Source organism: Candidatus Cybelea sp. (genome assembly GCA_036489315.1).
GTDB lineage: Bacteria > Vulcanimicrobiota > Vulcanimicrobiia > Vulcanimicrobiales > Vulcanimicrobiaceae > Cybelea.
The window spans coordinates 57055-223289 of the sequence record DASXFZ010000010.1 but is presented as its reverse complement, the minus strand read 5'-3'; the positions used below and the strand labels follow the sequence as shown (position 1 = coordinate 223289).

Annotated in this window: 164 protein-coding genes, 2 tRNA genes, 1 other RNA gene, 2 pseudogenes and 1 riboswitch; of the genes and pseudogenes, 88 read left to right on the top strand and 81 right to left on the bottom strand. The window is 64.5% G+C overall.

The annotated features are described in order from the left end of the window. Positions 1-72: 72 nt before the first annotated feature. Both VGG51_02785 and VGG51_02780 read right to left on the bottom strand, forming a co-directional pair. Positions 73-1047: a hypothetical protein gene (locus tag VGG51_02785; GenBank protein ID HEY1881951.1), complete on the bottom strand. Its 975-nt coding sequence runs from the start codon at positions 1045-1047 to the stop codon at positions 73-75. A gap of 145 nt (positions 1048-1192) precedes the next feature. Further along, positions 1193-2017: a hypothetical protein gene (locus VGG51_02780; protein ID HEY1881950.1), complete on the bottom strand. Its 825-nt coding sequence runs from the start codon at positions 2015-2017 to the stop codon at positions 1193-1195. Positions 2018-2035: 18 nt separating this feature from the next. Between VGG51_02780 and VGG51_02775 the strand changes: the two genes are divergently transcribed. The 3 genes and pseudogenes from VGG51_02775 (at position 2036) to VGG51_02765 (ending at position 4566) form a co-directional block, all read left to right on the top strand. After that, positions 2036-2179 (top strand): hypothetical protein, encoded by a 144-nt coding sequence (locus VGG51_02775; GenBank protein HEY1881949.1) that lies wholly within the window; start codon positions 2036-2038, stop codon positions 2177-2179. A gap of 28 nt (positions 2180-2207) precedes the next feature. Continuing rightward, positions 2208-3215 (top strand): annotated as a pseudogene (gene prfB / locus VGG51_02770) (peptide chain release factor 2). A gap of 7 nt (positions 3216-3222) precedes the next feature. Further along, positions 3223-4566, top strand: coding sequence for a DUF2079 domain-containing protein (locus VGG51_02765; GenBank protein HEY1881948.1), 1344 nt, complete (start codon positions 3223-3225; stop codon positions 4564-4566). A gap of 11 nt (positions 4567-4577) precedes the next feature. On the opposite strand, the gene VGG51_02760 is transcribed toward VGG51_02765, so the two are convergent. Then, positions 4578-5546, bottom strand: a complete 969-nt coding sequence (locus VGG51_02760; GenBank protein ID HEY1881947.1) for a hypothetical protein — start codon at positions 5544-5546, stop codon at positions 4578-4580. Between VGG51_02760 and VGG51_02755 the strand changes: the two genes are divergently transcribed. The 9 genes from VGG51_02755 to ppdK all read left to right on the top strand — a co-directional run bounded on the left by VGG51_02755 (position 5545) and on the right by ppdK (position 15197). Then, positions 5545-5898: a heavy metal-binding domain-containing protein gene (locus tag VGG51_02755; protein ID HEY1881946.1), complete on the top strand. Its 354-nt coding sequence runs from the start codon at positions 5545-5547 to the stop codon at positions 5896-5898. The two genes, VGG51_02760 and VGG51_02755, sit on opposite strands and share 2 nt — an antisense overlap. Continuing rightward, positions 5895-6569 (top strand): uracil-DNA glycosylase, encoded by a 675-nt coding sequence (locus tag VGG51_02750; GenBank protein HEY1881945.1) that lies wholly within the window; start codon positions 5895-5897, stop codon positions 6567-6569. The genes VGG51_02755 and VGG51_02750 overlap by 4 nt, the downstream gene beginning before the upstream one ends. Further along, positions 6566-7663, top strand: coding sequence for a 23S rRNA (adenine(2503)-C(2))-methyltransferase RlmN (gene rlmN / locus VGG51_02745; protein ID HEY1881944.1), 1098 nt, complete (start codon positions 6566-6568; stop codon positions 7661-7663). The genes VGG51_02750 and rlmN overlap by 4 nt, the downstream gene beginning before the upstream one ends. A gap of 1 nt (position 7664) precedes the next feature. Further along, positions 7665-8387 carry a VOC family protein gene (locus VGG51_02740; GenBank protein HEY1881943.1) on the top strand — a complete coding sequence of 241 codons (723 nt, stop codon included), beginning with the start codon at positions 7665-7667 and terminating at the stop codon, positions 8385-8387. 116 nt (positions 8388-8503) lie between these two features. Continuing rightward, on the top strand, positions 8504-9457 hold the full coding sequence (locus tag VGG51_02735; GenBank protein HEY1881942.1) for a hypothetical protein: 954 nt from the start codon (positions 8504-8506) through the stop codon (positions 9455-9457). An 18-nt stretch (positions 9458-9475) separates the two neighbouring features. Further along, entirely contained in the window at positions 9476-9868 is a 393-nt protein-coding gene (locus VGG51_02730; protein ID HEY1881941.1) for an MmcQ/YjbR family DNA-binding protein, read from the top strand. Positions 9869-10005: 137 nt separating this feature from the next. Continuing rightward, positions 10006-11175 (top strand): glycosyltransferase family 2 protein, encoded by a 1170-nt coding sequence (locus VGG51_02725; GenBank protein ID HEY1881940.1) that lies wholly within the window; start codon positions 10006-10008, stop codon positions 11173-11175. A 7-nt stretch (positions 11176-11182) separates the two neighbouring features. Next, the gene (locus VGG51_02720) at positions 11183-12532 is read left to right on the top strand and encodes a glycine--tRNA ligase (protein ID HEY1881939.1); all 1350 of its coding nucleotides are present in this window, start codon (positions 11183-11185) and stop codon (positions 12530-12532) included. Beyond that, complete coding sequence (gene ppdK, locus VGG51_02715; GenBank protein ID HEY1881938.1) at positions 12525-15197, top strand: pyruvate, phosphate dikinase; 2673 nt, start codon at positions 12525-12527, stop codon at positions 15195-15197. The genes VGG51_02720 and ppdK overlap by 8 nt, the downstream gene beginning before the upstream one ends. Here ppdK and VGG51_02710 read toward each other — a convergent pair. Continuing rightward, positions 15189-16415, bottom strand: coding sequence for an HD domain-containing protein (locus tag VGG51_02710; protein HEY1881937.1), 1227 nt, complete (start codon positions 16413-16415; stop codon positions 15189-15191). The genes ppdK and VGG51_02710 overlap by 9 nt on opposite strands. A 62-nt stretch (positions 16416-16477) precedes the next feature. Between VGG51_02710 and dnaG the strand changes: the two genes are divergently transcribed. The 3 genes from dnaG to VGG51_02695 all read left to right on the top strand — a co-directional run bounded on the left by dnaG (position 16478) and on the right by VGG51_02695 (position 20153). Further along, on the top strand, positions 16478-18268 hold the full coding sequence (dnaG, locus tag VGG51_02705; protein HEY1881936.1) for a DNA primase: 1791 nt from the start codon (positions 16478-16480) through the stop codon (positions 18266-18268). Between the two features lie 93 nt (positions 18269-18361). Then, positions 18362-19489 carry an RNA polymerase sigma factor RpoD gene (gene rpoD / locus VGG51_02700; protein HEY1881935.1) on the top strand — a complete coding sequence of 376 codons (1128 nt, stop codon included), beginning with the start codon at positions 18362-18364 and terminating at the stop codon, positions 19487-19489. Position 19490: 1 nt separating this feature from the next. Then, entirely contained in the window at positions 19491-20153 is a 663-nt protein-coding gene (locus VGG51_02695; protein HEY1881934.1) for a hypothetical protein, read from the top strand. A gap of 25 nt (positions 20154-20178) precedes the next feature. Here VGG51_02695 and VGG51_02690 read toward each other — a convergent pair whose 3' ends face one another. The 6 genes from VGG51_02690 to VGG51_02665 form a co-directional block, all read right to left on the bottom strand. Further along, complete coding sequence (locus VGG51_02690; GenBank protein HEY1881933.1) at positions 20179-20862, bottom strand: hypothetical protein; 684 nt, start codon at positions 20860-20862, stop codon at positions 20179-20181. Positions 20863-20940: 78 nt separating this feature from the next. Then, a complete protein-coding gene (locus VGG51_02685; protein HEY1881932.1) occupies positions 20941-21561 on the bottom strand; it encodes a hypothetical protein in 621 nt (206 codons plus the stop codon). A 151-nt stretch (positions 21562-21712) separates the two neighbouring features. Then, positions 21713-22081 (bottom strand): hypothetical protein, encoded by a 369-nt coding sequence (locus tag VGG51_02680; GenBank protein ID HEY1881931.1) that lies wholly within the window; start codon positions 22079-22081, stop codon positions 21713-21715. Positions 22082-22195: 114 nt separating this feature from the next. Continuing rightward, positions 22196-22645, bottom strand: a complete 450-nt coding sequence (gene dtd, locus VGG51_02675; protein HEY1881930.1) for a D-aminoacyl-tRNA deacylase — start codon at positions 22643-22645, stop codon at positions 22196-22198. Further along, the gene (locus tag VGG51_02670) at positions 22642-23499 is read right to left on the bottom strand and encodes a proline dehydrogenase family protein (protein HEY1881929.1); all 858 of its coding nucleotides are present in this window, start codon (positions 23497-23499) and stop codon (positions 22642-22644) included. The genes dtd and VGG51_02670 overlap by 4 nt, the downstream gene beginning before the upstream one ends. A 20-nt stretch (positions 23500-23519) precedes the next feature. Then, positions 23520-24293: an ABC transporter permease subunit gene (locus VGG51_02665; protein HEY1881928.1), complete on the bottom strand. Its 774-nt coding sequence runs from the start codon at positions 24291-24293 to the stop codon at positions 23520-23522. Between the two features lie 38 nt (positions 24294-24331). On the opposite strand from VGG51_02665, the gene VGG51_02660 reads away from it, so the two are divergent. The 13 genes from VGG51_02660 (at position 24332) to VGG51_02600 (ending at position 41355) form a co-directional block, all read left to right on the top strand. Then, positions 24332-24895, top strand: a complete 564-nt coding sequence (locus VGG51_02660) for a manganese efflux pump (GenBank protein HEY1881927.1) — start codon at positions 24332-24334, stop codon at positions 24893-24895. A 151-nt stretch (positions 24896-25046) separates the two neighbouring features. Continuing rightward, the gene (locus VGG51_02655) at positions 25047-26006 is read left to right on the top strand and encodes an ABC transporter permease (protein HEY1881926.1); all 960 of its coding nucleotides are present in this window, start codon (positions 25047-25049) and stop codon (positions 26004-26006) included. Positions 26007-26019: 13 nt separating this feature from the next. Beyond that, positions 26020-26976, top strand: coding sequence for an ABC transporter permease (locus VGG51_02650; GenBank protein ID HEY1881925.1), 957 nt, complete (start codon positions 26020-26022; stop codon positions 26974-26976). A gap of 53 nt (positions 26977-27029) precedes the next feature. Beyond that, positions 27030-27113 (top strand) — tRNA-Leu (locus VGG51_02645). 83 nt (positions 27114-27196) lie between these two features. Beyond that, complete coding sequence (locus VGG51_02640) at positions 27197-27583, top strand: VOC family protein (protein ID HEY1881924.1); 387 nt, start codon at positions 27197-27199, stop codon at positions 27581-27583. A 544-nt stretch (positions 27584-28127) separates the two neighbouring features. Further along, a complete protein-coding gene (locus tag VGG51_02635; GenBank protein HEY1881923.1) occupies positions 28128-31616 on the top strand; it encodes an efflux RND transporter permease subunit in 3489 nt (1162 codons plus the stop codon). Between the two features lie 65 nt (positions 31617-31681). After that, complete coding sequence (locus VGG51_02630; protein ID HEY1881922.1) at positions 31682-32431, top strand: copper amine oxidase N-terminal domain-containing protein; 750 nt, start codon at positions 31682-31684, stop codon at positions 32429-32431. Positions 32432-32437: 6 nt separating this feature from the next. Beyond that, complete coding sequence (locus VGG51_02625) at positions 32438-33190, top strand: SDR family oxidoreductase (protein HEY1881921.1); 753 nt, start codon at positions 32438-32440, stop codon at positions 33188-33190. An 80-nt stretch (positions 33191-33270) separates the two neighbouring features. After that, the gene (locus tag VGG51_02620) at positions 33271-35778 is read left to right on the top strand and encodes a M1 family metallopeptidase (protein HEY1881920.1); all 2508 of its coding nucleotides are present in this window, start codon (positions 33271-33273) and stop codon (positions 35776-35778) included. Positions 35779-35821: 43 nt separating this feature from the next. Beyond that, entirely contained in the window at positions 35822-37099 is a 1278-nt protein-coding gene (locus VGG51_02615) for a D-alanyl-D-alanine carboxypeptidase (protein HEY1881919.1), read from the top strand. A 23-nt stretch (positions 37100-37122) separates the two neighbouring features. Then, a complete protein-coding gene (locus tag VGG51_02610) occupies positions 37123-38526 on the top strand; it encodes a metallopeptidase TldD-related protein (GenBank protein HEY1881918.1) in 1404 nt (467 codons plus the stop codon). After that, the gene (locus VGG51_02605) at positions 38519-39850 is read left to right on the top strand and encodes a TldD/PmbA family protein (protein ID HEY1881917.1); all 1332 of its coding nucleotides are present in this window, start codon (positions 38519-38521) and stop codon (positions 39848-39850) included. The genes VGG51_02610 and VGG51_02605 overlap by 8 nt, the downstream gene beginning before the upstream one ends. A gap of 59 nt (positions 39851-39909) precedes the next feature. Beyond that, on the top strand, positions 39910-41355 hold the full coding sequence (locus VGG51_02600) for an NAD-dependent malic enzyme (protein HEY1881916.1): 1446 nt from the start codon (positions 39910-39912) through the stop codon (positions 41353-41355). Here the strand turns inward: VGG51_02600 and VGG51_02595 are convergent. Both VGG51_02595 and VGG51_02590 read right to left on the bottom strand, forming a co-directional pair. Then, positions 41336-41836: an isoprenylcysteine carboxylmethyltransferase family protein gene (locus VGG51_02595; protein HEY1881915.1), complete on the bottom strand. Its 501-nt coding sequence runs from the start codon at positions 41834-41836 to the stop codon at positions 41336-41338. The two genes, VGG51_02600 and VGG51_02595, sit on opposite strands and share 20 nt — an antisense overlap. Before the next feature lie 27 nt (positions 41837-41863). Then, positions 41864-42901, bottom strand: a complete 1038-nt coding sequence (locus tag VGG51_02590; GenBank protein HEY1881914.1) for a 3-oxoacyl-[acyl-carrier-protein] synthase III C-terminal domain-containing protein — start codon at positions 42899-42901, stop codon at positions 41864-41866. Between the two features lie 171 nt (positions 42902-43072). Here VGG51_02590 and VGG51_02585 point away from each other — a divergent pair, with 171 nt between their 5' ends. The 6 genes from VGG51_02585 to VGG51_02560 are packed head-to-tail and all read left to right on the top strand — an operon-like array spanning position 43073 to position 48702. Next, a complete protein-coding gene (locus VGG51_02585) occupies positions 43073-45283 on the top strand; it encodes a bifunctional YncE family protein/alkaline phosphatase family protein (GenBank protein HEY1881913.1) in 2211 nt (736 codons plus the stop codon). Then, complete coding sequence (locus tag VGG51_02580) at positions 45280-46116, top strand: hypothetical protein (GenBank protein ID HEY1881912.1); 837 nt, start codon at positions 45280-45282, stop codon at positions 46114-46116. The genes VGG51_02585 and VGG51_02580 overlap by 4 nt, the downstream gene beginning before the upstream one ends. Positions 46117-46129: 13 nt before the next feature. Then, positions 46130-46861, top strand: a complete 732-nt coding sequence (locus tag VGG51_02575; GenBank protein HEY1881911.1) for a metallophosphoesterase family protein — start codon at positions 46130-46132, stop codon at positions 46859-46861. Further along, the gene (locus tag VGG51_02570; protein HEY1881910.1) at positions 46780-47571 is read left to right on the top strand and encodes an ABC transporter ATP-binding protein; all 792 of its coding nucleotides are present in this window, start codon (positions 46780-46782) and stop codon (positions 47569-47571) included. Before VGG51_02575 ends, VGG51_02570 begins: the two co-directional genes overlap by 82 nt. After that, positions 47564-48328, top strand: coding sequence for an ABC transporter permease (locus VGG51_02565; GenBank protein ID HEY1881909.1), 765 nt, complete (start codon positions 47564-47566; stop codon positions 48326-48328). The genes VGG51_02570 and VGG51_02565 overlap by 8 nt, the downstream gene beginning before the upstream one ends. Further along, a complete protein-coding gene (locus tag VGG51_02560) occupies positions 48325-48702 on the top strand; it encodes a hypothetical protein (protein ID HEY1881908.1) in 378 nt (125 codons plus the stop codon). The genes VGG51_02565 and VGG51_02560 overlap by 4 nt, the downstream gene beginning before the upstream one ends. Before the next feature lie 4 nt (positions 48703-48706). Here VGG51_02560 and VGG51_02555 read toward each other — a convergent pair whose 3' ends face one another. Next, a complete protein-coding gene (locus tag VGG51_02555; protein HEY1881907.1) occupies positions 48707-49543 on the bottom strand; it encodes an MBL fold metallo-hydrolase in 837 nt (278 codons plus the stop codon). Between the two features lie 72 nt (positions 49544-49615). Between VGG51_02555 and trxB the strand changes: the two genes are divergently transcribed. Next, positions 49616-50557, top strand: a complete 942-nt coding sequence (gene trxB, locus VGG51_02550) for a thioredoxin-disulfide reductase (GenBank protein ID HEY1881906.1) — start codon at positions 49616-49618, stop codon at positions 50555-50557. 20 nt (positions 50558-50577) lie between these two features. On the opposite strand, the gene VGG51_02545 is transcribed toward trxB, so the two are convergent. The 12 genes from VGG51_02545 to VGG51_02490 form a co-directional block, all read right to left on the bottom strand. Continuing rightward, complete coding sequence (locus tag VGG51_02545; protein HEY1881905.1) at positions 50578-51300, bottom strand: hypothetical protein; 723 nt, start codon at positions 51298-51300, stop codon at positions 50578-50580. Positions 51301-51349: 49 nt separating this feature from the next. Further along, on the bottom strand, positions 51350-52573 hold the full coding sequence (locus VGG51_02540) for an FAD-binding oxidoreductase (protein ID HEY1881904.1): 1224 nt from the start codon (positions 52571-52573) through the stop codon (positions 51350-51352). Then, positions 52570-53970: an FAD-linked oxidase C-terminal domain-containing protein gene (locus VGG51_02535; GenBank protein ID HEY1881903.1), complete on the bottom strand. Its 1401-nt coding sequence runs from the start codon at positions 53968-53970 to the stop codon at positions 52570-52572. The genes VGG51_02540 and VGG51_02535 overlap by 4 nt, the downstream gene beginning before the upstream one ends. 223 nt (positions 53971-54193) lie before the next feature. Next, positions 54194-55417, bottom strand: coding sequence for a DUF1343 domain-containing protein (locus VGG51_02530; protein ID HEY1881902.1), 1224 nt, complete (start codon positions 55415-55417; stop codon positions 54194-54196). Further along, entirely contained in the window at positions 55407-56240 is an 834-nt protein-coding gene (locus tag VGG51_02525; GenBank protein ID HEY1881901.1) for a 1,4-dihydroxy-6-naphthoate synthase, read from the bottom strand. The genes VGG51_02530 and VGG51_02525 overlap by 11 nt, the downstream gene beginning before the upstream one ends. Next, a complete protein-coding gene (gene mqnB / locus VGG51_02520) occupies positions 56228-56830 on the bottom strand; it encodes a futalosine hydrolase (GenBank protein HEY1881900.1) in 603 nt (200 codons plus the stop codon). Before mqnB ends, VGG51_02525 begins: the two co-directional genes overlap by 13 nt. Then, positions 56827-57402, bottom strand: coding sequence for a 7-carboxy-7-deazaguanine synthase QueE (locus tag VGG51_02515; protein ID HEY1881899.1), 576 nt, complete (start codon positions 57400-57402; stop codon positions 56827-56829). The genes mqnB and VGG51_02515 overlap by 4 nt, the downstream gene beginning before the upstream one ends. Next, entirely contained in the window at positions 57386-57760 is a 375-nt protein-coding gene (gene queD, locus VGG51_02510; protein ID HEY1881898.1) for a 6-carboxytetrahydropterin synthase QueD, read from the bottom strand. The genes VGG51_02515 and queD overlap by 17 nt, the downstream gene beginning before the upstream one ends. An 11-nt stretch (positions 57761-57771) precedes the next feature. Continuing rightward, positions 57772-59121, bottom strand: a complete 1350-nt coding sequence (locus VGG51_02505) for a dihydrolipoamide acetyltransferase family protein (protein ID HEY1881897.1) — start codon at positions 59119-59121, stop codon at positions 57772-57774. Continuing rightward, complete coding sequence (locus VGG51_02500) at positions 59121-60128, bottom strand: alpha-ketoacid dehydrogenase subunit beta (protein ID HEY1881896.1); 1008 nt, start codon at positions 60126-60128, stop codon at positions 59121-59123. Before VGG51_02500 ends, VGG51_02505 begins: the two co-directional genes overlap by 1 nt. After that, a complete protein-coding gene (locus tag VGG51_02495) occupies positions 60116-61144 on the bottom strand; it encodes a thiamine pyrophosphate-dependent dehydrogenase E1 component subunit alpha (protein ID HEY1881895.1) in 1029 nt (342 codons plus the stop codon). Before VGG51_02495 ends, VGG51_02500 begins: the two co-directional genes overlap by 13 nt. An 11-nt stretch (positions 61145-61155) precedes the next feature. Further along, the gene (locus VGG51_02490) at positions 61156-62184 is read right to left on the bottom strand and encodes a thiamine pyrophosphate-dependent dehydrogenase E1 component subunit alpha (protein ID HEY1881894.1); all 1029 of its coding nucleotides are present in this window, start codon (positions 62182-62184) and stop codon (positions 61156-61158) included. A 122-nt stretch (positions 62185-62306) separates the two neighbouring features. On the opposite strand from VGG51_02490, the gene VGG51_02485 reads away from it, so the two are divergent. Next, a complete protein-coding gene (locus VGG51_02485) occupies positions 62307-63473 on the top strand; it encodes a M20 family metallopeptidase (protein HEY1881893.1) in 1167 nt (388 codons plus the stop codon). A gap of 9 nt (positions 63474-63482) precedes the next feature. Here the strand turns inward: VGG51_02485 and VGG51_02480 are convergent, their stop codons facing one another. Continuing rightward, a complete protein-coding gene (locus VGG51_02480; GenBank protein ID HEY1881892.1) occupies positions 63483-63836 on the bottom strand; it encodes a hypothetical protein in 354 nt (117 codons plus the stop codon). 32 nt (positions 63837-63868) lie between these two features. Between VGG51_02480 and VGG51_02475 the strand changes: the two genes are divergently transcribed. Then, positions 63869-65107, top strand: coding sequence for an NAD(P)/FAD-dependent oxidoreductase (locus VGG51_02475; protein ID HEY1881891.1), 1239 nt, complete (start codon positions 63869-63871; stop codon positions 65105-65107). A gap of 10 nt (positions 65108-65117) precedes the next feature. Here VGG51_02475 and VGG51_02470 read toward each other — a convergent pair whose 3' ends face one another. Next, positions 65118-66161 carry a beta-eliminating lyase-related protein gene (locus VGG51_02470; GenBank protein ID HEY1881890.1) on the bottom strand — a complete coding sequence of 348 codons (1044 nt, stop codon included), beginning with the start codon at positions 66159-66161 and terminating at the stop codon, positions 65118-65120. 59 nt (positions 66162-66220) lie between these two features. On the opposite strand from VGG51_02470, the gene VGG51_02465 reads away from it, so the two are divergent. From VGG51_02465 to VGG51_02445, 5 genes are read left to right on the top strand one after another with little or no spacing between them, the layout of a single operon-like run. Beyond that, the gene (locus VGG51_02465; protein ID HEY1881889.1) at positions 66221-67873 is read left to right on the top strand and encodes an electron transfer flavoprotein-ubiquinone oxidoreductase; all 1653 of its coding nucleotides are present in this window, start codon (positions 66221-66223) and stop codon (positions 67871-67873) included. 3 nt (positions 67874-67876) lie between these two features. Next, complete coding sequence (gene thiO / locus VGG51_02460; GenBank protein HEY1881888.1) at positions 67877-69022, top strand: glycine oxidase ThiO; 1146 nt, start codon at positions 67877-67879, stop codon at positions 69020-69022. Further along, a complete protein-coding gene (gene thiS, locus VGG51_02455) occupies positions 69019-69219 on the top strand; it encodes a sulfur carrier protein ThiS (GenBank protein HEY1881887.1) in 201 nt (66 codons plus the stop codon). Before thiO ends, thiS begins: the two co-directional genes overlap by 4 nt. Continuing rightward, entirely contained in the window at positions 69219-70004 is a 786-nt protein-coding gene (locus VGG51_02450) for a thiazole synthase (GenBank protein HEY1881886.1), read from the top strand. The genes thiS and VGG51_02450 overlap by 1 nt, the downstream gene beginning before the upstream one ends. A gap of 6 nt (positions 70005-70010) precedes the next feature. Then, the gene (locus VGG51_02445; GenBank protein HEY1881885.1) at positions 70011-70217 is read left to right on the top strand and encodes a hypothetical protein; all 207 of its coding nucleotides are present in this window, start codon (positions 70011-70013) and stop codon (positions 70215-70217) included. Here VGG51_02445 and VGG51_02440 read toward each other — a convergent pair. After that, positions 70204-70764 (bottom strand): hypothetical protein, encoded by a 561-nt coding sequence (locus tag VGG51_02440; GenBank protein ID HEY1881884.1) that lies wholly within the window; start codon positions 70762-70764, stop codon positions 70204-70206. The genes VGG51_02445 and VGG51_02440 overlap by 14 nt on opposite strands. Positions 70765-70793: 29 nt before the next feature. On the opposite strand from VGG51_02440, the gene VGG51_02435 reads away from it, so the two are divergent. Beyond that, positions 70794-71249, top strand: a complete 456-nt coding sequence (locus tag VGG51_02435; GenBank protein HEY1881883.1) for a peroxiredoxin — start codon at positions 70794-70796, stop codon at positions 71247-71249. 49 nt (positions 71250-71298) lie between these two features. Here the strand turns inward: VGG51_02435 and VGG51_02430 are convergent, their stop codons facing one another. The 6 genes from VGG51_02430 to VGG51_02405 form a co-directional block, all read right to left on the bottom strand. Then, positions 71299-71835, bottom strand: coding sequence for a phosphoribosyltransferase family protein (locus VGG51_02430; GenBank protein ID HEY1881882.1), 537 nt, complete (start codon positions 71833-71835; stop codon positions 71299-71301). After that, positions 71817-73313 carry a peptide ABC transporter substrate-binding protein gene (locus tag VGG51_02425; protein ID HEY1881881.1) on the bottom strand — a complete coding sequence of 499 codons (1497 nt, stop codon included), beginning with the start codon at positions 73311-73313 and terminating at the stop codon, positions 71817-71819. The genes VGG51_02430 and VGG51_02425 overlap by 19 nt, the downstream gene beginning before the upstream one ends. A 143-nt stretch (positions 73314-73456) precedes the next feature. After that, the gene (locus VGG51_02420; GenBank protein HEY1881880.1) at positions 73457-75487 is read right to left on the bottom strand and encodes an elongation factor G; all 2031 of its coding nucleotides are present in this window, start codon (positions 75485-75487) and stop codon (positions 73457-73459) included. 26 nt (positions 75488-75513) lie between these two features. Beyond that, complete coding sequence (locus VGG51_02415; protein HEY1881879.1) at positions 75514-77049, bottom strand: hypothetical protein; 1536 nt, start codon at positions 77047-77049, stop codon at positions 75514-75516. An 83-nt stretch (positions 77050-77132) separates the two neighbouring features. Further along, positions 77133-77864: a methylated-DNA--[protein]-cysteine S-methyltransferase gene (locus VGG51_02410; GenBank protein HEY1881878.1), complete on the bottom strand. Its 732-nt coding sequence runs from the start codon at positions 77862-77864 to the stop codon at positions 77133-77135. After that, a complete protein-coding gene (locus tag VGG51_02405) occupies positions 77851-78474 on the bottom strand; it encodes a sigma-70 family RNA polymerase sigma factor (GenBank protein HEY1881877.1) in 624 nt (207 codons plus the stop codon). The genes VGG51_02410 and VGG51_02405 overlap by 14 nt, the downstream gene beginning before the upstream one ends. 281 nt (positions 78475-78755) lie before the next feature. Here VGG51_02405 and VGG51_02400 point away from each other — a divergent pair, with 281 nt between their 5' ends. Beyond that, positions 78756-79148, top strand: a complete 393-nt coding sequence (locus tag VGG51_02400) for a hypothetical protein (protein HEY1881876.1) — start codon at positions 78756-78758, stop codon at positions 79146-79148. Here VGG51_02400 and VGG51_02395 read toward each other — a convergent pair. Continuing rightward, positions 79132-79833 (bottom strand): hypothetical protein, encoded by a 702-nt coding sequence (locus VGG51_02395; GenBank protein ID HEY1881875.1) that lies wholly within the window; start codon positions 79831-79833, stop codon positions 79132-79134. The genes VGG51_02400 and VGG51_02395 overlap by 17 nt on opposite strands. A gap of 125 nt (positions 79834-79958) precedes the next feature. Then, positions 79959-80276: a hypothetical protein gene (locus VGG51_02390; protein ID HEY1881874.1), complete on the bottom strand. Its 318-nt coding sequence runs from the start codon at positions 80274-80276 to the stop codon at positions 79959-79961. 60 nt (positions 80277-80336) lie between these two features. Here VGG51_02390 and VGG51_02385 point away from each other — a divergent pair, with 60 nt between their 5' ends. Together VGG51_02385 and VGG51_02380 are read left to right on the top strand one after the other, a co-directional pair. Next, on the top strand, positions 80337-80729 hold the full coding sequence (locus tag VGG51_02385; protein HEY1881873.1) for a hypothetical protein: 393 nt from the start codon (positions 80337-80339) through the stop codon (positions 80727-80729). Then, on the top strand, positions 80729-81517 hold the full coding sequence (locus tag VGG51_02380; GenBank protein ID HEY1881872.1) for a hypothetical protein: 789 nt from the start codon (positions 80729-80731) through the stop codon (positions 81515-81517). Before VGG51_02385 ends, VGG51_02380 begins: the two co-directional genes overlap by 1 nt. 6 nt (positions 81518-81523) lie before the next feature. On the opposite strand, the gene VGG51_02375 is transcribed toward VGG51_02380, so the two are convergent. The 4 genes from VGG51_02375 to sufC are packed head-to-tail and all read right to left on the bottom strand — an operon-like array spanning position 81524 to position 85128. Continuing rightward, positions 81524-81916, bottom strand: coding sequence for an SUF system NifU family Fe-S cluster assembly protein (locus VGG51_02375; GenBank protein HEY1881871.1), 393 nt, complete (start codon positions 81914-81916; stop codon positions 81524-81526). Between the two features lie 14 nt (positions 81917-81930). Continuing rightward, positions 81931-83181 carry a SufS family cysteine desulfurase gene (locus tag VGG51_02370; GenBank protein ID HEY1881870.1) on the bottom strand — a complete coding sequence of 417 codons (1251 nt, stop codon included), beginning with the start codon at positions 83179-83181 and terminating at the stop codon, positions 81931-81933. Beyond that, positions 83178-84368, bottom strand: a complete 1191-nt coding sequence (sufD, locus tag VGG51_02365; GenBank protein HEY1881869.1) for a Fe-S cluster assembly protein SufD — start codon at positions 84366-84368, stop codon at positions 83178-83180. The genes VGG51_02370 and sufD overlap by 4 nt, the downstream gene beginning before the upstream one ends. Further along, on the bottom strand, positions 84361-85128 hold the full coding sequence (gene sufC, locus VGG51_02360) for a Fe-S cluster assembly ATPase SufC (protein HEY1881868.1): 768 nt from the start codon (positions 85126-85128) through the stop codon (positions 84361-84363). Before sufC ends, sufD begins: the two co-directional genes overlap by 8 nt. A gap of 85 nt (positions 85129-85213) precedes the next feature. Between sufC and VGG51_02355 the strand changes: the two genes are divergently transcribed. Then, positions 85214-85864 carry a winged helix-turn-helix transcriptional regulator gene (locus tag VGG51_02355; protein HEY1881867.1) on the top strand — a complete coding sequence of 217 codons (651 nt, stop codon included), beginning with the start codon at positions 85214-85216 and terminating at the stop codon, positions 85862-85864. Positions 85865-85878: 14 nt separating this feature from the next. After that, complete coding sequence (locus VGG51_02350; GenBank protein ID HEY1881866.1) at positions 85879-86376, top strand: iron-sulfur cluster assembly scaffold protein; 498 nt, start codon at positions 85879-85881, stop codon at positions 86374-86376. 59 nt (positions 86377-86435) lie between these two features. Here VGG51_02350 and thpR read toward each other — a convergent pair whose 3' ends face one another. From thpR to VGG51_02325, 5 genes are read right to left on the bottom strand one after another with little or no spacing between them, the layout of a single operon-like run. Beyond that, positions 86436-87002, bottom strand: coding sequence for an RNA 2',3'-cyclic phosphodiesterase (gene thpR, locus VGG51_02345; GenBank protein ID HEY1881865.1), 567 nt, complete (start codon positions 87000-87002; stop codon positions 86436-86438). Continuing rightward, positions 86995-87636, bottom strand: a complete 642-nt coding sequence (locus VGG51_02340) for an MBL fold metallo-hydrolase (protein HEY1881864.1) — start codon at positions 87634-87636, stop codon at positions 86995-86997. Before VGG51_02340 ends, thpR begins: the two co-directional genes overlap by 8 nt. Before the next feature lie 9 nt (positions 87637-87645). Further along, positions 87646-88128, bottom strand: a complete 483-nt coding sequence (locus tag VGG51_02335; protein HEY1881863.1) for a flavin reductase family protein — start codon at positions 88126-88128, stop codon at positions 87646-87648. Beyond that, complete coding sequence (locus VGG51_02330; GenBank protein HEY1881862.1) at positions 88125-88706, bottom strand: class I SAM-dependent methyltransferase; 582 nt, start codon at positions 88704-88706, stop codon at positions 88125-88127. The genes VGG51_02335 and VGG51_02330 overlap by 4 nt, the downstream gene beginning before the upstream one ends. A gap of 24 nt (positions 88707-88730) precedes the next feature. Then, entirely contained in the window at positions 88731-89591 is an 861-nt protein-coding gene (locus VGG51_02325) for a bifunctional 5,10-methylenetetrahydrofolate dehydrogenase/5,10-methenyltetrahydrofolate cyclohydrolase (protein ID HEY1881861.1), read from the bottom strand. 64 nt (positions 89592-89655) lie between these two features. Here VGG51_02325 and VGG51_02320 point away from each other — a divergent pair, with 64 nt between their 5' ends. Both VGG51_02320 and VGG51_02315 read left to right on the top strand, forming a co-directional pair. Beyond that, positions 89656-90189: a TlpA disulfide reductase family protein gene (locus VGG51_02320; protein HEY1881860.1), complete on the top strand. Its 534-nt coding sequence runs from the start codon at positions 89656-89658 to the stop codon at positions 90187-90189. Beyond that, complete coding sequence (locus VGG51_02315; GenBank protein HEY1881859.1) at positions 90186-91076, top strand: hypothetical protein; 891 nt, start codon at positions 90186-90188, stop codon at positions 91074-91076. Before VGG51_02320 ends, VGG51_02315 begins: the two co-directional genes overlap by 4 nt. 5 nt (positions 91077-91081) lie before the next feature. On the opposite strand, the gene VGG51_02310 is transcribed toward VGG51_02315, so the two are convergent. Genes VGG51_02310 through VGG51_02295 form a run of 4 tightly spaced genes read right to left on the bottom strand, consistent with a single transcriptional unit; the run spans position 91082 to position 96241 of the window. Further along, entirely contained in the window at positions 91082-93157 is a 2076-nt protein-coding gene (locus VGG51_02310; protein ID HEY1881858.1) for a phosphodiester glycosidase family protein, read from the bottom strand. Next, entirely contained in the window at positions 93154-94395 is a 1242-nt protein-coding gene (locus tag VGG51_02305; protein HEY1881857.1) for a hypothetical protein, read from the bottom strand. The genes VGG51_02310 and VGG51_02305 overlap by 4 nt, the downstream gene beginning before the upstream one ends. Positions 94396-94415: 20 nt before the next feature. Next, positions 94416-94955 carry a DUF4337 family protein gene (locus VGG51_02300; protein HEY1881856.1) on the bottom strand — a complete coding sequence of 180 codons (540 nt, stop codon included), beginning with the start codon at positions 94953-94955 and terminating at the stop codon, positions 94416-94418. Beyond that, complete coding sequence (locus VGG51_02295; protein HEY1881855.1) at positions 94952-96241, bottom strand: carbon-nitrogen hydrolase family protein; 1290 nt, start codon at positions 96239-96241, stop codon at positions 94952-94954. Before VGG51_02295 ends, VGG51_02300 begins: the two co-directional genes overlap by 4 nt. Positions 96242-96328: 87 nt before the next feature. Between VGG51_02295 and VGG51_02290 the strand changes: the two genes are divergently transcribed. Beyond that, on the top strand, positions 96329-97129 hold the full coding sequence (locus VGG51_02290; protein ID HEY1881854.1) for a hypothetical protein: 801 nt from the start codon (positions 96329-96331) through the stop codon (positions 97127-97129). 162 nt (positions 97130-97291) lie between these two features. On the opposite strand, the gene VGG51_02285 is transcribed toward VGG51_02290, so the two are convergent. Both VGG51_02285 and VGG51_02280 read right to left on the bottom strand, forming a co-directional pair. Further along, entirely contained in the window at positions 97292-98620 is a 1329-nt protein-coding gene (locus tag VGG51_02285; GenBank protein HEY1881853.1) for a copper amine oxidase N-terminal domain-containing protein, read from the bottom strand. Between the two features lie 137 nt (positions 98621-98757). After that, the gene (locus tag VGG51_02280; protein ID HEY1881852.1) at positions 98758-99153 is read right to left on the bottom strand and encodes a hotdog domain-containing protein; all 396 of its coding nucleotides are present in this window, start codon (positions 99151-99153) and stop codon (positions 98758-98760) included. 105 nt (positions 99154-99258) lie between these two features. Between VGG51_02280 and VGG51_02275 the strand changes: the two genes are divergently transcribed. The 5 genes from VGG51_02275 (at position 99259) to VGG51_02255 (ending at position 106612) form a co-directional block, all read left to right on the top strand. After that, the gene (locus VGG51_02275) at positions 99259-100533 is read left to right on the top strand and encodes an efflux RND transporter periplasmic adaptor subunit (GenBank protein ID HEY1881851.1); all 1275 of its coding nucleotides are present in this window, start codon (positions 99259-99261) and stop codon (positions 100531-100533) included. Positions 100534-100535: 2 nt separating this feature from the next. After that, positions 100536-102137, top strand: coding sequence for a TolC family protein (locus tag VGG51_02270; GenBank protein ID HEY1881850.1), 1602 nt, complete (start codon positions 100536-100538; stop codon positions 102135-102137). Positions 102138-102288: 151 nt separating this feature from the next. Further along, complete coding sequence (locus VGG51_02265; GenBank protein ID HEY1881849.1) at positions 102289-103284, top strand: hypothetical protein; 996 nt, start codon at positions 102289-102291, stop codon at positions 103282-103284. Beyond that, positions 103281-104945: a peptide ABC transporter substrate-binding protein gene (locus tag VGG51_02260; protein ID HEY1881848.1), complete on the top strand. Its 1665-nt coding sequence runs from the start codon at positions 103281-103283 to the stop codon at positions 104943-104945. Before VGG51_02265 ends, VGG51_02260 begins: the two co-directional genes overlap by 4 nt. Before the next feature lie 26 nt (positions 104946-104971). Next, positions 104972-106612, top strand: coding sequence for a peptide ABC transporter substrate-binding protein (locus VGG51_02255; protein ID HEY1881847.1), 1641 nt, complete (start codon positions 104972-104974; stop codon positions 106610-106612). Here the strand turns inward: VGG51_02255 and VGG51_02250 are convergent. Next, entirely contained in the window at positions 106593-107969 is a 1377-nt protein-coding gene (locus VGG51_02250; GenBank protein ID HEY1881846.1) for a glycosyltransferase 87 family protein, read from the bottom strand. The two genes, VGG51_02255 and VGG51_02250, sit on opposite strands and share 20 nt — an antisense overlap. Beyond that, positions 107963-108790 carry a site-2 protease family protein gene (locus VGG51_02245; GenBank protein HEY1881845.1) on the bottom strand — a complete coding sequence of 276 codons (828 nt, stop codon included), beginning with the start codon at positions 108788-108790 and terminating at the stop codon, positions 107963-107965. Before VGG51_02245 ends, VGG51_02250 begins: the two co-directional genes overlap by 7 nt. Positions 108791-108813: 23 nt before the next feature. On the opposite strand from VGG51_02245, the gene VGG51_02240 reads away from it, so the two are divergent. The 3 genes from VGG51_02240 to VGG51_02230 all read left to right on the top strand — a co-directional run bounded on the left by VGG51_02240 (position 108814) and on the right by VGG51_02230 (position 112172). After that, entirely contained in the window at positions 108814-110112 is a 1299-nt protein-coding gene (locus VGG51_02240) for an NAD(P)/FAD-dependent oxidoreductase (protein ID HEY1881844.1), read from the top strand. Positions 110113-110124: 12 nt separating this feature from the next. Next, positions 110125-111516, top strand: coding sequence for a hypothetical protein (locus tag VGG51_02235; GenBank protein ID HEY1881843.1), 1392 nt, complete (start codon positions 110125-110127; stop codon positions 111514-111516). Between the two features lie 215 nt (positions 111517-111731). Then, positions 111732-112172: a hypothetical protein gene (locus VGG51_02230; protein HEY1881842.1), complete on the top strand. Its 441-nt coding sequence runs from the start codon at positions 111732-111734 to the stop codon at positions 112170-112172. A 47-nt stretch (positions 112173-112219) separates the two neighbouring features. On the opposite strand, the gene VGG51_02225 is transcribed toward VGG51_02230, so the two are convergent. Genes VGG51_02225 through VGG51_02210 form a run of 4 tightly spaced genes read right to left on the bottom strand, consistent with a single transcriptional unit; the run spans position 112220 to position 114774 of the window. Then, entirely contained in the window at positions 112220-112693 is a 474-nt protein-coding gene (locus tag VGG51_02225) for a nuclear transport factor 2 family protein (protein HEY1881841.1), read from the bottom strand. Positions 112694-112736: 43 nt separating this feature from the next. Continuing rightward, positions 112737-113561 carry a M55 family metallopeptidase gene (locus VGG51_02220; protein ID HEY1881840.1) on the bottom strand — a complete coding sequence of 275 codons (825 nt, stop codon included), beginning with the start codon at positions 113559-113561 and terminating at the stop codon, positions 112737-112739. Next, on the bottom strand, positions 113558-114391 hold the full coding sequence (locus VGG51_02215) for a M55 family metallopeptidase (GenBank protein HEY1881839.1): 834 nt from the start codon (positions 114389-114391) through the stop codon (positions 113558-113560). The genes VGG51_02220 and VGG51_02215 overlap by 4 nt, the downstream gene beginning before the upstream one ends. After that, entirely contained in the window at positions 114388-114774 is a 387-nt protein-coding gene (locus VGG51_02210) for a tetratricopeptide repeat protein (GenBank protein ID HEY1881838.1), read from the bottom strand. Before VGG51_02210 ends, VGG51_02215 begins: the two co-directional genes overlap by 4 nt. Positions 114775-114846: 72 nt before the next feature. Between VGG51_02210 and VGG51_02205 the strand changes: the two genes are divergently transcribed. After that, complete coding sequence (locus VGG51_02205) at positions 114847-115398, top strand: SprT-like domain-containing protein (protein HEY1881837.1); 552 nt, start codon at positions 114847-114849, stop codon at positions 115396-115398. Between the two features lie 20 nt (positions 115399-115418). Beyond that, a complete protein-coding gene (gene fumC / locus VGG51_02200; GenBank protein ID HEY1881836.1) occupies positions 115419-116843 on the top strand; it encodes a class II fumarate hydratase in 1425 nt (474 codons plus the stop codon). Positions 116844-116847: 4 nt separating this feature from the next. On the opposite strand, the gene VGG51_02195 is transcribed toward fumC, so the two are convergent. The 4 genes and pseudogenes from VGG51_02195 to der all read right to left on the bottom strand — a co-directional run bounded on the left by VGG51_02195 (position 116848) and on the right by der (position 120212). Further along, positions 116848-117618: a sulfite exporter TauE/SafE family protein gene (locus tag VGG51_02195; protein HEY1881835.1), complete on the bottom strand. Its 771-nt coding sequence runs from the start codon at positions 117616-117618 to the stop codon at positions 116848-116850. Between the two features lie 12 nt (positions 117619-117630). Further along, on the bottom strand, positions 117631-118191 hold the full coding sequence (gene efp / locus VGG51_02190) for an elongation factor P (protein HEY1881834.1): 561 nt from the start codon (positions 118189-118191) through the stop codon (positions 117631-117633). Between the two features lie 3 nt (positions 118192-118194). Beyond that, positions 118195-118878, bottom strand: coding sequence for a glycerol-3-phosphate 1-O-acyltransferase PlsY (gene plsY, locus VGG51_02185; protein HEY1881833.1), 684 nt, complete (start codon positions 118876-118878; stop codon positions 118195-118197). Further along, positions 118875-120212: pseudogene (gene der / locus VGG51_02180) on the bottom strand (ribosome biogenesis GTPase Der). Before der ends, plsY begins: the two are co-directional and overlap by 4 nt. A gap of 59 nt (positions 120213-120271) precedes the next feature. Here der and miaB point away from each other — a divergent pair. Together miaB and mutS are read left to right on the top strand one after the other, a co-directional pair. Further along, positions 120272-121672, top strand: a complete 1401-nt coding sequence (gene miaB, locus VGG51_02175) for a tRNA (N6-isopentenyl adenosine(37)-C2)-methylthiotransferase MiaB (protein HEY1881832.1) — start codon at positions 120272-120274, stop codon at positions 121670-121672. A 52-nt stretch (positions 121673-121724) separates the two neighbouring features. Then, the gene (gene mutS, locus VGG51_02170; GenBank protein ID HEY1881831.1) at positions 121725-124175 is read left to right on the top strand and encodes a DNA mismatch repair protein MutS; all 2451 of its coding nucleotides are present in this window, start codon (positions 121725-121727) and stop codon (positions 124173-124175) included. Positions 124176-124192: 17 nt separating this feature from the next. Here the strand turns inward: mutS and VGG51_02165 are convergent, their stop codons facing one another. Next, the gene (locus VGG51_02165; GenBank protein HEY1881830.1) at positions 124193-125524 is read right to left on the bottom strand and encodes an Nramp family divalent metal transporter; all 1332 of its coding nucleotides are present in this window, start codon (positions 125522-125524) and stop codon (positions 124193-124195) included. 251 nt (positions 125525-125775) lie between these two features. Next, a riboswitch (M-box (ykoK) riboswitch) is annotated at positions 125776-126004 on the bottom strand. Positions 126005-126074: 70 nt separating this feature from the next. Here VGG51_02165 and mutL point away from each other — a divergent pair. From mutL to VGG51_02140, 5 genes are read left to right on the top strand one after another with little or no spacing between them, the layout of a single operon-like run. Next, positions 126075-127754 carry a DNA mismatch repair endonuclease MutL gene (gene mutL, locus VGG51_02160; protein ID HEY1881829.1) on the top strand — a complete coding sequence of 560 codons (1680 nt, stop codon included), beginning with the start codon at positions 126075-126077 and terminating at the stop codon, positions 127752-127754. Continuing rightward, positions 127747-128646 (top strand): tRNA (adenosine(37)-N6)-dimethylallyltransferase MiaA, encoded by a 900-nt coding sequence (gene miaA / locus VGG51_02155; protein HEY1881828.1) that lies wholly within the window; start codon positions 127747-127749, stop codon positions 128644-128646. Before mutL ends, miaA begins: the two co-directional genes overlap by 8 nt. A gap of 6 nt (positions 128647-128652) precedes the next feature. After that, on the top strand, positions 128653-129447 hold the full coding sequence (gene dapF / locus VGG51_02150) for a diaminopimelate epimerase (protein ID HEY1881827.1): 795 nt from the start codon (positions 128653-128655) through the stop codon (positions 129445-129447). Continuing rightward, the gene (locus VGG51_02145; protein ID HEY1881826.1) at positions 129431-130660 is read left to right on the top strand and encodes a radical SAM protein; all 1230 of its coding nucleotides are present in this window, start codon (positions 129431-129433) and stop codon (positions 130658-130660) included. The genes dapF and VGG51_02145 overlap by 17 nt, the downstream gene beginning before the upstream one ends. Positions 130661-130683: 23 nt before the next feature. Continuing rightward, entirely contained in the window at positions 130684-131790 is a 1107-nt protein-coding gene (locus VGG51_02140; protein ID HEY1881825.1) for a sodium:proton antiporter, read from the top strand. Here VGG51_02140 and VGG51_02135 read toward each other — a convergent pair. After that, positions 131772-133016, bottom strand: coding sequence for an ammonium transporter (locus VGG51_02135; protein ID HEY1881824.1), 1245 nt, complete (start codon positions 133014-133016; stop codon positions 131772-131774). The genes VGG51_02140 and VGG51_02135 overlap by 19 nt on opposite strands. 20 nt (positions 133017-133036) lie before the next feature. Then, the gene (locus VGG51_02130) at positions 133037-133906 is read right to left on the bottom strand and encodes a hypothetical protein (protein HEY1881823.1); all 870 of its coding nucleotides are present in this window, start codon (positions 133904-133906) and stop codon (positions 133037-133039) included. Positions 133907-133971: 65 nt separating this feature from the next. On the opposite strand from VGG51_02130, the gene VGG51_02125 reads away from it, so the two are divergent. Genes VGG51_02125 through kdpC form a run of 5 tightly spaced genes read left to right on the top strand, consistent with a single transcriptional unit; the run spans position 133972 to position 138528 of the window. Continuing rightward, entirely contained in the window at positions 133972-134094 is a 123-nt protein-coding gene (locus VGG51_02125; protein HEY1881822.1) for a hypothetical protein, read from the top strand. A gap of 6 nt (positions 134095-134100) precedes the next feature. Continuing rightward, complete coding sequence (locus tag VGG51_02120) at positions 134101-134190, top strand: potassium-transporting ATPase subunit F (GenBank protein HEY1881821.1); 90 nt, start codon at positions 134101-134103, stop codon at positions 134188-134190. After that, positions 134187-135887, top strand: coding sequence for a potassium-transporting ATPase subunit KdpA (gene kdpA, locus VGG51_02115; protein HEY1881820.1), 1701 nt, complete (start codon positions 134187-134189; stop codon positions 135885-135887). Before VGG51_02120 ends, kdpA begins: the two co-directional genes overlap by 4 nt. Further along, positions 135887-137944, top strand: coding sequence for a potassium-transporting ATPase subunit KdpB (gene kdpB, locus VGG51_02110; GenBank protein HEY1881819.1), 2058 nt, complete (start codon positions 135887-135889; stop codon positions 137942-137944). The genes kdpA and kdpB overlap by 1 nt, the downstream gene beginning before the upstream one ends. Before the next feature lie 8 nt (positions 137945-137952). After that, entirely contained in the window at positions 137953-138528 is a 576-nt protein-coding gene (gene kdpC / locus VGG51_02105) for a potassium-transporting ATPase subunit KdpC (protein ID HEY1881818.1), read from the top strand. Here kdpC and VGG51_02100 read toward each other — a convergent pair whose 3' ends face one another. Beyond that, complete coding sequence (locus tag VGG51_02100) at positions 138529-140661, bottom strand: hypothetical protein (GenBank protein HEY1881817.1); 2133 nt, start codon at positions 140659-140661, stop codon at positions 138529-138531. A gap of 61 nt (positions 140662-140722) precedes the next feature. Between VGG51_02100 and VGG51_02095 the strand changes: the two genes are divergently transcribed. The 3 genes from VGG51_02095 to VGG51_02085 are packed head-to-tail and all read left to right on the top strand — an operon-like array spanning position 140723 to position 143146. Further along, positions 140723-142273 carry a HAMP domain-containing sensor histidine kinase gene (locus VGG51_02095; GenBank protein HEY1881816.1) on the top strand — a complete coding sequence of 517 codons (1551 nt, stop codon included), beginning with the start codon at positions 140723-140725 and terminating at the stop codon, positions 142271-142273. Then, positions 142273-142914 carry a response regulator transcription factor gene (locus VGG51_02090; GenBank protein ID HEY1881815.1) on the top strand — a complete coding sequence of 214 codons (642 nt, stop codon included), beginning with the start codon at positions 142273-142275 and terminating at the stop codon, positions 142912-142914. Before VGG51_02095 ends, VGG51_02090 begins: the two co-directional genes overlap by 1 nt. A 7-nt stretch (positions 142915-142921) precedes the next feature. Continuing rightward, positions 142922-143146: a hypothetical protein gene (locus VGG51_02085; protein HEY1881814.1), complete on the top strand. Its 225-nt coding sequence runs from the start codon at positions 142922-142924 to the stop codon at positions 143144-143146. Here the strand turns inward: VGG51_02085 and VGG51_02080 are convergent. Then, positions 143143-143823, bottom strand: coding sequence for a TrkA family potassium uptake protein (locus tag VGG51_02080; protein HEY1881813.1), 681 nt, complete (start codon positions 143821-143823; stop codon positions 143143-143145). The genes VGG51_02085 and VGG51_02080 overlap by 4 nt on opposite strands. A gap of 2 nt (positions 143824-143825) precedes the next feature. After that, positions 143826-144500 carry an NAD-binding protein gene (locus tag VGG51_02075; protein ID HEY1881812.1) on the bottom strand — a complete coding sequence of 225 codons (675 nt, stop codon included), beginning with the start codon at positions 144498-144500 and terminating at the stop codon, positions 143826-143828. 63 nt (positions 144501-144563) lie between these two features. On the opposite strand from VGG51_02075, the gene VGG51_02070 reads away from it, so the two are divergent. The 6 genes from VGG51_02070 (at position 144564) to ssrA (ending at position 148469) form a co-directional block, all read left to right on the top strand. After that, positions 144564-144637 (top strand) — tRNA-Pro (locus VGG51_02070). Positions 144638-144719: 82 nt separating this feature from the next. Further along, positions 144720-145091 (top strand): Clp protease N-terminal domain-containing protein, encoded by a 372-nt coding sequence (locus VGG51_02065; GenBank protein ID HEY1881811.1) that lies wholly within the window; start codon positions 144720-144722, stop codon positions 145089-145091. An 8-nt stretch (positions 145092-145099) separates the two neighbouring features. Continuing rightward, positions 145100-145720, top strand: coding sequence for a DedA family protein (locus VGG51_02060; GenBank protein HEY1881810.1), 621 nt, complete (start codon positions 145100-145102; stop codon positions 145718-145720). Positions 145721-145733: 13 nt separating this feature from the next. Beyond that, positions 145734-147701 carry an excinuclease ABC subunit UvrC gene (gene uvrC, locus VGG51_02055; GenBank protein ID HEY1881809.1) on the top strand — a complete coding sequence of 656 codons (1968 nt, stop codon included), beginning with the start codon at positions 145734-145736 and terminating at the stop codon, positions 147699-147701. After that, complete coding sequence (locus tag VGG51_02050; GenBank protein HEY1881808.1) at positions 147698-148063, top strand: phage holin family protein; 366 nt, start codon at positions 147698-147700, stop codon at positions 148061-148063. Before uvrC ends, VGG51_02050 begins: the two co-directional genes overlap by 4 nt. 51 nt (positions 148064-148114) lie before the next feature. Next, positions 148115-148469: a transfer-messenger RNA gene (ssrA, locus tag VGG51_02045) on the top strand. Positions 148470-148593: 124 nt separating this feature from the next. Here ssrA and VGG51_02040 read toward each other — a convergent pair. The 3 genes from VGG51_02040 to VGG51_02030 form a co-directional block, all read right to left on the bottom strand. After that, a complete protein-coding gene (locus tag VGG51_02040; protein ID HEY1881807.1) occupies positions 148594-149628 on the bottom strand; it encodes a hypothetical protein in 1035 nt (344 codons plus the stop codon). A gap of 93 nt (positions 149629-149721) precedes the next feature. Beyond that, positions 149722-150741, bottom strand: coding sequence for a hypothetical protein (locus tag VGG51_02035; GenBank protein ID HEY1881806.1), 1020 nt, complete (start codon positions 150739-150741; stop codon positions 149722-149724). Positions 150742-150977: 236 nt separating this feature from the next. Continuing rightward, positions 150978-151559 (bottom strand): hypothetical protein, encoded by a 582-nt coding sequence (locus VGG51_02030; protein ID HEY1881805.1) that lies wholly within the window; start codon positions 151557-151559, stop codon positions 150978-150980. Between the two features lie 589 nt (positions 151560-152148). Between VGG51_02030 and VGG51_02025 the strand changes: the two genes are divergently transcribed. Beyond that, on the top strand, positions 152149-152880 hold the full coding sequence (locus VGG51_02025) for a hypothetical protein (GenBank protein ID HEY1881804.1): 732 nt from the start codon (positions 152149-152151) through the stop codon (positions 152878-152880). A gap of 92 nt (positions 152881-152972) precedes the next feature. Then, the gene (locus VGG51_02020) at positions 152973-153914 is read left to right on the top strand and encodes a hypothetical protein (GenBank protein ID HEY1881803.1); all 942 of its coding nucleotides are present in this window, start codon (positions 152973-152975) and stop codon (positions 153912-153914) included. Here VGG51_02020 and VGG51_02015 read toward each other — a convergent pair whose 3' ends face one another. Together VGG51_02015 and VGG51_02010 are read right to left on the bottom strand one after the other, a co-directional pair. Beyond that, the gene (locus tag VGG51_02015; protein HEY1881802.1) at positions 153915-154970 is read right to left on the bottom strand and encodes an alpha/beta fold hydrolase; all 1056 of its coding nucleotides are present in this window, start codon (positions 154968-154970) and stop codon (positions 153915-153917) included. A gap of 61 nt (positions 154971-155031) precedes the next feature. Beyond that, complete coding sequence (locus VGG51_02010; protein HEY1881801.1) at positions 155032-155223, bottom strand: multicopper oxidase domain-containing protein; 192 nt, start codon at positions 155221-155223, stop codon at positions 155032-155034. Between the two features lie 136 nt (positions 155224-155359). Between VGG51_02010 and VGG51_02005 the strand changes: the two genes are divergently transcribed. Both VGG51_02005 and VGG51_02000 read left to right on the top strand, forming a co-directional pair. Next, positions 155360-157126 carry an amidohydrolase gene (locus tag VGG51_02005; GenBank protein HEY1881800.1) on the top strand — a complete coding sequence of 589 codons (1767 nt, stop codon included), beginning with the start codon at positions 155360-155362 and terminating at the stop codon, positions 157124-157126. 2 nt (positions 157127-157128) lie between these two features. Then, positions 157129-157698 (top strand): DUF4337 domain-containing protein, encoded by a 570-nt coding sequence (locus VGG51_02000; protein HEY1881799.1) that lies wholly within the window; start codon positions 157129-157131, stop codon positions 157696-157698. Between the two features lie 12 nt (positions 157699-157710). Here the strand turns inward: VGG51_02000 and VGG51_01995 are convergent, their stop codons facing one another. The 4 genes from VGG51_01995 to VGG51_01980 are packed head-to-tail and all read right to left on the bottom strand — an operon-like array spanning position 157711 to position 160951. Next, positions 157711-159063 carry an alkaline phosphatase family protein gene (locus VGG51_01995; protein ID HEY1881798.1) on the bottom strand — a complete coding sequence of 451 codons (1353 nt, stop codon included), beginning with the start codon at positions 159061-159063 and terminating at the stop codon, positions 157711-157713. Positions 159064-159113: 50 nt separating this feature from the next. Further along, a complete protein-coding gene (locus tag VGG51_01990) occupies positions 159114-159566 on the bottom strand; it encodes a DUF5069 domain-containing protein (GenBank protein ID HEY1881797.1) in 453 nt (150 codons plus the stop codon). 27 nt (positions 159567-159593) lie between these two features. Next, the gene (locus VGG51_01985; protein HEY1881796.1) at positions 159594-160043 is read right to left on the bottom strand and encodes a hypothetical protein; all 450 of its coding nucleotides are present in this window, start codon (positions 160041-160043) and stop codon (positions 159594-159596) included. Then, positions 160040-160951, bottom strand: coding sequence for a DNA-formamidopyrimidine glycosylase family protein (locus VGG51_01980; protein HEY1881795.1), 912 nt, complete (start codon positions 160949-160951; stop codon positions 160040-160042). The genes VGG51_01985 and VGG51_01980 overlap by 4 nt, the downstream gene beginning before the upstream one ends. A 64-nt stretch (positions 160952-161015) precedes the next feature. Between VGG51_01980 and VGG51_01975 the strand changes: the two genes are divergently transcribed. Both VGG51_01975 and gnd read left to right on the top strand, forming a co-directional pair. After that, positions 161016-161348, top strand: a complete 333-nt coding sequence (locus tag VGG51_01975) for a hypothetical protein (protein ID HEY1881794.1) — start codon at positions 161016-161018, stop codon at positions 161346-161348. Positions 161349-161398: 50 nt separating this feature from the next. Beyond that, positions 161399-162409 (top strand): decarboxylating 6-phosphogluconate dehydrogenase, encoded by a 1011-nt coding sequence (gnd, locus tag VGG51_01970; GenBank protein ID HEY1881793.1) that lies wholly within the window; start codon positions 161399-161401, stop codon positions 162407-162409. Here the strand turns inward: gnd and VGG51_01965 are convergent. From VGG51_01965 to VGG51_01945, 5 genes are read right to left on the bottom strand one after another with little or no spacing between them, the layout of a single operon-like run. Continuing rightward, positions 162401-163225 carry a hypothetical protein gene (locus VGG51_01965; GenBank protein HEY1881792.1) on the bottom strand — a complete coding sequence of 275 codons (825 nt, stop codon included), beginning with the start codon at positions 163223-163225 and terminating at the stop codon, positions 162401-162403. The genes gnd and VGG51_01965 overlap by 9 nt on opposite strands. 1 nt (position 163226) lies before the next feature. Continuing rightward, a complete protein-coding gene (locus tag VGG51_01960; GenBank protein ID HEY1881791.1) occupies positions 163227-163748 on the bottom strand; it encodes a chromate transporter in 522 nt (173 codons plus the stop codon). After that, positions 163727-164350, bottom strand: a complete 624-nt coding sequence (locus tag VGG51_01955; protein ID HEY1881790.1) for a chromate transporter — start codon at positions 164348-164350, stop codon at positions 163727-163729. The genes VGG51_01960 and VGG51_01955 overlap by 22 nt, the downstream gene beginning before the upstream one ends. Further along, on the bottom strand, positions 164343-165254 hold the full coding sequence (locus tag VGG51_01950; GenBank protein ID HEY1881789.1) for a hypothetical protein: 912 nt from the start codon (positions 165252-165254) through the stop codon (positions 164343-164345). The genes VGG51_01955 and VGG51_01950 overlap by 8 nt, the downstream gene beginning before the upstream one ends. Positions 165255-165277: 23 nt before the next feature. After that, the gene (locus VGG51_01945; protein HEY1881788.1) at positions 165278-166183 is read right to left on the bottom strand and encodes a hypothetical protein; all 906 of its coding nucleotides are present in this window, start codon (positions 166181-166183) and stop codon (positions 165278-165280) included. Between the last annotated feature and the right edge of the window lie 52 nt (positions 166184-166235).

Below are 166235 nucleotides of genomic sequence, written 5' to 3'. Positions count from 1 at the left end.
AGATGGGCCGCACATTTCGTGCGGCCCATCCTTTAGCTCCATCCGACGGCGATTACCGTCGAGGGATCGCGACTAATTCGAACCGTTGTACGTCTGGATGCAGGCTCCACCGTCCGCGTTGCTCCACATCGGCTGCATCGTGTACATCTTCTTGTGGAACTTCTCGTTCGCGATTCCCTGCCACGCGCAGATGTCGCCGATTTCGCCGTACTCGCCGTTATACCAGCCGCTAGGGGGTTGGGGATCGCTGATCGACTCGCCGTACTCGTGTCCTTCGACGATCGTCACGCCCTCGTCGGTTGCGCTCTCACCCTTGGGCGGGTTCGGGAGAAAGCCCGAGCCGCAAGAGCCGCCGGCGTTGGGCATATACGGCAGGTTCGTGTACGAAACCACGTTGCCACTATAGGTGGCGCTGTGATAGGCACACCACTGCGTGCCGAAGCCGATCGAGTTGCGGCCGTTCGGAGTCGCAACGATATACGAGCCATTGGGATCGTAGCCGAAGTGTTTCACGCCAACGTTGGCTTCTGCCGCAACCTGAGAATCGGTCGGATTGGTGGGAACGGCATCCTTTTCATCGTCCCACACGCCGCCGGCTTGTTTCTTCGGGTTCGTAACGTAAATGTTCTTGCCCGAGACCGTTTCGTAGTACTGGGTGTAAATGTTGTTGTGAAGGCTCCCGCCCTCGTTCTTGAGGTATGTCTGCAGAAGTTTCGCGACCTTGTCGGGATCGCCGTACTTCTGGTAGCCCCAAAGGATGAGATAGGTCTTGGGCTTCACGAGCAGGGCGCCGCCATTGTACGTAAACTGAGTGTCCGGATTGACCTTACGCCCGGCCGCCATCTCACGCGTCGGGAAATAGTGGGGCTTTAGGTAAACGACGTTCCCGTCTCGGATCCAGTCGGGCCCCGTCGGGGAGGTGTGCTGGACGAACGACGTCGCCGCCGACCCGGAGCTGGGCGTCATGCCGCTATTTGCGGAGCAGCCCACTATTGCGAGCGTTGCCGCACATCCGAAGATGCCGACAAGCCGCGAGTGCCTATACATACGCAATCAACCTCGATAAAAGGAGTAGCTAGGAGTAGCTAGCAGGTAAGTGCCGAGCTTTTCATCGCGAGGATTGACCTCCCCTGCGGCTGGCGGACCGTTATTTACGGAAGCAAAGGAAGCGCACGGCGGCTCGGCGCGCACCTTAGTATTCGGGATTTGGGCCGTTAACGTTAACAAGAGCGCCAGCCAGATCAACGTCGTGCGCGGTGACGTCCACGTCGACCCCTTCTCCCTTCGCGGTGAGGGTCGTCGTCAAGCGGCCTCCATCCGCGTTTTGGGCCGTGACGCGCAGCGAGCCATCCCGATTGCAGGTTACCGACTCACCGTCGCCGAGACTGACGGTTTGCCCGGGCACGATATTCACCGATTGGCCGTAACTCGTGATCGTCGGCTCGCCGTCGTTATTCAGGCTGACTTTCGTGGCGCCGTTGTTCAGTGAAACCGTTGCCGAGTGGTTCCAGGTGACGCCGCGGCCGTTGGGCTGCGTGACCTTCGTCGAAATTTCATAGCCGCCGCCGAACGAGTTGGAGTTGAGCAGATCGGGTTGCGACGACATCGAATTCCAGCGCGATCCGTTGAAACTCAGGTGCGGATCGCCTTCGCTCGAGCCCGTCGCGTTCTGGAAGAAGCGCTCCGCGCCGGGTGGCGCGCAGCCGCCATTGCCGCCGCCGTACGCCGAAGTCTCGCCGCTGTAGCCCATGAGCGATTGCAGCATCTGCATCAACTGCGTCAGCATGCCCATGAGCGGGCCGAAGAGACCTTGCAGACCGGCGCTGTTGTACGGGGCTTCTCCATAAGGCGCCGCGGCCGACCCCTCGTTGAGCCAGGGCGGCACGAAGCGCGAAATATTGTCGGCGGCGGCCGGCACGTTGGGGCCCTGGAATAGCGTTCCGCCCTCCTGCGCGTTGCCGGGCAGCGAGGAGAGCGAGTTAGCGCCGAGCGAGCCTTCGAACGGCTGAACGTACATGGAAACCTCCGTGATAAAGTGCCCTTCGTTCACGACGGCGGCATCGGGCGGCAAGAGGCGCGCGGGGATCGGCAGAAACGAGGCGACGACATGAGCGAAACGCAACGAACGACGATCGCCCGCCTCCAAGAGCGCCTCGAATCGCTCAAGGAGCGTCTTTGACGATGCTGCCGCACGACGTCGTCTAGCCGAACTCGACGAGCGGTCCCGCGCGAACGAGTTCTGGAGCGATCCCGAGTCGGCGCAGGGCGTGATGAAGGAGCTATCGGAACTGCGCGAGCGAGCCGCGGCGTTCGACGCAATCGCCGCAACGCTCTCCGAAGCGCGCGAGCTGCTCTCGCTTTTTGAAGGCGAACCGGCGGCCGAGGCCGAGGCCGATCGCAGCATTGCGAGCGCCGAAACGGCGATCGGCGCGTTGGAGATGGCCGCAAGTTTCAGCGGCGAGTTCGACGCGCACGATGCGATCGTCAGCGTCTATGCCGGCGCGGGCGGCGTCGATGCCGCCGATTGGGCCGCGATGCTCACGCGCATGTACCTGCGGTGGGCCGAAGCCAAAGGCTTCTCCACGCAGATCGTCGACGAGTCGCCGGCCGAGGAAGCCGGCCTGAAATCGATCACCTTTTTCGTGCGAGGGCGCAACGCATACGGCATGCTGGAGAGCGAGCGCGGCGTCCATCGCCTCGTGCGTCTCTCCCCCTTCGACGCCGCGCACCGCCGGCACACCTCGTTTGCAGCGGTCGACGTCGTTCCTGAAGTGAGTGCAGGCGAAGGCGACGTCGAGATCAAGCCCGACGAACTGCGCGTCGAGACCTTCAAATCCGGCGGTGCGGGCGGGCAATACGTCAACAAAACCGAATCGGCCGTCCGCATCGTGCACGTACCGTCGGGGATCATCGTCGCCTCGCAGCAGGAGCGCTCGCAGGCGCAGAACCGCAACGTCGCCCTCACGATCCTGCGTGCCAAGCTCGCCGCAAGGGCCGCCCAGGAGCGGCAGAGTAAGCTCGACGATCTGCGCGGCGAGCGCCAGGCCAACGAATGGGGCTCGCAGATCCGCTCGTACGTGCTGCAGCCGTATCAGCTGGTGAAGGATCACCGGACCAACGTCGAGACCGGAAACGTAAGCGCAGTGCTCGACGGCGACATCGATCCGTTCGTCTGGCCCTACCTGCAGCAACGCAGCGCGAGCGGCGTCCCTTAGCCGTTCCGTGCGCGATCGTTTCCTCTGGATCGGGTGCATCGTCTATGCGGTGCTTCTGACGTCGCTGGGCACGCTCAAATACGACGTCCACCGCAACCTCGTCGACTTCGGGATCTTCGCGCAGACTGCCGCCAGCGCGTTCGGCTGCTTCTGCAATCCGATCGAAGGCAGCCACTGGGCGTTCCATTTCTCGCCCGTGCTCTACGCGGTCGGGGTTGCCGTGGCGCTCGTGCGATCGCCCTTCACGCTCATCGCGCTGCAGGCGATCGCGGGCGCACTTGTCGCGCCGCCGGTCTACGCGCTGGTCCGTCGCGCTCGCGCGGACGTGCGCGCGGCGCGCCTGGCCGCCGTGGCGGCGTGGCTCTATCCGCCGCTTGCCGGCCTGATCTTCGGCGATTTCCACGAGAACGGCTTCGCGCCCGCGGCGGTCGTATGGACGCTCTATGCTTTCGAGAGCGGTTCGCTGGCGGGAACGGTAGCCGGCGCGATCGTGACGCTCTCGATCAAGGAAGATCAGGCGATCTTCCTCGCGATCGCGGGTGCACTCGGCGCCTGGAAGTTTCGCGGAACGAAACGCGGGGTCGTCGCCGGAACGATCGCCGTGGCGAGCGTTCTAACGTTTGCTGCGTACTTTGCGCTGATTGCTCCGCGAGCGGCGGCCGCGCCGGCGCTGCCGTGGCAGCCGCTGCGCTTTTACGAGTGGAGCGGGGACGATGCTCGCGCACTGCTCGGGACGCTGCCGGCACGGCTCGGCTTCATTCTCCTGGCCTTCGGCCCGCTGCTCTTTCTGCCGTTTCGCTCGTCCGCGATATGGCTTGCGGCCGCTCCGCTCGCCGAAGTGCTCCTCTCCCGCATGTCGACGACGTACACGATGGGTTCGCACTACGCCGGCGCGTGGATCGGATACGTTCTGTTTGCATTCGCGCTGGCGCTGGGGCGAATCGCACCGCGGCGGTTGCGCCTCGTGCTTTTTGCCTGCATTGCGCTCTGCGTCGTCGAGTTTGCGGTCGCCGACCCGCTGCATCCCCGCTTGAATTTGCGGCCTATCGCGGCGCGCGACGTGGAGCTCGACACGTTTTTACAAACCCTGCCGCGCGGCGTCAGTTTGGCGACGCAAGAAGAAGCCTACACACACCTGGCGAGCCGCGAACCGCTGGCGCGTCTGCTGCCGGAACTTGCCTCGCGAGAGACGCGCGCGTGCTTCGTCTTACTCGATTTCGATTTCCCCGAGTCGGCGCGGCTGCAGGAGTACGGCAACCGGTTCGCGCGCCTGGTGGCCGAACGCCGGTACGCGCCGATTGCGCGCATGCAAGGCATTACGTTGTACCGCCGCATCGGGCGCTGCAACTAGGAGCACACTCCTTAAAGCAGCTGCGCGAGCGCGTCGGCGGCGAGCGTCGTCCAGCCGCTGCTCGCGCGTACCACGCGATGCGGCGCGGCCCATGGCGCCCAGCGCGCCACGCGCGCGGCGAAGAGCGATTCGTCGGGAAAGACGGCGACGATCGGCGTGCCGACCATGCCGGCAACCTGCAGCGCGCCCGAGTCCGGTGCGACGATCGCCGGCGCTGCGGCGATCGCGGCTTTCCACGTGGCCGTATCGTCAAAGTACTCTATCGCGATGTCCGTCGCGTCGTTGAGACGCTGCGCATAGTTCGACTCGTTGCGCGACGAAATAAGGTTCAACTCGCCGGCCGAAGCGAGCCGGCGGACGAGCTCGACAACCTCTTCGAAGCGTATGCCGAGACGTTCCCATTTATCGGTCACCTGCACGGCGATACGACCGTCGGCGGGGGGCTGCGCGTCGAGAACGAGCGGCCGCAGCTGCGCGAGATCGCGCGTCGGCGCGGCGTCGTCGAGAAGCGGCGCGGCCAGACGAAACAGCGTCTCGCATTCGTGTACGGTAGCGGCCGTCAAACGGGCGGAGCGGTAGATACTCTGCGTCAGAAAGCGGCGCGACCATAACGCTTTAAACGGCTTGCGGGCAATGTCTTCAAACCCGATACGGACCGGCGCGTCTACTGCCGCCGCGAGGCGGTAGCCGCCGGCGTCCTCAGTGGCGACGAGAACGTGCGAATACTTGCGTTCGCGCAGCTCGCCTCCGAGACGCTCGATCTCCCGAACGTTCGCGGGCGTATCGGAGCGCAGCTCGAAAGCTGCGACGACGACGTCGCGTACTGCGCTTGGGGCAAATGCGTGCTCGTTGGCGGATCGCAGGACGACGTCGACAGGAATCGCGCGTTGGCGCAAGGCTGCAATCGCCGGCGTCAACGCGAGCGCGTCGCCGATTGCGTCCAGGCGGATGATGAGCACCGACGGTGAAACCTGCGGCATGCCCGCCTCTTCGGATGCTCCGAACCTCGTAACCTTCGAAGATCTCGAAGGCTACCGGACGGTGGACAACTTCGGATACGTCTCCGGAAGCGCGTCGCGGCCCCGCAATCGCCTCCGCGCGACCTTTCGCAGCCTGGGCATGCTGATCGGATTGGCGAGTACGGAGTTCTTGAGCGATGCCGAGCAGCTGCGCGGCGAAGCGCTCGAAGCGTTGCGGCGGCGGGCCGAATCGCTGGGCGCAAATGCCGTGATCGGCTTGCAGTTTTACGTTACCGAGGGCGGCGACGGCTCGTGCAAGGTAGTCGCCTTCGGCAAGGCAGTCTCGCTGAGTTCGGAGGATCCGCGACGGTGAACGAGGCCGAGCGCGAGCGACGCCGCGAACTGCTGGCCGGCGCAGCGGGTGCCGCCAGCGCGTGCCGGCGCTGCGCAATCGGATACGAGCGCCAAAACAACGTGTACGGCGAAGGGGATCCGGGCGCGCGGCTCATGGTCGTCGGCGAAGGACCCGGCGAGACCGAAGATCAGCTCGGACGGCCCTTCGTTGGCAGAGCCGGCCAGCTGCTCGACCGAATGCTTGGTGCCATCGACCTGCCGCGCGAAGACGTCTACATCTGTAATACCGTGAAGTGCCGGCCGACCTTTGCCGGCCCCAATGGCCGGCGCAACCGCGCGCCCGAGCTCGAGGAGATGGCGAACTGTCGCCCGTTCCTCGACGAGCAGATCGAGATCATCGCGCCCGAGGTGATTTTGGCGCTCGGTGCTCCGGCGGCAAAGTCATTTCTCGGCCGAGACTTTCAAATCACGAAGATGCGAGGACGGTGGTACTCTGGACCGCGGGAAACACCGTTGATGGTAACGTTTCACCCCGCGTACATTCTGCGTCAGACCGGCGGGGAGATCGGGGCCGTCAAACGCCTGGTGTGGAGCGACCTCAAAGCCGTGCGCGCGAAGCTCGACGAGCCGAAGGAGCCGCCGCCGGAGGAGGCCGCGGCGCAAGCCGTGCAGGCCGGACTCTTCGAATGACTCGCGATCCGCTCGAGATTTGGTTGCGCGACGTTGTTGCCAGAGCCGACTTCTCGGGACCCGGCGAATTCGCCGCACACTTCGACCTGAAACCCTACCGCTTACGCCAGCTCTATCGAGCGGCGAACAAAGAGCTGGTCGCCGCACCGAGCGAGGTGACGACTCTGCCGAAGGAGCTGCGAACGGCGCTGGCCGAGCGCAGCGTCCGGTTCTCGGTAATCGAGCCGCTCGTGCTGCAGCATTCGAACGACCGGCAGACGACAAAAGGCCTCTTTCGCTTGGGCGACGGGAAGGAAGTCGAAGCGGTACTGATGGAGCACTACGGCGATCGCACGACGCTCTGCGTCTCCTCGCAGGCAGGCTGCGCTTTTGCCTGCGCCTTCTGCTCGACCGGTCAGGCCGGTTTCAATCGGAATCTCACCGCCGGCGAAATCTTCGATCAAGCGTGGTTCTTCGCGCGCGAACTCGCGACGCGAGGCAAACGGATCACCAACGTCGTCTTCATGGGAATGGGCGAGCCGTTTCACAACTACGAAGCGGTGATGGAGGCCGTCGCGCTGCTAAAAGATGCCAACGGCTTCGGCTTAGGGCATCGCCATATCACGATCTCAACCGTCGGGCTCGTCGACAAAATCGACGCGTTCGCCGAAGAGCACACGCAGGTGAACCTCGCGATCTCGCTGCATGCGCCCAACGACAGCGTTCGCTCGGGGTTCATGCCGGTCAACCGGCGCTATCCGATCGCGCAGCTGATGGCGGCCTGCGAGCGCTACGTCGCGCGCACGCATCGCAAGGTCTTCTTCGAGTACGTTATGCTGGCCGGCGTGAACGATAGCCAGAAATGTGCGCTCGAGCTGGCGGCCTTGATGCGCGGCCGCCTCTATCACGTCAATCTGATTCCCTACAACTCGACGCCCGACGGCCCGTTTGCCGCTACGAGCGACGCGCGCATCTGGGAGTTTGCCGCAACCCTCGACAAGGCCGGCGTTCCGGTCACCGTTCGCCAGAACATGGGGCGGGATATCGCCGCAGCGTGCGGCCAACTGCAGACCGAAACGCAGCCGAAGGCACACCACGCCGTGCCGGTGAGGTGACGTGATCAAAGACATCGCCTTTATCGCGTACTCCGCTCGCGATGTGCCTCGCGCGGTTGCGTTTTACCGCGACGTCCTCGGGTTGGAGATCGGGAGAGCGTTCAACGAAGGTTTCGTCGAATTTAACGTCGGGTCGAGCAGCTTTGCGGTCGACGGCGACCCGCCGGGATACGAGCCTGGAACGAGCAGCGGGCTCAACTTCGAAGTTGCCGATATCGTCGCGGCACAGCAGCGTTTACTGGAGCGCGGCGTCGAGGCCAGCGACGTCTACGAGTTTCCGGCGTGCTCGGTGTGCTTTGCAAAAGATCCCGATGGCAACCGCTTCGCGCTCCATCGGCGTAAGGCGACGGCGCCGGAGATCGAGCACGCCTTTGCGGGAATAGCGGTCGCAGATTATCCACGTGCGATTGCGTGGTACGAGGCTCTCTTCGGACGGCACCCCGACGTGGTCGTCAGGGAGGATGCCGAGGCGATGTGGCGCGTCACGCAGACGGCGTGGGTCTACATCGTTCGCGATGTCGCGCGTGCCGGCAAGGCGCTGGTGACGATCTTGCTCTCCGATCTGGACGAATATCTAGCGGGGATCGCAGCCCGTGGCGCCGCGTCTCCCGAGATCGAAACCGCACCCGGGCTCTTCCGCCGCGCGGCCTTCGTCGACGCCGAGGGCAACACACTTACGTTCGGCCAGCGCCTCGACGGTCCAAAGGTCCCACTCGAAGGGTAAGTCCGGCCCTTGGGCAGCGTTCGGGGGGACGCTATCATTGCTCCATGGGACGGATCGTCGGCGTTGCTCTTTGCTTTGGGGCTACACTTTTTGCGGGGTGCGCCGGCCAGTCCGCCGTGACACCCACGGGCGCGACCATACCGGCTGCCGCGGCAACGCAGCGGGCCGCAGCGCGCCTGCCGTGGCTGGCAACGGGCTTGCTCGCTCGCCCTGACGCGGGGCACTCCTGGATGACGCCCGATGCGAAGAACCGCGAACTGCTCTACGTTTCCGACGACGCGACCTACGACGTCTACGTGTTCACCTACCCGCAGGGCAAACTTGCCGGGACACTGACTGGATTCTCGGCGCCCGGCGGCCTCTGCAGCGACTCGAAGGGCGATGTTTTCATCCCGAACGCGCTCGGCTCGACGATCCTCGAATACGCACACGGCGGCGCGAATCCGATTGCCACCTTTAACGATCGCCTAGGCGCCTATCCGGGCTCCTGCGACGTCAATCCGATTACGGGCGAACTCACCGTGGCCAACACCGGCAGCGGAAACCCGAACCGGCCCGGCGACATGGCGATCTTCCCGGCGCCGTCCGGCACCCCGTCGTTTTATAAGGTGATGGATCATCCATATTCGTGCGCCTACGATCCGAAGGGCAACCTGTTCATCGACGGCGAGGACGCCTCGTTCGACAACTTTACCTTCGGCGAACTGAAGGCGCGGGGAAAGCGCTATCACAAGATCGCTCTCAATCAGCCGATCTCGTTGGCGGGCGGCGTTGCCTGGGACGGCACAAGCGTCGCCGTCGGCGACGTGTATAACGCCGTTATCTATCGGTTTTCGATCGGCGGCTCCAACGGTAGCCTCACCGGTTCGACGCCGCTGAGCGGCGCCGTTGCGACTTGGCAGTTCGACCTCGATCGCGGGCGAACGGTCGTGCCGAATTCCAACACGCAGGACGAAAGCGCGTCGGCCGTCCTGAAATACAACTATCCGAGCGGCGGCGCGGCGCTCAAGACCTTTGGCGCCGGCATCGTTTCCAATCCGGTCGGCGCGGCGATAAGCCGGCCCCAGTAACCCTCCCACTAGGCAGATATGGCGACTTGGCGCGACGTCAGGCGGATTGCTCTGGCGCTGCCCGGCGCCGCCGAGGAGACGACGAAGGCCGGCAACGCCGCCTGGCTGGTCAACGGTAAGTTCTTTACGTGGGAACGCCCGCTGAGGAAATCCGATCTCGCCGCACTGCGCGAGAAAGCGCCGGACGGTCCGATTTTAGGAGTGCGCGTCGCGGATCTGGAGATGAAGGAAGTGCTGCTCGCGAGTAATCCGCGGGTATTCTTTACGACGCCGCATTTCGACGGCTATCCGGCAGTACTGATCCGGTTGCCGAAGATCTCGACCAACCTTCTGAAAGACGTCATCGTTGAGGCCTGGCTCGCACGCGCCCAAAAGCGCGCGGTAACGGCTTATCTCGAGACCTCAGGCTGACTGCCGCACTCATCGGAGCGCTGAAAATTCCGGCAAGCGGCGCTGCGCGAGGCGTCGGCTCCGAACTCTCGCTGCTGCAGGATGCCAGCGTCAAAGCGGCAACCAACGCGGCGGTAGACGCCGCCAGGTAAGAGGTTTTGATCGGCATCGTTGCTCCCGTCGCGCTGCTCGTTCTCGGTAACGTCATCATTGCTTGGCGCTCGTTCGATGTCGTCCTGCGCTCAAACGCCGCGATCGATACGAAGGAAGCGGTGCCGAATCTGCCGAGCCTGTCGATCGTCGTACCGGCGCGCAACGAGGAGCGCAACGTTGCGCGCTGCGTCCGCTCGCTGCTGGCCACCGCGCATCCGAATTTCGAAGTGATCGCGGTCGACGACCGCTCGACGGATGCGACACGCAGCATCCTCGACGAGCTCGCGGCCGGCGAGAAACGCCTGCATGTGGTGGCCGGTGACGCGTTGCCCGAGGGTTGGATCGGCAAGCCCTGGGCGCTTTGGCAGGGCGCCGGCCGCGCCCACGGCGAGTGGCTGCTCTTCACCGACGCCGATACCGAGCACGAAGCGGCCGCGGCCGCTTCCGCGCAGCAGCGCGCGCTCGCGGACGGCTACGACGTCGTCAGCCTACTGACCGACCAGGAGACGATCTCGCTCGCCGAACGGCTCTTCTTGCCCACGATTCTTTTCGTCATCATGCTTGGGATCGGCGCAGTCGACGACGTGAATGATCCGCGCAAGCGCGACGTCGCGATCTTCAACGGGCAGTACATTCTCTGCTCGCGAAGGGCGTACGAAGGGATCGGCGGTCATCAGGCGGTGCGCGGCGAGATCGCCGAAGATCTCGAGCTGGCCCGCCGTTTCAAGCGCGACGGGCGCTTTGGGATCTTTCTCGTCGGCGCCGCCGGTCTCGTTCGCACGCGGATGTACGCGTCGTTTGCGGAGATCTGGCAAGGCTTCGTCAAAAACTTCGCCGTCGGCGCGCGGGGGCGCCCCTTCGATACGATTGCTGGAACGCTGCTGCTCGCCTGCGTCTCGCCGCTAACGCCCCTTGCGCTGCTCTGGCTGCTGATCGAGCGGCAGTGGCTAGCCGCCGCGATCCTCGGCCTCTCGGAGGCCGCCGTCGTTGTGGCCGCCGAGATCGGAATGCGCCGCTCGCGCTTTCGCCCGGGTTCGGGAGCCGCGCTGCCGCTCGGGTTCGCCCTGACGCTTGCGATCTTTGCGACGTCGGTCTATCGCTCGTACGTTGGAGGCGGCGTCGAATGGCGCGGTCGCCGTTACGGCGGGGGTTTGCGAGACGAGCGCAAAACCTAGCGCCCAAGTGGAGACTGCTGCATCGCCTCGCCGCGTGACGATGGAAGAGGTTACCGCGCTTGCGAAGCGGCGCGGCTTTATCTTTCAATCCAGCGAGATCTATGGGGGCATCAACGGTTTCTGGGACTACGGACCGCTGGGAACCGTGCTCAAGCGCAACGTCAAACGGGCCTGGTGGCGCGACACCGTCGAGCTGCGCAACGACGTCGTGCCCTTCGATTCGTCGATCATCATGCATCCGATGGTCTGGAAGGCCTCGGGACACATCGATGCTTTTCACGACGTCATGGTCGACTGCAAGGTCTGCAAGCACCGCTTTCGCGCCGATCACCTCAAGGACCGGTCGCAGTGCCCGGACTGCGGCAGCAAAGACTCGTTTACCGAGCCGCGCAACTTCAATCTGATGATGCGCACTACCGTTGGGCCGATGGAGGACACGTCGGCCGTCGCATATCTGCGCCCGGAGACGGCTCAGGGCATTTTCGTCAACTTCAAGAACATTTATCAGAGCGCGCGCAAGCGCCCGCCCTTCGGCGTGGCGCAAATCGGCAAGTCGTTTCGCAACGAAATTACGCCGGGTAATTTCACGTTTCGCGTGCGCGAGTTCGAGCAGGCCGAGCTCGAGTATTTCGTTCCCGACGACGGCCACGATCTGGAGGTCTTTCGCGCGTGGGTCGACCGCCGCAAGGAATGGTACGCGAGCTACGGCATCGCCTCGGACCGGTTGCGCTTCTACGAGCTGACCGACGCCGAGCGCCCGCACTACGCCAAGGCCGGCATCGACGTCGAGTACCTCTTTCCGTGGGGTTGGGGGGAGCTCGAATCGATCGCGCATCGCGGCACGTACGATCTCGACGCGCACATGAGGCTTTCGGGCAAGGATCTGCGTTTCTTCGATGAAGCGAGCAAGACGCACTACACGCCGCTGCTCATTGAAAGCTCTGCGGGTATGGACCGAACGACGCTGACCTTCCTCATCGACGCCTACGAGCGTGAGCGCAGCGTCGATCCCAACGGCAAGGAGACGGAACGCACCGTGCTGCGCTTTCATCCGTTCATCGCGCCCGTGCAGGCGGCGGTCTTTTCGCTGGCCCGCAACAAGCCGGAGCTCGTCGAGCGCGCAACGACGATCGAAGCGGCGTTGCGCCGCAAGCTGCGAACGCAGTACGACGAGGGCAACATCGGCCAGCTCTATCGCCGCCAGGACGAAATCGGCACGCCGTTCTGCATCACCGTCGACTACGAAACGCTCGGCGACGGCAGCGTGACCGTGCGCTCGCGGGATTCGATGGCACAGGAGCGCGTGCCGGGCGAGGCGCTCGAGGCCTATCTACGGGATCGTCTCTCCAATGAGTAAGTTCGTCTACTTCTTCGACGAAGGGCGCGTGCTGGCGTCGCAGTCCGACCCCAACGCCGAGCGCAACATGCTCGGCGGCAAGGGGGCGGGGCTCGCAGAGATGACCGCGGCCGGCTTGCCCGTTCCCTCGGGCTTTACGATCACAACCGAAGCGTGTCTGAGCTTCTACGACTCCGGACGGCATTTTCCGCACGGCTTGCAGGCCGAGATTGACGCGGCGATGGCCGAGCTGCAAAAGCGAACCGGCAAGGGGTTCGGCTCGATCGAAAACCCGCTGCTCGTCTCCGTGCGCAGCGGCGCGCGCGTCTCGATGCCGGGCATGATGGATACGATTCTCAATCTCGGGCTCAACGACGAAACCGTCGAAGGCCTGGCGCGGCTCACCAACAACGAGCGCTTCGCGTGGGACGCCTACCGGCGCTTCATTATGATGTTCTCCAACGTCGTCCTCGGCATACCGAAGGACCACTTCGAAGAGCTGATCGAGGAGGCGAGGAATGCCGCGGGCGTGCGCACCGATGCCGAGCTCGACGCCGCTACGTGGAAGAGGCTCGTCTCGCGTTTCAAGGCGATTGTCGGCGAACACGGCAAGAACTTTCCCCAGGAGGTCAACGCGCAGCTCGTCGCCGCGATCGAAGCGGTCTTCGACTCCTGGCATTCCAAGCGCGCCGTCGACTACCGCCGCTACAATAAGATTCCCGACGATTGGGGCACCGCCGTCAACGTGATGGAGATGGTCTTCGGAAACATGGGCGAGGACTCGGGGACCGGTGTCGCTTTCACGCGCAACCCGAACACCGGCGAACGCGTGCTCTTCGGTGAGTACCTCAGCAATGCTCAAGGCGAGGACGTCGTCGCCGGCATACGAACGCCCGAGAAGATTTCCGACCTCGCGCGCCGTCAGCCGAAGGTCTTCGCGCAGTTCGAGAAGATCGCCGAACGCCTCGAGCGCCACTATCGTGATATGCAGGACCTCGAGTTTACCGTCGAGCGCGGCAAGCTCTTCATGCTGCAGACCCGCAATGCCAAACGCAGCGCCGAGGCCGCCGTCAAAATCGCCTGCGATCTGGTCGGGGAGGGCTTGATCGACAAGCGGCGTGCCGTCGGAATGGTGAGCGCGCAGTCGCTCGATCAGCTCTTTCACGCACGGATCGATCCGGATCAGAGCGTTGAGGTCGCGTGCAAGGGCCTCAACGCCTCGCCGGGAGCCGCGGCCGGGCAGATCGTTTTTTCGGCCGAGGACGCCGTCGCGTGGAAAGAGCAGGGGCGCAAGACGATCTTGGTTCGCACCGAGACCAATCCCGACGACGTGCACGGAATGATCGCCGCCGAGGGAATCCTCACGCAAAAGGGCGGCGCGACCTCGCACGCGGCGGTCGTTGCGAGGGGGATGGGCAAGCCGTGCGTCGCCGGTTGCGAAGCGGTACGCATCGACCGGCACCACAAGCGCGCGAGCTTCAACGGCAGCGAGCTGGGCGAGGGAGATTGGATCACGATCGACGGCACGACCGGCAACGTCGCCGTGGGCGAGCTGCGCTTGATTCCGCCGCCCTCGCGCCTGCCGGAGTGGCTCGCAACCTTCCTTTCGTGGGCGGACGAGCTGCGGCGAATGCAGGTATGGGCAAACGCCGATACGCCGGAGGACGCGGCCAAGGCGCGCGAGCTGGGCGCGCAGGGAATCGGGCTGTGCCGCACCGAGCACATGTTCATGCAGCAAGCGCGTCTGCCGATCGTCCACCAAATGATTCTTGCGACGAGTGAAACGGAGCGGGAGAAGGCGCTCGAACGGCTCTTGCCCTTTCAGCGCGACGATTTCTACGGCATCTTGTCGGCGATGGAAGGATTGCCGGTGACGATCCGGCTGCTCGACCCGCCGCTGCACGAATTTCTGCCCTCTCTCGAGGAGCTGCTCGTCGAGACGACCGAGATCCGGCTGACCAAAGGCGTGAAGTCGCCCGAGTACCACGAGCGTGAGGCGCTCCTGCGCCGCGTCCAGCAGCTGCACGAGCAGAATCCGATGCTGGGCCTGCGCGTCTGCCGTCTAGGGATCGTTTTTCCGGAGATCTATGAGATGCAGGTGCGCGCGATCTTCGAAGCGGCGTGCGAGCTAAAACGGGAAGGCGTCGACGCTCGCCCGGAAATCATGATACCCGGCGTCGGAACGAAAGAAGAGATGCAGGTGACGCGCGACGCGGCCAAGCGGGTCGCCGACGAAGTGCTTGCCGTACACGGCACGGCACTGGCGTATCATATCGGGACGATGATCGAGCTGCCGCGGGCCTGCATCGTCGCCGACGAGCTTGCCGGCTGTGCCGAATTCTTTTCGTTCGGAACCAACGATCTGACGCAGACGACGTACGGCTATAGCCGCGACGACGCCGAGGGTTCGTTCATTCCGGTCTATCTCGATAAGAAGATTCTCAAAGACGACCCGTTCCAGGTGCTCGATCGGCGCGGCGTCGGCGGCCTGATGCGCCAGGCGGTCGAACTTGCGCGACCGGTGCGCGAGGGCATCAAGATCGGTATCTGCGGCGAGCACGGCGGCGAACCGAGCAGCGTCGCGTTCTGCGATCAGCTCGGGCTCGACTACGTCTCGTGCTCCCCGTATCGCGTTCCGATCGCCCGGCTCGCGGCCGCGCAGTCGGCCATCGGCGTCTTACGCTAGAGCAGCTGCGCGCGAAGTGATCTCGGCGCAGAGGCGCCGCGCGTCGCGGATCGCCTCTTCGTGCCCGGGAGCCCGGCGCACGAAGAGCTTGCGCCAATAGGCTTTGCCGCTGAGCTTGGCGATGACGTCGGAGGCTTGTCGCGCATCGATCGCGCCGCCCGGCCCGTCAACGAGGACGGTGAAGGGCTGGCCGATTCCCAACGGCAGGCGGTGGCGCAGCTGCGACTGCGAGTCGGCCCAGACGTTGTCGCCGCCGAAGCGCTCGCGCAGCGCGTGCTCGCAGGCCTCGAAGGCCTGCAGGTCGCGTTCGGCGTTGAACTCGGCGGCGAGCGCGTAGACGCGCACCCGGTTGCGCAGCGCATACGCAGCTTCGCTGCGCGAGTCGTCGAGCGCGTTGAGCACGCGGAAATCGTCCCAGCGCAAAAACTCCTCGATTGGATCGAGGGCGCGCGGATCCGGCCAGAGCTCGCGCAGTACGTCGTGCAGGACGTGCTCGAACATCCGCGTCGTGTGATGGAAGTAGACCGAGGCAAACATCATGTAGCGCGCCATCACGAACGACTCCAGCGCGACGACGCCGCGCCGGTCGATTCCGACGGCGTCGCGCCCCTCATGCCGCACGATACGCAGCGATGCGATCAGCTGCTCGGCGTCATACCGGCCGGTCGCGACGCCGGTAAAATAGGCGTCCCGCTGCAGGTAGTCCATCCGGTCGGCGTCGAGATTCGGCCCGCTCACCAGCTCTCGCAGGGCCGGATAGCGGGTTGCGGGATCGCCGGCGATCAGGCTCAGCACGTCGGCGGCGTCGACCTCCAGCGCGGCGATGCCGGCGGCGACGTCGGGCAGGGCCAGCATATCGGCGGTGCGCCGCTCGTGTCGAACGCCGAGCACCTCTTCGCAGCCGTGGCTGAAGGGCCCGTGGCCGATGTCGTGGAGGAGCAGTGCGGCGCGGACGAGGCGCCGCTGGTACGCGACGTCGTGTGTGTCGCCGAAGAAGTGCCGGCCATGGCGGACGAGCTCCTCGAACGCGCGTGCGCCGATCGCGAGCGCGCCAAGGGCGTGCGTGAAACGCGAATGCTCGGCCGACGGAAATGCAAGATACGCCAGCCCCAGCTGGCGCAGGCGACGCAGGCGCTGCATGATCGGAAGATCGAGGAGCCGCGCCTCGGCGCTGGAGAGCTCGATAAAATGGTGAATCGGGTCGAAGATGCGCTTCATTCCAGCCGCGACGGAATACGCGGGGGAACCGCAGAACTCCCGTTCCCAGGAATATCGTTCGAGTGAAATACGATCAGGGGGCCCTTCGCGAGATCCGCGAGCGCGTCGACATCGCGAGCTTTATCGGACAGTACGTGCAACTCCGCAAGCGCGGCAACGATCTGGTCGGGCTCTGTCCGTTTCACTCGGAGAATACGCCGTCGTTTCACGTGCATCCCGATCGCGGATTTTTCAAGTGCTTCGGCTGCGGGACCGGCGGCGACCTGATTACGTTCGTGCAGAAGCTGGAAAACGCGTCGTTCGGCGACGCCGTGCGAATGCTCGCCGCGAAGGCGGGCATCGAGCTGGAGCCCGAGGACCCGCGCAAAACCCGAGCGCGCAGCGAACGCGAAGCGATTTACGAAGCGAATCGCGTCGCGGCGGAATACTTTGCGCGCACGCTGGCGGCCGAAACGGGCGCAGCGGCGAGGCGCTATCTCGAGCAGCGCGGCATCGAGCCCGCGACGGTCGAGCGCTTTCGCCTCGGCTATTCGCCCGATACCTGGAGCGGACTCGTGACCGAGCTCGAGCGCAACGGCGTCGACCTCACGGTCGCGGCGAAGGCGGGATTGATCAAGCCCGGCCAGCGCGGGTATTACGACTTTTATCGCGACCGGTTGATGGTACCGACGTATTCGACGACCGGCGAGGTGATCGCGTTCGGTGGGCGCGCTTTGGGCGACGGCGAGCCGAAGTACCTGAACACGTCGACGACGCCCGTCTACGTGAAGGGTCATCACCTGTACGCGCTCAACCTGGCGCGCCGCGCCGCGCAGAGCGACGGGACCCTGATCGTCGTCGAGGGCTACCTCGATTGCATCGCGCTGCACCAGGCCGGTTTCGAAAACAGCGTCGCGGCGCTGGGGACGTCGTTCACCGCCGAGCAAGCGGCGGAGCTGCGGAAGTACGCCGAGTACGTCTACCTGTGCTTCGACGGCGACGCGGCGGGAAGCGGGGCTGCAACCAAAGCCGTGGATATTGCGTCTAAGGCCATCGAGAACACCGGCTCCTCGGTGCGTATCGCCTTGCTTCCCCCCGGAGAGGATCCCGACAGTTTCGTTCGTGCCCGCGGCGCGCCCGAGTTCCGGCGCCTGCTGGACGCTGCCAAGCCGGCCATTGCGTTCAAGATCGACGGGGAGGTCGAGCGACTGCGCGCTGGGTTCGACTCCCCGGCTCGCGTGGCGCCGAAGGCGGAGGCGCTCATTCGAAGGTTAGTACCCCGTGAGGAATGGGACCGCTGGCGCGTTTACGTAGCGGGACGCCTGCAGGTGAGCGTGGACGACCTCCGGAACAGCCGGTTCCTCTCCGATAGCGCGAACTTCGCTCCACATCCGCGGAACACGCTACCGGAAAGCCGTCATGCCAGCGCCGCCGTCGAGCCGCTCTCCTTCGAACGAGAGGTCGTGAGCATTCTGCTCGAGGAGCCGGCGCTTGCAGAAGAGTACGGCGAGCGCATCGCTGCACCACGCTTTCGTAATGCGGTGTACCGGCGAATCTACGAACGGATCGTCGGTTCGGCGGGCTCGTTACGCGCGACGGCCGACGTCTTCGGACTCTTTGCGGAGGATCAGGCGATTCTCGACGTACTGGCCGAACTCGGACAACGGGACCGGAGTTCGGCGGTAAGGTACGGCGATACGCAGGAGCGCCGCGCGCACCTGGAACGGGTGGTGGAACGGCTCCGGCTCGACAACGAGCGGGAGCGCTATCGGGAGTTATCGGACATTATAGACAGTCGTTGGGTCAACGGCGAAGCGGTTTCGGAGGATCTCCGTTCCGAATACGAAGCGCTGGTTGCCAAACTAAAAAAGTAGTGAACGTTGCCAAAAACGGAGCAAAAGAGATGGGAGGTGAAACAAAAAGAGATGCCACGTAAAAAGGGCGGGGCACCCGTAGCGGAGCCCGCAGTGCCTGCGACACTGGAAGAGCTGAAGAAGAAGCTCATCGCGCGCGGTAAGACCCAAGGATCGCTGACGTACGAAGAGATCAACAGCACGTTCGAGGTGCTCGAGGAGATCACGCCAGAACAGCTGGACGAGTTCTTCGAGGAGATCACCGGCGCCGGGATCGAGCTCGTCGACGAGCAGAAAGACGAGAAGCCCGAATCGGAGCGTGAAGAGGAAGTGGAGGCGACCGTCCCCGACGGTCTGTCGCTTGACGACCCGGTCCGCATGTATCTCAAGGAGATCGGGCGCGTCCCGCTGCTCTCCATGGAGCAAGAGAAGTCGCTGGCAATGCGGATCGAGGCCGGGGAGCTCGAAGGGAGCCGGAACGGACAGGCGGACTCGCGGGTGATCGACTCCGGTGAGGAGGCGAAGCGCCAGCTGACCGAAGCCAACCTGCGGCTCGTAGTTTCGATCGCGAAGAAGTACGTTGGGCGCGGGATGCTCTTTTTGGACCTCATTCAAGAAGGCAACCTCGGCCTGATCCGCGCGGTCGAAAAGTTCGACTACCGCAAGGGCTACAAGTTCTCGACGTATGCCACGTGGTGGATCCGCCAAGCGATCACGCGTGCGCTTGCCGACCAGGCACGGACGATTCGCATCCCCGTGCACATGGTCGAGACGATCAATCGCTTGATCAAGGTTTCCCGGCAACTCTTGCAAGAGCTCGGCCGCGAACCGTCGGTCGAAGAGATCGCCGAATCGATGGCGCTGACCCCCGAAAAGGTGCGTGAGGTCATGAAGATCTCGCAGGAGCCGATCTCGCTGGAGACGCCGATCGGGGAAGAGGAAGACTCGCACCTGGGCGACTTCATTGAAGATCAAGAAGCGGTGGCACCCGCCGAGGCCGCATCTGTAATGCTTCTCAAAGAGAAGATGCAGGACGTCTTGCAGAATCTTACGGAGCGCGAACGGAAGGTACTAGTTCTGCGCTTCGGCCTGGAGGACGGCCATCAGCGGACGCTCGAGGAGGTCGGACAAGAGTTCGGCGTAACGCGCGAACGCATCCGGCAGATCGAAGCCAAGGCGCTGCGCAAACTGCGCCATCCGTCGCGAGGAAAAGCTCTCAAGGATTACTGGACGAACGAATAACTTGGTACTTCCGATAATGTTCGCGGCGCTGCTCGCCGCGAACCCATCACCGTCACCTAGCCCCGACGAGCGCGAGCTGCCGACGATCATTACCGTGATCTCCTCGCCGTACTGCAACTCCCTCGCGGACCACTTCAACGGCGCATTGATGCCGATGCTGGCCAACGACCGTGTTCTCGACACGGTCGGAGTGCAGCTCGACGACCTCAACGCGCTCTTCTACACGACCAACTACGTCCAGCAGTTCCTGCACGTGCGCGACAGCGTCTACCATCAGGAGGTGACGCTCAACAACTCGCTGGCAGGAATTCAGACGAACATCAAGGCTTTGCGTGAAGGCGCGACCCAAACGACCGACCCCAAGGCGACCGCTGCGGTGCAGCAAGCTTCGTGGCAGCTGCAGACCGTCTACGACCATCAGCGGCAGCTGGCGATCGATCTCGAGAACCTCTACCACGCGATGCTCGACTACAACATTTCGCGCGCGAACCCGCCGATGGGCGGATTCAGCGAACGCGAGATGACCGAAGCGCCGGCGATGCGGGACTCAAAGGAGTGGCTGCATTACTATCCGCAGCGCGCGGTCATCGATAAAAGCGAAGATCAGGCCGTAGACACGGCCTATAATGCGGCGCAGACCTACTGCGTCCCCAAAAAGAAGTAGCCCCGCGAACGAGCTCCGCGCGAGCCTACATATCGGGTTTTTCGGCGTTCGCGCTCGGGATGACGTTCGGGTTTTTATCGGCGAAGGCGCCCAACGGGTTGGGCTTCACCCAAACGATGAGATCCCAAATCGAGGGGAAGAGGAAGACTCTTTTTACGTCCGCGACGCTCGTGGCCTTGCCCATCGTTACCAGCGTCTCCGGCTTGGGATTATCCGGACTGCTGTGCTGGGCTTGCGCGAACTTCTCGGCGCTGACCGCGCCGTAGACTTCGGTGCCGTTCGGGCCGATCAGGACGTAGTGGACGTGTTCGCGGAACGAGACCCAGCGGCGGTAGCTTACGCCCCAGAGTTTTGGCGGCTGCGGTGAGGCGCTTTGCAGCACCGAGAAGTCGGCGCCGAGCAGATTTCCTTTTACGTCGTACCAGAGCTGGCTGGGATGCTTTGGATCGCTGCTCTGCCACTGCAGGTTCGCGTAGCTGATCGCGCCGTCTTCATCCTCGTTGCCATAGCGGAAGTAGCCGGCGTTGACCGCGTCGGCCGGCGTCGGGAAACGAGCCGTCAAGTCTTTTTGTATCTGCTGGACGAAGGCGACCTCCGTGCCCTGCGGCACGGGCGAGAGAGACGGGGCCGCCGAGGGCATCGGCGTCGCAGCATATCCGGGAATCGTCGTCAGCGCGAGAATTGCGAGCGCACAGGTCAGGCGAATCAACAAAGGTACCTCACTTTCTGGCGTCTTCTTCCAGAAGTGAGGCAAAAAACATCGTGGCCTGGGAGCCCGACAGGCTCCTCAAGGCGTGGGCGTTTCGGTCGGTTCCGGAGCCGGCGTCGCGCGCGGAGTCGGCGTCACGCGCGGAGCCGGCGGCACCGTCGGCAGCGGCGTCACAAGCGGCTGTACCGGAAAGGTCGCGTCGGGGACCTCGGAACTCTGCGCGAGTGGACGAGGCGTAACGATCGCGGTCGCTCCGTTGGGCGTTACCGAGATCGTTGCGTCGGTGCGAGCCGGCACTTCGGAGCCGGCCTCCAATACGAAATTTTTGCCGTGGCGGAATATCTGCCAGAGGCTGTAGTACGGGACGAAGATATCGCCCGCGGTATCTTCAGCGGCGACCGTCGAACCGTGACCCGACGTGACGTGCGGCTCGAGACGGCCGACCGGCGAGCGTAACGGCACTTGACGACCGTCGGGCAGCGTAAGCGGCTCGAAGAAGATGTCGACGAATCCGTACGTGTCGGCGATATCGGCCGCCGAGACGTCGACGATTCGGATCGCGGCCGGGGCTCCGGCCGGTGCGACGCTTCTACCGTTGACCACGATCGCGTTCTTGAGATGAACGCGAATGAGTTGGCCGGTTTTCGACGATTTCGACGAGATGGGATCGTCGAGCACGAAGAGGAGGGTTGAATCCAACGGCAACACGCTTCCGGTTGGGGGAGCGGTTGGGCTCGGGGTCGGTTTGGGGACGGGCCGCAGAGGCATTGGATACGCTTGCGCCGTTCCGACGCCGACAATCACCAGGGCGAGCAGGTAAAGGCTCAGGCGCCACCCGAGCCGTTGGATCTTAGCTGGCGCGCTTCTGAGCTTTCGCTGCGCGTTTGCCCTCTTCGATGAGCTGCTTGACTTTCTGTCCACCTTTTTGGCCAATTCGTTCGTAGAAGTCCGGACCGTAACGATCACGCGTCGCTTCGCCACCCTTTTTGCCACCTTTTTTTCCGATCTGCTCGTAGAACTCGTGGCCGTGGGCTTGCTTCGTCGCAAGGCCGCCTTTACGTCCGATCTCTTCGTAGAACTGGGCGCCGTATTTGTGTTTGACGGTCTCTCCGCCCTTTTGTCCGGCCTCTCGGACGGACATTCCGCCGGTGCGTTTTGGTTCCTGATTCCCTGCCATTTTTTTCCTTCTGTTATCGGTGCCGCCAAGAAGGGGCGGCACTCTCTTTCCATTTACTACAACGCAAGTGAGGGGCGAAAAGTTTGTCGCCCAGGTTGGGGCTTAATGAGAGCAGACAAAAGTTAGAATCCTTTGAAGAGCATCCCCCTACCTGCTTTAGAAGGCGCGTTTCGTATCAATTAGGATGGTCACGGGGCCCTCATTGACCAGCTCGACGGTCATTTTGGCGCCAAACTTCCCATAAGCAACCGGGACGTTTAGGGAAGCGGCGCTGCTCCCAACGAGCTCGTACAGGCGCCTCGCCTGCGGCTCCCGGGCCGCCGCGACGAACGAGGGGCGCCTTCCGCGCCGCACGTCGCCGTGCAAAGTGAACTGAGAGACGACCAGAAGCGCGCCGCCCGTCTCCCGCAGCGAACGGTTCATCAACCCCGCTTCGTCGGCGAAAATCCTTAGTTCCACGATCTTTTCGGCGAGAGACCGGGCATCGCGTTCGTCATCGTCGAGGCCAACGCTCACGAGGGCCAGCAAGCCGGCAGCGATTTCGCCGACGATCGCCCCGTCGACGAGGACTCTGGCTGCGCTAACGCGCTGGACGACCGCTCTCAACGCGAAAAGATCGAGGAGACCGCAAAGAGCGCATTTTCGCGGCGCTCCAGCACGCGGCGATAGAAATAGCCGGCCCAGTGCGTTCCGAACGGCACGTAAATGCGCAGGCGATAGCCGTCGGCGACGATCTGCCGCTGCACGCTGGGGCGGCAACCGTAGAGCATTTGAAACTCGAAACGGTCGCGTGCGATGCCCTCGCTTCCGACGAACTCTTTCACCGCCGCAATCAAACGGCGATCGTGCGTCGCGATGCCGGGATAGTTGCCGTGCAGCAACAGCTTTTTCGCAAGATCGAGATACTGGGCCCGAATGTCGATCATTCGTTTGAAGGCGATCTCGGGCGGCTCGTTATAGGCGCCCTTGCAGAGGCGAACGCGCGCCTGGCGTTCGATTGCCTCGTCGACGTCGGCCGGCGTGCGCTTCAGATAGGCTTGCAGCACTTCGCCGACGTTTTTGTGCTCCGCGAACGTCTCGCGGAAGACGCGCAGCGTAGCATCGGTGACGGCCGACCCCTCCATGTCGATGCGTACGAACGGATCGGGATTGCGCCGCGCGTGTTCGGCGAGGCCGATGAGGTTTTGCTTGGCGAGGGCTTCGTCGAAGAGCAGGCCCATCGCGGTGAGCTTCACCGAGACGTTCGAGGCGACGCCGCTCTCGCCGATGGCATCGAGCATCTCGAAGTACGTGTCGCGCGTGCGCAGCGCGTCGTCGCGCGTCAGGACGTCTTCGCCGAGGAAATCCAGAGTCGCGGTCATGCCTTCGGCGTTGAGCGCGCGAACGACCGCGAGCGCTTCGGCGATCGTTTCGCCCGCAACGAAGCGGCGCGCGATAAAATAGAACTTCTTCTGGAACACGGCGCGGCTTGTTCGGGGGACTAGTGCACGACGCCTCGGCGCAGAAGCCAGGCGACGGCCAGCACGAACGCCGCCAGAACGACGAACGCGTAGCAGAGAGCGAGCGCCTCACGCACGCCGGATGCCGAAAGCGCCACATAGAGCGCGACCGGAAGCGAGGTCGGATGATACGCCACGATACTCGTTGCTCCGTATTCGCCGATCGCGCGCAGCCACGCGAAGGCGACACCCGCGCCGATGCTTCCCGACGCCGCCGGGAGCGCGACGCGCGCGAAGATGCGCCATTCGCTCGATCCCAGCGTGCGAGCGGCATCGGCGTAGATCGGATCGAGCGCACCGAATGCGGCCGTCGCCGCGATCGCGACGAACGAACCCGAGACGAAGAACTCGGCAACGCCGACGCCGAACAGCGAATCGGGTACGGACAGACCGTGAAGCGCAAGCCACGCTCCGGCCGGCGAGTTCGTGCCGAGCGCGTAGAGCAGCATCAGTCCGGAGGCGACCGGGGGGAACGCGAGGGGGAGCGCGAGCGCGAAGAGTGCGGCCGCGCGCCAGCGGGCCGGCCTGCGGGCCAGGTAGTAGCCCGCCGGAACGCCCAGGAGCGTCGCAACCAGCGTTGCGCCCGCCGAGGCGACCAGCGAGACCCGCGCTGCATCGCCCGCGGCCGCGCCGGCCAGCGAAAATGCCGTCTGCGGCGGCATCGCGGCGACGACCGCGAGCACCGGCGCGATGAGCGCGGCCAGCAGCGCCAGGGCGGCAAGCGCGAAGAGCGGACCTGGCGAGCGCAGCCTCATGCAGGAAGCTTCACCAAGCCGTCGCGCAAAGCGTTCTCATGAGCGCCGCGTTTCTCAAGGTCCTCGCGATCGCGCTGGCGCTCGCGCTGGACGTCTTCGCGGTGAGCGTCGGCGTCGGCGTCCGTGGGGTCACGCCGCAGCGACGCCTGCGCATCGGCCTCGCCTTTGCCTGCGCCGAGGTATCGATGAACCTGCTCGGCGCGGGGATCGGGCTGCTGGCGGGGCGGCTGATCGGTGATGCCGCCGGCTACATCGGATTTGCGGCACTCATCGCTTTGGGCGTCTACATGGCAAAAGAGAGTCGCAGCGCCGCCGGCGCCCCGCAGTTCGACCTGTCGCGCGGCCCCGGGCTGCTGATGGCGTCGCTCGCGATCAGCCTCGACTCGTTAGGGATCGGGTTCTCGATTCTGTACGTGGGCGTGCCGCTTCCGGTCTCGCTGATCGTCATCGCGATCGTCTCGGTCGTGTCGACGATGCTTGGCTTGTTGATCGGGCGCAGCCTCGGACGTTACGCCGAACGCAACGCCGCCTTCGTCGGCGGCGCGCTGCTCGCGCTCACGGGCATCGTCTTTGCGGCACTCAAGGCGCTGCACGCCGGATAGAGGCGCTCCTTCGATCTCGTCGTCGGACCGGGAAGGGCGTCGGCAAGAGCAAGACGCTGGGTGGAGGCGCAATATCGCCATGCCGGACCGGGCTCAAAGGATGCTCGGTCTCACGGCAGAATAACGCGGCGCAAAATTGTTCACATACGTCGTGCGCCGGACTCTTCAATCGATTCCGCTGCTGCTGGCCATCTCGATCATCCTCTACGGCATCCTTTACAACATGCCGGGTGGCCCGCTGGCGCCCTACCTGCAGAACCCGCACATCACCCAGGCCGACATCGTGCGCCTCAAGCACAACCTCGGCCTCGACCAGCCGGTGCCGATTCAGTACATCAAGTGGCTCGGGCACGTCTTGGTCGGGGACATGGGCTATTCGACGAGCAACTCGGAGCCGGTCTTCCAAGCGCTGATCGAACGCCTTCCCGCGACCTTGGAGCTGACCTCCGCGGCGCTCTTGCTGGCGCTTGGCTTCGGCATCACGGCCGGGATTTTATCGGCCGTCTATCGCTACACGGCGCTCGACTACGCGATCACGACCTTCGCGTTCGTCGGGCAGTCGATGCCCGTTTTCTGGTTTGCGCTGATGATGCAGCTGGCGTTCGCGGTGCACGGCATACCGCTGCCCGGCGGCTACGAAATTCAGCTGCCGTCCGCGGGCCTGGCGAACAGCGACAACTTCGATTTCGGCGACCGGCTCGTCCATCTCGTGCTGCCGGCGATCGTGCTGGCGCTGCTGCAGGTTGCGCTCTTTAGCCGTTTCATGCGCTCGTCGCTGCTGGAAGTGCTCGGCACGGATTATATGCGCACGGCCGCCGCGAAGGGCTTGCCGTTCCGCACGATTCTCTTTAAGCATGGCTTGAAGAATGCGCTGATTCCGGTGGTTACCGTGACGGCACTCTCGTTGCCGGGTCTTATCGCGGGCGCGATCGTCACCGAGACGATCTTTGCCTGGCCAGGCATGGGCCGGCTCTTTTACAACGCGCTGACGCAGAGCGACCTCGCGTTGCTAATGGGATATCTGCTGCTCGTCGCCTTTTTCGTCGTCTTTTCCAACCTGCTCGCCGACGTCGTCTACGCGTGGCTCGATCCGCGCGTGAAGTACGACTGAAAGAGACGAGAACATGGCCGCACCCACGCTGCCGATGCCCGGCAAGCCGATTGCCGAAGACGAAGTAACTTTTAGCAAGGTCACGTTCTGGACGCGCTTCCGCCGCCACAAACTGGCCATCGCGGGATCGGTCGTTCTGCTGCTGATGATTTTGGCCGCGGTTTTCGCCGGCCAGATCTCGCCCTTCGATCCCAACTCGATCGATAATGGGACCGCCGCGATACCGCACTGGAACGGCACGCCGCTCCCGCCGTGCTTTCAAGACAAAGCGACCTGTTGGGGCCACTCACTGGGAACCGATGAAGTCGGGCGCGACCTGCTCTCGCGCCTGCTCTTCGGCGCGCGCATTTCGCTTACGGTCGGCGTCTTCGCCGTGGTCATGGAGATTCTGATCGGGACGGTCTTAGGCGCGATCGCCGGGTACTACGGAGGCTGGGTCGACTACGGGCTGATGCGCCTTACCGACGTCTTTCTCTCGATTCCGCTACTGCCGCTGTTGCTGGTCCTCACGGCGATCGTGGCGGCGAGCTCCTCGAAGGCGGCTTTAAGCTTCGGAGTGATCGTCGTGATTATCGGCGCGCTCTCGTGGCCGCCGGTCGCGCGTCTCGTGCGAGCCTCGTTCTTGAGCCTGCGCGAGCGCGAGTTCGCAGAGGCCGCGCGCGCCGTCGGCAACAACGACGGGCGCATCATCTTTCGTCATCTGCTCCCCAATGCCATCGCGCCGATCGTCGTTCAGGCGACGCTCGACGTCGCCGGCGTCATCATCCTGGAGTCGACGCTCTCGTTTTTAGGCCTCGGGATTCAGCCGCCGACCGCGTCTTGGGGTAATATGCTGGCAAACGCCGCCAGCAATTTGCAGCAAGCCTGGTGGGCGGCGGTCTTTCCCGGCCTCTGCATCCTCGTTACGGTGCTGGCCATCAACTATATCGGTGACGGCCTGCGCGACGCGCTCGATCCCAACATGAGGTAGGACGCCCAGGAGGGCGGCGGCGGGACCTCTCCCGAAACCGGGTCCAGCCCCGTGCGCAAGTGGCGGAATTGGTAGACGCACTAGCTTGAGGGGCTAGCGGGAGCAATCTCGTGGAGGTTCGAGTCCTCTCTTGCGCAGATTCGCGATTGAGTCTTACCGTATGTGGTCCCGGGGGCTCAATCTTTTTAATTGCGCACTCTTGAGGAAGGGGAGGCTGCAAGTGGGACAACCGGTCGTGCATTTCGAGATCACTGGAAGCGATCCAGCGAAGCTTTGGAATTTCTACGGTGGTTTGTTCGGTTGGGAGTTTGATACGAGCGCGCCGGTCGCCGGTGTTATTTCCGAGCCGGGGAACTACGGATTCATAAATCGCTATACGACAGACGACGGCACCGGGATTCCTGGCGGAGTTGGCGGTGGGACCGGCTACGAAGGGCACGTAATCTTCTACGTCGGCGTCCCCAACGTTGAGGCGGCACTCCGGAAAGCCGAGAGCCTGGGCGGTACGCGCAGAATGGGTCCAGTGAAAAACCCTGGCGTGGAGTTGGTCGTCGGACACTTCATGGACCCGGCCGGTCATCTGATCGGTCTAGCCGGGCCGGAGTAGGCATCGGTAACCTGGGCGTGCGGGTTGGAGTCCAGTCTTGCGCAGATTCGCGGTTGAAAGTGGTCTCGGGAGTCCCAGGTCTTGCGCCTGCCACGGCAGATAAAAGCAGCAAGTCGTAGGTGTGATATTCACCGATATGCCAATGCGCAGCGCTGGAAGCGTACGCCCTGCGCACGCTCGACGCCGACGGTAAAGCCCGTCACGCTGCCTGAAGGGTCGCGTGTGAAATGCAACATTTCGGGCGAGCCCACGAATATATTCGAATATGCCTGCTTGAAAATCTCGGTCCCGGCGTGGCCTTGGTCCATCGAGAGCCCGCCAATGGCGACGGAGGGGTCGAGCGGCTAACGCGGCCGGCGAAGCGAGGAGGCTCTCGCCTGGGCGATTTGAGATTTTTTGATGTCGGGCGCCCCACTTTTGTCCCGCCTTTCAGACTTCTCCAGTAGGATGCCGAGGATAATATGAAAGAGGCGACGTCCGTCGAATCCCCTGAAACAGTCGCGAGGCTTTCGGCGTAAAGCTAGGCAGCAATGGAACACGCAGTATGTGGTTGACGCGTTTTGCCCTTACCCGCCCGACAATTACCATCGCGGTTTTTGGCGCGCTGGTAATCTTTGGCGTAATCTCGTTCCTCCAACTCGGCCGCAGCTCAAGTCCGCCGAATACCGACTTTCCGATCGTCGTGGTCGCGGCGAGCTACCCCGGCGCGTCTCCGCAAGACATGGAGCGCATGGTCATCAAGCCGATCGAAGATCAGATGGCCGGCATCGACAATCTTGACGAGATCACCGCGAATGCACAAGAAGGCTCGGCGGTCGTCGTCGTTCAGTTTAAGATGGGGACGGATCTCAACCTAGCCGCCGTCGACGTGCAGCGCCGCGCCGACGTCGCGCGCGTGTACATGCCGACCGACCTCGATCCGCCCGTAGTAACGAAGGCCGGCCAATCCGAGCCGCCGCTGCTCGACGTGGCGGTCAGTTCCAAGACGCTCAGCCAGCCGCAGATCGCCGATCTCCTCAACAGCCAGATCGTTCCGCTGATAGAACAGATTCCCAACGTCCAATCGGTGGACGTGCGGGGCTCGGCCGACCGCGAGTTTCACGTCGAGCCCGATCCGGTCAAGCTCGACGGAACCAACGCGACCCTCGAAGACATCTTTAGCGCCGTTCAGATCAACAACCTCAACGTGCCGGGCGGCATCATGACGCAGCCGACGCGTGAGGGCAGCGTTGCGATCCACGACTACGTGGAGAAGGCGACCGACCTGCTCGCGATCCCGCTCTCGCCGCTGAGCGTGCTGCAGTTCCCGGTCAAATCCCTCAAGATCGGCGACGTGGCCAACGCCTACGACAGCCACATCGAAATGCGCAGCATCTCCTCCTATAACGGCCATCCGCGCGTCTACATGGAGATCAACCCGACGCTCGACGCCGACCAGATCAAGACGACGCAGACCCTGCGCGCCGAGATGAAGAAGATGGAGGCGCAGTTCCCGCAGCTAGACTTCCACGAAATCGACGCGCCGGCCGACTACACCTCGAAGATGCTGACCGGCGTCGGACAGTCGCTGATCGAGGGTATCATCCTCACGGCCATTGTCATGCTGCTCTTCCTGCACGCCTGGCGCAACGCGGTCGTCGTCTTCTTGGCGATTCCAACCTCGATTCTCTCGACGTTCATCGTCATGCGCCTCTTCGGCTTCCACATCGACTCGATGTCGATGATGGGCCTCTCGCTGATCATCGGTATCTTGGTCGACGATTCGATCGTCGTCTTGGAGAATATCACTCGGCATCGAGACCTGGGGCTCGACGCCATGACGGCCGCGATCACGGGACGCACCGAGATCGGCGGCGCCGCGGTGGCGATTACGATGGTCGACGTCGTCGTCTTTCTGCCAATCGCCTTCATGTCGGGGATCGTCGGTTCGTATCTGCGCGAGTACGGCGCGGTCGTCGTAACCGCGACGCTCTTCTCGCTCTTCGTTTCCTTTACGCTCACGCCGCTGCTCGCCGCCAAGTGGAGCGTGCTCAACCGGTCCGAGGCGATTCCGAAGTGGCTGCACGCGCTCGACGACCGTCGCGTTGACGTCGCGCTGTTGATCGTGGCCGCCGGGCTCTTCGCCATCGGCACGTTCACCGGCTGGTTCATCCTGAACGCGATCGGCATCTTCGTTGCCGCGCTGCTGCTGCTCAATGCCTTCGTGCACCGCTACGAATCGATTCTGCAGCTTTATCGCGTGAAGCTGTTGCCTTTCGCGCTGCGGCACGGCGCCTTCGTCGTCTACGTCTGCCTCGCGCTGCTCCTCATGTCGCTCACGCTCGTCGCCGGCGGAGGGATGGCGACGGTCGTCATGGGCGTGGTACTGCTCGCCGTCTGCGGAATCGCGCATGGCATCGGCGCGCTCATGCGCGCTCGGCTCGGCGCACGTCTGCCGGGTAAGAACTTGCCACCCGCCAAATTCCTGCGCTCCCTTGGAACCAGTCGCGGGACGACGCTCGCCACCTTCGTTTTACCGGTCGTGCTCGTGCTCCTGATGCTGCCGCTGGGTTCGGTCAGCTTCGACTTCATGCCCGCGCAGCAAAATGGTGAGATCGACATGACCGTGACCTATCCGGCCGGAACGCCGATCTCGGCAACCAACGGACACGTCTCCAAACTCGAAGACGCGATCCTCAAGCTTCCCGGAATCAAATCGGTCAGCGCGACGACGGGTCGCAAGCCGGCCGGCTGGAGCAGCGTCTCGGGCGGCAACTACGCGCAGCTCAACGCGACGATGGCCGACGGCCACATCAAAGACACCAACAAGACGATCAAGCTCATTCGCAAGCTCGGATACCTCGTGCCGGGCGGCGATTTCAACGTTGCCGGCGACAACGGCAACGGGCCGGCGATCTACTACTCGCTGACCGGTTCCGATGACGCAATCGGCCCGGCGGCCGAAAAAGTCGCGCAGTTTTTACGGGGGATGCCGGGGGCCGTCAACGTTCAAACGAGTGCCGAGAACGGCGCGCCGCGGATGAACGTCGACGTCGATCGCCAGAAGTGCGAGTTGCTCGGTATCAATCCGTCCGACGTCGCGACGGTCGCGCGCATCGCGGTCGACGGTGCCGTCGCAACGAAAGTACGAACGCCGACGGGTCTCGTCGACGTGCGCGTGCAATTCCCCTCGGCCGATCGGCAGACCGACGAAGCGCTCAAGAACGTCAAGGTGCGCACGAACGACGGCGGCCTCGTGCCGATCGGCGACGTGGCGGATTTCACCTGGACGACCGCACCGACGAAGATCGAGCGCCTCAATCGGCAGCGCGTGGTCAACGTGTACGGCGACGTGCTTCCGGGCTACTCGCTGGGTCAGATCGTCGGACCGTTGCAGAAGAAGCTGCAGACGCCGGGCTTCCTCCCGCAAGGCGTCGGCCTGAAATCGCAGGGTAACTCCCAGTTCATGGAAGAGACGTTCACGAACATGGGCATTGCGCTGGTCACCTCGTTCATGCTCGTCTACATCCTGATGGTGATCTTATACGGTTCGTTCCTCGAGCCGCTGATCGTCATGTTCTCGGTGCCGCTCGCGATCATCGGCGCGCTGATCTTTCTTGCGCTGATGGGCCGCCTGCAGCCCGAGCAAGGCCAGTCGCTCAACATCATCTCGATGCTCGGTATCGTGATGCTCTTCGGCCTGGTTGCAAAAAACGGAATTCTGCTCGTCGACTACTCGAACACGCTCGTCGGACGCGGGATGCGGGTGCACGACGCCGTGCTGCAGGCCGCCGCGACCCGCTTCCGGCCGATCATCATGACGACCGCGGCGATGATCTTCGGCATGCTGCCGCTGGCGCTCGGTTACGCCGAAGGCGGCGAGTGGCGGCAAGCGATGGGTACCGTCATCATCGGCGGCCTCTTGAGCTCGCTCGTGCTGACGCTCTTCCTCGTCCCGATGATCTACGACTCGTGGATCGGATACTTCGAACGGCGCGCCGACCAGCGCGCGATTGCGGCCGAGATGAAGCCGCTGGAACGAGCACCCGCCTAGTCCTTCGCCCCGGCCTTTCGCCGGGGCGAGTTTTAACGGCGAGCAAGCGCGGGTAGAGAGGTCGCATGAAGAGATTCTTTGGGTTCGCCTTTGCGCTCGCGGCCGTGGCCTGCACCACCGTCGCGCAGGCGCAGAGCGTAACGGTCATCGTCAACGGTCAGACGATGAACTTCACGCAGCCGCCGATCGAACGCGCGGGCCGCGTCTTCGTCCCGCTTCGCGGCATCTTCGAACAACTCGGCGCGACCGTCGTCTATTCCAACGGACAGATTAATGCAACCGCGCATGGCCGCACCGTCTCGCTGACGATCGGTTCGACGCAAGCGACGGTCGCCGGCCAGCCCTCGACGCTCGACGTCGCGCCGTTTATCGTCGGAGCGACGACGTTCGTGCCGCTGCGCTTCATTTCGCAGGCGTTGGGCGCGTCGGTCAACTGGAACGACCAGACGAGCACGGTAACGATCGCCGGTGGAGGAGGCGGGGGCTACGCGCCCGGACCGCCGCCTGCGCGGCGACCGCCGCCCCCGCCGCGACCCGGGCGTCCGCCCTATCTGGTGTCGACCTCGCCGACCGGGACGATCTCTAGTTCGTATCCGACGATTCGTTTCGCGTTCGACCGGCCGGTGACGATGGCGCGGCTGCGCGTCTGGATCGACGGAAACCAAGTCACGGCAACGCTGCGCCAGAACAATCCGTCGTCGTTTGCCTTCGACGCACCGTGGAAACTCGCCAAAGGCCCGCACCACGTGCGGGTGACCGGCATCACGGCCTCGGGGATCAACTTCGACCTAGCGTGGAACTTCGTTCGCGGATGAGCGGCGCTGCGCGATCGTAGCGATCGCCGCGCTCTCGTAACGGGGGGAGCGGCCGGCCTCGCGGCCGGTATCGCCGCGACGCTGCCCTCTCAGGGTTTCGCGCACGTTGCGATCACCTATCGCACGACGCCGCCCGATGCCACGCTCGCGACGATACGCGCGGCCGGCGCGAGCGCGTCGGCGTTCGCGGTCGATTTTCTCGACGAGGCCGAGCGCGTGGAGGCGCTGCTCGAGGAAGCGGTGCGGCGCGACGGGCCTTTCGACACGCTCGTACACGCGGTCGGTCCGCTCGTCGTCAAGCGCTTCGCGCAGGCCACGCTCGAGGAGTACCGCGAGGCCTTCGACGGAAACGTGCTCAGCGCAGTGCTGGCCGTGCGCGCGACGCTGCCGGCAATGCGCGCGCAGCGCTTCGGGCGCATCGTGCTCTTTGGGATGCTCGGCTCGGCGCACACGCATCCCTTCCGCAGTCTCTCGCTCTATCAAGCGGCCAAGAGCGCGCTGGTCGCGTTGGCCCGGAGCCTCGCACTGGAAGAGGCGCCCCACGGCGTTACCATCAACATCGTCGCGCCGGGCGATATTCGCAAGAAGGAACTCGACCGCGCGCAAGCGATGCTCCAAACCGCGAAAAATCCGCGCGGGCGCCCGGGAAGCTACGAAGACGTCGCGGACGCCGTGCGATTCTTCATCGCGCAGGAACGCGATTTCGTCACCGGCACCGTCATCGAAGTCAGCGGCGGTCTGCAAACGGCCGCGGAATAATCCCAGGACAAACGTACGCTCGGCTCGTAAGCACGGCTTCCATGGCGTCGGACGAGCGGAACGAACTTCAGGCTTTTGCCTTGCCCGGTGCACGTCCGCATTTCGGACCCGACAAGATCGTCGAGGTCGAACAGATCGACTTACACGTCACCCCCGACTTCGAAACGGAGTCGCTCGACGGCGTCTGCACGCTCACCGTCCGCGCACTCGACGAGCCGGTTTCGCGCTTGACGCTCGATGCCGTCGACCTCGAGGTTTCGCGCGTCGAACCCTCGGCGAGTTTCAGCGCGCGCGACGGCAAGCTCGAGATCGTCTTCGAGAAGCCGATTCCGGCGGGAGAGCGGGCCGGCTTTGCGGTGACCTACCGCGCAGCGAGGCCGCGCCACGGCGTGTTCTTCATCAACCCGACCGCCGGCCACCCGGAAAAGGTGGCGCACGTCTGGACGCAGAGCCAGGATCAGTACGCGCGGTACTGGTTTCCATGCTTGGACTACCCGGACGAGAAGCAGCGCACGACAACGACGATCGTCGTGCCGAAAGGAATGTTTGCGCTGGGCAACGGCGAGCTGGTGGAACGGCGAGACGAGGACAAGCGCACGATCTTTCGGTACCGGCAGGACGTACCGCACAGCACTTATCTGGTGACGATGGTCGCGGGACCGTTTGTCGAGGTGGAGCAGGGCAAGGCCGGCCGCAACGGCGTGCCCGTCTATTATTACGTTCTGCCGGGCCGCGAAAGCGACGGTGAGCGCGCCTTCGCCAACACGCCCAAGATGATCGAACACTTCGAGGAGAAGATCGGCGTTGCGTATCCGTACCAGCGCTACTCGCAGATCGCGGTCTCCGACTTCATCTTTGGCGGCATGGAGAATACGAGCGCGACCACGCAGACGGACCGGACGCTCCACGACGAGACCGCGCACATCGACTTCTCGAGCGATCCGCTCGTCTCGCACGAGCTCGCACACCAGTGGTTCGGCGACCTGATGACCTGCCGCGACTGGGCGCACGCATGGCTCAATGAAGGGTTCGCGACGTTCATGGAGGCGGTCTGGCGCGAAGCCGATCTCGGCGCCGACGAATATCTGTACAATATCTACCATTTCGTCCTGGCATATCAGCGCGAAGACGCGTCCCGGTACCGGCGCCCGATCGTGTGCAACGTTTATCGCGATCCGATCGAGATATTCGACCGGCATCTCTACCAGAAAGGTGCGGCGGTCTTGCACATGCTGCGGGGCGAGCTCGGCGATGCTCGTTTCTGGCGCGCGATCGCGCGGTACGCAAACGATAACGCACAACGAAGCGTGGAAACGATCGATCTCGTGCGCGCGATCGAGGCTGCGACCGGGCGCAACATGCGCGGCTTCTTCAGCCAGTGGGTCTACCGCGAAGGCTATCCGACGCTGCACGTCGGCGTCAGCTGGGATGCGCAGCGCCGCGTCGCGACGCTGACGATCGATCAAGAGCAGGCCATCGACGAGCGGCATCCGCCGTACAACTTTGACGTAGAGATCGGCTTCGCGCCGGACGCCTCCACGCTGCACAAAGGAGGCGCGCGAGAGCCGGTCGCGGGCGAAAGGCGCGTGCGCGCGCACGTCGAGCGCCGGCACGAGACCGTGGCGGTGCATCTCGATTTCGAGCCGAAACTCGTGCGCTTCGATCCGGGCTCGTCGCTGTTGGCCGACATTCGCTACCGGATGGGGGCGGAGTTCGCGGCGGCGGCACTGCGCGCCGATCCCGACGTCATCGCGCGCATTCGGGCGGCGCGCGAGCTCGCGCCGGACGGCGGGCGCGTCGCCCGCGCGGCAATCGAGCAGGCGTTTGAGGAGGAACCGTTTTGGGGCGTGCTTGCGGAGACGGCATCGGCGGCCGGCGCCACGCGGGCACCGTGGACATCGACGCTGCTGATTGGGGCGTTAGGGCACCCGCACGCGAAGGTCGTTCGTGCGGTCGCGGCCGCGCTGGGGAACTTTCGCGAGCCGGCGGTTGCGAGCGCACTGATCGAGACCGCGCGCGAGCATCCGTCCTATTTCGTGCGCGCATCCGCGCTGACGTCGCTGGGCCGTACGCGCGATCCGCGTGCGTTCGACGTGCTCGCCGCTGCGGTAAAGGAGACGACCTGGAACGGAACGGTTGAGGCCGGTGCGGCGCTTGGGCTGGCCGAGCTGGCCGACGCGCGCGCGATACCGATCCTCGCCGATGCCGCGCGTTCGGAACACGCCGAAGGATTGCGCCGAGCGGCGGTCGTCGCGTTAGGACGGGCGGGCGCGCTGGTCGAAGAGGGGCGCAAACGCGTTGCCGACGAACTCGAAGTGCTTCTCGACGATTCCGGTTTCTTGGTGGCACTGGAGGCAGTCGCCGCCGCCGAATCGCTTGGGGACGCGCGGCTTTTGCCGGCGCTCGACCGTCTCGCTGTAGAAGCGGTCGACGGACGCATGCGCCGTGACGCAATGGAAGCGGCGATGAGAATTCGAAAGGCGGAAAAAGTTCCGGCGCAAGTCACGGGGCTGCGCGAGGACCTCGATGAGTTACGTGAAGACCAGCGTAGGCTACAGGAGAAGATCGAAGCGCTCGCTCGTCCGTAAGCGCCGGGTTTTCGCCTTTCTCGGGCTCGTTACGCTCGCTACCTTGGCGATATGGTTGTGGAATGACGGTCACAGCAGGGGCGCGGGGCGCAGCATCGCTGCGACTCCTCCACTGCACCCTCCCAGGAGCGTCGCCCGCGCGGCCTTTTCGCCGCCGTGGACGAACCGGCAGCGCTTCGCGCTCACCACGGCGCTGCACGACGCCTTCGCACCGGCACTCGCCGGAGCCCACCAGTGGAGCCTGGCGGTCCTGGGCAGCGACGGACGCCTCATCTACGACGATTCCTCGGGTCGCGCGGTCGCGCCGGCCTCGGTTCAGAAGCTGATCGTCGCGGCCAGCGCGCTCGACGCGCTCGGCCCGAAGTATCGCTTCCATACGATCTTTACCGCCGATGCGACGCCAACCGCCGGCACGTTGGACGGAAACCTGTGGCTCGTGGGCTCAGGCGATCCATCGCTGCGCAGTACCGATCTCCGCAACGGTATCGCGATGCTCTCCCGCGGCGGCGTGCATCGCATCAACGGCGCCGTCGTCGTCGATGCGACCGCGCAAACCGGTCCGGGCCGCAACCCGCATTGGGGTCTCGATGACGACGGCCAGGACTACGCGGCACCGACCAGTGCGATTTCACTCGACGGTGACACGATCGAGTCGCACGAAGCCGTGGGCGGCGTCGAACAGGACGTCTGGACGCCGATGACCGACGTCTCACGCTACGTGGCGGGGCAGACGAAGGCGCTCCTCGCGGCGCGCGGTATCGCCTCGGCCGACCCGCCGGGGCTTGGGGCCGCGCCGCTGGGCAGCATCGTTCTCTGGGATCACAAGTCCGCGCCGCTGACCGCGCTCGAATCCCACATGCTCTACGTTTCGGACAATCACTACGCAGAAGAGCTCCTGCGCACGGTCGGCGGGACGGGCGGACAGCCCGACGATGCCGGCGGCGTCGCGGCCGAGCGGCGGTTCCTTGGACGGATGGGAATTCCGGCTCCCGGACTACGGCTTTTCGACGGCAGCGGTCTCTCGCCGAGCAATCGGGTCGCGGCGATTACCATCGGCCGGCTGCTCCTGGCCCAGGAGGCATCGCTCTATCATTTGCTGCCGCTTGGAGGGAGGCAAGGAACGCTCGCCGATTACGACTTTACCTCGGCTCTTGGCCGGGTACGGGCCAAGAGTGGGCACCTTTCCGATGTCTCGTCCCTTGCCGGTTATGCAAATACGACGCACCACGGCCGAGTCGCATTCGCGTTTTTGATCGACGGCTCGCCCGCCGATCCCGACGCGTCGATCGTTCGAGCCATCGACCGTTTGGTCGAGTTTTGAATGGCCGGTAAGGCCGCTTAGGAGTGAATTTGTTCGACGAAGCCCTTCTCTCTCGATTGCTCGATCGCGCACTGCAGCACGGCGGCGAATATGCCGACGTTTTCTGCGAGCGGCGGCGTACCGTGACCTACCGGCTTCAAGACGGCCGAATCCACGATTCTTCTTACGGCGTGACGCTCGGTGTCGGGATTCGAGTCGTCATGGGAGAGTCGGCCGGTTTCGCATGCTCCGACGACCTGAGCGACAACGCGCTGCTCGAGGCTGCGGACGCCGCCGCGCTGATCGCCCGGACGGCGCCGTCGGGTAAGGCGGCGGCGGTCGATCTGCGAATCGAGAGCGTCCCCTCGCTCTACGACGGCGATCTCGTCACGCCGGTCGATGCGGCGCTCTACGCGGGGCTGCTCAAGCGTGCGGACGTAAAGGCGCGCGGCTACGACCCGCGTATCGTCGCGGTTAACGCGCAGGTGTTCGACGAGAGCCAAGAGGTCTGGATCGCGACGAGCGAGGGCCGGATGGTGCGCGATCACCGGCCGCTCATTACGCTGGGTGTTCAAGCGGTGGCGACCGACAAACAGGAGCGCAGCTCGGGCTACGTCGGCGACGGCGGACGAACCTCGATTTCGTACTTCGACCTGCAGAGACCCGAGGATCTTGCAGAAGAAGCGGCTCGCATGGCGATCGTCAACCTCTGCGCGGCGCCGGCTCCGGCTGGAGAGATGGAGATGATCGTCGGCGCAGGCGGCGGCGGCGTGCTCCTTCACGAAGCGGTCGGCCACGGCCTCGAAAGCGACTTCAATCGGCGCGGCACCTCGCTCTATAGCGGGCGCGTGGGGGAGCAAGTCGCAAGCGAGCTCGTAACGATCTACGACGACGGTAATCTCAAAGAAGAGCGGGGCAGCGTCAACGTCGACGACGAGGGCGTCCCGGGGCAACACAAGGTTCTGGTCGAAAACGGCGTGCTCCGTGGTTATATGCAAGACACACTCAACGCGCGCCTGATGGGCGTGCAATCTACCGGAAGCGGGCGCCGCCAATCCTTCCGCTTCGCCCCGCAGCCGCGCATGTGCAACACCTACATGCCTAACGGCGAGTCGAGCGTCGAAGAGATCGTCGCGTCAACACAGCGCGGCATCTACGCCAAGTCCTTTGCCGGCGGCCAGGTCGAGATCGCGAAAGGGGACTTCGTTTTTATGGTTGGCGAGGGCTATCTCGTCGAGAAGGGCAAGATCACGGCTCCGGTGCGAAATGCGACGATTATCGGCAACGGTCCCGACGCGATGATGAAGGTCGTGGCCGTCGGCAATGACAGCCGCTTGGCTCGCGGGCACTACACCTGCGGCAAGGGCGGTCAGTACGTGCCGGTGGGTGTCGGCATGCCGACCGTCAAGATCGCCTCGATCACCGTGGGCGGTACCCAGCATGAATGAGGCCGGCGCGGTCGAGTTGGCCTGCGAAGCCCTCAAGCTCGCTCAAGCGGCGGGAGCGCAGAGCGCCGAGGCCTCGGTCTCCGTCGCGCGGCGCTTTCACGCCGAAGCGCGGGAACGGGCGATCTCAAAACTCGAGGGCTCGACCGGCAAGAGCCTCTTCATGCGGATCTTCTGCGAAGGGCGCAAAGCGACGCTCTCGACCTCGGATTTCTCGGCCGAAGGGATGAACGACGCCATCCGCCGCGCGGTCGCGCAGGCCGCGCACGTCGCGGTCGACGAGTTTGCGGGTCTGGCCGAGACGGTCGCGCAGAGCAGCGTCGATCTCGCACTCTTCGACGATCGCATCGCCGATCGGGCGGGCGGCGAGAAGGTCGACGACGCGATGAAGCTGGAGCGTTTGATTCGCGAAGCCGATACGCGCGTCGTCAACTCAAGCGGCTCCAACTATAGCGACGCAGTCGCCGTGACGGCGATTGCCAATACCTCCGGTTTTGCCGGCGCCTATTCTTGGACGCGCGCTGGGCGCTCGACCGGTCCCGTCGCGCTGGACGGAGGCGTGAAGCGGATCGCTCACTACGGTACGGCGGGGCGTTATCTCGGCGAGCTCGAGCCTCCGACGGCCGTCGCGACGACGGCGGTGCGGCGCGCGGTCGACCTTTTTGGCGCGCGCAAGCCGCAGACGATGCGCGTGCCGGTGATCTTCGAGCGCGACGTCGCGGCGGCATTCCTCGACGACATCTTCGCCGCCGTCTCGGCCGCGAACGTGGCAATTAACAACTCCTGGCTCACCGAACGGGTCGGAAGCCGCGTCGGCAGCGGGCTGGTAACGATCGTGGATGACGGCGGCCTTCCCGGCAAACTCGGAAGCTCGCCCTTCGACGGTGAAGGGGTTCCCACGCGGCGAACGCCGGTCTTCGAAAACGGCGTGCTGCGCACGTTCCTCTACGACACCTACTATGCGCGTAAGCTCGGCACCACAAGCACGGGCAACTCGACCGGCGGCGGCATCGGGCCGAACAACTTCTATGTCGAACCGGGGACGATGTCGCTTCCCGAACTGATCGCGGCGACGCCGCTGGGCGTTCTCGTGCTCGATACGATCGGCTTCGCGACCGAACACGCCTCGGGTACGTACAGCCGCGGCGCGCGCGGATTCTTCATCGAAAACGGAGAGCTGGCGTATCCGATCGACGAGTTTACCGTTGCCGGACAGTACACCGAGATGCTCGAGCACATCGACGCGATCGCCAGCGATCTGCGCTGGGACTCGGCCGTCGTCTCGCCTTCCTTCCGCATATCCGAACTAACGGTCAGCGGGAACTGAGGCATCGCACGTGCCCGCAATGCTTCGAGGGCTAAGTGAGATGACGAGGGCTACGTGAGATGACGCAACCAGCGATTTCGCTTACGCTCGTCTTGCGGATCGAGATGCCGAACGAGCCCGGTTCGTTCGGGGTGCTCGCCAACACGATCGGGGATGCAGGTGGAGCGATCAACGCGGTCGACATGCACACCGTTGGGCGGTCGCGCGTCGTGCGTGACGTGACGATCGGGGTCGCCTCCGATGCGGTAGCGAGCGACGTCCGCAAGGCTATCGAGGCGGTCGACGGCGCGCGCATTATCTTCGCTGCCGATTCGACCTTTCTCGCGCACATCGGCGGCAAGATTCGCGTCGACTCGAAGATCTCGATCAAAACGCGTCAGGATCTTTCGACGGTTTACACGCCCGGCGTCGCGCGCGTCTCGATGGCGATCGCCGCCGATCCCAGTAAAGCCTTTCAGCTGACGGTCAAGCGCAACTCGGTTGCGGTCGTCACCGACGGCACGGCGGTGCTCGGCTTGGGTGATATCGGGCCGCTCGGCGCGCTTCCGGTGATGGAAGGCAAGGCGATGCTCTTCAAGCAGTTTGCCGATATCGACGCCTTCCCGATCTGCCTCGACACAAAGAACGTCGACGAGATCGTCGAGACCGTCGTGCGCATCGCGCCCGTCTTCGGCGGCATCAATCTCGAAGATATCAGCGCTCCTCGCTGCTTCGAGGTCGAGGATCGCCTGATCGAAGCCTTGGATATTCCCGTGATGCACGACGACCAGCACGGAACGGCCGTCGTCATCCTCGCGGCGCTGATCAACGCGGCGCGCGTGGTCGGCAAGCGGCTCGAGGATCTGCAAGTCGTCGTCTCGGGCAGCGGTGCCGCAGGAACCGCGACGATCAAGATGCTGCTGAGCGCCGGAGTTCGCGACGTCATCCCGGTCGACCGCGGCGGCGCGCTCAACCGCACCGACCGCTACGAGAATCCGCACTGGCGGTGGCTGGCCGAGAACTGCAACCGCGAGAACCGGCGCGGGACGCTGCGTGAGGTCCTCGAAGGAACCGACGTTTTCATCGGCGTCTCTGCTCCGGGCATTCTCCAACCCGAGCACATCGCAAACATGGGGCGCGATCCGATCGTCTTCGCGATGGCGAACCCAACGCCGGAGATCATGCCCGACGTCGCCGGGCCGGTCGCCGCGGTCATCGCCACCGGCCGGTCGGATTTCCCCAATCAAGTCAACAACTTGCTGGCCTTCCCGGGCATCTTCCGCGGCGCGCTCGACGTGCGCGCGCGGCGGATCACCGAACGCATGAAGCTGGCGGCCGCCTTCGCGATCGCCGAGATCGTCACCGAAGAGGAGATCAGCGCCGAATACGTGATCCCCAGCGTCTTCGACGTTCGCGTCGTCGACGCAGTGGCGAAAGCCGTTGCCACTGCCGCGATCGAAGACGGCGTCGCGCGGCGCACGCCGGCGAAGCTCGAAGGCGAAGACGTTATCGACCGCGTCTCATAAGCAGCGCCCGCTCCTCGATGCGAATGCGCCACGACAGCAGCGACGCGTTGAGAACGGAGAAGACGATCGCGATCTCGACGGCCCCGAATGCCAGCGGCAGAACCGCGATCTCCGCACAGACCGCGATGTAGTTGGGATGACGAAAAAAGCGGTACGCGCCGCGCCGGACGAGCGGCTCGCCGGGCACCGTGATGATTCGCGTCGTCCAGTATGGCCCGAGGCTCGCGATGGCCCAGACGCGCAGCGGCTGCAGCAGCAGGTATACCGCCAGCAGCGTCCAGTTCGGCGCGCGCCAGGGCGGGATCAGCAGGGCCATGCTGACGAGCCATGCGCCGTGCAGCAGGATGAAGAAGGGGTATTGATACGCGCCGATTTCGACGCCGCCGCGCGCCAGCAGCCGGCGCGTATTTCGTGCCGCAAAGAGCAGCTCGGCGAGCCGCTGCAGCACGACCAGCCCGAGAACGATGTAGAGAACGCTCACCTGTCCTTCGACAATCCTTCGACAAGCTCAGGATGACAAAGATGAGCGGTTTTCGAGGAGCGTGAAACCGGCGGTAAATCCGGGCCCGAGCGCGCTGACCAGCGCGCGTCGCCACGGTTCCTTCGACGCGAGCGTTCGCTCGAGGACGAACATCACGGTCGCCGCCGACATGTTGCCGTAGTCGCGCAACACCTCGCGCGACTCCGTCAGCCGCGTTGCATCGATTTCGAAGGCGACTTCGAGCGCATCGAGCACTTTCGCGCCGCCGGGGTGGCAGACGAAGCGGTCGATGTCGGAAAGCGCCAACGAATGTTCCTCCAAGAACGACGCTGCCACCTCGTTGAGCTTCGTGGTGACGAGTTCGGGGATGTCCCGCGAGAAGATTGCCTTGAGCCCCTCGCCGGTAACGTCCCAGCCCATGACGTCGAGCGAATCGGGCCAGGTGAACTCGCCGCCGCCGACGACGGCCGGCCCCTCGCCGCCGCACTCGAGCAGTGCCGCGGCCGCGCCGTCTCCGAAGAGCGCGGTCGCGACGATGTTGCTCTTAGAAAAGTCGTCGCGCCTAAAGCAGAGCGTGCAGAGCTCGACGACGAGGAACAGGACGAGCGAGCGCGGGTTTGCGCCGGCGATCGTCGCCGCGCGCTCCAGGCCGATGACGCCGCCCGCGCAGCCGAGCCCGAAAATCGGCAGCCGCCGAGTCGTGCGGCGCAACTTCATCCGCTCCATCAACAGTGCGTCGAGACTCGGCGTCGCGATGCCCGTCGTCGAGACGACGACGATCGAGTCGATTTCCTCCGCGCTGCGCTGCGCGCGGGCGAGCGCCTCGCGCGTCGCCCGTTCCAGCAGATCGAGCGCCGAATCGAGGTAGACGCTATTACGGTCGGGCCAATCGTGGAGATCTTCGTACCACTCGATCGGTACCGACGAATAGCGGCGATCGATGCCCGTGTTGCCGAACATCGGGAGCAGCCGCACGATTTCTCGCGAACGAGGGCCGAGCGCGAGATCGATACGGCGAATTACCTCAGCCTGCCCCAGCGCGTACGGCGGGACGGCGGTGGCCACCGCTAAAACGGCAGGGTACTGACGGCCTGCAATGGTAATGGTTTACCTCCCGTGTCGTTTAGGCAATTTCCAGCGGCTTTGTTAGCGGCCGTCCTCTTAGGTGCAGCCCGACCCGCTCCCCTTATCGTGTATTCGGCGCCGGCCGGCGTCCGGCCAGCCGGAGCCGATCGTGTGCATCCCACCGATGCTATTCTTCCCAATGGAAGAATCGCCGCACCGGCCGGGACGAGCGTCTTCGTCGGAACCGGCACCTTTGGAATGGCGCTTTCGCCGGAAGGACGGTACGCCATTCTCTCCAATGCGGGCAGCGCGTTTGCCGGACCGGCCTCGGCCGCCCAGGCTGGCCTGGTCACGGGCCCGTCGCTTACCGTCATCAACGTGCAGACGATGCGACCGGCAAGCGTGTATCGGGATCCGTCCGCGACGTTCTTCATGGGAGTGGCCACCGCACGCGATCCGAAGGACCCGATGCGCACGATCGTGCTTGCCTCCGATGCGGCAACGAGTGCGGTGCGCGTCTTCGATCTCGACGCCGCCGGAACGCTGACACCCGAGACGTCGATCGCCCTTTCGGCGCACGCGCTGCCCGCGGAGATCTCGGTTTCCGGCGACGGTCGCGACGCGTACGTTGCCGACAACGTCGCTAATGCGGTCGTCGAGATCGATTTGTCGACGCGTTCGGTCGTGCGGCCGATTCCGGTCGGCGACGCGCCGCTCTACGTCGTCGCCGGCCGCTGCGTCGTAATTTCCAGCAGCAGCGGGCTCTCGGCGTATCGTGCGCTGCCCACGCCGCAGCCGGAGCCGCAGTTCGCGGCGCCGGCCTTCGATTCGGCGAAGTCGTCGACGCTTTCGGTTTCGGAGCTTTCGGCGGGGAACGCAATTGCCGACCCGGCAACCGTGCCGATGGATCCCGCTCCGGACGGTACGCAGATCGTCGGCGGCGCCTCGCCGGGAGCGATCACCTTGAGCCGAGACGGGCGGCTCGCTTACGTTGCGCTCTCAAATATCGATCGCGTTGCGGTGGTCAGCCTGCGCGGGGCCCCGCGCGTCGTACGCGGGCTCGACCTGCGGCTCTATCCCGGCGCGCCGTACGGCGCGCAACCCAGCGCCGAAGCGCTCAGTCCCGACGGAAAGCGACTCTTCGTGGCGCTTGCCGGGCTCAACTCCGTCGCGGTGCTCGACGCGAAACGAACGACTCGTTACCGCTACGGCCTCATCCCGACGGCGTGGTATCCGAGTGCGATCGCACTCTCGAGCAACGGGCGCTATCTCTACGTCGCCAGCGCGAAAGGCGTCGACGGCTGGGGCGTCCTGCAGCGAATCGATCTCAAGCACACGTCGCTGGTCAAGGCAACGCTCGCCGCGCTGCGCTACAACCGGACGCCGAGCGTCGCAAAGTTCGATCCGGTCATTCCGCCGCTGCGCTCGAACAAGCGCAGCGAAGTCATCGATCACGTCGTCTACATCGCCGTCGGGGACCGCGCGTACGACGCGATGCTCGGCGATCTCAAAGACGATTCGGGCAGCGCGCACGGCAACGGCGACGCAGCCTTGAGCCTCTATCCGGAGAGCACGACGCCCAATCTTCACCAGTTGGCGCGAAGCTATGCGCTGGCCGACAACTTTTATGCCTCCGACGCCGACCCTAACGTCGCCAAACAGGTGGCGACGGCTTCCGATGCTACGCTCTATCAACAGCTCGTCGACGCCGCCGGGGCGGCGCGCTCACCCCTGCAAGACCACGGCGACGACCCCGAGGACTACGGCCGCACCGGATACCTGTTCAACGCGATGGCGCGGGCCGGCCTGACCTATCGCGACTACGGGGGGCTCATGCGCCTTTCGGGATATGACGGATCCCTCTATCACTACGATGTTCCGGCGCTGGGGGCGCTGGCGGGCAACGTGGATCTCGACTATCCCGGTTATAATCCCAAAGTGACCGATTCAACGCGCGCCGACGAGTTCGTGCGCGACATGCAGCGTTACGTGGAGGCCGATCGAATGCCCAACTTTACCTACGTCTCGCTGCCGAGCGGCGCTACCGCCGCCGACGTCGGCGACGCCGATCACGCCCTCGGCAAGATCGTCGATTTCATTTCACATACGCCGCACTGGAGCTCGACGGCCCTCTTCGTCGTCCCGGCGGCCATCGAGTCGCCCACCGACCACGTCAACGCGATGCGCAGCTATGCGCTCGTCGTTTCGCCGCTCGCGCGCCGCGGGTTCGTCGCCGAAGATCACCTCAGCGTCGCGAGCGTCGTGAAGACCGAGGAGGAGATCTTCGGTTTGCCGCCGCTGAGCCTGGCCGACCTGTTGGCCTCCGATTTGGCGCCGTTGTTCACCGGCGTCCCGGTTCCGCAAGCGTATCAGGTCCGATGAGCGCGCACGGCAAAGTCGGTTTCGGCCCACGCCTCGTGGAGAATCCTACGGGCCCGTTGCGCAGCGCGGTTTTGGTTCGCCCCAGTGCGGCGATCGAGGGCGCCCGTCCGCTCGCCGGAGAACCCGGCGCGATCTACGAGCGAGCCTGCGAACAGCACGACGTACTGCGCTCGACGCTCGAGTACTTCGGCGTTGAGACGATCTCGTTTGAATCGCACGGCCGCGACGCCTACGAGATTAGTGCCGGCGACGCCGCGGTAGCGCTGCGCGACGGCGTCGTGCTCATGCGCCCGAGTGCGATGTCGCGACGAGCCGAGGCGGACCGAATGCAGTCCGAGTTCGCGCGCATCGACGTGCCGATCGCCGGGCACATTTCCGGGCCCGGTCTGCTCGACGGCAATGACGTGATTTTGGCGGGCGAGACGGCTTTCGTGGGCGCCGGCTCGCGTGGAAACGACGTCGGCCGCGAAGGCTTTGCACGGCTGGCTGCGGCCCACGGCTATCGCGTCCTCAAGGTGAATCTCGCTCCGGGCGTCGGGGCGTTACGGAGCGTCGCGGCCGCGATTGCGAACGACACGATCGTCATCGGTGGGGATTCGGCGGATCCGGCGGCCTTCGAAGGGTGCAAGACGATCGTACTCGAGCGCGGCGAAGAGAACGCCGCGGGCGTTCTCTGTTTGGACGAGCGGCACGTGCTGGCCGATATCCGGTACCGCACGGCGCTCGCGCAGATGAGCCGGCAAGGCATCACGGTGGAATCGATCGATCTTTACGAGTTTACGAAGATTGGATTGACGCCGGCGATGCTGACCCTGGTTCTCAAGCGCGATTGAAGCTCGATGATTGATGCGCATCGCCGTCCTCTCTGATATTCACGGTAATCTCTTAGCCCTCGACGCTTGCCTCGCAGACCTCGACGCGCAGGGGGACGCCGACGCGGTCATCGTCGCGGGCGACCTTTGCTTGGCGGGCCCGAAGCCGAAGAAAGTGCTGCAGCGGCTGGAGGAGCTAGGCGCCGCCTGCATTCGCGGCAACAAGGATCGCTTTCTCTGTGACGGCGCGAGCGACGGCGAGCACAGCGCTGCGGATGTTGCGCGAATCGACTGGACGCGCCGCGAACTCGGCGAACGCTGGCTTTCGTGGCTGCGCGACCTCCCTTTCGCGATGCGCATCGGCGAAGATGACAATCAGCTGTTGATCGTCCACGCCAACCCAAAAAACGACGAGGAGCACATCTGGCCGGATGCGGACGAGACGACGCTCGAGCGGCTCGTGGGAGACGAGCGCGCCACGACGATTGCCTTCGGGCACCTGCACCTTCCCTACGTACGGATGTGGCGGGGGCGGCTGCTGGTGAACGTCGCCTCGGCCGGCGTGCCGAAGGACGGCGACCCGCGCGCCTGCTACGCGATCTTCACCGAGCGTGCCGGCGGCTGGGAGGTCAAGCACCGGCGCGTGCCCTTCGACGTGAAGAAAGTTGCAACCCAATTGAGCGATTGCGGGATTCCGGAGAGTGCAGAGCTCATCGCTACCCTTCGCCGCCACCGGTACAAGCAATTAAAGAAACTGATCCCTTAGCGGTCGACGTCGACCGGCTCGTCAAGCAGTACGGGAGTTTCACGGCCGTCGACGGCATCTCGCTGCGCGTCGAGTCAGGCGAGTTCTTCGGTTTTCTCGGCCCCAACGGCGCGGGGAAAACGACGACCATCAACGCGATCGTCGGGCTCGCGCGCAAGAGCTCCGGCAGCATTCGCATCTTCGGCTACGACAACGAGCGCGAGTGGCGGCAGGCGCGGCAGCTCATCGGGCTGTCGCCACAAGAGTACAACTTCGATCGCTATCTATCGTTGCGCGACGTGCTGATCTATTCGGCCGGCTACTACGGGCTGCGCGGCAAGCGCGTGGCGGAGCGCGCCGATGCGCTGCTCGAGCGTTTCGGTCTCACGTCGCACGCGCACCTCGAGTATACGAAGATCTCCGGCGGCCAGAAACGGCGCCTCTCCCTTGCTCGCGCGCTGATCCACGAGCCGCGCCTGCTGATTCTCGACGAACCGACGGCGGGCGTCGACGTCGAGCTGCGCCTCGAGCTCTGGCAGTGGTTGAAGAGACTCAACGCCGAGGGGTTGACGATTTTTCTGACGACGCACTACTTGGAAGAAGCCGAAGAACTCTGCCGGCGGATTGCGATCGTCCGCAGGGGCCGGATCGTCACCGAAAAACCGACCGAAGAGCTGGTGGCGGCGGGCTCGTCACTGCAGGACGTCTTTCTGGAGCTGGTTCGTGATTAACGGCGTCGCGCTGTGGACGCTGGTCAAGCGCGAGATGGTGCGCAGCCTCAAGATCATCAACCAGGTGATCTGGCCGCCGATCATCACGACCCTGCTCTACGTTTTTGTCTTCGGCCTGGGGATCGGCAGCCGCATCCCGAGCATCCAGGGAGTCAGCTACGCGCAGTTTCTGATCCCGGGGCTGATCATGCTGCAAGTCATCGATTCGTCCTACGGCGAGTGCTCGAGCTCGCTCTTTCAGGGACGCTTTATGAACTCGATCCAGGAGCTGCTGATCGCGCCGATGTCGGCCTACGAGCTTGTCGGCGGGTACGTTCTCGGCAGCCTCGCGCGCTCGCTGCTGATCGCCGGATTGATCACCGGGCTCGGCGTCGTGCTCGTGCACGCCGCGCCCTCGAACTGGCTGCTCTATTTCGGCATCATCGCGCTCGTATCGGTGCTATTTTCCGCGCTCGGACTGATCTTCGGCCTGGTCGCCGACAAGTTCGATCACATCGCCATCCTAACGACCTTCGTCATCACGCCGCTTACCTTCGTCGGCGGCGTCTTTACCTCGGCGAAAATGCTTCCGCCCACGCTGCGCAATTTCGAACTCTTCAATCCGATCTTTTACACGATCGACGCCTTCCGGCGCAGCTATACCGGGCAAAGCGACCTTGCGCCCGCGTTCTCCATCGGGATGGTCGCATTTCTCACGGCGATTTCACTTGGAATCGTCTTGCGAATGACCGCAATCGGATATAAGCTTCGAACGTGAAGGTTTTGATCGTCGCCGCTATCACGCTGCTCGCGCTCGCCCAGCCGACCCGGCTTTCGATTCAACCCTGGACGGGCAGTGAGTTTCAAAGCACCAGCTCCGCCGCCGCAAAGTACCGGCTCGAGGTCTCCGGCAAACCGAAGGCGCTCGTTCGCCTCCAAGCGCGTGGGGTCGCCAACGGCTGGCTGGCCGCGTTCTGCACTCCGAAATACTGCTCGCCGCAGCACGTCGAAACGTCGCTGCCGTCGTCGGGTCAAACCGTCTTCCAATTCGAGCTCATCCGCGAATCGAGCAGCGCTCCGAAAGAGAGTGGGGCGACGATCGCCGGTTCAGACGGCGCCAGCGTGAGCGTGCCTCTCGCGCACCGCGAGTAGCCCGTTAGAAGAACGGGTTGTGGTGCTTTTCTAGGCCGATTTTTGTTGGCGGACCGTGGCCCGGCATGACGACCGTGTCGTCGGGAAGCGTGAACATCTTGCTGCGCACGCTGTTGAGAATGTCGCCGTAGGTGCTCTTGTCGCCGTACGCGCCGCCGACGCTCGCCGCAAAGAGCGTGTCGCCGGAAAAGAGCGCGCCTTGGAAGAGAAACGAGGACGAGCCGTCGGTGTGGCCGGGCGTGTGCAGCATGCGAATCGACGCGTCGTCGCCGAAAGGGAGCGTTTCCCCGTCGCGGATGCGCAGCGCGCCGCTCGCGAGTGGGCCGATCGCCTTTACATCGAGTTCGTGCATCACGATCTGCGCTTGCGGAAAGGCCTGCGCGACGTCGCCGGTCGCGTCGCAGTGATCGGCATGTTTGTGCGTGATCAAAATGTACTGCAGCTGGTAGTCACCGTCGCGCAGAACGCGCAGCAGGTTGGCTGGGATGCCGGCCGGGTCGATCAGCGCGGCGCGGCGCCCGTCTTGGAGGAAGAAGACGTAACCGTTGCTCGGCTGCGGATCCTGTGGATGACGCCGGATATCGGCGCGCTCGATCGGCGGCGGTTGCCATCGTCCGGCCGCGCTATCGGCGAGCTTCTCACCATCGAGCCGTAGGATCGCGGCGACGGCGCGCGCCTGCTCGTCGTTGGCGGCGCCTTCATCTTTGAGCCAGTGCGCGATCGTATCCTTGGGGATTCCGGTTGCATCGGCGAGCTGTGCCTCGCTCGTGCGGGTTCCCTTGAGCGCCTTGCGCAGGATATCGCCGAACGTGTCCTCCAGCGGCAACTGGTGATTGATCATAGCCGCTGCTTCGACGCTGCGCCGGCAACGGCTGCAACCGGGAAGCGCTCGCCCGAGTCGAAAAGGGCGGGAATGGAACGCGTGATCGTCATTGGTTCGGGGCCGGCCGGCTTAACCGCCGCCGTCTACGCAGCCCGAGCCAACCTTCGTCCGCTCGTGTTAGCCGGCGGACTCTACGGCGGCCAGCTGATGCTGACGACCGACGTCGAGAACTACCCCGGTTTTCCCGAAGGGATCATGGGGCCCGATTTGATGATCCGCTTTCGCGAACAGGCCGAGCGTTTCGGCGCGCGGATCGAAAACGTCGACGTGACCTCCGTCGAGTTTGCAAAGCGCCCGCTGATCGTTCGCACGCTCGACGCGCAGTACGAAGCCGAGACCGTGATCGTCGCGACCGGCGCGAGCGCGCGCTGGCTCGACATACCGGGCGAGGATCGCCTGCGCGGCCGCGGCGTCTCGACCTGCGCCACTTGCGACGGCGCGTTTTTCCGCGACAAGCAGATCGCCGTCGTCGGCGGGGGCGACTCCGCGCTCGAAGAGGCGCTCTTTCTCACGCGCTTCGGCCGCCGCGTTACGCTGATCCATCGCCGCGACCGCCTGCGCGGCAGCAAAATCATGGCCACCCGCGCGAGCGCTCACGAGAAGATCGATTTCATCTGGAACACGGTCGTCGAGGAAGTTTTGGGCGATACGCACCTCGCTGGGCTGCGTCTGCGCAACGTCGTCGACGGCAGCACGTCGGAGTTTAAAACCGACGCGCTCTTCATCGCGATCGGTCATATTCCCAACACGGGCATCTTCGCCGGTCAGATCGATCTCGACGAACTCGGCTACATCGCGTCGCCCGACGGCACGACGACGAATGCCGAGGGCGTCTTCGTCGCCGGCGACGTTAACGACCATCGCTACCGGCAAGCGATTACTGCCGCGGGGATGGGTTGCCGTGCCGCGATGGACGCGGAAAAATATCTCGAGGCGCTCGAGTTCAAGATGGATTCGCTCGCTGCGCGCTGAGCGAGCGAATCGCTATCCCTTTAGTCCTGCTCTTTTGCGTTCGCGCTCGGCTTGACGTTCGGATTGTGCTCGGCAAAGGCGCCGAGCGGATTGGGAACGAGCCAAACCTGGAGATCCCAAATTGCCGGGAACGGAAAGACGAATGCGACCTGCGACGCGTTTGCCGGCGCCGGGATCTTTAGAACTTTGTAACGCGGAAGCTTGCCCATCTTCACGATTTCGGCCGCGGCCGGATTGTCGATCGAGCCGCCGGCCTTCGCCATCGTCTTCGAGCCCGCAGCGCCGTAGGCGACGCCGGAGGCCGTCTTGATCCCGAAGTGCACGTGCCCGGGCGAGAAGTCGAGCCAGCGCGAGGGCCTGACGCCCCAGCTCGTTGGCGGCGCCTTCGAGTTACTCTGCAGCACCGAAAAGTCGGCGCCGATGAGTCGGCCGGTAACGTCGTACCAAAGCTGACTGGGATGTTGCTCGTCGCTCTGCCAGTACTTCGTGTTCACCCAACTGATCGCACCGGTCTGATCCTCGTCGGTATACCGGAAGTAGCCCGCAGCCGTCGCTTGTGAAGTAGTCGCAAAGCGACTTTGGAGATCGGTCGTTACCGTGCTCACGAAGGTCTGCTCGGCAGCCGATTCGGCGGGTGCCGGCGTCGGCGGCGGCGCGGGCGTGGGTGCGGCGGCACGCACGATGCCCGAAACCGAGAAGACCAGACAAATAGCAATAAAACCGCGTAGTGCCAATCTATTCATGGTTGCTCGGTTCCAGATTTGGCAGGGGCCTCCTTTGCGCCGTAGAGGACTAGATACCGCCCACGAATCGACCGGGATTGAGCGTGCGATTCGGGTCGAAACGCGCTTTGAGCGCTCTCATCCGCTCGACGGCCGCCGGCGCTTCGCCCCACGCGTTGAGATGAACGCGATGCGGATGCTCGCAGGCGATCACTTGTGCCCCAGGTTCGAGCTCGTGGATTGCGTCATCGAAGCTCTCGATCTTTCCGCCGAGCGTGCGCGAATCGAGGCCGCTCGCACGCAGGACTACGTCGCCGTTGAGCGCGTCGACGATCGTTTCGGTTCGCAGGTCGTACCGGCGGGCGAGTTGCTGGATATTCAGCGCGCGCTCCGCCGATTCTGTCGGGAACGAAGCGATGCGATAGGTCACGGATCGTTCGCCGAGGTTGGCGACGTAGGCGTCGACGATGCGCTGAAACGACTCGCGGGCACCCGTATCGAACACGCGCGTCTCCGGCACGCCGGCCCGCCCCAGCGCCGAGCGAAGGTCGCGCGTGGCGCGCTCCAGAAGCGCCTCGCTCCCATCGAGCAGCACGGCGACGCGCCCTTCGTTGCCGTCGTCGCCGTCGATCGAGTTGTGAAAACCGTCGACCCAAAAAGCGGCCGACGGCGCAACGGGCAGCGCTGCCAGTGCGGCAAACGCGCGCTCGCGGGTTCGCTCGGGAAGCGGCGCGAGAAAGATCCGCGCGTGGCCGGGCGCCGGGATCGTCTTAAAGTTTGCCTGCACGAGAATGCCGAGCGTTCCGAACGAGCCGACGTAGAGACGGCTCATATCGTAGCCGGCGACGTTCTTGACGACCATGCCGCCGGCACGCGCAACGCTGCCGTCGGCGAGGACGATCGCCGAGCCGATCAAATAATCGCGCAGGCGGCCGTAGCGATGGCGGCGCGGGCCTAGCCATCCCGCCGCGAGCGTGCCGCCGACCGTCGCGTACTGAGGAGCAGGCGCGTCGAACGGAATAAACTGTCCCTGGCCCGCGAGCAGCACGTTGACGCCCTGCAGCGTCATGCCGGCGCGCACCGCGATCGTGAGGTCGGCGCTTTCGTTGGCGACGACGCCGGTGAGACGCAGCGTCGAGAGCGCGAGCGCGGGCGCCTCGAGCGGAAGCCCCATTCCCGACAGCGTGTTCCCGCCGGCGATCGAGATCTTTCCGCCGCCGCGGTCGGCCTGCGCGACGATCGTTCCGAGCGCGTCGATCGTTTCGGGTGCGACCGGGGCCGTGGCCGTTCTCACGGCGGGGTAACCTCGGAGCAGCGCGCTCCGCTCGGAAAGATCTTCTCTGGGTTGAGCCGCCGCCGCGGATCGAAGACGTCGCGCACGCGTCCCATCGCTGCCAGATCTGCGGTCGTGTAGACTCGCGTCATCGCGTCGCGCTTCTCCCAGCCGATGCCGTGCTCGCCGCTGATCGTGCCGCCGAGTTCGATCGCCGACTCGAGGATCGCATTGCCCGTCAGGACGACGGCCGCTACTTGCCGCCGGTCACGCCGGTCGTACATCAGCAGCGGGTGTAAGTTACCGTCGCCGGCGTGGAAGACGTTGCCGACCGTGATCGCGTGTTCGGCGGCGGCCGCTGCGACCGCGCGCAGCGCCGTCGGGAGCTTGCTGCGCGGCACGCAGACGTCCTGTGTGTAATAGTTCGGTGCAATGCGGCCGGTCGCACCGGCCGCGCCCTTTCGTCCGGCCCAGAGCGCGGCGCGCTCGGCCGCCGTGCGCGCGCCGCGCATGTAGCGTGCCCCGTGCTGGTTGACGATCGCGCGAATGGCCGATTCCGCAGCGGCGACGTCCTCTTCAAAGCCGGCGCTTTCCACGAGCAGGACCGCCGCGGCGCCCGTCGGGTAGCCGGCATGAAAGGCGGCTTCAACGGCGGTGACGATGACCGAGTCCATCATCTCAAGTGCGGTCGGCACGATTCCCGCGGCTACGATCGCCGAGACCGCTTCGGAGGCGGCCTCCATTTGGTCGAAGGCCGCTACCCAGACCCGGACGGCCTCGGGCTGCGCGAGGAGCCGCACCCACGCCGAGGTGACGATGCCCAGGGTGCCTTCGCTGCCGACGAGCGCCGCGGTGAGATCGTAGCCCGAATCGTCGATGCTCGTCGTGAAAACCTCGCCGGTTTCGTCGACGACCTCAAGACCGAGCACGTGGTTGACGGTCGTTCCGTACGAGAGGCAGTGCGGGCCGCCGGCATTGGTCGCGATGTTGCCGCCGATCGTCGAGATCTGCTGCGACGAAGGGTCCGGTGCAAAGAAAAGACCGTCGGCGGCGACGCGGCGCGAGAGATCGAGGTTGATGAGGCCAGGCTCGACTCGCGCCCGGCGATTTGCGGCGTCGAGCTCCAGGATGCGATTCATCCGCATCGTCGAGATGACGATGCCGCCGGCGGCCGGAACGGCGCCGCCGCAGAGCCCGGTGCCGGCGCCGCGGGCGACAATCGGCTCGCCGAACTCGCGGGCGATCTTCACGACGGCGCTCACCTCATTGGTCGATCGCGGCAAGACGACGGCCAACGGTCGGCCGCCATCCGTGTAAGCGTCGAAGGCGTATACCGAGAGGTCTTCGGGCTCGGTTTTTACGCCGTCCGTTCCAAGCGCGCCGATTAACCGCTCGCGCAGCATGCCAAGACGCTTCAACGAGTCGCCATTCGGACCTTGACAACCGGGGTTTCGCTATGCCAGCATAATCGAACATCATGTGGACGTGGACCATGTACGCGAATTCGTTCTTTCGCGATCTCCTCCAAGATCGTTGAGGGACGCTGCAGGGTACTGGGACTGGTAAGAAACGGTCATCGACAACGCAGAGCCCCCGCCAAACTGGCGGGGGCTCGTGTTTTCCTAGGAGCCCGACGGGCTCCTAGTAGAGCAGATATCGCCGTCGCAGCGATTCAAAGCTCGCCACGGCGGGCGCCCACTGATCGAGGATCTCGCGTGCGCTCCTTCCGGCAAGCAGGTTCCGCCGAATGGAATCGGTTCCCCAATCGCGATCGAGCCCGGCGATGCTCGCGATTTGGATTGCCCGCGGGAACAGATCGCGAACCGCAACGAGGATCTCCACCGCGGAACGTACCGCCGCGAAGCGGCGCGGATCGAAGACCATCAGCTCTACCCCGGTGAGCTCGCGGCCCTTCCAAAAGCCGACGTATGGCGTCCACGCGGCCGGGCGAAACCAGACGCCGGGAAGATTGCGCGCGTTCAAGCGTTCCGCGAGCTTGGATCCGTCGATCGCTAACGCTCCGGCCAGGAAGAACGGCTTGGTGTAGCCGCTTCCGTTGTTGATGCCGGCGCTGTCGAGCAATCCGGTGCCGGGATAGACGAACGTCGTCTGCCAGTCGGGAATGTTCGGCGAGGTCGCAACCCACTGCAGCCGCGTATCGGGCCAGATCATCGCGTGCCCCCAGCCGGTCATGCGGACGACGCGAAGCTTTGCGCCGATGCTGAAGTGGTCGTTGAAAAGCCCCGCCAGCTCGCCGATCGTCATCCCGTGGCGCATCGCGATCGGATAGAGGCCGATGAACGACTCATAGGGCGGTTCCAGCACCGGCCCTTCGACGGCGCCGCCGATCGGATTGGGACGGTCGAGCACCCAGAACTCTTTGTTGAACTGCTTGGCGGCCTGCATCGCGTAGGCCATCGTCGAGATGTAGGTGTACGCGCGCGAGCCGACGTCTTGAATGTCGAAGCACATGACGTCGACGCCGTCGAGCATTTGCGCGCTGGGGTGTTTCGAGGCGCCGTAGAGGCTGTAGACCGGGAGATGCGTCTGCGGATCGATATACGAGGCGACCGAGGCGCCCGCGTTGCGGTCGCCGCGAAACCCGTGCTCCGGCGCGTAGATCGCTTTAACGCGGACCTTTCCTTGGCGCAGCGTCGCGTCGACGATCGATTCCAGTTGCGAGGTAACACCGCTTTGGTTGGTAATCAATCCGATCGCGCGGCCGCCCAGATCGCGCCAGGCACGGCGCAGAAAGACTTCGTTGCCCAGTTCGATTCGCGCCGGCGGCAGCGATTCGGCCAGCGCCGGCGCCGCGGCAGCCACTCCCAACCCGGCCGCTGCGGCGAGAAAACCTTTACGTTGCAAAGACCGGTTCCATCGCGCGGCCCAAGACGCCGGCTTCGTGCGCCCGCAAGAAGAGCGCGCGCACTGCGTCGCGTCCCGTCTCGCCGAGATCGTCGCTGAAGTCGTTGACGTAGAGCGCGATGTGCGAACGCATCACGTCGTCGTTCATTTCGAAGGCGTGCTCGCGAACGTAGGGCATCACTGCCGCTTCGTTCGTACGGGCGAAGTGCAGGCTCGCGCGGATCGCCTCGTCGAGCGCAAGAACCTGCGCCGGATCGACGTCGTTGCGAACGAGTATTGCTCCCAACGGAACGGGCAGGAGCGTCATGTTCTCCCACCACTCGCCGAGATCGGCGATCGCGATCAGCCCGGCATCGCGATAGGTGAAGCGCGATTCGTGGATGATGAGCCCGGCATCGACCTCGCCGTTTACGACTGCGTCTACGATGCGGTCGAAGCGCATCTGGACCGCCTTCGGGCGCCGGCCCAGCGCGAGCTGGAGCAGCATGAACGCGGTGGTCCGCTCGCCGGGGATGGCGATCTTTTTGTGCGCGAAATCGGCGAAGAGCTGAGGCGACGTGTCCGGACGGGCGACCAAAAGCGGCCCGCAGCCGCGGCCCAGCGCGCCGCCCGACGAGAGTATGCGATAGCGGTCCATCAGGAATGGTATTGCGCCGTAACTCACCTTTGTCAGCGCGTACTCCCCGCGTGCGGCGGCCGTATTGAGCTCCTCGATATCGGCGAGGTGGGCGTGTACCTCGGGCGCGCCCGTTAGCAGGCCGTTGGTGAGGGCGCCGAAGATGTAGGTGTCGTTGGGACAGGGCGAATAGGCTAGGGTGTACATAGCTCCAACAGTGTGGAGGTGACGCTCTGTAAGCCGGCGAGTCCGGCGGCGAAATTCCAGCCGCTGCGCTCGCGCGCACCGCAGCGATTCGAGATGCCGCGCACCTCGATCGCGGCAACGCCGGCTCGCTGCGCGGCACGCAGCACGGCAAAACCTTCCATCGATTCGACCTGGGCGCCAAGCGTCTGCGCGAGGCGCTGGGCCGTCGCTTCGCTCGACGTCACGCGGGAGACGGTTATCCCGCGCACGGCGGCAAATCCGGCGGCCTGCAAGCGCGTAACGAGGCTCGCATCGGAACGCGCGCTCTCCACCGTGCGTTCGCCCCGCGGCAGCGAGAAGGCCTCACCGCTCTCGAGCCGCAGCTCCATGCGTTCCTCCGAGACGACGACCCCGTCACCGACCGCCGCGGCTCCGTCGAATGCACCGGCGATTCCCGCGTTCACGACGAGGCTGTATTTACCCGTTGCGAGCGAAGCGGTAACCGCGCTCGCGGCCTCGACCGGTCCGACCCCGCTGACGAGCCGATCGACCCCATCGCGTGGGCACCAGAATGCGAGTTCGGCTTCGACGGCGCAGCAGAGCAGAATCACGGAACACCGATGAACTTGTGGGTCTGGAGCGAGAGACGAAAGCGCCGCGGGTGGGCTTTGACGTAGTCGAGCGCGAGCCCGACGTTCGCCGGCTTGTTGCCCTCCGGCTGCAGCAGTATCAGCGGCTTGTCGGCAAATAGCGCGAGGTGCTCCTCCGGCACGCGCTCGTCGACGATCAGCTTGGCTTCGTTTGCGCGCATCGCCATACGCGGATCGACCCGTTCCTTGGGCGAGATGCATAGCCACACGTCGTCGGAAAGCTCGGTGAAGATCGTGCCGTTCGACTCGACGTGCACGCGCCGCCCGTCGCGCCGCAGCGCTTCGATTAGCGCCGGGGTCTCGGCCTGCGCCAGCGGCTCGCCGCCGGTGAGCACCACCATCGGACAATCGCCGCCGGCCTCGCGCACGCGCGCGACGACCTCTTCGACGGCGGCGAAAAACTTCGTCGAATAGTCCGTATCGCAAAAATCGCAGGCGAGATTGCACCCGGCAAGCCGCACGAACACCGCCGGCGTTCCGGTCCACGTCCCTTCACCCTGGACGCTGTAGAAGATCTCAGCTAGTTGGAGCACGGCTGAAATCGTCTTTGCGCAGGATGCCGCGGGCGGTGCTCGTTTCCCAGAGGACGAGCTCGTCGAGGCCCTGTAGTTCGCCGGCGAGCTGCTCCCAGATATAGCCAAGCAAATTTTCGACTGTTGGATTCTCGACGACGTCGTTGAGGCTGTGATGGTCGAGGCGATCCACAATGCGTTCGTTGACGATGCGTTCGATGACGTCGAAGTCCTCGATCATGCCGCGCGCGGGCCCGGTGGTCTGAACCGGGCCCCGGACGGCAACTTCGAGGCGATACGAGTGCCCGTGCATCCGCGAGCACTTTCCGGGGTGGGACGGCAGAACGTGGGCGGATTCGAAGCGGAACTGCTTGCGGATCTGAATTTAGTCTACAGCTCTCCCTGCGGCCCCATCCGCTCGAGCCGCCGCTTGAGATCGGCGAGGAAGCCGCTGGCTACGTAGCCGTCGACGACGCGATGATCGAGCGAGAGGCAGGAGTTCATCATCGAACGGATTGCGATCGAATCGTCGTCGCGCACGACGAGCTTTTTGACGACCGTTTCCATCGTGACGATGCCGGCTTGCCCGCCGTTGATGATCGGCGCCGAGGCCCACGATCCGTTGGCGCCGTTGTTGTTGACGGTAAACGTGCCGCCGGCGAGATCGTCGACCCCGAGCTTGCCCTTGCGCGCCTTTTCGATCAGCTCTCCGGCCGCGATTGCGAGGCCCTTGATCGAGAGCTTGTCGGCATTCTTGATCACCGGAACGACGAGGTTGGTGGGCAGGCCGATGGCCACCCCAACGTTCACTTCGCCGTTAACGTAGATACTCGCTTGATTCGAACCGTCGGCGGGCACGAAGCGCGCATTCATCAACGGAAATGCAGCGAGAGATTCGACGACTGCGCGAACGAAGAAGGGGAGCAGCGTCAGCTTGTACCCGGTCTCGCGCTCGAAGCGATCTTTCTCGCGAACGCGCCACTTCCAAACCTCGGTGACGTCAATCTCGACCATCGACCACGCGTGCGGCGCGGTGCGCCGGCTCTCGACCATGCGTTCGGCGATGATGCGCCGAGCTTGCGTGAGCGTGACCGTCGTGCCGGGAATCGGCTGTGCGTAGGTCGACGTACGCGTCGCGTCGGGCGCTTCGAATGGCGGTGCGGCCGGCACGGCGGCAGTCGCTGCCGGGGCGCCGGTGCGTGTCGCGGCCAAAACGTCGTCGGCCGTTACGCGGCCGTTGCTTCCGCTGCCTTTGATCGCGCGGATGTCGATGTGGTGCTCGCGCGCGAGGCGGCGGACGGCGGGCGACGCGCCGCGCAGCGCGCCTTCGGCTTCGGCCCCGTCGACGGCGCCCGCCGCCGGCGAGCCGTTTGAAGAAGGACCGGGCTGCGGACGCTCGGTCGCGAGGGCCGGTGCGGGCGCCGAGGCTGCCGGCGCGGTGGGCGCCGGTACGGGAGCAGATTCCGCGGGGGCGGCCGATGCAGCCGAAGCGGAGGCGGCGCCGACCTCTTCGATTACCGCGATCGGCGTGCCCGTTGCGACCGTTTCACCTTCCTTGACGAGCAGTTCGCGGATCGTGCCGGTGACCGGCGACGGTACGCCGGCGTTGACTTTATCGGTAGAGACTTCGACGAAGTCTTCGTATTTGTCGACGGAGTCGCCGACGCTCTTGAGCCACTGTGCGACGGTACCTTCGGTAACCGTTTCGCCGAGTTGCGGCATCGTGATTGTCGTATTCATCAGAACTTCACCATTTCGCGCATCGTCTCGGCCATCTTGGCAGGCGACGACATATACTCTTCTTCGAGCGGCAGCGCATAGCCCATCGCGGGAACGTCCGGCGCCGCGAGGCGACGGATCGGCGCGTCGAGATCGAAGAGTGCCTCCTCGGCGACCATCGCGCCGATCTCCGCGCCGACGCCACCGAACTTGTTGTCTTCGTGAACGATCAGCAGCTTGCGCGTCTTGCGCACGCTATCGAGAATCGCCGTCTTGTCCATCGGACGAATCGAGCGCAGGTCGATCACTTCGACCGAGAGGCCTTCCTTTTCGAGCCGCTCGGCCGCCTCGATCGCCCAGTGCACGTAAAGGCCGTACGAAACGACCGTCAACTGCGCGCCCGCTTTACGAACTCTCGCCTTGCCCAGCGGAATCGTGTAGTGACCGTCGGGCACCTCCCCTTTGATCAGCCGATACGTCTTCTTGTGCTCCAAGAAGAGGACCGGGTCGGGGTCATCGATCGCCGAGTTCAGCAGCCCTTTTACGTCGTCGGGAAAGGACGGGGCGACGATTTTCAAGCCCGGAACGTGATAGAACAGCGCTTCGATCGAGACCGAGTGGGAAAGCGCGCCGCGAACGCCGCCGCCGTAGGGCGTGCGGATTACAAGCGGGCACGTGTACTCGCCGTTGGAGCGGTAGCGGATCTTGGCCGCCTCGCCGACGATCTGGTTGAACGAGGGATAGATGAAATCGGCGAACTGGATCTCGGCAATCGGCCGCAGGCCTTCCATCGCCATGCCGACGGCGATGCCGACGATCGAGGCTTCGGCAATCGGGGTGTCGATAACGCGCGCCTCGCCGAACTCGCCGATGAAATCCTTGGTGATCAGAAAAACGTTTCCACGGGCGCCGACGTCCTCGCCCAAAATGATCGTGCGGTCGTCGTTGCGCATCGCTTCGTAGAGGGTCGCGCGGACCGCCTCGACGTTATTCATCACCGTCGAGCTCGTGCTGCTTACGACTGCCACGGTTGCCACGCTCCTTCGTAGACGTGCGTATAAAGATCTTCGGCCTTCGGATAGGGAAGCGCTTCGGCCGCGTCGGTCGCCTCGTTGGTCTCGCGCAGAACGTCCTTGCGCATCGCCGCGACGTCTTGCGGGGTCACGATCCCGCGCTCGAGGAGCACGGCTTCGAAGGCCGGTACCGGATCGTGCTTGCGACGCTCGCTGACTTCCTCGCGAGTGCGATAGGTCATGTCGTTGTCGTCGGTCGAGTGCGCGAGATAGCGGTAGCACGTGCCCTCGATCAGCGAGGGTCCCCCGCCCGAACGCGCGCGGTCCATTGCGTTCTTAACCGCCGCGTAGGTTTCGATGGGATCGAAGCCATTGAAGCGGCAGCCGGGCATGCCGTAGCCTTCGGCGCGCTTCCAGATCTCGGGCTGCGCCATCTGCTTTTCGAGCGGCGTCGAGATCGCCCACTCGTTGTTTTCAACGAGCATCACGAACGGGAGCTTGTGAACGGCCGCGAAGTTCATCGACTCGTGCCACTCGCCTTCGCTGGTCGTTCCGTCGCCGCAGGTTGCCAAGACGGCGCGACCGTCGTCGCCGCGATATTTCAGGGCGTAGGCGGCGCCGACCGCGTGCGGCAGATGCGCGGCGAGGATCGAGGAGAACGACATCAGGCCGGCTTGTTTCGAAGAGTAGTGATTCGGAAACTGACGGCCGCCGTTGTGATCCTCGGCGCGCGCAAAAATCGAGAGCATGATCTCGTAGGGCGAGAGGCCGATGCCCAGGCAGAGCCCGAGATCGCGATAGTAAGGGGCGAGAATATCGGAACCGCGGTTAAAGGCCATCGCCGCACCGGCCTGCAGGGCTTCATGTCCCTCGCTGCCCAGGGCAAAGGGAACCTTGCCTTGACGGTTGAGTTGGAAGCCGCGGTTGTCGAGCTGGCGCTGCAGCAGCATGTTGCGGAAGATGTCGCGCAACTGCTGGTCGCTCAAACCGTGACGCTCGAGACCGCCCGTTCGTAAATCCGTCGTAGCCATAGAACCTCTGCTCAAGTAATCCACGGATGCCAACTCTGCGCGTAGACCCGTTCGTAGAGATCGGCTGCGGCCGGATAGGCCATCGCTTCAGCACGGTCCGTGGCGTCGTTAGCTTCTTCGAGGACGGAACGCTTCAACGCTTCCGCCCCTTCCGCGCTCAGAATCCCCCGCTCGACCAGCAAGCGTTCGAAGCAGGGAACGGGGTCGCGTTTCCGGCGTTCCTCGACCTCGTCGCGAGACCGGTAGGTGCGGTCGTCGTCGTCGGTCGTGTGGGCGAGGAAGCGGTAGCACTTGGCTTCGACCAATGTTGGGCCGCCGCCGGTCCGAGCCCGGGCCATCGCTTTACCGACGGCGGCGTAGCAGGCGATCGGGTCCATTCCATCCACCGCCGCTCCGGGCATACCGTAGCCTTCGGCCCGGCGATAGACATCGGGCTGCCCCATCTGTTTGGCCAGCGGGGTCGAGATCGCCCATTCGTTATTTTCGCAGAGAAAGACGATCGGCAGACGGTGGACGGCGGCGAAGTTGAGCGACTCGTGCCACTCGCCCTCGCTGGTGGCGCCGTCGCCGAACGTCGTGAGCACCGCTCGCCCTGCCTCGCCCCGATACTGGATAGCGTAGGCAGCGCCGGCGGCGTGCGGCAGCTGCGCCGCGATGACCGAGCTGATCGTATGCACGCCGAGGCTGCGGCTCGCGTAGTGGTGCGGGAACTGGCGCCCGGCCGAGTGATCGGCGGCGCGAGCGAAGAGCGAGAGAAGGACCTCGTAGGGCGTCACCCCGACGCCGAGCGCGAGGCCGAGGTCGCGATAATAGGGCACCAAGATATCTTTGCCCCGCTCAAAGGCCATGGCGGCACCGGCTTGGACCGCTTCGTGCCCTTCGCTGGCCGACGCAAACGGGATCTTTCCCTGGCGGTTGAGTTGGAAGCCCCGGTTCTCCAGGGTGCGCTGCGTCACCATCGTGCGGAAGATCGCAACGAGCTGCTCGTTGCCCAGCCCGCAGCGTTCCAGTTCCGCCGGGGCAGGTTTGGCTTGACTCACAAGGCCTAGTCGCTCGCTGCCGCGTGCAAATCCTGCGCGAAGGCGGGCCGTACAGGTCGCGGTACCTTCGGCCTCGTATGCCAGCAGCGCGGCTACGACGTCTCAACTATGGTTCAAAGCGATTGATCAAAACACTCGATAGCTCTTCCGTCCCGATCGACGAGCTCGTCCGCTATCGCCGCCACTTCCACTCGCACCCGGAGCGCTCGCTCGAAGAGTTCGAAACGGCGGCCTTCATCGAGCGCGAACTGCGCGACGCCGGTTACGACGAGATTCGCACCGGCATCGGGAAGACCGGCATCCTGGCGACGCTGCGCGGCGAGAGGCCCGGGCCGGTCACGCTGCTGCGGGCCGATATGGACGCGCTTCCGGTCGAAGAGCAAAACGACGAAATCTACCGCTCGGTCAACGCCGGCACGATGCACGCCTGCGGGCACGACGCCCACATGGCGATTCTGCTCGCGGCTGCGCGCGCGTTGCGCTCCCGCACGGCGGAGATCGCCGGGACGATCGTCTTCTGCTTTCAGCCCGGCGAGGAAGGACACTGCGGCAACAAGCTGATGATCGAGGACGGGGCGCTGGAGAATCCTCACGTCGACCGGACGTTTGCGCTGCACGTGTACAGCGGGCTGGACGTCGGTAAGCTCGGCATTCGGGATGGCCCGTTCTTTGCGTCGTCGGATCAGTTCGACATCGAGTTGGTCGGTAAGGGCGGCCACGGAGCGATGCCGCAGAACGCGATCGACCCGATCGTCGCGGCAGCGCAGCTCGTCGGCTTACTGCAAACGATCGTGAGTCGCGAGTATGCGGCGAGCGAGCCGGTCGTCGTTACCGTCGGCTCGATCCATTCCGGCACCACGTACAACGTGATCCCCGAGCGGGCGACGCTGCAAGGCAGCGTTCGCGCCTTCGACGCCGCGGTTCGGGACGAGCTTCCGAAGCGCATCGAGCGCGTGGTGGCGGGGCTCTGCGAGGCGATGCGGCTCGAGTACCGCTTCGATTACCGCTACAACTATCCGCCGACCGTCAACGACGCGGGCGCAAACGACGTCGTGCGCGCGGTCGCGCGCGAAGTGGCCGGCCCGGAGAACGTCGTCGATCCGCACCAGATCGTCATGTGGTCGGAGGACATGTCCTTCATGCAGGATCTGCGTCCCGGCGCCTATTTCCTGATCGGCGCGCGCGGACCGGAGAAGGGTGCGTACCCGCAGCACAGCGCGCACTTCGATATTGACGAACGCGCGCTCGAAACCGGCTACGCGATGATGGTCGGCCTAGCGCTGCGCTAGGTCCAAAGCCTAAAGATCGTAGCGGCTCTCGGTGATGGTGAGCATCCAGCGCAGCGCCCGCGCGCAGCGATCCAACTCGCGTAACGACTGCGAATAGAGCCGAAACTGCGGATCGGGGCGGCGCCTCCGGCGGCGGCCGCGTTCGTAACGGCCCGCGAAGGCCAGCGCGGTCTCCAGCTGCATTTCGATTTGCGGGAAGAGCGTTCGCAGCTCAACCTCGCAGGATTCGCACAAAGCGCCGACGACGGGCGGCGCCGGCTTGGCCGGATGATGGAGCGCGAACTCGAGGCGTGCCAGCTTGTACTCGCCGTGCGCTGCCGCGAAAGCGTTGAGGACCTGTTCCAAGCGCGCGTCCATCGGCATGACGAGTTCTGCCGACGGCGAAGCTGCGCCTGGTGGCGAGTTCAGACGATCGCAGGTACGTGATCATCGGCAACGGCTTTGCGGGAACCACGGCGGCCGAACAGCTGCGCAAGCACGATCCGTCGTGCGAGATCGCACTCTTCGGCGACGAGCCGTACACGCTCTATAACCGAATCTCGCTTCCGCCGATGCTGCGCAAGCAGATCCCCGAGGCCAAGGTCATGATTCGCAACGTGGCCTGGCACGAGGAGCATCGCATCGATCTGCATCTCCAAACGCCGGTCGATCGCATCGTTACCGAAGAGCGGATCGTTACCGCCAACGGTACCTCCTATCCGTACGACGCGCTCTTAATTGCGACCGGCGGGCGCCCCAATCCCAGCGGGAAGCCCGGCTCCGAGGGCGCCTCAAATCTCTTTGCGTTTCAGTATCTCGACGAGACGCGCGCGATCTCGCAGCAGATCGACGAGAGCAAGGCAGGCGTGGCGATCGGCGGATCGTTCATCGCTTACGAGCTCGCCGAGGCATTCGCCTCGCGCGGGCTGGAGACGCACTGGCTGATGCGCGGCCCTCGCGGCCTGCACCGGATTATCGACGAAGAGGCCGGCGCCTTGCTCGATGAAGCGGCTCGCGCCGAGGGCGTCTACATGCACTACGGCGAGGAAGTCGAGGAGTTCGTCCGCGCCAATGGGGCGATCACCAAGGTCCGGACGAACAAGGGCGCCGAGATCGAAGCGCAGTGCTACGCTTACGGTTTCGGGCTTTCGATGAATACGGAAATCTGTGACGGGTCGGGCATCGAGACCAGCCGGAACGGCATCCTCTGCGACGATCACCTCGAGACGAACGTAAAGCACGTCTACGCCGCCGGCGATGTCGCCGATTTCTACGACCCGATTCTAGAGATCCGGTACCGCATGGGCACGTGGAATAACGCCGGCGCGCACGGCAAGGTCGTCGCGCTCAACATGATGGGCGGCAGCGAAAAGTATCACGACGTACCAGAGTATTCGTCGATGCTCTTCAAAGGGCAGACGATCACCCAGTTCGGCTTGGGCACCGATCTGCGTCCCGATCTCGAGATTGCGCGCAAGATCGATAAAGAGAAGAAGTGGTACCGCGCGCTCTTCTTTTGGGAAGACCGCCTCGTCGGCGGCCTGATGCTCGGTAAGGGCAACCGCGCCGGGAAGCGCAAGTACGTCGAGGCGATCAAGAGTAAGGAGCGTTTTCCGAAACCCGAATGGGCGGCGATGCTCGACTGGACGGCCTAGTTACCGGCCACTAGCGCGCTAGCGCACCTCTCACGCAGCCGGCGAAATTCTCAACGTCCTCCGGCGTCGTCGCCCAGTGCGTCATCCAGCGCACTTCGGGCAGCGACTCGTCGAAGACGTAGAAAAAGTACTCGCGCGCAATTTGCTCGATCGCAGCGCGGTCGAGGGTCGCGAAGATGACGTTGCAGCGCACCTCTCGCGTGATCCGCAGGCCGTCGATTGCTTTCAGGCGCTCGTGGAGCAGCGCCGTCATCGCATTGGCGTGCGCCGCGTACGTGCGCCACCTATCCTCGGTAAGAAGCGCCACGAACTGCGCGGCGATGTAGCGCATTTTCGAAGCCAGCTGCATCGACTGCTTCTGGACGAAGGGTGCAGCCCCGGCGTGCATCGCCGGCTTGAAGAAGCAGATCGCCTCGCCGAGCATCAGCCCGTTCTTCGTGCCGCCGAAGGTGAGCACGTCGACGCCGGCGTCAACGCTGGTCGCGCGCAGACCGGTACCGAACGCCGCGGCGGCGTTCGAGAGACGCGCGCCGTCGAGGTGAACAATCAGCCCGCGGTCGTGCGCGAAGCGGCAGAGCTCGCGCAGCTCTGCGATTTCGTAGAGTCCGCCGAACTCGGGAGATTGCGAGATCGAGAGCACGCGCGGCTGCGCGAAGTGGACGACGCCCGCGGCGTGCAGATAGGGTTCGAGATCGGCGGGGCGCAGTTTGCCGTCGCGCGTTGCGACGGCGATCACCTTCGAACCGGCGAAGCGCTCGAGCGCGCCGCACTCGTCGCTCTGCAAGTGCGCGGTCACCGGAGCCAGCACCGCTTCCCACGGGCGCAGCAGCGAACTCAGGGCTGCGACGTTTGCACCCGTGCCGTTGAACGCGAAATAGACTTCGACGTCCTCGCCGAAGTGCTCGCGAAAGCACTCGCGCGCGCGCGCCGTCCAGCCGTCGTCACCGTAGGCTGGGGCATCGCCGGCATTCGCCTCGAGAATCGCTTCGAGGATTGCGGGAGCGATCGGCGCGTTGTTGTCGCTGGCGAAACTGCGACGGAGCGTTTGGCTCATTGTGACGCCCTTTGCGCGAGCCGGAGGGTCGGCCCCTACCGTTGCGCGTAAGTAGCCGTATGCCCGAACGCGACCAGCTCGAAGTAGACGTCCTGTTCGTCGGCGCCGGCCCTGCGAGCTTGGCGGGCGCGATTCGTCTTGGGCAGCTCGCGCAAGAGGCTGGACGCGCGCTGGAGGTTCTCGTGATCGAAAAGGCTGCGGAGGTTGGCAATCACGGCCTTTCAGGCGCGGTCATGGATCCGCGCGCGCTCGACGAACTGCTGCCGCAGTGGCTCCAGAGCGCTCCCATCGAATCGCCGGTGACCCGCGACGAACTCTGGCTCTTGACGACGGGCGGCAAGATCAAAGCGCCGTTTACGCCGCCGCCGCTGAACAATCACGGCAAGTACGTCACCTCGCTGCAGAAGCTGTGCGTCTGGCTCGCGGAGCGCGCCGAAGAAGCCGGTGCGCAAGTCTTTCCGGCGTTTCCCGGACAAGAGCTGCTGTGGGACGGCGAGAGCGTCATCGGCGTACGCACCGGCGACAAAGGCCTCGATCATAACGGCGCGCCGAAATCGAACTACGAACCCGGCGCCGATATCATGGCGAAGGTCGTCGTGCTCGGCGAAGGCCCGCGCGGCACGCTTGCAAAGCAGGCGATTGCGCGTTTGGATCTCGCCGCCGAGCGCGAGCCGGAGGTTTACGCCGCCGGCGTCAAAGAGCTGTGGCAGCTTCCCGACGATCGTTTCAAAGCGGGCTCCGTGATTCACACGCTCGGATATCCGCTGCCGTCGGAGACGTTCGGCGGCGGCTTCATCTACGGTATGGGCGCCAATATCCTCGACATCGGCATGGTGACCGGTCTCGACTACAAGAACCCGACGACCGATCCGCACAATGAGCTGCAGCGTCTGAAGCTGCACCCGGTGGTCGCTAAGATGCTCGAAGGCGGCACGATGATCCGTTACGGCGCCAAAGCCATTCCGGAGGGCGGCCTCTTTACGATGCCGCGCGCGTACGCCGACGCGCTGCTGCTCGTCGGCGATTCCGCCGGCTTCCTCAACGGCATGCGCCTCAAGGGGATCCACCTCGGAATGAAGTCGGGGATGCTCGCCGCCGAGACCCTTTGGGAAGCGCTGCAGGCGGAGCGCTTCGATCGCGAGACGCTGTCGTCGTACGAGCGGCGCTTCAAAGAATCTTGGGCGTACGGCGAGCTTCGCACGGCGCGCAACTTTCACCAGGGATTTCACAACGGCATGCTCGCCGGGCTCGTTAACGCAGGCCTCGCGACCATTACCGGCGGCGCCGGATTTGGATTCATCGACAAGCTCGGCGGCGAAGCCGGGTACGAGCGGATGGAGAAGATGGGCTGGGAGCCCAAGGAGACGCCGCGCGCGAAGATCGACAACGTGCTTACCTTCGACAAGCTGACCGACGTATACAACAGCGGCACGATGCACGAAGAGAATCAGCCCTGCCACCTGCTCGTCTCAGATACGAACATCTGCCGCGACCGCTGCACCGCCGAGTACGGCAACCCGTGCCGTCACTTCTGCCCCGCGGCCGTCTACGAGCCGCTCTTCGAAAAGAGCGACGGAGGGTTCGAGGGGCGCCTGCAGATCAATTTCACAAACTGCGTGCACTGCAAGACCTGCGACATCGCCGATCCATATCAGATCATCACGTGGGTGCCGCCGGAGGGCGGCGAGGGTCCCGTCTATACGGGAATGTAGCCGGTGAAGACTGCGGGCGGCGACGTAATCGTCGCGGGTGCCGGACTGATCGGCTTGGCGATCGCCTTCGAACTCGCGCAGCGCGGGGCAACGGTCCGTGTTTACGACCGCGGCGAACCCGCGCGCGCGGCGTCGTGGGCCGGTGCCGGCTTGCTGGCGCCGTTTACGGAAGTACTGCACGCGCCGGCGATGCTCGAGCTGTGCGTTGCCTCGCTGAGCGAGTATCCGCCATTCGTCGAGCGCGTGCGCGAAGCCGGCGGCGTCGACGCGAAGCTGCGCTCCGGGGGCGTGCTTCACGTCGCAAGCGACGAGGCCGAGCTTGCGGAATTGCGCGAGCGGGATCGTGTCCTGAAATCGCGCGGCGTCGTCAGCGAACTGCTGGCGCGCTCGGCGGTGCTTGCTGCCGAACCTTGGCTCGGCCCGCACCTAACCGGCGCGCTTCTCGTCCGCGACGAAGGCTCGGTCGACAATCGCCGCCTCGGGCGGGCGCTCGCGAGCGCTTGCGAAGCGCGCGGCGTACGGATCATCAGAACGGCATCGCTGCGCGTCGAATGCGATACGCGTCGCGTGCTCGGCGTCGCGACCGATTTGGGATTCGTTGCGGCGGCGCGGGTCGTCAACGCCTGCGGGGCGTGGGCGGCGCAGCTCGAGGGGCCGCCCACGTCGTGCCGGCCACCCGTTACGCCGGTCAAGGGACAGATGCTCGCGCTGGGCATTCCGAAAGACTTCGTGCACCGCGCGACCTGGGCGTCGCATTGTTATCTCGTGCCCAGAGACGACGGACGTCTGCTCGTTGGAGCGACGGTAGAAGCGGTTGGGTTCGACGAACGCCCGACCGCGCAGGGGATGCACGACCTGCTGCACGCGGCGTTGACGGCGGCCCCGTCGCTGGCGAGCTTTTCGGTCACCGAAAGCTGGGCGGGGCTACGCCCGGGGACGCCCGACGGGTTGCCCTTCCTCGGCGCAACCCCGCTCGACGGATACTTTCTGGCCACCGGTCACTTTCGCAATGGGATCCTCCTCGCGCCGATTACCGCGCGCCTGATCGCCGATGCGATCGAAGGAACGACGGCACAAGCGCTGCGGCCTTTCTCGATCGAGCGCGCCAACGCGGAAGAATCGCGCCCGGCGCGAACGACGTACGCGTGAAGGCAACGGTCAACGGAGAGCTGCACGAGCTGCCCGACGAGGTAACGGTCGGTGCGCTGCTTGATATCCTTGGGTCGCCGCGCGCCGGCATTGCGGTTGCGCAAAACGACCGCGTCGTTCCGCGCGCGCAGTACGATACGAATCGCCTGCGAGAGGGCGACCGGCTCGAAATCATCGCCGCGGTGGCGGGCGGCTGATGGAGGACGCACTTCGCATCGGCGCGCTGGAGCTGCGCTCGCGGCTGATCGTCGGCACGGGCAAGTATCCATCAATGGAAGTGATGCAGGCGGCGCACGAAGCCAGCGGTGCCCATATCGTGACGATCGCCATCCGGCGCATCAACCTCGACGATCGGCAGGGCCGGACGATGCTCGACTACATCGATCGCGAGCGCTACACGATTCTGCCCAATACGGCCGGCTGCTACTGCGCGAAAGACGCCGTGCTCACCGCGCAGCTGGCGCGCGAGCTGCTGCAGACCGATCTGATCAAGCTCGAGGTCATCGGCGACGCGCAGACGCTGCATCCCGATTCGCGCGAAACGCTCGCCGCGGCCGAACGCCTCGTCAAAGAAGGCTTCACGGTACTGCCGTACATCGGCGACGATCCGGTTGCGTGCAAGCAGCTCGAGGAGCTGGGCTGCGCCGCGGTCATGCCGCTCGCGGCGCCGATCGGCAGCGGCCTGGGCGTCTGCAATCCGTACTCGATCCGCATCATCAAAGAACGCGCGAAGGTGCCGGTGATCGTCGACGCCGGGGTCGGCACCGCCTCGGATGCGGCGCTTGCGATGGAGCTGGGCGTCGATGCCCTCCTGATGAACACCGGGATCGCGGCCGCGAGCGATCCCGTCCGAATGGCGAGCGCGATGAAGCACGCAGTCGTCGCCGGGCGCGAAGCGTTTCTGGCCGGGCGCATGCGCAAACGGCTCCACGCCAGCGCCTCGAGCCCGATGCAGGATTTGATCGCTACGCCCGGCTCATAGATAGGCGTGCATCATCCGCTTCGCCTGATCGTCCCGCCGCTGACCGTCATCGCGGCGATAGCGGCGGTCTACATTCCGCTGCATCGCCATGCCGTCGCGGTGCGGACCAATCCCCATCACCACGTGCACAAGCCGTACAGCCACAAGACGGCAGGCAGCATCGTCGCCGTCGCGCTGATCGTCGCCTTTATCTGCGCGTTTATTTTGCCGTAGCGACGGCAAACCAATGGACGGCGTCCGAGAGCGGGCGCGCCGAGTGGGCCCAGTGCCCGGCGCTCTGCCCGGCGTCGCGCTCCTCGAGAGAAAGAATCGTGAACTGAGTTCCTAGAAGTGCGCGCAGACGTTCGCGATCGAAGAACGCGTGCGCGACGCCGCGCTCGTCGCCCGATTCGGGTGCATAGGCGAACTCGTCGATCTTCGTCCCGCTGCCGAAGCGGGCATCGTTCACCGAGCCGAAGGTTGCGTAGAGCGGCGCGCCTTTGGCAAGAAGCCCGGCGATCCCGGCGAGGGTGGCGGCGATCGTCGCCGGCGTGCCGTGCAGGAGCCCGTGGGTCGAGAGTGCCGCCGCGAAGCGTCCGGATAGACCCTCGAGCGGCGCGGCCGAGCCGGCCGTACGGTCGTCGACGGTGATGACGGTCAATCCGTCGGCGCGCAGGGCCTCGGTATTGCGTCCCCGTCCGGAGGCAAACTCGAGCACGCGGGCCGCGGGGGCGGCCCGCAGGTGTTCGACGAGGCGTACGGCCAACGGATGGGGAGTCACGACAACACACTTCGAGAAAGGGCGAAATCTTGCTTGGTGAAGGCGACCGCCTCCCCGACGTCACGCTGCTCGACGACCAGGGCACAACGGTCTCGACCACGGATCTGCTCGGCGGACCGCTAGTCCTCTATTTTTATCCCAAGGACGACACGCCGGGCTGCACGAGCGAAGCCTCGCAGTTCCGCGATATCTACAAACAGTTCGAACGAAAGAACGCTCGCATCGTCGGCGTCAGCCGCGACTCCGTCGAGTCGCACCAGCGCTTCAAAACGAAATACTCGATTCCGTTCCCGCTGCTCGCGGACACCGAATCGAAGCTCTGCGACGCCTTCGGCGTGATCGTCGAACGAATCAGAGACGGCAAAAAGAGCGTGGGTGTGGCGCGCGCGACCTTTCTGATCGATGGCGAGGGCACGATCGTCAAGAGCTGGCCGAAAGTGAGCGTCGACGAGCACGCGGAGGACGTGCTGGCCGCGTTGCCTTGAGCACGGGTCGCGCTTGCAAACGACGGAATGGAACTGCTGTAGGGCGTCCCTAGTTGTCGGTTTTCGGCTGGGTGCGCGGCAGCGAAAATCCGATCAGCGCGCGCACCGGCGCGAGGCCGCGGCTCACGACGGCGTAGGGCGTGACGGTCAGGCCAAGTTCCTGCAGCCGCGAAACGGCCGCGAGCAGCTCGGAGCCGCTGGTGACCACGTCCTCGAGCAGCAGAACCCGCTGACCCGCGTGATAGGGGCCCTCGACGTATTCGTCGGGGAAAGCACCGTATGCTTTCGGCTTCTTGCGCACGGCGATCATCGGGACGCCGGAAAGCTGTGAGACCGCGGTCGCGATGACGACGCCGCCGAGCTCGGTGCCGCCGACGAGGTCGGGATTGGTCTCGGCGATCACCGGCGTGAACATCCGCGCGATGCGCCGCAGCACGTGAGGATCGGAGAAGAGCCGAAACTTGTCGATATAATAGTCGCTGCGCACCCCACCCGAAAGGACGTACTCGCCCCGGGTCAGCGCGCGTTCGACGATGGTTTTACGAAGCCACGCGAGATCTTGTAACCCTAGATGCTCCACTGCCATGCGTTCCAGGACTCGGTCACCGGGTTGGGATCGAACCCTTTGAAATCGACGCTGATCGGCTCCATCTGCTTGTAATAGTAGTCGAAAAGCTCGGGGTTGTCCCGTGCCAGCAGCTCTTGGATACGGAAGTAGGCGGCGCGGCGAGTCGGCTTATCGTAGTGCGTCAGCGCGACCCGCTGCAGCGCCTCCATCTGCGGGCTGCAGTACCGGGTGTAGTTGTAACCGCCGGGCGGGAAGTTGCGGCACATGAACTGCGAGCTGTCGTCGGGATCGATCCCCGCGTACCAGCCGGTCAGCGACATGTCGTAGTTCCCCAGCTGGAGGATGCCGCCCATGCCGGCCGGCGCGAACAGCACGTCGCCCGGATAAGACTTGATCGAAACATCGACTCCAACCGACTTCAGGAAGCCTTGGATCAGGAGCGCCTCGCGCCGCCGGGTGACGTTTGAGTTGTTCGTGACCATTACGAGCGAGAGACGCTGCCCGTTCTTGCGCATGATACCGTCGGGCCCGGGGCGCCATCCGGCCTGGAGCAAGAGATCGTGCGCCTTGGCGGGCTCGTGCTTGAATACGCGAACGTTGGGATTGAAGGCCCACATCCAGTTGGGGATGTCCTCGGAGGCGATCGTTTGCGTATCGAAGGTCAGCGCGTGCACGACGAAGGCCCGGTCGATGGCATACGAGATCGCCGTACGGACGCGCGGGTCTTTGAGAAAATCGTGCGCGCAGTTGAGCTGGATCGCCTCGTAGCCGTTGACGTTCACCCAGACCAGCTTCACGTCGGGAAGCGTGTGCAGGACCTGGTATGTCTGCATCGAGGCTTGGAACAGGTAGTCGATCTCGTGGGTTTGCAGGAGGTTGACGGAGGTGTCCTCATCGGGCGAAACCTTAATGTCGATCTTGTCCAGCCGGGGCTTCCCGAGGAAGAAAGCGTCGTTGCGTACCAGCGAAATGTGATCCCCGTGCGCCCACTCGACGAACTTGAAGGGGCCGTCGGATACGGTGGGGTGCGAGTTGAACGGAACCTGATTGAGGTTCGCGTATTTCGCGAGAACGTGCGCGGGCGCGACCATGTACGGCTGATCGCTTTCCGCAAAGAATGTGTTAACGAAGGGCGAGAACCGTTGCTTGAGGTGAACGACCACGAGGTGAGGATTCGGCGTATCGATCGAGTCGATGTAGTCGTACCCGTGGCGCGAAACGACGTTGTTGTTCGGGTTCATGATCGCTTCCCACGACCACTTGACGTCGGCCGACGTCAGCGGGACACCGTCGCTCCACTTTACGTCGTGGCGCAGCTGATAGGTGATCGTGAGGCCGTCGGCGCTCACCCCGCCGTTCTCGAGTGTCGGAACTTCGCCGGCGAGCATCGGCAGCGGGTTGCCTTTGTCATCGGCGGTCAGCAGGGGTTCGAACATCAGCCCATCGATGAATCCGTCGGTGGTGTTGGAATTGAGCAGCGGATTAAGGTTCTTCAAATCCGTCTGGATAGCGACTCGCAAGAGACCCGGGGTGGTCCACGCGTGCCGGCCTGTTCCGGCGCCCCCGGTTTTCGTACAGGCAGCCAGGCCGAGAGCCAGTATGCCGGCTGCGGCGAGGATTCTCCCGGAGGATTGCAACTTCAGACGGCTGCTTTCGGGGCGACGCGATTTCCCGGTACCGGATCGTAGCGTTCGTGGCGCCACGAATACGTGCCGAGGCCTTGCGTCGCCGTGCGCAGCTCGGTGATATAGCGCGAGAGCTCGACGGCCGGCACGTACGCTTCAACGACGTCGACGCCGGCGCGATCGTCGTGCGGGTTCATTCCGAGGATCTGTCCGCGCTTGCCGGTGAGCTGCTGAATGACGGTCGACGTGTAGGCCGACGGCACGATGACGCTCACGTGCGCGACCGGTTCGAGCACGACCGGGTTGCACTTGGGGAGCGCCTCGCGCACGCCCATGCCGGCCGCGGTCTTGAACGACTGCTCGCTCGAGTCGACGTCGTGATACTGGCCGTCGAAGAGCGTCACGTGCAAATCGGTGACCGGGTAGCCGCCCGGGCCGTGGACGAGCGCTTCGCGCACGCCTTTTTCGACGGCCGGTATGAACTGACGCGGCACGACGCCGCCGACGATCTTCTCGTCGAAGGTGATGCCGGCGCCGCGTTCGCGCGGTTCGAAGCGAAGCCAGACGTCGCCGAACTGCCCGTGGCCGCCGGTCTGGTGCTTGTAACGCGAGTGAATCTCGGTTCCGCCGGTGATCGTCTCGAGATACGGGATCGAGGGCGCGGCGGTCTCGACTTCAACTTTGTACTTGCGCGCTAAGCGCTCGACGGCGATCGAGACGTGCTGTTCACCGCTGCCCAGCAGGAGAAGCTCGTGGGTAACGTCGGCGCGCTCGAGACGCAGCGCGGGATCCTCGTCCACGATGCGCGCGAGCATCTGCGAAATCTTCGCTTCGTCGATGCGCTCCTTTGGCTTGATTGCGACCGCGAAGACTGGTTCGGCCACCGGAAAACGCGGCAGCAGCACTTTGTGTCCGTTCGACGTGAGCGTGTCGCCCGTCGCGACCGAGTCGAGGCGCGCCAGCGCGACGATCGTGCCGGGGCCGGCCGCGGTAAGCGGCTCTTGCTTTTTACCTTGCAGACGGTAGAGGCCGCCGAGCCGGACCTTTTCGTCGTGTTTGCTGACGTTGCTCAGCGTCGCGTCATGCTTGAGGGTTCCGGAGAGAATTCGCGCAATCGAAATCTTCCCGCTCTGCGGATGGATCGACGTTTTGACGATTCGCGCGATGACCGGACCGGCGGCATCGGGTTGGATCGCACGGCCCTCGGCATCGACCTGCGGCGCATCGGCGGGTGACGGCAGCCACTTTTCGATCGCGCGAACGAGTGCCGCGACACCGGCGCCGGAGGCTCCGGCCGCGACCAGAACCGGCACGACCTGATCGTGGGAACATTCGCTGCAAAGATCGCGTTCGATCTCTTCGAGCGGCGGCTCGACGCCCTCGAGCAGCTCTTCCATCAGGTGATCGTCGAAGTCGGCCATCGCTTCTAACAACTCGACGTGCATGAGCTGCGCCTGATCCTGCGCATCGCCGGGAATCGATTCTTCCGTACCTTCGAGCGTAAAGGCCTTCAGCTCTGCGAGATCGACGTAACCGCGGAAGTGTTCGGCGCTGCCGAGCGGCAGCTGTTCGGCGACGACGTGGCGCCCGTAGGCGCTCTGCAACGCCGCGAGCGTCTGCGCGAAGTCCGCCCCCGGGCGATCCATCTTGTTGATGACGAAGATGTGCGGCATCCGGACCGACTCGATGTAATCGATGACCCCTTGCGTTTGAACGACGCGGCCGGGATCGGCTTCCAGCACGACGATCGCGGCGTCGACGCCCGCAAGCGCCTGCTTTGTCTCCTCGAAGAAGTCGACGAAACCGGGTGAGTCGACGATCGTGATGTCGATGCCGTCGTCGGTCGCGTGCGCGAACCCAACGGTGGTCGATTGAAGGTGCGCAGCGTCTTCGGGTTCGTGATCGGTAACCGTCGTACCGTCGGAGATCGAGCCGCGGCGGCCGATGGCGCCGGTGTGGGCGAGAATCGCTTCGACCAACGTCGTCTTTCCGGTGTGATGCGGTCCGACGAATGCGATATTTCTAAGGCGCGCGATATCCGCCACTTGCTTGTCCCCTATCGATTTGGCTGCTAGCGGCGCTTGGCCGCAGTCTTTTTCTTCTTAGCGGTCTTTTTGACGGCTCCGGCCGGCCGCTTCAACTTGTTGACCGGTCGCCGCGGAACGGCTTTCTTCACCGCGGTTTTCTTACGAATGGTTTTCTTGCTCGACGTCTCGGCTTTTTTGCTGGGCGCCTTGCGAACCGGGCTCTTCCGGGGCACCGCTTTCTTTGGCTTAACCGGCGGGGCCGGCGACTTCTTCGCGCTGCTTCGCGGCGGCGGTTTCACCGGCGTTTTCTTTCGGTTTGCAGGCGCCGCCGGCGGTCGCGGGGGCTGCTTTGCGACCTTTTTCTTCGGTTCCGGGGCCAGTTTTTCCAAGCGGGCCGCCTTCGCTTTCGTAGCAGAAGAAGTCGAATCGACGGTTCGGCGCGAGGTGCTCGTCGTGGCGGGAGCCGAGCGCTTCTTTGGGCCGCCTTCTCGGCGAGACGACCGCGAGCCGGCGACGCTTTCGCTCTCTTCGGGCAGGCCCAACTCGGCGCGGCTATATCCGCTGATACTGCTTCCCGGCGCTGCCGGCTGGCGGCGCGCCTGCGCTTGGGCTTCGAGGTGTTCGCGGGTGGCGCGCAAGGCGACGCGAGCCAGACGTCCGCCGACTGGGAAGACGAGTTCGTTGATGTGCGCGTCGTCGAGCAATCGGAGGATCACGTCGAACCCATTGCCTTGATCCTTCGGACTGTGCGCGTCGGAGCCAACCGCGATCCCGACGCCTCGGGCCTTCGCCTTGCGGGCGAGGCGCGAGTTGGCTTCCAGGTACTTTTGCTTGCGCTCCTCGGGATGATCGCGGTAGAGGAACCTCGTGTTGATCTCGACGGCGAGTCCCCGCGCGTGACAGAGGTCGAGAAGCCGGTCTTCGTACTGCTCGAGCAGCTTCTGATTCGGCCAGCGCCCGTAAACCGCCGGAACGTAGAAGTGGCCGACGATGTGCGTCGGCAGCTTCTCGATATCGTCGAAGAGCCGGGCGGTATAGAGCTCCCACAGCCGTTCGGGGGGAATCAGATCGTGAAGCGCGCTGAACTCGGGGCTGTCGAACGGCCAGGACCAGTCGGCCCCCTTCTCGGGATGCTGGATCGGAACGAAGTGCACGGAACGGATGATGCCGTCCGGACGCAGGGCATCGACGATGTTCTGAGCATCGGGGCGTGCTCGCGGGTCGTTGTCGATCTCAGCGCCGATGGCAAAACGCATGCCGCGCCGCAGTCCCTCCGAGACCAGCGCCGCGTGCGAGATCTCGACGCCGGCGGTCTCGGCGGCCCCGAGCAGGTCGCCGGCATGCGCGAGCTTGAGCGCGCGCCTGACCGTCGCAACCGCCCCCGGGTCCTCAAACGTGAGGTAGTTGGCGTGATCGGCGACCATCAGAAAGCGCGGCGACATTCGCCGGCAAGCATGATAGAACCAGAGGAAGAGCATCCGAGCCGAATATGCGATCGGGCGCTCCTCGGTGAACGGCCGGTGCTCGCCCTTGGCATGGCCGTGCACGTCCGGGATGGCGGATACTCGAGGATCGGCCATCAGATCAAAACAGCGCGGCCCGAAATGAGCCGCGGCTGGACGGAAAATAGGACGCGAATCGCCACCTTCGTTAAGGTTGGCTTCTAGCCGCGGTAGCCCTCCATCTGCAGTAGTCGGGCTTTCATCTCGAGGCCGTAATAGTAGTCGTGCAGATCGCCTGAGGAGTCGACGACGCGGTGGCAGGGAAAGAGAAGGGGCATTGGATTGCGTGCCATCACCCGTCCAACGGCACGTGCGGCCCTTGGTCGGCCGATCTGCGTCGCAACCCAGGCGTACGAGCGGACTTCACCGGGCGGAATGCTGGCCGCCGCGCGGAGCGCGTCCTGCTCGAACGGGGTGAGATCGCTCAAGTCCATGATGGCATCGTCGACCTGCCAGGTGCTGAAGAATCGCTCGATTGCCCGAACGAGCCAGCCGGGCGCGTCTCCGGAAACAATGCTCCGGCGCAGCCGGCGCTCGGCGCGCGCCGCAATTTCCTCCGGCGGATCGCCGGTATCGAGGCTGACGTAGGCAATCCGCTCGGCCTTGAATCCGACGTAGAGCCGGCCCAAAGGTGTGGAAACTACGGCCAGCACGATCGGGGCCGAGAGTTTACCCTTGAGCGCGGCAATGTGCGTGATGACCTTCTTGGCGAGATCGCACGAAGGCTCGGGCTGCGGCAGGCAGGAGAGGCAGTAGGCGACACCGGCGTATTGTTCGTAGACGGCCTGACAGGAGGGGCAGGCGCTCAGATGTGTATGGACGGTCTCTTTTAACGAGGCTCGGCACTCGCCGCGCAGCTCGTCCCATAACGCATCAACGTCACGACAACGCATGTACTGGAACTCCTTCGGGGGCGAATCTTCCGATTTGCGGGCCGAGTATGCGGCGTAAGATTCGCACGGCGCGGTGAACGTGCGACTTTACGGTTCCGATCGGCTGATTGAGGATCTCGGCGATCTCGGGGTGGCTGCGCCCTTCGATAAAGCGCAGGGTGGCCGCGGCACGCAGGTGCATCGGCAGCTGGAGAAGGGCACGCTCGACCAGCGCGATCTCGGTATTCTGCTCGACGATCGCTTCGGGTTGCGGCGGCCCTTCGTTTGACTCGCGCAGGAGCGCATCGGGGTCGGCTAGCGCGTCGAGTGCGACGTTGGACGGGCGCTTGCTGCGCAGCCGGTTGCGGGTTACGTTGAGCGTGATCGTATAGAGCCACGGCTGCAGGCGCAGGTCTGCGCGTTGCTCCGAGGACATCTTGCCGAGCGCGCGATAGGCGCGCACGAAGGCGTCCTGGACGATCTCCTCGGCGTCTTCCCGGTTGCCGGTCATGCGCAGCGCAAATCCATAGAGACGGCGCTGGTAATCATCGACGATCCGTTCGAAGTTCTGGACGCTGGGAGCCGAGTCGCCCGCCGCCTGCACGGCCGAGGTTCGGCCCGACGGAATCACTGATGGCACGTATACTCCTGCAAGGAGTGGTGCGAGCGCGCTCATACCTTGCCCGACACCACACCTAGGCCCGGTGGTTTCACATGCGCCCCGAAAACTCCTCAAAGCGGCCGCTCGGGCGAGCTCGCAGGCCGGGGGGAATTCGGGTGCTTTCCGACAAGGATGGGTGATGCCGCGTTTGCTCGGGCCGACCGCCCGACGTTGATAGCAAGACCGCTTCGCTCGAGGAGAGACGAAGCGGTTTTTTGTTTGTGCCGCAGCCACCGGCGAAAGGTATTCTCATGCAGCAGGCCATCGAACCGACGGACATCTCGTTGGACGCATATACCATCTGCAGCTTCGTGCCGAACCTCCGTTCGGCGAGAGCGATACCGCTCGTGCTCATCGGTTACCGTCAGGGCGAGGACCCGTCGTTCGTCTGGCTCGTCCCCAAAGAGGGCGTCGATCCGCAAAGCTTGACCGACGACCCGTACTACGCGAAAGTCCTACACGACCCGCGCGCCTACTTCAAGAAAAAGCTGGCAAAGTACGTCGAAGAGACCGGCTGCGTGAAGCGTGGGATCGAGATGCTCATCGACTGCCATCAAAACCATTTGGCCTTTACCCCGCTGACCGAACTGCGGGAAGAGCCCTTCCGCCACCCGCTGCAGGTCGAGCTTATCGGGGCGTTTTGACGACGGGCGTACCCGACGCGCGAATCGAACGCACGTAGGTGATGCGTACCGGCACGTAAACAGCGGGCTTGCTGTCGTGCAGACGCGCCTGGATAGTCAGCGTCGCGCGCAGCGCGAGCAGCATCGCGTTCTCGAGAGAATAGTAGGCGGTTCCGTCCATCCGCATCGTCCCGGTGATGGCGCCGCCGTGCCCGGGCAGCCCACCGTTCATCGGACCTTGCGCTTGAAAACGGACCGCGACCGTGGGGTGGCCCGCGATCGGTCCGTCGGTTCCGGGGCGCAGGAAACCTCGTAATACCGAGCCGCCGCCCAGCGGAGAGTTGGCGGCGAACGGAACGGAACCGCGCAGATCTTGCAGATCTCGCAGCGTTGCCGCGTCGAGCTGCACGGCAAACGGTTGATTGAGGATCGTCAAAAAGTCGGGGTCGTCGTCGACGCGATCCTCGAACGCGCCGTTCGGCATCATGTCGGCGACGAACTTCGCATTGCCGTCGGTGCGACCGTCGGGGCTATCGCGAACGTAGCGGGCGCGTGCCTCGAAGCGCGTGGCTTCCCCATCCCGGCGCACCGACAAGAGCTCCGTGCCGTCGTACGAAACCCGCGAGCCCGTCGACGCCGCCTGAACCTGATAGAGATCTTGCCCCTGCAGATCGTACTGAAAATCTGCATAAGCAGATGGAGTCACCGGCAAGAGCGCGGTAACGAGGAGGAGGCCGAGTTTGATTGGGAACTCCGTTTCTGCCGAGAAGACTTGTTCCTACTTACAGTATCACCCGCCGCAAGAGGAGGTCTTGCGGTTGCTCGTGGCCATTAGGTGCGGTTCTTCGCTACCCTCCGCCGGGTGCTGAGGAAGAAGCGGACGTCTGCCGTGCCCTCACAAACGACGACGGTATCGGCGTCGGTATAGCTTCGCCCGTTAACGTCGATCGTGAAATCTCCCGACGCGAGACCCGCGAGCGTCCGCCCGACGCTGCGCGAGAACTTGTCGCGTGGCGCTCGTTTTCCGATCGCCTCCCGGACCGCAAACCCCAGCAGGTCGCGAACGCGCAGCGGCGTGGCAAGCGCGAAGGCACCCGAGCCGCCGAGGGCGACGGCATGAAGATCGAGCGGCACCTTCACTCGGATCATGGGGCGCAATTTCTTCCGCATCGAGGAGCTGCCTGCTGTCGAGGATAAATCAATCGGCCGATGTCCTTCGGGAACGTGCCGGCCGACATGCTCGTCGGCGCAGTCGAGAAGCTTCTCGCAAAGATGGACGAGGCGGATCTCGCCGTGTTATATGCGCGCGAGCTTTCGGCGATGCCGCGAGATGCGTATCAGGCGCTGATCGAAGCGGTCTTCAACGCGTTCCGCGAGCGCGGCGAGTCCTCTGAAGACGCCGCCGAGGGCGCCGGTACGACCCTCGAGAGCATCGCGCAACGCGAGAACGGCGCGGTCGATGCCCTTCTTGCATACGCGCGCGGGAACCCCGACCTGCTCAAGGAAGCTACCGCGCTGTTCGTCGAGCAGAGACCCGAGCTTATTACCGCTTTGCCCGCCTCGCTACGAGACGCATTGGCAGAGCGGCTCGCAACAACATAGTGAGGGAACCCCCCCGGCGGCGTCGCACGGACGACGAGCCGCGTGGAGGGCTGCCGCTCTTCCCACTGGTTATCGTCGTCGTTCTGGCCGGGCTCTTGTTGGGCGGCGTCCTCGCGCATTTCTTCGGCGGTTCGAAGCAAAAACCGCAGCGCGCATCGGGGACGGTCGCCATCGAGCCCACCGCGCTTCCGACACTGACGCCGCAGCCGGCGATCTCTCCGACGATTTCACCCACCAGTACACCGAGCGCCGTGCCCACGCAAAGAGCGAGCGCCGCACCCACGCAGAGACCGAGCACGACGCCCAGCTCGACGCCGAGCGCCGCCCCGACGAAACGCCCAGCGCCCGCTCCGAAGAAGTCTGCGGCACCCGCGGCGAGCGCGGCACCCACGCCGACGCCGCACGCTGCGCCCGTTGCGGCGCCCGTACGCCGAACGCCCACGCCGGTTCCACCGGTCGCACAGGCGCGGCCGCCGGCACCAACGGCGACGGCCGCTGCGGCGACAAATGAGGACCGCGCGACGTCGGTCGTGCGTTCGTATCTCGGCGCTCTTGCGCGCGGTGATCGAAGCACGGCGGGATCGTATCTCGCGCAGGGATCGCCGAGCGAAGCGTTCATGGCTGCGAACGCGACGGTCGAATCGGTTCGATCTGAGCCCTCGGGCGGGGGTTATAAAGTGATGGCCGACGTCAAAACCAGCGCCGGCGAATACTTCGAAACGTTTACGGTGGCGCCGGGCCCCGGCGGCCTACAGATTACCGAGCACTACTGGATCAAACCGCAGTAGCCCGGGTCAGGTGATTTCGTCGGGCCAGTCGGCGAGTCGCCCGATCGCCGCGCTCTTGAGCACGCGCAGGCCGAGCATCGCGCACTTCATGCGTGTCGGGCTGATACCGATCCCGACGTTATCGAGGACGGCCTCTTTGGAAAGCTTGGCTACATCGGCGAGCTTCATGCCCTTCACCTGTTCGGTCAGCATCGACGCCGAGGCTTGGCTGATCGCGCATCCTTTTCCGGAAAAGCGGACGTCGCGAATCACGCCGTCGTCGACCTTCAGTTCCATCTTGATCTGATCGCCGCAGAGCGGGTTGAGATCCTCGGCCTCGACGTCGGGATTCTCGAAATTGCCGAAGTTCCGCGGACTGCGGTAGTGGTCGAGAATGTAGTCGCGGTAAAAGTCGTCCAACCTAGAGAACCGCTCTACAGCCCAAAGACCGCAGCAGCCTTTTCGATTCCTTCGCAGAGCACGTCGATATCCGCCTCGGTGTTGTAGAGATAGAACGACGCGCGCGCCGTTGCGCTCCAGCCCATCTTTTCCATGAGCGGCATCGTGCAGTGATGGCCGGCGCGTATGCAGACGCCTTCGGTATCGAGGATCGAGGCCAGATCGTGCGCGTGCACGTCGCCGAAGTTGAAGGAGATCGCACCGGAGATCTTCTCCGGATCGCGTGGGCCGTAGATTGCGAGGCCGCGCGCCTCGTATTCGCTCAAACGCGCCAGGGCGTAGGTCGTCAGGCCCTTCTCGTGCTCGCGCACCCACTCCATCGTCACGCCTTCGAGATACTCGACGGCGACGCCGAAGGCGATGGCGTCGGCAATGTTGCTCGTGCCGGCCTCGAATTTGCGCGGCGGTTCGGCGAATGAGGTGTGCGCGTACTCGACCTTCCGGATCATGTCGCCGCCGCTGAGGAAGGGCGGCATCGCTTCGAGCAGTTCGCGTTTGGCGTAGAGGGCGCCGATACCGGTTGGGGCGAGCATCTTGTGCCCGCTAAAGGCGTAGAAGTCGACGTCGAGCGCTTTGACGTCGAGCGGCAAATGCGGCGCGCCCTGCGCGCCATCGACGAGAACGAGCGCGCCCGCGGCGTGCGCCCGCGGAACGATCTTCTCTAGCGGCGCGATCGTGCCCAGCGTGTTGCTGACGTGCGAGACGGCGACGAGCTTGCAGCCGTCGAGGAGCCGATCGAGGTCGTCGAGCACGTGAATGCCGCGTTCGTCAACGGGAATAAAACGAAGCTCTGCGCCGTTTCGCTCGGCGAGGAGCTGCCACGGCACGAGATCCGAATGGTGCTCCAGCTCGCTGAGCAGAATCGCGTCGCCCTTACCGACGTTGTGCGTCGCCCAAGAGTAGCTGACGAGGTTAACCGCCTCGGTCGTGTTGCGGACCCAGACGACCTCGGGCGTGCGAGCGCCGATGAAGCGCGCGACTTTGACTCGCGCTTGCTCGTAGGCTTCGGTCGCCCGCTCCGCGATCTCGTAGACGCCGCGATGAATGTTCGCGTTGTACTGCTCGTAGTAGTCGACGAGGGCTTGGATGACGGCCCGCGGCTTCTGCGAGGTGGCGGCCGAGTCGAGGTAGACCAGCCGTTTTCCGCGCGACGTCGGCCGCGCGAGAATCGGGAAATCCGCGATGATGCGCTCGACCTTCGGGTCTACGCGTAAGGTCTGCGTCACGAGAGCTTTGCCGCCAAAGCCTCACGGAGCTCGTCGCGCAGCGAGGCCGTCGGGAAACGCTCGAGCGCGGGCTCGAAAAAGCCCAGCGCGATCATGCGTTCCGCGGCGGAGCGTTCGATGCCGCGGCTCTCCATGTAAAAGATTTGCTCGGAGTCCATCGCGCCGACCGTCGCACCGTGATAGGCCTTGACGTCGTTTGCGCCGATCTCGAGCGCGGGAACCGAATCGATGTGCGCCGTGGGCGAGAGCAGCAGCGCGTCATCGCGCAGGCGCGCGTCGCTGCCCTGCGCGTGCGCGGCGATGCGGATGTTGCCGAGAAACCGAGCCTGACCACGCTCGCGAGCCGCGGATTTGACGAGGGTATTCGAGCTCGCTTCGCCGGCCCGATGCTCGACCGAGCTGATAACGTCGACGTGCTGCGAGCCGCGGGGGAAGAAGATAGCCGCGATCTCTGCGGCGATTCCCGTCTGCTCGATTGAAACCGTAAGATCGCCCGCCGCAAGATCGGCACCGAGTTCGGCGTCGGCCCAGGCCATCTTCGCGTCTTTGCCCGGACGCGCCGTGCGATTCCAGACGACGCGCGCGGCTGCGGCCTGCTGAAGCGCGGCAAAAGAAACGTCGGCGTGCTCTTCGGTGACGATCTCGGTCGCGCCGCAGACGAACGCGCCCGCATCGGCCTCGATGCGTTCGACGATCGTGACGCGCGCACCGCGCTCGACGAGCACGACGGTCGAAGGGAAGACGGTCGCGTCGCCGCCGGCGTAACGAACCACGACCGGATGGTCGCAGGCACGATCGGCGGGTACGTGGATAAAGCAGCCGACGTGCGCGAAGGCAGCGGTCAGTGCGCCGAACTTCGTCGCATGGATTCCGGTCGCTCCGAAGGCACGAGCAAGCAGTTGCGGGCACTCGCGCGCCGCCGTTGCGAGATCGTAGACGACGACGGCGGGATTGGGATTCTCGACGGAAACGATCGCGGGATTGAGATCGAGCCGCGCGATATCGGGGACGAGCGTTTCGAAATCGATTCGCCAGAAACGGCCCGCGCGTTCGCGCCCGCTCGGAAGCGCCAGAAAGCGTTCGAGGGCAGCGCGCCGCTGCTCGTTGGTAAGCGGTTCGTTGGGAAGCGTTGCCAGGCGGCCGAAGAGCGGGGAAGTCTCGGCCGTCGCGACGGCAACGTTAGGCAAGAGCCTCGGCCTCCTCGCGGAGCTTATCGTAACCCTCGCGCTCGACGCGCTGCGCGAGATCCGCGTCGCCGCTCTTGACGATGCGTCCGTCGATCATGACGTGCACGACGTCGGGAACGACGTACTGCAGGATTCGCGGGTAGTGCGTGATGATAAGGAAGCCCGCTTTGCGCCCTTCCTCGCTCGCACGCAGCGCAGCGATCGACGCGCCGACGTCTTTGAGTGCGTCGATGTCCAGGCCGGAATCGGTTTCGTCGAGGATCGCGTATTTCGGCGCCAAGACGGCGAGCTGCAGCATCTCGAGCCGCTTCTTTTCACCGCCGGAGAAGCCGTCGTTCAGATAGCGCCCCATGAAGGACGGATCGATGCCGAGCTGATCCATCTTTTCCAAGAGAAGCGCGCGAAACTTCGCCGGCGGAAGATCGCCGGGGCGCTCGGCTTGCCGAGCCGCGTGCAGGAAGTTGGCGACTTTGACGCCCGGGATCGCGGCGGGATACTGAAACGAAAGGAAAAGGCCCGCGCGCCCCCGTTTGTCGGGCGAGAGCGCGAGGATATCCTCGCCATCCAGCTCGACGCTGCCGGTCACCTCGTACTGGGGGTGGCCGGTGAGCGAGAAAGCAAGCGTCGACTTGCCGCTGCCGTTGGGTCCCATCAGCGCGTGCACGCGGCCGGCCTCGACCGAGAGGTCGATTCCTTTGAGGATCTCTTTGCCGGCGATGGTGGAGCGCAGATTCCTGATATGAAGGCCTTGGTCGGACATAGAAATTATCGTAGCCGAGGCTCTCTTAGAAAGTCAAGGAAAAACTTTACTATCTGCGACGTTTCATGCTAGGATAGCGCCAAAGATGCACCAGGACCGCTTCTTCCAGACGACTCGGGGAAAGATCGTCAGCGAGCTGCGGCGGCGAGGCTCCGCCTCGGCGGCCGACCTGGCGCACGTCTTCGGGCTCTCGCCCAACGCGGTTCGCCAGCAGCTGATGGTCCTGGAGCGCGACGGTCTGGTCGCCGAAACCTCCGTCCGGCGCGGCCCGACCAAGCCCACCTACGAGTTTTCGCTGACACCCGAAGCCGACCGGCTCTTCCCTCAGGCCTACGACAAAATGCTCTCGGCGGTATTGCGAGAGGTGCGCGATCAATTCGGTCCGCCGGCGGTCAAGCAGATCTTCGACGGCCTCTCCGAACGCGCCGTCGCGCGGGCCCGCCTCAGCGTTACCTCGGACGAACCGCAAGAGCGAGTTGCCCAGCTCACCGAGATGCTGCGCAAGAGCGGCGTCGTCGCCGAGTACAGTCTGATCGACGACGGCTTCGTGCTGCACGAACACTCGTGTCCGTACTCTAACGCCGCCAAAGAGCATCCGGAGGTCTGCCAGGTCATTCACCACGTCATCGACGAGACGATCGGCGGCCGGCACGAGCAGACCGAGTCGCTCGCGCACGGCGGGAAAGAGTGCCGTTTCGAAATGCACCCGGAGCGGGCAACCACGCCGGTATCTTAGGAGTTATTGGATTCATGGATTTTCCGAAATTTCAGCGGTTGGTCGAAGAGCGCACCGGCTTTCGCACGATGGAGAAGCCGACGGCGAGCGGCGAGTACTTCAGCGACTCCTGCGGCGACATGTACAACTTCTTTTTGAAGGTCGGGCCGGGCGCCGTCATCGAGGACATCTCGTATTTCACGACCGGCTGCGGTTTCGGAACGGCGACGTGCAGTCTCGTTGTCGAGCTCGCAAAGGGCAAAACGATCGACGAAGCAGCGGCGATCAGTGCCGCCGAGGTTGAGGGCCTGCTCGACGGCTATCCCGAGAAGAAGAAAGATTACCCCGAACGCGCGCTCGAGGCGCTGCACGTCGCGCTCGACGACTACCGCTCGAAAGTCGGCGCCGGAAGCGTGCCCGATTTCGGATCGATGCCGCGCCCGGCCGATGCTCCTGCGGCGGAGCCGGCGCACGCGCCCGTCGCGTCGACGAACGGAAACGGCGAGGCCAAGCTCCTCATCAAACTGCGCTAACGCCCCCCGTCCTTCGACCGTCCTTCGACAGGCTCAGGATGACACGGCGTGTGTTGCGCTCAGGATGACACGGCGAGCAGCGGGGCGCGGTGCGGAACTTCGTAGCGCGAGGTGTTTGCCTTGGCGTCGAAGATCGATTCGAAGAGTGAGATCGTTCGCACTTCGAGCGTGAACGGGGTCACCTCGATGAGCGGAAGCGGGCGCGACGCTTCTTTTACGCGTGCGATCGTGACGTGCGCGACCGGATCTTCTTCGAACGTGAAGCCCAGCGCCGCGTAGGCGCCTTGAACGGCTGCGGCGAGATGACGGTACGCTTCGCCCTGCTCGCGCGCCCCGACGTAGACGACGCGCGGACGCCGCTCGTTGGGAAAGGCGCCGGCTTTATCCAGGTGGAGGGTAAACGGTGCGCAGCGCTTGGCGCTCTCGCCAAGCGCCGCGTCGATCGCGGCGTAGTGCGCCGCCTCCACGTTCCCCAGAAAGGCGAGCGTGACGTGCAGCTTCTCCGGGGCTTCGAAGCGGGCGGCGAATCCGGTCGCGCTCAGCGCATCGGCGACCGCCTCGCAGCGCGCCCGCGCGTCGTCGTCGAGCTCGATGCCGATGAAGAGGCGGCGCTTGCGTTCAGGCACGGAGGTAGGGATTCGAGCGGCGCTCGGTGCCGATCGTCGTGAAGGGCCCGTGCCCGGGAACGACCGGCGTCGCGTCGGGAAAATCCATCAACTTGCGCTGAATCGAGCTGACAATGTCGGCCATCGAGGTGCCGCCGAGGTCCCAGCGGCCGATCGACCCGGCGAAGAGCGTATCGCCGGTCAGCAAGATCGTCTCAGAGCCGTCGCCGGCCGCGAAGCAGACGCTTCCGGGTGTGTGCCCCGGGGTGTGCAGAACCGCGATGTGCGCTTCGCCGAGTTCGAACGTGTCGCCGTCGAGCAGATCGCCGTCGAGCGGGACGACGCGCGGCGCATGCGGGAGGCCGAGCCAACGCGCCTGCATTGCCAGCGACTGGTAGAGCGGGAGGTCGGCGGGATGCAGAAGCCCGCGGCCGTTCGTGAGCTCGCGCAGCCGTTCGAGATCTCCAATGTGATCGATATGCGCGTGCGTGTGGACGAGCCGCGTGGCTCGCCAGTTTCGTTCGCGCAGATAGGCGTCCACTTCATCGACGCCGTCGCCGCCGTCGACCACGATCGCCTCACCGCTGCGGTCGTCGGCGAGGATCGTGCAATTGCAGGCCAGCGGGCCGACGGCGAAGGTCTCGCGACGCAGCATCGGTGCTCTCTAATCCACCTGGATGTGAAAGTCGTGGAAGCCGCCGTTGAAGTATCCCAGCGGCGAGCCTGCACGGGCGCTGCACGAGAGCACGTGCCCGATCAGGATCGAGTGCGATCCGAAGTGAAACTCGTGCGCCACCTCGCAATCGAAGTGCGCGATGCAGCCGGGGATGACCGGAGCGCCGGTCGCTTCGACTTCGTAGTCGACGTCGACGAACTGGCGCTCGCGTACCTTGCCGGAAAAGCGCTCGGCGAGCGCCCGCTGATCGCCCGCCAGCACGTTCACGCAGAAGATCCGCGAAGTTGAGATAAAGAGGTAGCTGCGCGCCTCGCGATTGATGCAGATCGAGAGCGAGGGCGGCTCGAGCGAGACGCTGGCGAACGCGTTGACGGTGATCCCGCGAGGCTCGCCGTCCTTCAGGCTCGTCACCACCGTCACGCCGGTGGGCACGTGCCGCATCGCGTGCCTGAACGAGGTCGAATCGCTCATTGACGGCGCGCGCCGATGGCGATCGCGTCGTCGTCGAGCGCGAGAATCATCGCGTCGAGGTCGGGCCGGGCGAGAAAGGTTTCGCGGAATTCGCGCTGCGCTGCGGCGGCGTGGTGGAACATGACGAGGCCCGAGAGTTTCAGCGTCGGGATTACGAGTTCGAGATAGCGTTCGTAGCTCGTTTCGTGCGCGGAGATGAAGGCGATATCCAGGTTGCGATGCGGGAAGTTTTCGAGCAGTTCCAGCGCCGGCGTATTGAAGACCTCGATGTAGTCGTCCTCCTCGGCGCGGCCGAAGTAGGAGCGCGCCACGTCGGTGTGCGCGGCGCTTGGATCGATCGTCCATATCTTGCCCATCCGCGGCTGCGCCAGCGCCATCCAGAGCGTCGCATATCCGTAGCCCGTCCCGATTTCGAGGATGCGGCTCGCCTGCATCGCCGTGACGAGCAGCGAGAGCAGACGCCCCGTCTGTCGCGACACGACCGGTACGCCGTTTTTGCGCGCGTGCTGCTCGAGCTCGAGCAGCAGCGGATGCGGCTGGGCTTGCATCGCATCGAGTTCGTGCGGCGTCGGCTTCACCCAGGCCGCTTTGGCGCCCCGGAACTAGCGACCTGCAGCCGCATATTCGGCTGCCTTGACCACGTTGCGGAGCAGCGCAACGTTCGTTACGGGGCCGACTCCGCCGGGTACCGGAGTGATCGCGCCGGCAACCTCGACCGCGCTCTCGAAGTCGACGTCGCCGCGAAGGATGCCGTCGACGAGCGTCGTGCCGACGTCGATGACCGTCGCTCCCGGCATGAGATCTTCTCCGCGAATCAATCCCGGCGCGCCGGCTGCGACCACGACGATTTCGGCAAGGCTGACGTACGGCTGCAGCGACGCCGAATCTTTGTGCAAAACCGTTACGGTAGCATCCTGTGCGAGCATCAGCATTGCGACCGGTGCACCAACGACGATCGAACGGCCGATCATCGCCGCGCGCCGCCCGCGCAGCGGCCAGTGCGGGCTGCGTTCCAACAACAGCATTACCGCGGCCGGCGTCGCCGGGACGTATTCCGTTCCGCTGCCGAAGGCCAGGTGGCCTTGGTTGGTGGGATGCGTGCCGTCGACGTCTTTATGGGCCGGAATCGCATCGGCGATCTCACGGATTGCGAGATGCGCTGGGAGCGGCTGCTGCAGCATCACTCCGTGCGTGGCCGGATCGTCGCGAAGCTCTTCGAGCGTCTCGCGCACGTCGCGGGTCGACGCCTTCTCGGGAAGATGACGCACCTCGATACCGATGCCGGAGCGCTCGCCGGTCCGCGCGAGATTGCGCACGTAGGCGAGGCTCGACTCGTTCTCCCCGACGAAGACGATCGCGAGCCTCGGCGATATTCCACGCTCGAGCAGCGCGCCGGTTCGCTCGACGAGCTCCGTCCGAAGCTCCGCCGCCAGTGCGCGTCCGTCGAGAATTGTAGCAGGCACGCCGTCGCCGTTTCGTGCGTGAAAGCAGGGCTCCTCGCTTTACAATCCGGAAGGGGCCGGTGCAGTGCAGCGTTATCTTCCGTGGGCCGGCGTCTTCGTGGTGCTGGCGGCGTCGGCCGCGGTCGCCGCGCCGTACTTCTTTTCGCAGCCGGCAAACGTGAACGGGCCGAGCAGTGCCGCCGGGCGTCCGGCGCCGGTCTTCACGCTGCGCGACGATCTCGGGCAGCGCGTTTCGCTCACGCAGTATCGCGGCTCGATCGTCGTCATGAATCTCTGGGCGTCCTGGTGTCCGCCGTGCCGAGCGGAGATGCCGGATCTCCAAAGGCTCGCCGACGCGTACGGATCGCGCGGTATCGCGGTCGTCGGGATCAACGAAGGGGAGTCGCCGCAGAGAGCGCGCGCGTTCGCCGCTTCGCTGCGAATTCGCTTTCCGATCTGGATCGACTCGGCCGAGCAATACGGCCGAACGTATACCGCGCTCGGTCTGCCGACGACGGTGATCGTCGATCGCCGAGGGGTCGTCGTGCGAGGGTTCGACGGCGCACTGACGCTCGATCAGATGCGCGCCGCCGTCGCTGCGGCAACGCACTCGAATTGACGCGTTTCATCTCGGCGGCGCTGATCGCCGGCGCGGCGGTCTGCCTCGAGTTGCTGCTCCCCGGAGAGCCGGTTTATCACAGCGGATGGTACAACGTCGGGCTCGCCGCAGTGCTGGTCGTTGCGGCGGTCTCGGCGCGGGGCGTCTTCAACCGAGCAAAGAGACTGCGCTCGCGCTGGGCGACGGCTGCCGTCGCGGCCGGCGCGATCGTCGTCGGCGTGGCGGGCGTGGCCAACGGCCTCTTCGCGCCGGATAATCGAGACGTTATCGGCGCTCCGGGTCAGCGCGTCCGCGTCGAGTCGCTCGGGACGCTTTGGTTTCCCCTCGTCAACGGGGACCCGACGGCGGTGACGCTGGAACGGCCGGTTCAGGCGCCGCTGCAGATCGGGTCACGGCGGCGCAACGCCGGCAGCTTCGTGCTGCGCACGCAGCCGCGCAGCGTCGTCTACGTCGAAGCTCGCGACCTGCGCGGAAACCGGTTAACCATAACCCAGCCGCAGGGCGCGGTCTTCCTCTCCCCCGTGCTGCTGATGCAGCAGCATCAGACGATCGTGGGGATGGACGTGCCGTTCGATTCGTTCGACGTCCCGTCGGCGGCCCGGGTGATCAAAGCAATCCTATTCGATCCGCGGCAGGCCGCGGCATTTCTTCACGATGCGAGCATCGCCGGCGGCGCGGTGCTCTTTGCGGTCGACGACGAGAACGATCGCCCGCTGGCGCACGGGATCGCGATGAGCGCTGACGGGCACGAAGTTCGCGCCGCAAATCTGCGCTTGCGCGGCGAGATCGTGAGCTATCCGCAAGTCGAGGTCGTGTCGACGCCGAATCTCGTCGCGGTCGTGCTCGGCCTGCTCCTGCTTGCGGGCGGACTCATCGTGCGAATCTAGCTAACCTAGTGTCCCGCGACGATCGCACGAACGTTGCGCAGGCCAATGCTTCCATCGGAGAGCTCCACGCCCTTCGAGGGCAGCACGTAGATCGAGACGAGGCGCATCGCTTGCGCGTCGGGTGGAAATCGAACGACGACGTGTCGCCATCCGGGGTTCCCCAAACGCGTCGCGTCGAGCAAGACGTCCTCGTTGATTTCGTTGCGAATCGCTACGCGCACGCGCGCGGCGCTGCCGTCGTCGGAGAGATCGAACTCCACGCCGATCGTATCGTCCGGCAGCGGGATGTCGGCCTTCGCATAGGCGGCGCGCTCGCCGTTCGAAAACGAGAAGCGCAGCTGGACGCAGCTGCCGCAGCCGGCATTTTTAGCAAGGCTGCCGGGGCCGCCGCGCGGCGCGGTGACGAAGCGCGCGCTTTGCGCGAAGGGAAGTGCGACCCCGTGCGAGCCGACGGTCACGCGCGTCGTCGCGAGCGTATCGCCGATGCGGACGCTGATGTTGGCGTCGTTCGACCCGGCGCGATAGCTGCCGCGCCCGTCGATCGAACCGCTGCTCGCGCTCCAGGGGAGAGATGACGGCAGCTGCAGCGGGTAGCCGCGCGCATCGAACGCCTGCGCGGCGAGAAGTACCTGTCCGTTTTGGTCGACGTTCGGCCGCGGCGGCTCGATGCGCGAGCGCGCCGGCCGCGCCTTGACCTCTACCGGCACTTCGCCTTTGAGGTTTGCACTGCGCAACGCGAGCCGTCCGATCCCCCGATGCGCCGCGAAGAAGGTACCGTCGCGATACGAGCCGAGCGAGGCCGGCGTAACGCTAACCTCTACGGCACCGCCGTTGCCGGCGACGTTATTGGCGGAATCCACCGCGGCGACGCGCAACGAAACGCCGGCGCCGGGCACCGCCCGAACGACGCCGGGGCGCGCGACCAGGCGCACCGCCGGCCCGACCGGCGCCGTACTGTACACGAAGAGGCCGTCGGCGACCGGACGTTCTTTACCGTCGGACGGCGAGTTGACGACGCCCGCGGCCGGGTCGCCGAGGCGGCGGACGACCATCGTCGAGGAGCCGCCGCCGTCGAACAGGAGCCCCTCGGTCGCGCCGAGCGCGCGCATCAGGGCCGAGAACTCCGGACGCTTGAGGCCGATGCTCAGCTCGGCCTGACGACCGTCGACTTCGACGAGGAAGAGGCGACCGTCGGGCGCGATCGCGGCACCCGAGACTGGGACGCGACGGGCGTTCTCCTCGCGATAGGGAGCGTCCGGATCGTCGTACCAAGCGCCGTCGTGCAGGATCAGCGCACCGCCGCCGATCGCGGTGGCGATCGACGTCAACCCGAACGGCGAGAGGTCGCCGTCGACGCCGATCACCGAGCCGACGTCGGGCGCGCCGACGGAGTTATAGTCGTTCAAGCCGATCGCCACGTAGTATCCCGGCGGCTGAGGGCTCAAGTTGTCGGCGATGCCGGTGATGCGATAGCGTGTGAGCGGCGGCACGCCGCCCAGCGGCACGAGCGTTTCGAGCGTAACGTTATCGTGGGGGGCGACGCGGCCGTAGAACGGGGTGAGCAGCGAGAGCCCGGCACCGCCGAGCGGCATCTCGTCGATCCCGTCGAGCGGCATCGTGCGCTGCGCGATCTCCATTTGGCCCGTGAAGCTGAACTCCGCGATGTGCGGTGTCCCGTCGCGCGTTATGGCGAGAACGGATCGCTTGTACGGCAGCTGCAGCAGCGCGCCGCCGCGTACGACCATGTTCACCGGACGGTTCGTATTGCCGATATCGAAGAAGTCGCCGTTGATGCCGGCGATCGCCCGCGTCCGCTTGGCCATCGAGCCGATCGTCTCTCCGCGCGAGACGAGCTCGTCGCCGGATAAGACGTTCTCCAGCCGCACGTCGCCGCGATGCGGCGCGACCACGATGACGTGAACCGAGAGCGGTCCGTCGGCGGTGAGCAGCTGATAATCGCCGTAGTCGACCCCGGGGGCGACGCTTTCGATCGTCGGCGCCTGCGCCACGATGCGCGGAAATGGCGCCGCGGGCGTGAGGAGAGCAGGCAAGAGCGCGGCGATCAGCGCGACGAGGTTCACGGATGCCATACTGCGACGGCTAGCGGATAGCCGCCTGTGGCAAACGGGGCGTGTGCGATGCGGCGCAGGGTGCGCGTATCGAATACGTCGATCTCGTTGTCGCCCGCACAAGGAACGTAGAGCCGCCCGCTGGGCTCGTCGACGGTAAGCTTCCAGGGAATCGCGCAGGTGCGCAGAGGTGCGCGTCTTGCGCGCAGCGTGCGCGCATCGAGCACGTCGACCTCGCGGCGCTCTTCGTCGCTCACGAAGAGCGTATCGCTGCGCGCGTCGAGCGCGACGCCGATCGGAAAGGCGAGATCGGCGCTGCGCGCGACCACGCGCGGCACGCCTGTGGTTAGCGAGATCGCAATCGCGGCGCCGGGCCTGGCGAAGGGTGAGTCTGCCGACTGATTCGAAACGGCGTAGAGCCGGTCGCCGCCGGGCGAGAGAGCGAGCGAGAAGACGCGCGGCACGGCCGGGAAGCGCCGCAGCACGCGAAGCGTGTTCGCATCGACGAAGGCGATCGTTCCGTCGTTGGCGTTGGCGACGTAGACGATTCCGCGCCGTTGGTCGACGGCGATGCCTTCGGCCGTCTCGCCCGTAACGACGCGCGTTACCTCGCCTCCAAGCGCAACGCGCGTGAGCGCGCCGCTGCCGTTGTAGTCGCGATCGGTGACGAAGACCGCTCCCGTCGCCGGATCGAAGGCGACATCGTCGCCCGATACTACGCCGCCGGCCTTTTCAACGTTCCACGGCGCCAGGCTCAGCAGCGTCAGCTCCGATCCCTGCGTATCGGTCGCGGCGACGCGCCCGGAGCGGTCGACGGCGACGTCGGTCGGCACGCCGCCCGTTGCGAGAACGCCGCGCACCGCGAAGCTCTCCGGATCGTGCACGACGAGCCCGTCGTCGTAGGAAGCGACGAAGACCAGCGGACGGTCGACGCGCGGCGCCGGCGCGATCTGCAGCTTCGTTACACCGAGCGCGTGGGCGTTGCCGGCGATCAAGAGTGCCGATCCTCCGGTGGCCGACGACGGAACCGCGTACGCGTTGGCGTTTTGCACGAGCCGGCCGATCCCGAGCACCGCGATGTGGTAGGGGACGGTGATTCCGTCGATGCGCAGCGGCAGAATGCTGCCCGGCAGATATGGCCAGCGCGCGGTCGCGAACATTGCCGCGGCCAGGCGCGATTGCGGCTTTGCCGGCTTCGCGCCGGCGAGCATCAGCGAGGCGAGCACGAGCACCGCGAGCCTGCGCAGCACTCGCTAAACCTGCACTTCCGCTAGCGGCTCTGCAGAAGACCGGTTGCGAAGAAAACCAGACCAATGCCGCTGAGCACCACGCCGGCCGGCAACAGGTACTGCACTTCCGCCAGCGTGGCGATCGAGACGAAGACGATCGCAATTTCGAAGAAGGTCGTGGCGAGCTGCAAGGTCTCGTACGAGCGCATCAGCATCTCGCCGTGCGCTTCGGAATCCTTCGCTTGCTGATCGAGCGCTTCGCTTTCGGCGAGCATCGCCGGTGACGAGCGGCGTTCGTCGGCGGCGACGGCCTTGACGCGCTGGAGCGCGATGCCGTCGCGAATGACGCCGCCGGCGATCAGCGCCTGGTAGATCGTGTAGCGGATCTCTTTGGCCTCGTACGCGTTGTAGGAGTCGACGGCTCGGCCTTGGGCGATGATCGCGCGGTTCTCCTCCGAGAGTGCCGAGACGGAGCGATGGTGCGCAAAGAGCGTTCCCATCGCCGCGAGGACGGCGACGACCGCCGCCGCCAGCGAGTTAACGCGGCTCCAAATCAAGCGAGTCCTTCTGATGGCCTTCACGCGCGCGCTCCGGTGAGGGCGGCGATGCGCTCGAGGCCTTCCGCGACGTCGGTGCCGGGCGCGACGGTCGTCTCGCGCGTCTTGCGCGGATCGTAGGTAAAGCTTGCGAGGCGAAAGTCGTCGAACGTGCCGGCGACGATCGTGCCGTCGGGATCGACGGCGAACGCGCGCCCACGCGTGCGATCGAAGACGACGAGGTACACGCGCAGCTCGAGCGCGCGTGCCCGCGCGATATGTTCGAGCCACGGTTCGGGAAGATCGCTGCTCCAGACGATGAGCCCATAACCGGCGCGGCGATACGGAACCAGGCCGGCAGGATCGAGAACGCGCTCGTCCCCGACCGCGGCCGCGGGAAGAGCGCGGTCGAGCATTTCGAGTCGCTGCGAGTCCCCGGGGGCGATGGCGTACGCATCGTCGAGCATTTCGAGACGAGAATCCACGTCGGCCGGGAGCGACTCGCCGGCGATTGCGATGCGGAGCGGCACGCCGGGGCTCGAAGCGCGCGGAGCCGGCGCAACCGGCTGCGCACGCGCTGGGCGCTCGGATTCGAGCGTCAGTAAAGCGCGCAACGTTTCGGGCCGGCGTTCGCCGGCAATCGCGACGATCTCGCCGCCGGCGTCGACGATTTGGCTCTTGCCGCAGTAGGCGACCATGCCCAGCTCGCTGCCGCACTTATTGGCGGCAACGAACGGGACTCGATTCTCATAGGCGCGGACGCGTGCGAGCAGATCGGCCTGCACGTTCTCCAAAGCGCGCGGATCGCGCCCGCTTGTGACCCAGGCGGTGGGCATGACCAGCAGATCGGCGCCGTCGTCCACGAGCGCGCGCGAAATCGTCGGCAGCCGTCCGTCGGCGCAGACGAGCACGCCGAGCGAGCCGACGCTCGTGCGCACTGCAGCGAGGCGCTCTCCGCCGGCGAACCAGCGCCGGTCGAAGTGCCAAAGGAACAGCTTGTCTGCGCGGCCGGCAAGGGAACCATCGGCGTCGATGACGATTGCGCCGTTACGCTGTGCGCCGCGCTCCGCGATCGCCGCGCCCACGACGATCACCGTTTCGGTCGCACGCGCGATCTTCGCCAGGCCGGCGATTGCATCGTCGACCTGGCGCGCATCGAGCGGATCGTGACCCAGCACGTAGCCCGGAATCGTGCCTTCCGGAAGCACGAGCAGGTCCGCATCTCGCGACGCGCGAGCGACGGCATCGAGGATGCCGACGAACGCGCTGGAAAAATCGCCGCGGTCGCGTGCTTGAAGCTGCACAGCAGCGACGCTGATTGAGCGACTCATGCCGCGACGTTCGCGACGTCGTCGGAGTGCCCCTCATTTGCGTGCTCGGGGAGGCCGTGAGCCCGCGCGCGAGAAAAATCACAGCCGATGAGACTCAAGCTGTCAGCGTTGTCCGTTGCCGTTGCCGCCACCAGCTCGATTGCGTTGCTCACAACAGAAGGGCCGGCTTCAACAGCCGCCGCGAGCACGCCATCGCCGAAACCCGCCGCGACCGCGGCGGCCGTAAAAAAGCAGGCGTCAAGCGACGGCTGCGGCGCAACCAAGAGCAAGTGGCAACATGTCCAGTGCGAACAGTTCAATAGCTCGGCACCCGGCGACGAGTACTTCGGACGGATGAAGATGAGCTACCTCGGCATCGACAACACGTACAAAGATGGTACGGTAAGCGCCGGAGACTACACGACCGATCAACACCTGATCGCGAAACTGGATTTCGCGACGGAAGCGCTTCGCAAGTGGGCGGCCAAGTACCCCAACGACCCGCAGCTCGCGCGTTCGTACTTCCTCGCAGTACTGGTCTTGCGGAAAGTTTACACGCAGCAGGAGCAAGAGCTGACGTGGCAGTTCATGCAACTGCTGGTTCAGAAGTACCCCAACACCTATTTTGGCAAGACGATGAAATCGCAGATCGCCTCCGGCGGATTCACCGAGCACTGGTTCGCCCTCGCGCAGATCTGCCCGACGCCGCTCCCCAAGGGCGTCCACCCCGAGAACACGCCGGTCGCTTCGCCGACCCCCTCGCCCGCACCGGGCCACCCCGCGGTCGCGTTGATCGTACCGCCATGCGTGGAGCCGTCGCCCGAGGCAAGCGAATATCCATCGATGTCGGCGTTCCCCACGCCCACGTCCTCGCCCACACCTAAACCCTTCACGTATCAACAGCCGTAACCCGCCAGTACCCTCGCCGCTACACCGCCGCGAAAACCGTATCCGCGACGGAGCAATATCCCGGCTAAACCAAAGCGAACTCACCTAAATCATGGCTCCCCACGATAACGAAGAAGGTCTCCGCCAGCGGCGGAGACCTTCTTACGTTATCCGGTCCGAAGACTAGATTTTCAGGCCGATGCCTGCGTACGGCCCACTCTCTGAGAAGCCGACCGGCGCGGCATTGAGATTCCAGCCACGGTCGCCCAGGAAGCCCGCCTCTATGAAGAGCGGGAAGCTGGGGAACGTGTAGGATACGCCGATGTCGTACTTGAGGACGTTGTATCCGACCTGGTACGTGCATCCGGGACCGGTGGGATTTCCGCAAGACAGCGGGTTGCTGCTGTAGTTGCCGTTGACGTTGAAGAAGTAGTACGCGCTACCGTAGAACGAGAATACGCGATCGAGATCGGGCAGTTTTTCGAGCCCGACGCCGATGTTGGATTCGCGCGGATAGCCGTAGTTGTTTCCACGCCAGAGGTATGCGGCAGCGAGGTAGATGCGCGGCTTGAGGATGCGAAGCCCCAGACGCGTATCGAACGAGTAGTCTTGGCCGTGGAACGCCGGAACCGACGCCTGGCCGAGACCGCCGATCGTGGTCACGTAGCAGCCCGGATCGCCGGTGCCGCCGCAGGCATGCTGCCAGTTGTATTGGCGATAGTCGACCGCGACCATGAACGGGAGGTTCGCAACCGGGATCTCGATCGCGCCGTGGAGACGGTACGAGAACCCGCCGCTGTTGTTGTCGCTATGCGAGCCGTTAACGAACTCGTTGTACACCGTCGGTGAGATGATGTAGTCGCCCGCCACGTAGAAGTCGTAGTAAGGAGCGGGCGTCGGTGTCGGCGGCGGCGGCGGGGGCGGAGGCGGCGGTGGCGGAGCCGGTGACGGCGGCGGCGTCGCAGGAATGTACCGTACGACGACGAGCCGGCGATCCGGAACCCACAGCACGTATGCGCCCATACCTTCCGAAATGACACGGACCGGTACGAGAACGGCGCCTTGATAGATCATCGGCGGAACGTCCAGCGGACGCGATTCGCCGTTGATGATGACTTCCGGCTTACCGACGGTCACTTTGACCTCGGCGCCGGGTTTACTGACCGTCGCAGTCTTCGTGCCCGCGTCGTACGAAACGGTTGCGCCCATCTGCTCGAACATCGAGCGTAATGGGATCAAGAGCGTTCCGCCTCTCACCAGCGCCGCGAGAACGCGGCCCTGCTTGAGAACGTCGGGCTTGGTGTAGACGTGATGGTCATTGTAGAGAATCGGGTACTGACCCGACGGCGGCGAACCAAAATTCGCCGGCGGAGCAGGGTTCGCGGCCTGGTCTTGCGCGATCGCGTTGGTTCCAATGTTGCCATGCGATGCGCCAGGCTGGGCCGCGACCGCGTTGAGCCCTAGACCCGCTACCATAAGCGCGGCCAGGACCCCAGTGCTCAGTCGCTTCAATGTGTCCTCCTAGCTGTTGTGAGAACTAAGCCTTCGACCGCCCTGGGGGCGGCCTAAGGCACGTTCCGTTCACCTTCGGGGACTGCCGATTGGCTCCCCTGCAGTGGGAGGCCGATTACCTGCAGGTTTTCGCCTCTTCAGGCGAGCTTTTCCCGCAGTTTTGCGAGGAACTTGCCCTTTTCGATGATGTACCGTTCGTGGCTTCCTTCGGCCACGGCTTCCTGCTCGTCGAAGACCTGGACCGCGAAGCTTACGCGCGGCCCGTCGAGCATCACGACCTCGACTTCGGTCCGGACGATGAACCCGACCGGGACCGGCTTGCGATGCTCGAGATCGATGTGCGTACCGAGGGTTATCTGCCCGGCGGTCAAGATCGGCTCAATGCAGTGGATAGCCGCACTTTCGACCAGCTGGACGAGCATCGACGTGGAAAGTACGTCGACGCCCTTGTTACCGGCCTTCTCAGCCGTCATCCATTCCTCGACGCGGCTCTGTAGGCTATACGAGCGGCCGATGTCGAGTTTCGCGCTCATTGCCTGGGGGAGATACGCCTTGCAGCCTATTACCTCATGCCGAGGTTAGACGATAGGTTACCTCGCCCGTTGAATCAAAAGCCACCGGGCGCCGTATATCAGACCATGAAGGACCGGATGAGGATACAGATGCTCAGAACGATGCTCGTCGCGCTGGCGGCGACGGTCGCGCTATCCGCGTGCGGGAAGAAGCCCGCGATGGGGGCCCCGCCGCTTTCGGTGGACGCGTCCCCGGCAACGCGCCAAAACATTGCCACGTACGTAACGCTCGACGGACAGATTGCGCCGCTGAACCAGTCGACGCTTGCTTTCCAACAGAGCGGCACCATCACGAAGATCAACGTGAACATCGGCGACATGGTCCACAAGGGCCAGCTGCTGGCAACGATCGACCCCTCGACCTTACGGGCTCAGCTCTCGCAGGCCCAAGCCCAAGCGGCTCAGGCCGCGGCGTCGGCGCAGGGCGCCGTCGTCGGCTACCCCGTGCAGACCCAGACCAATGCCGCAGCCGTCCAAACCGCGAAGGCGTCCCTGCAGAACGCCCAGCTCGTGTACAATCAGAACAAGCAACTCTACAAACAGGGCTACGTTTCGGAGACGCAGCTGCAGCAGTCTCAGGCCAACTTCGTCCAGGCGCAGCAGACCTACGACAACGCGGTGGTCGGGCTGCGAAACAATGCGGTCAGCTACCAGAACGTGAAGTCGCAGCAGGCCTCTGCACAGGCGGCTTCGGCCCAGGCCCACGTGCTGGGCACCCAACTGTCGCAGACCTACCTTTATTCACCCTACGATGCGGTCGTCGCGAACCGCCTGCTCGATCCCGGCGCCTATGCATCACCCTCGCAGCCGGTCCTGCAGGTCGCGCGGATCGATCGCGTCTGGATCAACGTCAACGTTCCGGACGAATACCTCTCCTACGTGCACTCGGGCAATACCGTTACCTTTTCGTCTTCTTCGCTTCCGGGGCACAGCTTCACGGGCCCCATTGAGACGGTCAACGCGGTGCCGACCTCCGGAACCCTTTCCTACTTGGCCCGGCTCGAACTGCAAAATCCGGGCTATGTCCTGCGCGGCGGCATGCTGGTGACGGTCAGAGTCACGAAACAGAAGGCCTCCAACGCAATCGTCGTCCCGCGCGGCGCCGTCGCCCAGACTCCAACGGGGAGCAGCATCGTGTACATCGTTTCCAACGGCAAGGCGCAGGCCGTGCCGGTCAAAGTCGGCGTCGAGACCGATACGCTCTCCCAGATCATCGCACCGCAGGTCACGGCGGGTACGATGGTCATCACGACCCGGCCCGACGCTTTAAAGGATGGCAGCGCAGTCGCGGTCGCCAACGGCCCCGCGCCCGCCAACTCGAACCCAGGCGCGGTGCACTGAGCGTGAAGCAAGGAAGGTTTCGCGCGCGAGTGCTGGCCGCCGCACTCGGGCTGGGCGGTCTTGTGACCGGCGTGGCCCTTGCCCAGAACGTTCCCAACTCGGGACAGATCGAGGGCGTGCCCGGCATCGTCATGCCGTCACCACTTCCCGAGCCGACGATAAGCGGCAGCCCAATTCCGTACCCGGCGTACGGCACGCCGGCCCCCGACGTCGAAAGGCTGGCGCCCAAGAAAGGCGTCCCGCAGACAATCACGCTTACCGACGCCGTTCGCATCGGCGTCGCGCTTTCACCCACCTTCGCCAACGAGAATGCGCAGTGGGTCGCGATTCACGCTAAGTACACCTCCGAACGCCAGGCGCTCTTCCCCGCTGTCAGCGCGAACGCCCAAATGGGCAAAGAGTTCAGCAACGGCACGACGAGCTCGGGCGGCGGCACGACGACGCCGTTGCCGAGCATCGGCCCAAGTCCGGCCGCCGTGTTCGGCCTCGGGCAAGCCGCACCGGTTTCACACGCGACCGTCGTCAACGAATCAGCGTCGATCACGATCACCCAGCTGATTTTCGACGGCGGCCGGACGATCGCGGCGATCCGCTCGGCGAAAGAGGCCGATGTTGCGGGTCGCGGTACGCTCTTGCGCGACCTCCAAACGCTCGAGTTGAACGTCGCTACGGCGTATTACGCCGTGCTGGAAGATAATGCGACGGTTGCCGCGGACGCACAACTCGTTAAGGAGTTCGAGGTCAACGAAGCCTCGGTCGCGGCACAAATTCGCAACGGCGCGGCAGCCCGGTCCGACATCGCAGCGGCGCAGTTCCAGACCGCGCAGGCGAAAGGGAACCTGGTAACCGCTCAAGGCACGGCAATCGGCGCGCAAGCGACCTTCGCGACCACACTTGGACTCGACGCCGACGCGATGGTCCTACCCAAGCCGCTCTCCGCGCAGCCGAACGCACCGAATCCGTCGTACACGGTCTCGTTGAAGCGGGCGTTGATCATGCGGCCGGACTACATTTCCGCGGCGTACAACGTTTTTTCGGCGAGAGATAACCTGCGCTACGCAAAGCTGGCCCGCTTTCCAATACTCTCCGCGGCGGCCAGCGACGGGGTAACGCGCCAGTTTATCGACTGCTTTTCCACGACCCAAACTAATCAGAATGGAAACGTCGTGCCGTTCTCGGTCTGCCCGGGCCAGGGCAGCTGGACCAACGACAAAACGATCGGCTTGCAGGTTTCGATCCCGATCTACGATCAAGGCCAGACGAATTATAATGTCGCGGTCGCGGCCTCGCAGCTCGATCAGGCAATCGCGAACCTCAACTTAACGAGGCTGTCGGTCGAGTCGAACGTTCGCTCGGCCCTGGCGACCTTGATTTCATCGCGGGCATCCTTCGTGCAGGCGCGTTCGGAGCTAACCTCGGCGCAGGTTTCGCTCGATGCGACGCAGGCGCAGTACAAAGTCGGCGCGACGACGATTCTCAACGTCGTCACTGCCGAAGCAAACCTGACGACGGCGCAGTCGGGGTACATCACCGCGCTGTACGGCGTCTATACGGCCGAAGAGAATTATTTATATGCGATGGGCATGAGCGACGTCCAACTGTAGAGACATTCCAGCTACTATTTCCGATCCCGTAAACTCGGCGATCCTCGCAGTCTCAGAGGATCGCCTTTCCGGTTTTCAGGCCGACCCGTTCGGCGAGATCGCATCCCGCAGCGGCCTTCCGGTCGAGACCGTCATCGAGCGAATAGCCGCGATGCTCGAGGCGGGTACGATCCGCCGCGTCCGGCAGACGATGCTCGCGACGAGCCTCGCGCGCGGTGCGCTCTGCGCGTGGGAGGTGGTGCCGGCGAAGCTCGATGCGGCCTTCGACTACATGTTCAGGGAGGATCCCTTCTCCGGCCACGTCGTGATCCGTACGACCGACGCCGTGTCGGTGGGCAGCAGCTACCGGTTGTGGACGACGCTCAAAGTTCCGCAGGGCTACTCGCTGGCCAAGCATGCGGAGTGGCTGCGCGGCCAAGTCGGCGCCGAACGCGTGAAGCTCATGCCGGCGAAGATGCTCTTTGCGCTCGGCGTGGGGCACGTTCGCCGGCGCGGACTCGAACCGGGTGCACGCGCCGACGAGCCGGCAAAACCTCTCGACACCGCGCTCGTCGAGCTCTCAGATCTGCAGTGGCGCGTCCTGATCGCGCTCAAGCGAGAGTTTCGCGTCGACGAGATCGTGCGCGACCTGTGGAGCGCTCGGGCCGGCGAAGCCGGTGTCGACCTCCAAACATTCCTGGAGATCGCACGGGAACTGCAGGCGCGAGGCGTCGTCGGACGCTTTTCGACCTTCCTCGAGCACGTCAAGGCGACGGCCGGAAACGAACGTGCGACGCGCTACAACGCGCTCTTCCACTGGGCCGTTCCGCGCGGGTTGGAGGTCCGGGCAGGCTGCGAGGTCGGGCGTCACTACGTGATCACCCACGGCTATTGGCGCGAAGGCGGCCCGGAGTTTCACGACGTCAACGTGATGGCGGTCGCGCACGGCATGGAGAAGCCGGTCGTCCTGGCGCACAAGGCGGCCATCGACGAACACCTGCGCGAGGCGGGTATCCCGTTTTCCTACACCAACGTCTTCTGGGGCGGCCGCAGCGAGATCAAACCATCGGAGATTGCGCCCAGCGCCTATCGCGATTTTTGCAAGCGACACGGGATCGACCCCGAAACGATGCAAACCGGGCCGGACGAAGAAAGGGCGTCAGCATGAACTTGAGGGCCGTTTGCATGCTCGCGGCGATAGCCGTCACGGGACTCGCCGGATGCACCAAGGTTGCCAACGAGGGCGGCGGCGCGGGCGGCAACGGCTGGACGCAGCCGGGCGTGCTGCGCTGGACCGAGTTCAGCGATCCCAAGAATCTCAATCCCGCGCTCAACTCGGGTTCGCCGACACTGGACCTTTCGATGTTCATCTACTCGTGGACGATCCGCTACGACCAGAACGCGCATCCGTTCCCCGACGCGCTGCGCGAGATTCCGACGATCGCCAACGGCGACGTCAGCAAAGACGGCCTGACGCTCAAGTACAAGCTGCGCCCGAACATCAAGTGGCAAGACGGCGTCGCGCTGACCTGCAACGACCTGAAATTTAGCTGGCAAGTCGTGATGAACACCCACAACAACGTCATCACCACCGACGGCTTCAAAGATATCGGCAGCATCGACTGCAGCGATCCCAGCGTCGCCATTATCCATATGAAGCGGCTCTACGCGCCTTTCTTGCAGCAGCTGTGGAGCGTGAACGGCAACATGCCGATTCTCCCCGAACACATTCTGGCGAAATACAACGACGACAAGGGCTCGTTCAATACGGCGCCCTACAACGCGCTGCCGATCGGCAGCGGGCCGTTCAAAGTCGTCGCCTGGCATCGCGGGCAAGACGTCGAGATGGTGGCGAACCCCGATTTCTATCTCGGTGCGCCCAAGCTCAAGCGGGTCGTCTACAAGATCCTGCCCGACGAGAACACCGCGGTGACGCAGCTGCAGACGCACGAGCTCGATCTGCTCGCGCTGGGCACCGGGCTAAAGTGGCCCGAGTATTCGGCCCTCGCGGCCGATCCGCGCAACGGTCTGGTTGCCGAGCGCGTCGACGCGTTTTCTTGGTCGCACGTCGACTTCAACCTCAAGCACCCGATCGTTTCCGATTTGCAAATACGCCGGGCGATCGCGTACGCCACCGATCGCGCGGAGATCATCAACAAGGTGCAGCACGGCTCGGGAATTCCGGCGGATACCGATCAACAGCCGCACTACTCGTGGGCGGTTACGACCGACGTTACCCACTATCCGTTCGATCCGGCGAAGGCAAAGGCGTTGCTCGATGCCCAGGGGTGGAAGGTAGGGCCGGACGGGATCCGCGTCAAGAACGGCCAGCGGCTCGAGTTTACTTTAAGCACGCAGACCGAATCTTCCAGCGGCAAAGCAACGCAGACGGTGCTCCAGCGGCAGTGGCGCGACGTCGGCATCCAAGCCGACGTTAAAAACTATCCGAGCAGCCAGTTCTTCGACAACTCGACCAACGGTATTCTCCAAGGCGGGCACTACGACGTGGCGCTTTTCGGCTGGCTCGGCGCCGCCGATCCCGACGACAGCGCGATCTATTCCGGTGATAACCTCGCGCCCAAGGGTCAGAACGCGATGCTTTGGAATAATCCTGCGGCGACGGCAGCGATGAACGACGCGCTCAAGACGGTCGATCAAGCGCGGCGCAAGCGAGACTACATCATCGTACAGCAGCAGCTGACGCGCGACGTTCCCACGATCATCCTCTACTTCAATCGCATTCCGTACGTCTACAACAAAGACCTCAAGGGCTTCCAACCTTCTCCCGTCATCTCGGCGTTTTGGGACCCCTGGAACTACTCGATCTAGGACTTGCTAAGAGGAGCTCAGCGAACATGAATCTGCGGTTTCTTTACGTCGCGGCGTTAGCCGGCGCAGTGGCGGGCCTATGCGCCTGCACGAAGACGGGGGGCGCCGCCGCCGGCGGGCGGGCAAACTCCTGGACGCAGCCGCACGTGTTGCGGTATGCCGATGCCGGAGACGTCAACACGCTGAACCCGCATCTGGGGCAGTTCACCGCCATCGGTTACTTGTCGTCGATGACGCAAGCGTACCTCGTCAAATGGGACGAGCATAACCGGCCGTATCCCGAACTCGCGACGGAGATCCCGACGCAGGCCAACGGCGGCGTGAGCAAAGACGGGCTGACGATCACCTATCACATCCGTAAGGGCGTGAAGTGGTCGGACGGGGCGCCGTTCGACGCCGATGACGTCGTCTTCTCGACCAAGGTCGTGCTCAATCCGGCCAACAACGAAGTCGGGCGCCTCGGCTGGGATCAGATCACGAAGACCGACGAGCCCGACAAATACACCGTCGTCTACCATATGAAGAAACCGTACTCGCCGTTCGTAGAAACCTTCTTTTCGACGGCGGGCGCGAACCCGGACATCCTGCCCAAGCACCTGCTCGCGCAATATCCCAACATCAACCACGTAGCCTACAACTCGCTCCCGATTGGAATTGGGCCCTTCAAGTACGAACGCTGGGACCGCGCCCAGCAGATCGTACTGGTTCCCAATCCGCTTTACTGGCGCGGGCAGCCCAAGCTCAAAGAGATCATCTACAAGATCGTTCCCGATCGTAACACCGTGCTGGCGCAGCTCGAGGCCAAGGAGATCGACATGTGGGATCTCGTGCCGGGAGCCTATCTCTCGCGCGTGCAGGCGATCCCCGGCGTCTCAGTCCTCCGTCAGCCGAGTTATTTCTTCAATCACCTCGATTTCAACACGACGCGCGCGACGGTGGGCGATCCGATCGTTCGTCAGGCGCTGCGCATGGCGATCGACCGGCGGACGCTGATCGATAAGGTCGGACGCGGCGTGGGCATCCTCCAGGACGTGACCACGCCGAAGACGGCGCCGTACTACGTCTCTTCAATCCCGCCGGTTCCATTCGATATCGCCAAGGCCAATGGGCTGCTCGATAAGGACGGGTGGGTGCGCGGCTCCGATGGAATCCGCCAGAAGAATGGAGCGAAGCTCATGCTCGAGTTTGCAACGACGGCGGGTGCGCCCGACGCCGACGAACAGATCGAGCTGATTCGATCGACTTGGAAGCAGATCGGCGTCGATATCACTGTGCGGCACTATCCGCCGGCGCTGATGTTCGCTCCGCTCCAGTCAGGCGGCATCGTCTACTCCAACAAGTGGGACGTGATCATCTTCGCGTGGCTCAACGACGCGATCGGCGACATGTCGCCGCTGTACTCGTGCCACTCGATCCCGCCCAACGGGCAGAACAACCTGCACTGGTGCAACCAGCGCGCGCAGGGAGCGATGGACGGGCTATTTCGGCACTTCGACCAGACGCAGCGTAACGCCGACGTGCTGACCGTCGAACAAGAACTGGTGAAGGACGTGCCCACGGTCGTGACGTCGCTGCGCGAGGATATCTTCGCCTACAACAGCGACCTGAAGAACTTCCATCCAAATGCGATTACGCCGTTCGATAACGTCATGGACCTCGATATATAGCGTAAGCTAAAAGCCCGCAGCCGAGCAGCGGGAGCGTTCGCAAAAAGGCCCAGAGGGGCGCGACCGCCAGCAGCCCGTTTACGCGCTGCTCGGCGAGCCAGACGGCCGCGGCACTGGCCCCGCGGGAGGCGTGAAAAAGGCCGAGCGTGTCGGGCCAGACGGGCGCGGGATGGTGGACGGCGAGCGACGCGGCTACTGCGAAAAGCACGGCGATCGGCAGAATCGCGCGCGTAGCCCGAGGCTCGCCGGCCGGAGCCAGTGCGGCAAAGGCCGCGGCCGCTGCCAACCCGAGCAGGGCGCTCTGTCCGACCCCTGACGGACGCTGCGCGAGGCCGAGCCAGTCGATGCAGACCAGCAGCGTTCCGATAAAACCCACGACGCGCGCCGCGCCGCGCGCTGCGCGCGCGCAGGCCAGAGCGGCGACGTAGGCGACGAGCAGGTCGTGCTCGTGCACGAAGGCCGCGGCAAACGGTACGAGCGCGGAGCAGCCGGCAAATCGCGCGAAGGGCTCGCGCACGCGCAGCACGAGCGCGACACCCGCCGCCACGGCCACGATTGCGACGCCGACACCGAGCGCCCACGCTGCGCTGCGCGGCATGCCGAAGCCGTACGCAACGGCCGCCGGGGTGATCTGAATTGCAACGAAGCGTTCTGCCGTGCCGTGCGCGAGCGCCGCGCTCGCATAGTGCAGCGGCCACGCTAGGCCGAACGCGAGCGCACCCAGTCCATAAGTGACGAGCGCGCCGCCGGCGATCGCGAGAAGCGCGCGGACTCGGCCCAACTGCGAAGCGAGGCCGAGCGCGAGATTGGGCTGCGCGAACGCAACGACCGCTGCCGCCGCCGCGGCGAGGAGCGAGCGGTCGACGACGATGACGAAGAGCGTCGCCGCGACGAACGCCGGCAGCGCGATCTGCCCGAGCGCGATGTCGCTGGTGATCGGCCCGAAGGCGATCGCGAGCGCCGCCGCGGCGAGAAACGGCGCCGGCGTGATGCGTTCGCGAATTCCGTAAAGCGCGCCGAGGATCAGCGCCAGCAAGGCGATCGTCAGAAGCGTTAACCAGAGCGCGGCGGCGGCGGCGTACGGCAGGCGCGCCAACGGACGCCACAAGAGCAGCGTTGCCGGCGGACCGATGAAGGGAAGCAGTTCGTCTCGCCGGCGATCGACGCCCGCAACGCTGCTTTCGGCCTTCCAGATGCGGCGCGAATAGGGATCGGCTCCGGCGTTCGCGGTGACGCCCGCGGACCAATACGCCTCGAAATCGCGCGCGAGCGGACCGCCCGTCGCGGCTGGGCGCGCCGCGGCCAGTGCGATTGCTATCGCCGCGTACGCAAGTGCGAGAAAGCGGAGCGCTACCAAATCGGACCGGCGGAGCCGGGGGTTGCGATCGCGTGAGCTTGCGCCATGACGACCAGCAGCCCCAGGAGTGTTGCGAGATACCAGACGCTGACGCGTCCGCGCGCAGCGAAGGTCATGCGTGCGGCCCGCGGGTCGACGTGACCGCGCCACGCGGCGATCATCGCGGGGAGTCCGAGCGCGCCGATGATTACGATGAAGAGCAGCGGAATGTGCCAAAGGATCGCCAGCGCGATGAAGACCGCGAAACCGACGATCCAGAGCGGCGGCCAGAGCGCGCCGATGACTCGTCCGCCGTCGAACGGCGGCGTTGGAATCATGTTGAAGAGGTTCAAAAACGCGGAGAGATCGGCGCACGCGTACCAAAAGCGATCGTGCGTCGCGGCGCCGATTGCGTAGCAAACCGCCGCGAGCCCGAGCCCGGTGAGCGGGCCGGCCAATGCAATGTACGCGTCGTGCTCGAGATCCTCGGGCGGAGTGCCGGCCGTAAAGGCGCCGAGCAGCGGGACGAAGGCCGGCAGACGTGCCGGCAGTCCGTATGCGCGAAAGGCGAAGTAATGGCCGAGTTCGTGCGCGAGCAGCAGCAGCATGATCACGATCGCGAACTTCCAGCCGAAGACGACGATGTAGATCCACAGCGAGAGCAGAAATGTCCAGCTGATCGCAAAGAACTTCGCGCCCAACAACAGCAGAAATTTAAATTTCAGGACGAAGGCGAGCAGCGCGGCGGCCAGAGCGCCGATGCCGCCTTGGGCGCGCTTGCGAACTGGTTTGGGCCCTTCTTCGGGCGCTCCCGAGGGTGAGGGCGGGGGCAGGTATTCCACGCTGCATTCTTCAACCGCGCCTCGTGGCGACCATCGTCATCGTCGGCGGAGGATTCGCGGGGGTCGCCGTCGCGCGGCGCCTCGAGCGTCGCTTGAGGGCTGGGGAGGCTGAAATTCTGCTGATCAGCCGGGAGAACTACTCGCTCTTTACGCCGATGCTGCCGGAGGTTACCTCGGGTGAACTCGAGGTGCGCCATGTCGTGACGCCGATTCGCACCCAGCTGCGCCGCACGCAGTTCATTCTGGCGGACGTGGATGGGTTCGACATCGAGCGGCGGACCGTGACGTATCACCACGTGCTCACCGGCGAGGCACACGTCGCGCACTACGATCAGCTCGTGCTCGCGCTCGGCTCTTCGACGTCGACGTTCGGGCTGCCGGGCATTGCCGAGTACACCTGGGCGCTCAAAACGCTCGACGACGCCGACGCCCTGCGCAATCATCTCGTGATGCTGCTCGAGCTGGCCGACACGATCGACGACCGCGCGCTGCGCGTGCGGCTGCTGACGATGGTGGTCGTCGGCGGCGGATTCACGGGGGTCGAGGCGGCGGGCGAAATCAACGAACTCTTTCGCAGCGTCCTGCGCTTCTATAAGCGCCTGAGCTTCGATGAGGTAAAGATGATCCTGGTCGAGGCCGGCCCGGTGCTGCTGCCCGGGCTGCCCGCGAAGATGGGCCGCTACTCGCGCCGCATCTTGCAGCGGCGAGGCGTCGAAGTCGTTCTCGGCGACGGCGTAGCGAGAGCGGACGAACACGGACTGACGCTGCAGAGCGGGCGGCAGATTGAGAGCGAGACAATCGTGTGGAGTGCCGGCGTAAAGCCTTCACCGTCGATCGCAAAGACCTCGCTGCCGGCGACCAAACGGGGCGCAGTCGAGACCGGCAGAGACATGCGCGTGGTTTCGAGCGATAGAATCTGGGCGCTCGGCGACTGCGCTGCAATTCCCGACGGCCACGGCGGCCTCTTTCCGATGACGGCGCAGCACGCGATCCGGGAAGGCCCCTGGCTTGCCGACAATATCGTGGCCGCGCTGCGGGGAAAAGCGGCGAAACCGTTCAATTATCGGTCGCTCGGCATGATGGCGGCTCTCGGCGGACGCAAGGCGGTCGCGCAGCTTCCCGGCGACTTCGTCATAACGGGTTTTCTGGCGTGGTTCTTTTGGCGGACGTACTACCTGCTGCGCCTTCCCGGCCTCGATCGAAAGCTGCGCGTCGCCTTCGACTGGACGCTCGAACTGCTCTTTCCGCGCGATACCGCGGAACTGCGCTTCGGCGAGCGCGAAGGCCGCGAGCGGCGCGAAGAGATACCCCGGCTGCCGTAGAACGCCTGAATTATGCTGCACGAGCCGATCGAGCGCCTGATTCGGGATCCAAAAGAGTTTACGCGAGACGTCGCGTTCCCGGCCGCAGGCGAGATCCGTATCTACGACGAGACGTTGCGCGACGGCGAGCAGATGCCCGGCGTCTGTTACACGCCGCCGCAGAAGCTGGAAATCGCCAAAGAACTCGCCGGCATCGGCGTGCATATCATGAGCGTGGGTTTTCCGGCGGCATCCGCGGGCGACCGGCGGACGCTGCAGCTCGTGATGGAGGCGAAGCGGCGCGGCGAGCTGGGCGACGCGGAGATCGTCGTCATGTGCCGCAGCAATCGTAACGATATCGACGTCACGGTCGCCACGCTGCGCGATGTCGGCGTCGAGCCGCGAGAAGTAACGTTCTTCATCTTTACCAGCGGCAGCGATCTTCACCTGAAGTATAAGATCGGCAAGACGCTGCTTCGCTACGAAGGACGCGACGAAACGAACTGGCAAGATCTTCCGCTCTCGTTTTTTCGCGAGGCGAACATTCATCTGCAATGCGATGCGATCCGGCACGCGCGTGAGTGCGGGGTCGAACGCATCGAGTTCGGCGCTGAAGACGGCAGCCGCGGCGACGTCGACTACTTCATCGAGTATTTCAAAGCGGGCCTGGCCGCGGGCGGAACGCGCCCGGCGTGGCCGGACACCGTCGGCACGCTGACACCCGAGGCAACGCGCTGGTATTGCTCGCGAATCGTGGCGGGTCTGCCGGCCGGCCTGCCGATCGTCGCTCACCTCCACAACGATTACGGCTTGGGTACGATCAACGCGATCACCGCGGTCTCGAGCGGCTTCAAGGTCGTCTCGGTCACCGCCAACGGCTACGGCGAACGCGCCGGCAACGTCAAACTGCACGAGTTCGTCGTCGCGCTGCGCGTGCTCTACGGCATCGAGCTGCCCGGCTTCAGATACAATAAGCTGCGCGAGCTGGCGCGCTTCATGGAGCGCATGAGCGGCATTCCGCTGCAGCAGCACGAGCCGATCGTCGGCACGAAAGTCTTCGCGCACGAGTCTGGCATCCACACGCAGGCGATGCTAATCGACCACCGCATGTACGAGGCCGTTCCCAAGGAGCTTGTCGGTGGACGCATCGACTGGGTTTTCGGCAAGCACACCGGCGCCGCGCTCGTCGAGGATACCCTTCGCCGCCACGCCGATCGCCTCGCGCAGGCCGGCGTCGAGGCGAGCTCAGAGCTGGCGCATCGCGTGACCGACGAGGTCAAACGCCTGCGCGAAGAGCGCGCCGCCTCGAGCAAGAGCGAGGAGACGATCGAGCTCTACGAGGTTGCGATGCGCCGCCTGTCGCTGAGCGAGGATGACGTCGTCGATATCGCGATCGCGCTAGGCACCCCCGCGAAGGCTTCGTAAGCTGCCGCTGCCATTCTGTGGGCGGCGCGCGCGTAAGTGACGAGATTCCGCGGGGTCTGCGAGACCGACCTGCGAGACTTAACGGAAAAGGGCCACGGTTCCAAGAATCAGACTTCATGAAAAGCGCGACGATTGTAACAATCGCGATACTGTGTGCGCTGTGCGCTCCCTGCCGCGCGTCGTCACTGCCGCCCATCGATTCGACGCTGCTTCCAATGAGCTCCGTGTTGGATCTGACAGCGGTCCGTTCGTATTTCCCAGCGGTCACGCGCTTAGCACAGACCGGCGCCGGCACGACCGCTCAAAGTAATTCGACATCAACGCGCAGCGTTTTCTACGAGAACGGCAGCGGATCGAAGCGAGTGACGATCAGCGTCGATCGTTACGGGAGCGCGGCCGACGCGGCCTCGGCCTACGCTGTGGCGCTAAAGAAGAGCGAGGAGGTTCCAGGCTTCAAGTCAATCAAGGTGCCGAACCTCGGGCGGCGGACGTTTGGGGGAATCGTCACGATGAAGGGGGAGACCCACATCGGGCTCGGTGCGTTATCGGGAAACCTCGTCGTTGGGGCGACGCTGGCAGGCTTCGATACATCTTCGGCAACCGTTTCAAAACTCGTATCGATGAGCCGGGCCGAGGTCGCGCTGCTCAACCCTTGATTAGCTCGAAGCGGTTGCCGAGCTGAATGGTTCGCGGGTGCCTTGCGTCAGTGTTGTGCCCAGGACCAGGCGGACATGAGCCAGCCCTTCGCCGTTTTCGCGAGCACGACGGTAAAGACCGAACCCGTTTCCTTGACCGGTTTGCCCTTCATGTTGTAGCGCAACGACGCGGGCACGACGACGTAGGCGCGATCGCCGGTGACGTCGACGTGCCACGGTGCTCCAAGAAGGACCGTTTCGTTGCTAATGTCGCTGCTCTTGTTCGCCGCCGCCAGCGCGGCGGCCCAGTCGTTGCAGGCATTCTCTCCCGACCAGCTGTGCGGCGGAAAGTCGTCGATGACGGAGGCCGGCGAGGTGCAGAGCGCGGCGAAGCCTTTGAGATCGCCACGATTGAACGCCATGATGGCCTTGGTGACGGTCGCCATCGCGTCGGTCGAAGCGGAGGCAACGCACGGCCGCGGCGCCACCAAAAACGCAACGGCGGCAAACGAAACCGCGGCGGTCAGCTTGTAGAACTTCATGCGTGCTCCTTCGGGAAGCGACGCCTGACGCCTGGCCGAGGCCTTACGCTTGCGCCCCGAGGCGCCAGGTCGCAACAAATGCTTTGAAGACGACCGGAAACAAATCGTCGGTGAAACGCACGCTGCGCGCACCGGTCCGCTCGAAGCCGGGGATCGTAGCAACGAGATGCGCTTGTGCCGCCGTGACGAACGTAACGTCGAGAGCGATCGGCGGCTCGAAGCGAAAGGCCCGCGCGCCGGCGCTTTCACGCACGACCGATTCGGCCGCAGCGGCGATCGCGCGCACGGCCGCGGCGGGCGTCATCGAGTCGGCGGCAAAGTTTCCGATCGATTCCTTAATCACGACGCCGCGCACCCACGGCATTTGCGCGCGAACGCCTTCGACCGTCGTGCGATCCCCGGTCACCAGCAGGACCGGCACGCCGTAGTAGCCGAGAAGCCCGGCATTGATCGTGGCTTCGCTGCAGCGCATGCCGTTGAGTCGGGCCTCGTAGATCACCGAAGGCGTATAGGTATGGCAAAGAACCGCATCGGCGTCGCCGGCGGCTCCGTGGTAACCGATGAAAAACGCGCCGTCGAAGCCGGCGCCGGCATCCTGCACCATCGAAAAGGGCTTGCGATTGCCGAAGATCACCCGCACGTCGTCGGGCAGCTCGTCGAGCAGCAGGTTGCGCATCGGGCCGTGCGAGTCGTTGACGAGCAGCTCGCCCGCACCCCCGGCGCGCGCGCCTTCGATCGCGGCGCGAACCTCGGCCGTATAGAGCCGGCGATAAATCTCGTATTCGGGATGGGGCGTGCGCGCGTCGACCTGCTGCCAAGCGCAGACGCCCGCGACGCCTTCCATGTCGCTCGAAATATACAGCTTCACGCGGGTGCGTCGGCGGCCGCTGCGATGCGCGTCGCGGCGAGAAAGGCGCGCTGAATCGTCGGATAGTCGTTGCTGGTGAAGCGGACCGCACGCCCGCCGATGCGATCGAAGCCCGGGAGCAGCTCGATGAAGTCGGCGTGCTCGACCTCGGCGGTCTCGATCGTAAGCTCGAAGGGCGATGCGAACGTGAACGGTTTTGCATTTTCGATGCGGCCGATCGCCTCGCGCGCGCCGGCGCGAATCGCGGCCTGGGCCGCCGGCGGCGTCAGCGTGTTGACCGCTGAGTACCCAATGGCGTCCTTGACGGGGACGCCGACGGCCCAGGGCATCACCGCAAGGGTCTCCTCGACGATCGTGCGATCGCCGGTGATCAGCACGACCGGGACGCCGTAGCTGCCGGCCAGCGCCGCGTTCATCAGCGCCTCGCTGCAGTGCGTTCCGTTCACGCTAACGGAGTAGACACTCGTCGACGTCGTGTGCGCCAGCGTAGCGGCGTCACCGGCCTTCGCGTGGTAGCCGGTGAAGAAGACCGCTGCGGCGCCGTGCCCGATGCCTTCCATCATACTCCACGGCTTGGGCGCGCCCGAGATTATCCGCAGATCGTCGTCGCCGGGAAGCTCTTCGATCAGCAGGTTGCGCATCGACCAGTGCGAGTCGTTGACCCGGATTTTGCGCGCGCCGGCTTCCCGGGCGCCCTCGATTGCGGCGCGCACCTCGCGCGTCATGTAGCGGCGAAAGATCGGGTACTCATGGGTATCGCTGGGATCGCACTGCTGCCACGAGCTGACGCCCGCGGTGCCTTCCATGTCGCAGGAGATATAGATCGTCATTGGCGCAGTGCGTCACGTGCCTGTTCGAGGCCCGTCTGAGCGGCGACGTTGTGCGGGTTAGCGCGCAGCGCGCGCTCGTAAAAGGGAATCGCCTGCTCGAAGTGGTTCGAGGCCAGGTACATGTCGGCGAGCTGGGTGAGCGCAACGTCGTCGTTGGGATGCGCGGCGATGCGGGCGCGCAGGGTGCGCAGCTGCGCGACGACCGGTGCCGGCGGCCCGCCTTCGACGGCGTTCTGCGAGCCCTGCGGCTGCATCTGTCCCGCGCTCTGCGATTTGACGGCCTTGCCGAAGACCGACCCGGAGACACCGAATCCATCGGCGACGAGGTATGCCATGAGGCAGAGAAAGATTGCAGCGATTCCGACGACGATCGGCACGTACATCCGAGGGGGAAGTCCACGGGGCGCACTGGGCTGCACGAAGAGTCGGTTGGACGCATCGCGAAAAACTCTTGCGTGCTCCCCTCCGAAGCCGACCTGCAGCTCACCTTTGCGCGCTTGAACTATCGGTACTTCAATGGCGAAGTCCCGGACTGCCGGATCCGCTACAACGAACGCTTCTCAAACTCCGCCGGGCGCATCAGCTACACGGCGCCCCCGCTGTTCATCGAGCTTTCGCCCAAACACTTCCGCAACAAGCCCGAAGCGCTGGAGGAGACGCTGCTGCACGAGATGGTGCACGCCTGGTGCTTCGCAAAGTTCAAGGAGACGGGGCACGGCGCGCGTTTCAAGCGCAAACTGCGCGAATGCGGCCTGTCCTCGATCTACCACGACCTGGGCAACGTCCGTCCGCTGCGAGAATCCGGCAAGCGCTACGTCCTGCGCTGCGAGGTTTGCGGCTTTGAGGCGCTGCGCCGGAGCCACCCGAGCAAGCCGTCGAGCTGCGGGAGGTGCAACAAACGTCGCTTCGATCCGCGCTACCCGCTGACGATCTACGAAATCGTCGAGATGAAAGAGGCGGGAACGACGCTCGAACTGCGCAAAGCCGCACGGAAAGGCCGCGGCTGACGCCGAAAGTTTCCGTTGCCATGACGACAAAAATCGCAAACGGAGAGGCCAGCCGCATCGAAAGCGACTCCATGGGAACGATCGCCGTTCCCGCCGACAAGTATTACGGCGCGCAATCCGCGCGCTCGCTCGTGCATTTCGACATTGGGGAGGCCTCGTGGCCGCGCGACGTCATGCCGCGAGAAGTCGTTCGCGCGATGGCGCTGCTGAAAAAATCGGCAGCACTCGTGAACCACGCTCTCGGCAAGCTCGACGACGAGCGAACGAGGTTGATCGCGGCAGCATCCGACGAGGTGATCGCGGGAAAACTCGACGCGCACTTTCCGCTGCGCGTCTGGCAGACCGGCTCCGGAACGCAGACCAACATGAACGTCAACGAGGTGATCTCGAATCGCGCGATCGAGCTCGCGGGCGGCGAGATGGGATCGAAGAAGCCCGTGCACCCGAACGATCACGTCAACATGTCGCAGTCGTCGAACGACACGTTCCCCACCGCGATGCACGTGGCCGGGGCGCAGGGAATGTCGCAGATGCTGCCCGCGGTGCAGGCCCTGCGCGACGCGCTGCACGCCAAGGCTCGCGAGTGGTCGCAGATCGTCAAGGTCGGGCGCACGCACCTGCAGGACGCTACGCCGGTAACGCTGGGCCAAGAATTCTCCGGCTACGTCACGCAGCTCGACCGGGCGATCCGCGCCTGCAAAGAGGCGCTCGATCCGCTCTACGATCTCGGGATCGGCGGTACGGCCGTCGGCACCGGCCTTAACGCGCATCCCGAGTTCGGCGAGCGCGTGGCGGCGAAGATCGCCGAGCTGACCGGACTCCCGTTCCGCTCGCACCCAAATAAGTTCACGGCGCTGGCCTCGCACGACGACTTCGTTTTCGCCTCCGGCGCGCTGAAGATGTTGGCCGCCGCGCTGATGAAGATCGCCAACGACATTCGCTGGCTCTCCTCCGGGCCGCGCGCCGGAATTGGCGAACTGATCCTGCCGGAGAACGAACCCGGCAGCTCGATCATGCCGGGCAAAGTGAACCCCACGCAGTCCGAAGCGATGACGATGGTCTGCGTGCAAGTGTACGGCAACGATCTCGCGGTGAGCTTCGGCGCCTCGCAGGGGAACTTCGAACTCAACGTCTTCAACCCGGTGATGATCTACAACTTCCTGCACTCGACGACGCTGCTGCGCGACGCCTGTACGATGTTCCGCGAACACGCCGTCGAAGGACTGCAAGCCAACGAAGAGCAGATCAAGAAGTATCTCGACGAATCGCTGATGGTCGTCACCGCGCTTTCGCCGCAAATTGGCTACGATCGCGCCGCCGAGATCGCGAAGAAGGCGCACCACGAAAAGACGACGCTGAAGAAGGCGGCGCTTTCGCTCGGGCACGTTACCGAAGAAGAGTACGACCGGATCGTCGTTCCCAAGGAGATGACCTCACCGCGCTAGCTCGTTAGAGCTGCCGCCAGATCAGCGTTAGTGCCGCCGTAACCAGCGCGACGGCGACGACGATCAGCAGCTGCGGCGATTTCAGGCGCAGCGAGAGACGCGCTCCTACCGGCCCGCCCAGCAGTCCGCCCGCAACCAGCGGAATGACGTCGCGCCCGACGATGTCGTGCTGAGCGATATGGACCACCAGGCCGACGGGTGACGTGAGCAGGATCGCAAAGTGCGAGGTCGCGCTAATCGCGTGCGCGGGTAACTCGGAGAAATAGAGAAACGTCGGCACCAAAACGATGCCGCCGCCGAGCCCGAAGAGGCTGGAAAAGATGCCGACGACGAATCCCAAGCCGAGGGCGGCGCGGTAGGACATGCCTTTGATCGCGGAGACGCGATGGTGCTCGGGACGTCCCGCAATTCTCCGCTCCGCGTTCCAGAACATATCGATCGCGACGCCGACGAGCAGGATTGCGAGAATCGTATCGAAGAGGCGCGCCGAGATATGAACCGACGCGATCGCGCCCAGGATGCTGCCCGGTAAACCGCCGGCGGCGATCAGCCATCCGATCTTGAGGTGAACCCTCCGCTGCAGCAGATACGTAAAGGCGCCGCTGGCGCTATTGGCGACGATGAGCACGAGCGAGGTGCCGGCGGCGTCGGCCGGCGCGAACCCCAAAAAGAGACGGAGGATCGGAACGAGGACGAACCCTCCGCCCAGGCCAACCATCGAGCCGAACGTGCTGGCTAAGAACGCCGCACCGAAGAGCTCGAGGGAAAAGCGCAGGTCGTCGGGCCGCTAGCTCGAGCGGCCGATGTAGCGACGGTCGCGCGTGTCGATGCGAATGACGTCTCCGGCCTCGACGAAGAGTGGGACGTTGACCGTCGCGCCGGTTTCCAGCTTGGCGGGCTTGGTAGCGTTCTGCGCGGTATCGCCCTTGAAGCCCGGGTCGGTTTCGACGATCTTCAACTCGACGTGCGCCGGAAGGTCGACGCCGATTGGGGATGATTCGTGAAACTGCATGTCCACGACCATGCCGTCCTTCAAAAAGTCGGCCGGGTCGCCGATCAGGTCGCGCTGCAGCGTGACGTTCTCGAAATTCTCTTGATCCATGAAGTGATAGCCGTCGGCATCGTTGTAGAGCATCTGCATCTGCCGGTTGTCGACGACGGCGCGTTCGAGCTTTTCGCCCGCGCGAAAGGTACGTTCCAGCGTCGTGCCGGTTTTAACGTTCTTCAAGCGGGTCCGAACGAAAGCGGAGCCCTTGCCGGGCTTGACGTGGAGGAACTCGATGACGGTCCACAGCTGGCCGTCCACGCTGATCGTGACGCCGTTGCGAAGATCGTTTGACGAAATCATTGCCTAGGGCTTGGAAAACCGAATCGCGCCTTCCTTTCCCGCACGCAAGCGTTCGATGTTTTCCCGATGCTTCCAAAGGATGAGAAGCGCGGCGAAGACGCCGTAGGCCGTCTCCGGAAGGGAGCGGCTGAAGAACCACAGCGCAAAGGGCGCCAGGATGCTGCCCAGCATCGAACCGACCGATGAGTAACGCGTGATCGCCGCACCGGCGAGCCAGCCGCCGACCGCGACGAGCCCGGCCGGCCACGAGAGCGCGAAGATCGCACCAAAGGAGGTCGCCACCCCCTTACCTCCCCGAAAGCGCAGCCAGGGAGAGTAGCAGTGCCCTAAGACCGCTCCGGCCGCGACGAGTGAGGCAAGAATCTCCTGCCCGGGGGGCAGCGGGTCGAAATCCAAGTGCCCGCGGAAGAGCCAGAGCGCAAACAGCGTCGGAGCGAATCCTTTGAGTGCGTCGAGGAGCAGCACGGCAACGGCGCCGCCCGTCCCGAGGGTGCGCAACGCGTTCATCGCGCCGATGTTGCCGGAGCCCTGCGCGCGGATGTCGGTCCGGAAATACGCCTTCCCGATCAAGTAGCCGAACGGAATCGAGCCGATCAAAAAAGCACCGATAAACGTCGCGATCGCAACCGCGATCAGGATCGCCAGCAGCCCGTAGGCGGCCGAATCCGAGAGGCCGATATCGCTCATGCGGGGATCTCGGCGCGCTCGCGCCGAGCCCGGAACTCCAGCGTCAGCGGAACGCCTTCGAAATCGAAGTTCGAGCGCAAAGTGTTTTCGAGAAAACGCTTGTAGTGCGTCTGCACCAAGTCGGGATCGTTGCAGTGAAAGAGGAAGAGCGGCGGATGCGTCCCCGGCTGCGACGCGTAGTAGATGCGCAGCGCCTTTCCCGAGGAGATCGCGGGAGGATGGGCGAGCACCGCGTCGCGGATCAACGCGTTGAGCTGCGGCGTCGGCACGCGGCGGTCGAGATTCGCGGCGACCTTGTCGACGACCGGCATCAGGGAGCCCAGGCGGCGCTGGGTCTTCGCCGAGAGAAACGTTACGGGTGCGAAGGCTGCAAACGGCAGCGCTTCGTGGACGGCGCCGGTCAAATCGCTGCGGCTGTAGTCGCCGCTCTGCTCGCGCACGAGATCCCACTTGTTACCGACGACGATCAGACCTTTGCGCTCCTCGATCGCGATGCCGGCCAAGCGCCGCTCCTGCGCCTGGATGCCGACCATCGCATCGAAGACCAGCAGCGCGATGTCGCAGCGCGCGATCGCGTTGAGCGAACGCAGCGCCGCATAGTATTCGATCGCACCGTGTGCCTTCGGTTTGCGGTGCACGCCGGCGGTATCGACGAGCCGAAAGGGCCGTTCGTGCCAAAAGAACCGCGTATCGATCGCATCGCGCGTCGTTCCCGGAGTCTGCGAGACCAGCGTGCGCTCCTCGCCGAGCAGCGCATTGACGAGCGAACTCTTCCCGACGTTCGGCCGCCCGATTACCGCAAGCGCGAGTTCGCCGTCGTACGACGGCGAGGCTGGCTGTTCGGGTAAGAGCTCGACGATCCGGTCGAGCAAGTCGCCCGTGCCCTCTCCGTGAATCGCCGAGACAGCGACCGGTTCGCCGAAGCCCAGCCGCGAGAACTCTGCATAAACCGAAGCCGAAGCGTTGTCGGACTCGGCTTTATTGGCAACGAGGACGAGCGGACGGCGCTTGCGGCGCAGGATCGCCGCGACGTCCTCGTCGAGCGGATGGAGCCCGGTCTGCGCGTCGACGACCATCAGCACGACGTCGGCCTCCTCGGCCGCCGCCTCGGCTTGACGGCGAGTCGCATCGGCGAGTTCGGCCCCGTGCGCGACGTCGGCACCTGGATCGATGCCGGCCGTATCGACCAAGCTGAAGACGCGTGCCCGCCAATCGCACAGCGCGTAGAGCCGGTCGCGCGTCACGCCGGGAGTGTCCTCGACGATCGCCAAGCGGCGGCCGATGAGCCGGTTGAAGAGCGCGCTCTTTCCGACGTTCGGACGGCCGACGATTGCAACGGTAGCTGGGGCAAGCACGGCAGTTTCCTTTCTGACCGAGGGCGAACGAGACCCACGTGCCCAGGATCTATATCGAGACCTTCGGCTGCCAGATGAATGAGGCCGACTCTCGCCACATCGCCGAACGCGCCGTCGCCGCCGGCTACAGCGTCGCGACCGCGCCGGAGCAGGCCAACGTCGTCGTTCTCAACACCTGCACGGTTCGCGATAACGCCGAACGCCGTGCGTACGGGCGCATGAATCATCTCAACGCGCTCAAGCGTGTCGACCCGAACCTGCGGCTGGTGGTCACCGGATGTTTGGCCGAGCAGGACCGCGACCGAATGAAGCGGCTTGCCCCGCACGTCGACGCGATCTTCGGTACCCGGGAGCTGAGCGAGCTCGGCGATCAGCTGGCTGCCTGGCAACCGAGTTTCGACGACGTCGATTTCAGCGACGATCGCGTCTTACTCGCGCCGCTCGGCGGCACGGCCGACGGCGTCACGGGCGCGTACACGCATCTGCGCGCGCAGGTGACGGTGCAGCGCGGCTGCTCGTACTACTGCACGTTCTGCATCGTTCCGCACGTGCGTGGCCGCTTCGACCATCGGCCGGCCTCCGATATCATCGATGAGACGCGCGGCCGCGTCGCGCAGGGCGCGCGCGAGATCGTGCTCGTCGGGCAAACGGTCAACGCGTGGAAGGATCCGGCGACGGGCGAGGACTTCGGCGACCTCTGCCGCCGGCTCGTCGAAGTGACCGGCATCGAGCGGCTGAGCTTCATCTCGCCGCACCCCAAAGACTTCACCGAGAAAATACTCGACGACCTGGCCGCGATACCGCAGCTCAATCCGCGGATTCATCTGCCGCTGCAATCGGGCAGCAACGCGATGCTGCGGCGAATGAACCGCAAGTATACGCTGGAGCGTTTCGACGAGATCGTCGCGGGCATCCGCCGGCGCGTGCCGGAGTGCGCGATAACGACCGACCTTATCGTCGGTTTTCCCGGCGAGAGCGAGGACGATTTCGCCGCGACCCTCGCGTACGTGAAAGGCGGCGTCTTTGCCAACGCGTTCACCTTCATCTACTCGATTCGGCGCGGAACGCCGGCAGCACACTGGCCGCAGGTGCCAAAAGAGATCGCGCTCGAACGTTTTGGGCGGCTGCTGGAAGCACAAAACGACGTCACCCGTGCTTATCACGAACGCCGCACCGGCACGACGGTGCGCGCGCTGATCGTCGGCGATTCGAAGAAAGACGCCAATAAGGTGACCGCCAAAGCGCTCGATAACGTCACGATCGTCGCGCCCAAACCAGCGGATTACCCGTACGAAGGGACGCCGTGGCTCGACGTTGTCGTCGAAAGCGCGCACGTGTGGGGCTGCGCTGGCTCAATCGCCGGACGCGCGGCGCGCTGGAGCGATCCCGCGCTGCCCGTGAGGCGCCCAGTGCTCGACCTGGTGGCGACGCCGAGGTGATTTCAAACGCCTTGAGTACGAAGGGCCGCCTGCGCTGATCAAGTATTCACCGATGCTCGAGCAGTACTTCGGGATGAAAGCGAGGCATCCGGAAGCGATCCTGCTCTCCCGCGTCGGGGACTTCTACGAAGCCTACGGTGAAGACGCGGAGACGATCGCCCGAGCGCTGCAGATCGCGCTCACGAGCAAAGAGGCCGGTGCAGGCCAGCGCGTCGCGATGGCGGGCGTGCCGCATCACGCCCTGAGCGGCTATCTAGCAAAGCTCGTGCAGCAGCGCTTCATCGTCGCGCTCGCGGAGCAGCTCGAGGTGCCGCAGCCGAACCGGCTGGTGCGCCGCGACGTCGTTCGTCTCGTGACGCCCGGGACGCTGATCGAAGAGCAGCTGCTCGACGGCAAGCAGAACAACTATCTTGCCGCGGTTGCGATTGCGGGGGAAACGTTTGCGATCGCCTATGCGGATGTTTCGACGAGCTACTCGGCGGCGACCGCGATCGCGGGCGAGAACGCGTACGACGAACTGCTCGCCGAGCTGGCGCGGATCGCGCCGGCCGAGATTCTGGCGGATGTTCCCGGCGAGATGCGCGTTGCGATCGCGGCTGCGGTGGAGAGCGCCGGCGCGCGGCTGGCTACGCCCGGAATCGGCCTCGTCGAGGTGCGCGAGCGTTCGAGTTTCCCGGGTTTTTCGCTCGAAGAGTCGCATGCGATCCATCGCGCGCTCGACGCGCTCCGAGGCTTCGTCAAGCGCACGGGCGTCAGCAACGGGCAACGCAGCCTCGGCGAGCCGGAGCTCTATCGGAGTCAGGAGTTTCTCGTCCTCGATCCCGCCACGCGAAAGCACCTCGAGCTGACGCGCGCGCAGGGCGCCAACCCGCGCGCGACGCTGCTGGCAACGCTCGACCTCTGCGCGACCTCGATGGGATCGCGCATGCTGACCCGCTGGATTCTCGCGCCGCTGATCGAAGCCGCCACGATCGCGCAGCGTCAAGCGGCGGTCGCGGCGCTCGTCGAGCAGCACTCGCGGCGCGAATCGATGCGGGAGATCCTGCGCGGGGTCTTCGATCTCGAACGCATCGCGCAAAAAGTCCGCTGCCGGCGCGCGACGCCACGCGACCTGGCGTCGCTGCGGCGAACCCTCGAGATGATCGGGCCCCTGCGCGGTGCGGCGGTTGCGCCGATCGAACCACTGCTGGCGAGCGTGGAGGACTTTGCCGAGTTGCGGCGCGATCTTGAGCTCACGCTCGTCGACGAGCCGCCCGCGCAGATCGGTGACGGGGGCGTGGTGCGGCCTGAGGCCGATCCCGAGCTTGCCGAGTGCGTCGCGCTGCGTTCCGACGCCCGCTCGCGACTCTCCGCACTCGAACAGCGGGAGCGGGAACGCACCGGCATCAAGGGCCTCAAGGTCAAGTATGCGAGTACGTTCGGCTACGCGATCGAACTCGCGAAGAGTTACGCCGGCTCCGTACCCCCGGACTACGTTCGAAAGCAGACGCTGACGACCGGCGAGCGCTACATCACGCCGGAGCTCAAGGAACTGGAGCTTGCGATTTCGACCGCGCAAACGCGCCAAGAGCGGCTCGAGCGGCAGCTCTTCGACGCGCTCGTCGAGCGTGTTGCGGCGGCCGCGGACGCGCTTTCGTGCGCCGCGTCTGCGATCGCGCAGGTAGACGCGCTCGTCGCGCTGGCCCAGTGCGCCGCCGAGCGAGGGTACGTGCGGCCGGCCTTCGTCGAAGAGAGTGTCGTCGCGATCGAAGAGGGGCGTCATCCGGTGATGGAGATGCTCCTGAGCGCGAGCTTCGTTCCCAACGATCTGCAGCTGCGCGTCGACGAGCATCGCTTCATCTTGCTTACCGGGCCGAACATGGGCGGCAAGTCGACCTACTTGCGTCAAGCCGGCCTCCTGACCATCATGGCGCAGATCGGTTCGTTCGTTCCCGCCAAGCGCATGAAGCTCGGTGCCGTCGACCGGATCTTTACGCGTATCGGGGCCGGCGACGACCTCGCCTCGGGGCAGTCAACCTTTTACATGGAAATGGCCGAGGCGGCGAACATCCTGCGGCGCAGCACGTCGCGCTCGCTGCTGCTGATCGACGAGGTGGGGCGCGGCACGGGGACGCTCGACGGCCTAGCGATCGCGCAAGCGATTTGCGAATTCTTGCTGGGCTTGGAGAACCAGGCGCCGCTGGCCCTCTTTGCGACCCACTTCCACGAGTTGTGCTCGCTTGCCGATCATTGGAGCGTCGTCGCGAACTATCACATAACCGCGGTGGAAAACACCGCGCGCGGTGGAGCGCCGGTCTTCTCGCATCGCGTCCAGCCCGGAAGCTCCTCGCGCTCGTTCGGCATCGAAGTTGCGCGCATGGCCGGCTTGCCGGATGCAGTGATCGAGCGCGCCGCGGAGATCGCCGACGCACTCTCCGGCGACCCCGATATCGAGACACGCGTGCCGTTGCGCAAGCGGATGCCCAAGCGTCCCGCCCCCGAACGGCAACTGACCTTTTTGTGACGCGCGCGCTCGAAGCGCTAACTTCCTAGCGATGGAAAGATCGACTGCGCGGTCGAGATAACCGTTAGAATACCGACGACGATCGCGGTCGTCCAGGCGATGACGTTGAAGAGCGGGCCGTTCGTCCATTTGCCCATTAGCTTCTTGTTGTTGATCAGTAAGAGCATTAAGACCAGGACGATCGGCAGCAGCATGCCGTTGAGCACCTGCGAGTAGAAGATGATCGCCACCAGCGGCGCGCCGGGAACGATCACGGTGCCGGCGCCGATGATGATCAGCACGAGGTAGAAGCTGTAGAAGATCGGCGCTTCAAAAAAGCGGTGGTCGACTCCGCGCTCGAAGCCGAAGGCCTCGCAGACGTAATATGCGGTCGATAGCGGGAGGATCGAGGCCGTGAAGACGGCCGCGTTGAGCAAGCCGAGGGCGAAGAGCAATGCGGCGAATTTGCCGGCGAGCGGGGTTAGGGCTACGGCGACGTCGCCGACGTCCTTGATCGCGAGCGGATGTACTGCATGAAGATTATGGACGAAGATCGTGGCCGCGCACGAGACGATGATGAAGTAGGCGATGACGTCGGTCCAGATCCCACCCACGACGACATCGAGGCGCGAGTAGGCGTAGTCGTCCTCGCGTACGCCTTTATCGACGACGGCTGCTTGGATGTAGAACTGCATCCAGGGCGAGATCGTCGTGCCGATGATCGCGATGGTCATCAGCAGGTAGGCTTTCGAAGCGACAAAGTGCGGAAAGATGCTCTGGTGGAGGACGTCGCCCCAGTTCGGGTGCACGACGAACGCGCTGACGATGTATGCGATGTAGACGAAGCAAAAGGCGAAGAAGACGCGTTCGATCACCTTGGCCGAGCCGCGGGTCACGGTGAGAAAAACGAAGATCGCGGCGCCGGCGACCAGCGCGATTTTGAATGCCTCGGCATTGACGATGTGAAGGTAGCCGCCGAGGATCGGCGCGGAGGAGGCAACGCCGGCGAACTCGGCGGCCGTGTTGCCGATGTCGCCGAGTACGAAGAGCAGCAGGCACCAAAAAGTCACCTTGACGCCGAAGTTCTCGCGTATTAGATCGGCAAGGCCTTTGCCGGTCACGGCGCCCATGCGCGCACACATCTCCTGAACGACGACGAGTGCAATTGTCACCGGTACGAGCAGCCAGAGCAAGGAGTACCCGAACTGTGCTCCGGCGGACGAGTAGGTGAAGATGCCGCCGACGTCGTTGTCGGCATTCGCCGTGATCAGACCCGGCCCAACGACGGAGAAGAACATGATCAGCGTTCGCCACAGGGTCGGACGGCGGGCGGGCGCGACGGTGGTATCGCGAGCCGGCGAGTGAGTCATTCGACCAGCGAGCGCCTGTAGCGCAGAACCTTCGGTAGTTTTCTCATGGCACTTCCTCCTATTTAGCTCATGCGTGCTGCCCCGGGACGAGCGGACGCAGCGTTAAGCAAGCGGCTTTTCGAGAGCCGCCGGCGAGATCGATTAGTTGGTCCGTCATCCATGGCGAGGCCTCACCCCCTTTCCAAAATAAAAAACTGCCGCTGCTCCTCGCAGGCCGACAGTTCGAGAAACCTCACGCGGACAGGCCGCGCAATCTCCCTCAGTGTCGAGCTTTAGCACTGCACAACCTAGACCTTCGACAGCATCGTCACCTCGGACTCGTCACTCTGAGCTTGTCCTGAGCTTGTCCTGAGCTTGTCGAAGGACGGCCGCATTAGATTCCGCCTTGATTCGGCGGGATCTGGTTACCCGTTGGGGTCTCTCGACCTTTCCGGGCAGCGGCATCTCTTCGTGCAGACGCCTCACCTAACGAGGAATCCTTAACCAGGATACTCGCGACCTGCCCTTTGTCAACCCATGAGTGCGGCGGCGTCGACGCGAAACTCGGAGCGTGGCAACGATACGCGAGCTCGATTCGCTGACGATCGGTCAGATCGCGGCGGGCGAGATCATCGAGCGCCCGGCCTCGGTCGTCAAGGAGCTTGTCGAGAATGCGATCGATGCGGAGGCGTCGCGCGTCCTGGTCAATATCGAGCGCGGCGGGCTCGATCTCATCGAAGTCGTCGACGACGGCTTGGGCATCGCCGCGGATCAGCTGCCCCTCGCAATTGCTCGCCATGCGACAAGCAAGCTGCGCGCCGCAACCGAATTAGAATCCATCGCGACGCTCGGATTTCGCGGCGAGGGCTTAGCCTCGATCGCCGCGGTCTCGGAGCTGGAGCTGCTCTCGCGCGAAACCGCGGCGCCGATCGGCGCGCGCGTGGAGGCGGCGGGCGAGCACGTCGGACCGGTCGAGCCGGCGGCAGCGCCGGCCGGCACCCGCGTACGCCTACGGTCCCTCTTCGAGCGCGTTCCGGTGCGGCGCGAGTACCTTCGCAGCCCGAGCAGCGAGTTCAACCGCATCTCGTCGTGGCTCTCGAGCTTCGCGCTGGCCTACCCGCAGACGACCTTCACGCTGCGACACGACGGGAAAGACGTCTGGGTAATGCCGGCGAGCCCGGAGCCGCTCGAGCGGCTCGCTATGGTCTTCGGAGCGCAGAACGCAAAGACGCTGCTGCCGCTGCGCGCCGAATCGGCGCGAATGCTCGACGGCGAGCTGCGCGGCTTCGTCAGCGCTCCGGGGCACGACCGCCCGGACCGGAAGATGCAGCTGCTCTTCGTCAACGGACGGCTGGTGCGCAGCGCGCCCGTCGCGGGCGCGTGGACGAGCGGCTACAGCACCTTCACGATGATCGGCCGACACCCGTACGGCGTGCTCTTCCTCGACCTGCCGCCGGATCACGTCGATCCCAACGTGCATCCGGCCAAAGCCGACGTACGCCTGCGCTATGCGTCTCAAGTTTTCGATGCCGCACGCAGTGCGATCGGCGCGACGCTGCGCGAGCACGCACGGGTACGATTCGCGCAGCAGACCGCGAGTGCCCCGGAGGGCGGCTTTGCGAACGCGGGGCTTTTGGGGACGGGGATTTCGTTGTTCGCCCGGCCGGTAGACGGCGCCGAGCCCGGCGGCGGAAGCGGACTCGCGGTGCTCGCACAGCTCCACCGCACATTCATCCTCTGCAGCGACGGCGAGAGTCTGCTGCTGGTCGACCAGCACGCCGCGCACGAGCGCATCGCTTACGAAACGATCGTCGCTGCGGCCGCAGAGCGCCGCGCTAATCAGCCGCTGCTCGTGCCGCAGATCGTCGAACTGGACCCGGTCCAGAGCGCCGCGCTGGACCGCGTTGCGGAAACGCTGCACGAAGGCGGCCTGGAGATCGAGGCCTTCGGCGAACGCACGTACCGCATCGTCGCGACGCCGGGCGGCTACTCGTCGCGGGCATTCGATCTCGCCGGATTCCTCGACGACTTGAGCGAGGAACCCAAGCAGCGCGACGTGCGCGAGCGCGTCTGGGCGTCGCTGGCGTGCCACAGCGTAACGGTCGCGGGGGAACGCCTCGATCCGGCGGAGATGACGGTGCTCGTCGAGCGCCTGCAGGCGTGCGCGAATCCCATGCACTGTCCGCACGGGCGTCCGACGATGCTGCGCTTGGGACCCGACGAGCTCGCCCGCATGTTCAAGCGTGTCTGACGGCGTTCTGATACTCGCCGGCGCAACGGGGAGCGGAAAGAGCGAGATCGCCGTGAAGCTGGCGCGAGCGTTTAACGCGGAGATCGTCGGCGCCGATTCGCGCCAGATCTATCGAGGTATGCCGATCGGCACTGCGGCGCCCTCAGCGGCGCAGATGGCCCAGGTGCCGCATCATCTCGTCGGCTTTCTCGATCCGCACGAGCGCTATTCGGCGGCGCGGTTTACGCAGGACGCGTGCGATGCGATTGGCGATATCCTGCGGCGCGGAAAGCGCGCGATCGTCACCGGCGGAACCGGATTCTACTTGCGCGCGCTTTGCGGCGGCGTGGAGCTGGCGCCGCAGTACGACGACGCGCTGCGCGGTCGCCTCGCGCGCGAAGCGCTGCTGCATCCGCCGGATTTTCTCTTCGAATGGCTCGTGCAGCGCGATCCCAAACGCGCCGGCGCGATCCATCCGGGCGATACCTATCGAGTGCTTCGGGCGCTCGAAGTAGCGCTCGCCGGAGGATCGGCCGCGCGAGCGGGCGAGCTGCAAACGCTGGCCGGCGATGGAAAGCGGTGGACGCTCGTCTTCCTCGACGTGCCGCTGAAGGAGCTCGACCGGCGTATCGCGGAGCGCACCGCGAGGATGCTGTCTAGCGGCTTTGTCGACGAGGCGGAGCGCGTCGGCGAGGCCGCGGTGGCAGCCAGCGCGGTCGGTTACCCGGCGGCCTTTGCGTACCTGCGCGGCTGGAGCACGCTCGAAGAGCTGCGCGCCTCACTCGAACGTTCGACGCGGCAATACGCGCGCCGCCAGCGCACGTGGTTTCGCCGCGAGCCGGCCACGATCTGGTGCACGCCCGAGTCGCTCGCGACGATAGTACGGGAAAAACTGAAGTGGCGTGCAAATTGAGGCGCGATGCGCATGGCGGTTACGAAGATGCACGGCGCGCGGAACGACTTCGTCGTTGTCGATCGCCGCAGGGAGAAGGACGGCAATCTGCCGTCGTTTGCGCGTTGGGCCTGCGATCGCCACGCCGGCATCGGCGCGGACGGCGTGATTGCGATCGAGTCCTCGAGCCTAGCCGACGCGCGCATGCGGATCTTCAACGCGGATGGAAGCGAGGCCGAGATGTGCGGCAACGGTATCCGCTGTGCGGCGCGCTGGCTCGACGAGGCCGAAGCACGAGAGGGCTTTACCTTCGAGACGGACGCGGGCTCGATCGCCACGCAGATCGTCTCGCGCGGCCTCGAGTATGCGGTGCGCGTCGCGATGGGGCGCCCGCGAATCGATGACGTCTTCCTCGGATCACTCGGAAGCGGGTCGTTCGTCGAGCTCGGTAATCCTCACGTCGTCGTCTTTCGCCACGGCGTCGACGACCTGGATCTCGAGATCGCCGGGCCGCAGCTGCAGCGCGACCCGGCCTTTCCAAACGGAACGAACGTCCACGTGGCCGCGCGCAACGAAGAAGGATTGCTGAACGTTCGCCACTGGGAGCGTGGCGTCGGCCTGACGATGGCGTGCGGAACGGGCGCGGTCGCGTGTGCGGCCGCCGCGATCAGAAACGGGATAACAGCCTCGCCGGTCGAGCTGCTCGTTCCGGGGGGACGGCTCGTCGTCGAGTGGAACGGCAGCGGGATCGCATATCTCACCGGTCCGGCGGTTCGCGTTTTTGATACGGAAGTTGACATCGGGCATGAGATCGCACCATGAGCGCGCTGAGACGGGGCTCGTCTCGTGCGATGCAAAAGGCCGGATTTCGTTCGACTACGCATGCTCGCCGCTCGCCGACGGCGGCCTCGTTCGCGAACCCCTTCCCGCCGAGCTGATTGCCGAACCGCCGGGCGCGCAGCGGTACTTTCTCCCGGCGCGCTCGCCGCTGACGACGATCGGTCCGATCGCCGGAAGCAACGCATTCGCCGTTGCGCTGCCGGCAGGCTATACGCGCCTGCTGGTTCCGGCCTACGCCGCGCAGCGCGGCGCGCCGTCCCTGCCGCTCTTCGGCTACACGTTCGCGTGCGCGGTCGACGATCGAACCTTCGTTGCGGCGATGAAGACCGACGAGAGCGACGACTGGCGGCCGCGAAGCTACAAACGCGGCGAACTCGAACGGCTGATCGAGGACCGCCTTCGCGCGCAGCCGGATAACCGCGTGCTGGCGCAGGTCGCGCTCTGCTCGCGCGACTACGCGTGTTTTACCGCGCAGAACGTCTTTCTCGAGCGGGGCGAAGCGGCTCTGCCGGTTTCACCGAAGTGCAACGCGCGCTGCATCGGATGCATCTCGGAGCAAGACGACGCCGCCGGGGTGCCGTCGCCGCAGGCGCGGATCGCCGACGAGGTCGCGGCCGCCGAGCTTGCGGACGTCGCGACGCATCACTTGGAGCGGGTCGACGACGGCATCGTTTCGTTCGGACAGGGCTGCGAGGGCGAGCCGCTGCTCCGCTCGATCACGCTCGCGAGCGCGATCGAGCGCATTCGCAAGAGGCGGTCGAACGGCACGATCAATCTCAACACCAACGGCAGCGCACCCGCGCCGCTGGCGCGCTGCATCGACGCGGGACTGCAAGCGGTGAGAATTAGTCTGAACTCGTTTCGGCCGAGCGTCTACGCGGCGTATTACCGGCCGTTGGGCTACACGCTCGACGACGTGTTCGCGTCGATCCGCTTGGCCGGCGAACGTAATTTACGGGTGAGCTTGAATCTGCTGACCCACCCGGGCGTCACCGACGATGCACCGGAGATCGCGGCGATGGAAGCGTTCTTGCGCGACTCGCCGGTTTCGATGGTGCAGACGCGCACTCTCAACATCGATCCCGCCGTCTACTTCGAGGCCGTCGGCCGGCCGGCGGAGCCGCTGGGAATGCGTGAGGCGATCGAGCGGATTCGCAACCTCACGCGTGTCGGCAACTTTACGCACACCCACTAGGGATTTGGGAAGCACGTAGGCCCGTGAAGCTCTGGCAAATTCTGGCGATCGTTGCGCTGGGGGTCGTCTACGGATTGTTTCAGCCCGGCCGGCTGGCATACGCATTCGGCCATGCGACCCTCTACGTCTTTCTGCCGGCACTGCTCTTCGAGGCCGCATGGAACTTGAATTTCCGTGCGATGCGACGGCAGTGGCTCCCAATCGCGATGCTCGCGGGTCCGGGCGTTTTGCTTACGGCCGGCATGGTTGCCGGCGCGCTCGCGATCGTCGGCGTACCGCTCGGCCCGGCGCTGCTTACCGGCGCGATCTTGAGTGCGACCGATCCGATCGCCGTCGTCGCGGTCTTCCGCCGGCTGCCCGTGCCGCGGACGCTGGCGACGATCGTCGAATGCGAGTCGCTCTTTAACGATGCCGTCGCCGTCGTGCTGTACCGCGCCGTGCTGGCCGGAATTGCACTGGGCGTCGCCGGTGCGGGTTCGATCGCACTTATCACCCTGCAAACGATCGCCGGTGCGGTGTGCGGCGTCGCGCTGGGGATCGCACTTGCGTTTATCGCCGCCCGCGCGTTGCAGCGAGCCGCCGGGGGCGCGGCGGTGCAAATCGCGACAACGCTTTCCTGCGCCTACGGCGCCTACTTTGCGGCCGACTATCTTCACCTCTCCGGCATCTTTGCGACCATCGCTTTCGGGATTGCGCTGCGCTATTACGAGCGCGCCTCCATCACGTTGACGATCGCCCGTGAGGTCGAGCACTTCTGGGACGTCGCCGCACTCTGCGCAAATGCGGTCGTCTTCTTTTTGGCGGGGGCAGCCTTGGAGATCAGCCGGCTCACGGCGGCACCGATCTTTACCGTCGCCGCCCTAGCGGGCGTCGCGATCGCACGCTTCGCGGTCGCTAGCCTTTTGTGCCCCGGTCCCGTACGGCGGGAATGGGTCGGCGTGGTTCGCGTCGCGGGGATGCGCGGCGCCCTCTCTCTCGCGCTCGCGCTCGCGCTGCCCGCGTCGCTTCCGTTTCGCGAAGCGATCGTCGATGCGACGTTCGCCGTTGTACTGGCGACCTTGCTCGCCGGCGGTCTCGCGCTCGACCGTGTCGTCCGGCGAGCGGCGCTGCGTCACACGCCGAGCGGATAGGCCTCCTCGCCGTGCAGTTCGACGTCGAGGCCGCGCTCCTCGGCGGTTTCGTCTACCTTTACCCGCGTCACGAGATTGATCAGCCAGAGCATCGCGTAGGTAAAGCAGAAGGCCCACGCGCTGCAGACCGCGGCCGCGGCGACCTGCTTCAAGAAGAAGGACGGGTTTCCGCGCAGCAGGCCGTCTGCGCCATTGGGATTCCAGAGCGTCGACGCAAAGACGCCGAGCAGGCAGATCCCTAAGAAGCCGCCTACGCCGTGGACGCCCCAGACGTCCAACGCGTCGTCCCAGCCGAGGCGATTCTTCAGTGTAACCGCAAAGTAGCAGACGACGCCGGCCGCGATGCCGATGATGACGGCCGTCGTCGGCGAGACATAGCCGGCGGCGGGAGTTATCGTTGCAAGGCCGGCGACGGCACCGGTGAGCAAGCCGATGAATTTCGGCTGACGTCCGCGGGCCCACTCGACCAGCAGCCACGCGATGGCGGCGAAGGATGCCGCGATATCGGTGTTGAGGAAGGCGCTGGCGGTGACCGAATCGACGCGCAGCTCCGACCCCGCATTGAAGCCGTACCAGCCGAACCAAAGCAGGCCGGTGCCCAGCGCAATCAGCGGGACGTTGTGCGGCCGGTTATCCATGACGCTGCGGCGCCCCACGTAGAGCACCGAAGCGAGGGCTGCAAAACCGGCCGAGGCGTGGACGACGATGCCGCCCGCGAAATCCAGACAGCCCCACTTCGCCAAGATGCCGTCCGGGCTCCACAGCATGTGCACGAACGGGAAGTAGACGAAGATCAGCCAGCCGGTCAAGAACCAAAAATAGGCCTTGAACGTCACGCGGTTTGCGAATGCGCCGGTGATCAGCGCCGGCGTAATGATTGCGAACATCATCTGATAGGCGATGTGCACGACCAAGGGTATGCCGGCGTCGTTTCCGGTGAACATCGTATGGAGCGTGACGCCGCGAAGCATCGCGTACGTCGCGGGATTGCCGATCAGGCCGTGCCAATCGGGCCCAAAGCTTTCGGAGTAGCCGAAGGCGAACCAAAGGACGGTCGTCCAGCCCAGCGACATGAAGCTCTGCATCATGATCGTCAAGACGTTTTTGCGCTGGACGAGGCCTCCGTAGAAAAACGCGAGCCCCGGCGTCATCAGCATGACGAGGCTCGCGCAGAGAAGCATAAAACCGGTGTTTCCGATATTGACCTGTGGGACTGCGGCGTTCATTCACATTCCTCCAGGCCGTTTTAGTTCATGAAAGAGAGACCCGCTCCTACGTAGTGCGACGTTTGGCCATTGATGGCGGTCGGCGAGAAACCGTACTCGACGTCGAACTGAACGTGGCTGCCGAAATCACGCTGATAGACGAAGTCGACGAGGCTCTTGCCGCCTACGTTCGGCCCGGCGGACGAAAAATAGGCGTATTCGGCGGATATCTGCGAGGGGCCGCCGGGCAGGGCGGCGCTGAGCTCGAGGCTCGGCAGAAAGCAAAAATAGGACTGCGCGACGCCGCCCGCGTTGAGCGCGCTAAAGGCGTTGAAGCTGAGGGTACCGGCGAGCGCAAACTCCGAGCTAAGCGTATACGCACCGTTGACGTTGCCGGTGAACTGCGCGTTCCCGGCGGAAAAGGCGCGGCTTCCGGTAGGGAACGTGACCACCCCGTTAATGCCCCAGTCCGCCTTCGAGGTGTAGCCCAGCTCGTACTTCGCGCCGAGATTGACGTCGCTGGAGCCGTCGACGCGCGGCGTTCCGAGCGACGACGTTTCGGCGCTCGGCGGCCCGAGCTCGATATCGAAGTGCGGATCTGCGGTTCCGATACGAATGAGCGACTGTGGGTAGTTTGCGCTGCTGCCACCGCCCGGTCCGATGGTCGTCGTATTCGTATAGCCGTGCTCTACGTCGAAGTGCCCGGTGCGCACCGTGCAGACGCCGGTCGTCACCGTGGGCCGGTTGACGATCGAGAGCAGCGAGCCGCACGGATCGCTGGGCCCACTCGGGGTCGATGAGGGCGCGGGGGACGGCGAGTTCGACGGCGCCGGCTGTCCAAGCGCGGTGCCGGCCGTCGCGGCGACGGAGCACGTAAGGATCGCGGCGGCAACGAGTCGTACAGAGACCATAGCGGCAAGTATACAAGGTGCGCACGGGCACCGCAAACCGTCCATTCGGATCATCCATTCGGCGGATGGCGCGAGCGGCGTCGGCCGGATATCGTAGAGGCATGCTGCTCGAGCTCGGAATCGTCGTCCTCTCGATCGTCTGCTTTGTCGCACTCGACCTCTACATTGCCGGCTGCGAAAGGGTGTAGGCCTCCATGGTGTTCGACGACGTGCTGGGCTTGATGCTGACGATTGCCGCGCTCGCCTACCTGATCTTCGCGATGCTGCGGCCGGAGAAGTTTTGAGCGGCATCGGTTGGCTCCAGGCCATCGTCTTCTTTCTCATCGTGCTCGCGGTCACCAAGCCGCTGGGTTCGTACATGGCGCGTGTCTTTAGCGGCGAGCGCACGTGGCTTTCATCCTTCTTCGCGCCGCTCGAGCGGATGATCTACCGCGCCTGCGGGATTCGCGAGGACGCCGAGATGACGTGGTATGCCTACGCGCTGTCGATGCTGTTGTTCTCGATACTCGGCTTCGCTTATCTCTGCCTACTGCTGCGGACGCAAAAGTGGCTGCCGTTCAATCCGCAGCACGTCGACAATATGACCCCGGACCTTGCATGGAACACGGCGGTCAGCTTCACGACCAACACGAACTGGCAGTTTTACTCCGGCGAGCAGGCGATGAGTTATCTTTCGCAGATGGCCGGCCTGGCGTGGCACAACTTTGTCTCCGCGGCCGCGGGTATCGCGATCGCGGTCGCCGTCGTGCGCGGGCTCGCGCGGACCTCGGTGAAGACGCTTGGAAACTTCTGGGTCGACCTCACGCGCTGCTCGCTCTACGTGCTGCTGCCGATCGCGGTCGTGTTTGGTCTTTTCCTGGTTTGGCAGGGAATGCCGCAGAACTTCCACGCCTACGCGACGCTGCACTCGATCGAAGGCTTCACGCAGACGATCACCGGCGGCCCGATGGCCTCGCAAGAGGTCATCAAGGAGCTCGGCACTAACGGCGGCGGTTTCGTCAACGCGAACTCCGCCTCACCCAACGAAAATCCGACGCCGCTCACCAACCTCGTCGAGATGCTGCTCATCTTCGCACTGGGCGCGGGCCTGACGTACATGTACGGCAAGATGGTCAAGGACACGCGCCAGGGCTGGGCGATCTTCACCGCGATGGCGATCCTATTCTTTGCGGGCTTCACGGTGGCGTACTGGGCGGAGTCGGCGGGCAACCCGATCGTTCATCAGCTCGGCGTCGCCGGCGGCAACATGGAAGGCAAGGAGTGCCGTTTCGGAACGGCCGGCTCGGCGCTCTTCGCGACCGTCACCACCGACACGTCGTGCGGCGCGGTCAACTCCATGCACGACTCCTACATGCCGCTCGGCGGCCTCATTCCGCTGGTAGACATGCAGCTTGGCGAGGTAGTCTTCGGCGGCGTCGGGAGCGGGCTCTACGGCATGATCGTCTTCGTGGTGCTGACGGTCTTCATTGCGGGCTTGATGGTCGGGCGTACGCCCGAGTATCTTGGGAAGAAGATCGAGCGACGCGAGGTGCAGTTCGCGATCCTCGCCGCGCTCGTCACGCCGGTGCTATGTCTCGTACCAACGGCGATCGCGGCGGTGCTTCCGGCCGGCCTAGCAACGCTCAACAATGCGGGGCCGCATGGCTTTTCGGAGATTCTCTACGCGTTCACCTCGACCAATGCCAATAACGGCTCGGCGTTTGCCGGGCTCGGTCCGAATCTCTTCTATAACCTGCTGACCGGCGTCAACATGATGTTCGGCCGGTTCGCGGTTGCGATTCCCGCGCTCGCGCTGGCCGGCGCGCTCGCGGGTAAGAAGGCGATACCCGAAGGCCCGGGCACCTTCACGACCCACTCGGGAATTTTCGTGGCGCTGCTCATCGGCGTGATCGTGATCGTCGGCGCGCTAACCTTTCTTCCGGCCGACTCGCTCGGCCCGGTCGTCGAGCACCTGCTCGTGCAGCAGGGGAAGACGTACTGATGCTCAGCCAGCGCCGCTTGGAACGGCGTCCGAAAGCGCTCTCGCTGTTCGATCGCGGGATCCTGACGCGCGCCCTTACCGATTCCTTCAGAAAGCTCGATCCGCGGTGGCAGGCCCGCAATCCGGTGATGTTCGTCGTCGAGGTCGGGGCCGCGGCGACGACCATTTTCTTCGTGCGCGATTTGGCGGCGCACGCGGCAATCGTCGGTTTCGACTTCGCGATCGCGGCGTGGCTGTGGTTCACGGTGCTCTTTGCGAACTTCGCCGAAGCCGTGGCCGAGGGCCGCGGCAAGGCCCAAGCCGAGGCTCTGCGCCGCACTAAATCCGGTACCTACGCGCGGCGCCTGCAGGAAGATGGCGGTCAGGAGCGCGTCCCGAGCAGCGAGCTGCGCAAGGGCGACCGCTACGTCGTCGAGGCCAACGAGGTCGTCCCGGCCGATGGCGACGTGCTCGAGGGCGCGGCGACAATCGACGAATCCGCCATTACCGGCGAGTCGGCGCCGGTAATTCGGGAGTCGGGCGGCGACCGCAGCGCGGTCACCGGCGGAACGCGCGTACTCTCCGATCGCATCGTCGTTCGCGTCACGGCGAATCCCGGCGAAAGCTTTCTCGATCGCATGATCGGACTCGTCGAAGGGGCGCAGCGGCAGAAGACGCCCAACGAAATCGCCCTCTCCATCCTGCTCGCGGGGCTGACGATCATCTTTCTGATCGCGGTCGCGACGCTGGCCCCGTTCTCGGTGTACGCCGGCCTGCATCAGAGCGTCACCGTGCTCATCGCACTGCTCGTCTGTCTGATTCCGACGACGATCGGCGGTCTGCTCTCGGCGATCGGCATTGCGGGGATGGACCGCGTGATGCAGCGCAACGTGCTCGCGATGAGCGGGCGCGCCGTAGAGGCGGCCGGCGACGTCGACACGCTGCTGCTCGACAAGACGGGAACGATCACGCTGGGAAACCGGCAGGCCGTGCAGATCGTTGCGGCGCCCGGGATCGATCCGAAGGACACGGCGCGGATCGCCTACCTATCGTCGCTCGCCGACGAGACGCCGGAAGGGCGCTCGATCGTCGCGCTCGCACAGCAGGCCGGTTCCTCGAACGGCGGGGCGCCGGTGGGCTCGACGTTCGTTCCGTTCAGCGCCTACACGCGGATGAGCGGCCTCGATCTCTCCGACGGCGTGAAGATTCGCAAAGGGGCACCGGACTCGGTGCTGGCTTGGATCGGTGAGGCGGGGGGCTCGACGACGACCGACCTGCTGCCCCAGATCGAGCAGATTGCGCGAAGCGGCGGCACGCCGCTGCTTTTGGCGCGCAACACGCTGATCATCGGCGTCATCTATCTCAAAGACATTCTCAAGCCGAACATGACGGAGCGCTTCGGCCGCTTGCGCGCGATGGGAATCCGCACGGTTATGATCACCGGCGACAACCCCCTGACTGCCGCCACGATCGCGAAGGAGGCCGGCGTCGACGACTTTCTCGCCGAGGCGACGCCCGAGACGAAGATGGATCTGATCAGGCGCGAGCAGCAGTCGGGGCGGCTCGTCGCCATGACCGGCGACGGCACGAACGACGCGCCGGCGCTGGCGCAATCGGACGTCGGCGTCGCGATGAACTCGGGGACGCAGGCGGCCAAAGAAGCGGCGAACATGGTCGACCTCGACTCGGATCCGACCAAGCTCATCGAGATCGTCGAGATCGGCAAGCAGCTGCTGATGACGCGCGGTGCGCTGACGACCTTCTCGATCGCCAACGACGTTGCGAAGTATTTTGCTATTCTTCCGGCGATGTTTGCGGTTGCCTATCCGGCGATGGCGATCCTCAACGTCATGCGGCTGACGACCCCGCAGAGCGCGATCCTTTCGGCGGTCATCTTCAATGCGCTCATCATCGTCGCGCTGATTCCGCTCGCACTGCGCGGCGTGCGGTACCAGCCCAAGGGTGCCAACCGCGTGCTGTTCGAGAACGTGGTGCTCTACGGCCTCGGCGGCATCATCGTTCCGTTCATCGGCATCAAGGCCATCGACATGATTCTCGCCGCGCTGCATCTCACGTAGGTCGAACGATGATAAAAGAACTCTCCACAGCATTGCGCGTAACGGTCATCTCGATCGTGATTTTCGGGCTGCTCTATCCGCTCGTTATGACGCTGTTAGCACAGCTGCTCTTTCCCCGTCAGGCGAACGGTTCGCTGATCTCCGTCAACGGAAAGGCCATTGGCTCGGCGATCATCGGGCAGCTCTGGACGAAGCCGCAGTACTTCCACGGGCGTCCGTCGGCGGCCGGCAAAGGCTACGACCCAACCTCAACCGGCGGCACGAATCTCGGCCCAACGTCGAAGAAACTCATCGACGCCACGAAAGCGACGATCGCCGCGCTCGAGAAAGAGAATCCCGGCGCGGCGGGCGCGCCGCCGATCGATCTAGTGACCTCGAGCGCCAGCGGAATCGATCCCGACATCAGCCCGCAAGCAGCGTACTGGGAGGCGCCGCGCGTGGCAAAGGTGCGCGGCATCAGCGTATCGTCGGTCAATTCCCTAATTGCGCAACACGTTCGGGGGCGAATCTTTGGCTTTCTCGGCGAGCCGCGCGTCAACGTCCTCGAGCTCAACCTCGCGCTCGACGGAACAAAGCCGGATTAGCTACTCTTCGCTTGCGGCGGTGCTTAGTGCTGAGTTTGCCGGGCGCAGCAAGACCAGCAACTCGTACGCGCCGGCATCGAGCAGCCGGCGCGCGAAGGACGGGCGGCCGAGCCAGCGCGGCTGGCGCTGGGTGCCGGCCAGCGCGACCGTCGTTTGCGGTACGGACCGGGCGATCTCTATGATGCGCTTTGGTACGTCGTCGGCCACTTCGTCGATCCACTCGACGTTGGTCTTACGTGCCTCCGAGCGGAGCCTCTCGACGACCTGGGGATCGATGCGTTGGCGCGGTCCGACGACGTGCGCGATCGTGAACTCGATCGCAAGGCGAGCGGCGATCCGCCCGGCGCGGGAAATCATCGGCAGATCGACTTCACGCGAGCCGATCGAAAGCAGCAGGCGATCGAACGGCGACGCGACGCGTTCGCGATGGCGCGCGCGCAGCGCCTCGCGTAGTGCCAGCTCGCGCAGCGCGAAGAGGTTCTCCGTGCGGAAGAAGTTCGCCAGCGCCGCTTCGCAGCGATCCAGCGGATAGATTTTTCCTTCGCGTAAGCGCTGGCGCAGCGTCTCCGGCGTGACGTCGATGAGGATCACCTCGTCGGCGAGTGAGAGGATGCCGTCGGGAAGCGTCTCGCGGACGACGGTGCCCGTCAGCCGGAGCACCGTATCGCCGAGGCCTTCCAAATGCTGGATGTTGAGCGTGGTAATTACGTCGATGCCGGCGCGAAGCACCGCAAGCACGTCGTAGAAACGCTTCGGCGCTACGGAGCCAGGCGCGTTGGTATGCGCCAGCTCGTCGATCAGCGCGACCTGCGGATTGCGCGCTATAACGGCCGCGCGATCGAACTCCGTGTAGGTGATGCCGTTTTCCGTGATCGTCTGCGGCGCAACGACCTCGAGCCCATCGAGCAAGGCGGCCGTCTCCCTGCGGCCATGCGTCTCGACGAAGCCGGCGACCACGTCGACGCCGTCGGCCTTGAGCTGATGCGCGCGATCGAGCATCGCATAGGTTTTGCCCGCTCCGGCGGCGGCGCCGATGTAGACGGTCAGCTTCCCATAGCCGACGCGCAGGCGATCGCCCGCGGTCTGCGAGTAGGGCGACCGGGCTGGATTCTCGCCGATGTACGTTTGACCGAGGCCGACGATGAAGAGATCGTATGGGAGCGGCATCCCAGTCAGCTTCGTTGCTGCGCGGTCCTTCGGCAGTGCGACCAGTGCGGCGCGCAGGAAGTCGCCGGATGAGGCTGCGGGATCGACGCCTTCGTGCAGCACCTCGCCGCCGAGCTCGCGCGCGACGCGCTCGAGTTCGGGCCCACCGGCACCCGGCATCGGAACGACTTCGAGGCCGAGATCGAGCGCGTTGGCGATCGCGGCCGTGCGTTTGAGATAGGGCGCGGCGTCGACCTCGGGATAAACGAAGGCGGCGGCCATCGAGGTACGACCGGCTTTAAAGACCGGGAGCGTGAGGCTATCGACCGTGCGCAGCAGCAGCTCGCGCAGCATGTGCAGGTTTTGCTCCTTGAACGCGCCGTTGAGCGCGCGATCGACGTCCTGTTCGTTGACGATCTTCCCGGCGCGCACGCGACTCTGCAGCAAACTCGGCGAGACGTCCAGTGCCACGACTTCGTCGGCCGATTGCAAAAACGAGAACGGCACGATCTCGCGCACGGGATAACCGAGCAGCGCTTCGGCGGTCGGCGCGACCGTCTCGAGATGGGCGATGTTAAACGCGGCGATGACGCCGATGCCGAGCTCACGAAGCGCGACGGCGTCTTGCCAGCGCTTGGCGTGCGCCGCCTCGCCGAGGTTATCGTGGGCGAGTTCGTCGAGCACGATGACGTCGGGCTTGGCGCGCGCCGCTGCGTCAAAATCGAAGTCTTCGAAGGTTCGGTCGCCGATCTCGACCTGGCGCGGCGGCACGCGCGGGAGCCCGGCGGCGATGCGCTCGAGATCGGGGCGTCCCTTCGTCTCGATCCACCCGATGAAGACGCGCTTGCCGTCGGCCGCAAGGCGACGGGCATCCTCTAAAAGGCGGCGCGTTTTTCCGGCGCCGGGTGCGCCCGCGACGTATACGACGAGGCGCGCGCGGCCCCCAAGCTCGCGCAGCAGTTCCTCCGCTCGTGCGGTGCGATCCATCGGCCCAGCCCTTCGCGCTAGGCCAAGGCGGCCCCGCCGACAGGCCCGAAAACGCGCGGAGGTGGCCTTCCTCTGCTACGTCCTGCTCCTGATCGCGTGGATCATCGATCTGCTCACGCCGCAGCTGCTGATCGTCGCGATCCTGTTCAATGCGCCGATTGCGCTTAGCAGCTTGGCCTTGCAGAGCAGGCTAACGACGCGGCTGGTCATTGCTTCGGAGATCGCCAACGCCCTGGCCGGATACTACGATGGCGCGATAGCGCGCCACACGTGGAGCATCGTCGCGATCGGCGACCGGATTCTGCTTGCCGCGTCCTTCGTCTTGGTCGGTTACCTCAGCGTCAAGACGCAAGAGTTCGCGCGCGAAGCCGGCGTTTCGGCCGGACGCATGCGGCAAGTCCAGGTCGAGAAGGCGCTGCGCCAAGCGATCGGGAGCGTCCGCGAGACGCTCAACCTCGAGCTCGTGCAGCGCGCGGTCGCGCGCCAATCGGTCGCATTGCTCGGGGCGACGAAGGCGACCTTGATCGTGCGCGAGACGTCGTTCGGCGCGCCGCTGACCCTTTCGTATACCTCGGGCGATCGCGACATCGCCGTCGAGCGGCGCGCGCTGAGCACTGAGGTTGCATCGCTGGCGGCGCACGCCGCGGAGGTCGACGAAGTGCTCGTCATTACGAAAAACGATGCACTCGGGCGTTTAACGCTCGATGCGCTCGGCGCCGAGCAGGCGCTCGCGACGGCTATTGCGACCAGCGGTCCGGGCGAATATATCCTGATCGAATGTGCGCTGAACAAACCGTTCGACGCCGACGCCGCGCCGACGCTGCGAGCGTTCGCTCAGCAGGCGGGGATGGCGCTCGGGCAGGCCGCGCTCTTCACGCAGCTCGGCGAGCAGAGCGAAGAGAACGCGCGGCAGAAGAACGAGCTCGCCGATCGCGGCGACGTGATCCGCGATATCGTCTACGCGCTCGCCCACGATCTGCGCACGCCGCTGACGGCGGCGCACGTCACCATGAGCCAAGCGCTCAACGGCGCCTACGGGGAGCTGCCGGAACGGTATCGTTCGGTGATCCACACGGCGCTCGCGGCAAACGACGACCAGCGGCGAATCGTCGAGACGCTGTTGCTCGTTGCGCGCTATGAGGCCGGCGAAGCATCGACGCTCAACGAGCGCGTCTTCTGTGACGACTTGGTCTTACGAATCGTCGAAGAGCTGCAGCCGGTCGCCGACGTGAAGGGCGTCGAGATCCGCGCGGAGATCGGCCCGCGGCCGCTGGCGACGCGCGGAGATCCGCACGAGATCAGGCGCGCGATCGCGAACCTCGTCGCCAATGCGATCGACGCGACGCCGCGCGGCGGCCACGTTATCACCGGAGTGCATCGAACCGGCGCAACGATCGCCGTGACGGTCGACGACGACGGCTATGGCATCCCCGAGGAGCGGCGCGCCGGCCTCTTCCAGCGTTTTGCCGGCGGCCATCCCGGCGCAGGGAGCGGTTTGGGCCTCTACATCGTGTGGCGCATCGCCGAAAAGCACGGCGGCAGCGCTCAGTACGCGCCGCGTTCGCCCGCGGGCAGCACCTTCACGATGACCTTGCCGGCGATCGACGAGTAATGGAGACGACCGCGCGCCCCCGGGTCGCGATCGTCGAAGATCACGCGCTCACGCGCGCCGGTTTGCGCACCGCGCTCGCTGCGACGTTCGACGTCGTCGCCGAGGCCGCCGACGGCGCCGGCGGATGGGAAGCGATCCTGCGGGAGCGTCCCGACGTCGCCGTCATCGACATCGGCCTTCCGGACGTCGACGGCGTCACACTGACGAAGCGCGTGCGAACGGAACTGCCCGGCACGCGCGTCGTCATCGTGACGATGCTCGATATCGAGGACGAAGTTCTGGCCGCGCTCGGTGCCGGGGCCGATGCCTATTGCCTAAAGAGTTCGGATACCGATCGAATCGTCGACGCGGTGCGCATCGCGAGCGAAGGGGGTGCCTACTTCGACCCGAAGATCGCGCACGTCGTGCTCTCGCGCTTTGCTGCGAGCGCGCCGTCGGGCCTGCGCCCCTCGCCGCTGACGCCGCGCGAGACGGAGATCTTACGCTTCATCGCCGATGGACACGCGAACTCGGAGATCGCCGAGACGCTGCATCTAGGCCTTGGTACGGTGAAAGGGCACATCCGCGACATCCTCGAGAAGCTCTCCGCCACCGATCGCACCCAAGCCGCGGTCGTTGCTTTGAAGAAAGGTTATATCTAGCCTGCGTTTGAACGCGCTGACGCTCTTCGGTCTCGTTGCGGTTACCGCGATGCTCGTGACGTACGCGTTGGAGCGCCGCAGCCCTTGGTACATCCTCGGCTTCGCGGGCGCGTGCGCGCTTGGATCCGTATACGGCTTTTTACAGGGCGCGTGGCCGTTCGGAGTCGTTGAGGCGGTTTTTGCCGCGGTTGCGATTTGGCGATGGCGGGCCGTACGGCGCGCCGAGGACTAGCCGCCGATAATCGAGCGGATGCGCTCGACCGCGCCGTTCTTGACGATGACGATCATCGCGTCGCCGGCGCGCAGCGTGGTGTCGCCGGTGGGGATCTCGAGATCCTGTTCGGGGCGATCGATCGCCACGACGACGGAGTTGTGCGGAAACCCGATCTCGGAGAGTCGCTTGCCGTCGATGGGCGAGCGTTCCGGTATCGCGACCTTCACGAGCTGCATGTCGCCTTTGCCAAAGAGATGCATCGTCTCGAGCATCGAGCGGTACTTCGAGGCGTTGACGTGCTCGTTGAGTACGTCGAGGATCAACTCCGTCGAGGAGATGACGATAACCGGATCGTCCTTATCCAGGGAGCTGAAGATCAGCTTGTTGGCGGGATTGTTGACCCGCGCAATGCAGCGCGCCTTCGATTTACGCTTGGAGAGCAGCACGACGACGAGGTTGTCTTCGTCGTCGCCCGTGTCGGCGACGACGACGTCGGCGCGGTTGACGCCGGCCGCGTCGAGGACCATCGGATCGCAGCCGTCGCCCACGACCGTAACCTTCCGGTCGATCAGGCGCTCGAGCATCCTCGCCTTGCGCTCCTCTTTCTCGACGACGACGACTTCGTGGCCCTGGTCGAGCAGCGCGCGCGAGAGATACGAGCCGACCTTACCGCCGCCGACGATCAGAATGAACACTCTTAAGCGATCGCTCGCGAGAAGACGGGTGTGGCGCTGAAGCGCGCGGCGAAATCGCCGATCGCATCGGGCCCGACGACGGCGCTGAACTCGTCACCTACTTGCAGGACGAGCTCGGCCGAGGCGACGATCACCTCTTTGGGACCGCGGCGCACGGCGGCGATGCGGATACGGCCTTCTTCCTCGATGTCGGCGATGCGTTTGCCCGCGTCGGCGTCGCCGACGACGGCCGCGAGCGACGTCAGCCGCCCGAAATCGAAGAGTTGATTCTCCCACGGCGCGCCGATGAGCGTGTCGCGGATCATCTTTGCGCCGACGGTCGTTGGACAGACGGTCTGCACCCCGAGCTGGCGGTACATTTGGCCGCGCGGCGGATCGTAGATGCGCGCGACGATGCGTTGGATCTTGAACATTCGCTGGGCGATCAGGGCCGCCATGATGTTACGGTTGTCGCCGTTGGTGACGGCGATGAAGCCGTCGGCGGTCGCCGCGCCCGCTCGCTTGAGGACGTCGTAATCGATGCCGGTTCCCACGACGACGTGTCCCTTGAAGTTTGGTCCGAGACGTTTGAATGCGGCGGCGTTTTCGTCGACGACGATGACTTCGTGTCCGTCAGATTCGAGAAGTTTTGCAAGCGACGAGCCGACCCGTCCGCAGCCGACGATGAGGTATCTCATGAGCAACGAGAGGCCTCTTTGGAAAGGAAGGGAGCATCGCCCTGCGAAAAAGCGAGAAATCTTCGGGGCGTGGCTCAGCTTGGTAGAGCGCTTCGTTCGGGACGAAGAGGTCGCACGTTCAAATCGTGTCGCCCCGAAGTTTCCTTCCTCCTCTAACTTGTCATCCTGAGCCTGTCGAAGGACGTCTTGTTCTCAAACTTTGACCCAGCCGCAAGGCGCGTGCTTCGAGTAGCCGAGCAAGAGTGCCGGAATCACAGTCACTACTACGTCGGCGCCGAACACCTGCTGGTCGCCTTGCTCGAGGAGCGCGATCCCGCGACGCTGCAGGCCCTTGATGCCGACGGTATCGACGTACCCGAAGTCCACGCGCAAGTCCGGCGAGCGCTCGGCACCGGCGAGGATCGTTTGTGGGAGGGCATCCTCATCACGCCCCGAGTCCGGCGGATCGTCTCGCTCGCCCAGGAGCGCGCCGGGGACCGCGAGATCGGCCCCAGCGATCTCTTCGAGGCCCTGCGGATGGAAGGGGGCAGCTCCGCTGCGGAGATTCTGCGCCGCGCAGCGACTCGAAACACCGCGTCTGCCCGAGAGTAAAGAAGCCGGTGGAACACCTCCAGCAGGCGATCGTATCGCTCATCGACACGTACGGCTATCTCGGCTTGTTCGTCGGGCTGGCGCTGGGCAACATGGCGGTCCCCATCGGCACCGAGGTCATACTTCCGGTGGCCGGCGGACTCACCGCGACCGGCCACCTGAGCAGCCTCTGGCTGACGATCGCGGTCGCCATGGCGGGCGAACTGGCCGGCAACACGGTCGGCTATGCTATCGGCCGCTTTGGCGGCGTGCCGATCATCGAGCGTTACGGGAAGTACGTGCACTTCACGCACGATCGGCTGATGATCGTCCATCGATTTTTCGAACGCTGGGGCACCTTTGCGGTCTTCATCTGCCGGTTTTTACCGGTGCTGCGCGGCGTCGTCTCGATACCGGCCGGCATCGCCGAGATGAACCTCGCGCATTTCTACCTTTGGACGTTCCTCGGATCGCTGATCTTTTGCAGTGGCTTGATTTTAATCGGCCACGCCCTGGGCGCGCACCTCGATACCGTGCTCCCGCTGCTGCATCGCGGCGCCTATCTGCTGCTCGGCGTGGCCGTCGTCGCGGTAATCGCGGCGATCGTCATCCTGCGGCTCCGGAGGCGCCCGGCTCGCGCCGATTCCTGAGCCGGCCGGCGCCGTGAGGCTGCAAGAGACGCTTGCGCATATCCCCGACGCGCCCGGCGTGTACCTGATGGTCGGGCCCGGCGACGAGATCCTTTACATCGGTAAGGCCGTCTCGCTGCGCAACCGGGTTCGTTCCTACTTCCAGGAGGGAGCGGCGCACCAGACGCGGATTGCGGCCATGGCAGCCCGCGTCCTCGACGTGCGCACGATCGTCGTAACCAACGAAGTCGAGGCGCTGATACTCGAAGCAAATCTCATCAAGCGCTACCAGCCGCCGTTCAACGTGCGTCTGCGCGACGACAAACGCTATCCGTACTTGAAGGTTACCAACGAGCCGTTTCCGCGGGTCGTCTTCACGCGCATGATCCGCAATGACGGCGCACGCTACTTCGGCCCGTACACCAACGCGCACGGCCTGCGCGAGCTGATCGATCTCGTGCGGCTCGTCTTTCCGCTGCGCACCTGCCGCGAGCCGATCGACGGGCGCCGGAAGCGGCCGTGCCTGCAGTATCACATCAAGCGCTGCCTCGCGCCGTGCGTCGGCTATCAGACGGAAGAAGATTACGATCGTACGATCGACGAGGTCGTCCTCTTCTTGGAGGGCAAGCAAGATTCGCTGCTGCACCGCCTGCAGCACGAGATGAGCGACGCCGCCGAGCGGCTGCACTTCGAAGCGGCGGCGCGGCTGCGCGATCGCATCGTGCAGGTGCGCCGCGTGACCGAGGCTCAGAAGGTCGTATGGAAATCGCGGCTCGACATGGACCTTATCGCCGTCGCCCGCTCGCAGGGGCAAGCCTGCATGCAAGTCTTCCTCGTGCGCGGCGGCAAGCTGATCGGCCAAGAACACTTCATCCTCGACGGCGTCTACGACCAGACCGACGCGCTGCTGACCGCTGAGTTCCTCAAGCAGTTCTACACCGCACGGACGGCGAGCGCACTCGATGGCAAAGCGTACTCGCCGGCGCGCGTCGCGCGCGACGTGCAGGCGCCGGTTCCGGAGACGCGCCGCTCGGCCGCCGCGCAAGCGGCAGCGATTCCCAAGGAACTGCTCGTTACGGCATTGCCCGACGAGCGCGAGACGATCGAATCCTGGCTGTCGTCGGTCAAAGGACAGCGCGTGCGCATCCTGCAGCCGCAGCGCGGCGCCCGCTGCGACTATCTGCGGCTGGTGCAGAAGAACGCCGAGCAGAATCTCAAAGCATTCTTAGCGCATCAGGAGGTACAGGAGACCGCGCAGGCGCGCGCGCTCACCGACCTCGCGGACGCGCTCGAGCTGCCGGAGCCCCCGCATCGCATCGAGTGCTACGACGTCTCGAATATCCAGGGAACCAACCCAGTCGCATCGATGGTCGTCTTCGTGGAAGGGCGGCCGCGCAAGAGCGAGTACCGCCGTTTCAAGATTCAGTACGACCGCGGCCCCAACGATTTCGCGATGATGCAGGAGACGCTGCGCCGGCGGCTGCGCTATCTGCGCCGCGAAACCGACCGGACCGAAACCCTCATGGAACGCGAGCTGGCGAAAAAAGAGAAGTTCAACAAAAAACCCGACCTCTTGCTGATCGACGGCGGCAAGGGTCAGCTCAGCGCGGTCGTCGAGGTGCTCGAAGAGCTCGACATGACGGGACTGCCGGTTGCGGGCCTCGCCAAAGAGCACGAATGGTTGTACCTTCCCAACCAGTCGGAGCCGATCGTCCTGCCTGCGAACTCGGCGGCGCTGCATCTCGTCGCGCGAATTCGCGACGAGGCGCACCGCTTCGCCGTCACCTACCATCGTCTGCGGCGCGCGAAGTCGATGACGCGTTCGGCGCTCGACGCGCTCGACGGCGTCGGCCCGGTCCGCAAAAAGCGCCTGCTCACCGCTTTCGGCTCCCCGGCGGGAATTCGCCGTGCGGCGCTCGACGAAATCGCCGCCGTTAAAGGGATGAGCCCTACCTTGGCCGCAAAGGTCAAGCAAGCACTCGAAGGAGGGTATAAACCTTGAACTGGCTCCTGAGATTCCTGATCAACGCACTGGTCTTCTATCTAATCGCGAAGTTCGTTCCGGGCTTTTACCACAACACCACCGTCTGGAACGCCGTTATCGCGGCGATCGTATTCGGCCTCGTGAACGCGCTGATCGGGCCGATTCTCAAGTTGGTCTCGCTGCCGCTCACCCTGATTACGTTCGGGCTCTTCTCGTTCGTGATCAACTACCTGCTCTTCGTGATCACCGTCCGTTTCATCCACCTCTATGATCCGAGCAGCGGCGTCAACCCCTGGCTTGCCGACCTGTACGGCGCGATCATCATGCTGATCGTTTCGACGCTCTTACACGCGGCCAGCAGCTCCGAAGCGAAGACCTAGGCGTCGCGAAACTCCAGGCTTGGCCGGCGTGTTATAATGCTTGTCCGACATGGGGCTGAAATAGGTTCGACAGGAAGGCCTTTAGTCGGCGTTAGCAGGCGGAGCTGCGAGCACTCCTAAAACGATCGCAACGGCAATAACTGCCAACAACGAATACGCACTGGCTGCCTAATCTAGGCTAGTCACCGGACGCAGAGAGTCGGCCCGAACCACTCTGCCCTCCGGTCACAAATTCGGGCTGGCACGGGCGCGTGATTCGACGCACGTGCGAGATCAAGGATCTGCAGCGAACGGTAAGCCGCGCTTTGGGGCGTCCGTTCGAATAAGATAAAGCCGAAGCTGAGCCTGGAGAACGCGCCGGTAAGGTTTCTTGGACTCGGGGGGCGGTACCCCGACAGCTCCACCATTTTTTCAGGGCGCTACCTCGAAGTCTGGAAAATCCAGGGCCCGCTGATGAAAGTCTGTGGGCACGGCCGCCGCCTACATTCTGGTTGAAATGAAACGGCGGCCATTCGTAGCTGCCGGACCGATCAGCGCACGGGGCGTGCGCTTCCGCTACCGCCCTGTTTAGCGTTGGCTACAAATCCATGTGTGTTCCCTTGTGAATCGACGTACCAACCCGTGAACGCGTGATGCGAGTTGTTGCTGGTAAGGACGGTATAGCCGGCAGCATTCGGCTCGTCCACCGACTGCCAAAACTCTTTGCTCGGATTGGGGTGGATGAGGATAAATCCGTGCGTGCCGCCCGACACATCGGTATACGACCCAACGATGTCGTCGTCGAAGTTGAGGCCCAGTGCCTGGGTGCTGACGGCGTTGGGATAGACGAGCTGCAAGTAGGCTCCGTCACGCATCAGCCAGCCTTCCGTTACGCCGTTGCCGAGCGTTTCGGTTCCGACGACATCTCCGCGCTGATTGATTCCGTTGGCTGTAGCGCTGACCGCTCCCGGCGGATGAAAGCCCGAAAAGTGCCGATTGCTAACGGTCAGTTCCGTTGCCTGCTTATTGCCGTTTATGTCGATGTAGTAGCCGACGGCTTGGCCTGAAACGTTGATACCCAGGAGTGCCGTAGTACAGCCGGGGCCATTTGGCGCTTTGGTATCCTTGTAAAGCGTCCAGATGCCGCGATCCTTGACGAATCCCCAGGTATGGTGTCCCTTACTTCTGTCGACGAAGTATCCCGTCTTATAACGGCTACTCGACAACCCCGCCGACACGGTATCGAGCGCCCCGGGATAATTAAGCGCGTTGAACTTCGTGTAGGGCGGCGATGAGTCGTATCCGTTGCTGGGATCGCTTGCCGTCCCGGTGCCGTCGGTACCGACGATAACGCCGAGCTCGTTGATGTCAAGAACCTTATTGAAGGTCGTGCTTCCGGGACTATCGACGGTCGTAAAATTTAATGGGACCGGTGTCGGCGAGGGATTTGTATGGGCAGAGAGTCCCGCCGGAGCGGAGTTGAGATTGGGCGCGGGGATCGGGGCCGAAGATCCGCTACAGCCTGCGGCGGCTAATCCAGCCAGCGCCGTGGCGGCAAGCAACGCGTTGCGAAACAGGGTGTTCATGACGTCTCTCCTATAGCCGGTTTGTGTCGGTCTGTCTCTTGATGGGGTCTTCGAGGAAATCGGCTCTCGTAGTACTTCACGGCGATCACACTTCTATGGGATCGCCGTGATATAGCCGTTGGTTAGGCCGGCTCCAACATAGACGCCGATGGCGGTCCGTCCGAAGACGGAGTTGGCGCTGACGGGGCCAATGACTGTAGGCGTTCCCGCGGTCCAGTTGCGAATCGGTAGGAAGAACCCATACTCGAGCGTTTTGTCTTTGAGATCGAAGTAGTCGCCGACCACGTTGTAGTTTCCAGCACCACCTGCTCCCGTGATCCCCTCGAAGTGGGTGAGGATCGACTTCGGCCACGTGTAGACCAGCATTTTGCTCCCCGCGAGGTTGCGGACGTACGCGTGCGTGCCTTTCTTATCCGTATAGCCGCCGGCGATCGCGACGGTATTGCCGTCCATCCAAATGCCGTAAGCCGTCGCGCTGATGGAGCCGGGAAATTCGAGCGTCGAGAACTTCGAGGTGGCCGAATCGTAGATGAATGCATGTCCCGAAACGGGATACGTATCCGGACGGGCCAGGGCCGAGCCGGAACCTACCGCATCGTAATTTCCAACCGCTTTGTAGGCCGCATCACCGTAGTTGCTGTGAACGATCGTGTAGTTGCACGACTTGGGCGCGCACAAGGTTGCCGGAGCGTCTAGGGCGACGTACTTCTTGGTCGTGGAGTCGTAGACAAATCCGTCGGCGTTGGCCTGCCCCTTTTTCTGATAGCTCCCAACGAGCCGATAGCCCGTCTGCGTGACGGCTGGGCCGTATACGCTGGTCTTTGCCGAGCCCGGGTATTTAATCGGCGTCCAGACGCCGGTTTTTCGATCGTAGACGACGCCCAGATTCGACCCGCTTAGCGTGTCGATGAAACCCGTGATAAGGTTGCCGCGAATACCGGTGAGAAGGGTTCCGGCCGCGTTCGGAAACTGGCTCAGCGGAACGTCGAGCGTCTGCAGCACCGGCGCGCTCGAGCCAAAGCGTACGTAGGCTGCCTGAGCCGATACCGCAGGCACGGCGCCGAAGCTGCCGGAGCGGGCTCCGCCCGCGCATCCGGCCAGCAGCGCGATCATGAGTGCGCCGCTCGCGGCGCGCGTGCACACGGAAGTAAACCCAAACATTGAAACCTTTCAGCTGTTCTAAAGAACAGCTATTCAAAGAACAGCGCTTGCACTAAATCTGCCAAAGTGCAGGCGCCAAAGAAACATAGCGCGCCCATCTTAACACCAAGCGCGCCGCTGCGGAAGGCCCTAGCGCGACGAATCTGCTTATCTTACGGGTGTATAATCGCGATGACGCGTTAACGTTTCTATTCAGCGCCGCGCAAGGCCGAAGATGCGGCAATAGCCGCCGCCATCGCGAGCCTGTGATCGTTGTTCCATGGCGGCCCGACGGCTTTGCGCATTTCAAGAGAGTAAACGTCGAAGTCGTCAACGCGCAACGACGCGCTCGCCGCGCCGAAAACGTTCTTCGAGTCGTACCAGTAGACGGGCCAACCGCGCGCGGCGGCAGCGCCGGACAACGCTCTTCGATACATCACCCAGTCGGCAACGTTGCGTGCACGGTAATCTTTGATTCGCTCGGCAACCGTCGGCGGAAGCGGTGGGCACTCGCGAAGTGCGACGCCAATAATAGGCCGCACCGCCAGTGCGACGGCATCGAGTGCGAGCGCGGCGTGCCGCTCGGCAGACTCGCGCACGCGCTCGACCAAAGCGACGGCCTCGCGCGGCGCAAGCCCCTGAGCTTCGTGGTGATGGGGAATTGCGGGCAAGAACTCGTCAACGAGCTCGACGCGGCGGCGATCGAGGAGGCTCCCATCGCGCGCGACCGTTACGAACACGGCCCAACCGCCGTGATCAGATATCCCGATGATGCCGCCACGCTTTGGCATGATTGCTCCTCCGTTCTGACGCAGCAGCCTTCAGGGCTGGAATTGTTATTTTTGTTTTATAAAAGTTGATATCGACCTTGCACTGCCTTCACAAATTTCTAATCAGTGCGAATTAATATTGCACACGTCGTGGAGGAGACACTTACAGTGGAAGTTGGACGTTGGTCCGCTCATGCTGCAACCATGTCGATGTTTTCTTTTTGCTCTCGCCGGCTGCAGTGCCGCCGTCACTCGATTTCGGTAAGGCGACGTGCAAGCCGGGTTTCGTTCTCGCACTGATGCCGACGCACGCAACGATTGCGGCCGGCCGTCACGGTCTAGAACAGTCGGAGGACTTTTCATTGAGGGTCAAAATGAGATCGAACTGAAGGGCCGCTCGGGGAGCTCTTTCGAATTGGTCGATCGTATGGGGCACAATGGGTGAGGTAAGCGCCGTCCAGTGGCTGCTTGAGGGAGATCCGGCGATTCGCTGGCAGGTCATGCGCGACCTTACCGACGAGCCCGCAGACGCCGTCGCGCGCAAGCGATCGCGCGTTGCGAACGAAGGCTGGGGTAAAGCGCTGCTCGGTCGACAAGCGCCGGAGGGCTGGTGGAACACCAGCGATCGCGGCTGGAGATCACGATGGATGCGCTGGCGCTCTTGCGGGAGATGGGGCTCGACCCGTCGAGCGATGAGGCTCGTCTGGCCGTCGCTCGCGTGAAAGCAAACCTCCGCTGGGAGAGCCTCGGCGATCGACCCTACTTCGACGGCGAGACGGAAGCGTGCATCAACGGCGCAATTCTCGCTTTTGGAAGCTACTTCGGCGAGCGCTGCGATCGGATCGTCGACCGCCTCTTGGGCGAACAGCTTGCCGACGGCGGATGGAACTGCGAGGCGCCCCCGAGCGTGCGTTCCTCCTTCAACTCCACGATCCGCGTTCTTGAAGGCCTGTCGGAATACGAACGAGCGTGGGGAGCGTCGGGGGCCGTCACCGGCGCGCGGCGGAGAGCCCACGAATATCTGCTAGAGCGGCGTATGTTCCGGCGCTTGAGCACGGGCGAAGTCGTCAGTTCCAACTGGGCGCTGTTTAGCTTTCCAACGACGTGGCACTACGACGTGCTGCGCGGCCTCGAATACCTGCAAAGCGCCGGCGTAAAACCCGACGAGCGTGCCGCCGAGGCGGTCGAAATTGTCGCGCGGCGGCGCCGCGCGGACGGCCGCTGGCCGCTAGATCATCTTCACGCGGACCGGCTCGGACTCGCATTCGACGAGCAGATCGGCAAGGCCAGCCGTTGGAATACGGTGCGCGCGCTGCGCGTCATGAAGTGGTACTCCGGCTAGCCGCTGCGTCAGGTCATCTTTTCGGCAGAGTGGAATTCGAAGACTTAAAGCGAAACTAACTGCCCGAGCACTAAATGATCAGGAGGTTCGTTATGGCACCATCAGTTCGTCTTGTCGTCGCCGTCGTTTTTGCCGCGTCGCTTGCGGCTTGCGCCGGGGCGCAGACGGGACGTTCGCTGATCGGCTCGGCGACATCGCCGTTGGTCGACAGCGGCTTCTGGATTCGACCGGAGGCCAAGCTCAAGAACCTCATCTACGTGAGTCAGCCGGCGTTGAACTCCGTCGACGTCTTTGAGTATCCTTCTGGTGCGCTCGTCGGTGAGCTCAATGGGCTCGACGATCCACAAGGGCTCTGTGCCGACACGCACGGCAACGTTTGGATCACCAACGCCGACAACGGCCGCGGGAACGGATACCTGGTGGAGTACGCCCACGGCGGAAGCGACCCGATCGCGACGCTGCAAGATCCTCAAAATGCGCCGGCGGCGTGTTCGGTCGATATCGGCAGCGGAGATCTCGCAGTCGCGAACGTGCCCGCCGGGAGCGAGCCGAACATCGCCGTCTATCCCAACGCAACCGGCAGCGCGACGTACTACTCGACGGCCGGCATCGTGAAGCAGGTCGAAACGATCGCGTACGACGGCTTCGGCGATCTCTATTTCGCCGACTGGAAGGATCACTTCGGTTGGCTTCGAGCCGGCGGATCGCAAACGACGAAGTTTTCGCTGCGCCCCGCGCCCAAGACCAACGGCGCGATCCAGTGGGACGGCCTCGCGCTCGCCGTCTTGGCAAGTCCCAAGACGCCCTATAAGATCTGGCGCTACAACGTAAAGGGAAACCCGGCGGAGCGGACTGGAATCGTTGCGCTCAAAGGTGCGCAGTGGGTCAACCAGTTTTGGATCTCAAAGGGAGCACTGGCGGCTGCCAGCCGTCCCGGCGTCTGGCTCTTCAACTACCCCGGCGGCGGTCCGTCGAACTATTTGATAAAGCAGCCGCCCGGAGCATACGGCGTAACGATTTCGAACGCCAATTAGCTACTTCGCGTCGAGGACGCTCCGCAGCCACGAGGCGAGCAGCATGAAGTAAGCCGGCGCCTGCGGCCCCGCCGCCGGCGAAAGCTCCATGCGCTCGTTGGGGACGAACATCATTTCGTGACTGGCATTTGCGACGACGGCATAGCGAATGTTTCTTTGCGTCTTTGCGAGGCGCGTCACGGCGTCGAGCGTAGAGGCGACGGGAATCCACGGATCGGCGCCGCCGTAGATAAAGAGCGCCGGGACTCTTACGGCTCGAACGACGGCCAGCATATCTTCGTTCATCTCTTTGCGCCAGGATGACGCGGCGGGATCGGTCGTCAAGCTCGCGGCCGATGGAAGATACATCAAGTCGAACCACGGTTTGTTTTGGATTGCGGCGAGCGCTGCGACCGCCGCGGAGCGCGGCTGCGTTCCCGCGAGATATCCCGTCCACGCTTTGCGGGCCGCGAGCATTGCGTCGACGTCGGACTTCGGATAGCCGAGGACGGTTAGCCGATTCGACATCGCGAACTCCATCTGCGCCTCGGGAGTGACCAGCGGCGCGGAGACGGAGACCACGAAATCAGCGCGGGGATCGCGGCTCGCCGCCAAGACGGCGAGCCACCCGCCCTGACTGAGCCCCCAATACCCGATGTGCGCGGCTTCGATCGATGGAAGCGTCGCGATCGCCCGCGCACCGGCGATTCCGTCGTCGGCGAGCGTCGGATAGTCGACGGTGCCGGTAGATCCGGTCGACGCCCCGCTGCCGCGACGATCATAAATGAGTACGGCGATGCCCATCGCCGGCAAACCCTCTCGCAGGTGATCGTAGAGGTGATCGGAGGCCTTGCCGCTGGAAGCACCGTGCAGCACGACGATCGCGGGAACGGGACGAGCGACCGCCGGCCGGTAGAGGACGCCGTGTAACACGGCACCCGCGTTGCGAAAGACGATCTTCTGCGAGGTGACGGCAGGCGTGCCGGGTACGTGCCAGCCGGCGTCCACGGCCGCCCCCGAAACGACCGGCAGTGCGGCGAGCAGCAAGATTGCCGTAATGCCTGCGTATTTAGCCATCGACAAGCGTTCGCCGGTTCCCGCTGCCGAACCAGCCGGACGGCCAAATATAGCCGCGGTGCTATAGCACTTGAATTTTCGCCATCATGCCGGCGTCTTCGTGATCGAGAATGTGGCAGTGGAAGACGAACATTCCGCGGATGGCGCGGCTCCCAAAGTCGACGAGCGCTTCGATCGAGCCGGGCTTGAACGTTCCGTTCACACCGGGGATCCGCGGCGGTACCACAAACGTGTCGGTCCAGTGCGGGTTCAAGGCCGTATCAGCTTTGAGGTTCCCTTAAGCCGTGAGTTCGGGGTGCCTAATACCGCCCCAAGCATGGGCCTCCTCCCCGCGACGGGACCGGGAGGCAAAGGAGGGTAAGGCAAGCACAAACAACCACCCGGCCGATATGTGTAAGAGTTGCATCGGCGATCTCTTTGGGATCGAAGGCTTTTTTCGCGCGCAGATGACGCGCGGCAGTTTTCTTTCGGCCTCAGCCGCGGCGGCGGGGGTCGCCGCTGCAGGGCTTCCGCATCGCGGAATTGCCGCCGCAGGGAGCGGTGCGACCGTGTTTTTTGGCGGCCCGATCGTGACGATGGACGAGCAAATGCGCCTCGTCGAGGCCGTCGCGATCTCGGCCAATAAGATCGTGGCAGCCGGCACGAGAGCGGAGGCGCAGGCGGCGGCCGGCTCGGGAGCGCGCCGCGTCGACCTGCAGGGCCGCACCCTGATGCCGGGGCTGATCGATCCGCACCAGCACCCGATTCCCGGCGGCATCATGCTCACGCAGATGAGCAACGTCGGCTACGACAGCTACAAAACCAAAGCCGACGTGCTGGCGGCGCTCAAGCAAAAGATTGCGCAGCTGCCGGCGGGCCAGTGGGTCTACGCCGGATACTACGACAACGTCTTGCAGGGCGGAGATCTGTCGATGGCCGAGCTCGATTCGGTGTCGACCCAGCATCCGATCTTCGTCTACTACATCAGCATGCATTCGGCGACGGCGAATACCCCGGCGTTCAAGGCAGCGAGTGTGACGGCATCGACCGGCCCGCTGCCCGGGGGCGGCCACTTCGGCAAAGACGCCGCCGGCAATCTCAACGGCATGATCTTCGAACCGCCGGCGCTCGTGAAGTTCATGCTCGGCCTCCCGAAGCTGACGCTCGATCTCGTCTCCAGCTCGGTCAAAGAGTTTCTCAATCAGAGCGCTGCGCTGGGCATCACGATGGTGCACGAGGCTGGGGCCTACGCGCCGACGCCCGATGCGCTCGAAGCGTACAAGGCCGTGATGGCGGCCGCTCCCGTTCGTTATAGTGCAAGCCCGGCGGTCGAGTTCTTGGACGTTGCCAACACGTTCGTCGCGCAGTACGGCAAGCCGGGTGCCAAGGCGGTGGAGATCACCGGTACGCTGCTCTCATTCTACGCGGTGAAGATCGTTTCCGACGGATCGCCGCAGCAAGAAACGGCCTTTCAACTGCAGCCGTATCTGAACAGCACGTCGGTCGGTCTGGCGAACTATACGGCTGACGAGCTCAACGGACTGGTGGTTAAAGTCAAACAAGGCGGCTGGCCCGTCTCGATTCACTGCAACGGCGACGCTTCACTGGAGCGCGCACTCGACGCGATCGAAGCGGCGTACGGCTCCGTACCACCGCCCGAAGGGATCAATCGAATCGAACACTGTACGCTGGCCAACGCCGATCAGATCGCGCGAATGAAGCGCCTCGGAGTGCAGCCAAGCCACCTGATGAACAATGTCTACTACTACGGTGCGGCCTATCGAGATCAGATCTTCGGAGCCCCGCGGGCCAGCCGTTTCAATCCCACGCACGACTTCTTTGCCGCGGGAATTCCATTCTCGATCCACAGCGACTGCCCGTGCTCGCCGATCTCACCGCTGCGCGAGATCGGCACGGCTGTCACCCGCATCTGCGCGATCGACAACTCGGTGATCGGCGAGGGTCAGCGCGTTCCCTTGGAGGCGGGCTTGCGAGCGATGACGACGGTCGCGGCGGCCCAGTGCGGGCTCGGCGATAAAGCCGGCTCGCTTGAAACGGGGAAGTACGCGGATCTCGTGCTGCTTGAAAGCAACCCGCTTGCGACCGATCCAGCGAAGCTCGGCGAGATCAAAATCTCCGAAACCTGGGTCAACGGAACGAAGGTCCAGGCTTCCTAGGCATGGGCAATCACATGGACGTCGAGCCGCACCGTCTGCAAGAAGAGATCGCCGAGGCGCACGAAGAAGTCGAAGAGCTGCGCAAAGAGCAGCGCGGTAACGCATGGGTGAAATATGTCGGCTTGACGGCGGCGATCTTCGCCGTGATTGCGGCGATCGCCGCGCTTCGTTCCGGAGCGCTGATCAACGAGGCGATGATCGCCCAGATCAAAGCGGCCGATACGTGGGCCGAGTACCAAGCGTCCCGCGAAAAAGAGCACATCTACACGGTGGGACTCGACGCGTTGATCGACCGGGGCTCGAAGAACGTTGGACGAATCGGTGCGTACCGCGCTGAGATCGCCAAAGAAGCTGCAAAGGAGAAGCCCCTCTCCGCGCGAGCCCGGCATCTGGAGGAAGACTCGGCAGTGCAAGTCGAGCGGCACCATTTCTTCGAGTACGCGGTCGCGCTGCTGCAAGTCGGCATTGCCTTGGGCGCCGTAGCGGCGCTCGCGCGTTTTAAGCCGACTTGGTACGTGAGCCTGGCGTCGGGCGCGTGCGGAATCGCCGTATTCTTTTGGGGATTCCGCTGACCGGCTGAGGCGCTACTCGTAGTCGGGCGCGAAATAGCTGCTGGCGCCGAAGTTGTGGCGGATGAAGAAATGTGCCGGATACGGCGCGGCGATCTTCACGAAGGGACGCGGGTTCTGGGTGAAGTCGAAGCTGTCGGCCGGGGAGTTCGCGCGCGCATCGGCGGCGGCCATCTGCTTGAGGCCGTAGAGGTCTTCGGCGAAGCGTAGGACGCTGGCGGTTTCGTACCGCGTGTGCGAGACGTGGTTCTTCCGGGCGTACGGCGAGATCACGAGCAGCGGGACGCGGAAGCCGACGCCGTCGTAGTCTTCATACGGCGGCGCGACGTGATCGTAGAAGCCGCCCCAATCGTCCCACTGAACGAAGATGGCGGTCGAGTCCCAGAACTTGCTCTGGCCGACCGTGTCGACGATCGCCGAGACCCACGACGGGCCGTAGCCGCCGCCGCACTCGAGATGATCGGACTCCGCGCATTCGGGCGTGATCCAGGTAAAGTTCGCCAACTTACCGGCACGAACGTCGGTGAGAAAACGCCAGTTCGGCGAGATCACGTCTTTCTTCCAGTCTTTGCCGTCAAAGATGTGCCGGACCGCCTGATACGCGGACCAGGTTCCGCCGTTTCCGCCCGCGTCGTTCCCATATCTCGGCGCGTAGAAACGCCACGTTAGGTGCGCGGCGTCGAGCTCGTCGCCGAGCGTCGTATAGTCGAAGCAGGCCTGCTGCGCCGGACCGTAGGGACTGCGATCTTGCGTGATCGTCGAAACGACGTCGGATGGCCCTCCCGCGCAACCCCAGAGGTAGGAGTCGGGAAGATTGACGCTCGACTGCGCCTGCGCGGCGATCACATACTGATGCCCCACGAAACTTTCGTCGAGCTGCGACTGAAACATGTTGTCGCCGACCACCCATTCGTGCGCCATGTCGAAGTATGGCTTCGACTCGCGGTGCGGCACGTAGACATACTCTGGGTTCTGTCCGCCTTCGTAGGAGCCTTCGTTGTTGAAGCCGTTCATCCGGCAGTTCGTACCGGGAAGGCCGGATGTGCCGTTACAGGCGGCAAACATCGCGCCGGCCGAGTGATCGATGATGTAGATGTTCTTTAGCGACGAGGGCTTCAGCGCAATCGTTTGATTGTACGAGTTCTTGCCCGATGAGACCGTGTCGGCGCCCGGATAGCCTTGGAAAAGATTGTCGAAGCTGCGGTTCTCCTGCACGACGTAGATGACGTGGGCGATCTTGCCGGCCCCCGTTGCATTGGTCGCTTTGAGCGCGCTGCCGGCACGCATGTACGGCAGCGGCGGTTGCGCACCGGAGGCGCAACCCGCAAATGAGAGCAATGAAATAACGGCAAAAGAGCGCGGCATCATGAGGCGCGGTTCCGCGAATCGCTCGAGCCCGCCTGCGCGGCGGCGCCGGTTCATCTGCGGCGCTTGCGCTCGACGTAACCGAACCAAAGATAAAACGGCGGCATGACGACCCGGTTGTAAAAGAACGCAAGCACCCAGCGGCTCAGTCCGGGCGCCATTCGCTCTTCGTCGGCCTCCAGCAGCGTAAAGTTAAAGAGCCGCCGGCGCAGCGACGCGCTGAAGCGGCGGCGCTCCTCGAGCGTCCGACCGCTGCGTTCGATCAGCTCGCGGGCTGCCTCTTCGTCGAGCGGATGCGCCTCGACGACCCGCAGCACGGTTGCGTCGTCCAGCTTCAGAAAGTCGAGCAAGGCGCGATCGGCGACGTCGTTGTCGCCGTAGCAGTAGCCGTTCATCAGGTCCTCGCCGCGGGCGCAGCTCTGCGCGAAGCGGCGAGCCTTTTGAATGAGCCGCGGCAGCCAGACGAGCCTGGCGAACTCGTCCCGTCCGGAACAGGGTAGCCACATCGGCAATCGACGCTCGTTCCCTAGCGCCTAGCTCGGCCGGCGCAGCCGCTGCCGGGCCGAAACCGCGCGAACGATCACCCTGCCGCGCGGCGCGCCGAAAAAAGGATTCCCGGCGTCTTCGACGGCGGCATCGAGCAGCGCGCGGACGGCGCGCTCTTTTAACGTGTTCGCGCCGTCTACTTGGATGTGCCGCACTTGCTTTCCGCCGCCGGCAAGGCGGCGTTCGGGATCGGGCAGACGCGCACCGTAGAGGAAGCATAGGCTGACTTTGCGCGGGTAGATCACGATCGAGAAGAGCGCCGCCGAAGGGCGTTCGCTCGGGCCGAAGCCAACGACGAGCGCGTACGCGTTATCGTAGACGAGCTCGAAGGCGCCCGGCAGATAGGTTCGCATCGAAGCGAGAGCGGATCGCGCGAGGCGGGCAATCTCCGGCGAGAATCGCCCGACGAACGATGCGAGCCTTTGCCGTTCGGTCATTCCGCGTGCGCTCCACGTTTGAGGGCTTCGAGTTCCTCGAGGCTCCGCGGCCAGTCGGATTTCAGCAGCCGCGACAGCGCGCGATCCGCCAGAAGGCGGCCGCCGGTTTGGCACCGCGGGCAGTAGTTGGTTTCGTTATCTGCGTAGCGAATGCGCTGGACGTTTTCGCCGCAGACCGGACAAGGCTTGCCGTACCGTCCGTGTACGGCCATATCCTCGCGAAACGCGGTGACGCGTTCTGGAAAGTCAGTCGCCGCCGTCGCACCGAGTTGATCGATCCAGAGCGCAAGCGTCGCCTGCGTTGCATCGTACAAGCGCTTCCACTGCGCGTCACCGAGCTTTTGCGTGAGCAGCACCGGCGAAAGCTTCGCGGCGTGAAGGATCTCGTCGGAATAGGCATTGCCGATGCCGTCGAGCACGCCAGGATCGGTAAGCGCGCGCTTGAGCGTGTGGTTCTCGGCTTCGAGCGCCGCGCGGAAGGCGGCAAAATCGGTCTGCAGGGGATCGATCCCGCCGGCATCGAGCGAAAGCGCGTCCTTCCAGCTCGAGAACGCGTGAAGCGAGGCTCGCCGTTTGCTGCCGGCCTCGGTCAGTACGAGCGTGCCGTTGGGAAAGTCGAGCGCAGCAAGGGTCGCGCGGCTGGGGCCTGCGGCACCGGCAGCCTTCCAGTGAAGCCGCCCGGCGATCATGAGATGAATGACGAGCCAAAAATCGCCTTTCAAGCCGATCGCGATCCGCTTGCCGATGCGGCGAATCTTGCTGACGACGCGCCCCTCGAGGCTGGCGAGCGGCGGATCGAGCGTGCGCAGCACGAACGGTTTTCGGATGGTGACGCGCTCGAGGGGCTGCCCGATAATCCGCGCCTCCAGCGCGGTCACGTACGCGGTAACGTCGGGAAGTTCGGGCACGCTGCTCGCTTCGGCGCCATGGGGCACTTTCCGTCAGCCGCCCGCAGCGGGATAAGATGTACGCATGAGCGCCCAGCCGAACGAGATACGCATGGCGCATCTCGAAGGTGCCTACGAGCAACTCGACAAGCGGCTGGGTGATCTCAACTCGACGCTGGATTCCCGTTTTGCCCAGATCGACGGCCGGTTCTCGCAGATCGATGCCCGGTTCTCGCAGGTCGACGGCCGGTTCTCGCAGATCGATGCCCGGTTCTCGCAGATCGACGCCCGGTTCTCGCAGATCGGCGTCCGCATCGACGACCTCGGGAAAAAGGTTGACGGGTTGCAATGGCGGATGACGTCGCTGATCGTCGTCACCTGGCTTAGCACAATTCTCGCCGTTGCATTCAAGCATTAGGCGCACCGCGCGGCAGGGCCCGGCGAAAGCCCGGCGGTAAACAGGCCGTCATGCAGCTTGGAATGATCGGTCTCGGGCGAATGGGCTCAAACATGGTGCGCCGCTTGATGCGCGCCGGCCACACCTGCGTGGGTTACGATCCAAACGCCGATGCGGTGAAGGCGTTGGTCGCCGACGGCGGCGTTGGTGCCTGGTCGCTCGACGAGTTCGTGAAGCGACTCGAGAAGCCGCGCAGTGCGTGGATGATGGTCCCAGCTTCGGTCGTTGACTCGAGCATCGCCGAGCTCGCCCCGCTCTTAGAGCGAGGCGACGCGCTGATCGACGGCGGCAACTCGTACTACATCGACGATATTCGCCGCGCGGCGGCGTTGCGCGGGGCCGGCATCGACTATCTCGACGTCGGCACGAGCGGGGGCGTCTTCGGACTCGAACGCGGCTACTGCATGATGATCGGCGGTGCCGACGAGGCGGTCAAGCGGCTCGATCCGATCTTTGCGGCGCTGGCGCCGGGCCGCGGCGAGATCCCGCGGACGCCCGGTCGCGATAGGCTCGGCGGTACCGCGGAACAGGGCTACCTGCACTGCGGACCAAGCGGCGCGGGGCACTTCGTCAAAATGGTGCACAACGGCATCGAGTATGGGATCATGGCGGCCTATGCAGAGGGGCTCAACATTCTGCGCAGCGCAAACATCGGCAAGCAGAAGCAGGTCGCCAGCGCGGAGATAACGCCGCTACGCGATCCGCAAGATTATATGTACGATCTCAATCTAACCGATATCGCCGAAGTCTGGCGGCGCGGCAGCGTCATCGCCTCGTGGCTGCTCGATCTCACCGCGGCCGCGCTGACGGAGGATCCGCAGCTCGCGAAGTTTGAGGGGAGGGTCTCGGATTCGGGCGAGGGGCGCTGGACGGTCAAGGCGGCGATCGACGAAGGCGTGCCCGCAGCGGTGCTGACCGACGCGCTCTTCGAGCGTTTCACCTCACGTGGAAACGCGGAGTTTGCAAATCGCGTGCTTTCGGCGATGCGCTATGAGTTCGGAGGGCACCTCGAGCTAAAATAGCTGCTCGAAGTGGTTGTTCGCGATGACGTCGTTCCACGCATCGCGCGAGATTTGAACGGCGCCGGAGTACGGCAGACTCAGCTCGATGACGAGGCCGAAGAAGAGGCCGATCGATCCGGCCAAAAGTGCGGTCATCAACATCTGCTTGAAGAATCCCTCGACGCCAAAGAAGAAGGCGAAGGCGATGACCATCACCGCGCCGAGCGTCAAAGCCTCGAGCATGCCCGGCGGCAGCCGGTCCTGCGATTGAATCAAACGCTGACGGCGCGTGTCGCCGACTACGCGCAGACTTTGCAGCACTTCGGTGCGGATCGTGTTGTTTTCGAGAATACGGCCGATGCCCTCGCTCTCCGGCGGTGGAGGCATCGTTGCCGTTAGCCGCACCGCGTGCAGCAAAAGCGCGACCGACGTCTGATCCTCGCCGCTTTGCGACGTTGCCAGCTCGACGTCGCGAACGTGAATCGCGTAGCGCGCAATCAGCCGCTGCAGCTCCCTGCGTTCGGGCTGAACGAGCAAACCGGCAAAATTGTACGCATCCGAGACGTACCCAGCCTCGGTATTGCTCGTCTCTTGTGCGGTCGAGAAATCGCTCCACACCGCGCCCACCAGAAAGCCGATGACCACCGAGTACAGCACGCCGACGACCGCGATGATAAAGCCCGCGACCTCATGGCCTTCGATCAGACTCTGCTGCGAAACGAAACGGCGGAAGATCGCGTGCGCCGTGACGCCGCCGGCTGCAAAGAGCAGAACGAAGAGGGGAAGAGCGATCAGGATCGGGACGTGCGAGAGCACCGCCTGCACCGAGGATGGCATGCTAACGAAGCGCGAAGACGCCGACGACCCCGCTGCCCAAGATCAACCAGATCGGATTGAGCTTCGTTCGATTGAGCACGACGAAGGTCAGCAGCGCCAAGACGATGGGGATCCATCCGGTGATCGCGCTCTTTCCGAAGGTGATGAGCCCGCCGATTGCCAGCCCGATCGCCACGGTTCCCAGGCCCTTCTGAATCGAATCGCGCCACGCCCAGCCGGCGAGCCGCCGCCAAAGGCGGCCGACGCCGAACGTCAGGATTCCCGTCGGGATGAAGAAGGCCAGCGCGCAGACGAGCGCGCCGAACGGGCCGGCTACAAGCTGCCCGATCTCGGCGACCATCATCATGTTGGGCCCAGGCGACATCTGCCCGGTGCTGTAGACGTGGATGAGCTGTTCTTCGGTGAGCCAGTGCTGCGTGTGAACGACCAGCACTTTCATCTCGGGAAACGCGGCCATTCCCCCGCCGATCGTCAGCAGCGAGAGATAGGAGAAGACGCGAATCAGTGCAGGGATCTGATCCATTGATCCTCCGCTTCGGCGGGCGGTTCCGGCTTGACGTGCGGACGATAGGTAAAGATCGCGACCGCGCCGACGACGAGCAAGACGACCGGCACGCCCAGCTTGAAGTAGTTGATCCCGAGCACGGCGGCCAGCACGAAGAGCGCGTCGTAGAAGCCCTTGAGCGATTTCTTGCCGATCTGAAACCAGGTCGACGCGAGCAGACCGACGGCCGCCGCCGCAACCCCGCGCAACGCCGCGGTCGCATACGGGCGGGCATGAGCGTTGCTGTACGCCATTCCTGCGGCGGTCATGAAGAAGAAGGCCGGCAAACAGATAGCGAGCAGCGCGAGCATCGCGCCGGCCGTGCCGTAGAGGCGGTCACCGGCGAGTATCGCGATGTTCGTCGCGTTGAGGCCGGGCAGGGTATTGCTGATCGAGGTCATTTCCAAGAACTCGTCATCACTGAACCATTTTTTCTCGCGCACCAGCGTGTTGCGCAGATACGCGACGACTCCGCCGCCGAAGCTGATGGCGCCGATCTTCAAAAAGACCAGAAAGATGTCGGCCGGCGAGACTCTCGCTTTGAGCGGTAAGCCTTTGGCTTTGACGGCCGCCTCACTCATGGGCTTGCGGAGGATTGCCTTTCAAGCGATAGACGAGACCGGTCTTTGTCGTGCCGAGGTAGAGCCAACCGGTCGCGATCAACTGCAGCTTGATGAAGAGCTCTTCTACGCGCGTTTTGACGAGCTGGTGAACGTCCTCGCGGCGATCGAACTTCGTTTGATAGGCGAACTCGCCGCACATGACCTTGTGGTCGCCGAGCGACCGCCACAGGGAAACGTTTGCTTTTGCGACGATGCCCTTGCCGAAGTCGATCGTCCCGAGATCCATCAGCACCTCTTCGACGAGCGTCGAGTTGACGAGCTCGACGCGTCCCTCCATCTCGCCGATCAGACCGGCGACCGCGGGCAGCGCCTGCGCGATCGTCTTGAGGTTCGTGCGATCGGCCGAGTGTACCGAGCTCACCGGAAAGATGCAGTTGTGCGAAAAGAGCAGGCGGAATCCGCCGACCTGATCCCTGAGCGGCAGCGCTTCCGATTTGAACTTGACGCGATATGGGCCGGCGATCTTGGGACGCACGTCGACCGACGCGGCGAGATTCATATCCGGGTTGCGAAACTTGAAGACGATCTCGGGATCGGAGATTGGAAAGCCGTCTTGGTAGGCGGTGCGGCGCCGCAGGATAAACGAGTTGTTATAGAGGCGGAAATCGGCGGTGTCGACGAACATCACCTCGCGAATTCGCGGGCGCAGCTTCGAAAGATCGAAGGCGTCGTATTTTACGCTTTTGACCGCACCGGCGGCTTCGGCGACGAGATCGCTGAACGATTTGAAGCCCCGCGCGCTGTAGAAGAAATCGGGCTTGAGAATCAGCTTCGCATCGAAAAACTGGACGCGATCTTGGGGGTGCCCGTCGGCGTAGGTGAGGGCTCCGTTCGCGGAGCTCGGTTTTAACTCTGTCGTCATTTTTGAACCATTCTCTGACCTCGTCAGATGTTGAACGTGTAACCCAGGAGCGGTCCCCCCATCGAAATGTGCTGCACGTGCTTGTCGGGCGGGAAGCCGTTATAGTTCAGCGCCCGGTACGTCGCGATCAGCGTCTGCCCGTGATTGAACTCATAGCCCGCGCCGCCCATGCCTTCCCAGGTCTGATTGTTGATCGTGATCCCGCTGCCGATGTCGGCGTAGTACGGGAAAAACCAGTGTCCGTCGCCGAGAAAGGCGCGTCCGCGAAGACCGACGACGACGTCGCTCGTGAGCTCGTCGCTCGTGATCGTGCCCGACGGCGCAATGAGCCCGCGCCGGCCGACCGTCGCGTTGTACGATATCGAGACGTTGACCGGGAACTGGCGAAAGCCGAAAAATCCGTTCAGATCGGCATTGTGGCCGTGAGCGAAGGTATAGCCGGCGCCGACCTCCCAGATCGCTGCGGAGAGATGGGCGTCCGTGCTGAAGGTCGCCGGAATTGCGACGCGCCCTTCTCGCCCGACGTCGATCGTCGAAAATGCTGAGGCGCTCGCGGAGGCGTTGACGTAGATGGCGTCACCGAAGAGGCTAAGGTCGCCCTTGCGCACGTCGAGCCCAAACATCCCCGCCGAGTTCAGCTTGGCGAGGTACTGCTGCGGGGTGACCTGCACGCTTCCCGAGACGAAGTGCGGAGGACGCGGTGAGCGCCGGCCTGCGGGCACGGTGAACTGATAGTCGGCGTTAACGCTAGGGCCCCAAATATACGGCGCGACCGTGATGTGGGTATTGCCGTCGTATTCCCGATCCATCAGCGTCGGTGAGGCGGCCGGAGCCGGCGTGGCCTCTTGCGCCCGAGCGTGCGCGGTCGCAGCGACAAGTGCGAGAGCGAACGCTGCACAAGCCCAGCCAAAGCGCGTCGGCGAAATCATTATGATGCTACCCGATTCCTTTCTCCGCAGATTGTAGGAGGTAGATTCCTTC

What these genes read in the sequence shown, in the direction of transcription:
- VGG51_02785 (HEY1881951.1), bottom strand. Translation starts at nt 1,047, where the DNA reads ATGTATAGGCACTCGCGGCTTGTCGGCATCTTCGGATGTGCGGCAACG.
- VGG51_02780 (HEY1881950.1), bottom strand. Translation starts at nt 2,017, where the DNA reads ATGTACGTTCAGCCGTTCGAAGGCTCGCTCGGCGCTAACTCGCTCTCC.
- VGG51_02755 (HEY1881946.1), top strand. Translation starts at nt 5,545, where the DNA reads ATGCCCGCCTCTTCGGATGCTCCGAACCTCGTAACCTTCGAAGATCTC.
- VGG51_02760 (HEY1881947.1), bottom strand. Translation starts at nt 5,546, where the DNA reads ATGCCGCAGGTTTCACCGTCGGTGCTCATCATCCGCCTGGACGCAATC.
- rlmN (HEY1881944.1), top strand. Translation starts at nt 6,566, where the DNA reads ATGACTCGCGATCCGCTCGAGATTTGGTTGCGCGACGTTGTTGCCAGA.
- VGG51_02730 (HEY1881941.1), top strand. Translation starts at nt 9,476, where the DNA reads ATGGCGACTTGGCGCGACGTCAGGCGGATTGCTCTGGCGCTGCCCGGC.
- ppdK (HEY1881938.1), top strand. Translation starts at nt 12,525, where the DNA reads ATGAGTAAGTTCGTCTACTTCTTCGACGAAGGGCGCGTGCTGGCGTCG.
- VGG51_02710 (HEY1881937.1), bottom strand. Translation starts at nt 16,415, where the DNA reads ATGAAGCGCATCTTCGACCCGATTCACCATTTTATCGAGCTCTCCAGC.
- VGG51_02665 (HEY1881928.1), bottom strand. Translation starts at nt 24,293, where the DNA reads ATGAGGCTGCGCTCGCCAGGTCCGCTCTTCGCGCTTGCCGCCCTGGCG.
- VGG51_02660 (HEY1881927.1), top strand. Translation starts at nt 24,332, where the DNA reads ATGAGCGCCGCGTTTCTCAAGGTCCTCGCGATCGCGCTGGCGCTCGCG.
- VGG51_02650 (HEY1881925.1), top strand. Translation starts at nt 26,020, where the DNA reads ATGGCCGCACCCACGCTGCCGATGCCCGGCAAGCCGATTGCCGAAGAC.
- VGG51_02635 (HEY1881923.1), top strand. Translation starts at nt 28,128, where the DNA reads ATGTGGTTGACGCGTTTTGCCCTTACCCGCCCGACAATTACCATCGCG.
- VGG51_02630 (HEY1881922.1), top strand. Translation starts at nt 31,682, where the DNA reads ATGAAGAGATTCTTTGGGTTCGCCTTTGCGCTCGCGGCCGTGGCCTGC.
- VGG51_02605 (HEY1881917.1), top strand. Translation starts at nt 38,519, where the DNA reads ATGAATGAGGCCGGCGCGGTCGAGTTGGCCTGCGAAGCCCTCAAGCTC.
- VGG51_02600 (HEY1881916.1), top strand. Translation starts at nt 39,910, where the DNA reads ATGACGCAACCAGCGATTTCGCTTACGCTCGTCTTGCGGATCGAGATG.
- VGG51_02580 (HEY1881912.1), top strand. Translation starts at nt 45,280, where the DNA reads ATGAGCGCGCACGGCAAAGTCGGTTTCGGCCCACGCCTCGTGGAGAAT.
- VGG51_02575 (HEY1881911.1), top strand. Translation starts at nt 46,130, where the DNA reads ATGCGCATCGCCGTCCTCTCTGATATTCACGGTAATCTCTTAGCCCTC.
- VGG51_02555 (HEY1881907.1), bottom strand. Translation starts at nt 49,543, where the DNA reads ATGATCAATCACCAGTTGCCGCTGGAGGACACGTTCGGCGATATCCTG.
- trxB (HEY1881906.1), top strand. Translation starts at nt 49,616, where the DNA reads ATGGAACGCGTGATCGTCATTGGTTCGGGGCCGGCCGGCTTAACCGCC.
- VGG51_02545 (HEY1881905.1), bottom strand. Translation starts at nt 51,300, where the DNA reads ATGAATAGATTGGCACTACGCGGTTTTATTGCTATTTGTCTGGTCTTC.
- VGG51_02525 (HEY1881901.1), bottom strand. Translation starts at nt 56,240, where the DNA reads ATGTACACCCTAGCCTATTCGCCCTGTCCCAACGACACCTACATCTTC.
- VGG51_02505 (HEY1881897.1), bottom strand. Translation starts at nt 59,121, where the DNA reads ATGAATACGACAATCACGATGCCGCAACTCGGCGAAACGGTTACCGAA.
- VGG51_02495 (HEY1881895.1), bottom strand. Translation starts at nt 61,144, where the DNA reads ATGGCTACGACGGATTTACGAACGGGCGGTCTCGAGCGTCACGGTTTG.
- VGG51_02480 (HEY1881892.1), bottom strand. Translation starts at nt 63,836, where the DNA reads ATGCCGATGGACGCGCGCTTGGAACAGGTCCTCAACGCTTTCGCGGCA.
- VGG51_02470 (HEY1881890.1), bottom strand. Translation starts at nt 66,161, where the DNA reads ATGAGCCAAACGCTCCGTCGCAGTTTCGCCAGCGACAACAACGCGCCG.
- VGG51_02465 (HEY1881889.1), top strand. Translation starts at nt 66,221, where the DNA reads ATGCCCGAACGCGACCAGCTCGAAGTAGACGTCCTGTTCGTCGGCGCC.
- VGG51_02450 (HEY1881886.1), top strand. Translation starts at nt 69,219, where the DNA reads ATGGAGGACGCACTTCGCATCGGCGCGCTGGAGCTGCGCTCGCGGCTG.
- VGG51_02430 (HEY1881882.1), bottom strand. Translation starts at nt 71,835, where the DNA reads ATGGCAGTGGAGCATCTAGGGTTACAAGATCTCGCGTGGCTTCGTAAA.
- VGG51_02415 (HEY1881879.1), bottom strand. Translation starts at nt 77,049, where the DNA reads ATGGCCGATCCTCGAGTATCCGCCATCCCGGACGTGCACGGCCATGCC.
- VGG51_02410 (HEY1881878.1), bottom strand. Translation starts at nt 77,864, where the DNA reads ATGCGTTGTCGTGACGTTGATGCGTTATGGGACGAGCTGCGCGGCGAG.
- VGG51_02400 (HEY1881876.1), top strand. Translation starts at nt 78,756, where the DNA reads ATGCAGCAGGCCATCGAACCGACGGACATCTCGTTGGACGCATATACC.
- VGG51_02390 (HEY1881874.1), bottom strand. Translation starts at nt 80,276, where the DNA reads ATGATCCGAGTGAAGGTGCCGCTCGATCTTCATGCCGTCGCCCTCGGC.
- VGG51_02385 (HEY1881873.1), top strand. Translation starts at nt 80,337, where the DNA reads ATGTCCTTCGGGAACGTGCCGGCCGACATGCTCGTCGGCGCAGTCGAG.
- sufC (HEY1881868.1), bottom strand. Translation starts at nt 85,128, where the DNA reads ATGTCCGACCAAGGCCTTCATATCAGGAATCTGCGCTCCACCATCGCC.
- VGG51_02355 (HEY1881867.1), top strand. Translation starts at nt 85,214, where the DNA reads ATGCACCAGGACCGCTTCTTCCAGACGACTCGGGGAAAGATCGTCAGC.
- VGG51_02350 (HEY1881866.1), top strand. Translation starts at nt 85,879, where the DNA reads ATGGATTTTCCGAAATTTCAGCGGTTGGTCGAAGAGCGCACCGGCTTT.
- VGG51_02340 (HEY1881864.1), bottom strand. Translation starts at nt 87,636, where the DNA reads ATGCTGCGTCGCGAGACCTTCGCCGTCGGCCCGCTGGCCTGCAATTGC.
- VGG51_02335 (HEY1881863.1), bottom strand. Translation starts at nt 88,128, where the DNA reads ATGAGCGATTCGACCTCGTTCAGGCACGCGATGCGGCACGTGCCCACC.
- VGG51_02295 (HEY1881855.1), bottom strand. Translation starts at nt 96,241, where the DNA reads ATGAGTCGCTCAATCAGCGTCGCTGCTGTGCAGCTTCAAGCACGCGAC.
- VGG51_02290 (HEY1881854.1), top strand. Translation starts at nt 96,329, where the DNA reads ATGAGACTCAAGCTGTCAGCGTTGTCCGTTGCCGTTGCCGCCACCAGC.
- VGG51_02280 (HEY1881852.1), bottom strand. Translation starts at nt 99,153, where the DNA reads ATGAGCGCGAAACTCGACATCGGCCGCTCGTATAGCCTACAGAGCCGC.
- VGG51_02275 (HEY1881851.1), top strand. Translation starts at nt 99,259, where the DNA reads ATGAAGGACCGGATGAGGATACAGATGCTCAGAACGATGCTCGTCGCG.
- VGG51_02265 (HEY1881849.1), top strand. Translation starts at nt 102,289, where the DNA reads ATGCTCGAGGCGGGTACGATCCGCCGCGTCCGGCAGACGATGCTCGCG.
- VGG51_02260 (HEY1881848.1), top strand. Translation starts at nt 103,281, where the DNA reads ATGAACTTGAGGGCCGTTTGCATGCTCGCGGCGATAGCCGTCACGGGA.
- VGG51_02255 (HEY1881847.1), top strand. Translation starts at nt 104,972, where the DNA reads ATGAATCTGCGGTTTCTTTACGTCGCGGCGTTAGCCGGCGCAGTGGCG.
- VGG51_02235 (HEY1881843.1), top strand. Translation starts at nt 110,125, where the DNA reads ATGCTGCACGAGCCGATCGAGCGCCTGATTCGGGATCCAAAAGAGTTT.
- VGG51_02230 (HEY1881842.1), top strand. Translation starts at nt 111,732, where the DNA reads ATGAGCTCCGTGTTGGATCTGACAGCGGTCCGTTCGTATTTCCCAGCG.
- VGG51_02225 (HEY1881841.1), bottom strand. Translation starts at nt 112,693, where the DNA reads ATGAAGTTCTACAAGCTGACCGCCGCGGTTTCGTTTGCCGCCGTTGCG.
- VGG51_02215 (HEY1881839.1), bottom strand. Translation starts at nt 114,391, where the DNA reads ATGACGATCTATATCTCCTGCGACATGGAAGGCACCGCGGGCGTCAGC.
- VGG51_02210 (HEY1881838.1), bottom strand. Translation starts at nt 114,774, where the DNA reads ATGTACGTGCCGATCGTCGTCGGAATCGCTGCAATCTTTCTCTGCCTC.
- fumC (HEY1881836.1), top strand. Translation starts at nt 115,419, where the DNA reads ATGACGACAAAAATCGCAAACGGAGAGGCCAGCCGCATCGAAAGCGAC.
- efp (HEY1881834.1), bottom strand. Translation starts at nt 118,191, where the DNA reads ATGATTTCGTCAAACGATCTTCGCAACGGCGTCACGATCAGCGTGGAC.
- plsY (HEY1881833.1), bottom strand. Translation starts at nt 118,878, where the DNA reads ATGAGCGATATCGGCCTCTCGGATTCGGCCGCCTACGGGCTGCTGGCG.
- mutS (HEY1881831.1), top strand. Translation starts at nt 121,725, where the DNA reads ATGCTCGAGCAGTACTTCGGGATGAAAGCGAGGCATCCGGAAGCGATC.
- VGG51_02165 (HEY1881830.1), bottom strand. Translation starts at nt 125,524, where the DNA reads ATGACTCACTCGCCGGCTCGCGATACCACCGTCGCGCCCGCCCGCCGT.
- dapF (HEY1881827.1), top strand. Translation starts at nt 128,653, where the DNA reads ATGCGCATGGCGGTTACGAAGATGCACGGCGCGCGGAACGACTTCGTC.
- VGG51_02145 (HEY1881826.1), top strand. Translation starts at nt 129,431, where the DNA reads ATGAGATCGCACCATGAGCGCGCTGAGACGGGGCTCGTCTCGTGCGAT.
- VGG51_02135 (HEY1881824.1), bottom strand. Translation starts at nt 133,016, where the DNA reads ATGAACGCCGCAGTCCCACAGGTCAATATCGGAAACACCGGTTTTATG.
- VGG51_02130 (HEY1881823.1), bottom strand. Translation starts at nt 133,906, where the DNA reads ATGGTCTCTGTACGACTCGTTGCCGCCGCGATCCTTACGTGCTCCGTC.
- VGG51_02125 (HEY1881822.1), top strand. Translation starts at nt 133,972, where the DNA reads ATGGCGCGAGCGGCGTCGGCCGGATATCGTAGAGGCATGCTGCTCGAG.
- VGG51_02120 (HEY1881821.1), top strand. Translation starts at nt 134,101, where the DNA reads ATGGTGTTCGACGACGTGCTGGGCTTGATGCTGACGATTGCCGCGCTC.
- kdpB (HEY1881819.1), top strand. Translation starts at nt 135,887, where the DNA reads ATGCTCAGCCAGCGCCGCTTGGAACGGCGTCCGAAAGCGCTCTCGCTG.
- kdpC (HEY1881818.1), top strand. Translation starts at nt 137,953, where the DNA reads ATGATAAAAGAACTCTCCACAGCATTGCGCGTAACGGTCATCTCGATC.
- VGG51_02100 (HEY1881817.1), bottom strand. Translation starts at nt 140,661, where the DNA reads ATGGATCGCACCGCACGAGCGGAGGAACTGCTGCGCGAGCTTGGGGGC.
- VGG51_02090 (HEY1881815.1), top strand. Translation starts at nt 142,273, where the DNA reads ATGGAGACGACCGCGCGCCCCCGGGTCGCGATCGTCGAAGATCACGCG.
- VGG51_02075 (HEY1881812.1), bottom strand. Translation starts at nt 144,500, where the DNA reads ATGAGATACCTCATCGTCGGCTGCGGACGGGTCGGCTCGTCGCTTGCA.
- VGG51_02040 (HEY1881807.1), bottom strand. Translation starts at nt 149,628, where the DNA reads ATGAACACCCTGTTTCGCAACGCGTTGCTTGCCGCCACGGCGCTGGCT.
- VGG51_02035 (HEY1881806.1), bottom strand. Translation starts at nt 150,741, where the DNA reads ATGATCGCGCTGCTGGCCGGATGCGCGGGCGGAGCCCGCTCCGGCAGC.
- VGG51_02030 (HEY1881805.1), bottom strand. Translation starts at nt 151,559, where the DNA reads ATGCCAAAGCGTGGCGGCATCATCGGGATATCTGATCACGGCGGTTGG.
- VGG51_02020 (HEY1881803.1), top strand. Translation starts at nt 152,973, where the DNA reads ATGGCACCATCAGTTCGTCTTGTCGTCGCCGTCGTTTTTGCCGCGTCG.
- VGG51_02015 (HEY1881802.1), bottom strand. Translation starts at nt 154,970, where the DNA reads ATGGCTAAATACGCAGGCATTACGGCAATCTTGCTGCTCGCCGCACTG.
- VGG51_02005 (HEY1881800.1), top strand. Translation starts at nt 155,360, where the DNA reads ATGTGTAAGAGTTGCATCGGCGATCTCTTTGGGATCGAAGGCTTTTTT.
- VGG51_02000 (HEY1881799.1), top strand. Translation starts at nt 157,129, where the DNA reads ATGGGCAATCACATGGACGTCGAGCCGCACCGTCTGCAAGAAGAGATC.
- VGG51_01995 (HEY1881798.1), bottom strand. Translation starts at nt 159,063, where the DNA reads ATGATGCCGCGCTCTTTTGCCGTTATTTCATTGCTCTCATTTGCGGGT.
- VGG51_01990 (HEY1881797.1), bottom strand. Translation starts at nt 159,566, where the DNA reads ATGTGGCTACCCTGTTCCGGACGGGACGAGTTCGCCAGGCTCGTCTGG.
- VGG51_01985 (HEY1881796.1), bottom strand. Translation starts at nt 160,043, where the DNA reads ATGACCGAACGGCAAAGGCTCGCATCGTTCGTCGGGCGATTCTCGCCG.
- VGG51_01975 (HEY1881794.1), top strand. Translation starts at nt 161,016, where the DNA reads ATGAGCGCCCAGCCGAACGAGATACGCATGGCGCATCTCGAAGGTGCC.
- gnd (HEY1881793.1), top strand. Translation starts at nt 161,399, where the DNA reads ATGCAGCTTGGAATGATCGGTCTCGGGCGAATGGGCTCAAACATGGTG.
- VGG51_01965 (HEY1881792.1), bottom strand. Translation starts at nt 163,225, where the DNA reads ATGCCATCCTCGGTGCAGGCGGTGCTCTCGCACGTCCCGATCCTGATC.
- VGG51_01960 (HEY1881791.1), bottom strand. Translation starts at nt 163,748, where the DNA reads ATGGATCAGATCCCTGCACTGATTCGCGTCTTCTCCTATCTCTCGCTG.
- VGG51_01955 (HEY1881790.1), bottom strand. Translation starts at nt 164,350, where the DNA reads ATGAGTGAGGCGGCCGTCAAAGCCAAAGGCTTACCGCTCAAAGCGAGA.
- VGG51_01950 (HEY1881789.1), bottom strand. Translation starts at nt 165,254, where the DNA reads ATGACGACAGAGTTAAAACCGAGCTCCGCGAACGGAGCCCTCACCTAC.
- VGG51_01945 (HEY1881788.1), bottom strand. Translation starts at nt 166,183, where the DNA reads ATGATTTCGCCGACGCGCTTTGGCTGGGCTTGTGCAGCGTTCGCTCTC.